Origin of the sequence: Lachnoclostridium sp. An138 (assembly GCF_002160765.1) — a bacterium.
GTDB lineage: Bacteria > Bacillota > Clostridia > Lachnospirales > Lachnospiraceae > Laedolimicola > Laedolimicola faecalis.
In genome coordinates this window covers 1-230,686 of record NZ_NFLF01000001.1, presented here as the reverse complement: position 1 = coordinate 230,686, position 230,686 = coordinate 1, and the positions used below count along the sequence as shown (strand labels likewise).

Annotated in this window: 199 protein-coding genes, 1 tRNA gene, 5 pseudogenes, 1 riboswitch and 1 other annotated feature (1 of these 207 cut by a window edge); of the genes and pseudogenes, 176 read left to right on the top strand and 29 right to left on the bottom strand. The window is 51.9% G+C overall.

All coding sequences use genetic code 11. The annotated features are described in order from the left end of the window. On the top strand, positions 1–506 hold the 3' portion of the coding sequence (locus B5E82_RS01015) for an ATP-binding protein (RefSeq protein WP_087305424.1). The gene continues 1,021 nt to the left of window position 1, outside the view; the window shows 506 of its 1,527 coding nt (coding positions 1,022–1,527); its start codon lies beyond the left edge, outside the window; its stop codon occupies positions 504–506. On the opposite strand, the gene B5E82_RS01010 is transcribed toward B5E82_RS01015, so the two are convergent. Then, positions 493–1,137, bottom strand: a complete 645-nt coding sequence (locus B5E82_RS01010; RefSeq protein ID WP_087305422.1) for a Crp/Fnr family transcriptional regulator — start codon at positions 1,135–1,137, stop codon at positions 493–495. The two genes, B5E82_RS01015 and B5E82_RS01010, sit on opposite strands and share 14 nt — an antisense overlap. Before the next feature lie 192 nt (positions 1,138–1,329). Between B5E82_RS01010 and rd the strand changes: the two genes are divergently transcribed. Further along, a complete protein-coding gene (rd, locus tag B5E82_RS01005) occupies positions 1,330–1,491 on the top strand; it encodes a rubredoxin (protein WP_087305420.1) in 162 nt (53 codons plus the stop codon). A gap of 92 nt (positions 1,492–1,583) precedes the next feature. On the opposite strand, the gene B5E82_RS01000 is transcribed toward rd, so the two are convergent. The 8 genes from B5E82_RS01000 to B5E82_RS00965 form a co-directional block, all read right to left on the bottom strand. Continuing rightward, complete coding sequence (locus B5E82_RS01000) at positions 1,584–2,753, bottom strand: alanyl-tRNA editing protein (protein WP_087305418.1); 1,170 nt, start codon at positions 2,751–2,753, stop codon at positions 1,584–1,586. Between the two features lie 161 nt (positions 2,754–2,914). Next, positions 2,915–3,322 (bottom strand): sporulation initiation factor Spo0A C-terminal domain-containing protein, encoded by a 408-nt coding sequence (locus B5E82_RS00995; protein WP_087305416.1) that lies wholly within the window; start codon positions 3,320–3,322, stop codon positions 2,915–2,917. A 386-nt stretch (positions 3,323–3,708) separates the two neighbouring features. Continuing rightward, the gene (locus B5E82_RS00990; protein ID WP_087305414.1) at positions 3,709–6,066 is read right to left on the bottom strand and encodes an ABC transporter permease; all 2,358 of its coding nucleotides are present in this window, start codon (positions 6,064–6,066) and stop codon (positions 3,709–3,711) included. A gap of 165 nt (positions 6,067–6,231) precedes the next feature. Continuing rightward, on the bottom strand, positions 6,232–8,232 hold the full coding sequence (locus B5E82_RS00985) for an ABC transporter permease (protein ID WP_087305412.1): 2,001 nt from the start codon (positions 8,230–8,232) through the stop codon (positions 6,232–6,234). Beyond that, positions 8,216–8,911, bottom strand: a complete 696-nt coding sequence (locus B5E82_RS00980; RefSeq protein WP_087305410.1) for an ABC transporter ATP-binding protein — start codon at positions 8,909–8,911, stop codon at positions 8,216–8,218. The genes B5E82_RS00985 and B5E82_RS00980 overlap by 17 nt, the downstream gene beginning before the upstream one ends. Before the next feature lie 128 nt (positions 8,912–9,039). Further along, positions 9,040–10,269, bottom strand: a complete 1,230-nt coding sequence (locus B5E82_RS00975; RefSeq protein ID WP_087305408.1) for a sensor histidine kinase — start codon at positions 10,267–10,269, stop codon at positions 9,040–9,042. Continuing rightward, a complete protein-coding gene (locus tag B5E82_RS00970; protein ID WP_087305406.1) occupies positions 10,266–10,964 on the bottom strand; it encodes a response regulator transcription factor in 699 nt (232 codons plus the stop codon). Before B5E82_RS00970 ends, B5E82_RS00975 begins: the two co-directional genes overlap by 4 nt. A 308-nt stretch (positions 10,965–11,272) precedes the next feature. Then, positions 11,273–11,893: a flavodoxin family protein gene (locus tag B5E82_RS00965; protein WP_087305405.1), complete on the bottom strand. Its 621-nt coding sequence runs from the start codon at positions 11,891–11,893 to the stop codon at positions 11,273–11,275. A gap of 180 nt (positions 11,894–12,073) precedes the next feature. Between B5E82_RS00965 and metA the strand changes: the two genes are divergently transcribed. From metA to B5E82_RS00940, 5 genes are all read left to right on the top strand, one after another. Then, positions 12,074–12,991: a homoserine O-acetyltransferase MetA gene (gene metA, locus B5E82_RS00960; RefSeq protein WP_087305403.1), complete on the top strand. Its 918-nt coding sequence runs from the start codon at positions 12,074–12,076 to the stop codon at positions 12,989–12,991. Positions 12,992–12,997: 6 nt separating this feature from the next. Beyond that, positions 12,998–13,861 (top strand): DegV family protein, encoded by an 864-nt coding sequence (locus tag B5E82_RS00955; RefSeq protein WP_087305401.1) that lies wholly within the window; start codon positions 12,998–13,000, stop codon positions 13,859–13,861. Between the two features lie 181 nt (positions 13,862–14,042). Next, on the top strand, positions 14,043–14,345 hold the full coding sequence (locus tag B5E82_RS00950; protein WP_087305399.1) for a hypothetical protein: 303 nt from the start codon (positions 14,043–14,045) through the stop codon (positions 14,343–14,345). A gap of 216 nt (positions 14,346–14,561) precedes the next feature. Next, positions 14,562–16,115: a DUF4118 domain-containing protein gene (locus tag B5E82_RS00945; RefSeq protein WP_087305397.1), complete on the top strand. Its 1,554-nt coding sequence runs from the start codon at positions 14,562–14,564 to the stop codon at positions 16,113–16,115. Beyond that, positions 16,108–16,809, top strand: a complete 702-nt coding sequence (locus B5E82_RS00940; protein ID WP_087305395.1) for a response regulator — start codon at positions 16,108–16,110, stop codon at positions 16,807–16,809. Before B5E82_RS00945 ends, B5E82_RS00940 begins: the two co-directional genes overlap by 8 nt. A gap of 49 nt (positions 16,810–16,858) precedes the next feature. Here the strand turns inward: B5E82_RS00940 and B5E82_RS00935 are convergent, their stop codons facing one another. Continuing rightward, positions 16,859–17,131, bottom strand: coding sequence for a DUF1294 domain-containing protein (locus B5E82_RS00935; RefSeq protein WP_087305394.1), 273 nt, complete (start codon positions 17,129–17,131; stop codon positions 16,859–16,861). A gap of 46 nt (positions 17,132–17,177) precedes the next feature. Beyond that, complete coding sequence (locus B5E82_RS00930; protein ID WP_087305392.1) at positions 17,178–17,510, bottom strand: DUF3784 domain-containing protein; 333 nt, start codon at positions 17,508–17,510, stop codon at positions 17,178–17,180. A 266-nt stretch (positions 17,511–17,776) separates the two neighbouring features. Between B5E82_RS00930 and B5E82_RS00925 the strand changes: the two genes are divergently transcribed. From B5E82_RS00925 to B5E82_RS00810, 24 genes are all read left to right on the top strand, one after another. Then, a complete protein-coding gene (locus B5E82_RS00925) occupies positions 17,777–18,088 on the top strand; it encodes a YerC/YecD family TrpR-related protein (RefSeq protein ID WP_087305390.1) in 312 nt (103 codons plus the stop codon). A 94-nt stretch (positions 18,089–18,182) separates the two neighbouring features. Beyond that, entirely contained in the window at positions 18,183–19,529 is a 1,347-nt protein-coding gene (gene glnA / locus B5E82_RS00920; RefSeq protein ID WP_087305388.1) for a type I glutamate--ammonia ligase, read from the top strand. 107 nt (positions 19,530–19,636) lie between these two features. Continuing rightward, positions 19,637–20,185, top strand: coding sequence for an ANTAR domain-containing response regulator (locus B5E82_RS00915; protein ID WP_087305386.1), 549 nt, complete (start codon positions 19,637–19,639; stop codon positions 20,183–20,185). Between the two features lie 55 nt (positions 20,186–20,240). Beyond that, a complete protein-coding gene (gene dapF, locus B5E82_RS00910) occupies positions 20,241–21,104 on the top strand; it encodes a diaminopimelate epimerase (protein ID WP_087305384.1) in 864 nt (287 codons plus the stop codon). Positions 21,105–21,172: 68 nt separating this feature from the next. Next, positions 21,173–22,387 (top strand): LL-diaminopimelate aminotransferase, encoded by a 1,215-nt coding sequence (locus B5E82_RS00905; RefSeq protein ID WP_087305382.1) that lies wholly within the window; start codon positions 21,173–21,175, stop codon positions 22,385–22,387. Between the two features lie 372 nt (positions 22,388–22,759). Beyond that, positions 22,760–33,445 carry a SpaA isopeptide-forming pilin-related protein gene (locus B5E82_RS00900; protein WP_087305380.1) on the top strand — a complete coding sequence of 3,562 codons (10,686 nt, stop codon included), beginning with the start codon at positions 22,760–22,762 and terminating at the stop codon, positions 33,443–33,445. Next, positions 33,446–34,297 carry an Rpn family recombination-promoting nuclease/putative transposase gene (locus B5E82_RS00895; protein ID WP_242966208.1) on the top strand — a complete coding sequence of 284 codons (852 nt, stop codon included), beginning with the start codon at positions 33,446–33,448 and terminating at the stop codon, positions 34,295–34,297. It abuts the gene before it with no gap. 92 nt (positions 34,298–34,389) lie between these two features. After that, positions 34,390–35,289, top strand: a complete 900-nt coding sequence (locus tag B5E82_RS00890) for a ribokinase (RefSeq protein ID WP_087305378.1) — start codon at positions 34,390–34,392, stop codon at positions 35,287–35,289. 226 nt (positions 35,290–35,515) lie between these two features. Further along, positions 35,516–35,899, top strand: a complete 384-nt coding sequence (locus tag B5E82_RS00885) for a BlaI/MecI/CopY family transcriptional regulator (protein ID WP_087305376.1) — start codon at positions 35,516–35,518, stop codon at positions 35,897–35,899. Further along, complete coding sequence (locus tag B5E82_RS00880) at positions 35,880–38,375, top strand: M56 family metallopeptidase (RefSeq protein ID WP_162610669.1); 2,496 nt, start codon at positions 35,880–35,882, stop codon at positions 38,373–38,375. Before B5E82_RS00885 ends, B5E82_RS00880 begins: the two co-directional genes overlap by 20 nt. Positions 38,376–38,535: 160 nt before the next feature. Next, positions 38,536–39,480, top strand: a complete 945-nt coding sequence (locus B5E82_RS00875; protein ID WP_087305372.1) for a carbohydrate kinase family protein — start codon at positions 38,536–38,538, stop codon at positions 39,478–39,480. Beyond that, positions 39,452–40,660, top strand: coding sequence for an ROK family transcriptional regulator (locus B5E82_RS00870; protein ID WP_140393057.1), 1,209 nt, complete (start codon positions 39,452–39,454; stop codon positions 40,658–40,660). The genes B5E82_RS00875 and B5E82_RS00870 overlap by 29 nt, the downstream gene beginning before the upstream one ends. A gap of 262 nt (positions 40,661–40,922) precedes the next feature. Next, positions 40,923–41,633 carry a ribulose-phosphate 3-epimerase gene (locus B5E82_RS00865; protein ID WP_087305369.1) on the top strand — a complete coding sequence of 237 codons (711 nt, stop codon included), beginning with the start codon at positions 40,923–40,925 and terminating at the stop codon, positions 41,631–41,633. A 25-nt stretch (positions 41,634–41,658) separates the two neighbouring features. Then, a complete protein-coding gene (gene hxlB / locus B5E82_RS00860) occupies positions 41,659–42,231 on the top strand; it encodes a 6-phospho-3-hexuloisomerase (protein WP_087305367.1) in 573 nt (190 codons plus the stop codon). Continuing rightward, the gene (locus B5E82_RS00855) at positions 42,224–43,306 is read left to right on the top strand and encodes an aldose 1-epimerase family protein (protein ID WP_242966207.1); all 1,083 of its coding nucleotides are present in this window, start codon (positions 42,224–42,226) and stop codon (positions 43,304–43,306) included. Before hxlB ends, B5E82_RS00855 begins: the two co-directional genes overlap by 8 nt. 5 nt (positions 43,307–43,311) lie before the next feature. After that, a complete protein-coding gene (locus B5E82_RS00850; RefSeq protein ID WP_087305366.1) occupies positions 43,312–43,995 on the top strand; it encodes a D-lyxose/D-mannose family sugar isomerase in 684 nt (227 codons plus the stop codon). 100 nt (positions 43,996–44,095) lie between these two features. Then, positions 44,096–45,154 (top strand): sugar ABC transporter substrate-binding protein, encoded by a 1,059-nt coding sequence (locus tag B5E82_RS00845; protein ID WP_162610668.1) that lies wholly within the window; start codon positions 44,096–44,098, stop codon positions 45,152–45,154. A gap of 159 nt (positions 45,155–45,313) precedes the next feature. After that, on the top strand, positions 45,314–46,840 hold the full coding sequence (locus B5E82_RS00840) for a sugar ABC transporter ATP-binding protein (protein ID WP_087305363.1): 1,527 nt from the start codon (positions 45,314–45,316) through the stop codon (positions 46,838–46,840). 49 nt (positions 46,841–46,889) lie between these two features. Then, positions 46,890–47,876, top strand: a complete 987-nt coding sequence (locus B5E82_RS00835) for an ABC transporter permease (protein ID WP_087305361.1) — start codon at positions 46,890–46,892, stop codon at positions 47,874–47,876. A 54-nt stretch (positions 47,877–47,930) separates the two neighbouring features. Then, on the top strand, positions 47,931–48,899 hold the full coding sequence (locus B5E82_RS00830; protein ID WP_087305359.1) for an ROK family protein: 969 nt from the start codon (positions 47,931–47,933) through the stop codon (positions 48,897–48,899). 101 nt (positions 48,900–49,000) lie between these two features. After that, the gene (locus tag B5E82_RS00825) at positions 49,001–49,939 is read left to right on the top strand and encodes a class II fructose-bisphosphate aldolase (RefSeq protein ID WP_087305357.1); all 939 of its coding nucleotides are present in this window, start codon (positions 49,001–49,003) and stop codon (positions 49,937–49,939) included. A gap of 151 nt (positions 49,940–50,090) precedes the next feature. After that, positions 50,091–50,516: a VOC family protein gene (locus B5E82_RS00820; protein WP_087305355.1), complete on the top strand. Its 426-nt coding sequence runs from the start codon at positions 50,091–50,093 to the stop codon at positions 50,514–50,516. Then, positions 50,509–51,474: a sugar kinase gene (locus tag B5E82_RS00815; RefSeq protein WP_087305353.1), complete on the top strand. Its 966-nt coding sequence runs from the start codon at positions 50,509–50,511 to the stop codon at positions 51,472–51,474. Before B5E82_RS00820 ends, B5E82_RS00815 begins: the two co-directional genes overlap by 8 nt. Before the next feature lie 9 nt (positions 51,475–51,483). Then, positions 51,484–52,116, top strand: coding sequence for a zeta toxin family protein (locus B5E82_RS00810; RefSeq protein ID WP_087305351.1), 633 nt, complete (start codon positions 51,484–51,486; stop codon positions 52,114–52,116). Between the two features lie 187 nt (positions 52,117–52,303). Here the strand turns inward: B5E82_RS00810 and asnA are convergent, their stop codons facing one another. Beyond that, positions 52,304–53,314 (bottom strand): aspartate--ammonia ligase, encoded by a 1,011-nt coding sequence (gene asnA, locus B5E82_RS00805; RefSeq protein ID WP_087305348.1) that lies wholly within the window; start codon positions 53,312–53,314, stop codon positions 52,304–52,306. 694 nt (positions 53,315–54,008) lie between these two features. Here asnA and aspS point away from each other — a divergent pair. The 4 genes from aspS (at position 54,009) to gatB (ending at position 58,841) form a co-directional block, all read left to right on the top strand. Further along, entirely contained in the window at positions 54,009–55,340 is a 1,332-nt protein-coding gene (gene aspS / locus B5E82_RS00795; protein WP_087305676.1) for an aspartate--tRNA(Asn) ligase, read from the top strand. A gap of 283 nt (positions 55,341–55,623) precedes the next feature. Next, a complete protein-coding gene (gene gatC / locus B5E82_RS00790) occupies positions 55,624–55,917 on the top strand; it encodes an Asp-tRNA(Asn)/Glu-tRNA(Gln) amidotransferase subunit GatC (protein ID WP_087305344.1) in 294 nt (97 codons plus the stop codon). A gap of 11 nt (positions 55,918–55,928) precedes the next feature. Next, a complete protein-coding gene (gatA, locus tag B5E82_RS00785; protein ID WP_087305342.1) occupies positions 55,929–57,392 on the top strand; it encodes an Asp-tRNA(Asn)/Glu-tRNA(Gln) amidotransferase subunit GatA in 1,464 nt (487 codons plus the stop codon). Between the two features lie 18 nt (positions 57,393–57,410). Further along, positions 57,411–58,841: an Asp-tRNA(Asn)/Glu-tRNA(Gln) amidotransferase subunit GatB gene (gene gatB, locus B5E82_RS00780; protein WP_087305340.1), complete on the top strand. Its 1,431-nt coding sequence runs from the start codon at positions 57,411–57,413 to the stop codon at positions 58,839–58,841. Between the two features lie 320 nt (positions 58,842–59,161). Here the strand turns inward: gatB and B5E82_RS00775 are convergent, their stop codons facing one another. Beyond that, positions 59,162–59,362, bottom strand: a complete 201-nt coding sequence (locus B5E82_RS00775; protein ID WP_087305338.1) for a cold-shock protein — start codon at positions 59,360–59,362, stop codon at positions 59,162–59,164. 207 nt (positions 59,363–59,569) lie between these two features. On the opposite strand from B5E82_RS00775, the gene B5E82_RS00770 reads away from it, so the two are divergent. Beyond that, positions 59,570–60,601: a M23 family metallopeptidase gene (locus B5E82_RS00770; protein ID WP_087305336.1), complete on the top strand. Its 1,032-nt coding sequence runs from the start codon at positions 59,570–59,572 to the stop codon at positions 60,599–60,601. 100 nt (positions 60,602–60,701) lie between these two features. Continuing rightward, positions 60,702–61,574 (top strand): amidohydrolase family protein, encoded by an 873-nt coding sequence (locus B5E82_RS00765; protein WP_087305675.1) that lies wholly within the window; start codon positions 60,702–60,704, stop codon positions 61,572–61,574. Between the two features lie 70 nt (positions 61,575–61,644). On the opposite strand, the gene B5E82_RS00760 is transcribed toward B5E82_RS00765, so the two are convergent. Then, a complete protein-coding gene (locus B5E82_RS00760; protein WP_087305334.1) occupies positions 61,645–62,091 on the bottom strand; it encodes a hypothetical protein in 447 nt (148 codons plus the stop codon). A gap of 87 nt (positions 62,092–62,178) precedes the next feature. On the opposite strand from B5E82_RS00760, the gene truA reads away from it, so the two are divergent. Both truA and B5E82_RS00750 read left to right on the top strand, forming a co-directional pair. Next, a complete protein-coding gene (truA, locus tag B5E82_RS00755) occupies positions 62,179–62,931 on the top strand; it encodes a tRNA pseudouridine(38-40) synthase TruA (RefSeq protein ID WP_087305332.1) in 753 nt (250 codons plus the stop codon). A gap of 73 nt (positions 62,932–63,004) precedes the next feature. Continuing rightward, complete coding sequence (locus B5E82_RS00750) at positions 63,005–64,534, top strand: purple acid phosphatase family protein (RefSeq protein WP_087305330.1); 1,530 nt, start codon at positions 63,005–63,007, stop codon at positions 64,532–64,534. 60 nt (positions 64,535–64,594) lie between these two features. Here B5E82_RS00750 and B5E82_RS00745 read toward each other — a convergent pair whose 3' ends face one another. After that, the gene (locus B5E82_RS00745) at positions 64,595–65,611 is read right to left on the bottom strand and encodes an ABC transporter substrate-binding protein (RefSeq protein ID WP_087305328.1); all 1,017 of its coding nucleotides are present in this window, start codon (positions 65,609–65,611) and stop codon (positions 64,595–64,597) included. 204 nt (positions 65,612–65,815) lie between these two features. Here B5E82_RS00745 and B5E82_RS00740 point away from each other — a divergent pair, with 204 nt between their 5' ends. After that, the gene (locus B5E82_RS00740) at positions 65,816–66,544 is read left to right on the top strand and encodes a phosphatase (protein ID WP_087305674.1); all 729 of its coding nucleotides are present in this window, start codon (positions 65,816–65,818) and stop codon (positions 66,542–66,544) included. 30 nt (positions 66,545–66,574) lie between these two features. On the opposite strand, the gene B5E82_RS00735 is transcribed toward B5E82_RS00740, so the two are convergent. Together B5E82_RS00735 and B5E82_RS00730 are read right to left on the bottom strand one after the other, a co-directional pair. After that, complete coding sequence (locus B5E82_RS00735) at positions 66,575–67,474, bottom strand: beta-1,6-N-acetylglucosaminyltransferase (protein WP_087305325.1); 900 nt, start codon at positions 67,472–67,474, stop codon at positions 66,575–66,577. A gap of 65 nt (positions 67,475–67,539) precedes the next feature. Then, entirely contained in the window at positions 67,540–67,860 is a 321-nt protein-coding gene (locus B5E82_RS00730; protein ID WP_087305323.1) for a helix-turn-helix domain-containing protein, read from the bottom strand. 211 nt (positions 67,861–68,071) lie between these two features. Here B5E82_RS00730 and B5E82_RS18050 point away from each other — a divergent pair, with 211 nt between their 5' ends. The 11 genes from B5E82_RS18050 (at position 68,072) to B5E82_RS00680 (ending at position 81,376) form a co-directional block, all read left to right on the top strand. Further along, positions 68,072–68,230, top strand: coding sequence for a hypothetical protein (locus tag B5E82_RS18050; protein WP_162610667.1), 159 nt, complete (start codon positions 68,072–68,074; stop codon positions 68,228–68,230). 164 nt (positions 68,231–68,394) lie between these two features. Then, complete coding sequence (locus B5E82_RS00725; RefSeq protein ID WP_242966206.1) at positions 68,395–69,000, top strand: biotin transporter BioY; 606 nt, start codon at positions 68,395–68,397, stop codon at positions 68,998–69,000. Positions 69,001–69,183: 183 nt separating this feature from the next. Then, positions 69,184–70,803 (top strand): phosphoenolpyruvate--protein phosphotransferase, encoded by a 1,620-nt coding sequence (ptsP, locus tag B5E82_RS00720; protein WP_087305319.1) that lies wholly within the window; start codon positions 69,184–69,186, stop codon positions 70,801–70,803. Positions 70,804–70,921: 118 nt separating this feature from the next. Continuing rightward, the gene (locus tag B5E82_RS00715) at positions 70,922–71,179 is read left to right on the top strand and encodes an HPr family phosphocarrier protein (RefSeq protein WP_087164354.1); all 258 of its coding nucleotides are present in this window, start codon (positions 70,922–70,924) and stop codon (positions 71,177–71,179) included. 278 nt (positions 71,180–71,457) lie between these two features. Continuing rightward, positions 71,458–73,290 (top strand): NAD(P)-binding protein, encoded by a 1,833-nt coding sequence (locus tag B5E82_RS00710; RefSeq protein WP_087305317.1) that lies wholly within the window; start codon positions 71,458–71,460, stop codon positions 73,288–73,290. Further along, positions 73,284–75,029: an NADH-dependent [FeFe] hydrogenase, group A6 gene (locus B5E82_RS00705; protein WP_087305315.1), complete on the top strand. Its 1,746-nt coding sequence runs from the start codon at positions 73,284–73,286 to the stop codon at positions 75,027–75,029. The genes B5E82_RS00710 and B5E82_RS00705 overlap by 7 nt, the downstream gene beginning before the upstream one ends. Positions 75,030–75,385: 356 nt before the next feature. Then, a complete protein-coding gene (locus B5E82_RS00700; protein WP_087305312.1) occupies positions 75,386–76,102 on the top strand; it encodes a response regulator transcription factor in 717 nt (238 codons plus the stop codon). After that, positions 76,086–77,411: a HAMP domain-containing sensor histidine kinase gene (locus B5E82_RS00695; RefSeq protein WP_087305310.1), complete on the top strand. Its 1,326-nt coding sequence runs from the start codon at positions 76,086–76,088 to the stop codon at positions 77,409–77,411. The genes B5E82_RS00700 and B5E82_RS00695 overlap by 17 nt, the downstream gene beginning before the upstream one ends. Positions 77,412–77,532: 121 nt before the next feature. Then, positions 77,533–79,374, top strand: coding sequence for an efflux RND transporter periplasmic adaptor subunit (locus B5E82_RS00690; RefSeq protein WP_162610666.1), 1,842 nt, complete (start codon positions 77,533–77,535; stop codon positions 79,372–79,374). 14 nt (positions 79,375–79,388) lie between these two features. Further along, the gene (locus B5E82_RS00685) at positions 79,389–80,090 is read left to right on the top strand and encodes an ABC transporter ATP-binding protein (RefSeq protein WP_087164348.1); all 702 of its coding nucleotides are present in this window, start codon (positions 79,389–79,391) and stop codon (positions 80,088–80,090) included. Beyond that, positions 80,090–81,376 (top strand): ABC transporter permease, encoded by a 1,287-nt coding sequence (locus B5E82_RS00680; RefSeq protein WP_087305306.1) that lies wholly within the window; start codon positions 80,090–80,092, stop codon positions 81,374–81,376. The genes B5E82_RS00685 and B5E82_RS00680 overlap by 1 nt, the downstream gene beginning before the upstream one ends. Before the next feature lie 116 nt (positions 81,377–81,492). On the opposite strand, the gene htpG is transcribed toward B5E82_RS00680, so the two are convergent. After that, positions 81,493–83,601: a molecular chaperone HtpG gene (gene htpG, locus B5E82_RS00675; protein ID WP_087305304.1), complete on the bottom strand. Its 2,109-nt coding sequence runs from the start codon at positions 83,599–83,601 to the stop codon at positions 81,493–81,495. Between the two features lie 309 nt (positions 83,602–83,910). On the opposite strand from htpG, the gene B5E82_RS00670 reads away from it, so the two are divergent. The 5 genes from B5E82_RS00670 (at position 83,911) to B5E82_RS00650 (ending at position 90,028) form a co-directional block, all read left to right on the top strand. Beyond that, entirely contained in the window at positions 83,911–85,974 is a 2,064-nt protein-coding gene (locus B5E82_RS00670; RefSeq protein WP_087305303.1) for a hypothetical protein, read from the top strand. Between the two features lie 139 nt (positions 85,975–86,113). Then, a complete protein-coding gene (locus B5E82_RS00665) occupies positions 86,114–86,944 on the top strand; it encodes a GDSL-type esterase/lipase family protein (protein ID WP_162610665.1) in 831 nt (276 codons plus the stop codon). Continuing rightward, the gene (locus tag B5E82_RS00660) at positions 86,941–87,414 is read left to right on the top strand and encodes a DUF4358 domain-containing protein (protein WP_162610664.1); all 474 of its coding nucleotides are present in this window, start codon (positions 86,941–86,943) and stop codon (positions 87,412–87,414) included. The genes B5E82_RS00665 and B5E82_RS00660 overlap by 4 nt, the downstream gene beginning before the upstream one ends. A gap of 19 nt (positions 87,415–87,433) precedes the next feature. Then, complete coding sequence (locus B5E82_RS00655; RefSeq protein WP_087305298.1) at positions 87,434–88,825, top strand: MBOAT family O-acyltransferase; 1,392 nt, start codon at positions 87,434–87,436, stop codon at positions 88,823–88,825. A gap of 15 nt (positions 88,826–88,840) precedes the next feature. Next, positions 88,841–90,028, top strand: a complete 1,188-nt coding sequence (locus B5E82_RS00650; RefSeq protein WP_242966205.1) for a DHHW family protein — start codon at positions 88,841–88,843, stop codon at positions 90,026–90,028. Positions 90,029–90,086: 58 nt separating this feature from the next. Here the strand turns inward: B5E82_RS00650 and B5E82_RS00645 are convergent, their stop codons facing one another. Beyond that, a complete protein-coding gene (locus B5E82_RS00645; RefSeq protein WP_087305296.1) occupies positions 90,087–90,590 on the bottom strand; it encodes a DUF5721 family protein in 504 nt (167 codons plus the stop codon). 157 nt (positions 90,591–90,747) lie between these two features. On the opposite strand from B5E82_RS00645, the gene B5E82_RS00640 reads away from it, so the two are divergent. The 10 genes from B5E82_RS00640 (at position 90,748) to ychF (ending at position 100,431) form a co-directional block, all read left to right on the top strand. Beyond that, complete coding sequence (locus B5E82_RS00640; RefSeq protein WP_087305294.1) at positions 90,748–92,049, top strand: M18 family aminopeptidase; 1,302 nt, start codon at positions 90,748–90,750, stop codon at positions 92,047–92,049. A gap of 192 nt (positions 92,050–92,241) precedes the next feature. Then, the gene (locus B5E82_RS00635; protein ID WP_087305292.1) at positions 92,242–93,081 is read left to right on the top strand and encodes a DegV family protein; all 840 of its coding nucleotides are present in this window, start codon (positions 92,242–92,244) and stop codon (positions 93,079–93,081) included. A 238-nt stretch (positions 93,082–93,319) separates the two neighbouring features. Next, a complete protein-coding gene (locus B5E82_RS00630) occupies positions 93,320–93,556 on the top strand; it encodes a hypothetical protein (RefSeq protein ID WP_087305672.1) in 237 nt (78 codons plus the stop codon). A 187-nt stretch (positions 93,557–93,743) separates the two neighbouring features. Beyond that, positions 93,744–94,439, top strand: a complete 696-nt coding sequence (pyrH, locus tag B5E82_RS00625) for a UMP kinase (RefSeq protein ID WP_087305290.1) — start codon at positions 93,744–93,746, stop codon at positions 94,437–94,439. 91 nt (positions 94,440–94,530) lie between these two features. Further along, positions 94,531–95,085: a ribosome recycling factor gene (gene frr / locus B5E82_RS00620; RefSeq protein ID WP_087305287.1), complete on the top strand. Its 555-nt coding sequence runs from the start codon at positions 94,531–94,533 to the stop codon at positions 95,083–95,085. Positions 95,086–95,151: 66 nt separating this feature from the next. Continuing rightward, positions 95,152–95,859, top strand: coding sequence for an isoprenyl transferase (locus B5E82_RS00615; protein WP_087305285.1), 708 nt, complete (start codon positions 95,152–95,154; stop codon positions 95,857–95,859). A gap of 4 nt (positions 95,860–95,863) precedes the next feature. After that, positions 95,864–96,667, top strand: a complete 804-nt coding sequence (locus B5E82_RS00610) for a phosphatidate cytidylyltransferase (protein WP_087305283.1) — start codon at positions 95,864–95,866, stop codon at positions 96,665–96,667. A 12-nt stretch (positions 96,668–96,679) separates the two neighbouring features. Continuing rightward, positions 96,680–97,822, top strand: coding sequence for a 1-deoxy-D-xylulose-5-phosphate reductoisomerase (locus B5E82_RS00605; protein WP_087305281.1), 1,143 nt, complete (start codon positions 96,680–96,682; stop codon positions 97,820–97,822). A 1-nt stretch (position 97,823) separates the two neighbouring features. Continuing rightward, the gene (gene rseP / locus B5E82_RS00600) at positions 97,824–98,933 is read left to right on the top strand and encodes an RIP metalloprotease RseP (RefSeq protein WP_087305280.1); all 1,110 of its coding nucleotides are present in this window, start codon (positions 97,824–97,826) and stop codon (positions 98,931–98,933) included. A gap of 400 nt (positions 98,934–99,333) precedes the next feature. Further along, positions 99,334–100,431 carry a redox-regulated ATPase YchF gene (gene ychF / locus B5E82_RS00595; RefSeq protein ID WP_087305278.1) on the top strand — a complete coding sequence of 366 codons (1,098 nt, stop codon included), beginning with the start codon at positions 99,334–99,336 and terminating at the stop codon, positions 100,429–100,431. Between the two features lie 145 nt (positions 100,432–100,576). Here the strand turns inward: ychF and B5E82_RS00590 are convergent, their stop codons facing one another. Next, positions 100,577–101,392, bottom strand: coding sequence for an SseB family protein (locus tag B5E82_RS00590; RefSeq protein WP_162610663.1), 816 nt, complete (start codon positions 101,390–101,392; stop codon positions 100,577–100,579). 166 nt (positions 101,393–101,558) lie between these two features. On the opposite strand from B5E82_RS00590, the gene udp reads away from it, so the two are divergent. The 15 genes from udp to B5E82_RS00515 all read left to right on the top strand — a co-directional run bounded on the left by udp (position 101,559) and on the right by B5E82_RS00515 (position 119,393). After that, positions 101,559–102,332 (top strand): uridine phosphorylase, encoded by a 774-nt coding sequence (udp, locus tag B5E82_RS00585; RefSeq protein WP_087305274.1) that lies wholly within the window; start codon positions 101,559–101,561, stop codon positions 102,330–102,332. Positions 102,333–102,431: 99 nt separating this feature from the next. After that, the gene (locus B5E82_RS00580; protein ID WP_206415600.1) at positions 102,432–103,049 is read left to right on the top strand and encodes a DedA family protein; all 618 of its coding nucleotides are present in this window, start codon (positions 102,432–102,434) and stop codon (positions 103,047–103,049) included. Positions 103,050–103,325: 276 nt separating this feature from the next. After that, positions 103,326–103,763 (top strand): division/cell wall cluster transcriptional repressor MraZ, encoded by a 438-nt coding sequence (gene mraZ / locus B5E82_RS00575; protein ID WP_087305272.1) that lies wholly within the window; start codon positions 103,326–103,328, stop codon positions 103,761–103,763. 17 nt (positions 103,764–103,780) lie between these two features. Then, entirely contained in the window at positions 103,781–104,716 is a 936-nt protein-coding gene (gene rsmH, locus B5E82_RS00570; RefSeq protein WP_087305270.1) for a 16S rRNA (cytosine(1402)-N(4))-methyltransferase RsmH, read from the top strand. An 18-nt stretch (positions 104,717–104,734) separates the two neighbouring features. Next, positions 104,735–105,268, top strand: a complete 534-nt coding sequence (locus B5E82_RS00565) for a hypothetical protein (protein WP_087305268.1) — start codon at positions 104,735–104,737, stop codon at positions 105,266–105,268. Positions 105,269–105,273: 5 nt separating this feature from the next. Continuing rightward, complete coding sequence (locus B5E82_RS00560; RefSeq protein WP_087305266.1) at positions 105,274–107,451, top strand: peptidoglycan D,D-transpeptidase FtsI family protein; 2,178 nt, start codon at positions 105,274–105,276, stop codon at positions 107,449–107,451. 94 nt (positions 107,452–107,545) lie between these two features. Further along, a complete protein-coding gene (locus B5E82_RS00555; RefSeq protein WP_087305264.1) occupies positions 107,546–109,306 on the top strand; it encodes a peptidoglycan D,D-transpeptidase FtsI family protein in 1,761 nt (586 codons plus the stop codon). A gap of 110 nt (positions 109,307–109,416) precedes the next feature. After that, the gene (mraY, locus tag B5E82_RS00550) at positions 109,417–110,373 is read left to right on the top strand and encodes a phospho-N-acetylmuramoyl-pentapeptide-transferase (protein ID WP_087305262.1); all 957 of its coding nucleotides are present in this window, start codon (positions 109,417–109,419) and stop codon (positions 110,371–110,373) included. A gap of 57 nt (positions 110,374–110,430) precedes the next feature. After that, positions 110,431–111,789 (top strand): UDP-N-acetylmuramoyl-L-alanine--D-glutamate ligase, encoded by a 1,359-nt coding sequence (gene murD, locus B5E82_RS00545; protein ID WP_087305260.1) that lies wholly within the window; start codon positions 110,431–110,433, stop codon positions 111,787–111,789. A 66-nt stretch (positions 111,790–111,855) separates the two neighbouring features. After that, a complete protein-coding gene (locus B5E82_RS00540) occupies positions 111,856–112,974 on the top strand; it encodes an FtsW/RodA/SpoVE family cell cycle protein (protein WP_087305259.1) in 1,119 nt (372 codons plus the stop codon). 52 nt (positions 112,975–113,026) lie between these two features. Then, a complete protein-coding gene (gene murA / locus B5E82_RS00535) occupies positions 113,027–114,271 on the top strand; it encodes a UDP-N-acetylglucosamine 1-carboxyvinyltransferase (RefSeq protein WP_087305670.1) in 1,245 nt (414 codons plus the stop codon). A 63-nt stretch (positions 114,272–114,334) separates the two neighbouring features. After that, the gene (locus tag B5E82_RS00530) at positions 114,335–115,075 is read left to right on the top strand and encodes a cell division protein FtsQ/DivIB (RefSeq protein WP_140393055.1); all 741 of its coding nucleotides are present in this window, start codon (positions 114,335–114,337) and stop codon (positions 115,073–115,075) included. Positions 115,076–115,292: 217 nt separating this feature from the next. Beyond that, on the top strand, positions 115,293–116,447 hold the full coding sequence (gene ftsZ, locus B5E82_RS00525; RefSeq protein ID WP_087305669.1) for a cell division protein FtsZ: 1,155 nt from the start codon (positions 115,293–115,295) through the stop codon (positions 116,445–116,447). Between the two features lie 360 nt (positions 116,448–116,807). Then, positions 116,808–118,007, top strand: a complete 1,200-nt coding sequence (locus B5E82_RS00520; protein ID WP_087305255.1) for an iron-containing alcohol dehydrogenase — start codon at positions 116,808–116,810, stop codon at positions 118,005–118,007. A 3-nt stretch (positions 118,008–118,010) separates the two neighbouring features. After that, positions 118,011–119,393 carry an aldehyde dehydrogenase gene (locus B5E82_RS00515; RefSeq protein ID WP_087305252.1) on the top strand — a complete coding sequence of 461 codons (1,383 nt, stop codon included), beginning with the start codon at positions 118,011–118,013 and terminating at the stop codon, positions 119,391–119,393. 126 nt (positions 119,394–119,519) lie between these two features. On the opposite strand, the gene sigE is transcribed toward B5E82_RS00515, so the two are convergent. Together sigE and B5E82_RS00505 are read right to left on the bottom strand one after the other, a co-directional pair. Next, complete coding sequence (gene sigE / locus B5E82_RS00510) at positions 119,520–120,260, bottom strand: RNA polymerase sporulation sigma factor SigE (RefSeq protein WP_087305250.1); 741 nt, start codon at positions 120,258–120,260, stop codon at positions 119,520–119,522. A gap of 94 nt (positions 120,261–120,354) precedes the next feature. After that, positions 120,355–121,146, bottom strand: a complete 792-nt coding sequence (locus B5E82_RS00505) for a sigma-E processing peptidase SpoIIGA (protein WP_087305248.1) — start codon at positions 121,144–121,146, stop codon at positions 120,355–120,357. Positions 121,147–121,372: 226 nt separating this feature from the next. Here B5E82_RS00505 and B5E82_RS00500 point away from each other — a divergent pair, with 226 nt between their 5' ends. From B5E82_RS00500 to abc-f, 3 genes are all read left to right on the top strand, one after another. After that, positions 121,373–121,870: an RNA polymerase sigma factor gene (locus tag B5E82_RS00500; protein ID WP_087305246.1), complete on the top strand. Its 498-nt coding sequence runs from the start codon at positions 121,373–121,375 to the stop codon at positions 121,868–121,870. Further along, a complete protein-coding gene (locus B5E82_RS00495; RefSeq protein WP_087305244.1) occupies positions 121,867–124,113 on the top strand; it encodes a beta-propeller domain-containing protein in 2,247 nt (748 codons plus the stop codon). Before B5E82_RS00500 ends, B5E82_RS00495 begins: the two co-directional genes overlap by 4 nt. Positions 124,114–124,583: 470 nt before the next feature. Beyond that, positions 124,584–126,164 carry a ribosomal protection-like ABC-F family protein gene (abc-f, locus tag B5E82_RS00490; RefSeq protein ID WP_087305668.1) on the top strand — a complete coding sequence of 527 codons (1,581 nt, stop codon included), beginning with the start codon at positions 124,584–124,586 and terminating at the stop codon, positions 126,162–126,164. A gap of 62 nt (positions 126,165–126,226) precedes the next feature. Here abc-f and sigG read toward each other — a convergent pair whose 3' ends face one another. Then, positions 126,227–127,009 (bottom strand): RNA polymerase sporulation sigma factor SigG, encoded by a 783-nt coding sequence (gene sigG / locus B5E82_RS00485; protein ID WP_087305243.1) that lies wholly within the window; start codon positions 127,007–127,009, stop codon positions 126,227–126,229. 477 nt (positions 127,010–127,486) lie between these two features. Between sigG and B5E82_RS00475 the strand changes: the two genes are divergently transcribed. The 3 genes from B5E82_RS00475 to B5E82_RS00465 all read left to right on the top strand — a co-directional run bounded on the left by B5E82_RS00475 (position 127,487) and on the right by B5E82_RS00465 (position 130,419). Next, positions 127,487–127,987, top strand: coding sequence for a CarD family transcriptional regulator (locus tag B5E82_RS00475; protein WP_087305239.1), 501 nt, complete (start codon positions 127,487–127,489; stop codon positions 127,985–127,987). A 204-nt stretch (positions 127,988–128,191) separates the two neighbouring features. Then, on the top strand, positions 128,192–128,608 hold the full coding sequence (locus B5E82_RS00470; protein ID WP_087305237.1) for a BlaI/MecI/CopY family transcriptional regulator: 417 nt from the start codon (positions 128,192–128,194) through the stop codon (positions 128,606–128,608). Beyond that, positions 128,605–130,419 carry a M56 family metallopeptidase gene (locus tag B5E82_RS00465; RefSeq protein WP_087305235.1) on the top strand — a complete coding sequence of 605 codons (1,815 nt, stop codon included), beginning with the start codon at positions 128,605–128,607 and terminating at the stop codon, positions 130,417–130,419. The genes B5E82_RS00470 and B5E82_RS00465 overlap by 4 nt, the downstream gene beginning before the upstream one ends. Positions 130,420–130,521: 102 nt before the next feature. Here the strand turns inward: B5E82_RS00465 and B5E82_RS00460 are convergent, their stop codons facing one another. Next, the gene (locus B5E82_RS00460; RefSeq protein ID WP_087305233.1) at positions 130,522–130,818 is read right to left on the bottom strand and encodes a YlmC/YmxH family sporulation protein; all 297 of its coding nucleotides are present in this window, start codon (positions 130,816–130,818) and stop codon (positions 130,522–130,524) included. Positions 130,819–131,049: 231 nt separating this feature from the next. On the opposite strand from B5E82_RS00460, the gene nrdR reads away from it, so the two are divergent. The 5 genes and pseudogenes from nrdR to efp all read left to right on the top strand — a co-directional run bounded on the left by nrdR (position 131,050) and on the right by efp (position 134,683). Beyond that, positions 131,050–131,502 carry a transcriptional regulator NrdR gene (gene nrdR, locus B5E82_RS00455; protein WP_087305667.1) on the top strand — a complete coding sequence of 151 codons (453 nt, stop codon included), beginning with the start codon at positions 131,050–131,052 and terminating at the stop codon, positions 131,500–131,502. 16 nt (positions 131,503–131,518) lie between these two features. Continuing rightward, a pseudogene (locus B5E82_RS18800) lies at positions 131,519–132,370 on the top strand (DMT family transporter); the annotation flags it as partial. A gap of 9 nt (positions 132,371–132,379) precedes the next feature. Then, entirely contained in the window at positions 132,380–132,916 is a 537-nt protein-coding gene (locus B5E82_RS18795) for a YqeG family HAD IIIA-type phosphatase (RefSeq protein WP_275533153.1), read from the top strand. A 3-nt stretch (positions 132,917–132,919) separates the two neighbouring features. After that, entirely contained in the window at positions 132,920–133,993 is a 1,074-nt protein-coding gene (locus B5E82_RS00445; protein ID WP_087305231.1) for a M24 family metallopeptidase, read from the top strand. 132 nt (positions 133,994–134,125) lie between these two features. Continuing rightward, on the top strand, positions 134,126–134,683 hold the full coding sequence (efp, locus tag B5E82_RS00440; protein ID WP_087305229.1) for an elongation factor P: 558 nt from the start codon (positions 134,126–134,128) through the stop codon (positions 134,681–134,683). A gap of 255 nt (positions 134,684–134,938) precedes the next feature. Here efp and B5E82_RS00435 read toward each other — a convergent pair. Further along, positions 134,939–135,011: transfer RNA gene (locus B5E82_RS00435), tRNA-Arg, on the bottom strand. A 188-nt stretch (positions 135,012–135,199) separates the two neighbouring features. Here B5E82_RS00435 and B5E82_RS00430 point away from each other — a divergent pair. From B5E82_RS00430 to rbr, 24 genes and pseudogenes are all read left to right on the top strand, one after another. Further along, the gene (locus tag B5E82_RS00430) at positions 135,200–136,090 is read left to right on the top strand and encodes a DUF5688 family protein (protein WP_087305227.1); all 891 of its coding nucleotides are present in this window, start codon (positions 135,200–135,202) and stop codon (positions 136,088–136,090) included. Between the two features lie 167 nt (positions 136,091–136,257). Continuing rightward, positions 136,258–137,370, top strand: a complete 1,113-nt coding sequence (locus B5E82_RS00425; protein ID WP_087305225.1) for an SH3 domain-containing protein — start codon at positions 136,258–136,260, stop codon at positions 137,368–137,370. A 129-nt stretch (positions 137,371–137,499) separates the two neighbouring features. Beyond that, a complete protein-coding gene (locus tag B5E82_RS00420; RefSeq protein ID WP_087305223.1) occupies positions 137,500–137,940 on the top strand; it encodes a hypothetical protein in 441 nt (146 codons plus the stop codon). A gap of 246 nt (positions 137,941–138,186) precedes the next feature. Next, positions 138,187–139,521, top strand: coding sequence for an NADP-specific glutamate dehydrogenase (gene gdhA, locus B5E82_RS00415; RefSeq protein ID WP_087305220.1), 1,335 nt, complete (start codon positions 138,187–138,189; stop codon positions 139,519–139,521). Positions 139,522–139,835: 314 nt separating this feature from the next. Continuing rightward, a complete protein-coding gene (locus tag B5E82_RS00410; RefSeq protein WP_242966203.1) occupies positions 139,836–140,579 on the top strand; it encodes a pseudouridine synthase in 744 nt (247 codons plus the stop codon). A gap of 119 nt (positions 140,580–140,698) precedes the next feature. Next, a complete protein-coding gene (gene ligA / locus B5E82_RS00405) occupies positions 140,699–142,645 on the top strand; it encodes an NAD-dependent DNA ligase LigA (RefSeq protein ID WP_087305216.1) in 1,947 nt (648 codons plus the stop codon). Positions 142,646–142,687: 42 nt separating this feature from the next. Next, positions 142,688–143,482, top strand: a complete 795-nt coding sequence (locus B5E82_RS00400) for a Cof-type HAD-IIB family hydrolase (protein ID WP_087305214.1) — start codon at positions 142,688–142,690, stop codon at positions 143,480–143,482. Between the two features lie 79 nt (positions 143,483–143,561). Next, the gene (glgB, locus tag B5E82_RS00395; RefSeq protein ID WP_087305213.1) at positions 143,562–145,976 is read left to right on the top strand and encodes a 1,4-alpha-glucan branching protein GlgB; all 2,415 of its coding nucleotides are present in this window, start codon (positions 143,562–143,564) and stop codon (positions 145,974–145,976) included. Beyond that, positions 145,973–146,875: a mechanosensitive ion channel family protein gene (locus tag B5E82_RS00390; RefSeq protein ID WP_087305211.1), complete on the top strand. Its 903-nt coding sequence runs from the start codon at positions 145,973–145,975 to the stop codon at positions 146,873–146,875. Before glgB ends, B5E82_RS00390 begins: the two co-directional genes overlap by 4 nt. Before the next feature lie 428 nt (positions 146,876–147,303). After that, complete coding sequence (locus B5E82_RS00385; protein ID WP_087305209.1) at positions 147,304–148,386, top strand: GntR family transcriptional regulator; 1,083 nt, start codon at positions 147,304–147,306, stop codon at positions 148,384–148,386. Between the two features lie 39 nt (positions 148,387–148,425). Next, positions 148,426–149,913: an L-arabinose isomerase gene (gene araA, locus B5E82_RS00380; RefSeq protein ID WP_242966202.1), complete on the top strand. Its 1,488-nt coding sequence runs from the start codon at positions 148,426–148,428 to the stop codon at positions 149,911–149,913. A 21-nt stretch (positions 149,914–149,934) separates the two neighbouring features. After that, complete coding sequence (locus B5E82_RS00375) at positions 149,935–151,530, top strand: xylulokinase (protein ID WP_087305207.1); 1,596 nt, start codon at positions 149,935–149,937, stop codon at positions 151,528–151,530. Positions 151,531–151,709: 179 nt separating this feature from the next. After that, on the top strand, positions 151,710–153,323 hold the full coding sequence (locus B5E82_RS00370) for a response regulator (protein ID WP_087305205.1): 1,614 nt from the start codon (positions 151,710–151,712) through the stop codon (positions 153,321–153,323). Between the two features lie 93 nt (positions 153,324–153,416). Continuing rightward, positions 153,417–154,868 (top strand): sensor histidine kinase, encoded by a 1,452-nt coding sequence (locus B5E82_RS00365; protein WP_164488679.1) that lies wholly within the window; start codon positions 153,417–153,419, stop codon positions 154,866–154,868. Between the two features lie 224 nt (positions 154,869–155,092). Then, entirely contained in the window at positions 155,093–156,163 is a 1,071-nt protein-coding gene (locus tag B5E82_RS00360) for an ABC transporter substrate-binding protein (RefSeq protein ID WP_087305203.1), read from the top strand. Between the two features lie 157 nt (positions 156,164–156,320). Further along, positions 156,321–157,811, top strand: a complete 1,491-nt coding sequence (locus tag B5E82_RS00355) for a sugar ABC transporter ATP-binding protein (RefSeq protein WP_087305664.1) — start codon at positions 156,321–156,323, stop codon at positions 157,809–157,811. Continuing rightward, complete coding sequence (locus B5E82_RS00350) at positions 157,811–158,899, top strand: ABC transporter permease (RefSeq protein ID WP_087305201.1); 1,089 nt, start codon at positions 157,811–157,813, stop codon at positions 158,897–158,899. Before B5E82_RS00355 ends, B5E82_RS00350 begins: the two co-directional genes overlap by 1 nt. Before the next feature lies 1 nt (position 158,900). Continuing rightward, positions 158,901–159,935, top strand: coding sequence for an ABC transporter permease (locus B5E82_RS00345; RefSeq protein ID WP_087305199.1), 1,035 nt, complete (start codon positions 158,901–158,903; stop codon positions 159,933–159,935). 84 nt (positions 159,936–160,019) lie between these two features. After that, positions 160,020–161,063, top strand: coding sequence for an ABC transporter substrate-binding protein (locus B5E82_RS00340; protein WP_087305197.1), 1,044 nt, complete (start codon positions 160,020–160,022; stop codon positions 161,061–161,063). A 40-nt stretch (positions 161,064–161,103) separates the two neighbouring features. After that, complete coding sequence (locus tag B5E82_RS00335; RefSeq protein ID WP_087305195.1) at positions 161,104–162,588, top strand: L-fucose/L-arabinose isomerase family protein; 1,485 nt, start codon at positions 161,104–161,106, stop codon at positions 162,586–162,588. Positions 162,589–162,769: 181 nt separating this feature from the next. Further along, positions 162,770–163,159, top strand: a complete 390-nt coding sequence (locus B5E82_RS00330) for a Fur family transcriptional regulator (protein WP_087305663.1) — start codon at positions 162,770–162,772, stop codon at positions 163,157–163,159. A gap of 141 nt (positions 163,160–163,300) precedes the next feature. Further along, complete coding sequence (locus B5E82_RS00325) at positions 163,301–163,975, top strand: rubredoxin-like domain-containing protein (protein WP_087305193.1); 675 nt, start codon at positions 163,301–163,303, stop codon at positions 163,973–163,975. Further along, positions 163,972–164,130 (top strand): annotated as a pseudogene (locus B5E82_RS18790) (4Fe-4S binding protein); the annotation flags it as partial. The gene B5E82_RS00325 and the pseudogene B5E82_RS18790, both read left to right, overlap by 4 nt. Before the next feature lie 393 nt (positions 164,131–164,523). Beyond that, a complete protein-coding gene (rbr, locus tag B5E82_RS18785; protein WP_242966220.1) occupies positions 164,524–165,060 on the top strand; it encodes a rubrerythrin in 537 nt (178 codons plus the stop codon). 79 nt (positions 165,061–165,139) lie between these two features. On the opposite strand, the gene B5E82_RS00315 is transcribed toward rbr, so the two are convergent. Next, the gene (locus B5E82_RS00315; protein ID WP_087305189.1) at positions 165,140–166,564 is read right to left on the bottom strand and encodes a pyridoxal phosphate-dependent decarboxylase family protein; all 1,425 of its coding nucleotides are present in this window, start codon (positions 166,562–166,564) and stop codon (positions 165,140–165,142) included. Between the two features lie 144 nt (positions 166,565–166,708). On the opposite strand from B5E82_RS00315, the gene B5E82_RS00310 reads away from it, so the two are divergent. From B5E82_RS00310 to B5E82_RS00215, 21 genes and pseudogenes are all read left to right on the top strand, one after another. After that, positions 166,709–167,647 carry a LysR family transcriptional regulator gene (locus B5E82_RS00310; RefSeq protein WP_087305187.1) on the top strand — a complete coding sequence of 313 codons (939 nt, stop codon included), beginning with the start codon at positions 166,709–166,711 and terminating at the stop codon, positions 167,645–167,647. Between the two features lie 203 nt (positions 167,648–167,850). After that, the gene (locus tag B5E82_RS00305; protein ID WP_087305185.1) at positions 167,851–169,212 is read left to right on the top strand and encodes a citrate/2-methylcitrate synthase; all 1,362 of its coding nucleotides are present in this window, start codon (positions 167,851–167,853) and stop codon (positions 169,210–169,212) included. Between the two features lie 178 nt (positions 169,213–169,390). Then, the gene (locus tag B5E82_RS00300) at positions 169,391–170,719 is read left to right on the top strand and encodes a D-alanyl-D-alanine carboxypeptidase family protein (RefSeq protein ID WP_087305183.1); all 1,329 of its coding nucleotides are present in this window, start codon (positions 169,391–169,393) and stop codon (positions 170,717–170,719) included. A gap of 24 nt (positions 170,720–170,743) precedes the next feature. Next, positions 170,744–170,878: pseudogene (locus B5E82_RS17815) on the top strand (family 1 glycosylhydrolase); the annotation flags it as partial. A 140-nt stretch (positions 170,879–171,018) separates the two neighbouring features. Further along, positions 171,019–172,485, top strand: a complete 1,467-nt coding sequence (locus tag B5E82_RS00295) for an FGGY-family carbohydrate kinase (RefSeq protein ID WP_087305181.1) — start codon at positions 171,019–171,021, stop codon at positions 172,483–172,485. 142 nt (positions 172,486–172,627) lie between these two features. After that, positions 172,628–173,353: a metallophosphoesterase gene (locus tag B5E82_RS00290; RefSeq protein ID WP_162610662.1), complete on the top strand. Its 726-nt coding sequence runs from the start codon at positions 172,628–172,630 to the stop codon at positions 173,351–173,353. A gap of 2 nt (positions 173,354–173,355) precedes the next feature. Then, a complete protein-coding gene (locus B5E82_RS00285) occupies positions 173,356–174,174 on the top strand; it encodes a segregation and condensation protein A (protein ID WP_087305177.1) in 819 nt (272 codons plus the stop codon). Positions 174,175–174,176: 2 nt separating this feature from the next. Next, positions 174,177–174,794, top strand: coding sequence for an SMC-Scp complex subunit ScpB (scpB, locus tag B5E82_RS00280; RefSeq protein WP_087305175.1), 618 nt, complete (start codon positions 174,177–174,179; stop codon positions 174,792–174,794). Positions 174,795–174,868: 74 nt separating this feature from the next. Next, positions 174,869–176,170 (top strand): 4Fe-4S dicluster domain-containing protein, encoded by a 1,302-nt coding sequence (locus B5E82_RS00275; RefSeq protein WP_087305173.1) that lies wholly within the window; start codon positions 174,869–174,871, stop codon positions 176,168–176,170. A 330-nt stretch (positions 176,171–176,500) separates the two neighbouring features. Beyond that, the gene (locus tag B5E82_RS00270; RefSeq protein WP_087305171.1) at positions 176,501–177,373 is read left to right on the top strand and encodes an SDR family NAD(P)-dependent oxidoreductase; all 873 of its coding nucleotides are present in this window, start codon (positions 176,501–176,503) and stop codon (positions 177,371–177,373) included. Between the two features lie 25 nt (positions 177,374–177,398). Further along, positions 177,399–178,574, top strand: a complete 1,176-nt coding sequence (locus B5E82_RS00265) for a PHP domain-containing protein (protein WP_087305169.1) — start codon at positions 177,399–177,401, stop codon at positions 178,572–178,574. Between the two features lie 94 nt (positions 178,575–178,668). Further along, entirely contained in the window at positions 178,669–179,931 is a 1,263-nt protein-coding gene (locus tag B5E82_RS00260; RefSeq protein ID WP_087305167.1) for a zinc-binding dehydrogenase, read from the top strand. A 316-nt stretch (positions 179,932–180,247) separates the two neighbouring features. Further along, positions 180,248–180,697, top strand: a complete 450-nt coding sequence (locus tag B5E82_RS00255; protein ID WP_087305165.1) for a divergent PAP2 family protein — start codon at positions 180,248–180,250, stop codon at positions 180,695–180,697. Positions 180,698–180,945: 248 nt separating this feature from the next. Next, entirely contained in the window at positions 180,946–181,224 is a 279-nt protein-coding gene (locus tag B5E82_RS00250) for a DUF2325 domain-containing protein (RefSeq protein ID WP_087305662.1), read from the top strand. Next, a complete protein-coding gene (locus B5E82_RS00245) occupies positions 181,224–181,811 on the top strand; it encodes a DUF3793 family protein (RefSeq protein WP_162610661.1) in 588 nt (195 codons plus the stop codon). The genes B5E82_RS00250 and B5E82_RS00245 overlap by 1 nt, the downstream gene beginning before the upstream one ends. A 63-nt stretch (positions 181,812–181,874) precedes the next feature. Beyond that, positions 181,875–182,288, top strand: coding sequence for a flavodoxin (locus B5E82_RS00240; protein ID WP_087305161.1), 414 nt, complete (start codon positions 181,875–181,877; stop codon positions 182,286–182,288). 123 nt (positions 182,289–182,411) lie between these two features. Further along, positions 182,412–182,636 carry a FeoA family protein gene (locus B5E82_RS00235; RefSeq protein ID WP_242966201.1) on the top strand — a complete coding sequence of 75 codons (225 nt, stop codon included), beginning with the start codon at positions 182,412–182,414 and terminating at the stop codon, positions 182,634–182,636. A 40-nt stretch (positions 182,637–182,676) separates the two neighbouring features. Next, positions 182,677–182,895 (top strand): FeoA family protein, encoded by a 219-nt coding sequence (locus tag B5E82_RS00230; protein WP_087166112.1) that lies wholly within the window; start codon positions 182,677–182,679, stop codon positions 182,893–182,895. A gap of 120 nt (positions 182,896–183,015) precedes the next feature. Beyond that, the gene (gene feoB, locus B5E82_RS00225; protein WP_087305159.1) at positions 183,016–185,211 is read left to right on the top strand and encodes a ferrous iron transport protein B; all 2,196 of its coding nucleotides are present in this window, start codon (positions 183,016–183,018) and stop codon (positions 185,209–185,211) included. A 118-nt stretch (positions 185,212–185,329) separates the two neighbouring features. Next, the gene (locus tag B5E82_RS00220) at positions 185,330–185,581 is read left to right on the top strand and encodes a Fur family transcriptional regulator (RefSeq protein WP_087166114.1); all 252 of its coding nucleotides are present in this window, start codon (positions 185,330–185,332) and stop codon (positions 185,579–185,581) included. Position 185,582: 1 nt separating this feature from the next. Beyond that, a complete protein-coding gene (locus B5E82_RS00215) occupies positions 185,583–185,744 on the top strand; it encodes a FeoB-associated Cys-rich membrane protein (RefSeq protein ID WP_087305157.1) in 162 nt (53 codons plus the stop codon). A gap of 12 nt (positions 185,745–185,756) precedes the next feature. Here the strand turns inward: B5E82_RS00215 and B5E82_RS00210 are convergent, their stop codons facing one another. Further along, a complete protein-coding gene (locus tag B5E82_RS00210) occupies positions 185,757–186,545 on the bottom strand; it encodes an immunity protein Imm33 domain-containing protein (RefSeq protein ID WP_162609716.1) in 789 nt (262 codons plus the stop codon). Between the two features lie 228 nt (positions 186,546–186,773). Here B5E82_RS00210 and B5E82_RS00205 point away from each other — a divergent pair, with 228 nt between their 5' ends. The 33 genes and pseudogenes from B5E82_RS00205 to B5E82_RS00045 all read left to right on the top strand — a co-directional run bounded on the left by B5E82_RS00205 (position 186,774) and on the right by B5E82_RS00045 (position 222,340). Then, positions 186,774–187,991 (top strand): D-alanyl-D-alanine carboxypeptidase family protein, encoded by a 1,218-nt coding sequence (locus B5E82_RS00205; RefSeq protein ID WP_442911299.1) that lies wholly within the window; start codon positions 186,774–186,776, stop codon positions 187,989–187,991. A gap of 227 nt (positions 187,992–188,218) precedes the next feature. Next, positions 188,219–189,805, top strand: a complete 1,587-nt coding sequence (locus B5E82_RS00200; protein ID WP_087305151.1) for an ABC transporter substrate-binding protein — start codon at positions 188,219–188,221, stop codon at positions 189,803–189,805. 127 nt (positions 189,806–189,932) lie between these two features. Beyond that, a riboswitch (cobalamin riboswitch) is annotated at positions 189,933–190,151 on the top strand. A 153-nt stretch (positions 190,152–190,304) separates the two neighbouring features. Then, a complete protein-coding gene (gene nikB / locus B5E82_RS00195) occupies positions 190,305–191,246 on the top strand; it encodes a nickel ABC transporter permease (protein ID WP_087305661.1) in 942 nt (313 codons plus the stop codon). A 3-nt stretch (positions 191,247–191,249) separates the two neighbouring features. Continuing rightward, positions 191,250–192,110: a nickel transporter permease gene (nikC, locus tag B5E82_RS00190; RefSeq protein ID WP_087305149.1), complete on the top strand. Its 861-nt coding sequence runs from the start codon at positions 191,250–191,252 to the stop codon at positions 192,108–192,110. Continuing rightward, positions 192,107–193,693 carry an ABC transporter substrate-binding protein gene (locus tag B5E82_RS00185; RefSeq protein WP_087305147.1) on the top strand — a complete coding sequence of 529 codons (1,587 nt, stop codon included), beginning with the start codon at positions 192,107–192,109 and terminating at the stop codon, positions 193,691–193,693. The genes nikC and B5E82_RS00185 overlap by 4 nt, the downstream gene beginning before the upstream one ends. 44 nt (positions 193,694–193,737) lie before the next feature. Beyond that, the gene (locus B5E82_RS00180) at positions 193,738–194,526 is read left to right on the top strand and encodes an ABC transporter ATP-binding protein (RefSeq protein WP_087305145.1); all 789 of its coding nucleotides are present in this window, start codon (positions 193,738–193,740) and stop codon (positions 194,524–194,526) included. Beyond that, a complete protein-coding gene (locus tag B5E82_RS00175) occupies positions 194,519–195,496 on the top strand; it encodes an oligopeptide/dipeptide ABC transporter ATP-binding protein (protein ID WP_087305143.1) in 978 nt (325 codons plus the stop codon). The genes B5E82_RS00180 and B5E82_RS00175 overlap by 8 nt, the downstream gene beginning before the upstream one ends. Next, a complete protein-coding gene (locus B5E82_RS00170; RefSeq protein WP_087305141.1) occupies positions 195,493–196,479 on the top strand; it encodes a M14 family metallopeptidase in 987 nt (328 codons plus the stop codon). The genes B5E82_RS00175 and B5E82_RS00170 overlap by 4 nt, the downstream gene beginning before the upstream one ends. 106 nt (positions 196,480–196,585) lie before the next feature. Then, positions 196,586–197,344 (top strand): class I SAM-dependent methyltransferase, encoded by a 759-nt coding sequence (locus B5E82_RS00165; protein ID WP_087305139.1) that lies wholly within the window; start codon positions 196,586–196,588, stop codon positions 197,342–197,344. A gap of 42 nt (positions 197,345–197,386) precedes the next feature. Then, complete coding sequence (locus B5E82_RS00160; RefSeq protein WP_087305137.1) at positions 197,387–198,142, top strand: class I SAM-dependent methyltransferase; 756 nt, start codon at positions 197,387–197,389, stop codon at positions 198,140–198,142. 3 nt (positions 198,143–198,145) lie between these two features. After that, complete coding sequence (locus B5E82_RS00155; protein ID WP_087305135.1) at positions 198,146–199,519, top strand: MATE family efflux transporter; 1,374 nt, start codon at positions 198,146–198,148, stop codon at positions 199,517–199,519. A 138-nt stretch (positions 199,520–199,657) separates the two neighbouring features. Further along, positions 199,658–200,035 (top strand): RidA family protein, encoded by a 378-nt coding sequence (locus B5E82_RS00150; protein ID WP_087305133.1) that lies wholly within the window; start codon positions 199,658–199,660, stop codon positions 200,033–200,035. 25 nt (positions 200,036–200,060) lie between these two features. Beyond that, positions 200,061–200,558: pseudogene (locus B5E82_RS18780) on the top strand (MetQ/NlpA family ABC transporter substrate-binding protein); the annotation flags it as partial. 78 nt (positions 200,559–200,636) lie between these two features. Beyond that, positions 200,637–200,918 (top strand): annotated as a pseudogene (locus B5E82_RS18775) (MetQ/NlpA family ABC transporter substrate-binding protein); the annotation flags it as partial. Positions 200,919–200,993: 75 nt separating this feature from the next. Beyond that, positions 200,994–202,004: a methionine ABC transporter ATP-binding protein gene (locus tag B5E82_RS00140; protein ID WP_087305129.1), complete on the top strand. Its 1,011-nt coding sequence runs from the start codon at positions 200,994–200,996 to the stop codon at positions 202,002–202,004. After that, the gene (locus tag B5E82_RS00135) at positions 201,997–202,704 is read left to right on the top strand and encodes a methionine ABC transporter permease (RefSeq protein WP_087305128.1); all 708 of its coding nucleotides are present in this window, start codon (positions 201,997–201,999) and stop codon (positions 202,702–202,704) included. The genes B5E82_RS00140 and B5E82_RS00135 overlap by 8 nt, the downstream gene beginning before the upstream one ends. Positions 202,705–202,800: 96 nt before the next feature. After that, positions 202,801–203,045, top strand: a binding site (T-box leader). 150 nt (positions 203,046–203,195) lie between these two features. Continuing rightward, entirely contained in the window at positions 203,196–204,137 is a 942-nt protein-coding gene (locus tag B5E82_RS00130) for a bile acid:sodium symporter family protein (protein WP_087305660.1), read from the top strand. Positions 204,138–204,482: 345 nt separating this feature from the next. Then, on the top strand, positions 204,483–205,829 hold the full coding sequence (mgtE, locus tag B5E82_RS00125) for a magnesium transporter (RefSeq protein ID WP_087305659.1): 1,347 nt from the start codon (positions 204,483–204,485) through the stop codon (positions 205,827–205,829). A 13-nt stretch (positions 205,830–205,842) separates the two neighbouring features. Continuing rightward, positions 205,843–206,847, top strand: a complete 1,005-nt coding sequence (trpS, locus tag B5E82_RS00120; protein WP_087305126.1) for a tryptophan--tRNA ligase — start codon at positions 205,843–205,845, stop codon at positions 206,845–206,847. Positions 206,848–206,908: 61 nt separating this feature from the next. Further along, the gene (locus B5E82_RS00115; protein WP_087305124.1) at positions 206,909–207,406 is read left to right on the top strand and encodes a flavin reductase family protein; all 498 of its coding nucleotides are present in this window, start codon (positions 206,909–206,911) and stop codon (positions 207,404–207,406) included. Between the two features lie 266 nt (positions 207,407–207,672). Continuing rightward, positions 207,673–209,028 carry an MATE family efflux transporter gene (locus B5E82_RS00110; protein ID WP_087305658.1) on the top strand — a complete coding sequence of 452 codons (1,356 nt, stop codon included), beginning with the start codon at positions 207,673–207,675 and terminating at the stop codon, positions 209,026–209,028. Positions 209,029–209,193: 165 nt separating this feature from the next. Beyond that, on the top strand, positions 209,194–209,715 hold the full coding sequence (locus B5E82_RS00100; protein WP_087305120.1) for an RNA polymerase sigma factor: 522 nt from the start codon (positions 209,194–209,196) through the stop codon (positions 209,713–209,715). Positions 209,716–209,762: 47 nt separating this feature from the next. Continuing rightward, on the top strand, positions 209,763–211,304 hold the full coding sequence (locus B5E82_RS00095; protein ID WP_087305118.1) for a DUF4179 domain-containing protein: 1,542 nt from the start codon (positions 209,763–209,765) through the stop codon (positions 211,302–211,304). Between the two features lie 192 nt (positions 211,305–211,496). Further along, positions 211,497–213,185: a formate--tetrahydrofolate ligase gene (locus tag B5E82_RS00090; RefSeq protein ID WP_087305116.1), complete on the top strand. Its 1,689-nt coding sequence runs from the start codon at positions 211,497–211,499 to the stop codon at positions 213,183–213,185. 164 nt (positions 213,186–213,349) lie between these two features. After that, positions 213,350–213,979 carry a cyclodeaminase/cyclohydrolase family protein gene (locus B5E82_RS00085; RefSeq protein ID WP_087305114.1) on the top strand — a complete coding sequence of 210 codons (630 nt, stop codon included), beginning with the start codon at positions 213,350–213,352 and terminating at the stop codon, positions 213,977–213,979. A 156-nt stretch (positions 213,980–214,135) separates the two neighbouring features. Beyond that, the gene (locus B5E82_RS00080; protein WP_087305112.1) at positions 214,136–214,987 is read left to right on the top strand and encodes a bifunctional 5,10-methylenetetrahydrofolate dehydrogenase/5,10-methenyltetrahydrofolate cyclohydrolase; all 852 of its coding nucleotides are present in this window, start codon (positions 214,136–214,138) and stop codon (positions 214,985–214,987) included. A gap of 361 nt (positions 214,988–215,348) precedes the next feature. Continuing rightward, the gene (locus tag B5E82_RS00075) at positions 215,349–216,035 is read left to right on the top strand and encodes a YczE/YyaS/YitT family protein (RefSeq protein WP_330394690.1); all 687 of its coding nucleotides are present in this window, start codon (positions 215,349–215,351) and stop codon (positions 216,033–216,035) included. Between the two features lie 169 nt (positions 216,036–216,204). Then, positions 216,205–217,044: a carbohydrate ABC transporter permease gene (locus B5E82_RS00070; RefSeq protein WP_087165647.1), complete on the top strand. Its 840-nt coding sequence runs from the start codon at positions 216,205–216,207 to the stop codon at positions 217,042–217,044. Positions 217,045–217,092: 48 nt separating this feature from the next. Continuing rightward, on the top strand, positions 217,093–218,349 hold the full coding sequence (locus tag B5E82_RS00065; protein ID WP_087165646.1) for an extracellular solute-binding protein: 1,257 nt from the start codon (positions 217,093–217,095) through the stop codon (positions 218,347–218,349). Positions 218,350–218,365: 16 nt separating this feature from the next. Continuing rightward, positions 218,366–219,259, top strand: coding sequence for a carbohydrate ABC transporter permease (locus tag B5E82_RS00060; RefSeq protein ID WP_087165645.1), 894 nt, complete (start codon positions 218,366–218,368; stop codon positions 219,257–219,259). Continuing rightward, positions 219,260–220,249 carry a ComEC/Rec2 family competence protein gene (locus B5E82_RS00055; RefSeq protein WP_087305110.1) on the top strand — a complete coding sequence of 330 codons (990 nt, stop codon included), beginning with the start codon at positions 219,260–219,262 and terminating at the stop codon, positions 220,247–220,249. It begins immediately after the preceding gene. A gap of 16 nt (positions 220,250–220,265) precedes the next feature. After that, positions 220,266–221,438 (top strand): ABC transporter ATP-binding protein, encoded by a 1,173-nt coding sequence (locus B5E82_RS00050; protein ID WP_087165643.1) that lies wholly within the window; start codon positions 220,266–220,268, stop codon positions 221,436–221,438. 14 nt (positions 221,439–221,452) lie between these two features. Continuing rightward, on the top strand, positions 221,453–222,340 hold the full coding sequence (locus B5E82_RS00045; RefSeq protein ID WP_087165694.1) for a PfkB family carbohydrate kinase: 888 nt from the start codon (positions 221,453–221,455) through the stop codon (positions 222,338–222,340). Between the two features lie 156 nt (positions 222,341–222,496). Here the strand turns inward: B5E82_RS00045 and B5E82_RS00040 are convergent, their stop codons facing one another. After that, positions 222,497–223,648: an aldo/keto reductase gene (locus tag B5E82_RS00040; protein WP_330398181.1), complete on the bottom strand. Its 1,152-nt coding sequence runs from the start codon at positions 223,646–223,648 to the stop codon at positions 222,497–222,499. A 264-nt stretch (positions 223,649–223,912) separates the two neighbouring features. Between B5E82_RS00040 and B5E82_RS00035 the strand changes: the two genes are divergently transcribed. The 6 genes from B5E82_RS00035 to B5E82_RS00010 all read left to right on the top strand — a co-directional run bounded on the left by B5E82_RS00035 (position 223,913) and on the right by B5E82_RS00010 (position 230,103). Then, positions 223,913–224,500, top strand: coding sequence for an RNA polymerase sigma factor (locus tag B5E82_RS00035; RefSeq protein ID WP_087305657.1), 588 nt, complete (start codon positions 223,913–223,915; stop codon positions 224,498–224,500). Then, positions 224,497–225,339, top strand: coding sequence for a hypothetical protein (locus B5E82_RS00030; RefSeq protein WP_087305107.1), 843 nt, complete (start codon positions 224,497–224,499; stop codon positions 225,337–225,339). Before B5E82_RS00035 ends, B5E82_RS00030 begins: the two co-directional genes overlap by 4 nt. After that, positions 225,324–226,193, top strand: a complete 870-nt coding sequence (locus B5E82_RS00025) for an ABC transporter ATP-binding protein (RefSeq protein WP_087305105.1) — start codon at positions 225,324–225,326, stop codon at positions 226,191–226,193. Before B5E82_RS00030 ends, B5E82_RS00025 begins: the two co-directional genes overlap by 16 nt. Then, positions 226,190–227,266 (top strand): ABC transporter permease, encoded by a 1,077-nt coding sequence (locus tag B5E82_RS00020; RefSeq protein WP_087165639.1) that lies wholly within the window; start codon positions 226,190–226,192, stop codon positions 227,264–227,266. Before B5E82_RS00025 ends, B5E82_RS00020 begins: the two co-directional genes overlap by 4 nt. Before the next feature lie 114 nt (positions 227,267–227,380). Beyond that, on the top strand, positions 227,381–228,910 hold the full coding sequence (locus B5E82_RS00015) for a PucR family transcriptional regulator (protein WP_087305103.1): 1,530 nt from the start codon (positions 227,381–227,383) through the stop codon (positions 228,908–228,910). A gap of 209 nt (positions 228,911–229,119) precedes the next feature. Then, positions 229,120–230,103 (top strand): helix-turn-helix domain-containing protein, encoded by a 984-nt coding sequence (locus B5E82_RS00010; protein ID WP_087305101.1) that lies wholly within the window; start codon positions 229,120–229,122, stop codon positions 230,101–230,103. 148 nt (positions 230,104–230,251) lie between these two features. Here the strand turns inward: B5E82_RS00010 and B5E82_RS00005 are convergent, their stop codons facing one another. Then, the gene (locus B5E82_RS00005; RefSeq protein ID WP_087305656.1) at positions 230,252–230,572 is read right to left on the bottom strand and encodes a winged helix-turn-helix transcriptional regulator; all 321 of its coding nucleotides are present in this window, start codon (positions 230,570–230,572) and stop codon (positions 230,252–230,254) included. Positions 230,573–230,686: the final 114 nt, after the last annotated feature.

Sequence of the window (230,686 nt, the reverse complement as noted above, 5' to 3'; positions counted from 1 at the left end):
AGGCCGGAAGGATTCTGAATGAAGGAGCGTTCACTCCGGAGGAGATCCCCGGTGTGCTGGCAGGACTCCGGGAGGAGACGGAGCAGGAACGGGAGAGAAAGAAGAAAGCGGAGCTGCTGGGCCGGGAAGAGGAAAGAAGGCTTCTGAAGGCAGAAGAGGTCCTCAGCTCTTATGAGACAGAGCTTGCAGGCCGCAGGCCCCAGGATGGACCTGCCGCCTTTGAAATTCTCCGGGAGCTGTTCTCCGGGGAGAGGGAGCGTTATGAGGAATTGCAGGCAGCTGCCGGAGAAATGCTGGAGCATGCCTTTGATTTTCTGGAAGCGGCGTTCGGAAACAGCCAGGAGATGGTGGTATTCCTGACAGGGCTGAACGCGTCGGGGGACGCGGTAGCCTTCCTTCAGTCCTGGGACTGCGAACGGTACCACAGGTATAATCAGAGCCTGCTTTTCCAGGAAAGCGACAGAGAGCTCAGAAAAGAAATCGAACGTCTGACTACAGAAGAGTAATCGTCCGTTTGGAAATCCGGATCAGGCCTTCGCTTTTCATTTTGCCCAGCTCCCGGATCATGGCGCTTCGGTTTACCGAGAGAAAATCGGCGAAATCAATCATGGTGAAGGGGAGCTCAAAGGTATTGCTGTTTTTCCCGGCCGCCAGCTGCATGAAGTAGCACATAAGTTTTTCCCGGATGCTGCGCTGGCTTAAGACTTCCACCCGTTCGCTTAAGGCCCGGGTCTTGTCAGAAAGAAGCTGCAGAAGATTCCGGATCAGCTGTGTGTGGCAGGAGCAGGCATTCTGGCAGGTGCGGGTCAGGCGCTGGTAATCGATAAAGAGAACCTGGCAGTCTGTCTGGCAGACTACGGCGATACAGGAGTCATCGCTGGGCATAAAAGACAGATGTTCTCCGAAAATGCTTTTTGGGGACAGATTTTCCAGAATGCTTCGGGTTCCGTTGTATTCGTAACGGATGACGGCGGCCTGCCCGTTCAGAAGGATGCCCACAATTTTCCGGGGGGTATCAAAAGAATAGACCTCTTCTCCGGCGTAGAAGCTTCGTTTCTGCGCTTTCATGCAGTCCAGCATCCGCTGGCAGTCGTTTATGCTGATGCACTGGAAAAGGAGAGTTTCTGAATAATCCACAGGAAATGCACTTCCTTTCTTTTGTAGTTTCTTTCGCGTGGTCCGGCGATTTTTCTTTAGTATGACATAAAAAAGTTGCAAAAGCAACAGAATATATGGAAAAGTTCTGATATAAACTAAGTATACAAAAGGACAGGCAGAGCGCCTTCCTTTCAGAAATTATTACAGAAAACGATTCAGGAGGAAAACATCATGAAGAAATATGTCTGCGTACCCTGTGGTTATGTGTATGATCCCGAAGTGGGCGATCCCGACAGCGGAATCGAGCCCGGCACAGCATTTGAGGATCTGCCCGATGACTGGGTATGCCCCATCTGCGGCGTAGGGAAAGAGGACTTTGAGCCGGAAGAGTAAGAAGGTATCAGGTTATCAGGTACGTTTAGCGAAAAGAGCTGCCGAGCCGTCCCACATGGGACAGCGCGGCAGCTCTTTTTTTTGAAGCTTTGTCACAGGGACGGATTGTTTAAAAAGCGATCCGCGGCTTCCCTGATGCTTTCCTGATTTCCTTTTAGGGAGCCCTGTACCATTTCCGGCTTTCCGCCGCCCTTTCCCTGAAACTCTCCATTTAGATACCGGCAGAGAGGCCGGGTATCTTCTGTATGGCTGCCAAAGACATAGCGCCATCCTTCGGTATCATTTCCGGCAAAGACACAGGCGGTTCCCCTGCTCCGCTCCGTCAACAGGTTGACAAATTCCCGGCAGGTATCCATATCCAGATCTGTCTCAAAATACACCGGATTTTCGGTCCCTTCCGAAACTGCGGCAGCCTTTTCCTGAATTCTGGCGAGATTCAGGCACATGAGGCGGCCTTTCAGCTCGTAGGCCTCCTGCTTCAGCCGTTCCACTGCTCCAGCCGTCTGGTTTTCCTTTGCGGAGAGCAGCACGGAGACGGCTTTGACGCTTGCTTCCTTTTCCCGGTAATCCTCCAGCGCCCGTATGCCGGCCAGCATGTTGACCCGCACGCCGCCCCGGTGGCTCTGTACGCCGGTCAGCTTAATCAGGCCGATTTCTCCGGTCTGCTTCACATGGGGAGCGCAGCAGGCGCAGACGTCGATGCCCGGAATAGTGACAATGCGCACCTGTCCTTCAATTTCGATTTTGCTCCGGTATTCCAGGAAAGCCAGTTCTTCCCTGGAGGGAAAAGAGATCTGAACGGGAAGATTCGCAAAGACGGCTTTATTGGCCTCCAGTTCGATTTCCACCAGCTCTTCCTTTGTGATATTTCCGTTGAAATCCAGCGTTACCTCCTGTTCCCCCAGATGAAAGCCCACATTATCATAGCCGAAACGGGCATGAACCAGACCTGATACGATGTGCTCCCCCGAGTGCTGCTGCATACGGGAGAACCGTTTATCCCAGTCGATCCGGCCCAGTACCTGGGCGCCGGGGTCCAGCGGAGCTTTTGCGTAATGCCAGACGATACCCTGCTTCTCATGAGTATCAAAGATCTCTACGTCTTCCAGAAAACCGGAATCACCTGCCTGTCCGCCTCCCTCGGGAAAAAAGGCTGTCTGGTCCAGGCTGACGCGCCAATAATTCTCTGCCTTCTCACAGGCTGTTACAACGGCCTGAAATTCCTTCCTGTGGCTGTCTTCATAATATAAGCGTCTTGTCATAAGTACTCCTCTCTGCGCGCGGGAAAACAAACTTTCTGCGCTCTGTGATTTAGTATAACATCTGGAAAAGAAAAATGCACGGGAAAATGAGGAGATAGATGCAGGCTGTAAAAGATGAAATATGCCCTTTCGGATCAGGCGTTAGAATCAGTATTCAGAGTTTAGTTCTTTTTTCCGCTTTTTCCCCGGAAAAGAAGTTCCGGATTTTCTTCCAGTACTTCGTAGTAAGGTTTGTCGAAATGGCAGTAAAATGCCAGATAGAAAAGCATATCTCTGGGCGCGCGGATATCGCGCAGCTGTTTTCCGATGTACAGGTCACGTTCTTTCTTACCGAGTCTGTCCCAGCAGAGATTCCCCATCCGTTCCAGCTGACGTGCCACCGCCATGTAGCTTTTTTCTGTCTTTCTGGCTACTTCGGGATATACATGCTTGGTTACCAGAATATCATCCTGTGCCATGTCCTCTTCGAACAGCAGACGGGAGGTAATCTCCACGGCGCAGGCAAAGGTGCGGACGCCGCCCCTGATCGGACCCAGGATGCTTCGGATTAAAATTTCCTCTTTTGTCATTTTGAAAACCCCTTTCGTTGCGATACTTTCATAATATGGCAGCTTCTTCCTGATCCGACGATGGGCGACATAACACGACAGTTCCGGAATAAAAGAATGCGGCCGCTCATTCTGTTCTCAGCAGCATTCTCTGATTCATGTAAAAAGAACCGCCTGTCATCAAGGATACGAGAGGTATTTCAAACTTCGTAACAGGCAGAAAAAGGGGAAATCCGCAGTGGAATGCATTGAAAATGAAAGAGAAACAAAAAAGGGTAAAAAAGAAAGATACTCAGGCTGGCAGGTGCATGAGACTGCTGCCAGCTGAAGTATCTTCAGAGAATACAGAATAAGAATTTTTCAAAATGCTCCCCGAGTTGATAAAGGTATATCCGATCAGAGCAGGGCTACTCTGTCCGGATGGTATCCACAATGGACATGTCCCGGAGCCGCCGCCAGGGGCCGTATACAGCCAGAGCCACGGAAAGCAGCATAATCAGGACAATTGTTCCAAGCTCTGCCCAGGGCACCGTCCAGGAATCGCCCCAGTGGATGGTGATCAGGGAGGAGAACAGGAGACGGTGGAAGAACAGTCCCAGCATGGCGCCCAGGAGTCCTCCGGCTGCCGCGTATGCGGCAGCCTCGGCCGCCAGCATCCTAAGGAGCTGGCGGGTGCTCAGGCCGATGGCCCGGAATGTGCCGTACTGGCGGGTTCTGGCCGCGGCGCTCATGGAGATGCTGTTGATTACATTGAAGATCGTAATCAGAGCGATAAGTACGAGAAAGCCGCAGACAAAGAGCCGGAAGCAGTACCAGGCGCCCTGGGCGCTGGCATTGCTGATGCGCTCGTCGGAAAAGGTATACTGCGTGCCCACAAGCTGATGGATAGCGTTTACATCGGCATCGGAAGCGTCAGAGGCCAGCTGCAGATCGACGATGGTATAGCCGTTTTCTCCTGTGAGCTGACGGAAGGTATCTTCGGAGCAGATGACAATGGAAGCGCCTGTGGAAGCGGTGAAAGGGCAGGAGGAAAGTGTGCCGGCAATCTGAAGCGCCTTGGTATCTCCTTCACAGGACAAGGCAAGAGTGTCTCCGGTCTGCAGGAGATTATCGGGGCTGTATACGGTCAGGGCTGTGCCGGGCTCGTTCTGAACGGCTTCTGTGGAGCCGTTCAGCAGATATTCTTCCGCCCAGGCAAACTGACGCTGATCATAGGAGATCAGATCAATTTTTGTCTCTCTTCCGTTTACCATAACGGGAACCTCATATGCGAACATCCGGCCGTAGGCGGTCCGGACCGCAGGATTTTCCTCAAGGATCTCCAGATAAGCGCTGTCCACAGAGCAGGTCTGGTCCGGGCTGATAATGGAAATGTCCGCTGTCCATGGGCGCAGCGGAGTCAGAGAATGATTCATGAAATCCACAGCCACGGAAAAGGAAAGAAAGAGGATGATGCTTAGGGAAAAGGAGCCTGTCATGAGAAACAGGTTTTTCCTGCTTGCGCCTGCGTGATGAAGGCCCAGGGCAGTATCGATCCGAAGATGCCTGGTGTCTGCGGCTTTGCGGACCGGCCGGCAGCTGCCGGCTTCTCCTGAAACTGCAGTCAGCGGAGAGACCCGGGCCGCCTTTCGGGCCGGGGCGCGGGCGGCAAGAAGCACGGTCAGAATTCCCGCGGCTGTCCCGGTGAGCAGACTGGGGACGCTTAAGGAAAACACAGGCAGGGCTCCAAAATATTCCGGACTTAAAAAGCGCAGTGCAGCGCAGAGAATCCAGATGGTAACGGTTCCCAGGGCAAGACTTGCAGGAATTGCCAAGCGGCACCAGCCCAGGGCTTCCTGCCGGACCAGACGCATGATCTGCTTCGGTGTCGCTCCAATGCAGCGCAGAAGGCCGAAAAATTCCGTCCGTTGAGAGACGATACTGTTCAGGCTGGCCGCAATCATCAGAATGCCAGCAGTCAAGACAAGGACGAAAAGCACAGCGGCAGAGAGGTAGATATAGAGAATCACAGGGGCAGAGCCCTGGCCCAGAAGGGCCAGAAGCTGTGTGTTTTCAGATATCTGGCCGGCAGAGAGACCGCACTGTTCCTTCAGTTCGGAAATGGAATTCTGAATCTGAAAGACGTTGGAAAAGCGCACGTAAAGCACCGTGTTGTAATCGGTAAGGGATTCCGCTTTTTCCGCGGGATAAATGGAAAAGAAACTGTCCATGCTGAGAACAATCCCGTAGGAGTCTTCGCCGGAATTCTTTGACGCGTTTCCCACAAAGCCTGAGACGGTAAAGGTAAGCCCTTCTCCGTCCGGAGTGTCTACCGTGATGGTATCGCCTGTTCTCAGTCCCAGCATGTCCCGGGCGTTCTCTGTGAGCATGGCTTCCTGTGTCTCATGGGGAAAGCTGCCGTCTCTCAGAAGAGAGGGATTCATCTCTGTAAGCCAGGACTCGTCACAGCCCATCAGGATGGCTGTCTTTCCGGACAGAGTATAGCCGGCGTCTCCGCGGTAGTTCAGGACTCCATACCGGGCGGCGGTAAGTCCGGGGCGCCCGGCGATCAGGGCAGCTTCTTCGTCTGTAATGTCCCGGATGCCGATATGGAAATCGCCGAAATCCTTCCGGGCCTGCAGCAGCTGGCTGCGGATATACATGTCTGCCATGCCGAAGATTGCCGTCACGAGAAACACGGCCAGGACAATGCAGAAGATGGACATCCGGTTTTGTTTCCGGCGGACTTTTGCGGATAGGGACGCAAGTTCCAGATAATGTTTCATGTAGGGTTCCTCCTGTATAGAGCGCGGAAAGCGGGGAAATATAGGAAATCTTATAAGTGTTTTTCCGGCTGTTCCGCAGATTATGTCTGATTACTGAGAGCCAGCTTGCTGAGAGCAGGATTGCTGAGAGCCAGCTTACTGTGCGTCAGGTTACTGTGCGCTATATTACTGTGTGCGCAGCGCTTCCGTGATGGACATGGCGCGGAGCCGTCTGGCAGGTCCGCGGCAGGAAAGAAGGGAGGTAAACAGGATGACGCAGATGATAAAGCCAAGGGCCGGCCAGGGAACACTCCAGCTCAGTCCCCAGAAGGTGGTGATAAGGCTTACGTAAACAACCCAGTGCATGGGGATTCCCAGGAAGCAGCCCAGAAGAATGCCGCTGACAGCGTAAGTAAGGGCTTCTGCTCGGATCATTTTTATAAGCTGGCGGCTGCTCATCCCTGCGGCGCGCATGATGCCATACTGCCTCGTCTGCGAGGCGGCGCCCATGCGGATGGTATTCATAATATGGAATACCGTGATAGCCGTGATAATAGAAAGGAAGCCATAGACCAGCACGGCAAAGGCGCGGTAGAGATTCCGCTGCTGCCGGATCTGGTTTAAGCTGTCGGTAAACACCACACCGCCGGAAAACAGGCTTTTGATGTAGGACACATCCTCTTCGGAAGCGCTGTTTTTGAACTGTATGTCCAGAATCGTATATCCCTGTTCGCCTGTGAGAGCTGTGAAGGAGGCTTCCGAGCAGAGGATGGTTTCTGTCCCCTCGTCCCGTGCCAGGGGGCTGTCGGAGAGGACGCCGGCCACAGTGACGGCATGTTCTTTTCCGTCGATGGACAGAATAATGGTGCTGCCTGCTAAATCGGCGTCTTCAGATACTATCAGCACCTGGTTAAGCTCTTCTGCCGCGGCGTCGATGGAACCGGCAAGCAGAGAGGCCTCAGCCCATCGGAACTGATTCTCTTCCTGGGAAATCAGATTGCTGCTGCAGGGCTTTCCATCGATCATGGCAGGCACATTGTAGGCGAACATACGGCCGTAGACCCGCTTTACAGAATCAGACCGGGCCGTCTCCTGAAAAAGTTCAGGGGAGATGGAGCAGGTGTTGGTGTCGCTTGCGATGGAAAGTTCCGGAGTCCAGGCCTTGGGCATCATGGCATTTTCCATAAAGTCCACAAGGGTGGAAAAGCATAAAAAGAGGCAGACGCAGACCGCGAAAGCTCCGGTCATCAGAAGCCAGCTCTTTTTCCGGGCCGCCGCGTGATGGACGCCGAGGGCGGTCTCAATCCGGAAAAACCGCGTATTTGCGGCATGGTGGAAGGAAGCGGCCTGGTGGGCGTTTCCGGAGGCGGCCTCCAGCGGGGAAACCCCGGAAGCGAGCCGGGCGGGGGAACGGGCGGCCAGAAGAACGGCCGCAAGTCCCAGAAGGCTGCCGGCGGCAAGGCTGACAAAGCTGATGCCAAAGACCGGCATGGAAGAAAACCACTGGGGACTGATCTTCCGCATGGCGGCAGACAGAAGGCAGATCACCAGTATGGAGAGCCCGAGACCGGCAGGAATGGCGGTTCTGCACCAGTACAGAGCTTCCTTACGGACCAGGCGCAGAATCTGCTTTCTGGAAGCGCCCAGGCAGCGCAGGAGGCCGAAAAATTCCGTCCGCTGAGAGACGCTGCTGTTCAGGCTGCTGGAAATCATCAGAACGGATGTCAGCACCACAAGGACAGAGAGAAAAAAGGAAATCTCGTAAATCCGGGACATGGAGGTCCCTTTCAGCTGCCCCTGGAGACTCAGAAGACTGGTATGAATGTGAACCTGTTCATCGGAAAGCTGATTCTGCTCCTGTATCTCTGCGATCACCTCTGTGATGGGGCAAAATAGAGAAAACCGGACCACAAAAATGTCTTCTGTCTCATGGACCCATTCGGATTCCCTTACTTCCGGACGGGCGGCGATCAGGGAAGCTGTTCCGGAATCTATAGAAGAAAAGGCGCAGTGCCAGTCTCCGTTCTCCTCTATTTCTCTGCGTGTGGCTCCCTGAAGATACATGTCGGCCATGCCAAACATGACCGACACGAGAAATACGGCCAGAAAGATACAGATCCGGGTCATCCGGCTCTGCCTGCGGTGGAGTCTGGCGGATAGGGGAATCAGGTCAAGATAGTGCTTCATCTGCAGTTCCTCCCAGATCCGTAAGAATCCCGTCCGATACCTGGAACACCCGGTCTACAGAGGCGGTCAGGTTCCGGTTGTGGGTGATCATGAGAATCGTCTGCCGGTAGCGCCGGGAGGCGCTGGTGAGCAGGGCGATGACATCCCGGCTGTTCCGGCTGTCCAGATTTCCCGTAGGCTCATCGGCCAGAATGAGTCTGGGACGGGTGATCAGAGCCCGGCCGATGGCCACGCGCTGCTGCTGTCCTCCGGAAAGCTGGCCCGGGAGATGCTTTCTGCGGTCCTGAAGTCCGAGAAGCTCGAGAATCTCCTCCACGTCAGTCTGATTCGGCCTGCGGTAATCAAGGAGCAGGGGAAAAATAATATTCTGCTCCACATTGAGCTCGGAAACCAGCTGAAAGGACTGAAAGATAAAGCCGATGCTCCTCCGGCGGAAAATAGTGCGTTCTTCCTCCTTCATGGAGAACAGATCCTGGCCGTCCAGGAGAATCTGGCCGGATGTGGGCGTATCGAGAGCTCCGATGCAGTTGAGCAGGGTGGTTTTCCCGGAACCGGATTCTCCGATGACGGCGGCAAATTCTCCCTTTTCCAGGGAAAAAGATACGTGCTTCAGGGCGTCTACTTTTGCCTCGCCCTTTCCGTAGGACTTGCAGAGATCCTGAACGTTTAAAATTTCCATCTGATGATGCCTCCTATCTGAATAGTTTATCCTTGTCAATTAAGGGTAAGTAAGCACCAGAATCCTGCCGAAGGGGATTCTGTATTTACATGCTAACAGAACCGGCTTACAATGAGGTGAATTTTATCTTACGGTTTCGTAAGAAACGAAAGGATAAAAGAGGTTCCTCTGCCGGGCTCGCTCTGACAGGAGATAAGTCCGCCCTGGCCTTCCAGGATGGATTTGGCCAGGGGAAGTCCAAGCCCGATGCCTTCTGTGTCGAGAGAATTTTTGCTCCGGTAAAAACGCTTGAAAATATGGTGGATGTCTTCCGGGGCGATGCCGCTTCCGTCGTCAGAGATGACCAGCTGGAGTACAGTCGGCGTCTGTTCCCAGGAAACGCGGATAAGTCCGCCCTTCCGGGTATGATCCAGAGCGTTTTTGACCAGATTGCCGATGGCTTCGCTGGTCCAGGCCAGGTCGCAGTTCAGAGTCAGATCCGGGTTCCCCGTGATCCGGATTTCCTTTTCTTCCTGCCGGGCACGTTCCAGAAGATCCCGGACGGAGTGAGAGATGAGCTCGGAGACAGAGCAGATCCTGCGCTCAAAGGTGATGTTTCCCGTGTCCAGACGGGTGATTTTCAGCATGGACAGAATCAGCCGTTCCATGCGTTTCAGAGCGGTTCCCATTTTCATGGAAAATTCCCGGACGGTATCCGGGTGCTCCGGCTCATCGGAAAGGATTTCCTGGTAAAGCATCATGGCGGCCAGAGGAGTCTTCAGCTGATGGGAGATATCGGAGATGGTATTTTTCAGAAATTCTTTTGCCTGGCGTTCCGAGTCGTTCTTGGACTGCAGCATGGAGGCAAGCTGTTCTGCGGAAGCAAAAAGACGGTAGATGGTTCCTTCCCGGTTCTGGGGAAGATGATGGGAGAAATCGCCGTCCATATAGTTTCGCAGAATCTGTTCCGCCTGCAGATAAAGCCGGGCACGGCTCCGGAAAAAGAGAAAGGTTCCCAAAAGCAGGAGCAGAGACAGGAACAGAAAACCGGAAGCAGAAAGCAGAAGGCTTCTCCGGGAGAGGCGGGAGAGGAGAGGGAGAAGCCAGGGGGAGGTTTCTTTGCCAAGACCGATTTCAGTAAGAAAAGCGCTTCCTTCAGGGCTTACTGCATCTGCGCAGAGGGCTCTGGCAATGACGGTTTTTGAAACCCCCTGTTCCAGAAGAGAGGAGGCGAGAACCCGGCTGTGTTCCAGATACAGGGTTTCCGCGCCATGGATTTGGAAAAGGCAGAGAAAGCTGCCTGCCAGCGCTGTGAGAATAAGAAAGAAAAGCAGAAAAAGAGAATATCTGCGAACCTGTTGATCCTGGTAAAAGCTCATGGGTTGTCCTCCTTCCATTCATAGCCGAATCCACGGACCGTAATCAGGTGCGCGGGATTTGAGGGATCGGTTTCTACCTTTTCCCGGAGACGCCGCACGTATACGGACAGAGTATTATCGTCCACAAAATGTCCGGCGTCGTCCCAGAGCTCGTTTAAGATGACATCTCTTGTGACCACATGGCCTGCGTTGCGCAGCAGCAGGCTGAGAAGACGGTATTCAGCCCCTGTCAGCTCCAGCGGCCGGCCGTTTTGAAAGGCGCGGCTGCTCAGGAGCTCTATGGTGATGCCGCCGCAGCTCAGGGAAGAAGGAGCCTCCGGTTTTTGTATCCGGGCCCTGCGCAGCAGGGCCCGGATACGAGAGCACAGCTCGCCCAGCCGGAAAGGCTTTGTGATATAATCGTCCCCGCCGCAGTCCAGACCGCGGATGACGCTGACTTCCTCGTCGGAGGCGGTCAGAAAGATGACGGGAATCAGGCTTCCGCTTTTTCTCACCCGTTCGCAGAAATCGAAGCCCGTGCCGTCCGGCAGGGTTACATCCAGAATCAGCAGATCATACCGGCTGATTTCGGGAAGGCGCGTCATGGCCTCCCGGACGGTGCGGGCTACCTCTGTATCAAAGCCGTTTTTCTTTAAAGAATATTGTAATCCGTCTATGAGGCTCAGATCATCCTCCAGCAGCAGTAAGCGGTTCAAGGCAAATCCCTCCTGTGATATGTTATGATTCTCTATTATAACAGTTTTCGGAGATTTGTACCTTACAGAATCGTAAGGCAGAACGGGCAGGGAATACAGAAAATAAAGGAAAGAAAAGAAATAAAAGACATAAAAGGAAAAAGAGAAATACGGGAGCTCAAAGAAATTAGAGTCTTTTAAAGAAATCAAAGGACTCAAAGAGAGCAAAAGAGAGCAAAAGAAAGCGTCTCAGGCGCTGATGGCTGCCGGAGACGCTCTCTGAAAGTTCATTGGCAGGCTTTAAGCGGTATGCCGCCTGCCGGATTTCTTTACCGGATAAAATTTGTTGACACATGCTCTTCTTCCGGCCGGGGAAGGCCGTAGGCTTCCTGACCGAGCTTTATGCTTTTCATGAGAAAGGCCATATTTCTTGCCAGAGTCCGCATGGTCTGGAGCCCTTCGGCGTCCTGCAGGGCTTCGCCGGGGGTCCTTCCGTGGATGCTGTTCCAATACTGGCTGGAAGCCACGGGCATGCCTGAGATGGTAAAATATTTATTCAGTTCGTCAAAGGTCGCTGACAGGCCGCCCCTTCTGGCCGCAACTACGCTTGCGCCCACTTTCATGGTTTTGTCGAAGGGCGTGCTGTAGAACAGACGGTCCAGAAACGCGATCAGGGTCGCGTTTGCGGAGGCGTAGTAGACGGGGCTGGCAATAACCAGGCCGTCGCAGGCTTCAAATTTCGGAGCTGTCTCATTTACCAGATCATCAAAGGTACAGGCCCCTTTCTTATGACAGACGCCGCAGGCGACACAGCCCCGGATATCCTTGTTTCCAATATGAAGAATCTCCGTTTCAATCTGTGCTTCCGCGAAGATTTTTTCCATCTCATGGAGGGCAATATAGGTGTTCCCTTCTTTGTGAGGGCTTCCGTTGATCATTAAAACTTTCATTTTCAGTATACCTCCTTGTGTGAAATTTCTCTGAAATATTATATCACAGGCAGAGAAAAAGGGGCAGAGCATTTTTCGGGGATGGTCAATCTGTGAAAAATATGTTATAGTAATGCGGAAGAAAAGAAGATGAATACGGCTGACGAGAGTGCAGAAAAAAGGACAGAGGAGTGAAAGGTTATGCCGATTAAAGTACAGAGTGATCTGCCTGTAAGAGCGATCCTGGAAAGTGAAAATATATTTGTGATGGATGAGACGCGGGCTCTGAATCAGGATATCCGTCCCCTGAAGATAGGAATTCTGAACCTGATGCCTTTAAAGGAGGATACAGAGTTGCAGCTTCTGCGTTCTCTGTCCAATACGCCCCTGCAGCTGGATATTACTTTCATTATGGTCAGCAGCCATGAATCCAAGAATACGGCCCAGAGCCATATCAACAAATTTTATGAGCCTTTCTGTGAGGTGAAGAAGCGCCGTTTCGACGGCCTGATCATTACGGGGGCGCCGGTGGAGCAGATGGAGTTTGAGGAGGTAGACTACTGGGATGAACTGGTAGAGATTATGGACTGGGCGGACGGCCACGTGACCTCGACCTTTTTTATCTGCTGGGGAGCCCAGGCGGCCATGTATCATTTCTACGGCCTGAAGAAAAAGCTGCTGCCGCAGAAATTGTTCGGACTGTACCGCCATAAGGTGCGCAACCGGAGAGAGCCCCTGGTCCGCGGCTTTGACGATGAATTCTACGCGCCCCATTCCCGCCATACGACGGTGGACGCGGAAGAGATCCGCGCCTGCAGCGAGCTGACGATCCTGGCGGAATCGGAAGAGGCGGGAGTGTTTATCGCCATGGCAGAGGAAGGGCGGAAAGTCTTTGTTTTCGGACATCCGGAGTATGACAGGCTGACTCTGGAGAAGGAGTATCTGCGGGATAAAAACAAGGGGCTGGACATCCAGCTTCCCAAAGATTATTTTCCGGAGAATGACAGCAGGAACAGGCCGCTTCTGATGTGGAGGGCCCATGCGAATACGCTGTATACAAATTGGATCAATTATTACGTTTACCAGCTGACACCTTATGTATGGGAGGACGAAGGATAAAAAATCATGAGCAGGATACTTTTAAGCGCAGACAGCACCTGCGATTTGGGAGATGAGCTGAAGGAACAGTATCAGGTGCACTATTATCCGTTTCATATTATTCTGGAGGGCAGGGATTACCAGGACAATGTGGATATTACGCCCCAGGATATTTTTCAGGCTTATTACGACAGGAAGGTTCTTCCGCGCACGGCAGCTATCAATGTGCAGGAATATCTGGATTATTTCAGGCCGTTTACGGAGCAGGGCTTTGAAGTTGTACATCTGAACCTGGGCGGCGCCCTTTCCAGCGCCCACCAGAACTGTCTGCTGGCGGCGCGGGAGCTGCCGGGAGTCTATCCGGTGGATTCCTGTAATCTGTCTACGGGAATCGGACATCTGGTTCTGGACGCGGCCGAATGGATCAGCCAGGGCCTCTCAGCGGCGGAGATAGCCGGACGGCTGGAAAGACGGAGAAACTGTGTTCATGCCAGCTTTATCCTTGATACGCTGAAATTCATGAGCGCAGGCGGCCGTTGCAGCAGCATCACGGCGCTGGGCGCCAATCTTATGAACATTAAGCCCTGCATTCAGGTGGACAACTCCTCGGGCGCCATGTATGTGGGGAAAAAATACAGAGGCGCGCTGGACAAGGTGCTTCCTCATTATGTAAAGGACACGCTGCAGTCTTATGGCAAAATCAATACCAGACGTCTTTTTATTACCCATTCCGGCATTGAGGAGTCCTATATTCAGCTGGTAAAGGAGGCTGTGGAGAAAGAGCTTTCCTTTGATAATATTTATATTACCAGAGCCAGTTGTACGATTTCCTGCCACTGCGGACCCAATACCCTTGGCATTCTTTTTGAGACAGAAGAAGATGAGTTCTGAAATATCCCGGTTGTGAAACACTGTGGCTCTGAAATCCCGGGAAGCCCTGAGCAGATATCTGCGGGGCTTCCCGGGATTTTTGCTTTTCTTTCTATTCTTTATGTGATTTTAATATGGAGCCGGAGGGCTTAATACCCTTTTAACGGGTAAAAAACTATAATAAAAATAGGAAGACGGGAAGGTGTTTTTCATAAACTCGGAAGGAGATGAACAGGAAGCTGTGAGAGAGGCCGGATTAATACTTATAATGCTGGGAGCTGTCATTTTCGGATATATTCAGATGAAGCAGCTGGATCGCTTTCTGGAGAAAAACAGGAAGTCTGTCGAAAAGGATCTGACTGCCAGAGAACCTGACTGCGTTATGCTGACAGAAGAGGTGAGCGATGAGGAGCTTCTGAAGGAAGTAAAAGATTTCCGGAGAAAGTATGCGGATACCCGGATCGTTCTTTATCATTCCCCTGACACAAAGCGCCGGAAAGCCTGAAAGGCAGGGAAAACGGTAGCTTATTTCCGGGGGATATGGTATAATGTCGCCAGACATTATACCGCGCCGCATGGCATCCCCCGGAGGGGCCATGTCCGAAGGACATGGTATAATGTCGCCAGACATTATACTGCGCCGCATGGCATCCCCCGGAGGGGCCATGTCCGAAGGACATGGTATAATGTCATACCAGAAGCAGGAAGGCGGTGACTGTATATGAAAGTTCATGGACTGCCCCGCAGAATTCTGCCCTCTGCGAAAGATCTGCTGATTACAGTCCTGATTCTGGCATCTGTGACTGGTATCGGCTGGCTTTTTCAGAGGGCAGGTTTTACCGAGTCCAATATTATTACCGTGTATATTCTGGGTGTTCTGCTGATTTCTCTGTTTACAGAGGGATATGCCGGCAGTGTGCTCTGCTCGGTACTCAGCGTTGTGCTGTTTAATTTCTTCTTTACAGAACCGCGGCTGACTTTTCACGCTTATGATCCGGGCTATCCCGTTACGTTTGTGATTATGCTGGCCGCTTCGATTATCACGGGAACCCTGGCCGCGAAGCTGAAGGAACACGCTCAGTTTTCGGCCAGATCTGCGTTCAGGGCCAAGGTGCTGCTGAACACAAGCCAGCTTCTGCAGAAGGCAAAAGACAATCATGAGATTATCAACATCACGGCCAGCCAGCTTGTAAAGCTTCTTGACCGTGATGTTATCGCGTATCCGGCCATGGAGGGCAGACTGGCAAAAGGCTGCCTGTACTGCGCGTCCCCCGGCAGCGCCGTAAAAGAGGGGGCCTTTTTCACTGATACGGAGCGTGCCGCGGCTGAATGGGCGTTTCAGAAGAACCAGAGCGCAGGCGCTTATACGGGCATTCAGGAACAGGCTTCCTGCCTGTATCTGCCGATTGGGCTCAATCACAGGGTATACGGCGTCGCGGGAATTCACATGGCGGGAAAGCCGCTGGATTCCTTTGAAAACAGCGTAGCGCTTTCTATTCTTGGAGAGTGCGCCCTGGCGGTTGAAAACATCCGGAACGCGAAAGAAAAGGAGGAGGCGGCGGTGCTTGCGAAAAATGAACAGCTCCGGGCAAACCTTCTGCGGGCCATTTCCCATGACCTGCGTACGCCTCTGACTTCCATTTCTGGCAACGCGGCCAATCTTCTCTCCGATTACGACAGACTGGATGATCAGACAAGAAAGCAGATGTTCACAGACATTCTTGAGGACTCCCAGTGGCTGATCAGTCTTGTGGAAAATCTTCTTTCGGTTACGCGGATTGAGGAAGGGCGGATGAATCTGCAGATGCTTCCCCAGCTGATAGAGGAAGTGATGGAGGAAGCGCTGCGCCATATCCGGCGCAAGAATCTGGATCACGAGATTTCGGTAGAATACAGGGATGAGCTGATGCTTGCGAAAATGGACGCAAAGCTTATTATCCAGGTGATTATCAACATCGTTGACAATGCCATAAAATATACGCCTCCCGGCTCCTCCATAAAGATCACCGCGGAAAAGAGGGAAGGAGCGGTCTCTGTCAGCATTGCCGATACGGGGCCGGGAATTCCGGACGACAGAAAACAGCGGGTATTTGACATGTTTTATACGGGAGATAATAAAGTCGCCGACAATCGGCGCAGCCTGGGTCTGGGTCTGTCGCTGTGCAGGTCCATTATCAATGCCCACGGCGGCGAGATAACGCTTACGGACAACCAGCCTCATGGCTGTATTTTTACATTTACTTTGCCTGCAGAAGAGGTGATTCTGAATGAATAAAGCAATGATCCTTGTGGTTGAGGATGACAGTTCTGTCCGCAACCTCATAACTACCACGCTGAAGACCCACGATTATAAATACATCACCGCTGAAAACGGGAAAAATGCCATTATGGAAGCGTCTTCCTACAATCCGGATATAGTTCTTCTGGATCTGGGGCTTCCTGATATCGACGGTGTGGAAGTTATCCACCGTATCCGCGCCTGGTCCAATATGCCGATTATCGTAATCAGCGCGCGGAGCGAAGACAGCGACAAGATCCAGGCGTTGGACGCGGGCGCGGATGATTATCTGACAAAGCCCTTTTCGGTGGAAGAACTTCTTGCGAGACTGCGTGTGACTCAGCGCCGCCTATGCCTGATGGAGTCCGGCGCGGCAGCGGGAGACTCTGTCTTTACCAACGGACCGCTGAAAATAGACTTCGCGGCGGGCTGCGTATATCTGGGAGAGGAAGAGCTTCACCTGACTCCTATCGAGTATAAGCTCCTCTGCCTCCTGGCCAGAAACGCAGGCAGAGTGCTGACCCACACATATATTACAGAAAAGATCTGGGGAAGCAGCTGGGACAATGACGTGGCGTCCCTGCGTGTGTTTATGGCGACGCTCCGCAGAAAGCTGGAGAAGGGACCGGACTCTCCCCAGTATATCCAGACCCACATCGGCGTGGGGTACCGGATGATGAAGCTGGAGTGAGGGGCCGGGAGAAAGAGAAGATATTTCTTGAAATTTATTTCCGGTATTTTTAACGGGACAGGATATAGACTGCAAGACCAAGCTGCGCAATCAGAATACAGGGCATGCCAATCCGGAAGGAGGCATGCTTTGTTTTATGCCGGAAAACCTGCATTCCAAGAATCGCGCCGATACTGCCGCCCAGGATGGAGGACAGAAACAGTGTCTTCTCCGGAATGCGCCACCGGTTCCGGCGGGCTTTCGCTTTGTCCACTCCCATGAGAAGAAAGGCCAGCAGGTTCATGAAAATAAGATAAATGGTAAGAATGGTCAGAGGTTTCATAGCGCTCCTGATATCTCATAAGCTGACCGGATATACTCCGGCAGACTTATTTTTTGCAGATGGTATTTCCAAGTACAATCATAACAAGGCAGTCAATGAGAACGACAGCTCCGTACAGATCGGCAAATGCTGCGGGAAGCACCTGGCAGCCTGCGGCCATTATAAGGGTCAATATGGCAATAACGGCCATTCCCCAGCCCATGACCCGGCAGAGCTTCTTTTCATCGTATTTTTCTTTTTCCTTTTTGCTGGAAGTATTGTATCCGGCAATCAGCCAGCTCCCGCGGCCGGAAAGAAAAGTGACGGCAAGCGCAGCGCACAGGACGGCGGCAGCCCAGAGAATCCATATGGGACCGTTCATCATGTCCAGAAGTGTCATAAAAGCCTCCCTGCTGTATGTGCCCTGGGGCAGCAGACGGAATATCTGAATCAACTGCAGTTATCATAAGTTATCATACCGCATCTGAGCGGAGATGGCAACGGAATTCTGGTTCCTGTTGTTCGGTTTTTATCTATATGTATAGAAGAATCCCTCCATAGCTTCTGGACTTTAAAATTTTACTGTGATAAAATACCCTTAGACCCGTCTCCATCTGAGAAAAGCGGGAATATGAATTTAGACAACAGGAATAGAAGGAGAGAATTGTGAATAAGAAGATAAGAACAGAAGCTGTGGATTTTCTGTTTGACGCGATTTTGAGTCTGAAAAACAGAGAAGAGTGCTACACTTTTTTTGAAGATGTATGCACCATCAATGAGCTGCTTTCTCTGTCCCAGCGCTTTGAGGTGGCAAAGATGCTGCGCGAGCAGAAGACGTATCTGGAAATTGCCGAGAAAACGGGAGCTTCTACGGCAACGATCAGCAGAGTGAACCGTTCTCTGAACTATGGAAATGATGGTTATGACATGGTATTTGAACGGCTGGAACAGCCTCGGGAGCAGGAAAGCCAGTCTTGACAAAAGGGAAAGCGGCTGTTATATTTTGTATCAGGACAAAGGCGTTCTTCATGGGGAAAGAGCGCCCTTTTTTAATTGAAAAAGGAGAAAAATCATGAGCCATTATACGAAAAGAGATATTCTCAGACTGGTAGAGGAAGAAGATGTGGAATTTATCCGTCTGCAGTTTGCGGATCTGTTCGGGAATCTGAAAAACGCGGCGGTCACTGCGGGACAGCTGGAGCGGGTTCTGGATCAGGGCTATGTGTTTGACGGTTCCTGTGTGGAGGGATTTCTCCATGACAACGATATGGATATGTTTCTGTGGCCGGATCTGGACACGCTGGCGATTTTCCCGTGGCGGCCGCAGCAGGGCAAGGTGGCCAGGCTGATCTGCGACATCCGGAGGCCGGACGGAACCATTTACAGCGCCGATCCCCGGGGCATTCTGAAGAGAGCTGTGAAGCATGCGAAGGAGATGGAATATCAGTTTGATGTGGGGCCGGAATGTGAGTTCTTCCTGTTTCATACCAACGATGAGGGCAATCCTACTACCTTCAGCCATGAGCAGGCCGGATTTTTCGATATGAGTCCGATAGATCTGGGAGAGAATACAAGAAGAGATATTATTCTGACACTGGAGGAGATGGGGTTTGAAGTGGAGGCTTCCTATCATGAGGTGGCTCCGGCCCAGCATCAGATCGATTTCCGCTATGGAGAGGCGCTTCTGACCGCGGATAATATTATGACTTTCAAGCTGGCAGTAAAGACCATTGCAAAGCGCTTCGGGCTTCATGCCACATTTATGCCGAAACCCCGGTCAGGGCTTAACGGTTCCAGTATGCATACGAATATGTCCCTGTCCAGAAATGGGAAAAATATCTTTCAGGACGCGGAAGATCCCAACGGGCTGAGCCGGGAGGCATACTGGTTTATCGGAGGTCTTTTAAAGCATGCCAGAGGAATGACGGCAGTTACGAATCCGCTGGTCAATTCCTACAAGAGAATCTTTCCGGCCCGGACCACGGCAGGTTATACGGCGCCTTCTTATGTAACCTGGTCTGCGGTCAACCGAAGCCAGCTGATCCGTATTCCGGCTCTCCGGGGGGACAATACCCGGATAGAGCTTCGAAGTCCGGACCCATCCTGCAATCCTTATCTGGCGCTGGCAGTCTGCCTGGAAGCCGGACTGGACGGCATTAAGAACCAGATTATGCCGCCGGCTCCTGTGGATCGGAACGCGCGCAGAATGACGGAGGAAGAGAGAAAGGCCTCCGGAATAGAGCCCCTGCCGAGAAATCTGGAAGAGGCTCTGAAAGCAATGGAAGAGGATGAGCTGGTGAAAAACACTCTGGGTGAGAATATCAGCAGCAGCTATATTCAGGCAAAGCGCAGAGAATGGGAGGAATACTGCGCTCAGGTATCTGAATGGGAGATAGAGCATTATCTGCATCGGTTCTAGGCCGTTCCTCAGGACAGCGCAGCGGCGGTATGAAGATGGATTGTTTCCCGGAGCGCCGGCGCTTCTGACTGCCGCGTATATATGCCAGATCCCGGGGAGGTGAGAGTGTGACGAATATTATTGTGCTGTTTCCGAAAATAGAAGACGCGAAGAATATCCGCAATCTGCTGGTCCGCCATGGATTTCAGGTACCTGCTGTCTGCACTACAGGGGCGCAGGCTCTGGCTTCCGCCAACGGATTGGGAGATGGCATCATCGTCTGCGGGTACAAATATCCGGATATGATTTATTCTGAGCTGCAGGCCTGCCTGCCGTCACACTTTGAGATGCTTCTTGTGGCCTCCCAGCGCGTCTGGAGTGAATGTTCAAAGGAAGGGGTCGTCTGCGTCACCATGCCGCTGAAGGTCTATGACCTGCTTAATACGCTGGAAATGATGTCGGCGGGAATCGAACGGCGGAGGAAAAAGAGGAAAAGCAGGCCGAAGGAACGGTCTGAAGAGGATAAAAAAGTGCTTCAGGAGGCGAAAAACCTGCTGATGGAGCGAAACGGCATGTCAGAGGAAGAGGCGCACCGTTATATTCAAAAATGCAGTATGGACAGCGGAACCAATCTGGTGGAAACTGCGGAAATGGTTCTGAGCATGATGCGGTTCTGACTGTGGCTGCATCCGGTCAGGGGCGGCCCTTGAGAAAGGGAGAGGAAAAACAGATATGAAATTTACAAAAATGCACGGTATCGGGAATGATTATGTGTACATGGACTGTACCAAGGAGGTTTTGGAGAATCCGGAAGAGCTGGCGCGTCTGGTCAGCGACCGGCATAAGGGGATCGGAGCCGACGGACTGATTCTGATCAAGCCGTCAGAGCTGGCAGATTTTGAGATGGCCATGTACAATGCAGATGGTTCCTATGGGAAGATGTGCGGGAACGGAATCCGCTGTGTGGCAAAATACGTCTATGACAACGGACTTACGGATAAAAAGGAACTCCGGATTCTGTCCGGCGGAGCAGTGAAGTACCTGAAACTTACAGTCAGAGACGGAAAGGTGGAGAAGGTCCGGGTCAACATGGGAGAGCCGGTTCTGGAGCCTGAAAAGATTCCTGTGATCGGACGGGGAGAGTCCCTGGTGGGAGAGCCTATTGTGGTGGACAATCAGGTCTATGAGATGACCTGCGTTTCCATGGGAAATCCCCATGCGGTGGTGTTTCTGGATGATGTAGAGCATCTGAAGCTGGAAGAGCTGGGGCCGAAGTTTGAAAGTCATGAGCGGTTCCCGGACCGGGTCAATACGGAATTTGTCCGCAGAATTGACCGGAAGCATCTTCAGATGCGGGTCTGGGAGCGGGGGTCGGGAGAGACCATGGCCTGTGGAACGGGAGCCTGCGCCACAGCTGTGGCGGCGGTTCTGAACGGAATCGCGGAGCGGGATGTGACGGTGCATCTTCTGGGCGGCTCCCTGGAAATCAGCTGGGATGAGAAAGATAACTGCGTGTATATGACAGGACCGGCGGCCACCGTTTTTACCGGTGAATTCGATCCGGAGGAATTGAAGACGAGCGTAAATCAGAAGTAGCAGAAGCCAAATATACTGCGGAAATAAAAGATGCCGGCTGCGGAAAGCGGCCGGGAGAGGAGTAAAAGATGTATAAAATCAATGATAATTATCTGAAACTTCCAGGAAGCTATCTGTTTTCCACCATTGGAAAAAAGGTGGCGGCTTATTCGGCGGAGCATCCGGAAAAGCAGATTATCCGTCTGGGAATCGGAGATGTGACTCAGCCTCTGGCTCCGGCGATCATCGAGGCGCTTCATAAGGCAGTGGACGAGATGGGAAAGGCGGAGACCTTTCATGGCTACGCGCCGGACCTGGGCTATGAGTTTTTAAGAAACGCCATTGCGAAACATGATTATCAGGATCGGGGAGCGGATATCTCCGAAGATGAGATTTTCGTCAGCGACGGAGCCAAATGCGACGCCGGAAATATTCAGGAGATTTTCAGCGTGGACAATAAAATCGCGGTCTGCGATCCGGTGTATCCTGTCTATGTGGACACCAATGTCATGGCAGGACGGACCGGAACCTATGATCCGAAGACGGAGACCTGGAGTGATGTGATCTATATGCCCTGTACGGCAGAGAACGGTTTTGCGCCGGAGCTGCCGAAGGAGACTCCGGACCTGATTTATCTGTGCTTCCCCAATAATCCCACCGGGTCCACAGTCACAAAAGCCCAGCTTCAGGAGTGGGTGGATTATGCGAACAGAGTGGGTGCGGTCATCATCTATGACGCAGCTTATGAGGCATACATTTCAGAGGAGGATGTGCCCCATACCATCTATGAGTGTGAAGGAGCCAGAACCTGTGCCATTGAGCTGAGAAGCTTTTCCAAGAACGCGGGCTTCACAGGCGTGCGTCTGGGCTACACGGTGATTCCGAAAGATTTGAAGCAGGGGGATGTCTCTCTGCATGCTCTCTGGGCCAGAAGACACGGCACCAAATATAACGGGGCTCCCTATATTGTTCAGAGGGCAGGAGAGGCCGTCTACTCTCCGGAAGGAAAGGCACAGCTGAAGGAGCAGGTAGCTTATTATATGAACAATGCAAAGACGATTCTGGAAGGTCTGAAGGCGGCCGGCTATACCGTTTCAGGAGGCGTCAACGCACCGTACATCTGGCTGAAGACCCCGGACGGAATGAATTCCTGGGAATTCTTTGATTATCTGCTGGAGCGCGCCGGCGTGGTAGGAACACCGGGCTCTGGTTTTGGTCCCAGCGGGGAAGGATATTTCCGCCTGACGGCTTTTGGTTCCTATGAGAACACGGTGGCTGCCCTGGAACGGATTAAGAGTATGTAAGTCAGAGCATGTGAAGATTACGCGGAAGGCGTGCTGACTTCCGCGAGGATATTTGAATGAAAGGGATTTTCCGGCGGCTGCGCGGCCAGCGGTGTCGGGAAATCCCTTTTGCTGTTCTCAAAAAGCTATTGACTTGTTTTCCAACATCTGGTATTCTTCAAATATCAGACAGATCTGCTGATTTCACAGAGGAGTGTCTCCTCAGAAATTCCACAAAAAGAATTTTAAAGATGAAAAAAAGAAGAAAACAGCGCAAAGCGGGGTGGTGCTCAAAAGACAGAGGCTTTATGTTATCTGGCACTTTCAAATTACATTCAGGAACTGCAGAATGTAAGGATTTGGAGAGCCGGAAGGCTCTCAGAAAGGATAGGAATGAAAGGAAAAAGAAAAACAGGCATACGTATTCTGGCGGTGCTGCTTGCTTTTGCGCTGTGCATATCGGTCATGGGGACAGGCTCTGTGTCCGCGTCGGAGCCGCCTGCGGTGGAAACGGAAGGAGAGTCAGAACCCTTCACAGAGGAACCGGAATCGGGACCGCCGGCAGCGGAATCAGAAGAAGAGGTTCCCATGGCAGATATGCAGCAGGAGCCGTCAGGCACGGAAGAAAGGGAAACTGTGACGGAGAAAACTTCAGAAGAAACTTCAGAAGAAACGACTCCAGAGGAAACGACTCCAGAGGAAACGACTCCAGAGGAAGAGCCTGCGGAAGATGAGGATACCGAAGAAAAGATTGTTATAAAAGGCGAGGGTGAATTTATAAATTTTGCCTTGGAACAGGAAGCTTATCTTCCGGGCGAGACGGTAACAGCTGTTCTGATGCCGGAACCGGGGTACGATGTAAATCTGGAGAGCATTGCGGTCACAGATGCGGACGGCTCCGCGATAGAATATCAGGCGGAGGGACCGGATGAGAATGGAACGGTTACACTGACATTTCAGGCGGCGGAAACGGATGTGACAGTAAAGGCAGAGGCTGAGCCCTGGACCCGTTACAGCATCACTGTCATCACAGAGACACTGGAAGAGGGCGCTTCTGTCTTTGAGGCCGCCGCGGAGCCGGCAGAACTGTGGGAAGGAGCAGAAGCCGCGGTATCTGTGAATTATACCGGTTCTCAGATCTGGGCCGCCACAGTTACATATGGCGAAGAGAATGCGGATCTTGATTTTTCAGTATCTGCCTCTTCTGTTACCTTTACGATGCCGGCCGCAGATGTGACTGTGGTTCTTTCTGAAAGAGAAGGACAGGATATGGGGGATCTTTCAGCGGAAGACGGCGGTATCACCGGTGACTGGCAGGGAAATGCTTCATCGACCAAAAAGGAATATGAGCCGGATGTGGAGCTTGGAAAAGCAGCCCGGTGGACGGATATTGAAGACGGGTATGGGGAACTGACGATTACGGAAAAGGACACTTCGGATTATGCGAATATCCCGGTGGATTATATCATTATTCTGGACCGGACCCGTACCATGTCTTTAAGCGGGACTACCTGGGAACAGGGAGGTTATCCGGATATCGTAAATGAGAATTCTCCCTGTATCAATCCCAATCACTATTATTACAAAGGAGGACTTTCTCTGAGTCTGGTGGATTACTATACCGGTTTTGAACGCGGAAGCGGTATCTGGTTTGATAATCTCCCAGGCGGAGCCGGAAGCTGGATCAGAAGGCATTACAACGGCTCCGGACAGCAGATTGGGGTCAGTTACGGAAATGGCTGCCAGGACAGGCTTACTATGGCAAAACAGGCCGTCTATGAGCTGATGGACCGGATTGCCAGCGATAATGCGGGGGTACCCGCTGGAAAAATCAAATCCCGGGTAGCCTTCTGGTCTTTTGCGGACGGGACATACCATGGCGGTTATGACGCTTACCGGGAGAGAGGGCTGTATAACTATACGCCGTGGACGGAGGATTACGAGGCGGTGAAAACAGCTGTCGGCAATGTAAAGACTTATTCCGGAACTTATTATTATGAATCTCTGACAGAAGTCCGGAATATGATCACCAGCCGGAATCAGAACGACAGCGCGCATGCCGGAGTTTATACGAAGGTAGTTTTTATCTCAGATGGCATCTGCGGTGATAATCCGGAGGACAATGGACACAGCAGAGATGAAATCAGGGCGCTGGCGAATCAGATAAAAGGGCTTCCAAACACAGAGCTCTTTACGATAGCCATTGGTATGCCTTCCGGCTCAGAAGGAGCAAAGTTCCTCGCAGAGCTGGCCACACAGAAGGCAGACGGCACTTACACCGCGAGTCTCTGGCAGAATCTTTCGTTTTCGGGAGAGGAAAACTCGGCTCTCGCGCAGACGCTGTTCAACATTCACGGCAAAGCAGGAGAAATAAAAGCTGTAGATAAAGTTCTGATCGATCAGATTGAGACAGAATACTGGGAGCCGGTAGAGGTGGTCAGCGCAGACGGCGGAACGTCTGCCGTTACGCTGGACAAAAGTACGGGAAAGCTCACCTGGAACGTGCCGGAGGGAGCCGGACAGACGTATTCCTGTACGATTCGGCTGAAGCTGAAGGATGAGTACCGGTATCTCCTCTCGGATACTTCTTATCCGACGAACCGGGACGCTGCAGGCGCCGTATCGGATCTTACAAAAGCCGGAGCCACAATGAGTTATACCATAGAAGGCGGTATCTATAATAAGGAGTCGCGAAAGACGGGCGTTCTGACTCCAACGCTGAAATATGGCACGGTGCAGTTTGCCGGAAAGAAGAACTGGGCAGTCAGCGGTTCTCAGGCAGACCATGTGACAGTCCGCCTGATGCGTACCCTGCCTTCCCAGACCACAGCAGTGCAGGTAAATAACGCTGTGACCAATGCCAGCCGTAACTGGGCGTATGCGTTTGACATACGTGTTTTGCCGGACGGCAGTACGAAGCCGCTGATTAAGTATGATGAGCTTGGCAGGGCGGTTCAGTATGAAGTGACAGAGACGGTGCCGGAGTATTACACGAAGCTGGATAACGTGGTTACGAACGGGGAAACCAATGAGGATGGCGGCAGTGTAACGGACAGCCAGCTTTACAATGAGCCTTTCAAAGTAAAGGCACAGTTAAAAAAGGTGGACGAGGAGACAGGGAATCCTTTAAGCGGGGCGGTCTTTACAGCCTATACCTGGAGTGAGAGAACTGGCGGCTATGTGCCTTACCGGGGGACGACAGACTCTTCCTCAAAGCCTTACGAGACAGGAACTATGACCGGAGCTTTAGAAGGTATGACTCTGGTGGAGACAGAAAAAGGGACTTATCTGACACCTTCCTGGCTCTATTATTCTCCGGACAATCGGGGAAAATACCGGATTATCGAGACTACTGCTCCGGAAGGATACTATGGAGACTGGAAGGATGACGCTGTGGTGTCTGAGGATTCCACGGATGCAGACAAGAACGTGTATGACTTTGTGATTTCTCCGGATGCTGCACAGAATCAGTCCACGATAACGATAACCAATAATCAGGATGGAACATTTGACAATCAGAGAGTTCTTGGAAAAATCACTTTTACCAAGAACGATTTAGAAGCGCAGGACACCATACCCCAGGGAGACGCCTCTCTTGCAGGGGCGCAGTACGGGCTCTATGCTGCTGAGGATATCGTGCATCCGGATCAGAGCGGCACGGTGCTGTACCAGAAAGGTGAAGAAATCAAAGTCAGCTATGTAGGCGCAGAGAATGGTGTGCGCACGTACCGATATGATAAAGATGGAACAGCGGTCATGACGGTTGGAGCCGGATATAGCATTATCATCGAAGATCTGGAGCTGGGCAGTTATTATCTGCAGGAGAAGGAAGCCAGCGAGGGCTATCTGGTAGATCCTGCTCAGTATAAATTTGAGATTGTTTATAAGGATGAGAAGACACCGGTTGTTGAGATTTCTGATTATCAGGTCTATGAGCAGGTGAAGAAGCAGGCGCTGTCCTTCTATAAGGTGACAGGAACAGACAATACGGATCGGCTCGATCCAATGGAAGGTGCCGGATTCTCTGTTTATCTGGTATCTGAGCTGGCAGGAGGGAAGTATGTGGATGTGCCGGATGCGGAGCTGCCCCAGGCGATTATCGATGACTTCCGCGATCCGACTGCCCTGGACTATTCTGCGTTCCGGCAGATTCGGCCCGCAATTGTCTATGACGAAGCGGACAGTCCGGATGTCATCAGTGGGAAACTGGTAAAGTCCATCACTTACAGCGATGGCACGACTTACCGGATATCTGATTATACAGATAATGAAAATGCGTATTTTGCAGCGGAGATTGAGAGCGACGACAGAGGAATCGTGACAACGCCCGGCCTGCCCTATGGCAGATACGTGGTGATCGAGACGACCACGCCGGAGAATACTACGGCCACCCGTCCCTTTGTCATCCATGTGCAGGCAGACGACGAGGACGGCACAGTGGACGGTGACGGACAGGGAACACCGCTGGACGATCTGGTGATCCTGATGGACCGCCCGGTGATGGCGCTGGTCCGGATCGAAAAGGTGGACAGCCAGAGCAAAAAGCCTGTACTGAAGGAAGGCGCGTCCTATCTGATTCATGACGTGGACGGGGCATGGTTCGATTATTATACGGCAGAAATGACCACAGAGCAGAAAAATGCCTACAGAGAGCAGTACGGTGATCTGGTGGTGCAGTACAGCCAGGGCGTGTATCTGGGTACAGAAGAAAATCCATATACCACGAAGCTGATTCAGTCGGAGACGGACGAAACGGCAAATGTATATATTGAGACGCCGCAGGAGCTTCCGGCAGGGACCTATGAGCTGGAAGAACTATCCGCGCCGGAAGGCTATGTGCTGCAGGGGCATGAAGGCGTGATTGCAAAGGACGCTTCTATTGAATCCGGAAATCAGACTTATTATGAAACGGAAGAAGATGGAGCCTGGGAAGCGGCACCCCAGGGTGTGACGCGTTTCATTGTGTCTTCCTCAGAGGCTGTTTATGACAGCAGCATTGGCGCTTATATTGTGACAGCCAGACAGCAGAATGACCCGGCTATTGGCAAGATTTCCATTTATGCGGAAGGCGAAAAACTGGTGTCTGCAAAGCAGGAAGGCAGTACGATTCTCACCCGCCTGGGAGACGCTCTGGAGCGTTTCTTTGGCTATGTAAAGGGCCTGATTGGACTGGATGTGCCGGATGAGCAGGGAATGACCGCGGCAGAGCTGAGTGAATACAAAGACTATGTATTTACCTATGAGATGCGGCCGATTGAAGGCGCAGAATTTGAAATCCGGGCCGCAGAGGATATTTACAGTCCGGAGGGCGGAGCGAACGCGGAGCTTCTGTACAGCGCCGGAGAGCTGGTGGTGACGCTGACCACAGATGCGGATGGCCAGACCTGGACCGGGCAGGAGGATTGGGAAGGAACGGATATCGCAAAAGGGCTGCCGCTGGGAACATATACGGTAACGCAGACTGTAGCCGGAGAAGGCTTCGCGCTTTCTGAGGAAAACGCAAAACCGCGTGAAATCGAGATTTCCTACGCAGGCCAGGAAGTTCCGGTAATTTACCGTGATACCTCTTATAGCAATCCGCGCCAGAAGGTGCAGATTGCCATTGAAAAGCGAGATCAGGAAACCGGAGAAGCTTTGTCCGGAGCGGTATTTGGTCTGTATGCGGCAGAAGATATTCAGAATTGCAGAGGAAAAACCGTGGTAAAGGCGGGAACTCTGATTGCCACAGCCGAGACAACGGCAGAAACAGATACAGCCGGAACCAGCAAGGTGAGAAGTGCCGTTTTTGCGCCGGATTTGCCATTGGGACAGTATTATGTAAAAGAGCTGAAGGCTCCCTATGGTTATGCGACGAGTAACACAAGAATTAACGTGGATGCCTCTTACCGGGACGACCAGAGGGAAGTGATTTCCCTGACAGGGACTGTCAAAAACGCACCCATCCGGGTACAGGTGAACCTGATGGATTACTACACAGAAGTGGAGCTTGACGGAGCGCAGATGACAGTGCTGGACGAGGACGGAAATGTGTTTACCACTTTCCTGACAATTCATGAGGACAATCCCGTGCTCCGGGGGCTGGAAATCGGTAAGACCTATACGCTGAAAGAGCTGGTAAGCCCGGAAGGGTATCACTATAATCTGTACATCCGGGAGGAGTATGAGACTTCCAAAAAAGGCATCGAGCTTGAGAAGACTTATGCGGATGCGAGCGGAGCAGAGACAGATTCTGTGAAGTTTACCGTTCTGGATGAAGAAGAGCTGCAGATTGTAAGCGTGTTTAATAAGCCGCTTCTTGGCGAACTGACGATAGAGAAAACCGGTGAGGAAGCCACAGGCACAACAAGTACGACAGACGAAAATGGAAATCTTCTGGAAACGCCGGTTTATGAAATCAAAGGCTTACCGGGCGCGGAGTATGTGCTGCGCGCAAAAGAGGATATCAAGTATCCGGATGGATACACGGGAACGCTGTTTGAATCTGGTTCAGTGGTGCTTGATGAATATGCGGCCATTCAGGATGCTCAGAACACACTTCTGAGAAACTATAAGCTGGAGATTGTGGATAACATCGGCGGGCTGGCTGATGTCAGTGCATATCTCGGCGTAAAATATGAAGCAGATGCTTCGGAGGAAGAGATTGAAGCTTTCTACGCAGAACACGGAGCGGATGTGGAACGGCAGATTCCTTCTGTCGAGGAGATCGCAGATAATGAAACGCGCTTCGAAGGGACTCCGGTAAGCTATGTGCTGAGAACCAATGAAGACGGCCTGGTAAGGCTGAGCGGCCTGCCTCTTGGTGAATATGAGGTCATAGAGGTGAAGGCTCCGACGGGCTATTACCGGGATAAAACTGAGTGTATCCAGACCGTTACTGTGGCAGCGCCGGAAGAGATATCCGGACGGCCGGAAGAACTGGTTTCTGTGGAAGTACAGTATGAAAATGCGAAGCAGGAGATAGAGACTCCGCCAGAAACGCCGGAGACACCGAAACCTACGGAAATCGTGTACCATCCGGATGTAACGATTACCAAGCGGGCGGACAGGGATGTGTATGATCCGGGAGAAACCGTGACGTACCATATCACAGTATCGAATACCGGAGATGTGGATCTGGAGAACCTGCGGGTGGATGACAGCCTGGCAGGCGGGCAGATCAAGGTCATTGAATATCTGGCTGTGGGAGACACGTATGCTTTTGACTACGAGTACATGATACCAGAAGACGCAGAGGCAGGCAGCCGGATTGACAACACAGCGCATGTGATTGGAACACCGGTGATTCCCGATCCGGGAACAGATGAATACGGTCAGCCGATTGTGGTAGATCCTTCTTCCTATACGGAGCCGGAGGATTCTGATCTGGAAAAAGTGTTCGTGCGCGGCGCGGATATCATCGTGAAGAAGACTGCAGACCAGCGGATATACAGGCCCGGCGATGTGGCAGCCTATACGATAGAAGTAATTAATCCCAATGCGTATGAGCTCACGGAGGTTCTGGTACAGGACTCTCTGGGCGGCAGCTTTAAGCTGACCGCAGCGCAGGCGGAGACAGACGGAATTACGTTAAATGAAGATGGCACGATAAGCATTGCGGTACTGCCGGGCGGTGGAAAAGTAAGCTTTAGATATGAATACCAGATTCCGGAGGACGCATCAGCCGGACAGATCGAGAACCTTGTGATCGCTGCAGGGGAAGGCACAGATCCGGAATATCAGAAGCCGGACATCAGCCTCACCAAAAAGGCAGAAAAATATGTATATAAGCCCGGTGAAATTGTGAATTACACGCTGACTGTCACCAATACAGGAAATGTGGATTTGGTAAATGTAAAGGTAGAAGACAGCTTAAGCGGCGGTGTATGGATGGACAGCCCTGATATCGGAGACCTGTCAGTGGGCGAAAGCGTAACACTGGCTTACCAGTATACGATTCCGGAAGGCGCGGCAGATGGAGAAAAGATAAAGAACGTGGCTGTGGCCGCAGGCACCACAGTTCCAAACCCGGAAGATCCGGAGTATCCGGGAGAACCGGAACAGCCGGAAGAGGTCAAAGACACAGATGAGGAAGAAGTGACAGTAGAGAATGGCAGCGCTCCGGCTATTGACATCGTAAAGTCTGTGGACAGGAAAGCGCTGAGGCCGGGCGAGACAGCTGTCTATACTTTGATTGTCACGAATACCGGAAACACAGATCTGACAGACGTGGCTGTAACCGACAGCAATATGGATTTGGGAGCGGAAGGCAGTATAGGAGACCTGGCTGCAGGTGAAAGCAGAACCATTACCTATGCTTTTACCGTTCCGGAAAATACAGAGAATGGAGCAGTTCTTCCGAACACAGCATCTGTCACAGGTACGGAGAAACTGCCGGAGGACAGCACGGAAGAGCCCCGGATTGTGGAAGATACCGATGAGGAAGAAATCAGAGTAGAAACTGAACAGCCGGTGGAGGAAGAGGATGAAGAGATTATTCTGGTCCGGAATCCCAAGATCAGCATTACCAAGAAAGTGGAAAAACAGGTTTATCAGCCGGGAGAAACCGCGCGTTACACCATCCTTGTTGCCAATACGGGAGACTGCGCTCTTACGGATGTATTTGTAAAAGAACAGCTTCTGACAGAGGGAATCTTTACAGGAAGTACAAAGGGAACCTTTGAAGAAACTCTGGCAGAGATAGGCTCCCTGGCTGTGGGAGAAAGCGCGGTGCTGACCTTTGAGTATCAGATTTCGGAAGAAGCAGAGGGAGGCACAGCCATTTATAATATTGTGACGACAGAAGGAACAACGGAACCCGCGCTTGATCCGATGGTTCCGGAATTTCCGGATGGAACGCCCAACTACCTGCCGGATGAAACCGTATCAGACACGGATGATGAAGTGGTTTATGTAGAGACAGTACCCGCAGGCATGACGGTTACCAAATACAGTGTGGATGAAGGCGTCCGGACAGAGCAGGCAGGAGCGGAGTTTACCCTGTATGCGGCAGAAGAGGTGAAGAACCTGCACGGGACCGTGATTTATACTGCGGGGCAGGAGATCGAGACAGCCATATCCGGAGAAGACGGCACCGCGCGCTTTATCACAGATGTGCCGGTCGGAATTTACCGGATTACCGAGACAAAAGCTCCGGCAGGCCATTACAGCAGCGGAAAGGAGATTGTCTTTGAAGTAAATAAGGCGCAGCACAATGACAATATCCACTATCTGTCATTCAGAGATTATGTGGAGAATGCCATAACGGCAGTCCATGTGAAGCTGGTGGATGACATGACCGGAAATGAACTGGCGGGAGCTTCCCTGCAGGTGACAGATCCGGAAGGAAATCCGGTGGAAGCCTGGGTCACAAAGACCAGTGACGGTTATACCATCAAGGGACTGGATCTTGATACGCAGTATACGATTACGGAAATCATGCCGAGAGACGGTTATCTGACAGATTTCACTGGAGCATCTATGACTTCGGAGAATGGCGTGATTGCGGAAGCGCATGGCGCACAGATCAGTTTTATGCTTACAGATGTAAAAACCGGTGTGACAGAAGACGGAAAGCTCGATAAGACCACAATTCCGGAGATAACACGGATTATTCTGGAAAATCCGTTTGTGACAGGAGAAGTCCGTGTAAACAAGGACGGTGAGATGCTGGAGAGCTGGACTCTGCTGGATAAAGCGGCGGCGTTCGTCAAATCTCTGTTCCAGTATGGAGGAAAACCGCTGGAAGACGTAGAGTTTACTGTATACGCGGCAGAGGATATCATGCATCCGGACGGAGTTACCGGGCTGGTATTCCATAAGGGAGATATCGTGGCAACGAATGTCAGAAGTATTCAGAGCCCGGCTGTCCGGAAAACAGACAATCTGGGAATGGTGAGCTTTGAAGGAATGTACCTTGGCAGCTATGAGATCGTGGAGACGGCTGCGGCAGAAGGATTTGTGAGGGATACCGAACCGAGAGCTTTTACACTGGCCTATGTGGATGGTTATACCAATCCGGTTCCGGCTGTGGAGGGCAGTTTTGCATGGACCAATCCGCGGCAGGAGCTGAGTCTGAAAGTTTTAAAGACGGATTTGGAGACAGGTGAGCCGCTTGCGGGAGCAGTGATCGGCCTGTATGCTGAGGAAGATATCCAAAATGCGGAAGGCAGCATACTCGTAAGAAGCGGAACGCTTTTGGAAAGCAGTGAGACAGGAGCAGATGGTCTGGCATATTTTGAATCCGATCTTCCAGTGGGATACCGCTACGCCGTGCAGGAGATTTCTGCGCCGGAAGGATATCTGAAGTCTGAACAGAAGCAGGAATTTAATTTTGCGTATGCCGGAGACGATACGGGAACCGTACAGATAAGCCTTTCCATTGAAAACCAGCCAAACGACGTACAGATCGAAGTGGAGAAATACGCTCCGGAGCAGACAAAGGAGAATGAAACGCTCCGTTTCGCTATCGGAAAGGTCCGGAATGCCGGAAACTGTACAGTGGACAATTTCACTTTGACGGACAGACTGCCGGCGCAGGTGAAGCTTACCGAGCTTCAGACAGGTACTTTTGAGGGAATGAAAACGACAGGCAGCTACAGTATCTGGTATCAGACGAATCAGAACAGAGAATACCGTCTGTGGAGAAATGATATTCAGGCAGATACTAATACGCATCTGACAGTCAGTGATCTGAATCTGGCGGAGGGTGAAGAAGTAACTGCCTTCCAATACCGGTTCGGAACGGTAAACAAAGGCTTTACAGAGCTGGAAAAACCGGAATATCTTGTACAGGTGAAAACCGGCCTGTCAGACGGCGAAGGGATAGTGAACCGGATCGAGCTTACAGGCGACAAGCTTGGAATCACATATTCTGCAGAAGATGAAACGACGACACGCCTTGATAAACCGGAAAGTCAGAGCTCGGGTTCCGGCGGCAGTCCGGTAAGGACAGAAGATGTGCCTACAGGGGACAGCAGCAATGCGGGATGGTATCTATGCCTGCTGTGTGTGTCGGTGATAACAGCGGCAGGGATTCTGTACGGGCGAAAGAAAGCATTGAAATCAGCAGGAAAGTCCGATAAAATGAAAGGAGAAAAGTAGTTGCCGAAAACATTAAAACAATGCACTTTGCTGGACAGATTCCTGTTTGACCAGACTATGGATTGCCCGGAAGCACATGAAGCGGCTCTTCAAATCATTTTAAATGATCCGGGAATACGTCTGCTGACTCCTGCTCAGACAGAAAAAGAGCTTCGAACCGCTCCCTGGCTTCGTTCTATCCGCCTGGATGTGTTTGCGCTGGATGAAAATGCTTCGGTATATAATACAGAAATGCAGAAAGGCTACCGAACAGATTTGACGAAAAGAAGCCGATATTATCAGGCATTGATAGATTCATCGCTTCTGGAGCCAGGCAGTCTTGATTTTAACCGGCTCAATAATGCATACATCATTTTGATAACGCCATTTGATATTTTCGGACAGGGAAAATACTGCTATATGTTTCAAAGCTGCTGCCGGGAAGAAAATAAGCTGTGGATGGAGGATGGCGCGACACGTATTTTCCTGAACACAAAAGGAAAAAACAAAGATGAAGTGAGCAAGGAGCTGAGAGATTTTCTGCATTATGTAGAATGTACGGATGACAGTGCGGCCAGGGAAGCAGACAGCGAAAGAATCTGGACGATCCATAACTGTGTACAAAGGATAAGAGCCAGCGAGGAAATGGGAGTGAAGTATATGCAGGCCTGGGAAGAAAAGGCACTTGAAAGGCTGGAAGGAAAAGCAGAAGGAAAAGCAGAGTTTGTTCTTGAACTGCTGGAGGAACTGGGGACAGTGCCGGACGATCTCCGGAAAGAAATTCTTGCGGAACAAGACCTGGAGAAACTGAGCGCGTGGCATAAACTGGCGGCCAGATGCGGCACGATAGAAGAATTTTACCGGAAACGGTAACAGAAAACGATGAAAAAACAAAAGATGACAGCAGCAGGGCCGCAGATTTTATATGATAAAAACCTGCGGCTCTCCTGATATGGAGGGCGGCTATGAAAATACTGTGCTTTGGCTCGCTGAATATTGATTATACATATAAGGTGGAGCATTTTGTGCAGAAGGGAGAGACGATCTCTTCGCAGTCTCTGCAGGTGTTCAGCGGCGGAAAAGGGCTGAACCAGTCGATTGCTCTGGCGAAGGCCGGGGCGGAGGTATATCATGCGGGAGCAGTCGGAACGGACGGCGGTTTTCTGCTGAGACAGCTGGAGGAGGCCGGTGTAAACACAGAGCATGTGGCGGTTTTGGATGAGATTCGAACTGGGAATGCGATCATACAGAATGATAAGGACGGAGACAACTGCATTATCTTATATGGAGGGGCGAATCAGGCCATTACCAGAGAACAGGCGGATCAGGTACTGAAAAGCTTTGATAAAGGAGATTATCTGCTGCTTCAGAATGAGATTAACGAGCTTCCGTACATTATGGAAAAGGCTCATAGAAAAGGGATGAACGTCATTCTGAACCCTTCGCCCATGGATGAAAAAATGAAAGAGCTTCCTCTGGATGATGTGGACTATTTTCTTCTGAACGAGGTGGAGGCGGGACAGATTCTGAATACAGGGGAGACAGACGGGGAGATACTGGCGGAGAGACTGCTGGAACGCTTTCCAGGAGCATCCATTGTTCTGACGCTGGGGTCAAAGGGTTCGATTTATGCCGACCGGGAACAAAAGATACATCAGAAGGCGTACCGTGTCAGGGCGGTGGACACGACGGCAGCAGGAGATACTTTTACAGGATATTTCATTGCGGAGGCTGCTGCCGGACAGACTCCGGAAAAAGCCATGGATCTGGCGGCACGGGCATCTGCCATCGCAGTTACGCGGGCGGGAGCCGCTCCGTCGATTCCCTGGAGAAAAGAAGTGGAAGTGTGGCGGCCGGAAATGTAGGCTGATAAGAAGGGCAGGAATGGTTGAGATATGATTTTCCATTCCTGCTTTTTCTTTCGCGAGCGGCGGGAAATGCCGTTATGGCAGTATCTTGTTGACAATCCAGTCTAATACTGTTAGACTAAAGATGTCTAATGACATTAGACCAACAAAAAGGACAGGAAAACGGAACAGAACAGCAGAACAGTATGAGAGAACGTCCGGATGGCGGGAGAGGAGGGGGATAATGGAACCTTACAAGCTTGGAGAGATGGAACAGAAATTTGCGGACCTGATTTGGGAGAAAGAGCCGGTGTCTTCCGGGGAACTGGCAAGGCTTTGCGAGAAAGCCTTCAGCTGGAAGCGCTCAACCACCTACACCATGCTGAAAAGACTCTGTCTGAGGGGAATTTTCAGCAATGAGCAGGGGGTGGTAAGAGCACAGATGACAAAAGAAGAATTCCTGGCTGCTCAGGGAGAACAGTTTCTGGATGAGCATTTTGAGGGTTCGCTTCCAAAGTTTCTGGCGGCTTTTTCTCACAGAAAGCGGCTGAGCGAAAAAGAAGTGGCGGAGCTGAAAAAGCTGATAGAAGAGTATGAGGAGGGGGAAAATGACGGAACGCATTCTTGAAAGAGCGCTGATAGAAGTGTTGAATATGAGCCTGACGGCCAGCGTGGTGATTCTGGCAGTCTTTGCGGCGAGGCTCCTGCTTAAGCGCGCGCCGCGTATCTTTTCCTATGCGCTCTGGGCGGTGGTATTGTTCCGGCTGCTCTGTCCGGTATCCTTTTCGGCTCCGCTGTCCCTTCTGGGAGCTCTCCGGAATGAAGCAGGCAGCGGGGGCCGCATGGAATATATTGCGGAGGATATCGGGTACCAGATGAATCCGGAGCTCCATCTTCCGGCTCAGTCGATAAACGAGTCGGTAAATGAAGCGGTCAACAGTTCTCTGCCCCAGGGAAATCCGGCAGGCTCCGTGAATCCGATGCAGCTGATTCTCTTTGCAGCCGGAATTGTCTGGGGTCTGGGAATGGCGGTTCTGATGCTGTACAGCGTGATATCTCTTGTGCGCCTGAAAAGGCGTCTGGGAGGAGCGGTCAGGGAAAGCGAACGTATTTACCGGTTTTCCGGAAAGGGGTCGCCCTTTGTCTGCGGTATTTTACGGCCCAGAATTTATCTGCCGGCTCACCTGGCTCCCCAGGAAGAGCGGTACATACGGCTGCATGAGGAGATTCATATCCGGCGCCGGGACCCGCTGCTGCGGGCGCTGGCATGGCTGGCAGTTATGATTCACTGGTTCAATCCTCTTGTGTGGGCGGCTTTTCATTTCAGCGGGCGGGATATGGAGATGGCCTGCGATGAAGCGGTGATAAAGGAAATGGGAGCCGGCGTGAAAAAGGCATACTCGGAATCTCTGCTTGCCATGGCTTCCGGGAAAGGAATCTCACGGGGCATCCCTCTGGCCTTTGGAGAGGGGGATACGGGCAGCCGAATCCGCAATGTACTGCGTTACCGCAGACCGAAACGGCTGCTGGCGGCGGGAATTGCGGCAGCCTGTATTCTGCTGGCGGTCTGGCTGCTGGCAAATCCCGCAAAGGATTCCCAGGCAGTTTACTACGGAGTTGTGCAGTATTCTTTTTTGGGCGGCACGAATGATCTGCTTGTGGAGATACCGCGGAGCGGAGGGGTGAGTATTCCGGATGCAGAAAGGGTCACTTTCCATACGGGGGCTGAGATAGACAGTCTGGAAGCGGGCAATCTGGTGAAAATCACGTTTCCCAGAGGAGTCATTCCGGGGATTCTGGAAAGCTATCCCGGCAGCTTTACGGAGGATGCGGAGAGCATCGAGGTTATGGGCCAGGGAGGCTTCCGTCTCAGCTACGAGGGAGCAGACCAGTATCTGATGGCGCTTCCGTTTGAGCTTGCGCCGGAGGCGGAACAGGGGGATACTCTGGAAATCTGGCATGACGGAAATTTCGGCAGGGAGATTCTGGCGTCGGTTCCGGTCCTGTCCGTGGATGATGTGAATAACAATTTCTGGATTGCGCTCTCCACAGAGCAGACAGAGGCTTTTCTGCAGGAGTATGGTCTGGGAATTGAGTGCCGTCTGGTGCCGCTGACTCCGGAGGAAGCCCGGAGTGAGGAGACGATGGAACAGGCGGAAGAACCGGAGGTTCTTACAAAGGAGCTGCTGGCTGGCGGCAGTGTGCCGGATGGGGTGTACCAGATTTTTATCCGCAGTATCAGCAGGAGTCTTGAGGCGGTAGATTTTTATGTGGTGGATTTCTGGGATATGGAAGAGGACGGGCCGCTTCCCGCGCTTCCCTTTGTGGATTACTGTGCGTATCTGGTGAATCAGGAGATGAATACTCTCCGGTACGAGGCAGTGACCTTTGATGAATTTGCAGATGCTGTTTCCGGCGGGCTCTCCCGGATGAATGTTCCCTGCACCATCACCATTCAGGATGGCCTGATTACAAGGGCGGAGGTGGACAGCGCCTGGTACGGGGACGGGATCACATATGAGCCGTTTATCCGGGATACAGGTTACGAGGAACTGCAGGAGAGGCTGGGAATGACGGGAGAGGAGCTGCTGGAGGCTTATTATACGCTGGACAGTACGCAGCAGGCGGATATATCGGAGAGCCGCGGAACGGAGACGGCAGAGATTTATACAGGCAATACAGGAGACGGGGACAGCGGACTGGTTCTTCTGAAAAATAGAGACGGTGAGCTGCTCTATTCCATGTCAGCCCATACATCCAGGGCCGGATGGAACAGCATTTATCTGGGCACAGACGGGGAAAATGATTTCATCACGACTATTCATGCCGAGGACCGGGATACCTACGGAGAATACCGGTATCAGGTCTTCCGGCTGGGAGCCTACGGACAGATTCTGCAGGCGGCCGGTTCCTCCTTTAGCTGGAACCTGGAGGAAAACAGCCGTCCGAACGAAGAAAATCTGCGGCAATGGACAGATGGACTCAGACAGTATCTGGAGAACAGCCGCCTGCTTCTGAGCACACAGGACGGGGAAATCCGGACCTCTGGCACGTCCATGGAGATGTTGTCTCTGGAGGAATACAGCGTCCTGTATGGAAAATGAAGAAAAAGAATGGACGCGGGCGGGCAGTTTTCCGGCTTTATAAAAAATGATTGACTTTTTTCCCTCAATTGGTATGATTTTATTAAAAATACTTACCTTCAGGTTATGAGTCATGAGAAGGAACTTGTGATCAGAAGGCGGGAGGATTACAGGAGGGACTATGGATTTTATAACAATTGGCGAGATGGTGATTGACTTTATACCGGGACAGGAAGAAGCAAGCTATATCAGAAACGCAGGCGGAGCGCCGGCGAACGTGGCGATTGCTGCCGCGAGAAACGGCCTGGAAGCCGGTATCTACTGCAAGGTGGGAGACGACGATTTCGGAAGATTTCTTCTGAAGACCCTGCGGGAGAATAACGTGACGCCTCTGGCTCCGGAGATGACGAAAGAAGCGATTACAACTATGGCTTTTGTGTCTCTGGATGAGAACAATGACAGAAGTTTTACCTTTGCCAGAAAGCCGGGCGCTGATATGATGCTGGACAAGAGCGAGATTAAAGATGAGGATCTTAAGACCTGCCGGATCGTTCAGGCAGGCTCCTGCTCCCTGTCTGCAGGAAAAGCCGTGGAGGCTACGGAATATGCCATGGCAAGAGCACATGAGCTGGGCAAGCTGGTAGGCTTTGACATCAATTACCGCAACCTGATGTGGAATGATGACAAGGAAGCGTGTACCCGGGAAGTGCTTTCCATTTTGAAATATGTGGATTTCCTGAAGCTTTCCGATGAGGAGATCGATATGGTGGGAGGACATGACAATGTGCTGAACATCATGAAGGAGTATGACATCGCGGCGGCAGTCCTGACTCTGGGCGGCGGCGGAGCCGAGCTGTTCTATGACGGGCAGTCTTATGTGGTTCCCGGGTACCGTGTAGACCATGTGGCAGATACCACGGGAGCGGGCGACGCGTTCTGGGGAGGCTTCCTGGCCTGCGTGCTGAACCAGGGAGTGGCCTCTGTGGATCAGCTGAATGCGGATATTCTGAAATACGCAGTGAAGTACGGCAATGTAAGCGGTTCTCTGTCTGTCCGTGAGAAAGGAGCCATTGCGTCTCTCCCCACAAGAGAAAAGATTGAGCAGTTCCTTTCCGAGAATCAGTAGCGTCATGTCCAGACTGGGGGTAAATAAGGATTATCTGAAAAAGAGGAACAGAGGGCTGGTGCTGCAGCTGATTGCCACTGAACGCTGCTCTTCCAGAATCGAACTTTCCAGACAGACCGGGCTGACCAAGACAGGAATCTCAGCGATTGTCAATGAGCTTCTTGAAAAAGGCTATTTGACAGAGACGGAGAAAGCGAAAGAAGAGGAAGAAAATACGAAGGCCCAGGGCAGGAGCCCTGTAAATCTGGAAATTGCTCCGGGTTCTCCCAAATACGCAGGCGTCGTTATGGGCCGGGGATTTGCGGAAGCCGTTCTCTGCGATATGCGGCTGAAGCTGTATAAGTATGAGCGGATAGAACGGGAATGGAGCAGCTCTGAAGAATTGATGGAGGCAGTTTGTGTCCTTCTGGACCATATGCTGGAGGGCAGGGACGATGTGATCGGAATCGGCGTGTCCACGCCGGGGCCGGTGGATGTCAAGCTGGGAAAGATTATCAATCCCGGTTATTTTCACGGGATTAAGAATGTGTCAGTGACGGAACCTCTGAGGGAGAAATACGGTATTCCGATTTTTCTGGATCATGATGTTCAGAGTGTGGCCCTGATGGAGCAGCTTTACGGCAGTGGGAAAGATTATCAGGATATGCTTGTCATCTGTGTGGATGAAGGGTTTGGAAGCGGCATTATCATGGGAGGACGCCGTTATGAGAGCAATTCCGGATATCCGCCGGAGATAGGACATCTATCTATTGACCATCATGGGAACAGGTGCGGTATATGCGGGAACCTGGGCTGCCTTGAAACCTATGTGGGGACTGAAGTGATAGAGAGAAAGGTTGAAGCCGCCCTGGGAAAGAAAAAGGACTACCAGTCTATCTGCCGGATGGACAGCAATCCAAAAGTGCGGAAAATTATGGAAGAAATGCTTATGGATCTGTCCAGCGCGGTCATCAGCCTGGAAAATATTATGAATTTCGAGATTATTCTGCTGGGGCTGGGCGCCATATACTGGCCGGAACGGTATCTCACCATACTGGAGGATCTTATCAATGACCGGAAGTTTTCCAACAAAAAAGTGAGAACCCTTGTCAGAAAGACAAGTTTCCTGGACAAAGCTATGGTGCTGGGGGCAGTGTGCAACGCCATAAACAGAACGTTTGAAGGAGAGCTGATTGTTTAAACGAATAGTTAAAAGAAATAGGAGAGAGTAAGAACACGAAGGGATGCAGCAGCATGAAAAAAGAGGGGCTTTCAATTATCTGGAAGCTCTTCTTTTTTATGATAGTCATGTTGCACAAAAAAATGCAGAAAAATTTGTAGTAAATGTAAAAAGTAATTCATTGTATTGACAAGCACCATCAAAAAGGTTATAGTATTTTTAAATTAATTAGTAAGGCGAACGCACTAAATAAGACAGACTATCAAGCGGGAGTATAGAAATCATGAATGAAAATATCTGGAAAAAATCCTGTCACGTATCTCCGTCAATGATTACATTAGACATGTGCAATCTGGAGCAGCAGTGCAGGCTGATTGAGGAAGCCGGACTTGAGATGATTCACGTAGATATTCTGGATGGTCATTTCAGCCCGAGCATGCCGCTGGGACTGGATACGGTAAAGCAGATCGCAAAGAGGACAAAGCTGGAGCTGGAAGCCCATGTGATGGTAAAGGACCCGCAGTTCTTTGTGGACGAGTTGATCGAAGCCGGGGTTTCACAGATTGTATTCCATATGGAGACCTGTGATCATGTGGATGGAATGCTGAATTACATTCACAGCAAGGGAATCCGGGCGGGAGTGGCATTGAAGCCGGCTACCCCCCTGTATGAGCTGGAATATATTCTGGAGAAATGCGACGCGGTTCTGCTGATGCTGATCAATCCGGGATTCGCCCAGATGAAAGGAGAGGCGCAGACAGCCTATTCCGCAAGAAAGATTCATGACCTGCATGAGATGATTCAGTCCAGAGGGCTGGATACAAAAGTGATTCTCGACGGACGTATTTCGCCGGAGAACATCCGGACTTATGGAATGTCAGGAGAGGCAAATATCTTTGTGGCAGGAAGCACCTGCATCAGCAGGGAAGACCAGAAAGGCAGCCTGAAGAAGCTGAAGGCTCTGGAGGATGAGATCAACGGCACACAACCGTAAGAATAAAAAAAGAGGAATCAGTCAAATGGGATATTACAGTGAACATTATAATCAGACAGTAAAAGACGTGCTGGGAGAGATAGACAAGGCTCTTGGCGCGGTAGACCCGGAATCGGTGGAAAGATTCGTGGATGCGGTACTGAAAGCCGATCAGGTATATTTTGTAGGCGTGGGAAGAGTGCTCCTATCTCTTCAGGCCATCTGTAAGAGACTTGCCCACCTGGGAATCAAAACCCATTATGTGGGAGAGATTACAGAGCCGGCCATTACGGAAAAGGATCTGCTGGTGGTAGGCTCCGGAAGCGGCGGCTCCCTGTTTCCGCTGGGAATCGCGAAGAAAGCCCACGGCATCGGAGCAAAGATTGTACATATCGGTTCCAACCCGAACAGTGAGATGAAGGATTTGTGCGAGTTCATGGTCCGCATCCCGGTCAGAACCAAGAACTATCTGGATGATGAGATTGATTCTATCCAGCCTATGACCTCTCTTTTCGAGCAGAGCCTTCTGCTCTTCGGAGATGTGGTGGCGAAGATGATTATCGATGAGCGTGGACTGGATATGAAGAGCCTGTGGAGATATCACGCAAATCTTGAGTGACGGAAGGAACGTGGCAGCGATGAATAAGAAGCTGATGAAATACTGCGGAAGCCTTCAGCAGCTGGTATACGCCCGGCCGGTCACCTACAAGGAAGGCCGCGCGGAGCATATGAATGCGATTGAAGCAAAATGCGGAGACATTTTCTTTCATTCCGCGGCTGACAAGGCTCTCGACATTACAGATTTAACCTATAAGGGATTGAATATGACATTTCTGGCAAAGCCCGGACTGGAAGGAAGAAACCAGTACGATACCAATGGCCAGGAAGCCCAGAGAAGCATCATGGGCGGTCTGTTTTTTACCTGCGGTTTGGAAAATATCTGCGCTCCCTGTACGGTGGACGGCAAGGATTACCCCATGCACGGGAGGATGCGCACGACGCCGGCAGAGCATGTGTGCACGGATGTGATTACAGAAGGAGACAGCGTCCGCCTGGTGATTTCCGGCGAGATGCGGGAAGCGGAACTGTTCGGGGAGAACATGGTACTCCGCAGAAAGATAGAAAGTGTGCTGGGAGAGAACAGCATCACAGTGACGGATGAGATTGAAAACCAGGCGTTCCGCCCGGAGCCTCTGATGCTTTTATATCACTGCAATATGGGATATCCGTTCCTGAATGAGAACTGCAGGCTTTATGTTCCTTCTGTGAAGGTGACAGGAAGAGAAGCGTTTTCCGAGGAACATGTGGAGGAATGGGACAGGATCGATTCTCCAAAGGATAACGAGCCGGAATATGTGTTTATTCACGACATGAAATCAGATGAGAATCTGGACACCATGGTTCTGGTCGCCAATCATGAGCTGAATATCGGACTTGCGATTGAGTTTAACCGTAAGAACCTTCCCTATTTTATGGAGTGGAAATCCATGGCGTCAGGCGATTATGTGCTGGGCCTGGAGCCCTCGAATTCCAGCGTATACGGCAAGCTGCACCACATTGAGCAGAACAGCGTGCATTATCTGGAGCCTTTCGAAAAGGAAACCAATACCTTGAAGTTTTCCGTGGTGGAAGGCAGAGAAAAGCTGGAAGAAATGATTCAGAAAATCAATGCGCTGAAGGCGCAGGAGGAGTAATAGAGATGAAAAGATCAGAAATCAACGCAGTAATCAAAAAATTTGAAGCGCTGCTGGCGGAGTATAAGTTCGCTCTGCCTCCCTATTTAAGCTTCACTCCGGAAGAGTGGGCCGAGAAGGGACATGAGTATGACGAGATTCGTGACAATGCCCTTGGCTGGGATGTGACGGATTATGGCGAGGGACATTTTGATACCCTTGGCCTGGCTCTGATTACCATCCGTAATGGAAACGTACATAATCCCAAGTACAAGAAACCTTATGCGGAAAAGATTATGATGTGTGATTCCGGACAGGTCTCCCCGATGCATTTCCACTGGAACAAGATGGAAGATATCATCAACCGCGGAGGAAACGATATTGTCTTTACGTTTTATAACGCGGACCCGGACACCGGAGAGTTCCTGGATACAGATGTGCTGATCTGCCAGGATGGAAGACAGTATACGCTGCCGGCGGGAAGCCAGGTGACGCTTCACAGAGGCGAGAGCTTTACCCTGTATCCCTACCTGTATCACGAGTTCATCATTCCGGAGGGCGGCCCCGCTCTGATCGGCGAGGTATCCATGACCAATGATGACAACACAGATAACCGGTTCAAGAACCCTCTTGGAAGATATCCGTCTATTGAAGAGGATGAGCCGCCCTATCGTCTGCTCTGCACCGAATATCCGGCAGCGAAGGATTGAGTAACAGTATAAGGAAAACTGGTAACAGGAAAGTGTATACTCCTGCGAGGGAGTATTAAAAAATACACTCAAAAAATTTTTATCTAGGAGGATGAAAAAGATGAAAAAGAGAATTCTGGCTGCATTGTTTGCAGCAGCAATGGTTGCTTCTCTGACTGCTTGCGGTGGCGGAAATGACGCTGCTACAGATACCGCAGCTGAGGCAACTGAGGAGACCACAGAGGATGCAGCTGCTACAGAGGAGACAGCAGATGCTGCAGGAGAGACCAAGGATCTTTCTGAACTGAAGCTGGCTTTCATCGTAGGTACTGAGAATGACGCATTCTATCAGAGCGTTGAAGAGGGTATCGTTGCACAGTGTGAAGCTCTTGGAATTCCGAAGCCGACTCTGGCAGACCAGCAGCTGGACGGAAACATCTGCTCTGACCTGATTAACAACTATGTTGCAGCAGGATATGATGCAGTTGCTCTTTCTGCAAATGACCCGGCAGGAACCATGCCTGCAATTCAGGCTGCTAACGAGCAGGGTGTAAAGATCTTCACATTTGACTGTACTCTGGATGACGAGTATATGGATCAGTATGTTTCCTTCGTAGGTTCTAACAACTACGCAGGTGGTGTTACCGCTGGTGAGTACATTGCAGAGCATGCTCCGGAAGGATCTACTGTAGGCTGCATTACCTACGCTTCTGCACAGTCCACAAGAGACCGTCAGGCTGGTTTCGAGGAGACCATCCAGGCTGCTATCGACGGCGGCAAGGATCTGACTCTTATCGAGTCTCAGGATGCTGACAACGATCAGGCAAAGGCTTCTGATATCATGCAGAACCTGATTACTCAGTACGGCGATGACCTTTCCTACATCTTCGTAGTAGGTGACCCGACTGGTTACGGCGCTCTGGCTTCCATCCAGTCTGCTGGTGCAAGCACAAAGATCGTTGGTTTCGACGCTGGACAGACTGCATGTGAGTACATCGCAGATCCGGAAGTAGGAAAGATTTGGGAAGCTGAAGTTGCTCAGAATCCGGTTGGTATCGGTTCCGGTATCGTAGATAAGATTGCTGAGTACTTCCAGACTGGCGCTGTAGCAGGTGAGCAGAAAGACCTGATCGAGTGCGAGCTTGTAACTGCTGAGAACGTAGCAGATTACCTTGAATAAGAGATAAAACACACGGACTAAGTATTAGATTGGTCTGAAAGGGGGAGGGCCGGATACAGGAAATCCGGTCCTCTTTTTATAAGACCCGCAGACGGCCGCCGGGGACAGAAGGCGCCGGCCTGCCGCCCGCGGGAATAAAAAAGGAAATGGAGGACAGATATGCAACCGGTCTTACAGGTAAAAAATATTGCCAAGGAATTTCCGGGCGTTAAGGCGCTGGAGGATATCAGCATCGATTTTTATCCCGGTGAGTGCCATGCTCTGGTTGGTGAGAACGGCGCCGGAAAATCTACGCTGATTAAAATTATCGCCTCGATCTACAAACCTACAAGAGGCGAAGTGATTCTGGACGGAAAGGTATGCAACTTCAAAACTCCGAAGGATGCTCTGGATGCCGGTATCGCAGTAATTCAGCAGGAGACTTCTATCGCTCCGCATCTGACCGTGGCCGAGAATATTTATCTCGGATGCGAGCCGAAGCAGAAGAACGGACTTCTGGATCGTAAAAAAATGGAAGCCGATGCGCAGGCTGTGCTTGATGAGATGGGACTTGAAATTGACGCGCATACCCTTTGCTCCACATTGACAGCCGCGCAGCTGCAGATGGTGGAGATCGCAAAGGTAATTTCGAAACATGCAAAAGTAGTAGTTCTTGACGAGCCCACTTCCTCACTTTCTGAGAAAGAGATCGATTCTCTTTTTGAGCAGGTGCGTAAGATGAAGGCCGCGAATACTACTATGATTTACGTAACCCATCGTATGGCAGAGCTGTCCATTATCTGTGAAAGGTGCTCCATTTTCCGTGACGGCCTCAAGGTTGCGGAGTATAAAATCAATGAAGTGGATGAGCAGACGATTGTAAACAGCATGGTAGGACGTGAGCTGGGAGCTTTCGTAAAGCCGGATCACACTGCAAAGCAGGAGGTTCTCAGAGTAGAAAAACTCTGCCAGAAGGGCAAGTTTGAAAACGTAAGCTTCCATGCAAACGCAGGAGAGATTGTAGCCTTTTCCGGACTGGTAGGAGCAGGACGTACAGAGGTTATGGAAGCGATTTTCGGGGCTACGAAGCTTACTTCCGGAAAAGTGTATCTGAACGGAGAGGAAGTACATATTAAGAACCCGGCTGACGCTATCCGCAGAGGAATCGGACTTGCTACGGAGGACCGCCGGCGTACGGGACTTCTCCTTACCAAGACCATTGAGGAGAATATCGCGCTTCCCAATCTGCCGTTCCATGCGAAGAATGGTTTTGTAAATGTTCCCTGGGAGAAAGAGACCAGTGAGGAGTATATGGGCAAGCTGAAGATTAAAGCGCCGAATATCCTGACGCTTTGCGGCAATCTTTCAGGCGGTAATCAGCAGAAGGTTATCCTTTCTAAATGGCTGGCAGCGGGTGTTAAACTGTTGATCCTTGACGAGCCCACAAAGGGTATCGATGTAAACGCGAGAGCAGAGTTCTATGCCCTGATGGATCAGTTTGTAGAAGAAGGCGGAAGCATCATCATGGTGTCTTCCGATATGCCGGAGATTATCAAGGTGGCCGACAGAGCTTATGTTATGTCGGAAGGACGCCTGACCGGAGAACTGACACGGTCAGAGATTACAGAGCTGAATCTGATATCTCTTGCAAACCCTGTTTCTGATGGTTCTGATAAAAAGCCAAAGAAAAAGGCAGGGAAAAAATAAATCGGAACCGGCCATTATAAATGAAATTGATTAGAGAGAGGAAAATAAAATGAAAAAAGATAATGTGAAACAGTTAATCACTGATAATATAGTTGTAGTGGTACTGATACTTCTTGTTATCGGTTTTTCTATTGGAAACAGTACATTCTTAAAGACTGCAAACGTTATTAACCTGTTCGGACAGATGTGTCTGAACGCTCTTCTGGCAACCGGACTTACCTATGTAATTATCCTGGGCGGTATCGATATCAGCGTTGGTTCCTCCATGGCTATCACAGGTATTCTTGCTGCACAGGCAGTTCTCGCCCTTGGCGTGGAATCCACCTTCGCATGTATGGTAATTTCCATTCTGGTAGGTCTTGTGGCAGGAGCCATCATTGGTCTTTTCATCGGCTGGCTGATTGCTTACAGAGGTCTGGTTCCCATGATTTGTACACTGGCTTTGATGCAGGCGTTCCGCGGACTTGCCTATATCATTTCCGGCGGCGGTCCTGTATACGGACTTCCCACAGGCTTCTCCATGCTGGGCGCAGGCCGTCTGATTAAGACAGAGAGCTTTAAGACAGGTATCATTCCGGTTATCGTTATTTTCACTGCGATTGTTGTGGTTATCTTCCATATCATCCTTACAAAGACTGTATTTGGCCGTCATGTATTTGCGGTAGGCTCCAATGCTTCCGTAGCTCACATGTGCGGTATTGATACAAAGCTGGTAACTCTGAAGTGCCATATGATCTGCGGTATCACAGCAGGTCTGGCAGGTATCGTAGCGGCTTCCAAGGTAAACAACGGTCATCCCAATACCGGTGACGGTTACGAGATGTACGCCATTGCGGCTACCGTACTTGGAGGAACGTCTCTGTCCGGCGGTACCGGTTCTGTAGCAAGAGCCATGTTTGGATGCGCTATCATCGCAGTTATCAACAATGGTATGACGCTGATGGAGATTTCCGCTTACTGGCAGAAGGTCGTAATCGGTGTTATCATTATCCTGGCAGTAATGCTTGATATGGCTCAGAAGAAGAGAGCTGAATAATCAAACACCCCGCGGCAGACTGGCGGGAATAAAATGTAAAGTGGACTGGAGCATATGAGATACTTTTTGATTATCGATATTGGCGGAACCAAGACAACAGCTGTCGTGTTCAACGACCAGGGTGAGCCGGTAACAGATTTTAAAGTGAAAAGCTCCAGAACATATGAGGGTGAGGATGCGGTATTTCAGAATACCATAGAGCTCGCTTATGATGTTCTGGAAGCGGCAGGCAAGAAAAAAGAAGAAATCGAGGGCATAGGCGTGGCTGCGCCTGGCCCTCTCGATTACAAAACAGGACTGATTCTGGACGCGCCTCTGATGGGGTGGAAGAACTTTCCTCTTGGAGAGCGTCTGAGACAGGAATTCGGCGTGCCTGTCTATGTGGAGAATGACGGAAACCTGGGAGCCCTTGCGGAGGCCAACGTGGGTGTGGCAAAGGGCGAAAACGTGGTTTTGTATCAGACTATCAGCACAGGCTGCGGCGGCGGAATTGCCATAGGCGGCGAGATTTTCCACGGCCATTCCGGTTTTGCCGGAGAGTTCGGCCATGTGTCTATCAATTTCGCGGGACCAAAATGCGGCTGCGGCGGAAGCGGATGCTTTGAGCTGTACGCGTCAGGGACAGCCATGAACAACCGTATGAAACGGGATATGAAGTGTGGAATCCGTTCCCTGGCTTTCGAATCCATCGGCTATGACCCGGAGAAGGTAAATGGAAAGATCTTAAGTGATGCTGCGGAAAAGGGCGATCCCTATGCCATCAACATGCTGCAGCAGGAAGGATACTATATCGGAGTAGGCCTTTCCAACCTGTTTAATCTGTTTGATCCGGATGTAATTGTTCTGGCAGGCGGAATGGTGAAGGCTGACAAATATTTCTGGTATACCATGATGAATGAGATACACAGACATACCTGTTTCCAGGTGGAGGAGAACAGAATCCGTATATCAGAGCTGAACGATAAGGTAGTGGCTTATGGCGCGTACGTTATGGTGAAGAAGGCTCTTGACGGAAAGCTGTAGCAGAAATAAACTGCTGCAGCGAAGGAAACCGTAGCGCAGCAGACATATGTATTGGTGTATTGGCGGATGATCAAAAAAGTGATTGAAAAAGGAGAAAAGACATGCCATTATTAACAATGAAGCAGATTATGGCTGACTCTGTCAGACTTGCCACATCGGCAGACGCTAAGCCGGAGGACAGATACGCAGTTGGAGCATTTAATTTCAGCACGATTCCGGAGATGGTCGGCATCGTGGAGGGCGCAAGAGAAAAGAACGCGCCGGTGATTCTGATGGCTTCCCTCGGAGCAATCAAGTACATAGGTTCTCTGGAGCTGATCGCGGAGACTGCAAAAGGAATCGCGAAGACTTATCCGGAGGTACCCTTCTGCCTTCACCTGGACCACGCAACAAATCTGGAACAGATTAAGCAGGCGGTTGTGGCCGGCTTTACGAACGTTATGATTGACGCTTCTCAGGAAGACTTTGAGACAAATATTGCGAAATCGAAGGAGATTGCTGACTTTGCCCATAACCACAGTCCCTACGGCATCAATGGATGCTCTGTAGAGGCAGAGCTTGGCATGCTGGCAGGCCATGAAGACAATATCCATGTGGAAGAATCCGGAAAGGCTTATACAGATCCGGCTCTTGTAGCAGAGTTTGTAGAGAAGACAGGAATTGATGCGCTGGCAGTTGCCATCGGTACCGCCCACGGATTCTATAAAGCTGCTCCGGAGATCCGCTTCGATCTTCTGGAAGAGATCCGCAGCAAGACGGATGTGGCCCTGGTTCTTCACGGCGGAACCGGCGTACCGGAGGATGATTTCCGGAAGTGCGTTGCCATGGGCATGAGCAAGATTAATGTGGGAACAGGACTGAAAAAGGTGTATACAGACGCTGTAAGAGAAGCTATCCGCACACTTCCCGAGACTGAGTACGATCCCCGCAAGATCGTGGGACCGGGACGGAAAGCGATTTCAGCAGAGATTGCGTCCAAGAGCGATTTGTTTAACTGCTCCGGAAAGGCTCCGGCAGTTCTCAGAAGCATTTATAATTAACGAAAAGTAAGAAAAACTGGGGCAGATATTTTCAGGACCGGAAGCTCCATAGTCTGAGAGAGTCCTCCCGGGATTCTCTCAGGGGGGAGGATGGAATGAAAAATGATCTGCTCCTCTTATTTATTTTCATGAAAAAAAGGAGGTTGTAGCTATGCTTACACAGTATGTGGATGGGTACCAGCATATCGGAATCCCCACGGACGACATCAAAAAGACAGAGGAATTTTATCTGGGACTGGGCTTTAAACTGAAATGGGAGACCGTGTACGGCGGCAATCCTGTGAAATTCTTCGAATGGGGGAATATCATCATCGAGACTTACGAAAAAGATGGCGGCGCGTCGAATACCATCGGCGCCATCGATCACATTGCCCTGAACTGTACGGACATTGTGGCCTGCGTAAAGGAACTGAAGGAAGAGGGCTATGAGTTCCGTGAGGGTCCGGCATTTCTGCCTTACTGGGAGCACGGTGTAGAGTATGTGACCATTCTCGGACCGAATCAGGAGATTGTAGAGTTCATTCAGAAATTTGCTTCCGAGGAAGAAAAGGAAAAGGCGGTGAAGGCTCTTGGCTGAAATTTGGACAATGGGAGAGACCCTGGTCGAAATCATGCGGACGGAGGTAGATAAGCCCTTAAATGAGACGGGGCTGTTTTCAGGACCCTATCCGTCCGGTTCCTCTGCGATTATGATTTCCACCGTGGCGAGAATGGGACACAGCTGCGGTATTATTTCCGGAGTCGGAAAAGACGGTTTTGGCGAGTGCATGCTGAACCGGCTGAAAAAAGACGGCGTGGATGTATCCAAGGTTCTTGTGGACCCGGACGGATCTACGGCCTGCGCCTTTGTGGCGTACGACAGCGAGGGTGACCGCAGATACCTCTTCCACTGGGATGAGACGCCGGCCACAAAGGCTGTGATGCCGGATGTGACGGAACCCTCTTTAAAGGAAGCAAAATATTTCCATGTGATGGGCTGCGCGCTGACCGCGAAGCTGAGCTATGGCTGGGAGATCGTGAAGACAGCCAGAGCCATGAAAGCCCGGGGCACGAAGATCAGTTTCGATCCCAATGTGCGGACAGAGCATCTGACCAACCCGAACAAGAGTAAGGAATGTTTTGAGATTATCAACGCGATGCTGGAAATAACGAATCTTTTTGCGCCGGGTCTTGATGAGCTGAAGCTGGTGACAGGTATCGATGATGTAGAAGAGGCCGTAAAGAAGTGCTTTGAAAATCCGAATCTGGAAATCCTGATGCTGAAGATGGGTTCCAAAGGCTCCAGAATCTATACGAGAGACGGACAGGTGGTCGAGCAGGGACTGTATAAGGTGGAATCCGTAGATCCCACCGGAGCAGGTGACACCTCCCTGGGCGCTTTCCTCTGTGCTCTTCTGGAAGGAAAGGACATGAAAGAGTGTGCGGAGATCGCGGCTGCGGCAGGAGCTCTCAATGTGGCGGCTTTTGGTCCCATGGAGGGAAAGATAAGCCCTGAGAACGTACAGGCCATGCGTGATGGTACCTTTCAGTTCTAGGTGCGGGCGATGAAAAGAGAATTCCCCAATCCCAGAACTCTGATTATTTTCACCGGCGGACCGGGAACCGGAAAGAGCGGTACGGCCCAGCGCTTTCTTGATTATCTGGGAAACGACGAGATTGTAAAAATCAGCTATGATCAGATCAAAGAGAAGAACTGGGATATCTTCGGCTTTGACAATGAGAAGCAGAAAGACAGATTGAACTGGTTCAGCCTGGAGGAGTTTTATCTGACCATCCAGAAACGGATGTGGGAGAATAAGACTATCCTGATCGAGTATCCGTTCTACCAGCGGCACAAGCCAAAGCTTCAGGAGCTGCTGGATGAATCCGGCTATTCGGCAGTGACCATCTGCCTTTATACGGACATGGAAACGGTATACCGCAGGGGGGCGAAGCGCGATAAGGGCGAGGACCGCCACCCGGGACACCTTCTGAATCAGTACCATATGGAAACCTATACGCCGGCTCAGCTTCATTCAGTTAACCGGATTCAGCCGACCTTTGAGGAGTTCACGGCAGGAATTGCCCACAAGGAATACAATATCAACCTGGGGCTTGATATTCTGGTGGATGTGACGGATTTCGGCAGGATCAGCTATGAAGAGATATACAGAAGGATCGTGGAGTATCAGAGCTGAAAAGACAGCTGAAGGAAGCAGAAAAAATAAAAAAGCAGAAAAATAGAAAAAAGGAGAATTATCGGAGGTCTGTGACCTGGATAATTCTCCTTTTTCAGCTGTATGATTTTTGGCAGATACCGCTCCATATCTATCCACAGCTGACAGGAAAGCACAGGCTTCCTGCCAGCTGTGGGCACAGATATCCTTACAGCAGATTGATGCCGTACCGCGCTGCCTTTTCCCGCACCTCGTCGGGCCAGATAGATACCTGAACTTCGCCGATGTGGGCTTTTCTCAGGTAGAACATGCAGATACGGGACTGGCCGATGCCGCCGCCTACGGTGTAGGGCAGGCGCTTCTCCAGAATGGCTTTCTGGAAGGGAAGTTCGGCGCGCTCCTCACAGCCGGCCAGCTTCAGCTGACGGGCCAGGGAATCCTCATCCACGCGGATGCCCATGGAGGACAGCTCCAGGGCGTGGCCCAGAACCGGATACCAGACGATGATATCACCGTTTAAATGCCAGTCATCGTAGTCCGGGGCGCGGCCGTCATGGGGCTTGCCATCGGCCAGCTTGTCGCCGATCTCCATCAGGAAGACGGCGCCTTTTTCCTGAGCGATCAGGTCCTCGCGTTCCTTGGGCGTCTTATCCGGATAGCGGTTTGCCAGCTCCTGGGTGGTAATAAAATAGATGTCCTTTGGAAGAATCTCTTCAATGTAATCATACTGGATGGACATGTATTTTTCCGTTTTCTTCAGGGCCTTGTAGACCTTCCGGACGGTTTCCTTCAGATATTCTACATTCCGGTCTTCCTTCAGGATAATTTTTTCCCAGTCCCACTGATCCACGTAGATGGAGTGAATATTATCCGTATCCTCATCCCGGCGGATGGCGCTCATATCTGTGTAGAGGCCTTCGCCGATGTGGAAGCCGTACTGCTTCAGGGCGTTGCGCTTCCATTTTGCCAGGGAATGAACGATCTCGGCGGGACGCTCATTCTGCTCCTTGATGCCGAAGGTAACGGGGCGCTCCACACCGTTCAGATTGTCGTTCAGTCCGGATTCCGGCGTAACGAAGAGCGGAGCGGAGACACGCAGCAGATAGAGCTGATCAGCCAGAGACTGCTGGAAAAAGTCTTTGACAGTCTTGATGGCTACCTGGGTGTCATAAAGACTGAGCTTTGAGGAATAGTCAGGTGGTATGTACAAATGTTCCATAAAAATCGACTCCTGTTCCTTTTTTCTGTGTTAAGCGTCCGCAGAAGAAGCGGAGATGTTCTCCCATAACGCTTCCGGAAAGCGGACACCTGCAATGCGCAAGAAAAATTACGGCCCAAACAGGCGGAGAGCAAAAATATTTTCGAAAGCAGTCTGGGCCTGGAAAAAGCCTTGCAATCGAAAAAAATTTATGCTAATATTTCTCGCATATAAAGGAATTATACTATAAGTAAATGCAAAGAACAAGACTCGGATTTTCAGAGGCCGACAGGAATAGGACGTCACCGACTGAGAGCGTCCTTGGGAAGAGAAAATTTTGGGAACACTTGGGAGCAGATCGTCTGAAGCGGCAGAAGCAGGAGCGATAAGCCGATAGTAGGGCGGTACGGCAGCCTCCGTTACGGGCAAGAGTGGGAGAGTGAGCCGATATCCGTATCGATGTATTTCCGGAGTATGCCGGAGGACAGAAAAAAGGATAAAAGCGGACGCTTTCCAATGCGGGTGGTACCGCGGGATTTTTATAAATGTGATATAAGAACCCCGTCCCGGAATAGAAATATTCCGGGACGGGGTTTTCGTTTTGGATTCCACGAAAAGCGCTCCGCCCGGAATGGCCCTTCCGGAAGCAGGAAATGACAGCAGTAAAATGTACATTCCTGCAGCGCGGAAGAAAAAAGGAAAGGAGCGAAAGCAGATGGAATTTATGACAGGAATCAGAGAAAAAGAAACAGTCGATCTGGCTGCAGTGACAGCGGAAAGCATGGAAGGGAAAACCGTGAAAATCGAAGGAACCATCCATACGATTCGGGACATGGGTGAGGTGGCCTTTGTCATTTTGAGAAGACGGGACGGTCTTCTGCAGTGTGTCTATGAAGAAGGAAAATCCGGTTTTGATCGGAAGGGACTGAAAGAAGCGGCCTGTGTGGAAGCAGAGGGAATCATTCGAAAGGAAGAAAGAGCGCCCCACGGCGTGGAGCTTCGTTTAACCGGGCTTAAGGTACTTTCTGAGCCGGCGGCGCCCCTGCCCCTTGCCATCTCCAAATGGAAGCTGAACACTTCCCTGGAAGCAAAACTGAACATGAGGTCCATATCCTTAAGGAACATCCGGGAGCGGGCCAAGTTCCGGATTCAGGAAGGCATTGTGAGGGGATTCCGGGATTTCCTGTACAGCCAGGGCTTTACAGAGATTCATACGCCGAAGATTGGAGCCAAGGGAGCAGAGGGCGGTTCCAACCTGTTCCGTCTGGATTATTTCCATCATCCGGCAGTGCTGGCCCAGAGCCCGCAGTTTTACAAGCAGATGATGGTGGGCGTGTTTGACCGGGTATTTGAGACGGGCCCGGTGTTCCGTGCCGAAAAGCACAACACGAAGCGCCACCTGAACGAATACACCAGCCTGGATTTTGAGATGGGCTATATCGACAGCTTTGAAGATATTATGGCGATGGAAACCGGGTTCCTGCAGTATATGCTGGCCCTTCTGGAACGGGAATACGCGCCGGAGCTGAAGATTCTTGACATCACGCTGCCGAAGGCAGATAAGATTCCGGCGGTGCGTTTCGATGAGGCAAAGCAGCTGGCCTCCGAAAAATACGGCCATAAGATCCGCAACCCCTACGATCTGGAGCCGGAAGAGGAGGTTCTGATCGGACGTTATTTCCAGGAAGAATATGGTTCAGACTTTGTATTTGTGACCCATTATCCCTCCAAGAAGCGTCCCTTCTATGCCATGGATGACCCGGCAGATCCGAAGTTTACCTTAAGCTTCGATCTTCTGTATAAGGGACTGGAAATTACCACAGGAGGCCAGCGTATCCATGATTATCAGATGCTTCTTGATAAGATTGCGGCAAGAGGAATGACAGAGGAAGGGATGGAGCAGTATCTGGATACCTTCAAGTACGGCATGCCGCCCCACGGAGGCCTTGGCATCGGCCTGGAACGTTTGACCATGAAACTGGCGGGCGAGGACAACGTGCGCGAGACGACGCTGTTCCCGCGAGACTTAAGCAGACTGGACCCTTAGCGTTGGCAATGAGCAGTGCAGCAGGAAGTGTAAGCTTCCGTCGGAAGCTCGCTTACGTAAGGAAGCTTACACCTCCTGCTATAGGGCGAAGCCCGTAAAGCGAGATGGAGCGGAGCGTAATCGAGCTTGCACTGCGGAGTAAAGGTGAGAAGGCCCCCTGGGGGGCAAGGTGAATCGGCGAAGCCGAGAGAAGGCCCCCTGGGGGGCAAGGTGAATTGGCCGAAAGGCCAAGAGAGGGCCCCCTGGGGGGCTGGCAATGAGCAGGGAAAGGAGAACACAGATTATGGCAAATATTATTTCAGATGAAACCATGGAATATGTAGGAATTCTGGCGAAGCTGGAGCTGTCCGACGCCGAAAAGGAAGCGGCGAAGCGCGACATGGGACGGATGCTGGATTATATCGATAAATTAAACGAGCTGGACACATCAGGCGTGGAGCCCATGTCCCATGTATTCCCGGTGAGCAATGTCTTCCGGGAGGACGTGGTGGAAAACGGCGACGAGCATGAGAAGATGCTGGCGAACGCGCCGAAGGTCAAGGACGGCATGTATCAGGTGCCGAAGACGGTAGAGTAGGAGGCGGCAGTATGGAATGGATGGAAATGACAGCTGCGGAGCTGGGAAAGAAGATTCAGGCAGGGGAGCTTACAGCGGTGGAAGCCGCGAAAGCAGCCCTTGCAAAAATAAAAGAAAAAGATGCAGAACTGAACTGCTTTGTCACGGTGGACGAGGAGGACGCGCTTGCAAGAGCTGCCAGGGTTCAGGAGAAGATCGAGAGCAAAGAGCTGACCGGCCCTCTGGCGGGCGTGCCCGTGGCGGTCAAAGACAATATCTGCACGGAAGGCGTGCTGACCACCTGCTCTTCGAAGATTCTGTACAACTTCAAGCCCACCTATTCGGCGGAAGCAGCCCTGCGGCTGGAAGCGGCGGGCATGGTCATGATTGGAAAGACCAACATGGACGAATTTGCCATGGGAAGCACCACGGAGACCTCCTTTTTCGGACCCACCCGCAATCCCTGGAATACGGAGCATGTGCCGGGGGGCTCCTCCGGCGGTTCCTGCGCCGCTGTGGCGGCAGGGGAGTGCACCTGCGCCCTGGGTTCTGATACGGGCGGTTCCATCCGCCAGCCCAGCTCTTTCTGCGGCGTAACGGGACTGAAGCCGACCTATGGAACCGTATCCCGGTATGGACTGATTGCCTATGGTTCTTCTCTGGATCAGATAGGGCCCATCGCCAGAGATGTGACGGACTGCGCGCTGCTGCTGGAGACCATTGCTTCCCACGATAAAAAAGACAGCACCTCCATCGCCCGGGACAGCTATGACTTTACCTCGGCTTTGAAGGATGACGTGAAGGGCATGCGCATCGGTATTCCCCGGGATTATTTCGGGGACGGACTGGACCCGGAGGTGGCAGCGGCTGTCCGCGGCGCGGCAGAGGCGCTCAAAGACAGAGGAGCAGTCGTGGAGGAATTCGATTTAAGCTTGGTGGATTACGCGATTCCGGCTTACTACGTCATCGCTTCGGCGGAGGCCAGCTCGAACCTGGCCCGTTTTGACGGAGTGAAGTACGGGTACCGGGCGGAGGAATATGAGGGACTCCACAACATGTACAAGAAATCCCGTTCCGAGGGATTCGGCGAGGAAGTGAAGCGCCGTATCATGCTGGGCTCCTTCGTGTTAAGTTCGGGCTATTATGACGCCTACTATCTGAAGGCGCTTCGGACCAAGGCGCTGATCCGACAGGCCTTTGACCGGGCCTTTGAGAAATACGATGTGATTCTGGGGCCTGCGGCTCCCACCACAGCGCCCAGGCTTGGAGAATCCTTAAGCGATCCGCTGAAAATGTACCTGGGTGATATTTATACGATCTCCGCAAACCTGGCCGGCCTTCCGGGTATCTGCCTGCCCTGTGGCACGGACAGCAGGGGGCTGCCCATCGGCCTGCAGCTTCTGGGAGACTGTTTCCAGGAAAAGAAAATCATCCAGGCAGCCTATACCTATGAAGGTGTCCGCGGGCGTTTTCCCCTGGCGGGACAGCGGCAGTAACGAAAGGAGTGGAAGACAATGAGTAAGCAGTATGAGACCGTGATCGGTCTGGAAGTTCATGTGGAGCTGGCTACAAAGACAAAGATTTTCTGCTCCTGCAGCACGGAGTTCGGAGGAGCGCCCAACACCCACACCTGCCCGGTGTGCACCGGCATGCCCGGTTCCCTTCCGGTGCTGAACAAAAAGGTCGTGGAATATGCCATGGCAGTGGGGCTGGCGACCAACTGCCAGATCACCCGTCACTGCAAATTTGACCGGAAAAACTATTTTTATCCGGATAACCCCCAGAACTATCAGATCTCCCAGCTGTACGCGCCCATCTGCCGGAATGGGTATGTGGAGATCGAAACGGAGAGCGGCAGCAAGAAGGTCGGCATCCATGAGATTCACATGGAAGAAGACGCCGGAAAGCTGATTCACGATGAATGGGAGGACTGCTCCCTGGTGGACTACAACCGGAGCGGGGTTCCGCTGATTGAGATTGTGTCCGAGCCGGATATGCGCAGCGCCGAGGAGGTTATCGCTTATCTTGACAAGCTGCGTCTGATTATCCAGTATCTGGGCGCTTCCGACTGCAAGCTGCAGGAGGGCTCCATGCGCGCGGATGTGAACCTGTCCGTCCGGGAGGTGGGAGCAAAGGAATTCGGCACCCGTACGGAAATGAAGAACCTGAACTCCTTTAAGGCCATCGGCCGTGCCATCGAGGGCGAGCGCGCCCGCCAGATTGAGCTTCTGGAGGAAGGAAAACAGGTGATTCAGGAGACCAGGCGCTGGGACGATAATAAGGAAGCTTCCCATGCCATGCGTTCCAAGGAGGACGCTCAGGACTACCGTTATTTCCCGGAACCGGACCTGGTTCCCGTGGATATCAGCGAGGAATGGATCGAGGAGGTGCGTTCCCGCCAGCCGGAGCTGCGCACGGAAAAGTTGATCCGCTATAAAGAGGAATTTGATATTCCGGAATACGACGCGGAGATTCTGACAGGTTCCAAGCAGATGGCAGATCTGTTTGAGGCGGCCACAGCTCTCTGCGGAAAGCCGAAGAAGGTGTCAAACTGGCTGATGGTGGAGACCATGCGTCTCTTAAAGGAGAACGGCCAGGAGCCGGAGGACCTGAAATTCTCCCCGGAGCATCTGGCAAAGCTGGTGGACCTGGCAGACGCCGGAAGCATCAACAGCACGGTGGCCAAGGAAGTCTTCGAGCATATTTTCTATGAGGATATCGATCCGGAAGCCTATGTGGAGGAAAAAGGCCTAAAGACCGTAAACGACGAGGGAGCCCTGCGGGAGACCGTTGAGCGCGTCATAGCAGCCAACCCCCAGTCTGTGGCAGACTACAAAGGCGGCAAGGAAAAGGCCCTGGGCTTCCTGGTAGGCCAGACCATGAAGGAGATGAAAGGCAAGGCAAATCCGGGAATGGTAAATCAGATCTTGAAAGAACTGCTGTGAAAACCGTTGATTAACAGAAAATCAGAATGTTGAGAAACGGGATCATGTGAGAAAGAGCGGCGGAAGCTTTTATCGATTCAGGCTTTCTGCTGACCATGTGTCCGGCTTTTCGCGGATGGATGTATGATTCAGGCGGACTTGGGAGTCCGTCCGGAAGCATACAGACGTCCGTGAAACGTCCGAACACAGGCAGCAGAAACCTGAATCTCCAAAAAACTTCCACCGCTCTTTCTCATAATCTGCTTTTCCCTTTGATGCTTTATTCTAGCCAGAAACACCGATGTCTGTATATAGAAAAAGGCACAAATTCAATCGGCTGATTAAAGTTTGGTTACATTGGTAGCCTGTGGTCCCTTTTCGCCCTCTACGACGTCAAATTCTACGGCCTGACCCTCTTCCAGGGACTTGAATCCGTCCATATTGATGCCGGAGTAGTGCACGAATACGTCATTTCCCTGCTCATCGGAAATAAATCCGTATCCCTTCTGGTTGTTGAACCACTTCACTGTACCCTTGCTCATTGTTATGATACCTCCGAAAAATAATATAAATAAAAATAGTGAAGCGCCGGCGGAAAACCGGCGTCAGCTGCATCGGAAAACCTGTTTTTAAGGGGTGTCCCGACTGGCTATAGCGTATCACAAAGCGGATATACTGTCAATTCAAAATGTGGTCTGATTTTATCAGCAAACGCATAAAAATCAATAAGAAAAATAATTCGGACATTCATGAAAAAACAGAAAATTTTGCGAAGGCTTGTCCTGGTGGAAATGATGGCGGTGATGTGCCTTGCGGCTGTTCTTCTGAAGCGGGAGGAAGAGCCGCTTCTTTTGCTTCCCTCTCTGACGGAAGAGGTGGAAGAGGATTTTATCAAATGGGTGGACTTTGATGTGACAGCGGAAGCGCTGGATCGGGCTTTTGAGTATGACCGGAACACATACGGCAGTCCGGTGCATCTGAACTGGATTGAGCTGCTGGCCTATACGGCGGCCCATACGGGCGGGGATTTTTCAAAGGAAAGCAGAGTAAACGAATATATGGACAGCGCCGCGGAAACTTTGCTGGCCGGGGGAAATATGGAGGAAATGGCTGGGGAGCTGAAGTATTATGACTATTACCTGGAAGCCTATACGGCGGTGCTTGGCGGCATGGTGGGAGAATATCAGATTCAGGAGCCGTCAGAGGAAGGAGAGGAGCCGGTCTGGGCCCGCCATTATGGGCTGAAAGCCTTTCATCCCATTGCCAAAGGCTTTCCCTACAGCGACTATGATGATTTTGGCGTGTCCAGAAGCTATGGGTACAAAAGACAGCATCTGGGACATGACATGATGGGACAGACCGGCACGCCGGTCATCGCGGTGGAGTCAGGAACCGTGGAAGCTCTGGGATGGAACCAGTATGGGGGCTGGCGGATTGGCATTCGAAGTTTTGATAAAAAACGGTATTACTATTATGCTCATCTGCGGAAAGGCTTTCCCTATGCGCTGGACCTGGAAGAGGGGGATGCGGTGCAGGCCGGAGATGTGATTGGTTATATGGGAAGAACCGGGTACAGCGCCACGGAAGATGTGAATAATATCGATGAACCTCATCTTCATTTTGGCATCCAGCTGATCTTCGATGAATCTCAGAAGGAAGGAAACTCGGAAATCTGGATCGACTGCTATCAGATAGTGCGTTTTCTTTATCAGAACCGGAGTGAATGCGTGCGCAATGACGAGACAAAGGAATGGAGCAGGAAATACCAGATGATCAATTGACTTTTGGGAGGCATTTGATTACACTGAGGATAATGTAAAAACGATGGCGCGTATGCCGGGCACATGGGCGCCGGAAGGATACAAAGGAGCGGATAGAAAGATGTTTGGTGAATGTCATGCCCATATCATTATGGACGGAAAAAATTATAAGGCGGCGGTAAGTCTGCACAGAAACGGGCCGGCGGAGGGGCCGATCCGGCAGCACCTGGAAGCCTGGCAGCAGGCCGGCGTCACCTTTGTCAGAGACGGCGGCGACGCCCTGGGAGTCTCGGCCCGGGCCAGAGAGCTGGCGCCGGAGTACGGGATCGACTACCGGACTCCGGTTTTTGCGATTCATAAAAAGGGGCATTACGGAGGAATCGTGGGACATGCCTTTGAGGACAGAAAAGAATATCGGGAACTGGTGGAACGGGCGAAAAGGGAAGGTGCCGATTTCATCAAGATCATGATCAGCGGCATCATGGAGTTTGATCAGTTTGGCGTGCTGAACGAAGAGGGGCTGTCCGGGGAAGAGATTCGGGAAATGATTGAGACGGCCCATCATATGGGGATGAAGGTCATGGCCCATGGAAATGGAGACGGCCCCGTGAGAGCAGCTATTGAAGCGGGCCTTGATACGCTGGAGCACGGCAATTACCTGGAGCAGGATACCCTTGATCTGCTTGCGGAGAGCCATACCATCTGGATTCCGACCCTGGCGCCCACGGGAAATCTGCTGGGCTGCGGCCGCTATCCGGATGGACAGGTGGAACAGATACTGCGGCGGCAGATGAACTGTGTCCGGTATGTATTTGAAAAAGGAGGCCGTCTGGGTCTCGGAAGCGACGCAGGGGCCTATCTGGTTCCCCACGGGCAGGGGATTCTGGACGAATATGCCTGGATGAAGCAGGCGGTGGGACCGGGGAATACAGCAGAGCTGGATGAGAGACTGCGCGCTTCTGAAGAGTGGATCAAAAAAGAGATGAAGCGTTAGGGCAGGCTTCATCTCTCAGACTACCGTATAAGAATAAGAGCAGCCGGCGGACGGCGGAAACTGCCGGGACCTAGAGCTCTTCCCTGCAGAAATAGCAGGTATAGTTTTTAGGATCGGAATGCTTTGGAATCAGGTTGTCAGCTCCGCAGTAGCCGCAGTGGCAGACCCGTTTCCCTTCCGGAACAGACATCCATTCCTCGTACCGCTCGCCGGCATTGCGGGCAGGCTGGTAAGGCCTCGTGGGTTCTATGAAGGTACGTGTTTCAGCAGACTGTCCGCCTGAGGCCTGAACCGGGGAAGCGCCTTCTGCTTTTCTTCCGGAAGCGTTCTTTTTCTGTTTCTTCTGACGGGCCCCGGATACCAGCGGTTTGGAAGGCTGTGCCGGACGGGAAGAGAAAGAGCCGGAGGGCCGCTGCGGCCGGGCAGTAAAAGGCGGTGCCTGACGCCGCGTATTTTTCTTTTTGGAGCTCTGGACAACAGCCATGATAATAATGATAAAGACAATGATTTCCAGCATAATCGATCTACTCCTTATGTAAAAAATAAGACGAACTATTCCAAACTTTATGATACACGAAAATACAGGAAAGGGAAAGCAGAATTTATGAGAAATATCAGACTGCTGCTCCGTTACGATGGAACCCGCTACAGCGGCTGGCAGAGTCAGGAGCATGAAGAAAATACTATCCAGGGAAGGGTAACGGCTGTTCTGGAGCGGCTGACCGGAGAAACCATCCGGCTGGCAGGTTCGGGACGCACGGACGCAGGGGTTCATGCCCTCGGCCAGACCGCCAATTTCAGGACAGAGTCAGCGCTGTCCTGTGAGGAGCTGAAAATGGGGTTGAACCGGTATTTGCCGGAGGATATTGCGGTGTATTCCGTGGAAGAAGCTGAGCTGCGTTTTCACAGCAGGCTGAATGCTCTGCGGAAGACCTACCGGTACCGGATCTGGAACAGTCCAGTCCATAATGTGTTCGAGAGAAAGTATCTGTATTCCCTGGAGCAGGAGCTGGATGAAAAAGCGATGGAACAGGCGGCGGCCCGGCTTCTGGGAACCCATGATTTCAGAGCTTTCAGCTCTTACCGGAGGACGAAAAAGTCTACAGTCCGCACGCTGGAACAGATTCGGATAGAACGGAGAGGAGAAGAGCTGCGCCTGGAATTCACCGGAAACGGATTCCTGTATCATATGGTCCGGATTCTGGCAGGCACCCTGATTGAAGTGGGACTTCATAAGAAAAGTCCGGAGGAAATGGACAGGATACTGGTTTCCCTTGACCGGGAGCAGGCCGGATTTACGGCTCCGGCTCAGGGTCTTTGTCTGGTGAGTGTGGAATACGCAGACGGAGAATCTTAATTTTTCTTCATATTTCTTTTTCTGAGCTCCCTTTTATGGTATACTATGCCATTATTTGAGGAGGAAAAAGATTATGAAGAAAAGAAAGCAGCTGCATCCCCGCGTGCTGGTCTCGGCGGTTATTCTGCTGGTCCTTGCGGTTCTGGCTCTCTGGAAGGCCGGAGGCATGCTAAGCTCCGGGGAGACAGGAGCGGCGGCCGCTCAGGAAGAAGGGGCCGCCTTGGCGGAAGTGCCTGATGAGACAGAAGAGAAAGAGGAGGCGTCAAACCAGGCGGAAAGCGGAGGGGCGCCGGGAACTGCCGGTGAGGGACAGACTTCTCAGGAGACAGGAACAGAGGAGGAAAAATCGGAGGAGGAGCAGAAAGCCTCGTTCCTTCCAGATTATACAAGCAGTCCGCTTTTGAATACGACGGATATCCGAAGTCTTTCTATGGAAGTAGGAGCTTCGGAGACAGAGCTGCGTTTCAACTGGCTTTCTCCCAGCGGGAAAAAGGGGCAGGTGCGGCTGACGGATACGGGTTCCGGTGAAAGCCGGAGTTTTGACGCGGAGTGCGCGGCTTCGGTCACAGTCCCGGGATATTATGTAAATAAAGCTTCCGTCTCCGGACTGACGCCGGGAACTTCCTACACGTATCAGGTGGGAAATGATGATGCCTGGTCGCCGGAATATACATACCGGTGTCCTGAAGCAAACCAGGACAGTATGACGTTTTTGGTGACGGCTGACGCCCAGATAGGGCAGTCGGATATGGAAGAGGCTTCGGTGACGGCTGAGCGCTGGGACAGCGTTCTGACCAGGCTTGTAAATTATGTGCCGGAGGCCTCGTTTCTGTTCCATCTGGGAGATCAGGTGGCCGATTTCGGAAGCGAAGCCCATTATGAAATGTTTCTGGACCACCTGGCTCTGTACCGTATTCCTCTGGCGCCGGCTGTGGGCAACCATGACGTGGCAAATGCCACCTCCATAGAAGAGAACGGACATCCGGGCGGCCCTTATTTCTACGAGCATTTCAATGTACCAAATCGTTCAGCCACAGGACAGAGCCAGTACGATCAGGATGGTAATTATTACTTCGTCAGAGGAAATGTGCTGTTCATTGTATTGAACAGCAGCACAAGCCAGGGCAGCGAAGCGCAGGAGCAGTATGTGGCCCAGGTGGTGGCGGAGCATCCGGATACCAGATGGAGGATTCTCGCCCAGCATTATCCGGCCTACCCGGGAGCAGAGAAGTCCCATACAGACTGCAAGGAATATCTGGCCCGTATTGCTGAGGCCAATGACATTGACCTGATTCTGGGCGCTCACGACCATGTGTATTCCCGGACGGCTTTTGTCAATGGTCTCTGTGAGTCGCTGAGCGGCTATCCCTATGAGTCCGGAGCGGCCGCAGTCAATCCGGAGGGGACTCTTTATATCACCTGCAGCACTTCCAGCGGCTGCCTGTACCATATTCCGGAAGGAGAGATCCGGATCGTATATCAGGGACAGCCGGATACGCCCATGGCGCTGCGCTTTGATGTGACAGACACAGAGCTTCATATGCGGGCCTATCTGATGGATAGCTGGACGGTCTACGATGAATACACGATTCGAAAGGAATAGAGACGCGGATGAAGCGGGCGCCGAAAACGGTTCGACGGTTTTCGGCGCCTGTTTCCGATTTTATCGGTCTGCCGCTTTTTGGGCGAACTCCACTGTGACCAGATCCTCATAGGGTACGCGCTGTTCCAGCTCGCCTGCCTCGTCCAGAATGTCCTGCAGAAGGGTAAAGCTGTCTTCTTCAAAGATCAGGTTTTCCTTCCAGGTATCCTGTTCATAGTACCGGGTTACGATGGTAGTGATATCCTCCAGATCTGTCTCCTCAAACTGAGGCGCGATGACCTGGGCGATTTCCTCCGGCGTGTGATTCTGCACATAGTCCATACCCTTTTGGAGCGCATTGGTGAAGCCCTGGATCAGTTCCGGGTTTTCCTCTATAAAGCTCTGCTTTGCGCTGTAGGCGGTATAGGGCACATAGCCGGAGTCCACGCCGAGAGAGGCGACCACATAGCCGACGCCTTCCCGTTCCAGGGTGGTGGCGCCCGGCTCGAATTCCACGGTGAAATCTCCCTGGCCTCCTGAGAAGGCTGCCGCTGTGGAGCCGAAGTCGATGCTCTGATCGATGTCCATGTCAGTCTCAGGGTCCAGATTATTCTTTTTCAGAATATACTCGAAGACCATCTGGGGCATGCCGCCCTTTCGTCCGCCCAGCACGGAGCTGCCGCGCAGATCAGCCCACTGAAAGTTTTCCATGGGTTCCCGGGCTACAAGAAAATTACCGGCCCGCTGGGTGAGCTGGGCAAAGTTTACGATGTAATCGCCGGGATTCTGGCTGTAGACGTAGATGGAGGACTCTGAGCCCATAAATCCGATATCTGCTTCACCGGAGAGAACGGCAGTCATGGTTTTGTCGGCGCCAAAGCCCGTCACCAGATCCAGGTCGATGCCTTCTTCCTCAAAATATCCCTCTTCAATAGCTACATACTGAGGCGCATAAAAAATCGAGTGAGCCACCTCGTTCAGAGTTACCTTTGTCAGATTCTTTTCCTGTGTTCCGCTTTTCCCGCAGCCGGCCAGGCCCGTACAGAGAATGGACACGGTCAGCGTCAGCGCCAGCAGGACAGACAGTCTCTTTTTCATATGATATCCTCCTTTTTCCGAATACTATATCATACACAGCATAGGGAAAAAGGTGACGGAAACGGGGGAAAAACCAGGCCGGGTTTTGCTTTCCGGGCTCTTGTATTTGTCCGGGACAGCGCATATAATAAAACCGGAGCAGCATAGGAGGACTGTGATTTACAGCAGAAAAGACGGAAATGATAAAAGAGGAGAGACAACATGATAAAAGACGTAATGGATACACATACCCATACACTGGCCAGCGGCCATGCATACAGCACTATTCGGGAAAATGCGGCTGCGGCGGCCAGAAAGGGGCTGGAGCTTCTGGCAGTCACAGAGCATGCGCCGCGTATGACAGGAAGCTGCCAGGCAATATATTTTCAGAATCTGAAGGTGGTAGATCGGCATGCTTATGACGTGGAGCTGATGCTGGGGGCAGAGCTGAATATTCTGGATGAACAGGGGACGGTAGATTTGACGGAAAACACTCTTGCGCAGATGGATCTGGCTATCGCAAGCCTCCACATTCCCTGCATTGTGCCGGGAAGCAGGGAATACAATACGCAGGCCTGTGTGAATGCTGTCAAAAATCCCCGTATTCATATTCTGGGTCATCCGGACGACCCCAGATATCCGGTAGACTTCCGCGCGATTGTACAGGCGGCAAAGGAGTATGGAACGCTTCTGGAGCTCAATGAAAATTCTCTGCGCCCGGGCGGTTCCCGGAAAAATACCAGGCCGCAGGATGAAGAGATGCTTAAGTTATGTGTGGAATACCAGGTCCCCATTGTGATCGGGAGCGACGCGCATACAGATACGGATGTGGGCCGTCATGATCTGGCCCACGCACTTCTGGAAGAATTGCATTTTCCGGAGGAGCTGATCGTGAACCGGTCTGTGGATGCCCTGAAAACCGTGCTGGAGAATAAAAGGCTTCAGCTGAAATAGAGAAGGCAGCCGGACCTCTGGACGGAGGGTTTATTCTGCCAGGATATTCCGGTCAAATTTTCTCGCGAAAAGATGTGGAAGTCCAAGAAGCAGTTCCCGGTCATTTTTCTGGAAGGTATAAGGACTGTTTCCATCGCCGCGCTCCCAGTCCACATAGCGGAGATTGGCCATGGAGCCGGTCTTTCCTTCTTCATCAAAGATATTTTCACGGAAGGGAGAGGCGGCGGCAAGAGTCTGCAGGAAAAGCTCATCCGCGCAGACGGAATGGCTGAAATGAGAGTGGATGTAGTCTTCCCTGTCCAGAATATAACGGGCCAGTTCGTCTGTGATGCTGAACCAGTTCGGTCCTTTGCGGAGTTGAATCCCGCTCCCTTTCAGCCGGTCTACACGAAGCAGCCGCTGAAGCACGGTGAGGGCATGATCGGCAGGCTCTGCCAGGGGAGAAGAGCTTTCCCGGAAAAAGTGCCAGAGAGAAATACGTTCCCGGGTCTGCCGGGAGATGTCTCTGTCGAAGGCGATAAATTCCGCGCCTTTGTGCTTTTCAAAGAAAGCATGGATTTCATCCTGAGATTTCAGAGGAAGATCGGAGCCGGACAGCAGGTGATAGTAAGCATAGGACCCGGGTCTGCCGGCGCTTTGGACGGCTCCGGGAGTCTTAAGACTGCATTCCTTTCTGCCTGCGGCTGTCTTCAGAAGCAGAAGTTCACAGGCGATCTGGCTGTAGCCGCCCCAGCTGACGCTGAGCCGCTCTGTAAAGAAAAGCCCGGACTGGCTCAGAAGCTGGGAAAAACCCGCAAAATCGAAGCTGCCGGCTTTCAGATCGATATGCAGATAGATATCGTTGCGTCTGTCATCCAGACAGAGAAGAAGTTCTTTCAGAAAATCAAAATGGCTGTGCGCCATAATCAGATAGGCGTGTCTGTTCATCATGTTCCCCCGGAAGCTTAAATTTGATTCCAGTGTAGCACAAAATCAGAAAAAAGAAAACGCCCGCCTCAGTCGTTTTCTGTTAAGAAACGAAGATAAGAGCGGGCCATATCTTTGCCTTTGGGTGTCAGGGAATTGAACAGGGATAGAATTTCCGCCTGTTCTTCCGTCAAATCTGTGGAAGAGCGTTCAAAAAACTGGGCGATGGAAATATTGCAGGCGGAACAGAGCTTCTCTATGGTTTCAACCCGGGGCTGGGTATTGTGTTCAAACATGGAAAGAAGCGTGGATAAAGACACGCCGGACTGTTTGGCCAGCTGATAGGAAGTGAATCCGTTCTTTTCCATCAGTTCCTTTATTCTTTTGATGCAGAAATTTTCTTCATACATAGAGTGTCCCTCTGCGCTGTCTGCTGATATCGGTATCCAGATTTTTCGCTGTATCCTGGTGTACGGAAGCTACAGTTTATTGTAATATAGAATGTGTAATACGAGAAAGAGTTATAAACCGATGAAAAAGATAGATTATACGATGCAGCTGTGATATAATGCGGACATATGAGGAGAGATATGTCAGCAAATAGCGACAGAAAGGTGAAGCATGCGCAGAAGAGTAAAAAAGAAAAAGGGGCTTCTGAAAGACCCGCAGTATGAAAAGCTGCAAAAGAGGTGGTTTCAGGAGCTGGAAGAGGAAGCGCGGGCTCTGGAGCGCCGCGCGGAGCAGCCGGTGAAAGAACAGGACAGCTCCGGCAGAGAATAAAATCGTTAACCAAAATAAAAATATAGTTGACAATCAAGGCCTGATTCCGTATACTTCAGTCAAAGGCTCCGCTGCGGACATTGGATTGGCAATGTTCCGGAGATCGGAAGAACAAGTTCTGTTTAGGGATACAGAATGGAAAGGAATAAGGATAGGAGATAGAAATGATGAATCGGGCGCAGGACAGAATACAGGTAAAAAGGAACAGACTGACAGTTTATGAGATGACGCTGACGGGGCTTATGGCGGCCGTGCTCTGTGTGCTGGGTCCGGTGTCTCTTGTGATTGGGGTCAGCCCTGTACCCATCTCTCTGGGGACTCTGGCAGTCTGCCTGGCGGCGGCAGTGCTGGGTCCGCGTCTGGGGACCTTAAGCTGTCTTTTGTATCTTCTGCTGGGACTGGCAGGCCTTCCCGTATTTACAGGATATACGGGAGGAGCGGGAAAGCTGATGGGACCGACGGGAGGGTATCTGATAGGATACCTGCCGCTAGCTCTGACTGCCGGTTTTGCTGCGGCGCATCCGGGGCGCGGCGGCTGGAGAAGACAGGCGGCGGCAGCGTCCGGCATGGCGCTTGGCACCCTGGTGCTGTATCTGTTTGGAACCCTCTGGCTGGCATATGGGTCTGGCATGGGATTTTATGAAGCGCTCTGGGCGGGAGTGATTCCGTTTATTCCGGGCGATCTGGTGAAAATGGCGGCTGCGGCTCTGCTTGGAACCACGCTTCGCGCAAGGCTGATCCGGGCCGGACTGCTTGACGGAACACACTAGAAAAGCCATTGACTTTTCCCCCCTGAACTGGTATATTGATTACTAGATAAAGCATGATATACGGGAGAGATGCTCTTTGGAAAGACCAGGTTTTGTGAGATAAGATATGGGAGTTAAAGGTCCGGTATTTTAGATTGCAGATTCTGGCCTTTTTCATGCTACAGGAAATAGGAGGATGTGTTTATGGAGACTCGTCAGGGTAAAAGCGTATTTTCCGGCGTTGCGATCGGAAAGCTGTTTGTGTACAAAAAAGCAAAACAGGTAGTGGAGAAGAGGACGGTAGAGGACACGGAAGCCGAGGTGGCGCGTTACGAGGCTGCCAAGGAGAAAGCAGGTGAACAGCTGGCTCTTCTGAAAGAGAAGACCATGCGTGATGTGGGAGAGGCTGAGGCTGAGATTTTTGAGGCCCATCAGATGCTGCTGGAGGATCTGGATTTCGTGGAAGGAATCACGAATATGATCCGTCAGGACAAGGTGAACGCGGAGTACGCCGTATTTGTGACAGGCGAGCAGTGCGCGGCTATTTTCCTGAGCATGGATGATGATTATATGCGCGGACGCGCAGCGGACATCAATGATATTTCCGGCCGTCTGATCGCTATCTTAAGCGGTACGCAGGTAAGCGCGGAGGCCATGCCGGAGCCGGTGATTATTCTGGCAGAGGATCTGGCGCCCAGCGAGACGGTGCAGTTTGAGAAGGACAAGATCCTTGCGCTTGTGACCCAGAAGGGTTCCGCGAATTCCCATACGGCAATCCTCGCGCGTATGATGAATATTCCCTGTATCGTGACGGCAGACATCGACCTTGACCCGTCCCTGACAGGAAAAGACGGTATCGTGGACGGCTTTACCGGAAAGATTTATGTCGAGCCGGATGAAGTGACCATGGCCGTCATGCAGGAAAAGAAGAAGAGAGAAGAGGAGCGCAAGCTTCTGCTTCAGAGCCTGAAGGGACTTCCGACTGTGACCAAGAGCGGCAAGGTCATCCACCTGTATGCGAACATCGGAAGCGAGGAAGATGTGGACTCTGTTTTGGAGAATGACTCCGAAGGTATCGGTCTGTTCCGCAGCGAGTTCCTGTATCTGGGCCGGGACGATTATCCCACAGAGGAAGAGCAGTTCCAGGTATACAAGAATGTAATCTCCAAGATGAACGGCAAGAAGGTCATCATCCGTACGCTGGACATCGGAGCAGACAAGCAGGCGGATTATTTCAACATTCCTCATGAGGAGAATCCGGCCATGGGCTACCGCGCAATCCGTATCTGTCTGGATCGCGTGGATGTGTTCAAGACCCAGCTGCGCGCGATTTTCCGGGCGAGCGCTTACGGAACGGCTTCCATCATGTTCCCGATGATCATTTCCGTGGCGGAAGTAAAGCGGATTAAAGAGATCGTGGAAGAAGTGAAGGATGAGCTGAGACAGAACGACATCCCCTTTGGCGATGTGGAGCTTGGTATCATGGTGGAGACGCCGGCAGCTGTTATGATTGCCGATATGCTGGCCGCGGAGGTAGATTTCTTCAGTATCGGAACCAACGACCTGACTCAGTATACGCTGGCTATCGACCGTCAGAATCAGTCTCTGGACAATATTTATGATCCCCATCACGAGGCAGTGCTCCGCATGATTCAGAGAACCATCGAGTGCGCTCACGACCATGGCGCATGGTGCGGTATCTGCGGTGAGCTGGGAGCGGATATGGAACTGACCCGCCGCTTTATCCAGATGGGCATCGACGAGCTGTCTGTTTCCCCGGTATTTACGCTGGAGCTGCGCAAGAAGATCCGCGAGACCGAGTAAGGAACAGAAAAATCTTTCCCGGGCCAGAGGGACAGACAGAGAAGCACAGGATAGTTTCGCCGGTATCTGCCGGCTTATGGCTATAAATATTATGAAAAAGGATAAAGGAGAACGTATCATGAAAGAGTTTAAGTATGTAGTACAGGATGAGCTGGGACTTCACGCAAGACCGGCAGGACTTCTGGTAAAGGAGGCTGCTAAATATAAGAGCGCAATCACCCTTGACAGCGGAGCGAAGAAGGCTGACGCGAAGAGAATCATGGCTGTAATGTCCATGGGCGTAAAGAAGGGCGTGGAAGTAACCGTAACCATCGAGGGAGAGGATGAGGATACCGCTTTCGAGGCGATCCAGAAATTCTTCCAGGAGAATCTGTAAAAAGAAGCGGGAAGAGAAGCAGGAAGAGCGTAGCTCTGAGGCTTTCTGTTTCGACTGAGCATTAGAAAATGAGGATACTGCAGGCTGCAAAAGAGCGGCCGGCCGTATCCTTTTTTTCATACTCCGTCAGCCTGCTGTGGAGTATTTGGATTGCCGGGGAATTTTTATGTTACATAGTATAATTTGTAGGATTGACCGTCCCAAGTTTTAAATGATAAAATTTTAACAACTACAGCGCGGATGTTCAGCGCCTGCAGCCAAAAGGAGAGGAGGAAAACATGAGCAGACTCAGCATTATTACGGAAAACAAAGCTCAGACGACAGTAGAAGAACTGTATAAGGATCTGGAACGAAGAATCAGCGCAAGCCCTCCGGGCCTCTGTCCCGTGGATCTGGCCTCGTCTTTTCTGAAGATGTGCCATGCACAGTCCTGCGGAAAATGCGTGCCCTGCCGGGTAGGATTGGGACAGCTGGAAAAGCTGATGGAAGATGTTCTGGACGGAAATGCCACACTGGAGACGATTGATTTGATTGAGAGCACGGCTTCCAGTATTTTTTATTCGGCAGACTGTGCGATAGGTTACGAAGCGGCCCTGATGGTATTGAAGGGGATCAAAGGCTTCCGCAATGATTTCGAGGAGCATGTGCTGCGGGGACGCTGCATCTGCGAGCTGAACCAGCCTGTACCCTGCGTATCCCAATGTCCTGCGGGGGTGGACATTCCGGGTTATGTGGCCCTGGTGGCAGAAGGAAATTATGCGGACGCAGTGCGTCTGATCCGCAAAGACAATCCGCTTCCCAGCGTGTGCGGCCTGATCTGCGAGCATCCCTGCGAGGTGCGCTGCCGCCGTACTTTGATGGACGACCCCATCAATATCCGCGGACTGAAGCGTTTCGCGGTGGAGCACGCAGGCGAGGTTCCGGTTCCGGAGCCGGCGGAGGCTACCGGAAAGAGAGTGGCGGTCATCGGAGGCGGCCCGGGAGGAATCAGCGCTGCCTACTACCTGCGGCTTATGGGACATGACGTGACCATCTATGAGCAGAGAAAGCAGCTTGGAGGAATGCTGCGTTATGGAATTCCCAGCTACCGCCTGCCCCGGGAGGCCCTGGATAAAGAGATTGAGCAGCTTTTAAGCACGGGAATCCATGTGAAGACCGGCGTGACCGTGGGAGAAAGCCCGAATATTCTGGAACTTCGCAGCCAGTATGACGCGGTGTATATCGCAATCGGCGCTCATACAGACCGGAAGATCGGTATTGAGGGCGAGGATGCGGAAGGCGTGGTTTCAGCGGTGGAAATGCTGCGTGGAATTGGAGACGACCAGCTTCCGGATTTTACAGGAAAGGATATCATCGTCATTGGCGGCGGAAATGTAGCCATGGACGTAGCCCGCTCCGCGATTCGTCTCGGCGCGAAGCGTCTGCGTATCGCCTACCGCAGACGGCGGGAGGACATGACGGCCATGCCGGAAGAAGTGGAGGGCGCTATCGCGGAAGGCTGCGAGCTGGTAGAGCTCCATGCGCCGATGCGTATTGAAAAAGATGCCGGGGGAAAGGTGGCGGCGCTCTGGGTGAAGCCGCAGATCATCGGTCCGGTGGTGAACGGGCGGCCCAAGCCCATGGATTCCTCAGAACCCGAGGTGCGTCTGGCCTGCGACATGGTTCTTGTGGCTGTCGGCCAGGGAATCGATTCCAGAAACTTTGAAAAATTCGGTATTCCGGTGAAGCGGGGCGTCATCGACGCGTTGAACTGGAGCGGCGTCAAGGATATCTCCGGCGTCTTTGCGGGAGGAGACTGCGTGACAGGTCCGGCTACGGTGATCCGGGCAATCGCGGCAGGAAAGGTGGCGGCTGCGAATATCGATGAATTCCTTGGTTACCACCATGTGATTTCCGCGGATGTGGAGATCCCGAAAGTACGCATGAGCACCAGAAAGAGCTGCGCCCGTGTGAATATGAAGGAGCGGAGCGTGTGCGAGCGCGTGAAAGACTTTAAGCTGATTGAATGCGGCATGACAGAGGAAGAGGCCATGCAGGAAGCCCACAGATGCCTGCGCTGCGACAAATTCGGCTTCGGATCATTTAAAGGAGGGAGAGTGGAACAATGGTAAAGCTTACGATAGACGGAACAGAACTTCAGGTAAAAGACGGAACCACGATTCTTGACGCGGCTTTACAGGCGGGAATCCATATTCCCACACTCTGCTACCTGAAAAAGCTGAACAAGATCGGTGCCTGCCGCGTCTGTATGGTGGAAGTGGAAGGCAATTCCAAGCTGGTAACTGCCTGCAACACCCGGGCATCCGAGGGGATGATCGTTCACACGAACAGCCCAAAGGTGAGAAAGACCCGGAAGATCAATGTGGAGCTGATTCTTTCCCAGCATGACAGCAACTGCGCGATCTGCGCCAGAAGCGGGAACTGCACGCTCCAGAAGCTGTCCAACGATCTGGGAATTCTGGAGATGCCTTTTGAGAAGCAGCTGCCGAAGACAAAATGGAATCCGGACTATCCTCTGATCCGTGATTATAAAAAATGTATCAAATGTATGCGTTGTGTGCAGGTCTGCGATAAGGTACAGTCCTTACATATCTGGGATGTGGCGGGGACAGGTTCCCGTACGACGGTGGATGTCTCCCTCAACCGGAAGATAGAAGAGGCAGACTGTGCTCTCTGCGGCCAGTGTATCACCCATTGTCCGGTGGGAGCTCTCCGGGAGAGAGATGACGTGGATAAGGTGCTGGAAGCTCTGGCAGATCCGGATAAGATCACAGTGGTGCAGATGGCGCCCGCAGTGCGGGCGGCCTGGGGCGAGGAGTTTGGCCTGAGCCGGGAATTTGCCACAGCCGGACGCCTGGTGGCGGCTCTTCGGCGGATTGGTTTTTCCTATATTTTTGATACAGATTTCAGCGCGGACCTTACGATTATGGAAGAGGGCAGTGAGTTTCTGGAGAAGCTGAAGCACCGGGATGAGGAAACTTTCCCGATGTTTACCTCCTGCTGTCCCGGCTGGGTCCGCTTCCTGAAATCCCAGTACCCGGATATGGCCGGACAGCTTTCCACGGCCAAATCTCCCCAGCAGATGTTCGGTGCGGTGGCAAAGAGCTATTATGCCTCTCTCCTGAATGTGGACCCGGCCAGAATCTTCTGCATCTCTCTGATGCCCTGCGTAGCCAAGAAGCAGGAGTGCGCGCTTCCGGTCATGAATGACGCGCATGCGGGCCAGGATGTGGATGTGGTGCTGACTACCCGTGAGGTGGACCGCCTGCTCAGAGCAGAGCATATCGTTCCGGCAGAGCTTCCGGAAGAAGATTTTGATATGCCTCTTGGCATCGGTACGGGAGCCGGTGTGATCTTTGGAGCCACCGGCGGCGTAATGGAGGCGGCCCTTCGAAGCGCTTATTATCTGGCGACAGGCTCCAATCCCGATCCGGATGCGTTCCGCGCAGTCCGCGGGATGGAAGGATGGCGGGAATCGGAATTCATGCTGGGAGACACGAAGCTGAAGGTAGCCGTGGCCCATGGTCTGGGCAATGCCAGAAAGCTCATCGAAGCGCTCAGAAGAGGAGAAGTCTCCTATGACTTTGTAGAGGTCATGGCCTGCCCCGGAGGCTGTGCCGGAGGCGGCGGACAGCCCATTCACGACGGAGAAGAGCTGGGCGGGGTACGGGGCAGCAGACTGTATACGCTGGACAAATCCAGTACCTTAAGGTTCTCCCATGAAAATCCCTCCGTACTCAAATGCTACGAGGATTACCTGGGCGCTCCTCTGTCCCACAGGGCTCATGAGCTTCTGCACACAGATCACAGTGCCTGGAAGATGCCAGCGGAACAGAAAAATGCCGAATAAAGACGGCCGGAACAAGAGCCTGCAGAAGAAAAGGCTGCTGGAAGAAAAGCGGCGCCGCGGATAAAAACAGAATATAATTTACTGCTGCAGAGGCATTATGATTTTCGGATCATAATGCCTCTGTCTGTAACAGGCAAAAATACAGCCGGCTCTTTCCAGAATGTTATGCTCCAGCTTATTTTTCGATGAATAATCTTTAGATTTGTTTAGATCTCCTTCAGAATCTGTTAAGGTCTCCGGGCGAAAATAGGAAAGGGAAAGAAGGAGATGGAGGCAGATTTTGTGAGGAACGGTTGCAGAAACCGGCAGCTAAAGGTACAATAGGAACCATACATAGAGGGGGAGGAAGAAAGCAAATGCAGAATTCAAAAATTTTGCTCGTTGAAGATGACGCTGATATCCGCGAGGGTGTCAGAATCCTTCTGGAGAGCGAAAACTATCAGGTCACAGAGGCGGACAATGGAAGCAGAGGGCTGGAGCTTCTGACAGAGGACACAGATCTGGTGATTCTGGACATCATGATGCCTGGAATGTCAGGGCTGCGCACCTGTGAGGAGATTCGGAAACGCTCCAACGTGCCGGTGCTGTTTCTGACTGCCAAGTCCCAGGAGTCCGACAAGCTCATCGGACTTATGGCAGGAGGAGACGACTATCTGCCCAAACCCTTTTCCTACGCGGAACTGCTTGGAAGGGTGAAGGCCCTGCTGCGCCGGTATCAGGTGTACCGGGGAAAGACGGAAAAGCAGGAGGAAGAAACCGAGAAATATCTGGAGCTTTCCGGAATACGGATCAATGAGGAATTCAACGAGGTCTATGTAAACGGCGAGGAAAAAGAGCTTTCCAATATCGAATACCAGATGCTTCTTTTGATGATGAAGCATCCGAGAAAGATTTTTTCCGCCCAGAACCTGTATGAAAGTATCTGGAACGAACCCTATTTTTACACCTGCAACAGCACGGTAATGGTACATATCCGGAAGCTGCGGGTAAAAATAGAGAAAGATCCGCAGAAGCCGGAATATATCAAGACGGAATGGGGAAAGGGGTATAAGTTTGATGCCTATGGTGCGTAAACGGGATTCCATTTATTTTCAGCTCTTTCAGCTTCTGGTTCTTGCGGCCCTGGTTTCCGGCCTGTTCTTCCTGGTTACAAACTGGGCGGGGGACAGTCTGCTGAACTGGTTTTATATAAGTTCCAATTATGAGGAAAAGAAAAACGGGGAATATATCGGAAAGCTTCAGGAATATGTCTCTCAGAATCAGCTTTCCACAGAGGACACGAAAGAGCTGACAGAATGGGTGAGGAGACAGAGAGTGGTGGCCCTGCAGCTCTATAAGAACGGCATTCTGGTGTATAATTCGGAATATCCGGAACAGGATATGGAAGCAGAGCAGATAGAGGCCGGGGATTATGAATGGACAGTCTATTATCCTGTGCAGTTTTCGGACGAGGAAGCGGAAATTTCTATCTATGGAATGTATTCTTATCAGTACTACAATTATGCGGTGATTGCGGAACTCCTTCTTTCTTTTGCGCTGTTTGTGGGAATCGTGATGCTGGGAATCCGTTATAAGATCCGCTATATCCGGAAATTGAGCAGTGAGATTGAGATTCTGGAGGGCGGCGACCTGGATTATGAGATCACGGTAACCGGCCGGGACGAGCTTGCGGCGCTGGCGAAAGGGCTGGATGACATGCGGGGTTCATTTCGGGAAAAGGTAAGGCAGGAAGCGCATCTTGTGGCGGCCAATCATAAGATGATTACAGAAATGTCTCATGATATCCGGACTCCTCTGACTACGGTAATGCTCTATACGGAGATTTTAAGGAAGCGCCAGGTAAAGAGTGAGGAGCAGTTCTGGGAATACATTGACAAGATTGATCAGAAGACGCGCAGGATGAAGCAGCTGACGGATCACCTGTTTGAATATGCGCTGGTGACGGGGGAGACAGAGGTGAAGCTGGAGGAGCCGGAGTCTTTTGAGACGGTTTTTTATGATCTCCTGTCAGAGACCTGCGCCTACCTGGAGCAGAGCGGTTTTCACACAGAGCTGAAATTTGAGTGGAAAAAGGAAACGGTCCGGGTCAACATGGAATTTGTCATTCGGGTACTGGACAATATCACTTCAAATCTTGTAAAATACGCAGATCCTGCGTTTCCCATATATATCTGCTCAGAACACACGGAAAAGTCAGCGGGAATCGTGTTTGAGAACAGGAGCAGGAAGCTGGAGAAAAAGACGGACAGCACGGGCATAGGTCTGGAAAACATAAAAAAGATGATGGAAAGGATGAACGGGACCTGCGCGGCAGAAGAAAGAGAAGGGTGTTTTCGGCTCAGACTTTCTTTCCCATGTACAGAGCGGCAGGATAGAGTTTAGAACTGTTAAGAAACAGATTAGGATCTGTTAAGAATTTCTCTTTAATATAGGACCGGTCAGGGAGAGTCTTCCCTGGCCGGTTTTAAGTAACAGGAATAAATCCATGAGGAGGGAAATGCAGTTGAACATATTTCGTATTGGTTTTTTGAAAAACAGAACATTCAGGCGGGCGGCGGCAGGACTTGCTGCGGTTCTTGTGATTCTGGGAGGCGTCCGTGTCTTTTTCGGAGGAGGAAGGGCCCAGGAGAACGTGCAGGACGATCTTATGAATACGACGGTAATCGAGAAAAAGGATTTGCTGAAATCTGTCAGCGTCACAGGCGTGGTGGCAACCGCGGATGGAAGAGCAGGCAATACCGGGCTTACCAACCTGAAGGTGGAGCGGGTCCATGTAAAGGTGGGCGACGAGGTGCAGGAAGGCGACGTGCTCTGTACCTTTGATTCGACTCTGCTGGAAGAGTCTCTGGCCGCGGCACGGAACAATTATGAGATTAATAAGAAGCTGGACGCCATGGGAGCGGACTATGAGAAGCAGTATCGGGACAGCATGAAGCAGGCAGACACCAGCCTGAAGGATTCCAGCCAGAAACGGGATCAGGCAAAGAATGCTTATCAGGAAGCTTCCGGGAAAGAATCAACAGCCCGCGCGGCGGCGGATAAGGCGGCAGCGGCTCTGAGTGAGAAACAGGCGGCCTGCGAGGCGGCAAAACAGGCGGCGGCAGCAGCGGCCCAGGCATATGAGGACAGGCAGCAGGCAGCATACGAGGCGGCCCGCCAGGCAGCAGCCGCGGACAGAATTCAGGAAGCGGAGCAGCCGCCTGCGCCGGAAGGCAGCCAGGAGAACGCTTCCGCAGAGGGTGAAAGTGGAGCCGCGTCAGACGCAGGCGCAGAAAAACCTGTAGAACACAGCCCGGAAAAAACCGTGGAAAATCCGGCAGACAGGCTTCCGGAACGGACGCCGGTGGTCATCAACGACATTGACGCGTATATTGCGGGGCTGGACGTAAACGGTCCTGATTATACGGCTTTGAAAGATACCCTGAACGCCTACAGCGCGGCGAAGACAGCCCTGGAGGAGGCGAAGGCGGAAGCTGAGCGGACCAGAGGCGCCTATGAGCAGGCGAAAGCAGAAACAGGCCAGGCAAAATCCTCTTATGATCAGGCGCAGACAGCCAGACAGGAGGCGCAGAATACTTATGACAGCAGTATCAGGGACGCGAAGACAGCCTATCAGAAATCGAAGCTCCAGTCTCAGCTCATCACAGATAACGACGCAAAGAAGCAGATTACCCAGTATGAGGAACAGTTGGAGGATTACACAGTGCGGGCGCCCATGTCCGGCGTGATTACCTCTCTGTCTGTAAAAGAGGGACAGACCTTTGGAGGCGGAGTCATCTATGAGATTCAGGATCTGAAGCATTTTGTAGTGGAGGCTTCTGTGGATGAATACGACGTGGTTAAAATCAGGCAGGGAATGACGGCCTACGTCAAGACCAATTCCATGGGCGAAGAACTCCTGAAGGGAACGGTCACTTACGTGGCGCCCACGGCGGGAGCCGGAAAAGGCGGCGAGGCAGGCGCGGGAAGCTCTCAGTCAGGCTCAGGCGGTTCGGCTTCCTATCAGATTCAGATTACCATTGAGGGAGAGCAGGAGAAGCTGCGTCCCGGTATGACAGCCAAGGTCAGCATTGTGCAGGAAGAGAGCAGAGGCGTGCTTGCGGTGCCTTATGACTGTGTAGAGACGAAAGAGGATGGCACGAGTATCATTTATGTGGATGAGGGCGGCCAGAGGAAAGAAATGACAGTGGAAAAGGGTATGGAGACCGATTACTTCGCGGAAATCAGAGGAAAAGATCTGAAGGAAGGCATGACAGTCTATCTGCCTGACGGAATGAGGCAGGGCGGACAGCTGCCGGAAGAAGAGAACGCGGGCAATGCGGACGAAGTCATGTATGGATTTTAACAGGGGAGGAAGGTATGAGGAACAGAGAGAAGACAATTGAACTGACAGGAATCGTCAAACGGTTTTACATCGGAAAGCCTCACGAGCTTGAAATCCTCCATGGAATTGATCTGACCGTGTACAAAGGAGAATTTGTGTCCATTGTAGGGGCCTCCGGTTCAGGAAAAAGTACGCTGATGAATATCATCGGCGTGCTGGACCGGCCGACAGAAGGAGAGTACCGGCTGGATGGTCTGGATATTTCCGCCTTAAAGGACCAGGAGCTGTCCCGCATCCGCAACCAGAAAATCGGTTTTGTGTTTCAGACCTATAATCTGATCAGCCGGACAAGCGCCCTGAAAAATGTGGAACTGCCCATGATGTATGCCGGAATAGGCAGAAAAGAGCGCGCACAGAGAGCCAGACATTATCTGGAAATGGTCGGGATGGAAGAACGGATGTCCCATAAGCCGGACGAGCTGTCGGGAGGCCAGAAGCAGCGTGTCTCCATTGCCCGGGCCATGGCGAATGATCCTTCGATTATCCTGGCCGATGAGCCCACAGGAGCGCTGGATTCCAAAACCGGGCGCAGAATTATGGACATCTTCCACCGGCTGAACCGGGAAGAGGGAAAGACCATTGTACTCATTACACATTCCAACGAGCTGGCGGCGGAGACAGACCGGATTATCACCATCCGGGACGGAGAAATCACAGGAGAGAGGAGGGGAGCCTGATGCTGGTTCTGGAAAATATTCTGCTGGCGCTTGGAAGCCTGCGGGCCAATAAAATGCGCGCCCTTCTTACAATTCTTGGCATTATCATCGGAATCGCTTCTGTGATTGCGATTATGAGCGTCGGAAACTCCATTCGCAGTTCTGTGACTTCTTCTATGGAATCCATGGGAGCGAATCACATCACCGTAGGGCTTCGGCAGAAGGAGCCGGAGGAAGAGGTGACGGAGGAAGGATACCGGTTTGAGGGAGAGATGCAGCAGGCGTCCATGACGGAAGAAGACTATCTCACGAATGAGATGCTGGAGGACGTGGAAAAGGAATTCGCGGATAAAATCGACGGCGTGCTGCTCTCCGAAAATGTAGGAGAGGGGCAGGCGAAGGATGGAAAGCTCTCTTCCAATGTGACGCTGATGGGAGTCAATACTGCTTTTCTGAAGAATCAGGACCTGAAGCTCCTAAGCGGAAGACTTCTGACCGAGCGGGATCAGAAGGAGAAAAAAGGGGTTGTGGTTGTGTCTGACCGTGTGGTCAGAAAGCTCTTTGACGGAGATACCAAAAAGGCGGCAGGCAGCCAGACAGAAGTGTACCTGAATGGAAAATATTATAATTACACCATTGTGGGCGTCTATGAGTACGACAAGTCTGCCTTTACGTCCCTGCCGGAGGAATACATTTCCACGGAGATGTACCTGCCCTTCGAGGCGGCGCGGGAGCAGGCGCATTCTACGGCGGGATACTCCCAGATCACGCTGTCCGCGAAGACGGGCGTGGATTCCTCGGATTTCGCAAAAGAGCTGGAAAACTGGTTCAACCGGAAATATTTCCGGCACAATGAGAATTATGAAATCAGCGCCACAAGCATGGCGGATATGGTGGCCTCCATGACGGGAATGCTGACGACGATTTCAGCGGCTATCTCGGCGATTGCGGGAATCTCCCTGCTGGTGGGCGGCATCGGCGTCATGAATATCATGCTGGTGTCCATCACGGAACGGACCCGGGAGATCGGTACCAGAAAGGCCCTGGGCGCTCCCAATGGCTCCATCCGCCTTCAGTTTATCATGGAAGCTATTGTCATCTGTCTGCTGGGCGGATTTATCGGAATTGTGCTGGGCCTGGTTCTGGCTGCGGTCATCACGAAGACGATGGGCTACGCCGCGTCCCCGTCTGTGGAAGGCATCATTTTCTCGGTGGCGTTTTCGATTTTTATCGGTGTGTTTTTCGGCTATTATCCGGCCAATAAGGCCGCGAAGATGAATCCGATTGACGCGCTGAGGTATGAGTAAGAAAACCGTAAGATAATGGTTCCGGATTAAAAGTAAGCATACAGGGAAAATAGAAGAGAAGGTGCCCGCGCCGGATGGCGCGGGCACCTTCTCTCTTCGATGGGAAGCAGATATTTTTATTTTGCCAGCAGCATCATAATTTCGTTGCTTCTGGCGATAAATTTCGTCATGGCCTCCGGAGTCAGGGGCTGGTTGCTGATGAGAGCCAGATCGTAAAGCTGTTCGCAGAACAGGTTCACATGTTCTCCGTCTCTGTGCTCCAGGATGTACTGTACCAGCTTGTTATTGGCGTTCAGTACCAGAGTCTGGCCTCCGAACATGCCGGCGTCGAAGCTGCCGCCCATGCTGTACATTTTCATCATATCCTGCATTCTGCGGCTTTCCTCGGAGAGAGTAATCATGGAGGAGATGTTCTCATTCTTCATTTTCTCCACCTTGACTTCCAGCTTGTCGTTGTTCAGGGCTTTGCGGAAAATTTCGGTCAGGGAATCGGTGGTTTCCTTCAGGGCTTCCGCGTCAGTGCTTTCCACAAAATCTTCGGTCAGGTCTGCGTCAATGCGCTGGAACCGGATCTTCTCGTTCTTCATCTCCAGATGGGAAATGAAAGGAGAGTCGATGTTGTGCTTCAGGATGACGGCGTTCTTGCCCTCCTCCTTGAACATGTTGATATACTGGCTCTGCTGAACCTCATCGGTCACATAGAAGATGGTAGTCTTTTCGGGCTCCTTGTCTTCTTCGGAGGTTTCGGCAGCGTCCTTTTCTTCTGCGCTGCTGTCTTTTGCCTCTGTCTCATCGGCGTTTTCCACGATATCCACATCATCTGCGGATTCACCAGAGGAGGCCTCCTCTTCAGGAAGCAGATCCTTTAAGGTCAGATATTTGCCGTCCAGATCCTTGAACAGGATGTAATCCGTCATTTTATCACAGAATTTTTCGTCTTTCAGGCAGCCGAATTTGATAAAGGGGCTGATGTCGTCCCAGTATTTTTCATAGTTCTCCCTGTCGGTTTTGCACATGCCGGTGAGTTTGTCGGCCACCTTCTTGGAGATATAGTCGGAAATCTTCTTTACGAAGCCATCGTTCTGCAGGGCGCTTCTGGACACGTTCAGAGGCAGATCCGGACAGTCGATGACGCCCTTTAAGAGCATCAGGAACTCCGGAATGACCTCTTTGATGTTGTCGGCGATGAAGACCTGGTTATTGTACAGCTTAATGGTTCCCTCGATGGAATCATACTCTGTATTGATCTTCGGGAAGTACAGAATACCTTTCAGGTTGAAGGGATAATCCATGTTCAGGTGAATCCAGAACAGGGGCTCTTTGTAATCCCGGAATACCTTGCGGTAGAAGGTCTTGTACTCCTCGTCGGTGCAGTCGCCCGGCCGTTTGGTCCACAGAGGCGCAGTATCGCTTAAGGAAACGGGACGTTTGTTGATCTTTACCCGGTCTCTGGCCGGAGAGATCTCTTTTGTCTCCTTGGTGCCGTCCTCGTTTTCCACTTCTTCTGTCTTGGCTTCTTCATGGATACGCTCTACGATGACGTCATCGTCTCTTAAATCAGCCTCGTCAATGGTTTCGTATTCCTGGGGAGCATTTGCCTTTTCCAGGAAAATCTCTACCGGCATGAAGGAACAGTATTTTTCGATGACTTCTCTTGCCCGGTACTCGTTGGCAAATTCCAGGCTGTCTTCGTTCAGGAACAGGGTGATCTCCGTACCGATTTCGGTGCGTGTTCCGTCGGACATACTGTATTCTGTGCCGCCGTCGCATTCCCAGTGAACGGGCGCGGCGCCCTCCCGATAGGACAGGGTGTCGATGTGGACCTCGTCCGCTACCATGAAAGCAGAGTAGAAGCCCAGACCAAAGTGTCCGATGATCTGGTCGTCGTTGGCTTTGTCTTTATATTTCTCAAGGAAATCGGCGGCGCCGGAGAAAGCGATCTGATTGATATATTCCTCCACTTCGTCAGCCGTCATACCAAGTCCCGTATCAATGAATTTCAGCGTTTTTTCTTCCGGATTCACGATGACGCGGATGCTGTCCTTGTGATCTTCCGGATAGGTGTATTCGCCGATCAGAGCCAGCTTTTTCAGCTTGGTGATCGCGTCGCAGCCGTTTGAAACCAGCTCACGGAAGAAAATGTCGTGATCGGAATACAGCCATTTTTTAATAATCGGAAAAATATTTTCACTGTTAATGGAAAGACTTCCATGCTTGTCAGCCATTTCTATTTCACTCCTTCTGATAATCCGCCTGCCTGCCCGGCAGTTTTACTGTGGGGACAGGCAGGCTGTAATTTGCTCTGTTTCATATTTTAATTCAGCGGTTTCAAAAAGTCAATAGAAAATCAGCACTCTAATCGGTTGAGTGCTAACAAAATTTCATAAACTTTCTTAAAAATCTATAAACACAAGCCGAAATATGTCATTTTTTACGGAATCTTGAAGTTTTTATTAAGTTTCAAAGGGAGTCTGGATCTGCAAATATCCTGTGCTATAATGAAGCCATACGGGAGAAAAATGAGGAATAAAAGAATGAAAAAAATGCTGATATACTGGAAAGTACCGCTGCTTTTGTGCTGCCTGGCTGTGGTGCTGGAATTTTTTGTATTCAATTTCCGCCACTGGGAATCGTATCTGTGGCGGGATGAGCATGTGCTGATGCAGGAGTGGCTGGTGGGCCCGGGGCTCCGGCAGATAGAACCGACGCTGTATGAAGTGACGGAAGCGGAAGGCGAGGAGACGGCGACCATAGAGCTTCTGAATATCAACCGGGAGCTTCACAATATCCATGTGGGCCTGAAGATAGAGAATCCTTCCACGCCTCAGGATGAGGCGGTGAATATCCAGCTGAAGGTGACGGACGGCGCCAATCAGAAATATTTCCGGCTGCCGGAAAGGGACATCCTGTACAGGGTGCCGAAAAGCGAATATATCCGCCTGCAGCTCAGCGGCCCTACGGAGGAGGTCCAGCTGATTATCAATGCGGAACAGGGAGATCGGATTCGTATCTATGATGTCAGCGGGAATGTGCCGGTCCCCTTTACCTGTTCAGCGGTCCGGCTTGCGGCAGTTATGCTGCTGCTTCTGGCTGCCTGGTTTCTGCGTCCTTCTTCCCCCGTTCACAGAAGGCTGTATGTGGAATGCGGCTGGAAGGGAAGACTCCTTGTGGCGGTGATTCTCTGCGCCAATATCCTGGCGGCCGGCTATGTGGAACGCCAGAATCTGCAGGCCATCGATACGGAACAGAACCAGCTCAATACGCGGCAGTACCAGATGCTGGCTCATTCGCTGGCGGAGGGGAAGACCTGGCTGATGGTGGAGCCGGATGAGATGCTGAAATCCCTTTCCAATCCTTACGATTACCGGCTGCGCAGCATGACGCTGGAACCGGCGGGAGTCAGCTATCTGTGGGACGCCGCCTACTATAACGGGCGTTATTACGTGTATTTTGGAATTGTGCCGGAGCTTTTGTTTTTCCTGCCGTACTATCTGGCCACGGGAAATGATCTGTCGGTGCTTCCGGTGCTTCAGATTTCGGGCGCCTTTTTTATGGCCGGAGTCTTTGCGCTGCTGGGAGCGGCTGTACGAAGGTGGTTCCGGAAGACGCCTTTTACTGTATGGCTCCTGTTCAGTTTTCTGACTGCGAACGCATGCGGAGTATGGAGCTTTTTCCGAAACCCTACCTTTTACAATGTGCCGATTCTGTGCGCGCTGGCTTTTGGTGTCTGGGGGCTGTGGTTCTGGATGAAGGCTCTGGAGCCGGAGCGGGTAAGCAGGTGGAAAATGGCCGCCGGTTCCCTTCTGCTGGCGCTGACCGCGGGCTGCAGGCCGCAGCTGGTGCTGGTTTCCGTGCTGGCTGTTCCTCTGTTCTGGAGCGCGGTCAGGGAGGGCAGGCTGCTGAAAGACAGAAAGGCTGCAGACGTGGTTTCTTTCTGCCTGCCGTTCCTTCTTGTGGCGGCAGGCCTGATGTACTATAACCAGATTCGATTCGGCAGTGTGTTTGACTTTGGAGCCGCCTACAATCTGACGCTCCAGGACATGAGGCAGAGAAAGATGGAGGCGGGCAGGACGGTGTTCGGTTATTTTACCACGCTGTTCCAGCCTCCCGTCATTACCGGCGTATTTCCTTATTTTGAACAGGTGTCTGTGAGAAGTCAGTATTACGGGCAGTCTATCATAGAGACCGGCTTTGGGGGCGTAATGGCGGTGAACCTCATACTTTTTGCCAGCCTGGCGGTGTTCCGCCTGAAAAAACTGGTGGGTGGAGGAAGCGTGTACGCGTTTTCCTGCATGCTGACAGGACTGGCCCTTCTGCTTGCGTTTATCGATTTTCAGATAGGAGGGCTGATTCCGCGTTATACCGTGGATTATACCTGGCTTTTCTTTCTGGCGGCCGCGCCGGTAGTATTTGGAAGCCTGGAAAAGGTTTCCGGCACAAAATACTGGAAGACAGGCTATGGCATTTTCCTGGCTCTGTCTGCCCAGTCTGCGATCTTTCATTTTCTTACGGTTTTTACAGATGTCTATGAGAAGATCGAATATCTGAATCCGGTCTGGTTTTACCGGGCGGAGCATCTGATTGAATTTTGGCTGTGATTTTTGAAACTTAAATAGCAGAATGCACGTCTATTATGTGTGAGAAATGTTGAAAAATTCCGGAAGCCGGTGAAAAAGGGCTTTTTTTCTGCCGGCTGAGGACCGTTTGGATATTTGGATAGAAAGCCTGGAGGACAGTTTGAGAACGAGACAAAAAAGAAAAGGCAAAAACAGAAACAGAGGTTTGCTGGCAGCAGTTCTGATTCTGGCGGCGGCATGTGTCTGGCAGGGCTGCCAGATCCGGCAGAAGGAGAAAGAAGAGTTCCCGGCGCTGGCATGGATTACGGCCCTGGAACAGAGGGATACGGGCGAGATCAAAGCCGCTCTGAACGCCAGGGATGAAGCGGAGAGACAGCAGGAAGAGGCAGAGCGGGCGGAGCAGGAGGCGGTCTCCGGCGCACAGGCGGGAGAGGAACAGCCTGAGAAAGGCACGGATAAAGACAGCCTGCGCAGAAGGTTTGAACAGGCAGTCCTTGTGGGGGATTCCGTGGCGGAAGGATTTATTGACTATGAGATTCTTGATCCCTCCCGGATTGTGGCGCAGAAAGGCCTGCGGGCGGATTCGGCGGGGCCGGATATTGAAAAGGCTCTGGACCTTTCACCTTCCTGTCTTTTCCTTTCTATCGGATTGAATGATTTGGAATACTGCGCGGGGGACAGCGGCCGTTTTGTAAAAGAGTATGAGAAAAGGCTGCAGGAAATCCGTGACCGGGCCCCGGAACTTCCGCTCTATGTCAATGCCATTATGCCGGTGCTTCCGGCGGCGGTGGAGAAAAAGCCGGTGCTGGCTCATGTGGGAGATTTTAACGCGGCTTTGAAAGAGCTCTGCGCGAAATGGGGAATTACATTTATAGACAGCGGGGATATTCTTGCAGGTCATGAGGAATGGTATCAGAAGGATTCCACCCACCTGACCTCAGAGCCTTACACCCTTTGGCTGCAGCGCATGGAGGAGGCGGCAGGCATATGAAAGATGTGATGCTTCAGACGGCGAAGATTCTGCTGCTTGGCCTCTTTGTGATTCTGGTATGGGGGATTTTTCATGGGAGCAGACGGCGGGTTGACTTTGCCGTTCTGCGGAGTGAGGTTCAGGAAGTGTTCGGCACGTCCGGGATGAAAGAGGGAGACGCCCAGCTTCTCAGAAGACTCTACGGAGTGAACGGGGGAGAGCTTGCGAACTGGTATCTCCTTACGGCAGAAGATAACATGGCGGTGGAAGAGCTGCTTCTGGTGGAATGCGCTTCATCGGAACAGGCCGGACAGGTACGTCTTGCCGCGGAAAAACGCGCGGAGACACAGAAAAATAATTTTGAGGGCTATGGCCCGGAACAGGTGCAGCTTCTGGATAACTGCGTGATACAGGAAGAGGACCCGTATGTACTCTTTGTGGTATCCGAGCGGGCGCAGGAGGTAAAGACTGCCTTTTTGAAGGGACTGTAGGACGGAAAGGACGGACAGCGTGGTTTTCAGCAGCATTGTATTTATATTTACGTTTCTTCCTCTGGTGATCCTGGCCTATTATCTGGCGCCGGTGAAGCTTCGCAATTTTGTGCTGCTTCTGGCGAGCCTGATTTTTTACGCCTGGGGAGAGCCGGTGTATCTGTTTTTGATGCTTTACAGCATCCTGTTTAATTATGTGATAGGTCTTGATATTGAAAGGCAGCAGGAAAAGGGCCGGAACGGCCGCGGCAGCCTGATTCTGGGCGTGACTGTGAACCTGCTGCTGCTCGGCCTTTTTAAATACTATGGTTTCCTGGCGGAAAATCTGGGCAGGCTTTTTGCTGTGGAGCTCCCGGATGTGTCCCTGGGGCTGCCGGTGGGACTGTCTTTTTATACCTTTCAGTCGATCTCCTATCTGGCGGATGTGTACCGGAGAAAGACGGGCGGGCAGACGAGCCTGATTTCTTTCGGCCTTTATATTTCCATGTTTCCGCAGCTGGTGGCGGGACCTATCGTTCAGTACGCGGATATCGACGCCCAGCTTAAGAAGCGTTTTACTTCCTGGGACCTTTTTGGAGAAGGGACCCGGTATTTTATCGGCGGCCTTGCGAAGAAGGTGCTGCTGGCAAATAATCTGGGGGCTGTCTTTGAGGCGGTGACAGCTTCGGCTCCCCAGTCAGTGCTTACGGCCTGGGTGGGAGTGGCGGCTTATACCTTTCAGATTTATTTTGATTTCAGCGGATATTCGGATATGGCGGTGGGCCTTGGGAAAATGTTCGGTTTTGAGTTCAAGGAGAATTTCCACTACCCCTACTGCGCCCGGAGCGTTACGGAGTTCTGGCGCAGATGGCATATTTCCTTAAGCTCCTGGTTCCGGGAATACGTCTATATTCCGCTGGGCGGCAACAGGGTCAGCGTGCCCCGGCACATGCTGAATCTTCTGATTGTCTGGACGCTGACAGGCCTCTGGCACGGGGCCAGCTGGAATTTTGTGGTGTGGGGGCTTTATTACGGCGTTCTGCTGATTGTGGAGAAATATCTGCTGCGCAGAGTGACGGAAAAACTGCCGCTGATTGGAAATGTGTATACGATGCTGCTGGCAGCTGTTGGCTGGGTATTCTTTTTCAGCCCTACCTTAAGTTCTGCCATCGGGTATCTGCAGGTTATGTTCGGCCGGACGGCCAGCCCTCTTACGGATAATATGGGGATGTATTATCTGCTTACCAGCCTGCTGCTGTTCTGGCTGTCATGGCTGTGCTCTACGCCGCTGCCTTCAGGTATCTGCGGCAGGCAGTGGCAGAAAGGGCGGGTGAAGCCGGTGTTGCTCCTTTTGTACCTGGGCCTGTTTCTCCTGAGCACGGCATATCTGATCCACGACACTTACAATCCATTCCTGTATTTCCGGTTTTAGCGGGAGGAACGCGGCATGAGAAGAGAGAAAAGACGGGAAAAACAGCAGAACGGACAGCGGGCGCAGGGCCGGATGAAAAATCCGGCGTATTGTGTGCTGGGCATCAGCTTTGTACTGCTTCTGTTCGGTTTTGGAGTTCTGAATTATTATCATAAGGATCGCAGCTTTTCCGATACAGAGAATCGAATGCTGGAGCAGAAGCCCCAGTGGCAGATCTCCTCTGTTCTGGACGGCCGTTTTATGAAAAGCTTTGAGACCTGGCAGACGGACCAGTTTATTTTCCGGGATGGCTGGATCACCCTTCGCACCGCCGCGGACCGGATTCTCGGGAAAAAGGATTCGGGCGGTGTGTTTCTGGGAAAGGACGGCAGCCTTTACGAGAAGCCGGAAAAGCTGGGGGAGGGAGTGTGGACGAATCTGGACGCCATACGGTCCTTCTGCCAGCGCCATCCGGAGCTGTCTTCCTATCTGCTGCTGGTTCCGGACGCTGCCGGAGTGAATCCGGAAGGACTGCCGGATTTTGCTCCTGTAGAGTCTCAGGCGGATCAGCTGCAGCAGATTTCCGGGTATCTGGGAGACGCGGTTCTGAATATACCGGTCTATGATACCTTGCGGGAACACCGGCAGGAATACATCTATTACCGGACAGACCATCACTGGACGACGCTTGGAGCCTGGTACGCTTATGAAAAAGCGGCTTCAGTCATGGGGCTTGCAGAACCGGAGGCTCCGGAGACGCCGCCCCTTTACCCGGTTTCGGATTCTTTTGAGGGAACGCTTGCTTCCCGGAGCGGATACCAGGCTGATCCGGATACCATCTCAGTCTTCTGGCCGGGGGCGCAGACAGACCTGGTAGTAAGCTATGTGGAAGAGCAGGAGGAATCTGCTTCCCTCTATGCGTCGGAAAAACTGAAAACAAGGGATCAATACGGAATGTTCCTGAACGGAAACCATCCTCTGGTGAGAATACGGACCATGGCGGACAGCAAGCGGACCCTTCTTCTGATAAAGGATTCCTACGCGAACTGTTTTGTGCCCTTTCTGGTGTCGCAGTTCCGGGAGATTGTGCTGGTGGACCCGCGCTATTACTACGGGGATCTGGAAAGCCTGACAGCAGGCCAGTCCTTTACGGACGTGCTGTTTCTCTACAATTTGAATACCTTCCTGACGGACGACGTGCTGCACCTGTCCCTGGAAGAGTGAGCGCGCGGGACTCATCAGCGCCGGTATCCCAAAGCGTACTGCCCCTTGGACGCCGGCGTTACAGAAGGGTAAAGGAAATATTCTGCTGCAGGAAAAATTTCTGAACCATACGGTCCCAGGCCTGGTCCAGGGATTTGTCCAGGGTGAACAGTTTCAGGGAGGTGCCTGTGGTACAGGAAAGTTTTCCGTTTTCAAAGCGGATATTCAGCACGAGGCCGTTTACATCGGCAGGAGAAAAGACGGAGTCTGTCTGGACGAGAAGCTTTTCCGTGTTTTCCGGCGAGAGCTGGAAGGTAAAGTGGAAGCCCAGCGGGGTCCGTTTTCCTTTGATAAGAGCAAGACAGAAAGGGCGGAGTTCCTGCCAGCGCGTAAAATGCCGGCCGTTTAAGCCCAGCTCTTCCTGTTCTTCCTTTGCGTAATAATCGGGACGCAGGCGCCCGTCGATGACGAAAGCGCTGAAGGTGGTGACGCTTCCCTCCACCACAAGAAAGGCGTCAAAAGCGGGAGAGAGCAGCAGCCTGCTCATAAAATCTTTGATATCCTGAATCTGAAAAGAAATCATGGGAACCTCCGTTATTTTCCGGCAGGGGTACAAATTCAGCCATTTTTGGCTGCATTGTCTCTTGGTACACCGAAGCTGTTATGAAAACAGTATACATGGAATTGAAACAGAAAGCAATTCATTATATACTGATAAAAAACGAGGAGGTTACAACAGGATGAAAAGAATGGATCATGCGGAAAAACTGCTTTCTCTGGTAGAAGAGGGAACCTCTCCTTTTCATGTGGCGGCGAATGTGGAGCGGCAGCTTGCGGAGGCCGGCTTTCAGAAACTCAGCATGAATCGGGACTGGAACCTGGAAAATGGAGGAAAATATTACCTGGTACATAATGGCTCCACACTGACAGCCTTTACCATAGGCAGATATTTTGCGTACGGAGATGATTTCCGGATTGCGGCGGCTCACACAGATTTTCCGGGACTTCGGATTAAGCCGAGCCCGGAGATGAATAAGGACGGATACAGACAGATCAATGTGGAAGTCTACGGCGGCGCGATTCTGAATACCTGGCTGGACCGCCCTCTTTCTGCGGCCGGCCGCGTGACGCTCCGCAGTGAGGACATCTTCCACCCGGAAATTCGGTACGTGGATTTCCGGAAGCCCTTCCTGACGATTCCCAATCTGGCTATTCATATCAATAAAGACGTGAACAAGGGCGTGGAGCTGAACCGGCAGAAGGACCTTCTTCCGGTGCTGGGTCTGGAGGAAACGGAAGAGGAAGGAAAAGAAAGCGAATTTTTTCTGGAATATCTGGCCCGGCAGCTTCGGGTGGAAAAGGAAGATATCCTGGATTATGAGCTTGGGCTTTACAATACGGATACGGGAGATTTCCTCGGAATGTCTGAGGAATTTATCTCCTCGCCCCGCCTGGACAATCTGACCAGCGTGCAGGCTGTGGTGACGGCGCTCATCGAGGGAGGCCGGGACCGCGGCGTGAATCTGGCGGCTTTCTTTGACCATGAGGAGATAGGCAGCAGGACGAAGCAGGGGGCGGGCTCTGTGTTTCTGTCAGCGGTGGCGGAGCGGATTCTGCTTTCCTTCGGCAGAGGCAGAGAAAAGTTTCTGGAGACATTTGCGGATGCCATGCTGTTGTCTGTAGATGTGGGCCACGCGCTGCATCCGAACTATGCGGACAAGAATGATCCTACGAATAAAAATGTACTTGGCCGGGGAATCTGCATCAAGGAGGCCAGCAGCCAGTCCTATGCCACAGACAGCGAGGCGGTGGCGGTGATGCAGCAGATCTGCGACGCGGAAAAAATACCATATCAGAAGTTTGCCAACCGTTCGGACGGAACAAGCGGAAGTACTCTGGGTTCCATTGCCTCCTCCTTTTATCCGGTCAAAACGGTGGATGTGGGCGTGCCTCTTCTGGCCATGCATTCCAGCCGGGAGCTGATGGGGACGGCGGATCAGGAAAGTCTTGTGCGGGCTGTTACAGCCTTTTACAGCCTGTAGAAAGCCCGGGCTTGATTCCCGCGGGGCAGTGAGAACGGCGCCCGGATACCGGATGACGGAGAAGATAATGCTCTGTAACAGAATGTGAATATAAATTTGTCAAAAGCTCTTGAAAAGCTCCTGTCGGTATGCTACTATCTAATATGGTATTAAAAACTACATTAAGTGGCTGCGAATTATCGGAGGAGAGCTATGAGTTATAAAATTGTGGTAGACAGCTGTGGTGAGCTGCCGGAAAGATGCAAAAATGATCCCCATTTCGAGAGCGTGCCTCTCGTGCTGGATATAGACGGACATTCCGTGATAGATGACGAGACCTTTGATCAGGCGGATTTTCTGAAGAGAGTGGCGGCAAGTCCCAACTGTCCGAAGTCGTCCTGTCCTTCTCCGGAGCGTTATCTGGAGGCTTATACCTGCGAGGCGGAGAACGTATACGCGGTGACTCTGTCCGCAGAGCTGAGCGGCTCCTATAACAGCGCCGAGCTTGGAAAGAAGCTTTATAAAGAGGAAAAAGGAGAAAAGAACATTTATGTGTTCAATTCCCGTTCCGCCTCCATTGGCGAGACGCTGATCGCGCTGAAGATAGAGGAGTGCGAAAAGGAAGGCCTGGGCTTTCAGCAGGTGATAGAGAAAGTGGAAGCATATATAGAATCCCAGCACACGTATTTCGTGCTGGAGTCTCTGGAGGCCCTGCGCAAGAACGGGCGCCTCAGCAACCTGAAGGCTTTTGTGGCAAATGCCCTGAATATTAAGCCGGTCATGGGCTCCACACCCGAGGGAACCATCTGCCAGCTGGATCAGGCGCGCGGCATCAACCGGGCTCTGAAAAAAATGGTGGACTATATTGCGGACGGTGTGAAGAATCCGGAGGAAAAGGTTCTGGCCATTTCCCACTGCAACTGTCCGGCCCGGGCAGAGATGGTGAAGGAAGAGATTCTCAAAAGAATCCATGTCAAAGATGTTCTGGTTCTGGATACAGCCGGAGTCAGCAGTCTCTATGCCAGCGATGGCGGAGTGATTGTGGTGGTATAGGGTACGGTATGACAGGATAGGGCATGTGACAGCATAACCGGGAGAAACCGGAGCGCGGAGGAGAGCTGCGCTCCGGTTTTGTGATCCGTGTTATTTTTTAATAGATTTTTCTTAAATTTATGTTATAATACCGTTAGGCATTGCATCAGGCTCCATGGAAGCCTTCCGGGAGTCCTGGCTGGAAATTAAGATACCGGGCTGTGCCCATCAGATATTTTGTAAGAGAGGAATTGGAAAGATGAGTCAGGAAAAAGTAAACCGCTATAAAGAAGAAAAAGCAAACCGTAAAGAGATTCTGGCAAAGGAGAAGCGCCATAAGCGCCTTATGAAGATCTGCGCGGGTGTCATCGTGCTGGCGCTGGTATGCTGGCTGGGTTACTCGGTCTATGATATTGCCACGAGACCGGATACGTCTGCGCTGACCATCAATACGACTGCGCTGGACGATTATCTGAATGGTCTGGAAGAGTCATAAATTCATATAGAAAGAATGCGAAACCACACGCCCCTGTCCGGCAAAGGAGGTTTTTCCGCCGCCTCTGCCGGGCAGGGGTTTTTGCCGCAGGATTATGGATTGAAATTTCCGGGATTTATGGTATAATGGCGTCAGATAATTATACCTGCGCCGGCGCAGGTCATCAGAAAAGAAGCAGGAGAACAGTATGAAGAGAGTTTTGTTGAAATTGAGCGGAGAAGCCCTGGCAGGAGAAAAGCATACAGGCTTTGATGAGGCCACGGTTCTGGGTGTGGCCCGTCAGGTGAAGACTCTGGTGGATGACGGGATACAGGTAGGCATTGTAATTGGCGGAGGAAATTTCTGGAGAGGCCGCACCAGCGAGAATATGGACAGAGTGAAGGCGGATCAGATCGGGATGCTGGCTACAGTTATGAACTGCATTTACGTATCGGAGATCTTCCGTTCCGTGGGACTTGGCACAGAGGTATTTACCCCCTTTGTGTGCGGCGGCTTCGCAAAGCTCTTTACGAAAGACGAAGCTCTGGCCTGCCTGAACAGGGGCAAGGTCGCATTCTTTGCGGGAGGAACAGGACATCCGTATTTTTCCACGGATACGACCACGACGCTGCGGGCCATCGAGATAGAAGCGGATATAATCCTGCTTGCGAAAGCGGTGGATGGCGTCTATGACAGCGATCCGAAGGTGAACCCGGAGGCTGTGAAGTACGATGAGATCTCCATTGCGGAGGTAATTGACAAGCGGCTGGCGGTGATGGATTTGACCGCGTCTATCATGTGCATGGAGAACCATATGCCCATGCTGGTCTTCGGACTGGAAGGCGGGGACAGCATTGTAAACGCGGCAAGAGGAAAGAGCGCCGGAACAAAGATCACGGTATAAGGCGGAGCCGGGCAGCGGGGGCAGACAATTTCCAGGCTGACGGTACTGCGGAAAAAGAGAAAAAAGCGAAATAAAAGCGGAGGACATCAATATGGACGAGAGATTAAAGGTATACGAGGAGAAGATGACAAAATCATACGATTCGATGATACGGGATTTTACATCGATTCGCGCGGGACGTGCCAATCCGCATGTTTTGGACAAAATCAAGGTAGACTATTATGGAGCGCCGACGCCGCTGCAGCAGGTAGGAAATGTTTCTGTTCCCGAGCCGCGCATGCTTCAGATTCAGCCCTGGGAAAAAAGTCTTCTGAAGGGGATTGAAAAGGCGATTCTGGCTTCTGATCTGGGCATCACGCCCACCAATGACGGCTCTGTAATCCGTCTGGTATTTCCGGAGCTGACAGAGGAGCGCAGAAAAGAGCTTGTAAAGGACATTAAGAAAAAGGGCGAGGCGGCCAAGGTGGCAGTGAGAAATATCCGCCGTGACGCCAATGAGACCTTTAAAAAGCAGAACAAGGCAAACGAGATTTCTGAGGATGATCAGAAAGATCTTGAGACGAAAGTACAGAAGATGACAGATAAATACATTGCTGACATTGATAAGGCTGTGGAAGAGAAGTCAAAGGAAATTCTTACAGTATAAGAGAGACAATGAGGGGGACGGGTATATGTTGATGATGCCCGTCTCCTTGTGTGAAGGAGAATCTATATGAAAATACCGCAGCATGTAGCGATTATTCTGGATGGGAACGGCCGGTGGGCGAAGGCGAAGGGAATGCCGCGCAATTATGGACATGCCCAGGGAAGCAAGAATGTGGAGACCATCTGCCGGGAAGCCTGGAACATGGGGATTAAGTATCTGACAGTCTATGCCTTTTCCACTGAGAACTGGAAAAGGCCCGACGATGAAGTAAATGAACTGATGAAGCTTCTGCGCAACTATATGAAGACCTGTCTGAAGACTGCGGAGAAAAACCATATGAGAGTCCGCGTCATCGGGGACAAGACAGGACTGGATGAGGATATCCGGAACCGGATAGACGAGCTGGAAAAGGCTTCCGCGCATAACGACGGCCTGAATTTCCAGATTGCCATCAATTATGGCAGCCGGGATGAGATGGTCAGGGCCATGAGAAAGATGGCGGCGGACCGGGACGCCGGGAAGCTGGGGATGGAGGATATTACGGAAGAGACCTTTTCATCCTATCTGGATACGGCAGAAATTCCGGACCCGGATCTGCTGATCCGCACCAGCGGGGAAGAGCGTCTTTCCAATTTCCTGCTCTGGCAGCTGGCCTACACGGAATTTTACTTTGCGGATGTGCACTGGCCGGACTTTACAAAAGAGGAGCTTGCCAAAGCCATTGAAGCCTACAACCGCAGAGACAGACGGTATGGCGGCGTGAGGGAGGAATAATCGGATGAAGGCGTTTTTTGTCAGGCTGTTCAGCGGAATCGTTCTGCTTGCCATCATCATTGCGGCCGGAATACTGGGAGGGGATGTGCTGTATGCGCTGACTCTTGCCATTTCTCTTATTGGGTATGAAGAATTCTTAAAGGTGTTCCAGCTGCAAAGAAAGGCTCCCGGAGTCTGGGGGATAGTTTTCCTGGCCTTTTATTATGTGGGGCTGAGGCAGTGGGATCTGGATGAGTTTGCCCTCTTTTTCCTGATTGCGTATCTGCTGATCCTGATGGCAGTCTATGTATTTACATTTCCAAAGTACAAGACGGAGGAGATCGCAGAAGCCTTTCTGGGCTTTGTCTATGTGCCGGTAATGCTTTCTTTTATCTGGCAGACCAGAATGCTTCCCATAGAGGGAGAAAGCACAAGCCTTATCTATTTCCTGATCTTTATCTGCTCCTGGGGCTGCGATACCTGCGCCTACGCAGTCGGAATGCTGATTGGAAAGCATAAGCTGGCTCCTGTGTTAAGTCCGAAAAAGTCCATTGAGGGAGCCATTGGCGGAGTTGTGGGAGCGGCTCTGATTGGTTATATTTACGGTATGTTTTTCTGGCTGGACCCGCCGGAGTGCGCGCTGCTCTGCGCAGTGGGGGCCGTGGTATCCCAGGTGGGCGACCTGGCGGCATCGGCTATCAAGCGCAACCACAACATCAAGGATTATGGACATCTGATACCCGGCCATGGGGGAATTCTGGACCGGTTTGACAGCGTGATTTTCACAGCGCCGATCATCTATATTCTGGCGGTTATATTTTTGAAGTAAAAGGAGATACCAATGAAGAAGATAGCGATTCTCGGCTCCACGGGTTCCATCGGCACACAGACCCTGGAAGTGGCGAGAAACAACGGGGACCTGGAAATTACGGCCCTGGCGGCCGGCTCCAATATAAAAAAGCTGGAGGAGCAGATTCGGGAATTTCATCCGAAGACAGCGGCTGTCTGGAGCGAGGAGAAGGCTGGCGAGCTCCGGACGGCAGTGCGCGACCTGGACGTGCGGATTGTATCCGGCATGGAGGGGCTTATTGAAGTCTGCACGGAACCGGAGACAGAGATCGTGGTGACGGCGATTGTGGGCATGATCGGCATCGTTCCTACGATTGCGGCCATGAAAGCGGGAAAGGATATTGCTCTGGCCAATAAGGAAACTTTGGTCACGGCAGGGCATATAATCATACCATTGGCGGAAGAAACCGGCGTGAAAATTCTGCCGGTGGACAGCGAGCACAGCGCTATCTTCCAGTGTCTGAACGGAGAAAGCAGAAAAGAGCTTAAGAAGATTCTCCTGACAGCTTCCGGCGGGCCTTTCCGCGGGAAAAAGCGGGAGGAGCTTCTGCATATTCAGGTGGAGGACGCCCTGAAGCACCCCAATTGGGCTATGGGGCGGAAGATTACCATTGACTCCTCTACGCTTGTCAATAAGGGTCTGGAAATGATGGAGGCCAGATGGCTGTTCGGCGTGGAGCCGAAGGATATCCAGATCGTGGTGCAGCCCAAAAGCATCATTCATTCCATGGTAGAATTTGTGGACGGAGCTGTCATCGCCCAGCTGGGAACGCCGGACATGAAGCTCCCGATTCAGTACGCTCTCTATTATCCCGAGCGCCGTTATCTGCCCGGGGAGCGTCTGGATTTTGAGACATTGACAGAGATTACCTTTGAAAAACCGGATATGGAGACTTTCACGGGCTTGAAGCTTGCCTTTGACGCGGCTGCGGCCGGCGGCTCCATGCCTACTGTATACAATGCGGCCAATGAGAAAGCCGTAGCGCTCTTCCTGGACCGGAAGATTGGATGGCTGGAAATCCCGGAGATCATCGGAAAGAGCATGGAGGCTCATAAGGTGATTCCGAATCCGACCGTAGAGGAGATTCTGGATACGGAGAAGGCCGTGTACGAATTTATTGAAAGCAGGTGGTAGATTGAGCATAATACTCGCGCTTCTGATATTCAGTCTGATAGTGATTTTTCATGAGCTGGGTCATTTTCTGCTGGCAAAAAGGGGAGGCATCCGTGTCAATGAGTTTTCCCTCGGCATGGGGCCCACGCTCCTGAGCAGGCAGATTGGTGAGACCAGATACTGTCTGAAGCTGCTGCCCTTCGGCGGCTCCTGCATGATGGAGGGAGAGGATGGAGAATACGAATCTTCCGAGTATGGCGGAGAGATTTCGCCGCAGCCGGGTATTGCAGCCGGGGAAGCGTTTCGGGCTCCCGGAGAGCCGCCTTCCTATTCCTTCGCGGCAAAATCTGTCTGGACCCGGATTTCCGTGGTGGCGGCCGGACCGATTTTCAATTTTATTCTGGCCTTTTTCCTGTCCCTGTTTATCATTGGAAGCATCGGTTATGACGCGCCCATTCTGGTGGATGTGATGGAAGGCTATGCTGCGGAGGAGGCAGGCATGCAGCCGGGCGACCGGATTGTGCGCATGAATGATACGAATATCCATGTGTACCGGGAGATCAGTCTCTATGTGCAGATGCACCAGGGCGAGACTACGACCGTGACGTATGAGAGAGACGGAGAGCAGCATACGGCAGTGCTGGAGCCGAAGCAGAATGAGGAGGGAACCTGGCTTCTGGGCTTCCTGGGGTCGGGAGTGCGCACGAAAGGAAATGTTTTCCAGACCATTTCTTACAGTGCATATGAAGTGAAATATTGGATCTCCACGACGATCAAAAGCCTGGGAATGCTGATCGGCGGCCAGGTGGGCGCTGATGATATCTCCGGCCCGGTGGGAATTGTCAATGCCATCGGAGAGACCTATGAAACCAGCAGGCAGGACGGAGCCTTTTACGTCTGGCTGAATATGCTGAATATTTCAATTCTGTTGTCGGCCAACCTGGGCGTCATGAACCTTCTGCCCCTGCCGGCGCTGGACGGCGGCCGTCTGGTCTTCCTGTTCCTGGAGGTGGTCCGGAGAGGGAAAAAAGTTGCGCCGGAAAAGGAAGGCATGGTACATTTCGTGGGCCTGATGCTTCTGATGGCGCTGATGGTCTTCGTGATGTTTAATGATTTTCGAAATATCCTGTAATCTGCGGTTAATATCCCCGCGGCAGGCTGCCAAGGCATGAACATGGAAAATGCGGCAGCGCCGCGGGGTATTTGTATCTACGGGAAACGTATTTCTGAGATCTCTGCCTAATGGAGAGCCTCTTCTTTTTTTGATTCACATTGGCTGCCGGACATGGTATAATACTTGTGAGAAAAATTTCTGATATCAGGAGGGAAAGAGTGGAACTTTATGTGTATATATCGATGATTTTTAATATTGCAATGTCCATCGTAAAATTTTTAGCATATATTCTGATAATAATATGCGCGGTTAAATATCTGAAGAAGCAGGAATGAAATCTCGTTCTTGACACATCCCCCGGGACATCCTATTATTATCAGAGGTATAATTAAAGGAAATTCTGGAGGGATATATAGAGATGAAGCTGGGAATCGTGGGACTTCCAAATGTAGGGAAAAGTACGCTTTTTAATTCACTTACAAAGGCGGGAGCGGAATCGGCCAACTATCCATTCTGCACCATTGACCCGAATGTGGGTGTAGTTGCGGTGCCGGATGAGCGGCTTGGCCTGCTGGCAGATATGTATCATTCTGCCAAGGTGACTCCGGCGGTGATAGAGTTTGTTGATATTGCGGGACTCGTAAAAGGCGCTTCCAAGGGCGAGGGATTGGGAAATCAGTTTCTTGCGAATATCCGCGAGGTAGACGCTATCGTTCATGTAGTGCGCTGCTTTGAGGACCCGAATGTGATTCATGTGGATGGGAGCATTGATCCGCTGCGCGACATTGAGACCATCAATCTGGAGCTGATTTTCTCAGATCTGGAGATTCTGGAGAGACGGATTTCCAAGACGGTGCGCGGCGCCCGCAACGACAAGGCGCTGGCGAAGGAACTGGAGCTTCTGAACCGGGTGAAGGCATGGCTGGAAGACGGGAAAATGGCTATCAGTTTTACGACTGACGACGAGGACGAGCAGGAGTGGCTTGCCAGCTACAATCTGCTGACCCGCAAGCCGGTGATTTTTGCCGCGAATGTAAAGGAAGAGGACCTGGCAGACGACGGGGCTTCCAATCCTCATGTGCAGGCGGTGCGGAAATACGCGGCTGAGTACAACAGCGAGGTTTTCGTAATCTGCGCGGAGATCGAGCAGGAGATTGCGGAGCTGGATGATGATGAGAAAGCCATGTTTCTGGAGGATCTGGGCCTGAGGGAGTCCGGCCTGGAGAAACTGATCAAAGCAAGCTACCGCCTTCTTGGACTGATCAGCTATCTGACCGCAGGAGAGACAGAGACAAGGGCCTGGACCATTAAGAATGGAACGAAAGCGCCTCAGGCAGCCGGAAAGATTCACTCCGACTTTGAGCGGGGCTTTATCCGCGCGGAGGTGGTCAATTATCAGGATCTGCTGGACTGCGGAGCTTACGCGGCGGCCAGGGAAAAGGGACTGGTAAGACTGGAAGGCAAGGATTATGTGGTAAAGGATGGAGATGTGATCCTGTTTCGGTTTAACGTATAACTACAAAAAAGAGGCGGCTGGAAACCGCCTCTTTTTTGGCAGAAGGTAGCGTCGGTGTACCAAGGCGTATTACCCCTTGTACACCGACGCTATTCAGACAGAACTGCTTTATGACAGCCAGGCCCCTCTGTGGTCCGGTCTGGTGTCAGCTGCCGGCCTGTTTCGCGAGCAGATCGATCTTTTCCTTCAGAAGGACCAGGTTGAAGCCGGAGGGATTCAGCGCGTAGCCTTTGGCGCCGGGAATTGCGGTAGAAGAAAGCCCTTTAAAGGGAACTGTTACAAGCTGAAGCTTTCGGGTGCTCTTTCCCTTGAATTTCTCGAATTCCCAGAGATCGGAAAAAACAGGTTGCAGGATGTCTCCGGAAGGATTTTTCAGATAGGGCATCTTCAGATTGGGATCGGGTTTCTTTAAATCCAGCCGTCCTTTTACGTCTGTAATATCCAGGGCAAGGATAAATCTGGAGCGGACCAGATCGGCCATCAGCTCCTGTTCCATTTCCCGGAGTTTTGACAGGCGTTCCGGGTCCCGGTTGTCCTTTCCCGGTCTTCGAAGCTCCTGAAGAAAATAAATTCCCGTAAGCTGAAGAGCGGTATTGATGACAGGAGGGGTCTTGGCGTCCTGCACCGGTTTTTTCAGGGTGACGATTTCTTCCAGAGGAAGGTAGGTGAAGCCGGTTCCGTTATGGAAGGCTACGCGGTTGATGCCAGTCAGATAGAGGCCGGTGTAAAATTTCTGGATCTGATTCTGTTCTACCCGCAGAACCGAGGAAGGATAGCTGTCTTCATTCAGCTTTGCGCAGAAATCCGCGGCGTCTTCCTCCTGGGAGAACAGAAAGGCCTGATCGTCAAAGGTGGTTTCATCGCACTGCGCGTAGGGCAGGTTGGTAGCCCGGGATGTGATGGTGAAAAAGTGTTCCAGTTTCTGAAGATTTTTTATCATTAACCGATTGTCTGTACTCATATTTGCAGCACCTCTTTCTAAGTTCACTGGCTCTATTGTATCAAAAGAAGCGCTGAGAGACAACCATATTAAACGGAAAGACATTCCGAAGCCAAATAAGGAGAATGTAAACCATATTTTTATACCCCGGGCAGCAGGTGCCTGGGCTGAACAGGAGGTTTGTCGTATGCAGAAAACAGAAAAACAGTTTCATCTCCACTGTATGCCGGAGGATATCGGGCGTTACTGTATCCTTCCGGGAGATCCGGGCAGAGTGCCTGCCATTGCGGAGCTGTTCGATGACGCCCGGCCTGTGGCGCAGAACAGGGAATTCAATATCTGGACGGGAACGCTGCTGGGGGAAAAGGTGACTGCCTGCTCCACCGGAATCGGGGGGCCTTCGGCGGCCATTGCCATGGAAGAGCTTCACGACTGCGGAGCGGATACCTTTATCCGGACAGGTACCTGCGGAGGAATTGATCTGGACGTAAAGTCCGGTGATATTGTGGTGGCCACAGGTTCTATTCGTTATGAACATACCAGTCTGGAGTATGCGCCCATCGAATTCCCGGCGGTGCCGGATTTTGAAGTCACAGGCTGTCTGGCGGAGGCGGCCAGGGAACTTTCCTATCCCCTCCATCTGGGAGTGGTGCAGTGTAAGGACAGCTTTTATGGACAGCATTCTCCGGAAAAGTCCCCGGTGTACTACGAGCTGCAGCAGAAATGGGAGAGCTGGAAGCGGCTGGGCGTGAAAGCGAGCGAGATGGAGTCTGCGGCCCTCTTTGTGGCAGCGTCGGCTCTGAGATGCCGGTGCGGCGCCTGCTTCCATGTGATCTGGAACCAGGAGAGAGAGGCGGCGGGACTCGACCAGGATATGAGCGAGGATACCTCCCGGGCCGTCCGGGTGGCGGTGGAAGGTCTGAAGAGGCTGATTGAGGCAGACCGGAAGGCCGGAAGATAAAGAAGACGCCGCCAGGTACTAAAAGAAGGGAAGAAAGGCATAGACTGTATTCAGAGTAAAGATTTCCCGGGCCTCCGGGGATGAAAGCGAGGAAGTCATTTGCAGGAGCTGATTGTTTCCCTGATGGAGCAGTATGGATATGGGGGCATTTTCTTTCTGATTGCCCTGGAAAATATTTTTCCGCCGATTCCGTCGGAGGTCATTCTGACCTTCGGCGGTTTTTTGACGACTTATACAAGCCTGGAAGTGCCGGGAGTGGTGGCCGCTGCTACGTTTGGATCTCTGGCCGGAGCCGCGGTGCTCTATGGGGCAGGGATGCTGCTGAACAAGGAAAGACTGAAAAAAATCGTATCCGGACGGGCGGGAAAGCTTCTGGGACTGAAGGCCGGGGATGTGGAAAAGGCGGACGGCTGGTTTCAGAAAACCGGCACGAAGGCTGTATTCTTCTGTCGCTGCGTGCCGGTGGTCCGCAGTCTGATCTCGATTCCGGCGGGAATGAGCCGCATGAAGCTTCCCCGGTTCTTTCTGTATACGGCGGCCGGTTCGGCCATCTGGAATATCCTTCTGGTTTCCCTGGGGGCCTTTCTGGGAGAATCCTGGGGATATATTGCTTATCTGGCGGGAGAGTATTCCCACATTATGCTGATTATCTTAAGCATCAGCGCGGTAAGCGGCATACTCTGGCTACTGGGAAACAAAAAACGGGATGATTTTTAAGATTTTATGAAGGACGCCGGGAAAGCAGTCAGAGAGAACTTTGGTAAGTAGTGGAAATTTCAGAAGGGATAACAATATCTTGTACCTTGAAAAAGTGAGGAAACAAGATGTAGTTGTCCCTTCTTTTTGTGCAAATTTCACAGGAAAAGTGCTTGATTTTTAAGAAAAATTAAGATATTATTAGTCCATAAGTGGTGAATCGTGGGGAAAGGTGGTTTCAAAGTAAAGAAAAGTGGTAGATAAGACTTTGAAACGGTGAAAGCGGGGTGAAGGGCCATGTTCCGAGGCGAATACAGTCATACGGTAGATGCCAAGGGCAGGCTGATCATTCCTTCCAAATTCCGGGAACAGCTCGGTGAGGAGTGCATCGTCACGAGAGGGCTGGACGGCTGCCTCTTTGTCTTTCCGCTGAATGAGTGGGAAGCCTATGAGGAGAAGCTCAAGAAGCTTCCGACGACCAATAAGAATGCCCGTTCCTTCGTGAGATTCCTGACTGCGGGCGCCACTTCCTGCGAGTTTGACAAGCAGGGAAGAATTTTACTTCCCGTTACTCTGCGTAAGTTTGCGGGAATTGAGAAAGACGTTATCCTAGCGGGGCTTCTGAACCGGATCGAGATCTGGAGCGAGCAGAAGTGGAACGAAAATAACAATTACGATGAAATCGACATGGATGAGATTGCGGGACAGCTGACAGAGCTTGGCCTGGATATCTAAAGAGCCGGAGGCGCCCTATGGAATTTTCACATGTATCCGTCTTGCTGGACGAGACGATTGAACAGCTGAATATCCGTCCGGACGGCATCTATGTGGACGGGACTCTGGGCGGAGGCGGCCATTCCTATGAGATATGCAGAAGACTTTCGGAAAAAGGGAGACTCATTGGGATTGACCAGGATGCCGACGCTATTGCGGCGGCCGGAAAGCGGCTGGAGGAGTTCGGGGACCGCGTGACGATTGTCAGAAGTAATTACTGTAATATGCGCCGGGAGCTTGAAAAGCTTGGAATCAACCGGGTGGACGGCATTGTGCTGGACCTGGGAGTGTCATCCTATCAGCTGGACGCGGCGGAGCGGGGCTTCACCTACCGGGTGGACGCTCCCCTGGACATGCGTATGGATCAGAGACAGACGAAGACGGCGCGGGATATTGTCAACGGTTATTCGGAAAAAGAACTTTACCGGGTGATCCATGACCTGGGAGAAGAAAGATTTGCCGGAAATATCGCAAAGCATATTGCGGCGGCGAGAGAGAAGAAACCCATCGAGACGACAGGGGAACTGACGGAGATTATCCGGGGCGCGATTCCGGCGAAGCTCCGGGCGGTGGGAGGACATCCCGCAAAAAGGACCTTTCAGGCGATCCGCATAGAGCTTAACCAGGAGCTGGAGGTTCTGAAAAATTCCCTGGACGATATGATAGATCTGCTGAATCCGGGCGGAAGGATCTGCGTAATCACCTTCCATTCTCTGGAGGACCGGATCGTAAAGACTATTTTTAAAACAAACGAAAACCCCTGTACCTGCCCTTCAAACTTTCCTGTGTGTGTGTGTGGTAAAAAACCGAAGGGCAGGACAGCTGTTAAAAAGCCGATTCTTCCGGGACCGGAGGAACTGGAGAGAAACAAAAGGGCCAAAAGCGCGAAGCTGCGCGTTTTTGAACGGATTTAAGAAAGTCAGGAAAAAATTATGGCAGAGATCAGAAGCATTTACACGGACAAAAGAAAAGATGACAGCAGAAGAAGGACAGGCTACGTGGAGGGAACCGCTGTCCGTAAGCTTCAGACCAGCGGAAATCCGGCGGAGAGGCGGGAACGCCGCCGCAGGCCGGAAGTACGTCATGCGGGACACGCAAAGCCCCGGAATCTGGGACTTGGCTATGTGCTTTTTCTGACAGCGGCCTGCGGCCTGACCCTGTGGGTGTGCGCCGGATATCTTCAGCTGCAGGCGGATAATACAGCGAAAGTAAAGAATATCGCGGCTCTGGAATCACAGCTGTCTGATCTGAAGACAGAAAATGACGACGAATACAACCGGGTGGTGACTTCCGTGGATCTGGAAGAGATCCGGGACATTGCCATCAATGAACTGGGAATGGTATACGCACAGGAGGATCAGGTGGTCCTCTACGACAGCGAGGGAAGTGATTATGTAAGGCAGTATGCGGATATTCCTGAGGAAGAGAGTGGATTGAAAGATTTACTGGGCACAATCAGCAGGTGAGTAATTTGAGTAATGAAGGCAGAAAGCGCGCGCGCCGGAAGGCGCTGCTGACAAACCGAATGAAACGTAAGCTGGCACTATTATTTACGATAATAGTGCTTGCTTTAATTGGAGTAAATGTGCGCCTGGCGTATATCAACAAGACCAACGGCGACAAATATACAAAAAGAGTGCTGGCCCAGCAGGACACGAACAGCACGCTGCTTCCCTACAGACGGGGAGATATTCTGGACCGGAACGGGACGATTCTGGCCACCAGTGAAAAGGTATACAACCTGATTCTGGACCCGAAGGTGCTCTCCCAGAACGCGGACGAGGAGGACCCGGACAAGGACTGCGTGGAGCCTACCCTTCAGGCTCTGGTTCAGTATTTCGGTCTGGATGAGGCGGAGCTCCGCGCCACCTACAATGACAGAATTGACAGCAGCTACGTGGTGCTCCTGCGGCAGCTGACCAAGGATGAGATTTCGGAATTTGAAGCGCTGATGGAGGACGACGAGGCCGGAGCGCGGATCAAGGGCGTCTGGTTTGAGGATTCCTATATCCGGCGTTATCCCTATGATTCCCTGGCCTGTCATGTGATTGGCTACACGGTGACGGGAAATCAGGGCCAGACGGGAATTGAGCAGGAATACAGCGATGTGCTGAATGGAACCAACGGCAGAAGCTACAAATACCTGAATGAGGATCTGGAGCAGTCCACAATGGTGCGCCAGCCTACGGACGGAAACACGGTGGTATCCACCATTGACGCGACGCTGCAGGAGATTGTGGAAAAATACATTGACAAGTTTATAGAGGATTACACCAATAAGAACACGGAAGGGCCGGCGGCAAAGAATATCGGCGTCATCATGATGAATCCCCAGAACGGGGAGATTCTGGCCATGGCATCTGATGTGGATTACGATCTGAACAATCCGCACGACCTGGTGGAAAACGGATATCTGACCCAGGAAGAGGCGGACGCCATGAGCGAGGAAGAGCTCCTGGACGCCAGAAACCAGATGTGGAGAAATTTCTGCATCAGCGACGGCTATGAGCCGGGGTCTACGGTAAAGCCTCTGACGGTGGCTGCGGCCCTGGAGCTGGGTGTGGTTTCGGATTCCAGCACCTTTGTCTGCGACGGCGGTCAGACTGTGGTGGAGGGACAGCCCAGAATCAAATGCGCGAAGCGGGCCGGACACGGACTTATCACCCTGGAAGGGGCTTTGATGTTTTCCTGCAACGACGCTCTGATGCAGATCGGCGCCATGCTGGGCTATGAGAACTATCTGAAGTATCAGGAGATCTTCAATTTTGGCCTGAAGACGAACATCGACCTTCCGGGCGAGGCGAACAATGCCACGACGGTGTTCAATGAGGACACGCTGGGAGTGACGGAGCTTGCGACCAGCTCTTTCGGGCAGGGCTATAATACGACCATGATCCAGGTGGCTTCCGCTTTTTCTTCTGTCATCAACGGCGGTTATTATTATCAGCCTCATGTGGTGAAGAAGATCCTGGACGCGGACGGAGGGACCGTGGAGAACATAGGTGCGACGCTGGTAAGGCAGACGGTTTCGGAAAAGACCTCTTCCCTGATCCGCCAGTACCTGTACCATACCATGTATGGAGAGGCGGATTCCAACGGAAACAATGCCACGGGACGAAATGCCCGCGTGGCAGGCTATGCCATGGGAGGAAAGACCGGAACCGCCCAGAAGATTCCCCGTTCCGACCGGAAATATCTGGTTTCCTTTATCGGCTTTGCGCCGGTGGATAATCCCCAGGTGGTCTGCTATGTGGTTGTGGACGAGCCGAATGCGGCAGATGCCACTGCTCAGGCCAGCAGCAGCTTTGCCCAGGAGATTTTTAAGAATATTATGACGGAAGCCATGCCTTATCTGAACATCTATGCGACAGAAGAGATTCCGGCGGATATGCAGGACGAAGTAGATGCCCAGAAGGCGGCGGAAGAGGAGAGCGGCAGCACAGAGGAAGGAACAGAAGAAGAGACAGCGGAAGAGGAACTGCCGGAGGGAACTCTGATTGATCCGAATACGGGTGAGACGGTTACCATGCCTACAGAAGAAGAGCTGGAGAGTGAAGATGCCGGAGATATGATGGGCGGCATTGATAGTCCCATTCTTCCGGCGGACGGCAGTGAAGCTGATACGGGAGAAGAAGACGCTTCCCAGTAAGCAGGCCCTCGGACTCTGACAGAGCTTTCCGGATAAACGCATAAAACAAAAGACCCCATAATAGGTTTATAACAAACCGTTTATGGGGTTTTTTATGAATCCGAAATGTAAAACCTATAACCGGAAAAAGATCGTAATTGTGTTTTCTGTCTGCTTCCTGGCCCTGATCGGACTGGCGGCCCGTCTGGTACATCTTATGATTTTCGAGTCGGAATATTATCAGGAGCTGGCGCAGGATTTGCATGAGCGGGAGCGCAGCATCAAGGCGGCAAGAGGAAAGATTGTGGACGCTTCGGGGACCGTGCTTGCCACAAACCGGACCGTCTGTACGATCTCTGTGGTGCACAGCCAGATCGAGGACCCGGAGAGAGTGATAGAAGTCTTAAGCAGCGAGCTGGGGCTTTCTGAGGAGACGGTCCGGGAAAGGGTGGAGAAGTACAGCTCCATTGAACGGATCAAGACGAACGTGGAAAAGGAAGTGGGAGATCGAATCCGGGCCTATGAGCTGGCAGGGGTGAAGGTGGATGAGGATTTTAAGCGGTATTATCCCTACGGGACTCTGGCTTCCAAGGTCCTGGGCTTCACAGGCAGCGATAACCAGGGTATCATCGGCCTGGAGGTGGTCTACGACGAGTACCTGCAGGGAATCGACGGAACGATCCTGACCGAGACGGACGCCCGGGGCGTGGAGATCGCGGACGCGGGGGAGGAGCGGGTAGAGCCTGTCCCGGGTAATGATCTCTATGTCAGTCTGGATTACAATATTCAGCTCTATGCCCAGCAGGCGGCCCTGAAGGCCCTGGAGGAAAAGCAGGCCACATATGTGTCGATTCTGGTTATGAATCCGAAAAACGGGGAAATCTATGCCTGTGTCAATGTGCCGGAATTTGATTTAAATGATCCGTTCACGCTGAATACGGGAGTGGATACCGGCAGCCTGACGGATCAGGAGCTTCAGGATCTGCTGAACCAGATGTGGAGGAACCAGAGCGTCAACGACACCTACGAACCGGGCTCCACGTTCAAGACTATCACGGCGGCTGCGGCCCTGGAAAAGGGCGTGGTATCTCTGGATGATACCTTCAACTGTCCAGGTTTCCGCATGGTGGAGGATCGAAGAATCCGCTGCCATAAGGTGGGAGGCCACGGGACGGAGACCTTTGTGCAGGCCATTATGAATTCCTGCAATCCTGTCTTTATCGACATCGGCCAGCGGATCGGGGTAGAAGACTTCTACGGGTATTTTCAGCAGTTTGGCCTGATGTCTAAAACCGGGATCGACATACCGGGAGAAGCCGGGACCATCATGCACAAGATGGAGAACATCGGGGCGGTGGAGCTGGCGACCATTTCCTTCGGCCAGTCCTTTCAGATTACTCCCATTCAGCTTGCTACGACCATCAGTTCCATCATTAACGGAGGAACCAGAGTGACGCCCCATTTCGGCGTGGAGATCCGGAACAGTGAGGGAGAGCTGCTGAAACGGTTCCGATATGAGACGAAGGAGGGAATCGTATCCGAAGAAACCTCGGAAACCATGCGCTATCTTCTGGAAAAGGTAGTGTCTGAGGGCGGAGGAAACAAGGCCTATATAGAAGGGTACCGGATCGGCGGCAAGACGGCCACTTCCCAGACGCTGCCCCGGGGAACGAACAAATACATTGCTTCCTTTGTGGGGTTTGCGCCGGCAGACGATCCGGAGGTGCTGGCTATGTGCATTATTCATAATCCCCAGGGGATTTACTATGGCGGCACCATCGCGGCTCCTGTGATCCGGGATATTTTTGAGAATATTCTGCCGTACCTGGGAATTGAGAAGACAGAAATCCCCGGCGAATCAGAGGAGGAAGTCTGATGCGCCAGGTCTCTGGAAAAAGGTTGCGCGGAGGACGGAAAAGGCTTATAATGCTGATGTGCCGGCGGAAGGCCGGCGCATTGGAGAAAAGAACGTGAGAGGTAAATATTATGGATGCTACGATGATACTGCCGATACTGATTTCCTTTGCCATCAGCGCGGCTCTGGGGCCAGTGGTGATTCCGCTGCTCCGGAAGCTGAAATTCGGGCAGACAGAGCGGGACGACGGGCCTCAGAGCCATCTGAAGAAGACGGGCACTCCCACCATGGGCGGCCTGATGATTCTGGCGGGAATTATCATTACTTCCCTGATTTATGTGAAGGATTATCCCCAGATCATTCCTGTTCTGTTCGTTACCGCAGGCTTTGGAATCATCGGCTTTCTGGATGATTATATCAAGATTATGCTGCACCGTTCTGAGGGACTTACGCCGCCCCAGAAGATGCTGGGCCAGTTTCTGGTGACCGGAATCTTTGTCTTCTATCTTTATAATCTGAAGGGCGGGGATATGGCGATGCTGATTCCTTTCTGGCCGGGCCATTATCTGCACCTGGGCTGGCTGGCGGTGCCTGTGGCTTTTCTGGCCATCATCGGCACGGTAAACGGGGCGAATTTTACAGACGGGCTGGACGGTCTGGCTTCCAGCGTGACGCTTCTGATCGCCACTTTTTTTTCAGTGGTTGCCATCGGAACCCAGAGCGGACTTCATCCGATTACCTGCGCGGTGGTGGGAAGCCTGATGGGCTTCCTTCTGTTCAATGTCTATCCGGCCAGTGTCTTTATGGGGGATACGGGCTCTCTGGCGCTGGGCGGTTTTGTGGCTTCTGCAGCCTATATGATGGATATGCCGATCTTCATTCTGATTGTGGCTCTGATTTACTGGGTAGAGATTCTCTCTGTCATGATTCAGGTGACTTATTTTAAAATCAGCGGGGGAAAGCGGATCTTCCGTATGGCGCCTATTCACCACCATTTTGAGCTCTGCGGCTGGTCGGAGACCAGGGTGGTAGCAGTCTTTTCCATCGTGACAGCGCTTCTCTGCCTGGTGGGAATTCTGGCTTTATAGGACAGAGCCGGAAATCGGAAAGATTTGCGGAAATGAAAAAACAGGAGGAACCCTAAGATGATAACGGATAAAAAGATTCTGGTGATAGGAAGCGGCGTAAGCGGCGTGGGAGCAGTGGAGCTTCTGGAAAAGGCGGGAGCTTCTCCCATCCTTTATGACAGCAGTGAGAAACTGAAAGAGGAAGAGGTGAGAAGCCGTCTTCCGGAGGGGAGCCGGGCAGAGATTATCCTTGGAACGCTTCCGGAAGAGGTAAAAAGAGAGACAGAGCTTGTAATATTAAGCCCCGGCGTACCGGTGGATCTTCCTCTGGTAGAGGACATGCGGCGGCATGGAGCCACGATCTGGGGAGAAGTGGAGCTGGCCTGGCATTTCGGGAAGGGAAAGGTGGCGGCTGTTACAGGCACCAATGGAAAGACGACGACCACCACTTTGGTGGGAGAGATTTTCAAAAGCTGGTTTCCGAAAGTCTTTGTGGTGGGTAATATCGGGACAGCCTATACCCATGAAGCCCTGAACATGACGGAAAACAGCGTGACGGCGGCGGAGATCAGCAGCTTCCAGCTGGAGACTATCGAGAATTTTCATCCGAAGGTCAGCGCGATTCTGAATATCACGCCGGATCATCTGGACCGGCATCATACGATGGACTGCTATATCCGCACGAAAGAGAGAATAGCGGAAAACCAGGATGAGACGGACACCTGCGTGCTCAACTATGACGACGAGGAGACGAGGCGTTTCGGAGAACAGGTGAAGGCGTCAGTTCTGTATTTCAGCCGGGAGCATATACTGGATCAGGGCGTATTTCTGGACGGAAGCTCCATCGTCTACTGCGATGACGCCGTCCGCACGAAAATCTGTGATATCAGCGAGCTGAAGCTTCTGGGAACCCATAACTATGAAAACGTGATGGCAGCCATTGCCATTGCGGCGGCCATGGGCGTGCCCCTTCCGAATATCCGGGAGACAGTGATTCACTTTACGGCGGTGGAGCACCGGATTGAGTTCGTGGCGGAAAAGAAAGGCGTGGCCTATTACAATGATTCCAAAGGAACGAACACGGACGCGTCCATCAAGGCAGTCCAGGCTATGAACCGTCCTACGGTCCTCATCGGCGGAGGCTATGATAAGCACGTATCCTTCGACGACTGGATCGAGAGTTTTGGAGATAAGGTGCAGTGGCTGGTGCTTCTGGGCCAGACTGCGGAGCAGATTGCGCAGACCGCCAGAAAGCATGGCTTTACGAATATTGTATTTACCGGCAGCCTGGAGGAGGCGGTAAAGGTCTGCGCCGAAAAGGCGCGGCCCGGAGACGCGGTGCTTCTGTCGCCAGCCTGCGCCAGCTGGGGCATGTTTGATAATTACGAGCAGAGAGGAAGATTATTTAAAAAATACGTCCGGGAACTTTCAGATTAAAAAAGGAAGAGAGAGGCACAGACGGGATCTGGGGAAGTCCCGCCGGGGCTTCGGAACGGAGGTTATATGACAGGTCCGGATTCCACCGGAAAGGGAAAAAAGCAAAGGCGGGAGCCTTTCGACTACAGTTTGCTGCTGGTCGTGCTGATTCTGGTGGGATTCGGACTTGTTGTGCTTTACAGCACCAGCTCCTGGAACGGACAGGTGAAGTTTGCCGATAAGGCCTATTATCTGAAAAAGCAGTTTTTTGCCACTTCTCTGGGGCTGGCAGCCATGTATGTGGTGTCCGGAATTGATTACCACAGATGGGAGCGGCTTGCGTGGCTGGGCTACCTTCTGTCTCTGGTGCTGTCTACGGCGGTGTTGTTTTTCGGAGACGAGTACAATGGTTCCAAACGGTGGCTTTCCATCGGTCCGCTTTCTTTCCAGCCCTCGGAGTTTGCGAAGCTGGCTGTGATTGTGCTTCTGGCTTCCGTGATCAGCCGGCGGGTGAAGAAGATGACCTCTTTAAAGCAGATGTTTCTGGTGATGCTTTTGATTCTGCCCATTGTGGGACTGGTAGGAACCAACAATCTGAGCACGGCCATTATCATTATGGGAATCGCGGTCATTCTGGTCTTTACCGCCAGCCCAAAGTACCTGCAGTTCATTGCCATGGGCGGACTGGGCGTGGGATTCCTGGCTATTTTCCTAAGCGTGGAGTCTTACCGGCTGGAGCGCCTGGCCATCTGGAGAAATCCGGAGGCCTACGAAAAGGGCTATCAGACGCTTCAGGGGCTTTATGCCATCGGCTCCGGCGGCCTGTTTGGCGTGGGATATGGCAATAGTATGCAGAAGCTGGGATTTGTGCCGGAGGCTCAGAATGATATGATTTTTTCCATTGTTTGTGAGGAATTCGGTCTTCTGGGAGCGCTGCTTTTGATGCTGCTTTTCCTGCTTCTGGTCTGGCGCCTTCTGATGATCGCGGTGCACGTGCCGGATCTTCTGGGCAGCCTGATCGCGGCCGGGATCATGGGACACATCCTGATCCAGGTGATCCTGAATATCGCAGTCGTAACCAACACGATTCCCAATACAGGAATCACCCTTCCTTTTGTGAGTTATGGAGGAACCTCTGTGCTTTTCCTTCTGTCGGAGATGGGGCTGGCCCTGAACGTCTCCAGGCATGTCCGGCAGGAACCATAACGCCCTGCCGGCATATCTTATAGGTATAGTGAGAACCGTGGAGGGAAAGGCTTTGGATTATCTGGAAATCGAGGGCGGCAGTCCGCTCTGCGGCGAAGTCCGCATACAGGGGTCAAAAAATGCGGTGCTTCCGATTCTCTCCGCTGCTCTGCAATGCCCGGGAACCACTGTGATTGATAACTGCCCGGATATCTCGGACGTGGCTTCCATGCTGGAAATTCTCAAAGGTTATGGCTGCCGGATCTGCCGGGAGGGGACCAGGTTGATTATAGACGCGGAGACGCTTCATTCCGGCCGGGCGCCGGAGGATTACGCCGGCGTCATGCGTTCTTCCATCATGCTGCTGGGAAGCCTTCTGGCCAGAATGGGAGAGGCATTCCTCCCCTATCCGGGGGGCTGCGTCATAGGAAAACGGCCCATCGATCTGCATCTGGAAGCCCTGCGCCGGATGGGAGCGGAGCTCTGGGAAGAGCCGGAGGGCCTGCGGGCTGTCTGCCGCTGTCCGAAGGGAGCCCATATCCGCCTTCCCTTTCCCAGCGTAGGAGCCACGGAAAATGTAGTGCTGCTTGCCGCGCGGGCAGAAGGCGTGACAGTCCTTGAGAATGCCGCCAGAGAGCCGGAAATCCTGGAGCTCTGCCGCTTCCTGGCCTGCATGGGGGCGGACATAGAAGGAGCCGGCACGGATACTGTCCGGATCAGAGGGGTAAAGGAGCTTCACGGGACAGAGTACCGCATTATGCCGGACCGTATTGTGGCGGGGACCTATATGCTGCTTGCCGCGGCCGCGGGAGGCAAGGTGCTGCTGCGGGAGGTGCCCTTTCATCAGCTTGGCGCCGTCCGCCAGGTGCTGCGGCAGATGGGAGCCAGGCAGGAAAGCAGCGGGGACAGTCTGCTGCTCTGGTGTCCCGGAAGGAGCCGGGGAGGATTTCGGACGGATACCGCCCCTTATCCCGGTTTTCCAACGGATCTGCAGTCTCCGCTGATGGCGGCGCTCTGCGTGGCGGATGGAACAAGCGTGATTCAGGAACACATTTTTGAGGCGCGTTTTAAAATTGCGGAAGAACTTGGACGGATGGGGGCGGATATCCGGATTCGGGATGACAGGGCGTGTATCACCGGCGTAAAAAGGCTTACGGGAGCCCAGGTGGAGGCGAAGGAGCTGCGGGGCGGAGCGGCCTTGTGCATTGCTGCCGCTGCCGCAGAAGGAAAGAGCAGAATCTGTCAGTACCATTATATTGCTCGGGGATATGAAAATATAATCAGGGATTTAAAAGATCTTGGAGTTGTGGTACACTGATCCTGACAGATACACGGAGCCTGACAGGAGAGTACAGACAGGTACGTGGAAGGAAACAGATATATGAGAATTCACAGAAAGGAAAAAAAGCAGAAAAGGGGCAGAGGATTCCTGGTGGCAGCCGTCCTGGTTCTGGGGCTGCTGCTGGCAGGGACGCTTGCGGTCACCCTGTTTCAGATCCGTGAGGTGGAAGTGACGGGAAACAGTTTTTATACCAGCCAGGAGATTCAGGACAAAGTCATTACGGACAGGTATACTTCCAATTCCCTGTTCCTTTATCTGAAATATAAATATTTTAAGACGGAAGAGATTCCGTTTGTGGACAAGGTGGAGGTCAGTCTTCTGGCCCCGGGAAAGGTGAGAATCCGCGTCTATGAAAAAAGCATCGTAGGCTACGTGTCTTATATGGGCTCCAACTTTTATTTTGACCAGGATGGCGTGGTAGTGGAATGTTCCTCGGAGGTGAAGACCGGAGTTCCCTGCATCTCGGGGCTGAAGTTCAACGCTCTGGCCCTCTATCAGAAGCTGGCGGTGGACGATGATTCCATTTTCAACCGGATTCTGACCATCACCCAGCTTGTGAAAAAATATGAGCTTTCGCCGGACAGAATCGAATTTTCAGACGACCTTTCTCTGACCCTCTACTTCGACCAGGTAAGAGTAGCTCTTGGGAACAGCGGCTCACTGGAGGAAAAGGTGGGAAGGCTTTACGATCTTTTCCCGGATCTGGAAGGACGTTCCGGCGTCTTTCACATGGAAAATTACACGGATGATTCCAAATTCATCAGCTTTGAGCAGGATTAGAAGAAGGCCGGCAGAGGCGTTTTTACAGCCTTTTTTACATTTCTGCGCATGGCTGAATAGGAAAAATATTTTTTGGAAAACTTATAAATAAAGGTTGATTAATTATGGAAAAAAAGTTATCATATATTGTATGAGAAAATTCCGAAGATAAGACTTTAGAGAAATATTAGATAGATAGATAGGACAGGGATAGGAGGACAGGATCTTGCTTGAGATTATGATGAATGATACGGAATCGGCGGCGAGAATTATTGTGATTGGAGTCGGCGGCGCCGGAAATAATGCCGTGAACCGGATGATAGATGAGCAGATCGGCGGAGTAGAATTTATAGGAATCAATACGGACAGGCAGGCCCTGCAGCTCTGCAAGGCGGAGCGGACCATTCAGATTGGTGAGAAGCTGACGAAAGGACTTGGAGCGGGAGCGAAGCCGGAGATCGGCGAGAAGGCGGCAGAAGAGAGCATCGAGGAGATTAAGGAAGCCATCCAGGGAGCGGATATGGTATTCGTCACCTGCGGTATGGGCGGCGGCACGGGTACCGGCGGAGCGCCGGTAGTGGCAAGGCTTGCCAAAGATATGGGAATTTTGACGGTAGGCGTTGTGACGAAGCCTTTTAAATTTGAGGCCAAGACACGTATGAATAATGCGCTGACAGGTATCCAGAAGCTGAAAGAAAGCGTGGATACTCTGATTGTGATCCCCAATGACAAGCTTCTGGAGATTGTGGATCGGCGTACTACCATGCCGGACGCATTGAAGAAAGCGGATGAAGTGCTGCAGCAGGCGGTACAGGGTATCACGGACCTGATTAATCTTCCTGCCCTGATCAATCTGGACTTTGCGGATGTGCAGACGGTAATGACGGACAAGGGCATCGCTCATATCGGAATCGGTTCCGGCAAAGGAGACGATAAGGCTCTCGACGCGGTTAAGCAGGCAGTGGCAAGCCCGCTTCTGGAGACGACCATCGTGGGCGCTTCTCATGTGATTATCAATATTTCCGGAGATATCTCTCTTATGGATGCCAACGACGCAGCCAGCTTCGTACAGGATCTGGCCGGCGACGACGCGAATATTATCTTTGGTGCGATGTATGATGATACATACACCGATGAAGCGTCTATTACAGTAATCGCCACCGGACTGGATGAGAAGAGCTCCACCAAGGTGCTGCCCAAGAGCAGCAGCTTCGGAAAGATCCCGAGCGCGGCTTCCAAGACGTCTTCCGCAGTGTCCCACAGCCAGACCGGGACACAGACAGATACGCCTGTATTCAAACCTCTTCCGGGTCTGAATACTCCGAAGCGTCCGGAGAGCAAGATTCCGGAGACTGAAATTAAGATTCCGGAGTTTCTGCAGAGAAATAAGTAAAGAATGGCCCGTTTTCCGAAGAAATGCGGCGGATGATGGCAGACAGGAACAATCAGAAACAACTACAGACAGATAAAAACGGATAGAAACAGATAGAAGGGGAGGAGCTTCAGTCCTGCAGGTTTGAGATTACAGGACGGGGCTTCTCTCTTTTATTCCCGCGGGCAGTGGCGGACGTGGTCCAGGCCGCCTTCTTGACTTTGCGCTTACGCGTCCATTTGGCTGCAGAATTTGCAGTTGTTGATTTGTCAAAAAACACTTGATCTTTTGAAAAAATTGGAGCAATATAGAAAAGAAGTTTGCCAGCCGCAGGCGGGTATTTTCCAGCCCGCGGACAGAAATGATACAGGAGAAGAGAACATGTTTGTGTTAAGGAAAGTATACTGCAGAATCTTTCAGAAGGCATTCCGGGCGGCGCTGCCGTTTCTTCCTTACCGGAAGCCAAAGCTTCTGCATTCGGTAAAAGAAATTCCGGAGGTGTGCCGGAAATGGAAGGTGGATTCGGTGATGCTTGTCACTGACGCTGGAATCCGCTCCATGGGACTGACAGAATTCCTGGAAAGGACTCTGGAAGAAAATGGAATTGACTGCTGCGTCTATGATCGCACGGTTGCCAATCCGACCATCTGGAATGTAGAGGAGGCGAGAGAGCTTTATCTGGAGCATGGAGCCCAGGCGATTATTGCCTTTGGCGGCGGCTCTTCCATGGACTGTGCCAAGGCTGCGGGAGCGAGGATTGTAAAGCCGAACCAGAGCATCAGCCAGATGAAAGGGCTTCTGAAGGTGCATAAGAGGCTGCCGCTTCTGATTGCGGTTCCTACCACGGCGGGAACGGGAAGCGAGACGACGCTGGCGGCTGTCATTACAGACAGTGAGCGCCACTATAAATACCCTATTAACGATTTCAGCCTGATTCCCCTTTACGCGGTTCTGGATTATCATGAGACAGTGGGCCTGCCCAAAAATATCACTGCTACCACAGGCATGGACGCCCTGACCCATGCGGTGGAGGCGTATATCGGAGGCTCTACTACAAAAGAGACAAGAGCCATGGCAGAGGAAGCTGTGCGCCTGATTCACCAGCACCTGAAGACGGCTTATGAAGACGGGCATAATAAGGCGGCCAGAAAAGGAATGCTGAAGGCGGCTTACTGTGCAGGCGTGGCCTTTACCAAATCTTACGTAGGCTATGTGCATGCGGTAGCCCATTCCCTGGGCGGACAGTACGGCACCCCTCATGGACTGGCCAACGCGGTTATACTTCCTGTGGTTCTGCGTATGTATGGCTCTTCCTGTGAAAAGAAGCTGGCCCGTCTGGCCCGGAATACGGGAGTGGTGGATCAGGCTCTGGGAGATGCTGAGACGGCAGAGCTTTTCATTGACTGGGTACAGCAGATGAATGACGATATGGGAATTCCCAGAAAGCTTTCCGGCATTCAGGAAGAGGATATCCGCGTCATGGCAAAGCATGCGGATAAGGAGGGCAATCCTCTGTATCCGGTCCCCAGGCTGATGAACCGGAAAGAGCTGGAAGCAATCTATGATGCAGTGAAGGAGTAAGAGATGGACGCAGAAAAGAATCTGGAAAAGCTGGTGGAAAGGCAGAGAGCCTATTTTGCGGAAGGAAAGACGCTCTCCGTAGACATGCGCCTTCAGGCGCTGGAGCGGCTGGAAAAGGCGCTCAGGGAGGGAGAGGAAGAGCTTTGCCGGGCTTTAAAGGCGGATCTCGGGAAATCCCGGATCGAAAGCTATATGTGCGAGGTGGGACTTACGCTGTCGGAGCTCGGCTATGTGAGACGCCATCTGCGTTCCTGGAGCCGGAATAAGAGAGTCCGCACGCCTCTGGCTCAGTTTCACGCCAGAAGCTTTACGGTACAGGAGCCTTATGGGGTTGTGCTGGTTATGTCGCCCTGGAACTATCCGGTACTTCTGACGCTGGAGCCTCTGATCGGCGCTCTCGCTGCCGGAAACTGCTGTGTCGTAAAGCCTTCGGCCTATTCTCCGGAGACTTCAGCCGTCATGGCGAAACTGCTGCGGAATATCTTCCCGGAGGAATATGTAGCTGTCGTAGAAGGGGGAAGACAGGAGAATCAGGGACTGCTTGCCCAGAAGTTTGATTATATCTTCTTTACCGGAGGCGTCAATGTGGGGAAAATGGTCATGGAGAAGGCAAGCGCCCACCTGACGCCCGTGACGCTGGAGCTGGGAGGAAAGAGCCCCTGCATCATTGATGAAACGGCGAATCTGAAGCTGGCGGCCAGAAGAGTGGCCTTTGGAAAATATCTGAACTGCGGCCAGACCTGCGTAGCTCCTGATTACGTGCTGATTGACAGGAAGGTAAAGGAGCGCTTCCTTGAATACCTCAAGAAGGAGATCGCGCAGATGTATGGGGAGAGCCCTCTTGAGAATCCCGATTATGGAAAGATTATAAACCGAAAGCATTTCGACCGCCTTCTGGGACTTATAGATGAAAAGAAGCTGATTTTCGGAGGATCGAGAAACGAAGAGACTCTGCAGATAGCTCCTGCCGTTCTGGACGGCGTAGTACCGGAGGACGCGGTGATGCAGGAGGAAATTTTCGGACCGCTGCTGCCCGTGATTACCGTAGACTCTATGAATGAGGCGCTTGCCTTCGTGAACAGCCGGCCTAAGCCTCTGGCCTTCTACATCTTTACGCAGGATAAGGAGACAGAGCGGATGTTCCTTCGGAGGGCGTCTTTTGGCGGCGGCTGCGTCAATGACACCATCATCCATCTGGCCACCTCAGAGATGGGATTCGGCGGCGTAGGGAACAGCGGCATGGGATCTTATCATGGGAAAAAGAGCTTCGACACCTTCAGCCATGAGAAGAGCATTGTGAAGAAATACAACTGGATCGATCTGCCCATGCGCTATCAGCCTTATACGAAGAAGAAGGAAAAGATGATCCGGACATTTTTGAAGTGACAGGATTCTTACCGGCGCCGGCGCTCTTTCAGCAAAAAATTATTACAGGGAGCAGGATGCCTGAGAAATAACTGAGACAGGGAGAAGAATGGTTTTACGAGCCGTTCTTCTCCCTGTCGTATTTGTCTATTCGTATTTCATAATTTCTTTTTTCAGCCTTCTTATAATCTTCTTTTCCAGCCTGGAGATATAGGACTGGGAGATTCCCAGCAGATCCGCTACCTCCTTCTGCGTCATCTCCTGGCCCAGCGGGTTCTTCAGACCGAAACGGAGTTCCACGATGGTACGCTCCCGTTCGGAAAGCTTTTGAATGGCCTTGTCGAGGAGCTTGCGCTCCATCTCTGTCTCAATATCCCGGTAGATTACATCCTCGTCTGTTCCCAGAATATCCGAGAGCAGAAGCTCATTGCCGTCCCAGTCCACATTCAGGGGTTCATCAATGGAGACCTCCATTCGTGTTTTGTTGTTTCGGCGCAGATACATCAGAATTTCATTTTCGATGCAGCGGGAGGCATAGGTGGCCAGCTTGATGTTTTTGCTGCTGTTGAAGGTATTAATGGCCTTAATAAGTCCAATGGTTCCGATAGAGATCAGGTCCTCCACGCCGACGCCTGTGTTGTCAAATTTTTTGGCTATGTATACAACCAGGCGGAGATTGTGCTCGATGAGCAGGGAACGGGCTGCGTTTCCTGTTTCGGTGCCAAGCTCCTGGATGGCGCGGGCCTCCTCTTCGGCCTCCAGAGGAGCCGGAAGCACCTCAGCGCCTCCGATATAATGAACGTCGTTTTGCTTCCCCATAAAAAAGGCAGAAAAACTCGGCACTAATTTTAATTGGATCTGGTTCGGAATTGCCACTTTAATCAGCATTGTCTTTATTTCCTCCTCAAAATTGGTGTGTGTGGTGCCGTATTCTGCTTTCCAGATACGGCCCGGCCCGTCTGACGGTCTGCGGGAACGATGGTCAATCCAGCAGATCCGGATGCAGCAGTATGCCGTATTCTTTTTTGGAAGAAAGTGGTTCTTTTGTAACTCCGAGCAGGGGGCGTTCTATCTGGCAGAGAGAGCCGTCCTCTGTCTCAATCTGAAGAAAATCTGCGTAAAATGCAGGAAGCAGCCCGGCTTTTTTTCCGATGCTGTGAAAAGGCACAGGATAAAAGAGGGGGTTTTCCGCTCCCAAAAGTTCAAGCTGAAGCTCCGGGTCCAGGACGCTGACCGGTTTGCCGAAGACAGGGTCCCGGAGGGCGTTGCCCGTATCGATAAGCCCTCTGGTCCGGACAGAGCGTCCGCGGAAGCTTATGGTTACGGGATACAGGCGCTGTCTTTCTCTGCGGAACCTCATCAGCCAGCTCATTCCCAGGGACAGAAGCCAGCAGCTGATGAGCGAAAGACCGAGAAATGGATATACGGGAAGTCTTAACACTCTTTGAAGCCAGCCGAAGATTCCGCCCAGCAGAAAACTGCAGAGATAAAGCAGAATCAGGGCTTTTCCCAGTGAGCGCAGGTCCCGGATTCCAAGACCGGACCAGGCCATGACAGCCGCGGCCGCAGCGTGGAGAAGAAGAAAAACCGGCGCAGGGCACCGCGGAAGGAATACACAGGCCAGACAGAACAGCAGGCTCCCCAGGGCGGCAGATAAACTTCTGCGGATCACACCGGGAGCAAGTTTCATCAGTCTTGCCGTAATGGTCAGCAGCAGATAGTCCAGCAGCAGGTTTTCCAGAAACAGCACATCTATGTACAGCGCATAATACACAGTCCACCTTCTTTCTGTCCCTCATTATAGGGAAGGTGTTCTGCGAAATATGTCAAAGGAAGGGAGAAAGGGGAGAAATTTTTCTGCTGTTTTTCGACGGCTTTCGCGGCCGGAAGAGGTGAAAAATTTTCCCGGCTTGCAACATTTGCGCATCTGTGAGACTCTTATTTTATAGAAATGCATTTCAGAAAAAGGCAAGGGCGGCATATGCATATGAGGTGTGGGGATGGAAGAATTCATGAAGCTGTATGAGACGGTATATCAGGATCTGTACCGGGTGGCATATTATTACCTGGGAAATGGAGCGGACGCGGAGGACGCGGTACAGGATGCGGTTCTGGCAGCCTGGGAAAATTTTGGAAAGCTGAGGCGGAAGGAAGCTTTCCGGGCCTGGATCTTTCAGATCCTGGCAAATGTCTGCAAAAAAAGTCTGCGCAGGCGGGCGCTGCGGGGGTATCCGTCAGAAAATCCTCTGCAGGAGGGAAATGCTGAAAAGGGAACGGCGGCGGAGGGAGGCCTGACGGAGAGGCTGGAGATTCTGGAGCTGTTGTCGGGTCTTGATGAGGAAGAACGTATGATTATCCTCCTTTCCGTATTCGGCGGCTATAAGGGAGAAGAAATCGCAGGAATCCTGAAACGCAGACACAGCACGGTTCGGTCCCGTTACCGGAGAGCCTTGAAGAAGCTGGAGCGGAAGCTGCAGCAGGAGGAGGAGAGCGTATGAAAAAATGCAGGGTTCTGTTTGACAGACTGAAAGAAGATGGGAAAAGACTTCCGGTTCCGGAGAATCTGAAGCCGGAATGGATGGAAGAAACCATAAAAGAGCATACGGAAAAACGCGCAAAAGAGAAATTCCATCGGTTCCGCCGGGAGCTGGCAGCAGCGGCCTGCTTCTGCCTTGTCGGAGCGGGGCTGCTGGGAGTGTACCGGTCAGGACTGCTGTTTCCGGAAAGCGGCGGTCAGGGCCGGGAGCAGATGACGGTACAGGAAACCGGGACAGAATCGGAAGGCTCCGGGGAAGCGGCGCAGCCAGACAAAGGCGCGCCGGAGCAGCAGGATACGCTTCAGTTTGCGGAAAAAAGCTATGAAGAGATCTATGAGATCCTGAGGGAGGATTTCCGGGGAATACAGAGCTGGAATGGAGCTGTCCGTGAGGAGGAAGAGAATACGGAGGATGCTCTGCAGGGAAATGTCATGGAAGAGAACAAGGCGGAAGCTTCCGCGGACAGCGTGCAGAATGCTTACGGACAGACAAATGTACGGACGGAAGGAGTAGATGAGGGGGATACAGTGAAAAATGACGGACGGTACCTCTACCAGCTTGCCGGCCGGAAGGATGAAACGGGGAAGGAATATCAGGGAGTTCAGATTGTGGATACCAGAGACGGCCTTCGGGAGACAGCCTTTGTAGGAAGGTTCGAATATCCCAGGGAATTTTATGTTTGGGAAGACCTGCTGGTCGTGCTGGAAGACGGCTATTATACAGCGGATTATGTATCTGCCGGTGATGCCGTATCAGAGGAGGAAAGCGGAAGTTCGGTTTCCGGAGACAGGGCGGAAAATTCCCGTATAGCAGTATGCACGGGAGAGGTGCTGTATGCTTCCAGGCAGTATACGAAAATCCATGTTTATGACATTTCCGATCGGGAAAATCCCGGTCTGGTAAAAACCTTTACGGTGGATGGCGCCTGCAGCACCTCCAGACTGTCAGACGGATATTTTTACGGCTTTACCTTCTTTACGCCGTCGCCGGACGGAAAAGAAGAAGATTATGAGACCTATATCCCGGAAGTGGACGGCAGTCTGATTCCGGCGGAAAAAATTGTGTGTCCGGAAAATGCGGGCGGGCAGGAATACCTGGTGATGGTTTCCATCGATCTGAAGCATCCGGAGGAGCTTCTGGAAAGCCGGGCCGTACTTGCGGACAGTGGCGTATTTTATGTAAGCGCGGACAGCATTTATCTGGCTTCCTGGCATTCGGTTTATGAGGAAACAGGAGCGGCGCTTACCTATGGAACGGACACGGCGGAAGAGGAAGCCGATGCGGAAACACTGCAGGATTATACGCAGATCCTGAAATTTTCCTATGGGGACGGAGCCTTTCTGGCGAAAGCGGAAGGACGTGTGCCTGGAAGGGTTTCAGACAGTTTTTCCCTGGACCAGAAGGGAGAAGAACTGCGTGTGGTAACCACGGCCACGGAATATATCCGCCGGAAAGTGACGGATGACACGACCGGAGAGACGCTGGGCTATGAGTATGTGATTCCGGAGGGAGACGATGGATTGACAAACGGCCTCTATATTCTGAATGAGAACCTGGAGATTACAGGGAAGATAGAAGGCCTGGCAGCGGGTGAACAGATCTATTCCGCCCGTTTTCTGGGGGATACAGCGTATTTTGTTACTTTCCGTCAGACCGATCCACTGTTTGCGGTGGATGTGAGCAATCCGGAGGAACCCAGGCTTCTTTCTGAGCTTAAGGTAAGCGGTTTTTCAGAGTACCTTCACGCTTACAGCGGAGAGCTTCTGCTGGGGCTTGGCGTGGAGGCGGACGAAGAGACAGGAGAGCAGCAGGAGCTGAAGCTTTCCATGTTTGATATCAGCAGCCCGGCAGAGCTTTCTGAGAAGACAAGGCTGCGGCTTGCGGGAGAGAACTGGAGATATGTTTTCAGCCCGGCCCTTTACGATCACAAAAGCCTTCTGATTGATCCGGAGCAGAACCTGATCGGCTTTGAGGTCCAGGGTACCAGAGAGGGCTCCTTTGTCCAGGCATATCTTCTCTTTTCTTATGAAGAGGGGGCGTTTGTACAGAAGCTGGAGATTGAGATAGAATCGACGGCAGGCTTTTACGGCAGCTGCCGGGGAACCTTTATCGGAGAGCGCTTTTTCCTTCTGATCCAGGGCGGAAGCGTACAGGAATACAGCCTGGAAACAGGGGAGCTGACAGAAGAGCTTCCGGTGAAATAGGGCCTGTGAGGACCTGCCGGCCAGATGAAACTATGGGATAAGGAGAGTACAGAAAATATAGATGTAAATTTCCTTGACAAACAGCCTGCCAGGTATTATGTTAGAGAAAGAGAAGAACGAAAGAGAGGTGTAAGGATGATTATTATTGCCTGCTAATTGGGAAATAGAAAAAAGCATGACGAAAATACAGGCGGAACAGCCGGCCGGAAGGCTTCGTTTGTCATGCGGGCAGGAATAATATCTTCTTACATTACAGAACGATTCTCTTTCTGAAATAAGGGTGAAAAAATTATCGCAGCGGAGAGCTGATTTGGGATTTTCCGCGGAGTGCGGCTTTATGCCCTTCCATACAGGACAGAATTGTGAGAGAACGGGTGCAGGAAGTTTATTCCTGCGCCTTTTTCGCGCGCGGAAAATCCGGACACGCAGAGCCGGAGAGATACCGCGTTTTGTGCATGGGAGGGATTTTTATGTCGCTAATCAGCGTCAATCATCTGACGTTTTATTATGAGGGAAGTTCCGACAATATTTTCGAGGACGTGTCCTTTCAGATTGATACAGACTGGAAACTGGGTTTTATCGCAAGAAACGGACGGGGAAAGACCACGTTTCTGAAGCTTCTGATGGGAGCGTATGAATACAGAGGCAGCATCGCCTCGGAGGAAAGCTTTGACTACTTTCCATTCGAGGTAAAGGATATGGAAAAAACAGTTCTGGAGATTGTGGAAGAACTGTATCCAGACTATGAGTTCTGGAAGCTGTGCCGGGAGCTGACACTTCTCCATGTGGACGCAGACGTGCTGTACCGGGCTTTTTCTACTTTAAGCAACGGAGAGAGAACGAAGGTGATGCTGGCGGTCTTGTTTTCCAGGGAGAATCAGTTCCTGCTCATTGACGAGCCCACGAACCATCTGGATCAGGAGGGGCGTGCCAGCGTCCGGGAATACCTGAAGGGCAAAAAGGGTTTTATTCTGGTGTCCCATGATCGTGATTTCCTGGATCAGTGCGTGGATCATGTGCTGGTCATCAACAGGACGAATATCGAAGTATACAAAGGAAACTTCTCTGTCTGGTGGGAAGAAAAGCAGCGGAAAGACGCCTGGGAGCAGGCCGAAAATGAGCGCCTGAAGCAGGACATCCGAAGGCTGGAGAGCTCTGCCCGGGTCAAGGAGCAGTGGGCGGACGCGCTGGAAGCGAGAAAGCTTGGAAAAAAAGCGGCGGCAGAAGCGCAGAAAAAAGGAAGCACCATAAAAGGAAGACGGCCGCTGATTGGAGAAAAGTCAAGAAAAATGCAGCGGCGGAGAAAGAATCTGGAACACCGTCAGGAGCGGGCTATAGAGGAGAAGGAAGGCCTTTTGAAAAATCTGGAGACCACAGAGGATTTGAAACTGTTTCCGCTCCGCCATCACAAAGAGATATTGGTAAGCCTGTCGGAGGTCCGTATCTTCTATGAGCAGCCGGACGGCGGGCGGAAGGTGCTGCCGGAAGCAGAGTTCCGGGTGAATAACGGGGACTGCGTGGTGCTGAAAGGCCGGAACGGATGCGGAAAATCCAGTATTCTGAAGGCGGTGATACAGGCTGCGGAAGAAAGGGCGGCCTGCGCGGACGGCCAGGACGCTTCAGACAGAATCAGCTGGGAAGGAACCATAGAGCCAGCCAGCGGCCTGCGCATTTCCTATGTGCCTCAGGACACCAGCCATCTGAGGGGCCGCCTGACGGACTATGCAGAAAAGTACGGACTGGATCTTTCGCTTTTTCTGGCGCTGCTTCGAAAGCTGGACTTTGATCGGGGCCAGTTTGAAAAGAACATGGAAGATTACAGCGGAGGCCAGAAGAAAAAGGTGCTGATCGCCAGAAGCCTCTGTGAGCAGGCCCATCTGTATATCTGGGACGAGCCGCTGAATTTCATTGACGTGTTTTCCAGAATGCAGATAGAGGAACTGCTGGTGAAATACCGGCCCACGATGCTGCTGGTGGAACATGATAAGGCATTTACGGACCGGATAGGTACGAAGACGGTGGAGTTCGGCGCATCTACACCGGATTATTGATCAGGCAGGCATAAGCCGCGAAAAGAAAAACGGGAGGCAGTGTGAAAAGCTGCCTCCTTATTTTATCCCAGCTTCAGATAGTTCCGCATACTTTTTAAGGCGTTTTTTTCCAGACGGCTGACCTGTGCCTGAGAGATGCCGATTTCTTCGGCTACCTCCATCTGAGTCTTGCCCTCGAAGAAACGCAGGGAGATGATATAGTTCTCCCGTTCCGGCAGTTTTTTCATGGCTTCGTTTAAGGAAAGCTCTTCGATCCAGAGTTCTTCCCTGTTTTTCTTGTCGCTGATCTGATCCATGACATAGAGGGTGTCGCCGCCTTCTGTGTAGACAGGTTCATAGAGGCTCACAGGACTTTGAATGGCGTCCAGCGCAAAAATGATATCTTCATCCGGGATGCCGATCTCTTCTGCGATTTCGCTGATGGTAGGTTCCCTGGAGTTTTTCCGGGTCAGCCCTTCTTTCGCGTAGATGGCCTTGTAGGCTGTGTCGCGCAGGGAACGGCTGACCCGGATGGCGTTATTGTCCCGCAGATATCGGCGGATCTCGCCGATGATCATGGGAACGGCGTAGGTGGAAAATTTGACGCCAAGCTTATCGTCGAAATTATCGATGGCCTTCATCAGACCGATGCAGCCGATTTGAAACAGATCGTCCGCGTTCTCGCTGCTGGCGGAGAAGCGTTTGATAACGCTTAAAACCAGACGCAGATTTCCTTTGATGTACAGTTCTCTTGCCTCTTTATCTCCCTGTGTGATCCGTTCCCACAAAGCTTCTTTTTCTTCCGGCTTCAGAAGAGGAAGCTTTGCTGTGTTTACTCCGCAGATTTCGACTTTGTTCAGTGCCATTCTAATGAAAACCTCCTGTCCGCTGTACTTATGCGCGCCGGCCGGAAACTGTTTTCCGGCGGCTGGCGCTTTCGATACTTACAAGATTTCCAGCAGAAAGTTTTCTATGCGCAGGCGGAGGAAAATAAAAAAATTATTGGACCTTGACAAAAGAGAGAAGAAGCGGAAGAGCTGTGGCATTAAAAACTGTTTTTACAAGTAAATCTGCACAAACAGTCTCAAAGATATTTTGTGCAGAATAGATGAAAAGAAAAGAACAGAGGAAAAACAATTAGAAATCATTGAAATTTTCTGTTATTATATCAATATAGGCGGCTGAAGATATGCAGTTCTGTCCGCTGCGGGCAGATAGATGGAGAACCGTTTCGCTCACAGGCGTACGGTTTTTTTGCGCGGTAAAAGGTGCAAGCCGTGTCTGTCTGAAAATTTTGGGAATAATAGGAATATGGCGAAAACAGCAGGAAAGGAGGCTGAATCATGTTTGAACCAGGAGATTATGTAGTTTACGGAATGAAAGGAGTATGCCAGGTAGAAGAGATTACAGAACTGGATATGAAGGGAACGGCAGAAGGAAGGCTGTATTATGTGCTCCGCCCCTGTTTTCAGAAGGGAAGCACCATTTTTACGCCGGTGGATAACGAGAAGACAGCCATGCGGGCTGTGATGTCAAGAGATGAGGCCCGAAAGCTGGTGGATGAAATTTCTGAAATCGAAGCGCTGCTGGAAAAAAATGATAAAGAACGGGAACGTCAGTATAAGGAAGCGATCCGCAGCGGCGATCCCAGGCAGTGGGTACGGATTATCAAGACTTCTTACCTTCGGGGTCAGGAGAGAATCGCCCAGGGGAAAAAGGCTGCTATGATAGATGAGCGGTATTTTCACGCAGCAGAGGAACAGCTTTATGAGGAGCTTTCCATAGCCCTGAATCTTCCGAAGGAGGATATGCGCGCGTATATTGGAAGACATGTGGCAGAGTGAAAACCTCTGAAGGGAGCCGGACGGAAAAACAGGACGCGTAAGCCGCAGGAAGAAAGAACCGGGAGATCAGAATACTGATTTTCCGGTAATTTTTTCTTTTTTTCCATTGACAGAAGATTTTCTCTGTGATAAGGTTTATTTAGATAAACCGATTTATTGAAATAAACCAAGAATGCAGACACAGAGGAAGGAAACAGAATAGCCATGGAAGAACTGAAGCTTTATGACGCGGAATACCGCCTGATGGAAATTGTGTGGGAATTGGAACCCTTAAGCTCCACCGAACTCTACAAAGCCTGCCTTCCCCGGCTTGGCTGGAAGAAGTCTACCACCTATACGGTGCTTAGGAAACTCTGTGAAAGGAGAATTCTGAAAAATGAAAATTCTGTCGTTACATCGCTTGTAAAACGGGAGGACGTGCAACGGTATGAGAGCCAGGCTGTGGTAGAAAAGTGGTTTGACCGCTCTCTGCCCCGGTTTGTGGCGGCTTTTCTTGGTGAAAAGAAGATTACGGAGGAGGAAGCGGAAGAACTGAAACGGCTGATTGACGAGAGCAGGGAGAAAAGCTCCGGGGCTTCCGGCGGAAAGGTACAGAAGAAAGGGGAGGGGGACGCGACATGAGGGGATGGCTGATGACACTGCTGGATTTGAGCCTGGCGGCGTCCTTGACGGTATGGATTGTGCTTCTGTTCCGGCTGGCGCTGCGGCCTCTGTCCAGAAAATATTTTTATCTGTTGTGGTCCGCTGTATTTATCCGGGCGGTATGCCCGTTTTCCTATTCGTCGCCATTCAGCGCCTTCCGTTTCTTCTCTTTTATGAGAACGAAAGGCAGCCAGCTTACCTTCTCGCCGGAACCCTATCAGGCGGCGCGCCTTTCCGGACTTCTCGGACCGGGAGACGCAGCCTCCCAGGCCGGCGGCGCGGCTTCTTCTGCGGCAGCGGGAGCTGCCGCTGCCGTCGGAACGGGAACAGGCGCCCAGACGGGAGCGCTCGCGGCCCAGGCCGCGGCCGGAGGGAATATGCTGCCACAGATCCTGTTTGGGCTTTGGGCGGCAGGCGTGGTTTTACTTCTGGCCTGGGGCCTCTTTTCCTGGCTCCGCCTGCGCCGGAGAACAGCGGCGGCCATACGGACCGAAGAAGGAATCTGTGAGACGGATCAGATTTCCACGGCCTTTGTGCTGGGCTTTTTCCGGCCGGGGATATACCTGCCTGCCGGCCTTGCGGGACAGAAGAGGGAGTTCGTGCTCAGGCATGAGAAGATTCATGTGAAGCGGCATGACCATCAGTTTAAAATGCTGGCCTGGCTGATTGTGGTTCTGCACTGGTTCAATCCGCTTCTCTGGCTTGCCTTTGCGCTTCTTGCGCGGGATATGGAGATGAGCTGTGATGAGCGTGTTCTTGAGGCCGTGGGTGAGGAACAGAAGGAGAACTACGGAGAGTTCCTGCTTTCCCTGGCTGTGCCCGGGGGATTTCCGGCAGGAAGTCCTCTGGCTTTCGGGGAAAGCTCCGTGAAGGCCAGAATCCGTAATGTCCTGAAGTATAAAAAGAAAAAGCGGGCGGCCGTCACCGCGGCGCTGCTGCTGGTGCTTGCGGGGCTTTTGTTCTGCCTTTCCAATCCTTCCGGGCAGGAGGCTGTGGATATCATAGGAGGGGCGGACGGCCCCACCAGCATATTTATAAGAGGAGAAATGGATCTGTCCGCAGAGGACGCCTCCGCCTCAGAAGAAGAGCGTTTTCTGCAGAAGTGGGCCGAAGCGGCCGGACACCGGGACGCGGCGGCAGTCTATGAAATGCTTTCGCCGGAGCTTCAGGCAAGGGCGGAAGAGCTGGGGATTGAAAGGGCAGCGGATGAGAACGGGGAAGAAGTCTTAACGATGGGATGGTCCAGTCCCTATCTGGCGGCTGATCCGGTGATAACGGTTTACGCTGGTCTTGACGCGGAGGACAATGTGATATCGCTGACCGCAGAAATCACTTATCCGGCCCTGACAAGCGAGCCTCTCTGGTACGTGTGGAAGGATTACCTGACGCTGGAGCGGGACGGGGATGCGTATCAGGTGTCAGGCTGGGAACGTCGTACGTTTTTTGAGTTTGCTTCGCTTGCGGAGATACAGGAGGCTTATAGAGACTGGACGCCCGATTACTATGAACCGGTGGATGGGAGCAGAAGCGCTGCGGACTGGCTGATTTACCATGATCTGGAGGGCACGAATCCGGAATATTACGGAACGGTATTTTCCACGCCAGTAAGGGCCCTCGAGGAAACACTGCATGTCAGCGGCGGGACAAGCGAGACGAAGATGCAGGAGGATGGCTCGGCGATTGTGACGTATCGTTTTGCGGATACGGCAATCAGGGTCAGAATGATACAGCCGGGACTTTCAGAGGGCAGTGAAATCTGGCTGCCGGATGACGGAGAGATCAACATGTGACAGCCGGGCCGGATGTTCAGGAAGGCGGAAGGGGCTTTTGCTCTTTCCGCCTTCTGGCGCTGAAAGCCGGATGCCCTGAAAAACAGCAGATAGGAATAGATGTTATTTCCGGGGCGGCGGACCGAAGTCGGGGCGGCCGGAGCCTCCTCCAGTCCCGTGTCCCTTGTCGTGCTCCAGATCTACCAGAATAATATCAGGCCCGATCTGCCGGATTTTGCACCAGGGAATCTCGCATTCGCTGTCCTTGCCGAGGATTCCCCAGATTTTTTCACTGGATGAAGTGACGATAGCCAGGATGCAGCCGTTTTTCGGGTCAAAAACCAGATCGCATACATGACCCATCCTCCGGCAGTCACGGATATTGATTACGTCCTTTTCACGAAGTTCACAGAAAGTCATAAGGATCTCCCAATGTCTTTTTACATCTTATGCAGAGATACTCTGGAAAAGAAATACAAAGAAGAGCGGCCGGAGAAATACAGAGATTTTCGGAAAAGAAATTTATATACAGAGACTTTCGAAAAAGAAATTTAATTGACAGAAAAGAGAAATCTGTACTATACTACTTCTATCGGCGGGGCGCCGCAGGGCGGCCCGCCGAATGCGCAGGAAGAACACGGGAGGTACGTTATGAAATGCCCATTTTGCAGTCAGGAAAATACGCGCGTAATCGATTCCAGACCGGCGGATGACAACTGTTCCATCCGCAGAAGGCGTCTCTGTGATGCCTGCGGAAAGCGGTTTACCACTTATGAGAAGATTGAGACGATCCCTGTGATTGTCATAAAAAAGGATAACAACCGGGAACATTACGACCGGAGCAAGATCGAGGATGGCGTATTGCGGGCCTGCCATAAGCGGCCGGTTCCGCTCAAGGATATCAACGCCATGATTGATACCATAGAGAGCGATATTTTCAACCGGGAGGAGCGGGAGATCCCAAGCAGCGTCATCGGAGAGATGGTGATGGACAGGCTCAAAGAGCTGGATTCCGTCGCTTATGTCCGCTTTGCTTCCGTTTACAGAGAGTTTAAGGATGTGAACACTTTCTTAAGCGAGCTGAAAAAAATGCTGGATAAATAGAAAAGGACAGGAATGAATGACCAGAAAAAATGACAGGGCGGCAGGACATCTGCTGGCCCTGATTACCATTATTATCTGGGGGACCACCTTCGTGGCGACAAAGACCCTGCTCCGGGATTACGATGCGCTTCAGATTATGCTGATGCGCTTCTTTCTTGCCTGGGTGCTCCTCCTGCTTCTGACACGGAGGATCGAAAAGCCGGTGAGCCTGAAAGAAGAAGCCGGGATATTCGCCCTTTCTCTGTCAGGAGTTTCTCTTTACTATTTTTTTGAAAATACGGCCCTGACTTACACCCTGGCTTCCAATGTGAGTATCATTCTGGCGGCGGCGCCGATTTTTACGGCAGTGCTCGCCCATATTTTCACAAAGGACGAAAAACTGAACGGCCGGATCTGGGCAGGCTTTGTGATTGCCATAGCAGGCGTAGTGCTTGTGGTATTTAACGGAACCTATGTGCTGAAGCTGAACCCGCTGGGAGACGCTCTGTCTATTCTGGCCGCGTTATCCTGGGGTGTCTATTCGGTGCTGCTCAAAGGCTATGTGGGAAGGTATGACAGCCTGTCTCTGACAAGGCGTATGGCCTTTTACGCGGTGATTGTGACGGCGCCCTTTGCCACCTGGGGAAAAGGGCTGCCGTCTCCCCTGCCCCTTCTGAAAGCGGAAAATCTGTTCTGCCTTCTGTTTCTGGGACTTCTGGGCAGCGCTCTGTGCTATGTGGCCTGGAACCGGGCTATTGAGCGTATCGGGCTGGTCAATACCAACAATTACATCTATCTGAATCCGTTTATCACCATGGTGGCTGCGGCCATTGTGCTGGACGAGAAGATCACCGGAGCCGGTTTTGTGGGCGCGGTGCTGATTGTAGGAGGTATCTTTGTGTCAGAATACAGCGGCGGTTCCCTTTTCGGAGCCTTTTATCCGAAAAAATATATGGATTCCACATATGAGATTGACTTTGAGGAACTGTATCAGAAAGGATACAGAGGAATCCTCTTCGATATTGACAACACGCTGGTACCCCACGACGCCCCCGCCACCCGGCAGAGCGTGGAGCTTTTTGAGCGGCTCCACGCCATGGGTTTTGCCACCTGTCTGATTTCCAATAATAAAGAACCCAGGGTGACGCCCTTTGCAGAGGCGATGAACACGCCTTACGTGTATAAGGCGGGCAAGCCCTCCCGGAGAGGATATCAGGAGGGAATGGAAAAGATGGGGACGAAGCTGCCGGATACGCTTTTTGTGGGAGATCAGCTTTTTACGGACGTGTGGGGAGCGAACAGAACGGGGATCTATTCGATTCTGGTAAAGCCCATGAATCCGAGAGAAGAGATTCAGATTGTGCTGAAGCGTTACCTGGAAAAGATCATACTGTTCTTTTATCTGAGAAAATGCAGAAAAGAAAGGAATGGATAAACCATGAAACTGGAACAGATGAAAGTCCTGCTGAGGGAAAGAAAGCTGGATGCGGTTCTTGCGGCCTGCCCGGCCAATATCCGTTATCTGAGTGGTTTTGCGGGGACGGAGAGCTATCTTTATGTGTCTGAAAAACGAGGTGTGATTCTGACAGACAGCCGGTATACCCTGCAGGCAGAGGAAGAGGGAAAGGGCTGTGAGGTGCGGACGATCCGGAGAGATCTGGGATATGGAAAGCTTTTGGCACAACTCCTCAAAGAAGAACAGGTGGAAAATCTGGGATTTGAGGAAGACGCCATGCTTTACGGCACGGTAAGAGAGCTGCAGCAGGAGGCGGGGCTCCCGCCGGAGTGCTGGAGAATGCTGGGAGACGCGCTTTCTTCCTTCCGGAAAATAAAGAGCCCGGAGGAGCTTGACCGGATGGAGCGGGCGGAGCGCATTGGAGATGAAGCCTTTTCCTATATTTTAAATGAGCTGAAGCCCGGAGTTACGGAACTTCAGATTGCGGCGAAGCTGGAATATTTCATGAGGAGCCACGGGGCGGAAGGCACAAGCTTTGACACGATTGTGGCCTCTGGATACCATTCGGCGATGCCCCATGCCGTGCCCACGGAAAAGCCCCTGGAAAACGGCGATTTTGTCACGATGGACTTCGGCTGCCGTTATCAGGGCTACTGCTCGGATATGACGCGGACGGTAGTGATCGGAAAGGCAGACCCGCGGCAGAAAGAAATCTATCAGATTGTGCTGGAAGCTCAGCAGGCGGCGCTGGAGGGCCTCCGCCCGGGTATGACCGGAACGGAAGGAGACCGCCTTGCCAGAGATGTGATTGAAAAGGCGGGATACGGGGAGTATTTCGGCCACGGACTGGGCCATTCGGTGGGCCTGGAGATTCATGAAAAGCCTGCATTGTCCACCCGGGATGAGACAGTGCTTCTGCCCGGCATGATAGAGACGGTAGAGCCCGGCATTTACATTCCCGGCTTCGGAGGCGTGCGCATCGAAGATATGGTGGTGCTGACGGAAACAGGAATCCGGAATCTCACCACATCGCCGAAAGAGCTGATCGAGTTATAAAAGGGCTTGAAAAAGCAGAGGTTTTATTATAGAATAAATTCAGGTAACTGCGACTGAGACAGTTACAGATTAAAATTTGGCGCGCAGAGAGAGAAAAAGCTGCGCTTAAGACATTAGGAGGAAGAGTTAAGAATGATTTCAGCAGGAGATTTTAGAAACGGCGTTACCCTTGAGATCGAAGGAAACGTATATCAGATTCTGGAGTTTCAGCATGTAAAGCCGGGCAAGGGCGCAGCTTTCGTAAGAACAAAACTTAAGAACATCATCAATGGAGGCGTGGTAGAGAAGACTTTCCGCCCCACCGAGAAATTCCCCCAGGCGAGAATCGACCGTGTAGAGATGCAGTACCTGTATTCCGACGGTGATCTGTTCCATTTCATGAACACAGAGAATTACGATCAGATCGCGCTGAACAAAGAGGATATCGGAGATTCCCTGAAGTTTGTAAAAGAGAACGAGATGGTTAAGGTATGTTCCTATAATGGAAACGTGTTCGCTGTTGAGCCGCCTCTCTTTGTAGAGCTGGAGATCACCGACACAGAGCCGGGCTTCAAGGGAGATACGGCTACCGGAGCTACCAAGCCGGCTACCGTAGAGACAGGCGCTGTCGTATACGTTCCGCTGTTCGTAGACCAGGGCGACAAGATCAAGATCGATACCCGTACAGGCGAGTATCTGTCCAGAGTATAAGAGGGTCTGACAGGGCAATCGGGCTATCAGATAAGACGTTGTAAGAGCAACATAAAAGCATGGAAGAGACTGCTTCACCGGCTTGGCGGTAGGATATGGATACCGGCGGCTGAGAGGGGCAGTCTTTTTTGTCAGCGCCGATTTTCTGTGCTAACCAGGAAAGGCAGAAGAAAAGAAAGGCGGAACAAAAGAAAAGAAAGCGGCAGAAAAAGGAGCCTGGGATTCCTTTGGGGAATTCCAGACTCCTTTATAGTCTGCATCTGACTAGATTCGAACTAGCGGCACCTGGCGTCGGAGGCCAGTGCTCTATCCACTGAGCTACAGATGCATAATGGCTACTTGAGATATTCTACAACAAAATATAAAATTGTGCAAGCAGAAATTTTTTTTGAAAAATATACTTGAAAAATCCAAAATATTCCAGTACAATGAAAGCATCTTCTAATTCAGGCAGTGCTTCGCTGCAGAAATCCCCAAGGAAGTATTTAAAATTAAAATTCAAGAAAGGAAGGAATCATGAATTATCAGGAATTTATAGGATCAGTCACAGGGTTTTTGAGGGAGTCTCTGCCCTGCGGCACAAAGCTGGAGCTGCTCCCGCTGGAGAAAAACAACGGAGTGATTATGGACGGCCTGTCGATTCGGCGGCAGGGGCAAAGAATAGCGCCTACTATTTATATGGATGCCTATTACAGAGAGTATCTGGACGGCCGCTCTCTGAAGTATATCTGTGACCAGATTCTGGAATGCTGCGAAGATACCAGCATTGAAGAAAGGTTTGATATGGACTTTTTCACGGACTACAGACGGCTGAAGGCTACGGTGGTGTATAAGCTCATCAATGCGGAAAAGAACCGTGAGCTTCTGAAAAAGATTCCCCATCTGCCGTTTCTGGATCTGGCGATTGTATTTTACTGTCTTCTGACAGATACGCCCGTGGGAAATGCCACCATATTGATTCATAACAGCCATATGAAACTCTGGAAAATCAGCTGCAGCGATCTGTACCGGGACGCGAAGGAAAATTCCGTGAAGCTGCTTCCGGCCAGACTGCAGAGTATGTCAGAGGTGATAAGCGAGCTGTCGGAAGGAATGGAAGAACCGGAAGAGACGGGAGTGCCCATGTATGTGCTGACGAATTCAAGAAAAGCACTGGGGGCGGCCTGTATTCTTTACGATGGCATTCTGAAGTCCTGCGCGGACAGGCTGGAAGAAGCTTTTTATCTGCTTCCCAGCAGCATTCACGAGGTAATTATGGTGCCTGTCTCGGCAGTGAGCGATGAGCGGGAGCTTGTCTCCATGGTGCGGGATATCAACCGCACGCAGGTGCGCAGTACGGAAATACTTTCAGACAATATTTATCTTTATTCTCCCGATTCCGGGAAGCTTACCCTGATAGAAAACTAATTTATGACCGATATGGGGTTATCTGAGTGAAAATGTTCACAAAATTGTCACAATTTAAGGTTGCCTTTTTGCTGTAAGTTTGCTACAATCGTTTTGTTACAAAATTGTTACATTTTTGGGATGAATCTTCTTTTTTAGAATATAGCATTTCGAAGCAGGAGGCATGTATGAAATTTTCCGTAGATAATCTGAAAGAAAAATGGAGTAAAGATAAGGTCGGAGACTGGATTGTAAAATATAAGCGCCAGGTGGCGGTAGGGTGCGTAGCGTTCTGCCTTGTGGTTTTGGCCGGAGTCAGCCTGATGGGCGGCGGCTCGTCTTCAGGGGAAGACAGCGCGGCGGCAGCGGCAGATGCGTCTCAGGATACGGGAGATCAGCAGGGCGCTGTGGTTTCGGGAGCAGCGGCGGTAGACGCTGAGGCTACGGCGAGCGTTAACCCGCTGGAGAAGGATGCTTATCCGGCAGTGAACGAGCTTGTACAGAATTACTATAATTATATGGCGGCAGGCGATATGGAGGGTCTGGCATCTGTGGAAGATACCACCAGCGAAGAAGAGCAGAACCGTATTCTGCGTTCCAAGGATCTGGTAGAAGGCTATCAGAACATTTCCTGCTATACGAAAAAAGGTCTTGAGGATGGTTCCTATCTGGTATTTGTGTACTATGAACTGAAGTTTGCTCAGATTGATACGGCGGCCCCCGGACTTTCCGCGCTCTATGTATATACGAATGACGAGGGGAATCTCGTGATTTTCAATGGGGAAGCCAGCGAAGAGCTGAACGCGTATGTGGAAGAGACGGCGCAGGAGGACGACGTGCTTGCTCTGCGTGAGGAAGTGCGCACAAAATACGAGGAGGCGAAGGCTGCGGACGCGAACCTTGCAGAGCAGGAGGAGCGTTATCTGCGGATAGCGGAAGGAAGCAGTGATTCTGCAGAGACCGCAGAGACCACGGAGGAACAGCCTGCGGAAGAAACGCCGGAGGAGACCACGGAGGAACAGCCCGCGGAAGAGACTACAGAAGAACAGCCTGCGGAGGAAACGCCGGAGGAGACCACCGAAGAGCAGCCCGCAGAAGAGAGCACAGCTACAGCGCAGAACAGAGAGACGCGTTTCACGGAAAGCGTAAGGCTGCGTGCTGAGCCCAGCACAGAGGCGGAGTATCTGGGAACGGCTTACCAGGGCGAGAGCGTGACGCAGATCGAGAGCTACGATGATGGCTGGAGCAAGATTAATTATAATGGAACAGAATGCTACTGTATGACACAGTATCTGGAGTAACAGATATCGGCAGCGGAGGCGCCGGCACAGGGGGAAGATTTTTCCCGTGCCGGCGCTTTTCTGTATAAAACAGAGAAATCTCCATATCCTATAAATGGTTTTGAAAAGACGGATAAGGAGGAACGTTTTATGCTTACAACCGCAGATTTGGCGCTGCTGAATGAAGCCTACAGAAATACAAAAATGGGACTGGAGGCAATCAATACGGTCATCAGCAAGGTGTACGACGAGGATCTGGCTCTGGATCTGAACCGGCAGGCGGTCCGCTTCATGAGTCTTGAAGATAAGGTGACAGATAAAATAAGAGAAGCCAGCAGGCGGCCGGAAGCAGCGTCTCCGGTGGGAAAGGCAGTGCGGTGGACTTCGATTCAGGCGAATACACTTCTGAACACCAGCACGGAGCACGTGGCAGATCTGATGATCCAGGGAAACGCAAAGGGAATCACGGATTTGATGAAGGCTGTCAAAGCCAACAGGGGAGCCAGAAAAGAATACTGTGAGCTGGCAGAAGAGATTATGGATTTTGAAGAAAAGAATATCGAACGGCTGAAAAGCTATCTGAAAGACTGAGAACGTAAAATTTAGCCGCACTCCGCCGCACTGGAAAAAATTTTTCATTTTTTTCAAAAAAATGCTTGCAAATTTGGGAAGGCCGTGCCATAATAGCCATTGACAAAGGCGTCAAAAAAGGGGTGCAGGATCTGTGGACCGCGCTTCTATAATTTTTGTACGCTTTTTTTGTTTGCTATTCAAACTGCCATGCAGTTATGATAGGGAATGAATACAGAAAGCAAAGGGTAGAGGAGGAAACAAAACATGTCTTACGTTGATGAGGTCATCGAAGCAGTAGTAGCAAAGAATCCCAGTGAGCCGGAGTTCCATCAGGCAGTCAAAGAGGTTCTGGAGTCCTTACGTCCGGTAGTGGATGCCAATGAGGAGAAATTCCGCAAGGAAGCGCTTCTGGAGCGTCTGGTTGAGCCGGAGCGCCAGATTAAATTCCGTGTTCCGTGGGTAGACGACAAGGGACAGGCGCATGTAAATACCGGATACCGCGTACAGTTCAACAGCGCTATCGGACCGTACAAGGGAGGTCTTCGCCTTCATCCGTCCGTAAACCTGGGTATCATCAAGTTCCTGGGTTTTGAGCAGATTTTCAAGAATTCTCTGACCGGCCTTCCCATCGGCGGCGGCAAGGGTGGTTCCGACTTCGACCCGAAGGGTAAATCTGACAGAGAGGTTATGGCATTCTGCCAGAGCTTTATGACAGAGCTGTACCGGCACATCGGAGAGAATACAGACGTACCGGCCGGCGATATCGGAACGGGCGCAAGAGAAATCGGTTATATGTACGGCCAGTACAAGAGACTGACCGGACGCTATGAGGGCGTGTTGACCGGAAAAGGACTGTCCTACGGCGGATCTCTTGCAAGAACAGAGGCGACCGGCTACGGACTTCTCTACCTGACACAGGAGATGCTGAAGATGAACGGCATCGACATTGCAGGCAAGACAGCTGCGGTATCCGGTTCCGGAAACGTGGCTATCTACGCAATCGAGAAGGCACAGCAGCTTGGCGTAAAGGTAGTGACCTGCAGCGATTCCAATGGCTGGGTATACGATCCGGAAGGCATTGACGTGGCAGCCCTCAAGGAGATCAAAGAGGTGAAGAGAGCGCGTCTGACCGAGTACAAGAATTACCGTCCGAACTCCGAGTACCATGAGGGACGCGGCGTATGGAGCGTAAAGGTAGACCTTGGCCTTCCCTGCGCTACCCAGAACGAGCTGCTTCTTGAAGATGCAAAGCAGCTGGTAGAGAACGGCTGCATCGCAGTTGCAGAGGGCGCGAACATGCCGACCACTCTGGAGGCTACCGAGTACCTGCAGCAGCACGGCGTTCTGTTTGCGCCGGGCAAGGCGGCGAACGCAGGCGGCGTGGCAACTTCCGCTCTGGAGATGTCCCAGAACAGCGAGCGTCTGAGCTGGACTTTTGAAGAGGTAGACGCAAAGCTTCAGGGCATTATGGTAAATATCTGCCACAACATGGCTGACGCGGCAGAGCGCTACGGCTATGAAAAGAACTATGTGGTAGGCGCCAACATCGCAGGCTTTGAGAAGGTTGTAGACGCCATGCTTGCACAGGGCATCTGCTAATCAGATAACAGACTAAAATATATTTTTCATCTGCAGCGGCAGCGCCGGTGTACAGAGGAACAAAGCAGTCCCTGTGCGCCGGCGCTCCACTGTTTTTGGAAGATAAAAAAGTGAAACCACTGTTTTAAATATCGGCCGATATTTGAACCAGTGGTTTTTTCTGCTATGATATTCCCCGTTCCATTTCCGGAGCGTCTGCTTTATTTAGAGAAACATGAAAACCTTTCTGGCTTCTCTGCTTTTTCCTTGCGTCCCCATCCGGAATCCTCTATAATAATTCTGCGGGACAGAAAATAAAGGAAAGGAATACGAACGTGGAAGAAATTCGTCTGAATAAATACTTAAGCGAAGCCGGCGTATGCTCGCGCCGGGAGGCGGACAGACTGATAGAGGCGGGAAAGGTCCTGGTGGACGGAAAACCTGCTGTGATGGGGATGAGGGTCCGCCCGGATCAGGAGGTTCAGGTAGGAAAGAAGATAATCGGCGGCGGGCCGAGAGAGGAACGGGTGCTCCTGGCCGTGTACAAGCCGCCTGGGGTCATCTGCACCACAGATCAGAGAGAAAAACGCAATATCGTGGATTATGTGGGATATCCGGTCCGCATTTATCCCATCGGAAGACTGGACAAGGATTCAGAGGGGCTCATCCTGATGACCAACGATGGAAGTCTGGTCAACCGGATGATGCGTTCCTCCAATCATCATGAGAAGGAATATCTGGTCACGGTAAACAAGCCGGTGACGGATGCTTTTCTGGAACAGCTGCGAAAAGGCGTGCGCATCCGTAAGGTGGAAAAGGGAGAGGTGCTTCTGGATACGGTGACGAAGCCCTGTCAGGTGGAGAAGCTTGGAAAGAAGAGCTTCCGTATCATTCTGACCCAGGGACTGAACCGGCAGATCCGCAGGATGTGCGAAGCTCTGGGTTATCAGGTGGAAAACCTGAAACGGGTCCGGGTGCTGAATATTGAATTGAAAGGTATGAAGCCCGGAACCTGGCGGAAGGTGACAGAAAGGGAGATGGCGGAGCTTCTGGAGCTTATCCGGGATTCCCGGAACTGATTTGGGAGGCTGCCGGGATTACCGAACCGGATTTCGGAAAGCGGAGCCGGCGGAGAGCGGCGCGCCTGCGCAGCCTTCCGCCGGTTGTAAGAGAATAAGAATAGCGGGTTAATTTAAGTATGGAAGAAAAGAAGAAGAGAATGAAGGAACTCGTGGACCTTCTGAACCGGGCCGGACGAGCCTATTATCAGGAAGCCGACGAGATTATGAGCAATTACGAATACGACGCCCTCTATGACGAGCTGGCGCGTCTGGAACAGGAGACGGGGACGACGCTTGCGTCGAGCCCCACGGCTCACGTAGGCTATGAGGTTTTGAGTGAGCTGCCCAAAGAGCGGCATGAGCGGCCCATGCTGTCTCTGGATAAAACCAAGGATACGGAGGCTCTGAAAAGCTGGATTGGTCCACACAGGACCCTCCTTTCCTGGAAGATGGACGGACTTACGATTGTGCTGACTTATCGGGACGGGGAACTTTTTAAGGCAGTCACAAGAGGAAACGGAGAGGTGGGCGAGGTCATCACGAACAATGCCCGGGTATTCCGTAATATTCCCTTAAGGATTCCCTTTCAGGGAGAACTGGTTCTGCGGGGAGAGGCGGTTATCGGATATAAGGAGTTTGAACGGATCAACGAAGAGATTCCCGAAGCGGACGCCCGGTACAAGAATCCGCGGAACCTGTGCAGCGGCTCCGTGCGCCAGCTGAACAACGAGATTACCGCAAAGCGCAGCGTGCATTTCTTTGCCTTTTCCCTGGTGCGGGCAGACGGTGTGGATTTTGGAAATTCCCATGAGAAGGAATTCCAGTGGCTGAAAGAGCAGGGCTTTGAAGTTGTAGAGTATAAAGTGGTGACAGCGGACAATCTGGAGGAAGCCATCCAGTGGTTTGCTTCCCAGATTGAAAAGAATGAATATCCTTCGGATGGTCTTGTAGCTCTCTACGACGATATTGCCTATGGCCGGTCGCTGGGGCAGACGGCCAAGTTTCCCCGGGATTCCATGGCCTTCAAATGGGCCGACGAGATCCGGGAGACGACGCTGAAGGAGATTGAGTGGAGCCCGTCCCGGACGGGGCTTATCAATCCGGTGGCCATCTTTGATCCGGTGGAGCTGGAAGGCACCACGGTGAGCCGTGCCTCCGTTCACAATATCAGTATTATGCGGGGGCTGGAGCTGGGCGTGGGAGACACCATTGAGGTCTATAAGGCCAATATGATCATTCCGCAGATTGCGGAGAATAAAACGCGCAGCGGCGTGAGGGATATTCCAAAACAATGTCCGGTCTGCGGAGGAGCTACGGAGATCCGAAAAGTCAACGACGTGGAATCCCTGTACTGTACCAATCCGGACTGCCAGGCAAAGAAAATCAAGTCCTTTACGCTCTTTGTGAGCCGGGACGCTCTGAATATCGAGGGTCTTTCGGAGGCAACGCTGGAAAAGTTCATTGCAAAAGGATTTATCCATGAATTTGCGGACATTTTCCGGCTGGAGCGTTTCCGGGAAGAGATTGTGGAGATGGAGGGACTGGGAGAAAAGTCCTTTGAGAATTTAAGCGCAAGTATCGGACGGGCAAGAAAGACCACCCTTGCCAGAGTGATCTACAGTCTGGGAATTCCCAACATCGGCCTTGCCGGCGCAAAGCTTATCTGCCGCCAGTTTGACGAAGAGGTGGAAAAGCTGCTGGCGGCGGGCGAAGAGGAACTGGCTGCCATCGACGGCGTGGGGCCGGTAATTGCGTCCAGCTTTACGGGATATTTTGCCGACGCGCGGAAAAAGGAACAGTTTTTCAGTCTGCTGTCTGAGCTGGAGCTGGAAAAGGAGGAGAGAGCCGGAGTCCAGGATTTGAAGGGCAAGGTTTTTGTGGTGACGGGCAGCCTCGTTCATTTTTCCAACCGGGCGGAGCTCAAGGAGCTTATAGAGAGACGGGGAGGCAAGGTGACGGGAAGCGTGACGGGAAAGACCGACTATCTCATCAACAACGATACGGCTTCCGCCTCGTCCAAAAACAAAAAGGCCAGAGAGCTTGGCATTCCCGTGATTTCCGAGGAAGAATTCCTGAAGCTGTGAGGACGGAAAAGAAAAAGTAATATATGAGGAGTTTCTGAAAAAATGAATACAGAGAGAAAGATCGTCTTTTTCGACGTGGACGGAACCATTTACGAGATGAACCGGGGAACGCCGGACAGCACGCGGGAGGCCCTGGAAAAGCTGAAGGCGCAGGGACATATCCCCATCCTGTGCACAGGAAGGCCCAAGGCGTCCATGTTTCCGGAGGTTCTGGATCTGAATTTTCCGGGAATGATCTGCGGAGCGGGAACATATATTGAATACGAAGGGCGCGTTCTGAGAAATCTTTTGCTTCCCGGTGAACTGCTGCTGCAGGAGGTGCCCCGCCTGGAGAAAATCGGATGCTGCGTGGTGCTGGAAGGGCCGGAATACTTAAGCTGCCGGATGAATGAGGAGACCTTCCGGCTGTTCTCCATCGTGGAACGGCTGAAAAAGGAATATCCGGAACGCCTGAAGGAAATGGATCTGCTGACGGACCGGGTCTCCAAGCTGACGGTGAAGATTCCGGATATGGCGGCTTTTGAACGCATGGCGCCGGAGCTTCAGAGAGCTTTTGAGCTGGCGCGGTATGAGCGGATGCCATACGCGGAGATGATGCCGAAAGGGATTTCCAAGGCAGATGGAATCCGCATTCTGCTGGAAGAACTTGATATTCCTCTCTGCAATACTTATGCATTTGGGGATGGACCAAACGACCTGGAAATGTTACAATATGTACAGTACGGAACGGCTATGGGCAATGCCGAGGAAGTGGTTCTTCAGACTGCGAAATACAGGACGGAAGGAATCTGGGAGGACGGCGTGGCCCGGGCGCTTGAAAGGTACGGACTGATCTGAAAGGCCGGTAAGGCGGGAGCTTTTCCAGGAGGGGGGCTCCGGTACCGGAATCCCCAGGTCTGATAAGGAGGAGAAGGGTATGGATAACAGGTTGTATGAACTGATGAACTGGCCTCGTATTGAGGCGCTGGTCTACTCGGAGGAGGACGAGCCCCAGGAGATTCTTGGACCCCATAAAGTGGAGGATGGAATCCTGGTTCAGGCTTTTCTGCCGACAGCGGTGAAGATGACCGCGGTGATCAAGAGTACGGGAAAGGAATACGAGATGGAGCTGGCGGATGAAGGCGGCTTTTTCGCGGCGCTGCTTCCCGGAAAGACGGTCCCCGAGTATTTGTTCCGGGCTGAGTATGACAACGGGACGGTTCAGGAGCTGGAAGACGCCTACCGTTTTCAGCCGAAGGTGTATTCTGATAAGGACCTGGACAAGTTCGAGGCGGGAATTCATTATACGCTGTATGAAAAGATGGGAGCGCATCCCATGACCATCAAGGGGGTAGAAGGTACTTATTTTTCCGTGTGGGCGCCCAATGCGTGCCGTGTGAGCGTAGTGGGAGATTTCAACCTCTGGGATGGCCGCAGGCATCCCATGCGGCGGATTGAGAAGGCAGGCATTTTTGAGCTCTTTATTCCGGGAATCCGGCCCGGCGCCTGCTATAAATATGAGATTAAGACGAAAAGCGGTCTTCCCATGCTGAAGGCGGACCCCTATGCGAACGCTGCTGAGCTCCGCCCCAATACGGCTTCTATTGTCACGGATTTGTCCGGCTTCGAATGGACGGATGGAGCGTGGCTGGAAAAGCGAAAGAAGACGGATTACAAGAAAGAGCCTCTTCTTGTCTATGAAGTGCATCTGGGCTCCTGGAGGAAGCCGGAGGCAGAAGAGGACGGCGCGGATACGGCGCTGCCGCCGGCAGACGGAGACGGGACGGATTCTCCGGAGAATGGGAATGCGGCGGAAAAACCGGCCAAGGAGGTCCGGGAGTTCTACAACTACCGGGAGATCGCTCCAATGCTTGCGGAATACGTGAAGGATATGGGATATACCCATGTGGAGCTGATGCCGATTATGGAGCATCCCCTGGATGAGTCCTGGGGATATCAGGTGACTGGCTATTACGCGCCTACAGCCCGGTATGGTTCCCCGAAAGATTTCATGTATTTTATGGACTATATGCACAGCCAGGGAATCGGAGTGATTCTGGACTGGGTGCCGGCTCATTTTCCAAGGGATACCTTTGGACTGGCGGCTTTCGACGGCACCTGCCTGTATGAGCACCTGGACCCGCGCAAAGGCAGTCATCCTCACTGGGGCACGCTGATCTATAATTACGGCCGGCCGCAGGTGAAGAATTTCCTGATCGCGAATGCGCTGTTCTGGACAGAGATGTACCATGCAGATGGAATCCGCATGGACGCGGTGGCCTCCATGCTGTATCTGGATTATGGAAAAAACGAGGGAGAATGGGTGCCGAATATCTACGGCGGAAAGGAAAATCTGGAAGCCATAGAGTTCCTGAAGCATCTGAACTCTATTTATAAGAAGAAAAAGAACGGGGCGCTTCTGATTGCAGAGGAGTCCACAGCCTGGCCGAAGGTGACGGGTCCGGTGGAAGAAGACGGCCTCGGTTTTGATTTTAAGTGGAACATGGGCTGGATGAATGATTTTCTGGGTTATATGCACTATGATCCTGTGTTCCGCTCCTGGCATCATGGAGAGCTGACCTTCAGCATGATTTATGCCTACAGCGAGAACTTTATCTTAAGTCTTTCCCATGATGAGGTGGTTCACGGCAAGGCAACGCTGGTAGGAAAGATGCCGGGCGACCGGGATTCTCAGCTGAACAACCTGCGGGCCGCCTACGGCTTCATGATGATGCATCCCGGAAAGAAGCTTTTGTTCATGGGACAGGAGTTCGCGACCTTTGACGAGTGGAATGAGAAGCAGAGTCTGGAATGGGATCTTCTGCAGTATCAGGACCATGGTAATATGCGGGAATACGTGAAGGCACTGAATCATTTCTGCCTGGAGCACCCGGCTCTCTACCAGCTGGATCACGATCCGGACGGCTTCACCTGGATCAATAACATTTCGGCCAACGAGAATATGCTGGTATTCACCCGTCAGTCGAATAAGCCGGAGGAGACGCTTCTGGTAGTCTGCAACTTCTCTCCGCTGGTTTATGAGAAGCACAAAATCGGAGTTCCTTTTGAAGGACGCTATAAAGAGATTTTCAACAGTGACAGTGAGATCTACGGCGGAACGGATGTGCGCAATAAGCGGGCGAAGCGCTCCAAAAAGTCAGAGTGTGATGGAAGAGAGGATTCTATTGAGATAACAGTACCTCCTATGGGAATCGCTGTGTTCTCCTGTATAGCTGAGAAAGGGCCGGAAAAGGAGAAGGCACCGGCGAAGAAGAGCGCTAAGGCGGAAAAAGCTGTTCAGACAGAGAAAACCGTTCAGGCAGAAAAGAAAGGACGCGGTAAAAAGGCATGACAGTTCTCACATCGACGGAGATTACAGAAGGGCTCCAGTCAGATCTTTCTGCTGTGACAGAGCAGATCAGCAGGACTCAGGAATATATTGACAGATACCTGCCTTCTGTCCTCAGTTTTGGACTGAGACTTCTGTTTGCGGTCATTGTCTTTCTGGTGGGGGCCAGACTTATAAAGCTTCTGCGGAAGTTTATCCGGCGCTCAATGGAACGGGCCGGAGCGGATGTGGGGCTGATGCAGTTCCTGGATTCGCTTCTGAAAGTGATTTTTTATTTCGTACTGATTATGCTGATTGCCTCCGGCTTTGGAGTAGATACGACTTCTGTAATGGCGCTGGTGGGATCGGCCGGTCTGACGATAGGACTTGCCTTCCAGGGCAGTCTGTCCAATTTTGCGGGCGGAGTGCTTCTGCTGCTGATAAAGCCTTTTAAAGTGGGAGATTATATCATTTATGTGGCGGATAATCTGGAAGGAACCGTGACAGAGGTGCAGATGTTCTATACGACGCTGCTGACGGCGGACAACCGGAGAGTGGTAATTCCGAACGGCGTGCTGTCCAACAACAGCCTGGTCAATGTGACAGCCCAGGACAAGCGCCGCCTGGACATCGATGTGGGCATTGGCTACGACTCGGATTTGAAGCTGGCCAAGGAACTCTGCGAAAAGCTGCTGAACCAGGAGGAGAAGATCCTGGATGACCAGGAGCATATTGTGGTAGTGGACAGCCTGGCGGACAGCGCGGTCATGCTGAAGCTCCGCTTCTGGGTGCGCCCGGAGGATTACTGGAACACCAAATGGAGGATGACAGAGAAAGTCAAAATCCTCTTCGATGAGAACGGAATCGAGATACCGTTTAACCAGGTAGATGTAAATATAAAGTCTGCAGGCGCCTCTGACTGAGAAAGGCAGAGGCGGATACTGGTTAAGTAAGACAAAAAAGAATAACAGAAAAGTGCAGGAATTGCCGGAAAGGGCGGTTCCTCCTTAAAGCCGCCATAATAAGGCCGCCGCTGAAGTTTTGACAGGAAAGCGGCGGCCTTTATGATTCATCTGACCGTTGGCGGTTTCTCGAAACTTGTATTTAGAAAAAAAATAAATACAAGTTATACGAAAATCAATACAGGATATGAAAAAACCCCATAAGAAAATGCGAGAATCTATTGACAGCTTGTGCAATCTGTTGTATAAGTAAATTGTAAGAATCGGAAAAATAATAAAACAATGAAAAACGGATTGCGTCAGAAGAAAAGCTGGAAAAGACAACGGAAGCAAAAACAATACAAGTAAAATAGACAATACAAGTTATAAGAACAGGCGGCGGGAAAGAGATGCCCAAATATCAGGTAATTGCCGAATGGCTGGAACAGAAAATTGCAGAAGGAAGTTACCGCCCGGGAGAAAAGCTGCCGTCGGAGCAGGAACTGCGGGATCAGTTTGACGTGAGCCGGCAGACGGTGCGGAGAGCTCTGGAGGTACTGGAGGAACAGGGGCTTACATACGGGCAGCAGGGGAAAGGAACTTTTGTGACAGACCCGGCTTTGGAGGAACAGAACAAAAGCAGGCAGATCGCCGTGGTGACCACCTATGTGGACAATTACATTTTCCCCAGGATTATTCAGGGGATTGAGCAGATTCTTTCTGCGGAGGGCTTTCAGGTACAGATTGCCTTTACAAACAACCGGATTCAGAAAGAAAAAGAGATTCTGGAGCAAATGCTTTCGCAAAATCTCCGGGGGCTGATCATCGAGGCGACCAAGAGCGCCCTGCCGAATCCAAATCTTCCCCTGTACCGGAAGTTGATGGAAAAGGGAGTACAGGTACTTTTCCTGAACAGTGGATACTGTGAGCTTCCCTGTCCGGTGGCGGCCTTAAACGATACGGAGGCCGGACGGTGCGCAGCCCGCTATCTTCTGGAGATGGGACACCGGGAGATCGGAGGCCTGCTCAAATCAGATGACGGGCAGGGACTGCGCCGCTATCAGGGATTTTTGTCAGAACTTCAGGCAGCGGGAGTTTCTATGGACGATAACCGCTTTGTCTGGTATGACACCGGAGATATCGGACATTTTGACTGGATGGAGCGGCGGATTCTGGAACGGTTTTCGGGCTGCAGCGCTGTCTTCTGCTATAATGACGCGGCGGCCGTAGAACTGATGGAGCTTCTGAAGAAAAACGGCATGCGGATTCCGGAGGATATCTCCGTGATCAGCGTGGACGATACGGATCTGGCTGTCTACGGCGACGTGGGGCTGACTTCCGTACATCATCCCAAAGAGAAGCTGGGGGAAAAGGCGGCGGAGCTGCTGCTTGCCATGATTCGCAGACGGGGCGGCAGGCAGGCGGCAGAGCAGAAAGGCTATGAATTTGATGTGTGGCTGGCAAAAAGAGAATCTGTCAGACGCTGCAAATAATAACTGAAAATGATAACTCAGACAATGGAGGTAAGGAAAATGAAAAACTACAAGTTCTGGTTTGCGACCGGATCACAGGATCTGTACGGAGACGAATGCCTGGAGCATGTGGCAGAGCATTCGAAGAAGATTGTGGAGCATCTGAATCAGTCGGGCCTGCTTCCCTATGAGGTGGTATGGAAACCCACCCTGATCACTAACGAGCTGATCCGCAGAACCTTCAATGAGGCGAACGCGGATGAGGAGTGCGCGGGCGTCATCACCTGGATGCACACCTTCTCCCCGGCGAAGTCCTGGATTCTGGGCCTGCAGGAATACAGAAAGCCTCTGCTTCATCTTCACACCCAGTTCAACGTAGAGATTCCTTATGACACCATTGATATGGACTTTATGAACGAGAACCAGTCTGCCCACGGCGACCGTGAGTACGGACACATCGTGACCCGTATGGGCATCGAGCGCAAGGTTATCGTAGGACACTGGGCGGATGAAAAGGTCATCGAACGCATCGCTTCCTGGATGCGCACGGCAGTGGGAATTATGGAGAGCAGCCATATCCGCGTAGTACGTGTGGCTGACAACATGCGGAACGTGGCCGTAACCGAGGGCGACAAGGTAGAAGCTCAGATCAAGTTCGGCTGGGAGATTGACGCTTATCCGGTAAACGAAATCGCGGAGTATGTACAGGATGTATCCCAGGCGGATATTGATACTCTGGTAGAGGAATATTACAGCAAATACGATATTCTTCTGGAGGGACGGGATGAGAAGGAATTCCGTGAGCATGTGGCGGTACAGGCCGGCATCGAGATCGGCTTCGAGCGTTTCCTGAAGGAAAAGAACTATCAGGCTATCGTAACCCATTTCGGAGATCTGGGCGCGTTAAAGCAGCTTCCGGGCCTTGCTATCCAGCGTCTGATGGAAAAGGGTTATGGCTTCGGCGGAGAAGGAGACTGGAAGACAGCTGCCATGGTGCGCCTGATGAAGATTATGACAGAGGGCATGAAGGATGCGAAGGGAACCTCCTTCATGGAAGATTATACATACAATCTGGTTCCGGGCAAGGAAGGAATCCTGCAGGCGCATATGCTTGAGGTGTGCCCGTCTATCGCGGACGGCCCCATCGGCATCAAGGTACAGCCCTTGAGCATGGGCGACAGGGAAGATCCGGCGCGTCTGGTATTTACCTCCAAGACCGGCCCGGCTATCGCCACCTCCCTCATCGATCTCGGAAACCGTTTCCGTCTGATTGTGAACAGCGTGGACTGCAAAAAGGTGGAGAAGCCCATGCCGAAGCTTCCGGTGGCGACTGCCTTCTGGACTCCGCAGCCTGACCTGCCCACAGGAGCAGAGAGCTGGATTCTTGCGGGCGGCGCACATCACACAGCCTTCACCTATGATCTGACGGCAGAGCAGATGGGAGACTGGGGCGCAGCCATGGGAATTGAAGTCGTGTACATTGACAAGGATACCACAATCCGCGGACTGAAGAATGAGCTCCGCTGGAATTCTGTAGCGTACAGGTAAAGAAAGGGAGGGTTTTACGATATGAGTACAGTAAAAGAAGCGATTTTAAACGGAAAAGCGGTTCTCGGCATCGAGCTTGGTTCCACGAGAATCAAGGCAGTTCTGATAGACGGAAGCTGCAAGCCGGTGGCGTCCGGAAGCTATGACTGGGAGAACCAGCTGGAGAACGGCATCTGGACCTATGCGCTGGATGAGGTGTGGAAAGGACTTCAGGGAAGCTACGCGGCCCTGAAAGAGGATGTAAAGCGGAAATACGGCGTGACTCTGACAAAGCTTGGGGCAGTGGGAATCAGCGCCATGATGCACGGCTATCTGGTATTTGACAAAGACGGAAACCAGCTTGTGCCCTTCCGCACCTGGAGAAATACGATTACCGGCCAGGCGTCCCAGGAACTGACGGAACTGTTCCAGTTCAACATTCCTCAGCGCTGGAGCATTGCCCACCTGTATCAGGCGATTCTGAACAAAGAAGAGCATGTGCCGCAGATTGACTTTATGACCACACTGGCTGGATATATTCACTGGAAACTGACCGGAGAGAGGAATATGGGAGTCGGAGAGGCATCCGGTATGTTCCCGATCGATTCTTCTACAGGCCAGTTCCATGATAAGATGCTGGATCAGTTCCAGGAGCTCATTGCTCCCAAGGGATACCCCTGGAAGATCCGGGAGATTCTGCCGAAGGTGCAGACAGCCGGAGAGCAGGCGGGAATCCTTACCGAGGAAGGAGCAAAGCTTCTCGATCCTGCAGGAGAGCTGGAAGCGGGAGCGCCGCTTTGCCCGCCGGAAGGCGACGCGGGAACCGGAATGACGGCGACCAACAGTGTGCGGCCCCGTACTGGAAATGTATCGGCAGGTACTTCCGTATTTGCGATGATTGTGCTGGAGCATGAGCTGAAAAAAGTACATCCGGAGCTTGATATGGTGACCACGCCGGATGGCAGCCCGGTGGCCATGGTACACTGCAACAACTGCACTTCCGATCTGAATGCCTGGGTAGGCCTCTTTAAGGAGTTTGCAGAGAGCTTCGGCGTGGAAGTGGATATGAATAAACTGTTTGGCACTCTGTACAACAAGGCGCTGGAAGGCGATCCGGACTGCGGCGGCCTGCTGGCGTACAATTATTTCTCCGGAGAGCATATCACAGGCTTTGAGGAAGGACGGCCCATGTTCGTCCGCACGCCGGAGGCCAGGTTCAATCTGGCGAACTTTATGCGCGTGCACCTGTTCACGGCCCTGGGCGCTTTGAAAACAGGTCTGGATATCCTGTTTAAGGAAGAAGGCGTGGAAGCGGACGAGGTCCTTGGCCATGGCGGCCTGTTCAAGACAAAGGGCGTGGGACAGAGGATTATGGCGGCAGCCATGGATGTTCCTGTTACGGTAATGGAGACGGCCGGCGAGGGAGGAGCCTGGGGCATCGCGCTGCTGGCCTCCTATATGAAGAATAAGGGCGCCGGGGAAAAGCTGGAGGCTTATCTGTCTGATCGCGTATTTGCAGGGGAAAAGGGCGAGACGCTCCAGCCGGATGCGTCAGATGTAAAGGGCTTTGACGCCTTTCTCGCGCGCTACACGGAGGGCCTTGCCATTGAGCAGGCGGCAGTGGAGCATCTGCAGTAAAGATTCCGGACCAGGGGGACACCGGTGTTTCCTGTTTCCCGGGAAAAGAATAGATTTAGTATGGTAACCTTGAAGGAAAAGAGGATGCCGCTTTTTGCGGTGTCTTCTTTTTCCGCATAGGGGAATAGAAACGGACAGGGAAGACCTGCCGTTACAGAAAATACGGGGAGTACTGTTATATGCTGAAAGTGTTTTTGGTGGAAGATGAAGTCGTGATGCGGGAGGGCATCAAAAACAACATCAACTGGGAGCAGGAGGGGTTTTCTTTTGTGGGAGAGGCCAGCGACGGGGAGCTGGCTTATCCGCTGATCCAGAAGACCCGTCCGGATATTCTGATCACGGATATTAAGATGCCTTTTATGGACGGTCTGGAGCTTTCACGCCTGGTTAAGCAGGAGCTTCCGGATGTGAAGATTATTATTTTAAGCGGTTATGATGAATTCGACTATGCCAAAGAAGCTATCAGTATCGGAATTACGGATTATCTTGTGAAACCCATTGCGGGAGCGCAGCTTCTGGAAGCGGTAAAGAAGGTAGGAGCAAAAGTCGAAGAGGAACGGGAGCAGCAGAGGAAATATCTGGAGATGTTTGAGAAGGAGCGGTTGGAGAACACGCAGCTTGCCCGGCAGAAGTTTTTCCGCAGACTGGTTTCCGGTCAGAGCCCCGTATCCGTGCTTTTGAAAGAAGGGCGTAAGGCGGGAATGGACCTGGCGGCCAAGAGATACAATATTATTCTGTTTCAGATCTTTGCCGAGGGAGCAGAGGAAGGCTATTCGGAAAAACTGATTGCGGTGACCCGTTCCATAGAAGAAATGACCGATCAGATGCCGGAGGTGCTGATGGTGGAGCTGGGGCTGGAAGGCTGGGCCTTTATCCTGAAGGAGGAAGAAGAAAATTCTTTGGAGGAGATTGAGGCCGGACTTCTGGACGGCCTGAAAGAAGTGCTGTCCGAGGCCGGGGGCGTCACTTATTTCGGCGGCGTGGGCCAGGAGGTGGAGCGACTAAGCGAGCTGGGACGCTGTTTTGAGGAAGCCAGCCGAGCGTTCGCGTTCCGTTATCTGACCAAGAGAAATCAGATTGTAAGAAGCTCGGAAGCGGCCACAGGAGAGGTGGATCAGGAGATGGCCCTGAATACCTTAAGCGCCGGCAAGCTGGACCGCAGGGTGGTGGAAAATTTCCTGAAGACGGGCCTGAAGAGCGAGGCTGTCCATTTTGTGGATGAGTACTTTGCAAGCCTGGGAGAAAAGAATATTCAGTCTTTGATGTTCCGCCAGTATGTGACGATGGATACCTATTTCGCGGCGGCCGGAATGCTGGAGGAGAGCGGATGCGAGCCGGGAATTCTTGTGGAGCGCTGCGGAGACTTCCAGAAGATCCCGGAAGTGTTTTCCACGTCGGAGGCCACGGAAAAATATCTGAAAAAGGTGCTGGAGACGGCTATCGAGCTCCGCGAGGGCCTGTCCCGACAGAAGTACAGCTCCCTTCTGAAGGATGCCAGAAGCTACATAGAAGAGAATTACGATAACGAAGATATTTCCCTGAATACGGTGGCGGCCTCGGTCAACTTAAGCCCCAATCATTTCAGCACGATTTTCAGCCAGGAGACGGGGCGGACCTTTATCGAGTATCTGACTTATGTGCGGATGGAAAAAGCGAAGGAGCTTATCCGTGGCACCTCCATGAAGACGGCGGAGATCGCTTTTGCGGTGGGCTACAAGGACCCGCATTATTTCAGCTATCTGTTTAAGAAAACGATAGGATGCACGCCCAGGGAATTCCGTGCCAGGGTATAGGAGGCAGGCGGCGCCGGCGCGCCGGAGAGATACATACTCTGGTGTGCCGGGGAGATACGGCCCCTGGTATGCCGGGGCTGAAAAGGAGAAGATATGTGGAAGAAAGAAGCGTCGATTAAGAACCGTCTGAATATGCTTCTTGTCATCTGTCTGGTTCCGCTGACGGTCCTGATTCTTTATCTGGTCGTTATTATGCAGCAGTTTTCTGGACGGTATGATGAGGTGGTGGAGAATATCACAAAGGCCAATGCCTATAATATTGATTTCAAGGACGATCTGGATTATCAGATGTACATTATCGTGGCAAATTCCGAGAGGGCGGATGAGCTGATTGATACGGAAGAACCCAGGCGCATGATTGAGGAGGCGAGAGAGGTCTTTCAGGGACTTTATGAGTCGGCGGATGCGGAATATGGGAAGCAGCGGCTGAACCGGATTCTGAAAAGCCTGAATATTCTGGAGGACCGGGTTATTGAAATAGAGACGGACGCCAAAGTGAGCGGCTTTTATGATAAAAATATGGAACGGCTGGATCTGGATATCCGAGTGCTGACAGAGCTGATCCAGGAGCAGATTCAGGAATATATCTATTATGAGACGACGAATCTGGAGGTGCTGCGTGAAGGTATCCGCTCAGATGTGGATCGGACGCTCCGTATGACCAGCATCATTTTTCTGCTTATTCTGGTGAGCGCTTTTCTGATCAGTCAGAAGCTGATGCAGGGAATCATGGTTCCCATCGGGCGGCTCTGCGAAGTGACTAGAAAGGCGGCGGGAGGAGATTTCACGGTAAGGGCAAAGGAAGACAACAGCGCGGAACTGTCTGTCCTGAACTCCAGCTTTAATTCCATGATTGAAAAAATAGGAAATCTGGTGGAGGATATCCGGGTGGAGCAGCTGAACCTGCGCGCCACAGAGCTGAAGCTTCTTCAGGCGCAGATCAACCCCCATTTCCTCTATAATACGCTGGACACTATTATATGGCTGGCAGAGGCGGGGAAAAAGGATGATGTGGTAATGATGGTTACGACATTGTCTGACTTTTTCCGAACCACCCTGAGCAAGGGAAGGGATTACATATCCGTGAGAGAAGAAGAGGCTCATATCCGGAGCTATCTTCAGATCCAACAGTTCCGTTACCGGGATATTCTGGAGTATTCCATTGATATTCCGGAGGAGCTTTATGAGTACCCTATTTTGAAGCTGACGCTTCAGCCGCTGGTGGAGAACGCCCTATATCATGGGATTAAGAATAAGCGGGGACTGGGCCATATCCGGGTATCGGGAGAAAAGCAGGAGGGCAGCCTGATATTCCGGGTATGGGATGACGGCCGGGGTATGGAGTCCGACCGGCTTGAAAAGGTCCGGCGCCTCATCGGAGGGGAGGAAGAGGTGGACAGGAGTGATCCTTCCGGTTTCGGTCTCTTCAATGTGGCCCAGAGGCTGCGCCTGAATTACGGGGCACAGTATGGAATTTCCCTGGAAAGCGTATATGGAGAATGGACAGAAGTGACGGTGGTAATCCCCGCTGTTTTCCAGAAATAGAAACCCTGCGGACGTGTATTTTCCGTAAAAAGGACAGACCGGAACAGCAGACGTAAAAAAATGAACTTTTTTCCAAAAAAAACAAACTTTGTTCACGGTTTGTTCAAAAATCAGTAAAAAATCATACTTAATTCAAAAGGATGTCCGTATCAAATTTTCTCTTCTTAGTATAGAATTTGACCATAGCCAAACGAAATGGCAACAAGAATAAGGGAGGTTTCAAAATGAAGAGAAAACTTGTAAGTGCATTGGTATGTGCGGCAATGGTAGCGACTGTTCTGGCAGGCTGCGGAAACAGCAGCAATACTGCTTCAACAGATACTGCAGCTACGGAAGAGACTGCGACGGATGACGCGGCAGCAGAAGATACAGCTGCTGAGGATACGGCGGCAGAGGATACAGCCGCTTCCGGAGACCTGATCAAAGTCGGCATCATCAACAATGACCCGAACGAGTCCGGATACCGTACAGCAAACGACGCTGATATGAAGGCTATGTTCACCGAGGAAAACGGTTATGACGCTTCTTTCGCATACAGCCTGAAGAATGACGAGCAGATTACCGCAGCTCAGAAGTTCATCCAGGACGGCGTTGATTATCTTCTGCTTTCCGCGGCTGACACAGCCGGATGGGATTCCGTACTGATGGACGCTCAGGCAGCCGGAACCCGCGTAATCCTGTTTGACCGTACTATCGATGCAGATCCGAGCCTTTACGAGGCTTCCATCGTATCCGACATGGAGGCTGAGGGACAGACTGCTGTAGACTGGCTGGCTGGACAGGGACTTGATGAGTACAACATCATTCACATTCAGGGTGTTATGGGCTCTGCTGCTCAGCAGGGACGTACCGGAGCTCTGAACGCAATGGTAGAAGAGAATGACAACTGGAATCTGGTAACCCAGCAGACCGCTGAGTGGAACGCTGAGAAGGCACAGCAGATTGTACAGTCTGTTATCGATTCCGGACAGGATTTCAACGTAATCTACGCTGAGAACGATGACATGGCTAAGGGCGCTGTAGCAGCTCTTGACAAGGCGAACATCTCTCACGGTGTTGACGGCGACGTTATCATCATGGGCTTTGATACCAATACCTGGGCTCTTGAGGAGCTGCTGGCCGGAAACTGGAACTATGACGGACAGTGCAATCCTTACCAGGCTTCCTATATCGATGAAGTAATCAAGACCATCGAGAGCGGCGGAACCATCGAGGAGAAGACCATCATCATGGAAGAGAAGGGCTTCGACGCAGAGACCATCACTCAGGAAGATATTGATACATATGGTATCTAAATCCGCTGTATAAACGGAACGTAATGGTATAAATCAAAAAACAAAGCGCGGCGCAGAAAGGATGGCAGTTACAGGACTGGCCTGCACCGCGCTTTGACTCTGAAATAGATATTTTCAGGAGGTGAACATTAGAGTGGAAAATAATGCTGTATTACAGATGAGAAATATACATAAAAGCTTTCCGGGAGTAAAGGCCCTCTCGGGAGTGGATTTTACCCTCCGCAAGGGCGAGATTCACGCGCTGATGGGCGAGAACGGCGCCGGAAAGTCCACGCTGATTAAAGTTCTGACCGGAGTGTACACGAAGGATGAGGGACACATTTACCTGGACGGACATGAGAAGGAAGTACAGATCCGCTCACCCCAGGAGGCACAAAAGCTTGGAATCAGCCCGGTATATCAGGAAATTACCCTGTGTCCGAATCTTTCCGTGGCTGAGAATATGTACATTGGCCGGACGCCTGGAGCGGTTCAGAACTGGAGAAAGATGAATAAAGATGCCGACAAGCTTCTGAAATCTCTGGATATCCCCGCAAAGGCTGCCCAGCAGCTTTCCACCTGCTCCCTTGCGGTACAGCAGATGATCGCGATCGCGAGAGCCGTGGATACAGACTGCAAGGTTCTGATTCTTGATGAGCCGACTTCCTCTCTGGATGAACAGGAGGTGGAGAAGCTCTTTAAGCTTATGCGGGACCTGCGGGAAAGAGGCGTTGGAATCATTTTTGTAACCCATTTCCTTGATCAGGTGTATGAGGTCTGCGACCGCATCACAGTGATGCGCGACGGATGCCTGGTAGGAGAGTATGAGATTAAGGATCTGCCCCGCGTACAGCTGGTATCCAAGATGCTGGGCAAGGAGCTGGATGATCTTTCCGATATTCATGGAGAATATAAGTCCTACGAGAAGAAAGAGGGAGAGCTTCCTGTCTTTGAAGTGGAGAATCTTTACAGCAATGCAGGAATCAAGCCTTTCAATTTCCATATCGACAAGGGAGAGGTAAACGGCTTCACTGGACTTCTGGGCTCCGGACGAAGCGAGTGCGTGCGCGCTATCTTCGGCGCGGATCATGTGCTGGGCGGAACCGTGAAAAAGAACGGCAAGCCGGTTAAAATCTCCAAGCCTATCGACGCCATGCGCCAGGGAATCGGGTATCTGCCGGAGGATCGCAAGCGTGACGGTATCGTCGGAGATCTTTCCGTGCGGGACAATATCATTCTTGCACAGCAGGTACTCCGCGGTTTTCTGAAGCCTTATTCAAAGGCCGAGGCTGACAAGATTGCGGACGAATACATAAAGCTTCTGAATATTAAGACGGCTTCAGCAGATACGCCGATTAAGTCGCTGTCAGGAGGAAATCAGCAGAAGGTTATTCTGGCCCGCTGGCTTCTGACTCATCCGGAATACCTGATTCTTGACGAGCCGACCAGAGGTATTGATGTGGGAACCAAAGTAGATATTCAGAAACTGGTTCTGAAGCTTGCTTCCGAAGGAATGAGCGTGACGTTTATTTCCTCAGAGATGGATGAAATGCTTCGTACCTGTTCCAGACTGATTGTAATGAGGGATCGCAGGGTCGTAGGTGAGCTGACCGGCAGCGACCTGAATCAGACCAGTATTATGAGTACGATTGCCGGAGGTGACAAATAATGCAGACAAATGAAACGAAAAAAGCGGGCGCTTCCAGCTTCTTTGGAAGACTGCTTAGAAAGCAGGTTATGATTCCGCTGGCAGCCCTTCTGATTCTGTTCCTGTTCAATCTGATTATGGACCCCTCGTTCTTCAAGATTGAGCTGGGATACAACAGCGCGGGCAACCCCGTTCTGTCAGGCTTTTTGATTACAATTCTGGACAGCGGTTCTGAGCTGGCGATTCTGGCTATCGGTATGACGCTGGTGACGGCGGCAACCGGCGGACAGGATATCAGCGTAGGCGCTACGACAGCTATTGCGGGCAGCGTGCTTCTGCGCGTACTCTGCGGAACCAACTCCCGTCCGGAGACTCTGCAGGCTCCGATTATCGTGGCCTTCCTGGCCGCCTGTGTGGTAGCAATGCTCTTTGGAGCGTTCAATGGCGTGCTGGTAGCAGTATTTAAGATACAGCCCATGATTGCCACGCTGATCCTTTATACAGCAGGCCGGTCCATCGCAGCCTGGATCAACAACAATGAGCTTCCGGTAGTCAGCGATGAGACACTTACCTATTTTGGTGAATTTATTCCGGGAATTCCGATTCCGACGCCGTTCTTTATCGCGGTAGCCTGTATGATTGTCATCGGCCTGGTTCTGAAATTTACGAACCTGCGCCTGTACACTCAGGCAGTCGGCATCAATGAGAATTCCTCCAGACTGAATGGTCTGAACCCGGTATTTATCAAGATTCTGTCCTTCGTGATTCTGGGACTCTGCGTGGCGGTGGTAGGACTTATCAAGGTCAGCCGTATTTCAACGATTAACTATTCCGTTATCGCAAAGGATATAGAGATGGATGCCATTCTGGCGGTGGCTCTGGGCGGAAACGCTTTAAGCGGCGGCAAGTTCAACATGACGGCGTCCATCATCGGAGCTTATGTAATTCAGTGTCTGACGACGACCCTTTACAAGTTCCAGGTACGTTCTGACGCGCTTCCGGCTTACAAGGCTGTTGTGGTTATCGTTCTTGTAATTGTCAGCGCGCCTGTAGTGAGAGAAAAGTTCAACGCCTTTATGGCGAAACGCAAGGTAAAGGAGGCTGCTTAACATGTCAAAGGGATTTGGAAATAAGATAAAAAATATCAGCGACACAAATCTGCTCCTTACCATTACTGTCGTCGTATTTTTCCTGATGTATATCGGAGCGATGATCTTCCAGGGCGAGGGCTTCTTAAAGCCCCAGGCGCTGTTTAATATTCTGAATGCTAATGCTGCTCTTATCATTCTGTCCTGCGGCATGAGCATCGTCATGATTACAGGAGGAATCGATATTTCCGTAGGCGGCGTGACGGCCCTCATCAGCATGTGCTGCGCGGTCTATCTGGACAAGGCAGGCGGAAATGTGGCGGTATCTGTTCTGATTGCTCTTCTGATTGGTTTGGCTTTCGGTCTGGTACAGGGCTTTCTGGTGGCATATCTGGAGATTCAGCCCTTCATTGTAACGCTGGCAGGAATGTTCTTTGCCCGCGGCATGACAACAATTGTGAACACGGAGCCTTTTAATGTGGCGAACGAGGCGTTTGTAGCTCTGAAAAATACGCGTATCATCGTTCCGGGCATGGGTTCTGTGAACCGTCTTGGAAACTACGTGGACGCTTATGTGGAAATCGGCGTTATCATAGCGCTTCTTGTTGTGATTGCCCTGTTCTGTGTGTTAAAATGGACAAAGCTTGGCCGCAGTTTCTATGCGGTGGGAGGAAACAGCCAGAGCGCTCTGATGCTTGGTATCAACGTAAAGAGAACAAAGTTTATCGCGCATCTGCTCTGCGGCGTGCTGGCAGGCATCGGCGGCTTTGTGTATTTCCTGCATGTAGGTTCCGGTTCTCCTTCCCACGCAAGCGGCGCGGAGATGAACGCCATCGCTTCTTCCATTATCGGCGGCACCATGCTGACCGGCGGCGTTGGAAATATTATCGGAACATTCTTTGGAGTGCTTTCCTTAAGTACGATCCAGAATATCGTTTCTTCCGCCGGACTTGACCAGGCATGGTGGACAGGAATCACGGTAGCGGCAATGCTGTGTCTGTTCCTGGTTGTACAGAGCATTGTAATGGCAGTGCGGAAAAAAGCAAGCGTAAAATAAAACTGATAGGAAAAAGAAGACAGGGCCGCCGGTTCGCAAAAGGACCTTTCAGCGGCTCTGGTTCTTACCGTACAGGGTGGTTCTATGAAAAAAATGGTCGTGGGAATCGGCGTCCTGCTGTCCCTCCTCCTCTGGTTTTCCAGCTGCGGAGCCAGAATTGAGGAATCGGAAGAAATCTCGGGCAGTGATCTTCTGAAGAAAGAAGAGGAGCTTGCCGCGGAAGGAGAAAACTATATTGTGGTGGGCTTTTCTCAGGTGGGATCTGAGTCTGACTGGCGGATTGCCAGCACAGAATCTTTTAAGGAAACATTTTCCCAAGAGAACGGGTACTATCTGATTTTTGAGGATGCCCAGCAGAAGCAGGAGAACCAGCTCAAAGCGGTTCGGAATTTCATTCTGCAGGAGGTAGACTATATTGTCCTGGACCCGATTGTGGAGACCGGATGGGACGCGGTTCTGCAGGAGGCGAAAGAGGCAGGGATTCCCGTGATCGTAGCGGACCGGCAGGTGAAGGTGGCAGATGAGAGTCTCTATACCTGCTGGGTAGGCAGCGACTTTGAGGAACAGGGACGCAGGGCCGGGGAATGGCTGGAGTCTTATCTGGAGGAGAAAGGACGGACCTCGGAAGAGATTCGGATTGTAACTCTTCAGGGGACCCGGGATTCGACGGCACAGATCGGACGGACCGGTGGTTTTGCGCAGATTCTGGAACGGAATGACAACTGGACCATGCTGGAGAGAAGAGACGGAGATTTTACACAGACCAAGGGACAGGAGGTTATGGAAGATTTCCTGAAAACATATTCCGGCATCGATGTGGTGGTCAGTGAAAATGACAACATGACCTTCGGGGCCATCGAGGCCATTGAAGCAGCCGGAAAAACCTGCGGTCCGGACGGAGATGTCATCATCCTTTCTTTTGACGCGGGCCGGGCGGCGCTTCAGGCCATGGCGGACGGGAAAATAAATGTAGAGTTTGAATGCAATCCGCTTCTGGGCCCTCTGGTTTCTGATATTATCCAGAAGCTGGAACGGGGAGAAGAAGTGGAAAAGCTTCAGTATGTGAAAGAGACCTATTTTGACTCTACAATGGATTTGGATACCATTATCCAGGAGAGAGTTTATTAAAATAAAACAAGCAGAAAACAGCAGTAGGAGGAATAAGAAAATGAGCAATATTCCAGTAGTAAAAGCGGGCATCGTAGCGGTAAGCCGGGACTGCTTCCCGGAATCGCTTTCTGTAAACCGCAGAAAGGCCCTTGTAGAGGCCTATAATAAGAAATATGACGCGGCGGATATCTATGAATGTCCGGTCTGCATCGTAGAGAGCGAGATCCATATGGTTCAGGCTCTGGAAGATATTAAAAAGGAAGGCTGCAACGCTCTGGTCGTTTACCTTGGAAATTTCGGACCGGAGATTTCCGAGACCCTGCTTGCAAAGCATTTTGACGGCCCGGTGATGTTTGTGGCGGCTGCCGAGGAGACCGGAAAGGATCTGGTACAGGGCCGCGGCGACGCCTACTGCGGTATGCTGAACGCCAGCTACAACCTGAAGCTTCGCGGTGTAAAGGCTTATATTCCGGAGTATCCGGTGGGAACGGCAGAAGAATGCGCAGATATGATTCATGATTTTCTGCCCATCGCCCGGGCTCTGGTGGGACTTTCCAGCCTGAAGATCATCAGCTTCGGCCCGAGACCCTTAAACTTTCTGGCCTGCAACGCGCCGATTCAGCAGCTCTATAATCTGGGCGTGGAGATCGAGGAAAACTCTGAGCTTGACCTCTTCGAGGCGTTCAACAAGCATGCAGGAGATCCGAGAATCCCGGATGTGGTAAAGGATATGGAAAAAGAGCTCGGTGAGGGCAACAAGAAGCCGCAGATCCTGGAGAAGCTGGCTCAGTACGAGCTGACGCTGCTCGACTGGGTGGAGGAGCATAGAGGCTACCGCAAATACGTGGCCATTGCCGGAAAATGCTGGCCTGCGTTCCAGACTCAGTTCGGCTTCGTTCCCTGTTATGTGAACAGCCGTCTGGCCGGACGGGGAATCCCCGTATCCTGTGAGGTGGATATCTACGGAGCCTTAAGCGAGTTCATCGGAACCTGCGTGAGCCAGGATGCGGTAACTCTGCTGGATATCAACAACACGGTTCCCGCAGATCTGTACGCTGAGGATATCGCAGGAAAATTCCCCTATACCCAGAAGGATACCTTCATGGGCTTCCATTGTGGCAACACCTGCTCCAGCAAGCTGACCTCCTGTTCTATGAAGTATCAGCTGATCATGGCGAGAAGCCTTCCGGAAGAGGTGACCCAGGGAACTCTCGAAGGAGATATTGTTCCGGGAGACATCACTTTCTTCCGTCTGCAGAGCACGGCGGACTGCAAGCTCCGCGCCTATGTGGCTCAGGGCGAGATCCTGCCGGTAGCAACACGGTCTTTCGGTTCCATCGGCATCTTCGCGATTCCGGAAATGGGACGCTTCTACCGTCATGTGCTGATTGAGGAGAACTTCCCCCATCACGGTGCCGTAGCCTTCGGCCACCACGGAAAGGCACTCTATGAAGTGTTCAAGTATCTGGGTGTTGTGCCGGAGAAGATTGGCTTCAACCGTCCGAAGGGAATGCTGTATCCGACAGAGAATCCGTTTGCGTAAATAGTTTTTGATATAGGACCGGTCAGGGAAAGCCTTCTCTGGCCGGTCTTGATTTGTCAGAAGCAGAGAAGCATCAAAATAAAAAAGTCAGAAAATCTATATTTTGCAGGAAATTATGCTTGACTTTTTTAATAATAATTATTATAATAAATTTAGAATAATTCTAAAAGGGTGAATGCTTATGACAAAGTATGAAAAGCAGATTTACGAGATTGTCAATAAGCTTACGGGCCATATGACTGCGGATCAGATTTTTTCAGAACTGAAAAAAAGCTACCCTTCCGTCTCACTGGCGACCGTATATAATAACCTGAACAAACTGTGTGAGGCAGGGCTGATCCGCCGGGTGTCCACAGAGGGAGCGCCGGATCGGTACGATCGGACTGCGAAACACGATCATCTGGTGTGCAGAAGATGCGGGAAGCTTACGGATATCTGCTTTGAGGATTTGACTGCTTCTCTGAAAAAGCAGCTTGGCGGGGAATTTTTCACCTATGATTTAAAGGTTTATTATATTTGTCCGGAATGCCGGGCGGAGGAAGAGCAGAAAGAAGAACGGAGAGAGGAATAAGCGGCGGAGTCCAGCCGTTTTCCATGAAAATAAGGACGGATCTATGTGCCGTAAGGAATTGCAGACGGCATCCATATAGATAACCAGCAGCTGTGAAAGTATTGAACGGCTGTGACAAAAGTATCGGAAAGGAGAATGCGAATGAGATATGTCTGTTCTGTATGCGGGTATATCTATGATGAAGCGAGAGAGAAGCAGGCCTTCTCCGAGCTCCCTGATTCATGGAGATGTCCCGTATGCAAGGCGGCCAAGACTGTATTTGTGCCGGAGAAAAAGGCGGATGAACCAAGGAAGACGGCCGCAGTTCCGGTGTCCCCGGTTCCGGCAGCAGGCCCGGTTTCCGAAGAGGAAGGCATGGAAAAGCTTTCTGTGGGAGAACTGTCCGCGCTCTGTTCTAACCTGGCCCGGGGCTGCGAGAAGCAGTATAAGGACCAGGAGGCTTCCCTGTTCCGCGAGCTTGCAGAGTATTTTGCTGCTGTGACGCCGGCGGAGCCGGGGGCGGATCTGGACCGGCTGGCATCCATGATTCAGGGAGATCTGGAGCAGGGGTATCCGGCAGTAAATGCGGCCGCCGGCGCAGCAGGAGACCGGGGAACAAAGAGAATCTGTGTCTGGGGAGAGAAGGTTACGAACATGCTGAATTCTCTGCTTGCCCAGTACCGGCAGGAGGGGGAGGCATTCCTGGCGGACACAGAGATCTGGGTATGCACGGTCTGCGGCTTCGTCTATGTGGGAGACAAGCCCCCGGAGCTCTGCCCGGTGTGCAGGGTTCCCGCCTGGAAATTTGAAAAAATGGAAGGGAGGGATTCTGCATGAAAAAGGTTGCTGTGAGAAATCTGAGGCTTTGTACGAAAGACTGTCTCTGTCTCTATGTCTGTCCCACAGGTGCTACAGACACAGAGAACAGCATCATCGACACGGACAAGTGCCTGGGCTGCGGTACCTGCGCGGCAGCCTGTCCAAGCGCCGCTATTTCCATGGTTCCGGTGGAATATCCGCCTCAGCAGAAAAAGGAGGAGAAGGTGCTGGCGGCATCTTATGCTCTGGCAAAAAGCAAGGCGAAGCAGGAAAAAATGGCGCTGCAGCTGGCTGAAGCAGCCGAAGAGGACGGTCTGTACCGTCTGATGACAGCCATGTCAAAATCCGTCCGCCTGGTCAATGAGGATTTGATGAGAGAGTCCGGGTATATGCTGCCCCAGAGCGCGAATACCCACAAGCTGCTGGAGGAGCTGTTAGAAAATCCGCCTACAGTGGAATTCCCGGCAGAGGCTGCAAAGAAACTGTTGAAGCTGATCCCATGCAATGAGACGGCAGAGACAAAAAAAGAAAAGGAAGAAAAAAGAGAGAGAAAGGAAGAAAAGAAGATGAGCAAATACGCTGGAACACAGACAGAAAAGAACCTGGAGGCCGCTTTCGCCGGAGAATCTCAGGCGCGCAACAAGTATACATATTTCGCGTCCGTAGCAAAGAAGGAAGGATATGAGCAGATCGCGGCTCTGTTTCTGAAGACGGCTGACAATGAGAAAGAGCACGCAAAGATGTGGTTTAAGGAAATGCAGGGCATCGGAAATACCGCTGAGAACCTGCTTCATGCCGCTGAAGGCGAGAACTATGAGTGGACGGATATGTACGAAGGTTTCGCAAAGACTGCCGAGGAAGAGGGATTCCCGGAGCTGGCCGCGAAATTCCGTCTGGTAGCTGCTATTGAAAAGCATCATGAGGAGCGCTACCGCGCGCTGCTTCACAATGTGGAAATGGCAGAGGTCTTCGCAAAGAGTGAGGTAAAGGTATGGGAGTGCCGCAACTGCGGACATATTATCGTGGGAACCTCCGCTCCGGAGATCTGTCCGACCTGCGCGCATCCGCAGAGCTACTTTGAGGTGCATGCAGAGAATTACTAAAACCCGGCAATTCGCAGGAAAACAAAAAAGAATGAAAAGTACAGGAGGCAGACGATTGCGGGCTGCCTCCTGTGCGTCTTCAGGCTGGAATGCTGCCGGATGCCGGAAGAAGCTTCTGGCAGTATTCTTTTAAAAGGAAAATCGTATTGCGGATATCTTCCTTTGTGGTTTCCGGATGGATCGTGCAGAGCCGCAGGACTTTTTTCCCATTCAGTTCTGTTGTAAAGACACCCGCATACCCGCTGGAGATTATCTGCCTGGAAATCCGCAGGTTCAGGCTGTCTTTTTCTTCCTCTGTCAATCTTCCGGGATTGAAACGGAAATTGATCACGGCCAGCTGCGCCGGGGAGACGATTTCGATTTCAGGGTACCTTCGAAGAAGCTGTTCCGCATATTCCGCCAGTTCAAAACCGTGTTCGATGCCGGAGGCGACCGCGTCACTGCCCATGGTCTGAAGGGTAAGCCAGAGCTTGATACCCCGGGCCGGGCGGGTAAGCTCCGGGCCGATGTTCCAGGGGTTCATGTATTCCTCATCCGCGTCGATGTCTTTCAGATATTCGGGGTGGGCATGGAAGCTGTTTACCATGTCTGCCCGGTCTCTTACGAGGACCATGCCGCAGCCGTAGGTCTGGAACAGCCATTTGTGTGCGTCCCAGCTCAGACTGTCTGCCAGCTCGATACCCTTCAGCAGACCCTTGCGTCCGGACAGGAGCACGGAGGCGCCGAAGGAGCCGTCCACATGCATCCAGAGATGATACCGGCGGCAGATGGCAGCTGTTTCAGAAAAGGGATCGATGCTGCCAGTATTGGTGGTTCCGGCGCTTGCGATGACAGCAAAGGGGAGAAGTCCCTGTTCCAGATCCTCTGTTATGGCCTGTTCCAGAAGTGCTGAGCTCATCTGAAAGTGCTTGTCTGTGGGGATACAGCGGATTCTGTCGGAAGGGATTCCGATGATGTGGAGGCCCTTCGCCACAGAGGAGTGTGTCTGCTCCGACACATAGGCTGTGCCCCGGTGCCAGTCGTGTTCGGGAAGGCGGTCTCTTGCGATGGTGAGAGCCGTCAGATTTGCCATGGAACCGCCCGACACAAAAAGTCCTCCTGCCGTGTCTGGGAAACCGGCTTTATCACACAGCCAGCGGATCAGATCGGATTCAATCTGACAACCCTGCGGGAAATTAGCCAGGCTTCCGGCATGCCGGTTATAGGCGGAGGTCATGATGTCTCCAAGCCACGAATAGCAGGAAGCTGTACCGGGCACAAAGCCCAGAAACCTGGGGTGGCAGGTTTCGCAGCCGAAAGAGAAGATCTCCTCTTTCAGTTCCCGGACCACATCCTCAAGGGGACGTCCCTTTTCAGAAATCCCGGTATGCTCTGGTTTCCGGCCGGCTGGCCTGCAGACAGGCTGGCTGACAAGTGTTTTTCTTTCCTCAAGATATTCATGGATAAATGTCTCTGTAATCTGTTCAAAGGACGGATCTGTCCATGCGGTATTTCTGCTTTTCATTTGAATCATATCCTCGCTTTTTCAATTTCTGTATTTCAGCGGGCCCTGCTTGACGTCTTCTGGACTCTATAGTAACATCAAAGATAATATTTGTTAAATTCATGATTTTCATATTGCTATTAATCAAATTCATAGGAGAGCCAGATGGAGTTTAAAAATATTAAGACATTTTTGAAGGTGGCCGAGCTTCGAAATTTTTCAAAAGCGGCGGAAAAGCTGGGCTACTCTCAGTCGGCGGTTACCATTCAGATTCAGCAGCTGGAACGGGAACTTGGGGTGCAGCTCTTTGAGCGGATCGGAAAGGGAGCGGCGCTTACGGAGGAAGGTCAGAGCTTCGTATTTTATGCCAACGAGGTTCTGGGGGCGGCGGAAAAAGCAAAGGAAAGCATCCGGAAAGGGAGAGAAGGAACAGAACTGCGGGATATCTCCGGGCAGCTCCGGATTGGGAGCGTAGAGTCTGTGGCGACAGCGCTTCTCCCAGGGCTTTTGATGCGTTATCATAAACTCTGCCCCGGCGTGGAAATTCTTGTACACACGGCAGGGAGAGATGAATTGCTGGAAAGAATCCGCAGCAACCGTCTGGATCTGTTTTTCAATCTGGAAAAGAAAGCGCATTATCCGGGGATGGAGCGAAAGCTTCTGAAGGAGGAGCGGATTATCTTTATTGCTCCGGCCTCCGGAGAACAGACAGACCCGGAACTGAACACACGGCTTCGGTCCGGAAAAATCAGCGCCCGGGAAATGAGCCGGCTTCCTTTTGCGCTCACGGAGCGGGGCGAAAGCTACCGTTATGAGCTGGAGCGCCTTCTGGCAGAATCAGACGCAGAAATACATTCCCAGCTTGAGATTGCCAATACGGAGACCATTGTGCATATGGTGGAGGAAGGCTTTGGCCTTTCCTTTCTTCCGGCATTTTCGGCTGCGAAGGCCATAGAGGCGGGGAAGGTCTTTGAAGTGGAGACAGAGCTTCCGTCCGTCTACATGTGGAGCCAGCTTTTTTATCATAAGAATAAGTGGATTTCTCCTCAGATGGAGGTATTTCTGGGGGTGGCGGAGGAGTATTTCAGCCAGTGCGGCGGTTGACTCGGCGGCTGCAGAGTAAGAAAGAGAAAAACAGAAATACTTGCCATGCCTTCCTTTTTCCGCTATAATTGAACAAACGCCCGCGCAGGAAAGGCGCGGGCTTCCCGCGGCCTGCAGAACAGACAGAACAGACAGAGCAGACAGAGCAGAGCAGACAGATATGTATGGCCTGGGACAGAACAAAACTATGAGGAGGCAGTGAAATGAAAAAAGACGACAGAAATGTAGATGAGAAGGTTCAGAAGCTGGTGGAATACAGCATGAAATCCGGTAAGATTGACGTGGATCTCTATGCAGAATATGATGTAAAGAGGGGCCTCCGTGATTCCTCCGGAAAAGGCGTACTGACAGGCCTGACGGAGATTTCCGATGTAGTATCTTTTGGCTATATAGATGGAGAGAAGGTGCCGATCGACGGCGAGCTGTATTATCAGGGAGTTAATGTGGAGGATCTGGTGCGCGGAGAGGCAAACCGGCGGTTTGCTTTTGAGGAGACGACCTATCTGCTTCTGTTCGGAAAACTTCCCACCAAAGCGCAGCTTCGGGAATTTATCGATATTCTGGGAATTTACCGGGAACTTCCGGATACCTTTGTGCGGGATGTTATCATGAAAGCGCCCAGTTCCAATATGATGAATACGCTGCAGAAATGTGTGCTGACGATGTATTCCTATGACCCGAAACCGGAAGATATCTCTGTGGGCAACGTACTGAGACAGTCTCTGCAGCTGATCGCCCAGTTCCCGCTGTATTCGGTATACGGATATCACGCGTACCGCCATTATCATCTGGACAAGAGCCTGATTATCCGGAATCCGAAGCCGGAGCTGTCCACGGCGGAAAACATTCTGCGGCTTCTCCGGAGAGACGGACAGTATACAGAGCTGGAGGCCAAGGTGCTGGATGTGGCTCTGGTGCTGCACGCAGAGCATGGCGGCGGAAACAACTCTACCTTTACGACTCATGTGGTGTCTTCTACGGGTACAGATACCTATTCGGCGGTAGCGGCTTCCCTGGGTTCTTTGAAAGGACCGAAGCACGGCGGCGCCAATCTGAAGGTGCAGGAGATGTTTGCGGATATCAAGGATCATGTGTCAAACTGGCGGGATGAGACGCAGATTCAGACTTATCTGGAGAAAATCCTCCGCAAAGAGGTATTTGACCATGCCGGCCTGATATATGGAATGGGCCATGCGGTATATACGGAGTCTGATCCCCGTGCCGTGATTCTGAAGGAATATGCGAGAAGGCTTTCAGAGGAAAAGGGAATGGAGGAAGAGTTTGAGCTTTACGAGCGCGTAGAGCGGATCGCAGGAGAATGCCTGATGGCGGGACGCCGTCTGCTGAAGCCTGTCTGCGCAAATGTGGATTTCTACAGCGGCTTTGTATACAGTATGCTGGATCTTCCGGATGAGTTGTTTACGCCTATATTTGCCATGTCCCGTATTTCCGGCTGGAGCGCCCACCGCATTGAGGAGCTGGTGAACGCAGGAAAGATCATCCGTCCGGCTTACAAATATGTGGGACACCATGTGCCCTACGTGGATCTGAACGACAGAGAGTAACAAAAGCAGAAAGGGCGGCTGAAAAAGATTCCTTTTTGCATCTGTGGCCTATACGGCATGATGTGAAAGAGACTTTTTCAGCAGCCCTTATATCTTGCTTTCACAGGGAATAGATAGCATAAATCCCGTTTCTTCTGCTTACAATTTAGTAATTGCAGTATGATAGAAGAGGGATTTTATGAAGAAAATTCTGGCCCTTATGCTGGCGCTCTCCATAAGCCTGCAGTTTTCTGCTTTTCCTGCGCAGGCATCTGATTCCGGAGAAGAAATGTCGGAGGAAATGACAGAAGATCAGTCTTCCGAGGGAGATGAGACAGTGGAGACGGCGGCGGAAAATCCGGAACAGGCTTTGGCGGAGGGGGAAGAGGAGGCGCAGACAGAAGCGGCAGAAACCCAGACAGATGAGTCTGGAACGGGAACGGGGGATTCTCTTGGCATTTCAGCTCCGTCGGCAGTGCTCATGGAAGCGTCCACAGGGACCGTGGTGCTTGAAAAGAACGCTCACGAGAAGCTGCCCCCGGCCAGCGTCACGAAAATCATGACGCTGCTTCTGATTTTTGACGCCCTGTCCCAGGGGAAAATCCGGATGGAGGATACGGTGACTACCTCAGCCTACGCGGCTTCCATGGGAGGCTCCCAGGTGTTTCTGGAGGAGGGCGAGACTCAGAGCGTGGAAACCATGATAAAATGTATCGCCGTAGCCTCTGCCAACGACGCGTCAGTTGCCATGGCGGAGCATATTGCCGGGACCGAGAGCCTGTTTGTGGATATGATGAACGAAAGGGCGGAGGAGCTGGGAATGAAAGACACGCATTTTGTCAACTGCTGTGGTCTGGATACGGACGGCCATCTGACTACGGCCTATGACATTGCGCTGATGTCCAGGGAACTGATCACGAAATATCCGCAGATACATACGTATTCCACGATCTGGATGGAGAATATTACCCATACCACCAAACGGGGAACAGAGGAATTCGGCCTGACGAACACCAACAAGCTGATCCGCCAGTACCCGTACGCCACTGGCCTGAAAACGGGGTCCACCAGCCAGGCAAAATACTGCGTCTCCGCTACGGCGGAAAAGGACGGCATAGAGCTGATTGCGGTCATTATGGCCGCGCCGGATTCAGCGAGCCGGAATACAGACGCGACGGCACTTCTGAACTATGGATATGCCAAATGCAGTCTGTATCAGGATCTGGAGGAGCAGCCGCTGGTCACTGTTCCGGTCCGGGGAGGCGTGCAGGAAGAGGTGGCAGGAAAATACGACGGGACGTTTTCGTATCTGAGTACCACAGGGGAAGATCTGACTGCGGTGGAAAAGAAATGGTACGCTGTGGAGGAGCTGACGGCTCCTGTGGAAGAAGGGCAGGCAATAGGGAAACTCACATATACACTGAACGGACAGGAGATCGGCAGCGTCGAGATTCTGGCAGGCAGCGCCGTGGAGAAAGCCGGGTACGGTTATTATCTGGGGCGGGCCTTCGAATATCTGATGCTCTGACATGCGGAAGAAAACTACAGGGGAAAACGTTACGGATTTATCTATGTGGATGCCGACGACGAGGGAAACGGAAGCTATGACCGGTTCCGGAAAGACAGCTTTTACTGGTACAAAAAAGTGATTGCGTCCAACGGAGAAGATCTGGAGGATATAAGATAATTTCGATTTTCAATTCAATAGTTTCAGGCAGAAAGGCTGCTCCGGAAATTGATACTGGAAGCAGCCTTTTTCCTGTGCTAAAATGAAATAAAATAGCCAACCCACAGAGGAAAATAAAACAGCATAAAAAGGAGAGACGTATGAATTTTCTAATTTTAGACGTAGGAACCTCAAGCATGCGCGGAATTTTGTTCCGCGAGGATGGAACGATGCTTCATACCGTACAGAAGGAATACCAGGTCATCACCCTGGAGCACGGCTGGGTGGAGCAGAATCCGCTGGATTTCAAGGACAGCATGACGGAGATTGTAAAGGAGTCTGCCGCGTTTGCGGCACAGATGGAAGAAAGTATCGACGCTGTCGCCCTTACCTCCCAGCGTTCTTCCGTCATTCCGGTGGACAGAGAAGGAAACCATCTGGGAAATGCCCAGATGTGGCAGGATAAGCGGACGGTGCCTCTCTGTCAGGCTATGGAGGAACATCACAGAGAGATTTTCCGGCTCTGCGGCTCCCGGGTTAATCCGGTGTTTTCCGGCGCGAAGATGAAGTGGATGCGCCAGAATCAGCCGGAACTTTATGAAAAGGCTTATAAGCTGACAGTGATTCCGGACTATCTGGTTTACCATATGACGGGCAATTTCTATACAGATCATACATACGGCAGCCGTTCCCTTCTGATGAATCTGAAGACCTGCCAGTGGGACGATAGACTGCTGGAGCTTTTCGAAGTGGATAAAGAGAAGCTCTGCGAGCTGAAAGCTCCGGGAAGCATTCTGGGCTATACCACAAAGGAATTTTCTGAGCTGACCGGCATTGCGGAAGGCGTACCTGTCATCAGCGCGGGCGGCGACCAGCAGTGCGGCATGCTCGGCCAGGGCGTTGTAAAGCAGGGACAGGTTTCCCTGACACTGGGCACAGGCGGCTTCCTTTTGACGACCTGCCGGGAGGTGCCTGAGAATCTGGACTGGGATGTGGTCTGCAATGCGTCTTCAGAAGCCGGGGCCTATATTCTGGAGGCCAGTATGCTGACCTGCACTTCAGCTATGGAATGGTATAAGCGGAATTTCTTCCGGGAAGAGACCGACTTTTATGGAAAACTGAACGATATTCTGACGGAGATTCCGGCCGGCTCCCATGGCTGCCTGGCCCTGCCCTATTTCCAGGGAAGATCCACGCCGGACTGGAACAGCGACGCCACGGCTGTCTTTGCGGGAATTACGCTGAATACCTCCCGGGAAGACATGCTGAAAGCCCTGCTGGAGAGTATCTGTATGGAAATCAGCAATAACATTGCTTCCTTTGAAAAATATGTTCCGCTGGAAAAAATTCTGATCAACGGCGGCCTTTCCAAGAGCGAAGCCTTCAACCGGATGCAGGCGGACATCTACGGAAAGCCTGTGGTGCGCATGGATAATGCGGAAAGCACGGCCATCGGCGCGCTGATGGTGGCCTCTGTCACCATGGGACGTTATCAGAATGTGGAGGAGGCCTTTGCGGGTATCCGTAAGAATGCGGGAGCAAAGGAATACAAGGTGCATGAGGCGGTTCATGCAGTCTATGAAGAGCTGCGCGCGCGGATGAACGATACTTACAGCCGCCTGCAGTAACAGCCGTCTGCGGCAACAGATTCTCCGCCTTGCAATCCCCCAGAATTTGTGGTACTCTGTTCACATGTCTGATTTTAGAATATTCGAATATGAAGTGAATACGGCAAAGCTGCCGGCGGGGGCTGAAGGACCGGTGTTCTGTATGGCAGCCGATCTGCACAATCAGAGCTACGGGCCGGATAACGCCCGCCTGGCAGAGGCCATTCTTGCCCTGGAGCCGGATGCGGTTCTGGCTGCGGGAGACCTTCTGATAGGGCGGCCGGGAGAAACCTTTCTTCCGGCTCTTTCTTTGCTGCGCCGCCTGCGCAGAGCGCAGATCCCTGTCTACTATGGAAATGGAAATCATGAGTACCGGATGCGGCTGCACCCGGAGATTTATGGAAAGGTTTATGCTGAATATGCGGAAGCGCTCAGAGACTGCGGTGTGATTCTGCTGGAGAATGAAAAGGCATCCTTTGAAGCGGAGGGACTCGGGGCAGAGATTTACGGTTTTGAGCTGCCGGAATCTTATTACCGGAAATTCGCCAGGGAGGAGCTTAAGGAGGAAGAACTGGAGCAGGTCCTGGGGAAGCCGGATGAAGAGAAGTATAATATTCTGATCGCGCATAATCCGGTCTATTTTCCGGTCTATGCCCGCTGGGGCGCGGATCTGACCGTGTCCGGACACCTTCACGGAGGAATCATCCGAATCCCGGGCATCGGAGGAATCATCACGCCTCAGGCCAGGCTGTTTCCGAAGTACGACGCCGGCCATTTCCGGCGGGAGGGAAAGGATCTGGTGGTAAGCAGAGGACTGGGGACCCATACCGTGAATCTGCGCATCTTTAATCCGCCGGAGCTGTCCGTCATCCGCCTGAAGGGAGAATAAGCATGGGAATTCCCGTAAAACTGCCTGCGTTTGAAGGTCCTCTCGACCTTCTTCTGCATTTGATAGAAAGCAATAAAATCGATATTTATGATATCCCCATTGTGACGATTACCGATCAGTATATGGAATATATCCGCGCCATGGAGAAAAAGGATCTGAATGTGATGAGTGAATTTCTCGTGATGGCGGCTACCCTCCTGGAGATCAAGGCGAAGATGCTTCTGCCTGCGGAGGTCAATGAGGAAGGGGAAGAGATAGACCCGAGAGCAGATCTGGTAGAACGCCTGTTGGAATATAAGCTGTACAAGTACATGGCGGGAGAGCTGGGAAAACGGCAGAACCAGGCCGGACAGGCCTTTTACCGCCAGGAGGACATTCCGCAGGAGGTGGCCTCCTATATTGAGCCCGTAGATCTGGACAAGCTGGTGGGAGATCTGACGCTCGCGAAGCTGGATGAGATTTTCCGGGACGTTCTGCGCAGATCCGCGGAAAAGGTGGACCCGGTGCGGAGCGGCTTTGGTGAGATTGAGAAAGAAGAAGTCAGCCTGGAGGATCGGATTTCCTATGTGGAAGAGACCCTGAAAAAGGAGCCGCGCACAAGCTTCCGCAGGCTTCTGGAAGGAAAGAAGCGGCATGGGAAGATGCAGGTGATCGTGACCTTCCTGGCTGTGCTGGAGCTGATGAAGGTCGGAAAGCTCACGGTGAAACAGGAAGGGACTTTCGGAGAGATCTATATTCAGATGGAGGCGGCTGCCGCCCCGGAAGACGATGGAATTTCAGATAAGGATGTCCCGGAAGAAGCGGGACAGCAAGGAGCGTAACTGTGGAAGAAAAGAGAACGGAGGCCGCGATCAGGGCGGCGGTAGAGGCGATATTGTTTGCGGCAGGCGGCTCAGTGGAGACGGCCAGGCTTGCGTCTGCGCTGGAGCTGGACTCCGGTGAGATGAGAGACATTCTGCGGCGCATGGAACTGCGCTACGAGGAAGAGGACAGGGGAATCCGCCTGCTGGAGCTGGAGGATGCCTGGCAGCTCTGTACGAAACGGGAGCATTACGGGGAGCTGATCCGCATTGTGAAGCAGCCGAGAAAGTATACGCTGACGGAGGTGCTTCTGGAGACTCTGTCCATCGTAGCTTACAAGCAGCCGGTGACAAAGCTTGAGATAGAGAAGATCCGCGGCGTCAAAAGTGATCATGCGGTCAACAAGCTGGTGGAGTACGGACTGATTGAGGAGGTGGGCCGCCTGGACGCGCCGGGCCGTCCGATACTGTTCGGCACGACAGAGGAGTTTCTGAGAAGCTTTGGAGTCAGCTCGGTGGAGGAGCTTCCCAAGGCATCTCCGGAGCAGATGGAAGACTTTAAGGAGGAAGCAGAGGAAGAGCTCGGCCTTCCGGCAGAAAGCCAGGAGGAACTTCCCAAGGCATCTCCAGAGCCGGCATAGCTGTCCGGAAAATCCCGCAGGTTTTCAAAACCGCGGAAAAATAGAAAAATTCAAAGAACAAGAGGAGGATGAGTATGGGACATCTTACAAGCAGAAACGCTTATAAGAACCTGGAAGACCGTATTAACTGGTTTACACAGGGAGCGCCTGCGTTTTCAGGGACCCTGTATAAGATTTTGCAGGTGCTCTATACGGAAAAGGAGGCCAAGTGGGTCTCTCTTCTTCCGGTGCGCCCCTTTACGGCGAAAAAAGCCGCAAAGATCTGGAATACCAGTGAAGCAAAGGCGGAGAAGTTTCTGACCCATCTTTGCGAGAAGGCTCTTCTGGTAGATTCTTATCACAACGGAGTGCGCAAATTCGTGATGCCGCCTCCTATGGCAGGCTTTATTGAATTTGCCCTGATGCGTACGAGAGGAGATATCGATCAGAAGTATCTGAGCGAGCTGTATTACCAGTACATGAATGTGGAGGAGGACTTCGTAAAAGAGCTTTTCTGGGCTACGGAGACGAAGCTTGGCCGGGTCTATGTGCGGGAGCCCGTGCTGACAAATGAGAATACACTTCATATTCTGGATTATGAGAGAGCCACGCATATCATTGAAGAGGCAGAATATATCGGCCTGGGCCTGTGTTACTGCCGCCACAAAATGTATCATGCGGGGCATCCCTGCGAGATAGGCGCGCCGCTGGACGTCTGTCTGACCTTCGGCAATGTGGCCCGTTCCCTGGCAGAGCATGGCGGATATGCCCGGCTGATTGACAAGGCGGAGGCCAAAGACGCTCTGGAGCGTTCCTATGCCCATAATCTGGTGCAGATCGGAGAGAATGTCCGGGAGAATCCGGCGTTTATCTGCAACTGCTGCGGCTGCTGCTGCGAAGCCCTGCAGGCGGCCAGACGGTTCAGTCCCATGCAGCCGGTGGCCACGACCAATTATATTCCGGAGATAAAGGAAGAATCCTGCGTGGGCTGTGAAAAGTGTGCGAAAGCCTGTCCGATTCTGGCCATATCCATGAAGGAAGAGGAAAACGGGAAGAAAAAAGCAGTCATTGATACGGATATCTGCCTGGGCTGCGGCGTCTGCGCCGCTAACTGCGCAAAGAAGGCCATAGAGATGAAGCGCCGGCCCATTCAGGTGATTACTCCGGTGAACAGCACCCACCGTTTTGTGCTTCAGGCCATTGAGAAGGGTACGCTGCAGAATCTGGTTTTTGACAATCAGGCTTTTGCGAACCACCGGGCCATGGCAGCGGTGTTTGCGGCAATTCTGGAGCTGCCTCCTCTGAAACAGGCGCTGGCAAGCAAACAGTTTAAATCTATTTATCTGGATAAGCTGATTTCCAGCCAGCTCAATAAGAATAAAAAGAAAAAGAATTAGAATTAGATTCAGATACGAGATACAGCTGTTTTTACAAGTGACGGATATCGGGAACGGATTTTGTTTTATAACAGTCCGTCCCGGGCGGATGGGATTCGGCAGAAGACGGGTCTGTCTTTCTGTGTAAGATAAGAGAAAGCGGTATAGTCAATTTTGGCTATGCCGCTTTTTTTGATTAAGCCGGGCAGACGAAAATGACATGTTGATTTTTATGTTGGATTTGTAATATTTATATTGACTTATGTTGATATGATGCTATAATAAAACTAGAAATCAAGGCGAAATCAAGTTGAAACTCAAAAAACAGTGGGATACCAGGAGGGATCGAAGATGAATTTAGCAGAAGCAAAGGAGTATGCAAAGAAAAACATTCACAACCGTCCCCAGACAGCCGGACGTCTGGCAGGCAAGATTGCGGTAGTCACAGGCGGAGCCCAGGGCTTCGGTCTTGGAATCGCAGAGGAGATGTACCGGGAGGGAGCCAGCGTGGTTCTGGCGGACCTCAATGACGCTCAGGCAAGAGAAGCCGCGAAGGGACTCGGGGAGCGCGCAATCGGCCTGAAGGTGGATGTATCTGATGCCGCGTCCATGGAAGCCATGGTCTGCGGGGCAGTGGAACATTTCGGCGGTATCGATATTTTTGTATCGAACGCGGGTGTACTGAAGGCGGGCAGCCTGGAGGATTTGACTCCGGAAGCTTTTACCTTCGTGACAAAGGTGAATTATATCGGATATTTCAACGCGGCTAAGTACGCTTCCGCAATTATGAAAGCCCAGCATGAGGCGGATGAAACACTCTGGTTTGACATTATTCAGATCAATTCCAAATCCGGACTGGAAGGCTCCAGAAATAACAGCGCTTATGCGGGCGGAAAGTTCGGCGGCATCGGACTGACCCAGAGCTTTGCGCTGGAGCTGGTAGGTTCCAATATCAAGGTAAATTCTATCTGCCCGGGCAACTTCTATGACGGCCCCCTCTGGTCGGACCCGGAGAAAGGTCTTTTCGTGCAGTATCTGAACGCGGGAAAGGTGCCGGGAGCGAAGACAGTGCAGGATGTAAAGGATTACTACCTGTCCAAGTCCCCGATTCACAGAGGCTGTACGCCGAAGGATGTGGCGAAGGCTCTGTTTTACGCGGTGGAGCAGGAATTTGAGACCGGACAGGCAATTCCGGTGACCGGCGGCCAGACCATGCTGAATTGAAAAGCGTGTGAAAAAGGAGGAGTCCATGGATAAGTTTGTAGAGCGTCAGGAGGTTCTGAAGCTTTTGAACGCGCCGTCGCCCGAGGAGCGGCTGGCGAATCTGGCGATTATAATCGGCGGTGAAAAGGAGCATCCGGAGGTAAAGCCCCAGTACGCCAATAACCATATACATACCATATATTCATTTTCACCCTATTCCCCTACAGCGGCTGTGTACTGCGCGCGGGATGAGGGGCTGGAGACGGCGGGCATCATGGATCATGATACCATTGCCGGGGCTGAGGAATTCCGGAAGGCAGGAAAGATTGCGGGAATCGGGACCACCTGCGGCATGGAATGCAGGGCGGATCTTTCCGGTACGCGGATGGCCGGAAGAAAGCTGAATAATCCGGATCAGGCGGGTATCTGCTATATGGCGGTTCACAGCGTTCCGTCTTCCGGTTTTGCGAGACTGAACGAGGTCTTCGCTCCCTTAAGGGAAAAAAGAAATGAACGCAACCGGAAGATGACGGAAAATATCAACCGTCTGATGGAACCCTTTGGAATAACGCTGGACTTTGACAGGGACGTGATCCCGATTTCCCAGTACGCAAACGGCGGTTCCATTACAGAACGCCATCTGCTCTGCGCCCTGAGCCAGAAGATCCTGGATAAAGCCGGAAAAGAAGGCTGCGTCAAATTCGTGGAGCAGGAGCTTGGAATCGGCCTGAATGATAAGACGAGAGAACGCCTTTCCGATCCGGAGAACCCTCATCTGATCTATGATCTGCTGGGTGTGATGAAAGCGGAACTGGTAAGCAAAATCTATATTCCCGCCACAGAGGAATGTATCGCCTTTGCGGACCTGGTAAAGCTGGCCGATGAGGTGGGAGCGGTTCTCTGCTATCCTTATCTGGGCGATGTGACGGATTCTGTTACCGGCGATAAGAAGGCGGCGAAATTCGAGGACGATTTTCTGGATGAACTGTTTGAGATGCTGAAGGAAGAAGGTGTCCGGGGCGTCACCTACATGCCGGCCCGCAATACAAGAGAACAGCTTGAGAGACTGCAGAAGCTGTGCCGGGACTACGGCATGATGGAAATTTCCGGAGAGGACGTGAATTCTTCCCGCCAGAGTATGATTTGCCCTCAGCTTTCAGACCCCCAGTTCCGTCATCTGGTGGATGCGGCCTGGAAACTGGTTGAGCGGGAAAAGGATTGAGCAGGGCTGCCAAAGAAGCGGCGGGCTCTGCGCCGGATGATGAAAAAGAAACCGAGAGAAACCTATCATAAATATCATTTAAAGGAGAAAGAGTATGAAAACAAAGGCACTGAGACTTTACGGCAAAGAGGATCTGCGGCTGGAGGAGTTTGAGCTTCCGGAACCCAAGGATGATGAAATCCTGGCAAAGGTAGTATCTGACAGTATCTGCATGTCTTCCTATAAGGCAGCCATGCAGGGGGCAGACCACAAGCGCGTGCCGGATGACGTGGCAGAGCATCCTACGATCATCGGTCATGAGTTCTGCGGCGAGCTGGTCAAGGTAGGCTCCAAGTGGGCGGATGAATTCAAGGCGGGAGAGAAATTCTCTATCCAGCCGGCGCTGAATTATAAGGGAAGCCTGGCTGCTCCGGGATATTCCTATGAGTATATCGGCGGGGATGCCACTTATGTTATCATTCCCAATGAGGTCATGGAGATGGGCTGCCTGCTTCATTACTCCGGGGAAAGTTATTTCGGCGGTTCCCTGACAGAGCCGCTGTCCTGCGTGGCAGGAACCTTCCATGCTATGTATCATGCCACAAGAGGAAAGTACGAGCATGACATGGGAATCCGCAAGGGAGGAAGAATGGCGATTCTTGCAGGAGTGGGACCCATGGGACTCGCAGCTATCGATTATATCATCCACTGTGACAGAAGACCGTCTCTGCTGGTGGTTACCGATATTGATGACGCAAGACTGGCCCGGGCAGAGCAGATGCTTTCCCCGAAGGAAGCGGAAGAGAACGGTATTAAGCTTGTTTACGCAAATACAGGCAAGGTGGAAAATGATCATGAATTTATGATGAGCTTCACAGACGGAAAGGGATATGATGACGTGCTGGTATTTGCGCCGGTGGCGCCCGTGGTAGAGCTGGCGGACAGCATTCTGGCTCAGGATGGCTGCCTGAACTTTTTCGCAGGTCCCTCTAACCCGGAATTTTCCGCGAAGTTCAACTTCTACAACGTACATTATTCCGGAACTCATGTGGTAGGAACCTCCGGCGGAAATACAGATGATATGAAGGAATGTCTGACCATGATCGGTGAGAAAAAGCTGGAACCGGCCATTTTGGTGACTCATATCGGCGGTCTTGATGTCGCAAGAGAGACTACGCTGAATCTGCCTCATGTTCCGGGCGGAAAAAAACTCATTTATACCCATATCTCTCTGCCGCTGACTGCAATTGCGGATTTTGAGGAAAAAGGGAAGACAGATCCGCTGTTCGCGAAACTGGCGGAGCTGGTAGCCAAGACCAATGGACTGTGGAACGCAGAAGCAGAGAAATATCTGCTTGAGAACGCGCCGGCGATCTGATTGTTCCGGCAGACGTAAGAGGAACGCGGAAACAGCCCGTAAGACCTTCTGAAGAAAACCAGACGAGCCGCAGAGCGGCCCTGAAATGTGGAAAGCCGCGGTTTCGCAGACTGCCTGTGCGGTCGTCTGCGAAACCGCGGCTTTCAGGCTGTCTGTGCCCTTTGGGGCTTGCCACAGAAGACGACGCCCGGTATAATAAAAAAGAATATTACAGAAGAATACCTTTATCAATGAAGAGCGGCGGCGCGTCAGTTTGTACAGTCCTTTGTACCTCGACGGCGTTTGGATTGGGAAAGGATGGAAAAGGAGAATAGAAATGAACAGTTTTGAGCAGCTGATTGGAAACAGAGTACTGGTGAGCGCGGTTGTCGGATGGTTTGTGGCACAGGTGTTGAAAACTGTAATTCATACGATTGTCACAAAAAAGTTTGAGCCGGAGCGGCTGACAGGTTCCGGAGGAATGCCCAGCTCTCATTCCTCTACCGTATGCGCGATGGCGGCAGTCTCCGGTCAGATCTACGGACTGGGTTCTTTTGAATTTGCCGTGACAGTGATTCTGGCTATTATTGTGATGCATGACGCCATGGGAGTGCGTCTGGAGACCGGGAAACAGGCCAAGCTGATCAATGAAATTGTGGAGACCTTCAAGACTATGAACGGAAAAACGCTTGCGGAGGAAAGGCTGAAGGAATTCGTGGGCCATACACCGCTCCAGGTGCTGATGGGAGCGCTTTTGGGCATTATTATCGGCCTTCTCCTGGCCTGATGCCGGCGGTTCATGAGAATATTTCTCATATAGATGGCTTGAATGACAGAAAATTCTGTGGTAAGATAACACCATGAGGTTAGTAAAAACTAACTTGTGAATAAAAAGAATCCCTTCTGCGGATTCTTTTTAAAAGGATGGGAGTTAGAAGAAACTAATAAGAAAAGAAACTTACGGCCTCATCAGCAAGTGATTCGGCTTGTGCTGAATAATCATCAGCTTCCATGGGAAAGAGAGGAAAGACGCTTATGAGTATTGTGATTATCGGTGGACACGACCGAATGGTCCGCCAGTACCATGACATCTGCAAGGCATATAAATGTAAGGCGAAGGTCTTTACCCAGATGACGGGAGACCTGAAAAAACAGGTGGGAAAGCCGGATTTGTTCGTGCTGTTTACCAATACAGTATCCCACAAGATGGTAAAATGCGCGCTGGAAGAGGCGAAGAGAAACAACATCGATGTTGTCCGCTGTCATACCAGCAGCAAGGCGGCTCTGGAAGAAATCCTGAGGAGCTGCTGCTGATGGGCGGCGCGCGGGAGAAACTGGAGAGACTGCTTGCCAGCCACTGCGCCCCTGTTTTATTCAGGAAGAAGACGGCCAACCTGGTGGCGGCAGAGCAGGAACTTGCGGCATACCTGCCGGAGGTTCTGGCCGGCAGCCGGATTTCCTGGATAAAGCTCTGCAGCTGCCGGAAATACTGCCACCTTCTGTTTTATGACAGAGAACGGCTGGAAAGGTATCTGGAAAAGGAGGAACACCAGGAGTTTCTGCGGGCTTACGGATATGAGGGAAGGGAACTTCCGGAGAAACTTCAGCTCCTGGCGGAACGCTATGAAGGCTATCAGAAAAGGGGCGGAGAATTTCCTCATGAGATCGGATTGTTTCTGGAATATCCCCTGGAGGATATCGAGGGTTTCATTCTGCATCAGGGAAAGGATGCTCTGGAATGCGGATACTGGAAGGTGTACGGAAACGTGGACAGAGCCAGAGAGGTATTCCGGCTCTATGACAGGCTCCGTCAGACGCTGACCGCGCTGGTGGCAGCGGGGGTCAGCCTGAAGGAGGGCGCGGCAGAATCAGCCTGGCAGACATATCAGCAGGGTTATTAATGGTAGGAAGCCCTTGGGCTTTTTATAAATTCAATATCTAAAAATGAATGCAGGAGGAAAAAAATGAAGATAGTATACTGGAGCAGTACAGGAAATACAGAAAGAATGGCTCAGATGCTGGGCGAGGAGATCGAGAAGCTGGGAGGCAGCGCAGAAGTGGAAGAGGTGTCTTCCGTATCCCCATCGGCCCTGGAGAAAGAGACGGTATTTGCTCTCGGATGCTCAGCCATGGGTGACGAGGAGCTGGACGAGGGAGAGATGGAGCCCTTCGTGCAGGAGGTGGAGAAGTTTGCTTCCGGCAAAAAAATCGGTCTTTTCGGTTCCTATGACTGGGGCGACGGCGAGTGGATGCGCAGATGGGAAGCCCGCATGAAGGAAGCAGGAGCGGATGTGGCCGGAACTGTAATCGCCAATAACGAACCGGGAGAGGAAGATCAGGAACATCTGGCAGAGCTTGCAAAGAAGCTGTTCGGCTGATGAGAATACGTTCGGAAATATTTCGGTTAGGAATCACAAATTAGTTATTGACAACTCTGGTAAAAAGTGCTTTAATACTTATTGGAAATGATAGTTATTCTCAATTGCTTAAGAGGAGAAAGGATGGAGAGGCTGATGGCACTGGCAATGATGGAAGTTGGAGAAACGAGGACGATTCAGGAATTCCATGGAAAGGAAGAAGTGAAGAGGCATCTTCAGGATCTCGGCTTTGTGAAAGGGGAAAAGGTGCAGGTGGTAGGTGAGAACCCCAGCGGCATGATTCTCCTGGTGAAGGGCGTGAGAATCGCGCTGAACAGAGGCCTGGCTTCTCAGATTATGGTAGCGTAATTCGGGCGTTGAGAAACGGAAAGAGAGGGCAAGGGAAGGAATGACACTGAAAGAAATGAAACCGGGTCAGTCCGGAAAGGTGGTATCCATCGGCGAAAGCGGGCAGCTGAAGCGCAGAATCATGGATATGGGGATCACTCCCGGCGTTGAGGTCAAGGTAATCAAGGTGGCGCCGCTGGGCGATCCGGTGGAAATCAATGTGCGCGGCTACGAGCTCAGTCTCCGCAAAGAGGAAGCGGCGCGTATCGAGGTGCAGTAAGCAAAAAACAAGGAAAGCAATGCAGGGTTAAGGTTCGCTTAACCCATAATTTTACGCATAGCGTTAGCTGAAACTAATTATTGTAAACTAACCGTGCGGGACGAGTGGAGGAAGACAAAAATGTCATATGTAATTGCGCTGGCGGGAAATCCCAACTGCGGAAAAACAACTTTATTCAACGACCTGACAGGCTCCAGGCAGCGTGTCGGAAACTGGCCGGGCGTAACGGTTGACAAAAAAGAAGGTACATATAAGAAGAATAAGGAAATCAATATCATGGACCTTCCGGGAACCTATTCCCTGTCCCCGTACTCTGCCGAGGAGATTATCGCCAGAGATTATATCATCATGGAGAAGCCGGATGCTGTGATCGATATTGTGGACGCAACCAGTATCGAGCGCAACCTGTATCTGACACTTCAGATTATCGAGACTGGAATTCCTACGGTTGTCGCCCTGAACATGATGGACGAAGTGGAAGCCAGAGGAGACAGGATTAACGCAGAGAAGCTGTCAGAGATTCTCGGCGTTCCGGTCGTTCCGATTGTGGCCCGTAAAGGCAAGGGCGTTCCGGAACTGATGGCCCAGGCCGTGGAAGTGGCGAAGGCGAAGAAGGCCCCAAAGAAGCTTCCGATTTTTGACGACAAGCTGGACGCGACGGTTGCAAAGATCAAAGAGGCTCTGGATGCGGCCGGCGAGGCTGACAGCGCTTGGAAGGCTGTCAAGCTGCTGGAGAACGACGAGAAGGTTGGCGAGAAAGTTTCCGCCGAGCTGAAGAGCCAGGCGGAGAAGATCGTGGCTGATGCCTACGGCGCAGGCGCGGATCTGGAAGCTGTGGTAGCGGACCAGCGTTATCAGTATATTTCCAAAGTCGTGAAGGACACAGTCAAGAAAGGAAAGACCGGCCATGTAGAGACCACCTCTGACAAGGTGGATAAGATTCTGACCAACCGGATTCTGGCCCTTCCGATCTTTGCGGTGGTGATGTATATCCTGTTTGCCTGCACGAACAGCGAAAACTTCCTGTTCCTTGGCATCAACAGCCCGGGTATCTGGCTGGCCGGCGTGGTGGAGGCTGCCTGGGGCTGGGTAACTGGTCTGGTGGAAGGCCTGGTAGCAAACGCTTCTCCGTGGGTGTATTCCCTTGTGATTGACGGCATCATGGGCGGTATCGGCGCTGTGCTCGGCTTCCTGCCGCTGATTTTGGTGCTGTACGTACTGGTGTCCTTCCTGGAGGACTGCGGATACATGGCCCGTGTAGCCTTCGTGCTTGACCGTATCTTCCGCAAATTTGGTCTGTCCGGCCGCGCGTTTATTCCGCTGCTGCAGGGCTTTGGATGCTCTGTTCCGGCTGTCATGGCTACCCGTACCATGGAGTCTGAAAAAGACAGAAAGATTACGACTATCCTCTGCGGCTTTATGCCCTGCGGCGCGAAGCTGCCGATTTTCGCCCTGATTGTTTCCACCCTGTTTGCGGACAGCAATCAGACGGCTGTTACTTACTCTCTTTATGTATTCAGTATTGTGGTTGCGATTATCGTGGCGCTGCTGCTGAACAAGCTGGTGTATAAGGATGACACCTCCAACTTTATCATGGAGCTGCCCCAGTACCGTATTCCTACCGTAAAGACGATTGCCCTGCACGGCTGGGAGAAGGTAAAGGCCTATGCGCAGAAGGCCGGAACCGTAATCTTCGTTTCCACGATTCTGATCTGGTTCCTGTCCAACTTTAATGTGGACTCCTTCAATGGAAATAATGCGGCAGCCAATGAAGACGGAAGCATCATGTGCGAGATGGACGACAGCTTTATGGCTTCCCTGGGCGGTGTGCTCGCTCCGATCTTTACGCCTCAGGGCTTCAACGAGTGGAGACCGGCGGCAGCCATCGTGACAGGCTGGATTGCGAAGGAGAACGTAGTAGTTACCTTCTCACAGCTGTACAGCGAGGATGTCACGCCGGAATATCTGGAAGGCTTCTTCTCCCAGTACAGTCCGGAGGAGCTGGAAGAGCTGGGCTTTGAAGGAGGCGTATACGACGCGGAAGCGGCTCCGGACATTTATTCCGAAAGCATCCTGTTTGAGGGAGCTGACGAGAATGCGCTGCCGACTCTGCATGAGGATATTCCGACCAAATCCGCGGCTTATGCCTACATGGTATTCAACCTTCTGTGCATGCCCTGTTTCGCGGCTGTCGGCGCCATGAAGCGTGAGCTGAAGACCTGGAAAGAGCTTGGAAAGGCTGTAGGCGTCCAGATGCTGACCGCGTATGTGGTCTCCCTTCTGGTAAATGTAGTCGGCGGACTGTTTATGAACTGAGTCTTTTAAACTGACAGAAACGAAAGAATGGAAAAGAGCCGGCACAGAATATGCTATATCCTGTGCCGGTTTCAAAAAAAGTATGGTATAATGAATGACAGGGAAGGAAAGTCAGAGCATGAGTCAGGAAATGATTATCAACCGTTTAAAGGAGCGGGGGTTCCGGATTACGAAACAGAGAAGACTGATTATCAGCACCATATTGGAAAATGACTGTTCCTGTTGTAAGGAGATCTATTATCAGGTCCGGGAAAAGGACCAGGCGGTTGGGATTGCTACCGTGTACCGGATGATAAAGACCCTGGAAGAGGCAGGCGTCATTGACCGGAGAAACATGTATCGAATCGGAGATGTGAAGGAGGAAGATTGATATGACAGATATCATTGTACTTTTAGTGGTTGCGGCAGCGTTGTTTTTCTGTATCCGTTCTATTATCCGCAATAAAAAGCGCGGAGGCTCTTCCTGCGGCTGTGCAGGCTGCAGCGGCTGCAGCGGCGCCTGCGCCTGCGGGGATAAGAGGAAAAATCCGTAATACAGGCCAGGGTCATCTTTTCATCGTATAGATTTCTTTATCATTTTTATCGATTTCAAAGCTCTCCGGGGATATTCTAATCAGCCTGGTTCCGACGGGCATATCAATATACTTAAAAATATCCGAATCTAATTGCTGCCATACGGCGCCTACGCTCAGGAGGCTGATATTCTGATAGTCTGAACAATATTCATCGTCTTCGTTTCCGGCGGTAAAAACCCAGCCGCTGTCTTTTTCATCACAGGGCTCCTGCCTTTCCATATAGCCGACCTTCCAGCCCTCCTCCGTGATCCTTTTTGAAACGCAGGCATTTAAAGCTAAGATTTCTCTTCTGTTTATCCAAACCATGTAATCCCTGCGCCTGTCTGTGAATTCGCGGAGCATGTCACTGCCGGGCTCAATATCTGTACAGATATCCTCCACGTCTGCGTCCCATATTCCTTTATCATCTGCTTCGTTTCTCAATATAGCGGCCAATGCAGCGATATCCGCTTCCGCTGCCTCGATACAGATGCTTACCTCCTTGAGGAGCCTTTTCCCTTTTTCATCGTAAAGATATAATACGGCGTTTCCATCCGGAAAAAGCATCAATTTGGCAGCGCCCAAATTGTCTGCGTCATTATAAAACACCATAAAAGCCGGCAGTCTGTCGTTTACATACCAGTCAAATTCGGTGCCATTATTCCCATTCATATAAAAAACGGCACCATTTTTTTCTAAATCGCTTTTTTTAACATGAGGCAGATAGAAGGCCATATTCTGCGCCATGATTTTCTGGATTTCTTTCACTATTTTGTTCATAGTGGTTTCCTCCGTCATTTTATTTCGCTGTTGAGGTCTGAGGGTTCCTGTCAGCTTATGGTAGCATATCGGCAGGCGATTTTCAATTTTTCCGGGATGCCTTGCGAAAATCCTGCGGCTATGTGAAAATAGCAGGAAGCTGAGAAAATTGCAAGCGGAGGATAGAAACTTCTATTTAGCTCTGTACCGGAATAAAATGAAAGGAAATCAGGTACAGGTCGTGTTGAAGTGAAGAAAATGTTCCGTATTCTGCTCATGGCAGCCCTCGTCTTAAGCCTTTCTCTGCAGGCCTACGCGCAGACAGAGACGGCTGGGCAGGAGACGCCCTCTGAGCTTCGCCAGCTTTACGCACAGTCCGCGGTTCTGATGGACGCGGATTCTGGGCGTATTTTGTTTGAGAAAAACGGGTATGAACAGAGGCCCATGGCCAGCACTACCAAGATCATGACGCTGATCGTTACACTGGAGAATGCCAATCTGGACGAGATTGTGACTGTGTCGGAGTATGCGGCCGGGATGCCCGATGTGCAGCTTGGCGTCCGGGTGGGAGAGCAGTACCGGCTGGAGGATCTGCTCTATTCCCTGATGCTGGAATCCCACAATGATTCCGCCGTGGCCATCGCGGAGCATGTGGGCGGTTCGGTGGAGGGCTTTGCGGCCATGATGAACGCCAAGGCCAGAGACATCGGCTGCTACGACACCTATTACATTACGCCCAACGGCCTGGACGCAGAGGATGAAAACGGCGTCCATTCCACGACGGCGGCGGATCTGGCCCGCGTCATGCGTTACTGTATCTGCCAGTCGCCGAAGAGGGAAGAATTCCTGAAAATCACCCGGACAAATGCCTACAGCTTCGGGGATGCGGAGGGGCTTCGGAATTTTACCGTGGGAAACAAGAATGCCTTCCTGGGTATGATGGAAGGGGCGCTCTCAGGGAAAACGGGCTTTACAAATAACGCAGGCTACTGCTACGTGGGAGCGCTGGAACGGGACGGCAGGACCTTTATCGTGGCGCTTCTGGCCTGCGGCTGGCCAAACAACCGCAGCTATAAATGGAGCGATACCAGAAAGCTTATGAGCTACGGGCTGGAAAACTACCAGTATCAGAATGTATGGCAGGATGTGATGCTGGGAAACATTCCGGTGGAAAACGGGATTCCGGAAAGCGGGAATCTGCAGGACGAAGCATACACGGGACTGAGGCTGGCGTCGGAGGAGCCGGATCTGAAGATTCTGCTGGCGGAGGGGGAAGAGGTTCAGGTAAAGACAGAGCTTTCGGAAAGCCTTACGGCTCCCGTGGAACCGGGCATGATCGTGGGGAGTGTCTGCTATTATCTGAATGGGACGGCGGTGAAGGCTTATCCCATAGAAGCGGTGGACGCGGTGGAGGAGCTGACGCTGCGGTGGTGTTTTTTCCGGACTGCGGAGAAATTCTTTCTCTGAATGAAGCAGAATCGGGCGGGAACAGAATCCGGGCAGAGGCCGAACAGAGTTTATCCCCCGGATAGGCATGTATGGCAGGAAAGGAAAAGGGGAGTTTCCCTGAATTTCTGAAAGAAAAAAACCCGGATGAATAACCGGTGGGGAGGCTTGCGCCTGAAACAGAAGATGCGTAAAATAAATTTCGATAAAAATGCAGAACTGTTTAAAATGCTACAGGAGGAAAGGGAATGAATAGTACAAAGAAGATTTCGGCGCTTCTGCTCAGCCTTTTGCTGAGCGGCGTTCTGCTGGCCGGCTGCGGCGGAGGGACGGGGAACAGCTCCGGGGGCGCTTCCGATACAGAGCAGGGTAAAAATATCGTCATTGGAACGGGGCAGAGCTGCGGAACCCTTGATCCGCTTCAGAGCTATGACGGCTGGTATGCGGTCCGCTTCGGAATCGGCCAGACGCTGACGAAGCTGAACGATGATTTTTCCGTGTCCGGCTGGCTTGCAGAGGATTATACCGTAAACGAGGACAATACGGTCTGGACCTTCACGATTCGGGATGATGTGGCTTTTTCCAATGGAACGAAGCTGACGGCAGAGCTTGCGAAGGCGTCCCTGGAAAACGTGTATGAAAACGGAATGAGGGGCACGGAATATTTCACGCCGGCGGCCATAGAGGCGGACGGCCAGACGCTGGTCATTACCACGGAAAGTCCCGAGCCGATTCTTCCCAATAAGCTGGCAGACCCGTATTTTACAATTATCGATACCACAGTGGATATGACGAATATCGCGGACGAAGGACCTGTGGGAACCGGCCCCTTTGTAGTGGAATCTTTTGATCCGGTGACGAAGGAGACTGTGGTGGTAAAAAATGAGAATTACTGGGGCGGAGAGGTCCTGATGGATCGGATTACTTTTGTGTACACAGAGGATCAGTCCACACTGACCATGGGACTGCAGTCAGGAGATTTTGACGCAGTCTACAATGTGAGCATGACCAGCATCGGCGATTTCGAAAACAATGAAAGCTACCGCATTGTGAGAACGGCCAGCGGACGGACGGCCCACGGTTTCATGAATCAGAACGGCGTACTGGGAGATGAGGTTCTCCGCCAGGCAATCCTGCGGTATCTTGACAGGGAATCCTACTGTGAGAATCTGCTGAACGGCGAATATGTGGCGGGAAAGACGCTTCTGACTTCCGCGTCTGTCTATGGATATGACGAGCTGACTGATATCAACGCATACGATCCGGAGGGAGCTGCGCGGCTTCTGGACGAGGCCGGCTACGCGGATATCGACGGGGACGGTTTCCGGGAAACCCCGGAGGGAGAGGCGATCAATCTGCGGTTTGTCTATTATACAGGGCGGCCTGAGCAGCAGATTCTGGCAGAGGCTACGCAGCTGGAGCTGGCGGGACTTGGAATCCGGGTGACGCTGGAGGTCCATGACACCCAGACGGTCATCGATATGCTGGGGAGCGGAGATTACGATATGCTGTGCATGAGCATCAATGCCCTGAACTGCGGAGATCCGGAAAATCATATGAACACCTATTTTAAGACGGGCGGCAGCTACAATTCCTTCGGATACTCCAGCGCGGAATTCGATTCGGTGATGGACGAGCTCTCCGTTACAGCTGACGCGGACCGGCGCGTGGAGCTGGTAAAGGAGGCGGAGCAGATCCTGCTGGACGACAGCGTCTGCATTTATTACTGCTATCCGGTGATGAATTTTGTAACGAAAAGCACCGTGAGCGGGATTACGAGCACGCCTGCGGATTTTTACTGGGTAAGTGAAGCAACAGATGTTCAGGCAGGGTAGCGCCGGTATGGCAAGGATCTACGGTCCTTGTACATCCGCTTTAAGGAGACAGCAGGAAAAAGAAGTCTTGACATTTCCTGCCGCAGTATATATGATAAAATAAAAAAATTTCAGAAAATTTGCTGGTTTTGAACCAGCCGCTGCAAGTTCCGCAAGGATTCATAGAGAAACCGGTGAGATTCCGGTACGATCCCGTCACTGTGTTAGGGAGCTTCGGGGCAGAGATATGCCACTGGGCGTGTCTGCTTTCCGGCTTATGAGGCCGGAAGACAGAGAAAAGCGTCCGGGAAGGCGCTTTGAAGCGGTGAACTTAAGTCAGGAGAACTGCTTGCAGGCGCTTCAGGTGTGATTCTTACGGAGGATGAGACGCAGCTTTTTTTGCGCCCCGTCAGCTTGCTGCGGGGTGTTTGATTCTGTGGCAGGAAATTTCTGTTCCTGCGGTTCCCGTGAGTGTTGCTTAAAGGTATTTAAAATAGTAGTTGAAAGGGGAAAAGGACAGATGAGAAAGAGCGGTCTGTTAAAAAGAATACTTCAGATCGTGATTGTGCTGTTCGGAATCAGCTTTCTGACCTTCGGACTGACCTATATGGCGCCCGGAGATCCGGTGCGGGCCATGTACGCGGCCAGCGGCACGATTCCGAGCGAGGAAATACTGGATCAGACCCGGGAAGCGCTGGGGCTGAATGAGCCCTTTCTGACTCAGTACCTGAACTGGCTGACGGACTGCCTCCATGGTGATTTCGGCACCTCCTACTCCCTGAACAGACCGGTGGCGGAGCTTCTGCTTGCAAGGCTTGGACCTACGCTGAAGCTGTCGTTTGCTTCCCTGATTCTGATGCTGCTGGTATCCGTCCCCCTGGGGATTCTCTCAGCAGTCCATAAAGGAGGCGTCATCGATTATATTGTGCGGGGGCTGACGTTCCTCGGGGTGTCTCTGCCGAATTTCTGGGTGGGTCTGCTCCTCCTGTATGTGTTTGGCGTGAAGCTGGGCGTGGTGCCTGTGGTGTCGTCCGGCCAGGGCTTTGACCGGCTGATTCTGCCTGCGGTTACACTGGCTTTTGCCATGATGGGAAAATACACGCGGCAGGTGCGGACGGCGTTTCTGGAGGAATTGAACCAGGACTATGTGACCGGAGCCCGCTGCAGAGGGATTAAGGAGAGCACGATTCTCTGGCGGCATGTGCTGCCCAATTCTGTACTTCCTCTAATCACGATGCTGGGTCTCTCCCTGGGATCTCTGCTTGGAGGAACGGCTGTGGTGGAAGTAATTTTTTCTTATCCGGGCCTTGGAAGCCTGGCTGTGGACGCGATCACTTCCATGGATTACTCCCTGATCCAGGGCTATGTGCTGTGGATTGCTCTGATCTATATGGTGCTGAATCTGCTGGTGGATCTGTCCTATGGTCTTCTGGACCCCAGAATCAAGAAAGGGGGCAGATAAACGGTGGAAAAGCTGAAGAATTTTGTCCGGAAGAATCCGGCGTTTACGGTATTTTTTCTTCTGACCCTTGGGGTGATTGCCATAGCGGTGTTTGCGCCGGTACTGGCGACTCACGATCCTTACGAGGCAGTGCTTGCCGACGCGGTTCAGCCTCCCGGCCCGGAGCACTGGTTTGGCACGGACCGGATGGGACGGGATCTTTATTCCCGTGTGATTTACGGAGCCAGAACTTCTCTGGCGGCTTCCCTGGCTCTTGTATGCATTATTATGACTGCGGGAACCCTTCTGGGAATTCTGGCCGGATGGTTCGGCGGGATTCTGGACGCGGTGATTATGCGGATTTCGGATATGATGATTTCTTTCCCGGGCATGGTGCTGGCGCTGGCTGTGGCGGGAATTCTGGGGGCGAGCATGACCAACGCAGTGATTGCGATAGCGGTTGTGAGCTGGACTAAATATGCCCGGCTGGTCCGCAGCCTGGTGCTGAAGATCCGGGAACGAGATTATATAGCGGCGGCCCGGGTGACGGGTTCGACGTCTTCCCATATTCTCTGGAAGTATCTGCTGCCGAACGTTCTCCCTACAATTCTGATCACGGGGGCGACGGATATCGGAAGCATGATTATGGAGATCGCGGCCCTTTCGTTTCTGGGATTTGGAGCAAAGGCGCCCACAGCGGAATGGGGGCTGATGCTGAACGAGGGCAGAGCCTATCTGACGGCGGCTCCCTGGCTGATGATTTTTCCGGGACTTGCCATCTTTATTACCGTAGTGGTATTTAATCTTTTGGGAGACAGCCTGCGGGATGTGCTGGATCCAAGGGATGAGCAGGGAAACGGTTTTGGACGAAAGGAGAACGAATGAGATACAGGAGAAAAATTACGGCGGTTTTGATGGCGGGAGTCCTGGCGGCGGGGCTGGCAGCCTGCGGAGGAAACGGAACGCAAGATTCCGGAAGCGGTGCTTCTTCCGAAAATGGGGGAACGCATCTGAATTTCAGCTGCTACAGCTATTCCAATTCCATGGACCCGATCACGAATGTGAATTCCAGCTGGTGCTTTCTGCGTTACGGAGTGGGAGAGTGTCTGTTCCGTTTTGATGAAAATGTGGAGGTGGAGAATGCGCTCTGCGATTCCTATGAGACGGAGGATTATACGACCTGGGTGCTGCATATCCGGGAGGGCGTGAAATTTTCCAATGGAAATGAGCTGACGCCCACGGTGGTAAAAGAATCTCTGGAGCGGCTTTACAGAACGGAGGCTGACGGGACAGGCAGTTCCACGCCTTCCCAGTATGTGTCCTTTTCTTCCATAGAAGCGGACGACGCGGCAGGGACCGTGACGCTGGTGTGCAGCAGCCGGACGGCAGCGCTTCCCGGAATCCTGGCCTATCCCTGGTATGGAATTGTGGATACCAGCGTGATTGACAGCCAGGTCATTGGAACCGGCCCTTATCAGGTGGCTTCCCTGGAAGAGAATTCTGCGATTGAGCTGGTGAAGAATGGATATTACTGGGATGGGGAAGTGCCCTATGATTCCATCACGGTTTATCTGACAGAGGACAGCTCCACAAAAGCCATGGCTTTAAAGAGCGGAGATGTGGATTTGGTGGAAAATATCACGACACCCAGCGATCTGGCAGAGCTGGAGGCGGATTCGGATTATTATGTATCTGCGACGGCAGGCGTCCGTCTCGGGAATTCCTATTTCAATTTTCACGGTGTTCTGGGAAATAACGCTCTCCGGCAGGCCATTTTCTGCGCGGTGGACGATGAGACCATGTGCAATGTGACAGTGGGAGGCATGTATACGCCGGGCTGTTCTGTGCTGCCCTCTTCCCTGTCCTATGGGTATGAGCAGCTCACGGATTCCTATTCCTATGATTTGGAAAGAGCGGTTCAGATTCTGGATGAGGCGGGAATCACAGATACGGACGGAGACGGATACCGGGAGCTTGACGGACAGAATATCCATCTGAATTATCTGGCCTACAGCAGCCGGAATCTGGATGAGTTTGCCCAGGCGGTGGCGATTTCCCTGGAAGCCATCGGCATCGGCTGCGCGGTGACGGTGCAGGATTATGACACGGCTCTGGCAAACCAGAGCGCGGGCAGCTTTGATTTGATTACTTCCAATGCCATTGTGGTTCCTACAGGAGACCCTTCGGGCTTTCTGGGGAATTTTTATTCCGGAAATTCCGGCACCTATGGATATTATGAGAATGAGGAATATGACGCCCTTTATGAGCGGCTTCTGGCATCCGTGGACGAGCAGGAACGGCTGGAACTGATCATAGAGATGCAGCAGCTTTTGATCGATGACGCGGCGACGCTGGTGCATGGTTATTATAACAGTACCTTCGCGAGCCGGGCAGACAAGGTGGCAGGGGCGGACATTACGCCGATGGATTATTACTGGATTACCACGGATATCAGACCGGCAGAGTAAAAGACAGAACGGCGGAACAGAGGTCAGGCAGGAGGAAAAAGCAGATGCTGAGCGTGCGGGAAATTTCAATTACATATGGAGAAAATCCGGTTCCGGCGGTGGCAGATTTCAGCCTTGAAATGAAGCAGGGCGAGATTGTCAGCATCGTAGGGGAGAGCGGCAGCGGAAAGACTTCCCTGGTCCGTGCCATCCTGGGCTGTCTGCCGGGCGGCGGCCATGTGAGCCAGGGGGAGATCCTGTTTGAAGGAAGGGCCCTGTCAGGTCTGGGACCGGAAGAGTGGAGAAATCTGCGTGGAACGGAAATTTCCATGATTTTTCAGGATTCCGGAGCCATGCTCAATCCGGTGCGGCGGATAGGCTCCCAGTATGTGGAGTATATCCGCACCCATGAGCGGGTTTCCAGAAAAGAGGCATGGGAAAAAGGGAAAGAGATGCTGGAACAGATGCGTCTTCCGGCAGGGGAACATATTATGCGCAGCTATCCCTTTCAGCTCTCCGGCGGCCAGCGGCAGCGTGTCGGCATCGCCATGGCCATGACCTTTCAGCCGAAGCTTCTGCTGGCGGATGAACCCACCAGCGCTCTGGACGTGACCACCCAGGCGCAGATTGTCCGGCAGATGCTGAAGCTGCGGGACGAATACCACACGGGAATTATTGTGGTGACTCATAATCTGGGAGTGGCGGCTTATATGGCTGACAGGATTGTGGTTATGAAGGAGGGACGCATTGTGGACGCGGGTACAAGGGATCAGATTCTGAACCATCCCTCCAGCCATTACACAAAGAATCTGCTGGACAGTGTTCCTGCGATGGGAGGTTATCGATTTGTCTGAGACACGGGAGCTGATTCTGGAAGCGAAGCATGTCACAAAACGGTATCCGGCATCCGGAGACCGTATGCTGACTGCCTGCCAGGATGTAAGTCTGAAATTTTATAAAGGGAAAACCCTGGGAATTGTGGGGGAGAGCGGCTGCGGCAAAAGCACATTCATGCGGATGGTGGTATCCCTGGAACAGCCGGACGAGGGGGAAATCCTTTTTCATGGCCGGGATATCTCCAGACTGAAGGGCAGGGAGCTCCGTCAGCACAGGCAGAAGATTCAGATGGTATTCCAGGACCCGGCGGAAGCCTTCAGTCCGAAAATGAAGGTGATGGATATTATCTGCGAGCCCCTGCTGAACTTTAAGCGTATTCGGAAAAGCGAAAAGGAAGCTGTGGCCCGGAAATATCTGGAGATGGTGGAGCTTCCGGGAGATTTCGCCCTCCGCTATCCCCACAGTATGAGCGGCGGCCAGCGGCAGCGGGTGGGGATTGCCCGGGCTCTTGTACTGGAGCCGGAGCTTATTGTATATGACGAGGCCACATCGGCGCTGGACGTGTCCGTCCAGAAAACTATTGTAGAGCTCCTGGTGAAGCTTCAGAAGGAAAAGGATATAGCCTATGGCTTTATCTGCCATGATATGGCGCTGGTTCAGTCTCTGTCCCACCAGGTGGCGGTCATGTATCTGGGCAGCATTATGGAGGTGCTTCCGGGCGAAAAAGTGGCGTCCGGCTGCCGGCATCCTTATACAAAGGCCATGATTGATGCGGTGTTTGATCTGCGGATGGATTTTGATAAACCCATCAAGAGTATTGAAAGCGAAGCTCCCAGCCCCCTGGACCTGCCGGCGGGATGCCCGTTCCAGAACCGGTGTCCCAGGTGCATGGAGATCTGCAGGAGGGAAAAGCCGGCACTGAGGCAGATAGAAGAGGACCATCAGATAGCCTGCCATCTGTATGGGCAGCAGGGAGAACAGCGATGAGACAGAAGTTGTGGGAAATACAGCCCGGGGAAAAGAAAACCGGCTTTCTGAAGGCTGGAGACAGCGGGTATGAGCTGCCGGTGACAGTGATTTGCGGAGGAGAGGGAAAGACGGCCCTTGTCACCGCCGGAATCCATAACGCGGAGTATGTGGGAATCCAGGCTGCCATGGAGCTGGCCCGGGAGCTGCAGCCGGAAATGCTTCAGGGAACGGTGGTGATCGTTCCCTTGGTAAATGTAAGCGGTTTTTCCAGACGGACCATGAGCATGGTCTATGAAGACGGCAAAAATCTGAACCGGGAATTTCCGGGCAGGGCCGACGGGACAGCCGCGGAGCAGATCTGCCATGCTATGTCCGCAGAGCTTTTAGAGAGGGCAGATTATTATATCGATCTTCATTCCGGCGACGGCTATGAGGAGATGCACCCTTATGCCTATTATGTGGGGCCTGTGGAAGCCCAGGTGAGGGAGCTTTCCTTTCAGATGGCCCGCCGTGTCCGGGTAAACTATCTGGTGGAATCCCAGTGCACCACAAAGGGAGCCTACAATTATGCCAGCGCTTCCGGAATTCCCAGCGTACTCATTGAACGGGGCGGACTGGGAGTATGGAGCCGGGAGGAAGTGGATCTGGATAAGGAGGATGTCAGAAGGATTCTCGCGTTTCTGGAAATTCTGAAGGAAAAGCCGGAGGAGCCGCAGGCGGCGGGAGAACAGCTGGTGTTCCGCCAGGTGATTTATGAGCATGCCCCGGAGACCGGATGTTGGTATCCGGCCTGCCATGCGGGCGATTTTTTCAGAAAAGGAGAAATTCTCGGAGAAATCCGGGATTATTTCGGAAACACGGTTTACAGCTGCAAAGCCCTGGCAGACGGCATGATTCTCTATCAGACCGCCAGCCTGGCAGTTTTGAAGGACGGCCCCATGACAGCCTACGGAGTTCTGCCGGAACAGAAGAAAACGGAAGGAGAGACTTTGCCGGAATAGAACCGGGGCTTCGGAATTATATCCCCCAGGGAGGCTTGTAAACGTTCCGGTGGTTATGCTATACTCCCTCTGGATTTGAAAGAAAACAGACAGATGGAGTGATGATATGGGCAGAATACTGGGACGCATACAGACATACTGGACGAACAGGGCAGAGGGGTATTCAAAGGTAAATCAGGAGGAGCTGGCAGGCGAGCAGAAAAGCCGCTGGCTGCGTGTTCTGGAAGAGGAATTTCCGAAAAAGGCTCCCTCAGAGATTCAGGTTCTGGATATCGGCACGGGTCCCGGTTTTTTTGCCATTATTCTGGCGAGGGCCGGCTACCGGGTGACAGCGGTGGACTATACGGAAGAGATGCTCCGGAAGGCCCGGGAAAATGCAGGACCTTACGCGGACCGGATCTGCTGGATGCGTATGGACGCTCAGGAGCTGGAGCTTCCGGACAACCGGTTTGACGTGGTGGTATCCAGAAATCTGACCTGGAACCTTGAGGCGCCCGGCAGGGCCTATGAAGAGTGGCGCAGAGTGCTGAAAAAGGGAGGACTTCTTCTGAATTTTGACGCCAACTGGTATGCGCATCTGTTTGACGAGGAAAAGCGCCGGGGCTATGAGGAAGACCGCAGAAATGTGGAAAATCTTCATCTGGAAGATCATTATACAGGCACTGATATTGATGAAATGGAACGGATCGCCAAGGAGGTTCCTTTAAGTCCCGTATCCCGCCCGGCCTGGGATGTGCGGGCGCTGAAAAACGCCGGCTTCCGCAGCGTCTATACGGATGAATCTGTGTGGAAACGGGTCTGGAGCGATGTGGAAAAGGTGAATTACGCCTCTACGCCGATGTTTCTGGTCAAGGCAGTAAAATAGCGGCAGAATATGAAATGACAGGAGACAAAAGGACGGAAAGACATGGAAGCGATAAAGGAAAGAGTTTCTTCATACTGGACAAAACGAAGCGGGGATTTCGCAAAACTCCGGGAAGAGGAGCTGGAGAGCGAGATGGCCGGCCTCTGGCTTTCGGAGATTGAACCGCAGCTTCCAGGCCGGGAGAGCCTGCGGATTCTGGACGTGGGAACAGGAAGCGGATTTTTTGCGGTCCTGCTTGCGGAAAAGGGCCATCATGTGACCGGCATCGATCTGACGCCGGCCATGATCGAGGAAGCGGGCAGGCTTGCGGCAGAGCGCCAGGTGGAGGTGGATTTTCGGGTGATGGACGCGGAAAAGCTGGAGTTTGAGGACGGACAGTTTGACGCGGTGGTATCCAGAAATCTGACATGGACGCTGCCTCATCCGGAGCAGGCGTACAGAGAATGGCTGAGGGTCTTAAGGCCGGGAGGGGTTCTTCTGAATTTTGACGCGGATTACGGAATGGAACGGTTTGCTGTGGAGGACTGCCTTCCGGAAAACCATGCCCACCGGCAGATGAGCTGCAGCCAGCTGGAGGAATGCGACGCGATCAAGGACGAATTGGCAATCAGCAGGATGCGGCGGCCCCTGTGGGATGTGGAGACCCTTGGAAAGCTGAACTGCCGTCAGACAGAAACGGATACGGGAGTATCAGAGCGTATTTACAGAAAAGAGAGTCCTTTTTATAATCCGACTCCTCTTTTCCGGATAAAGGCTGTGAAATCAGATTCCCCGTCAGCTCGCTGCCTGCAGGAATAAAATATGAAAAAAACGGAACGGGAATTCGGACTGACAGAAGGACCTGTGGGAAGACAGCTCCTTCTGTTTGCGCTTCCGCTTTTGGGAGCAAGTTTTATCCAGCAGCTTTACAATATGGTGGATCTGCTGTTTGTGGGGAATATTCTTGGAAAAGAGGCCACGGCGGCGGTGGGGGCAAGCTCCCTTCTGACCAGCTGCATCGTAGGTTTTTTTACCGGCCTTTCCATCGGAATGGGCGTGGTGATTTCTCTGGCGGCGGGCCAGGGGAACAGAGAGAAGATTCAGAAGGGGATTCATACGGCTATAGGGCTTTCCCTGACCGGGGGCGTGGTTTTGACAGCGGCAGGACTTCTCCTTTCCCGGCGGCTTCTTCTGTGGATGAATACGCCGGAGAATATCCTGGAGCAGGCCCTCGTCTATATCCGTATCTATCTTTTGAGTATGCTGCCGCTGTTTCTCTATAATATGAATGCCGGTATCATCCGGGCCAGAGGCGATTCCAGAACACCCATGCTGTTTCAGCTTCTGGGCGCGGTTACCAATATTGTCTTTGACTGGCTGACGATGGGACGCTGGGGGATGGATGTGGATGGAGCGGCCTGGGCGACCTTCGGCTCCCAGCTTCTGGCGGCCCTCTGTTCGGTCCTGTATCTGGCAGGCAGAAAGGACGAATACCGCCTGGACCTGAGAAAAGTGCGGATTTCCGGCGCGATTCTTAAGGAGGTGCTCCGGATCGGCGTCCCGGCAGGACTTCAGAACCTGGTCATTACGATTTCCAATATTTTTGTGCAGACGGCGATCAACGGACTCGGCGTGGATGTGATAGCGGCGTTTACGGCGTATTTCAAGGTGGAGCTGGTGCTGTATCTGCCTATCGTGGCCTTTGGACAGGCGGCTACGACTTTTGTAGGACAGAACCTGGGGGCGGGAAAGTTCGGGCGTGTGCAGAAGGGTGTCAGAAGCTGCATCGGCATGGGAATTCTATACGCTGCCGCGGCGGCTGTGCTGCTGCTTCTGTTTGGCCGGTACGCCTTCGGGCTGTTTTCCAGAGATGCCGCGGTGATTGAGACGGGAATGCGTATCATCCGTGTAACATTTCCATTCTACTGGCTGTATGTGATTCTGGAGGTTCATGCGGACGCCCTCCGGGGCAGCGGCAATTCCGTGCAGCCCATGATTATCATACTTGCTTGCATGTGCGTGCTCCGCACAGCGCTTCTTGCTGTTTTTACCGGTATCTGGGACAGCCTGGAGGCGGTGGCGGCGGTCTATCCCTCCGCCTGGCTGGCGGCAGCGGTGTGTCTGACTCTCTGGTGGAGACGCTTCAGGCTGTCCACGGGAGAAACGGCGGGAGAAAAGCTTCGGACGGGCTCTTAAGCGGCGCCTGAAACAGAGCGGAAAAGAAAAAGACTTGCAAACAGTGACAAAATTCGGTATGATAAATAGCAAATGTGACAGCATGGCAGCCTGCCCGTTTTGGGCAGGCTGTTGTCGGTTCAGAGAGGAGATGGAAAAGTGGCAAAGGAAGTCATTCATACGGACAAGGCGCCGGCGGCGGTAGGACCCTATATCCAGGCAGCGAAGACGGGCGGTATGGTATACTGTTCCGGTCAGCTGGGCCTGATTCCTGAGACGGGCGTTCTCACGGAAGGCGTAGAAGCGCAGGCGCATCAGGCTATGAAGAATATGGGAGCTGTGCTGGAGGCGGCGGGCTCCGGATATGACAGAATCGTAAAGACCACGATTTTTCTGGCAGATATCAACGATTTTGCGGCAGTCAATAAGATTTATGAATCTTATTTCGCAGGAAGCTTTCCGGCAAGATCCTGTGTGGAGGTGTCCAATCTGCCCAAGGGCGGCCTGGTGGAAGTGGAGTGTATCGCCGAGGCTTAAATAAAATAATCAGAATAATGGAGGAATGTGTGTTATGAAGAAGTTTATAAAAAAGCTGGCAGCTTTTACGGCCTGCCTTACCGCGGCAGCGGCTCTTACAGCCTGCGGCGGTGGAAGCGGGGAGATTCAGATTGGCGTGCCCAATGATACCACCAATGAGGCACGGGCTCTGCTGCTTCTGCAGGAGCTGGGGTATCTGACCCTTACAGAAGATGCGGGAATTACGGCGACGGTTTCCGACATTGCAGAGAATCCCTATAACATTACCTTTAAAGAGGTAGAGGCCGCGCAGCTGCCCAACGTGCTGCAGGATATGGATTACGCGGTTATCAATTCCAATTACGCCATTGACGCGGGCCTGAACCCTATGGAGGACGCTCTGGCGCTGGAAGGCTCCTTCTCTGCCTACAGCAATGTGCTTGTGGTAAAGGAAGGCAATGAGAACAATGACAATATCAAAGCTCTGAAGGCAGCTCTGGAGAGCCAGCAGGTAGCTGATTTTATCACAGAGGAATATGGCGGGGCCGTTGTGAGCACCGTGGAGAATCCGACAGACGGTTTTGACGCTTCTGTGGATTATGACGCTCTGGCGGGAACGACCATTACGGTAGCGGCGTCTCCGGCTCCCCATGCGGAGATTCTTCAGGTGGCAAAGGAGATTCTGGCAGAGAGAGAGATCACTCTGGATATCATGGAGTTTACAGATTACATTCAGCCCAACAATGTGGTGGAATCCGGAGAAGTGGATGCCAACTACTTCCAGCATCAGCCCTATCTGGATGATTTCAACGCGGAGAATGGAACCCATCTGGTATCTGTGTCAGCTGTTCATGTGGAGCCCATGGGAATCTACGGAGGAAAGCAGACCTCTCTGGATGCAATTACCGGGAATAACTAGACAGAAGACAGGAGAGGCGCCGGGAATCTGCTCCGGCGCCTCTTCCGTCCGGAGGAAGCTATGATAGAGATAAAAAATTTGTCCAAGGAATTTCAGACAGCGGACGGAACCGTGGAAGCTCTGAAAAATGTAAATCTGACCATTCGGGATGGCGATATCTACGGAATCATCGGTATGAGCGGAGCGGGAAAGAGTACGCTGGTCCGCTGTATCAACATGCTGGAGAGGCCCACGGAAGGCCAGGTCCTCATAGACGGCCAGGATATCGGTGCCCTTTCCACAGCGGAGCTTCGAAAGGTGCGCAGGGAAATCACCATGATTTTTCAGGGTTTTAACCTGCTGATGCAGCGAACCTGTCTGAAAAATATCTGTTTCCCGCTGGAGCTTGCGGGAGTAAATAAAGCAGACGCGAAAAAAAGAGCCATGGAGCTTCTGGAGGTAGTAGGACTGCCAGACAAGGCAAATGCTTATCCGGCCCAGCTTTCCGGCGGCCAGCAGCAGAGAATTGCCATTGCCAGGGCTCTGGCCACTGATCCGAAGGTTCTGCTCTGTGACGAGGCCACTAGCGCCCTGGACCCGAAGACGACCCATTCCATCCTGGAGCTGATCCGGGATATCAATCAGAGACTCGGCATTTCCGTGATCATCATTACCCATCAGATGAGCGTGGTAGAAGAGATCTGCAGCCGCGTGGCGATTCTGGATGAGGGCCATGTGGTGGAGGAAGGCCTGGTCAGCGAGATTTTTTCCAGTCCCAAGTCCAGGGCAGCCAAGCGCCTGGTATTTCCGGAGGGAGCAGAGGAAATCCTGCTGGAGACAAAGGGAGAACGGCGGATTCGCGTGGTATTTGGCGGCGCTGTGGCTTCCCGGGAGCCTCTGATCGCCAGAATGGCCATGGAGGAGCATATCGCCGCGAGTATTCTTGGCGCGTCCACCAGGAGTATCGGGGACAAGGCCTATGGAAATATGCTGCTTGGAATCAACGGAGATGACGATACGGTGCGGCGTGCCATGAATTACCTGCGCAGCATCCCTGATGTACTGGTAGAGGAGGTGACGGACAATGTTTGATAAGCTGCTGTCTCCGGAGACGATTGAGGAGACTCTGCGTATTGTACAGAGTGAATTTCTGCTGGGGATCTGGGAGACCCTGTATGTGACTGTGATCGCCACAGCCCTGGCTATCGTGATCGGACTGCCGCTGGGCGTGCTTCTGGTGGCCGGAGAAAAGAACGGCGTGCTGCCCCTTCCCAGGCCTGTTATGCAGGTGCTGAATGTAGTGATCAATCTGCTGCGTTCCGTGCCCTTCCTGATCCTGATGATTATGGCATTTCCGCTGGCAAGGCTGATTGTGGGCACAGCGGTGGGCACCGTGGCATCGATTGTTCCCCTTGTGATCGCGGCCTTTCCCTTTGTGGCGCGGCTGGTGGAAAGCAGCCTCAGGGAAGTGAACCCGAATATCATTGAGATGGCCCAGAGTATGGGAGCTTCTCCGTTTCAGATTATTATGAAGGTGATGATTCCGGAGAGCGTGCCGTCTCTGCTTTCCAATTTTACGATTGCGGTTACGACAATTCTTGGTTATTCTGCCATGGGCGGCATTATCGGCGGAGGCGGACTGGGAAAGATCGCCATCAATTACGGATATTACCGTTATATGTACCTGGTGATGTATCTGGCAGTGATTCTGCTGATTATTCTGGTGCAGATTTTCCAGAGTGTGGGCACCCGGCTTTCTGTGAAATCCGATAAGCGCCTGAAGGGAAAATAAGCCGGCTGCCAGACGGCATGAGAAAAAACAGGAGAGCTGCGCTGAAATTTGAGTTGACAAATACCAGAAAAGGCAGTAGGATAAAGAAAATATAAAGATTTTGCAATGATGAGGAAGAGTAGCTGAAGGGGAGTGCGCAGCGAGCTGCCGGCGGTGTAAGGGCAGTGATGAAGCTTCAGTGAAAATCACCTCGGAGCTTCCGGATTGAGAGGACCGTGTCTGCGTAGGTTCGGACGGTTAACAGCCGTTATTCTGTTTCTCACTGACAGGTGAGAGTAGAGGGGCCGCAGTATGCGGCAATCAGAGTGGTACCGCAGAGGTTTTCAGCCTTTGTCTCTGTTCAAGAGACAAAGGCTTTTTTAATGGGTGGAAAACTTCGTTTCTGTGTACGGTTCCGGACGCTCCGGCAGAATCAGGCATCTGCTCAGGCAGGAGAAAACTCCCGCCGAAGCAGAAATAAACACAGCGAAGGAGAAAAGAGAATGAAGGTACTGAAGATCCTGAAAAAAATCACAGCATTTGTCAGCCGCTATATGGCAGCCATTGTAATTCTGGTAGCGGCCCTGGCGCTTTTTGCGCCGTCGTCGGTCAGATTCCTTAAGACCAGCTATGTAAATCCGCTGCTTGGCATCGTTATGTTCGGTATGGGACTGACGCTGAAGCCCGGTGACTTTAAGGTCGTGTTCAGCCGCCCGAAGGATGTCATTATCGGCTGTATTGCGCAGTTTACCGTTATGCCCCTTCTGGCGTTTCTTCTGACAAAGGTATTTAATCTGAGTCCGGAACTGGCCATCGGAGTCATCCTGGTGGGAACCTGTCCCGGAGGAACCTCTTCCAATGTAATGACCTATCTGTCCAAGGGCGATGTGGCTCTTTCCGTAGGCATGACAGCCTGTTCCACCATTCTGGCTCCGATTCTCACGCCGGCGCTGACTTATGTTTACGCGGGCCAGACGGTAGATGTAAATGTATGGAGTATGTTCCTTTCCATTGTTCAGGTGGTAATCCTGCCTATCATCCTTGGATTTTTGATCAACCATTTCTTTAAGAAGTTTACAGAAGCCGTCGTGGAGATTCTGCCGCTGATTTCGACCCTGGCGATTGTAGCGATTGTGGCCGCGGTTGTATCGGCAAACTCCGCAAACCTTATGACCTCCGGCGCTTTGATTATTATAGTGGTAATTCTGCATAATGTGCTGGGATATCTGCTGGGTTATGTGATCGGTAAGGTGCTGAAGCTGGATGAGACCAAGTGCCGCGCCATTTCCATCGAGGTAGGTATGCAGAATTCCGGTCTTGCCACCTCTCTTGCCAATGCGCATTTTGCACAGTATCCGCTGGCTACGATTCCGGGAGCCGTGTTCAGCGTGTGGCATAATGTGTCCGGAGCAATTCTGGCGAATTTCTTTGCAAGGACAGCGGATAAAAAATAGACTCGGGAAATGAAGCGCTGCTGTGGGAAAAGAAAACAGCAGTGAAAAAGTTTACAAATGTAACGGCGGTTACTGGTTGACGGTAGCCGCCGTTTGGTGTTAATATAAAGATTGCGGGCATGGTATCCGGCCAGTTCGGGAAAAACCGGAATGCGGTGTCTAATTTATGCGAAAAAAGGATGTGAAGAGTCCGTGGACGGGCGAGGTCGAAGTTGCAGCTTAAGACAGAATAGAATAGATGCAGGCATGGACTCTTCTGAATGGAGATCTGCTTTACAGAGGCGGGATCTCAGAAGATAGAATTGTCATGCCTGTTCCCGACGTGAGGAGGAGATTGGCATGGCAATGGGAAATTTTGATCGGGAGGAACTGGACTCTCTTCTGGAGAGCCGTCAGTTCCGGAAGCTCCGTGAGACAATGGCCGATATGAATGAGGTGGACATCGCGGAGTTTGTGGAAGAGCAGGAGCCGGAAAAGAAGGTTCTTGTGTTTCGGATGCTGCCAAAAGAGCTGGCGGCAGATGTATTTTCGTTCCTGGAGGTGGAAGATCAGGAACATATTATCAACAGCATTACAGATTATGAGCTGGGAAAAATCATCGAAGACCTTTATGTGGACGATGCGGTAGATATGCTGGAGGAGCTGCCGGCTATCGTCGTCAAGCGTGTGCTTCAGAATGCCACGCCGGAGACAAGAAATCTGATCAACCAGTTTCTTCAGTATCCGGAAAACAGCGCGGGAAGCATCATGACAGCTGAGTATATCGGTCTGAAGCGGAATATGACCGTGGAGCAGGCCTTTGCTTATATAAGGGAAAACGGCGTAGACAAAGAGACCATCTATACCTGCTTTGTGACGGACAGCAAGCGCCGTCTGCAGGGAGTAGTCACCGTGAAGGATCTGCTGATGAGTCCCTACAATACGGTCATCAAGGATATTATGGATGAAAATGTCATCTATGCGGTTACTACAGAGGACCGGGAAGATGTGGTAGAGACTTTCAATAAATATGATCTGCTCTGCCTTCCGGTGGTGGATCACGAGGACCGTCTGGTCGGCATCGTCACGGTAGATGACGCGGTGGAGGTTATGGAGCAGGAGGCTACCGAGGACTTCGAGAAAATGGCGGCTATGTTTCCGTCCGAAAAGCCCTATCTGAAGACCGGGGTGCTGGAGCTGACGAAAAACCGTCTTCCCTGGCTGCTGCTTCTGATGTTTGCTTCCGTTCTCACAGGAAGCATTCTGATGAACTACGAAGACGCCATTCAGGTACTGCCGCTGCTTCTGAGCTTTATTCCCATGGTGATGGATACCAGTGGAAACTGCGGCAACCAGAGCAGTACCATGGTGATCCGCGGTATGGCGGTGGGAGATATCGAGCTGAAGGATGTGTTCCGGGTATTGTGGAAGGAATTCAGGGTAGGCATACTCTGCGGACTTGTGCTGGCAGGAGCCAATTTTGTGCGGCTGATCCTGCAGTTTCCCGGCAGACCGCTCTTAAGTCTTTCCGTGGTGCTTTCCCTTCTGCTGGCAGTGGTGCTGGCCAAGATTATCGGCTGCCTTCTGCCCATGCTGGCTGAGAAGATGAAGATGGACCCTGCTATTATGGCGGCGCCCCTGATTACGACGATTGTGGATGCCTGCAGTCTGCTGATCTTTTTTAAAGTGGCCTGCGGCTTGCTGAATATATAGGAGGAAAAAGAAAATGATAGGTGATAAGAAGGTTCTGTTCAGCGGAATGCAGGCGACAGGAAACCTGACACTGGGAAATTATCTGGGAGCCCTGAAAAACTGGGTGACTTTAAGTGATGAGTATGAATGCTTTTACAGCGTGGTGGATATGCATTCCATTACTGTCCGCCAGGACCCGGCGGTGCTGCGTAAGAGGGCGCGGGCGCTTCTGACCCTGTATATCGCGGCGGGGCTTGATCCGGAGAAGAACTGCATTTACTATCAGTCCCATGTATCAGGCCATGCGGAGCTGGCCTGGATTCTGGACTGCTTTACTTATATGGGAGAGCTGAACCGCATGACCCAGTTCAAGGATAAGGCGGCCAAGCATGCGGATAATATCAATGCGGGGCTCTTTACTTATCCGGTTCTGATGGCGGCGGATATTCTGCTGTATCAGGCGGATGTGGTTCCGGTGGGAATTGATCAGATGCAGCATCTGGAGCTGACCCGTGATATCGCCCAGCGTTTCAATGGAATATACGGAGACGTCTTTACGATTCCGGAGGCTTATATCGGTAAAGTGGGCGCCAAGATCATGAGCCTGCAGGACCCGTCCAAGAAAATGTCCAAATCCGATGAAAATCCGAACGGAAGCATCTATCTGATGGATGATCCGGATATGATTATGCGCAAGTTCAAGCGCGCGGTCACAGATTCGGAGGGACAGATTCTCTACCGTGACGAGCAGCCGGGCATCAAGAACCTGATCAATATTTACTGTGCCTGCACGGGAAAGGCTCCCGATGAAGTGGTGCGTGAGTTTGATGGAAAAGGCTATGCCGAGTTCAAGCCTGCGGTAGGAGAGGCTGTTGTGGCTGTTCTGAAGCCTCTGCAGGACCGGGTGGCGGAGCTTTCCAAGGATAAGGCCTACATTGATTCCGTGATTAAGAATAATGCCGAGAAAGCGCAGTATTTTGCGAACAAGACACTGCGTAAGGTGCAGAAGAAAATAGGTTTTCCGGAGAGAATCCGGTAAGACAGGACTGGCGTGAGAAGGCCCTGATACAGACGAGGGCCTGTGGAAAGGATAGAGAAGCATGAAAGTGATAAAACCGGAAGAACTGAACAAAAATGTATTTTCCATGATAGGGAAGGAATGGCTTCTGGTTACAGCCGAGAAGGAAGGAAAGGTCAATACGATGACGGCTTCCTGGGGCGGACTGGGCGTCATGTGGGGAAAAGACGTGGCCTTTATCGTGCTGCGTCCCCAGCGGTATACAAAAGAATTCGTAGACGCGGGTGAGACCTTCTCCCTGTCCGTACTGGGCGGAGAGCGCCGGAAGACGCTGAACTATCTTGGAACCGTATCCGGAAGGGACGAGGACAAGGTGGCCAAATCCGGCCTGACTGTGGAGCGCGAAGACGGCACTCCTTATTTCGGGGAGGCTGATACGGTGCTCATCTGCCGCAAGCTGTATGCTCAGCCTTACGACCCTTCCTGCTTTATTGACAAGTCCTGCGATGAGAGATGGTATCCGGATAAGGATTATCATACCCTGTATATTGCGGAGATTGAGAAGGTTCTGGTGCGCTGAAAAAAACGCAGAGACTGCGGACTGCCGGAGAAGCGAAAGGCGCGCAAACACGGAAACGCTGCCGGCTGGCAGAATAGACGGCGAAACCTGACTGTATTTCGTGAGAAATATGGTCAGGTTTTTTGGTGCGCCCTGCGGATATTTGCCGCAGAGGGTTCTATTGCGGGATAGGGCGCGCTTATAGTAGTAACAGGTATAACTCCCGGCGGATGCGGGAAAATAACAGAAAACCGGCCCTGAAGGGCGGCAAAGGAGTGTTGGGACCCATGAGCAGAGCGGACAGAACAGAAGTGTTTGAGCATATGCCCATTCCACGGGCGGTAGGCAGGCAGATTATACCGGCCATAGCCAGCCAGATGATTGCCCTTGTCTATAATCTGGCAGACACTTATTTTGTGGGCATGCTGGATGATCCGAAGGAGACGGCAACCATCACGGTGGTATATTCCTCCTTTGTGATGCTTACGGCCATCTCCAACCTGTTCGGCGTAGGAGGAGCCAGCGCTCTGTCCAGAGCCCTGGGGAAGAAGGATACGGAAGCCGCAAAAGGCATCGCAGCCCTGTCCTTTTGGGGAGGGCTTGGATGCGCAGTTCTGTTCTCTCTTCTGTTCCTGCTCTTTGCCCGTCCCATCCTGATGCTCTGCGGGGCAGGGCCGGAGATTTTTGACACCGCGTACCGCTATGCATTGTGGGTGGTGGTCATAGGAGGCCCGGGAACCATTCTGAATACGCTTTTATCCAACCTTGTGCGGGCGGAGGGAAAGGCGGCCGCTGCCGCGGCGGGCGTATCCATGGGCGGGCTTCTGAATATCGTTCTGGACCCCTTCTTTGTGCTGCCCCGGTTTCTGGGACTGGGAGCGGCCGGGGCGGGCATCGCCACGGCCCTTTCCAACCTGGCCGCAGCCCTGTTTTTCCTGGCTTTTATTGCCTGGAACCGGAAAAAGACAGTGGTCAATATCAGTCTGTCCAGACTGCGGTGCGCGGACCGGTATATCAGAGCCATTCTCGTCAGTGGCTTTCCTTCGGCTGTGCAGTACGCGCTTACCGTGGTGGCGATTGCGGCCCAGTCCAGATTCGTCTCACAGTATACGACAGAGGCGGTGGCGGCTCTGGGAATCGTGAAGAAGCTCGACCAGCTTCCGCTGTATTTTTCCATCGGTGTGTCGAATGGACTTCTGCCGCTCCTGGCCTACAATTATTCTTCCGGAAACCAGGAGAGGAGGAGAGGTATCTTCCGATTGGGCTGCGCAGTGTCTCTTGGATTTTCCCTGCTCTGCCTGGCGGTTTATGAATTTTTTGCGCCGCAGCTTGTCTCACTTTTTATCAGCGATTCTGTCACAATCGGATACGGCGCGGGATTTTTAAGGTGTATGGTGACAGCCATGCCTATGATGTCGGTATGCTATCCCATGATTATCCAGTTCCAGGCGATGGGAAAATTTAAGGCGTCTATGGTCTGCTCCGTGCTCCGCAAAGGTGTTCTGGATATCCCGCTGCTGTTTCTGATGAACGGCCTGTTCGGCCTCTACGGCTGCATGTGGGTACAGCCGGTTGTGGATACGGTGTCGCTGGCCGCGGCAGGCGGCTTTTACCGAAGGATGAGGAGGACGGAGGGACTCTGAAAAAAACGGATACCCGGAAAATAGAAACAGATATTTCTATAAACAGACCTTTTATGGAAACAGAGCAGAGCCTTATAAAAAAATTCTGCTCTGTTTTTATTTTCCTGTGACATTTTTCCCTGTTCGCCGGTATTATAGGTACAGGCCTGTAAGGAGGAACGATTCATGCCAAATGGATTCATACCAAATGAAAGACAGCGGCAGATAGAAGCCCTGATAGAAAAATATGAGAAAACCGTGTACAAGCTGGCTTATTCCTATCTGCGCAATAAGCAGGACGCCGATGATATCTACCAGGAGGTTTTTCTGCGCTATTTCCGGAAAAAACCGGAGTTTGCAGACGGGGAGCACGAAAAAGCCTGGTTTATCCGGACCACCATCAACTGCTGTAAGAATCTCTGCGCCTCTTCCTGGTTCCGGAGGACGGCTCCCCTGGAGGAAAATACGCTGGGAGATGAGGCCGTCTATGTGCCTCAGGAGCAAAGTGAGCTGTTTGCGGCAGTCATGGCTCTCCCGGCCAAATATCGGACTGTGATTCACCTGTTTTATTACGAGGGGTATTCGGTCCGGGAAATCGCGGAGCTGACAGGAGAGAAGGCGACGACGGTCACGACCAGGCTGAACCGGGCGCGGGCGAAGCTGAGGGACGCGCTGACTGAGATGGAGACGGTCTGCGCCAGGCTGTAGGAAACAGCGGATGGCAGCAAAAGCTGCAGGAAACAGGAGGAACATACATGAGTATAAAGGAATATAAGAAAGCATTTTCAGGAATCGAACCGGACCAGCAGACGCGTGACGCGCTGATTGCACAGATTTTGAAAGAGGAAGAGCAGAAAAGAAGAACGGGAAAAAGAACTCTGCGGCCGGGAATTCTGGCAGCCTGCATAGCCGCTATGGTACTCTGTCTTTCCGTGACGGCCGCGGCTGCTTTTGATCTCAACGATATCTTTCAGGGGTTTTTCCGGCGCCAGGCGGTTTCCGGCGAAGGAGAAGCCGCAGAAGCCGGGAAGGCTCAGGGAACCGTCCCCCTTTCCTCAGACGACGCGTTTCTTGCTAGTGCGGGAAATGCAATTTATGAGGAAGCCTCGGGGAATGGGCTGAAGCTGACTGTACGGGGAACGGTCAGCGATGGAAACGCTCTCTATGCCGCGATCGATGTGGAGACAGAGGATGGCGCTGCTTTCAGCAAAGAGCAGGAGGAAGTTCTCAAATCCTATACATTTGAAGAGGTGTGGCTTCAGGTGGAAGGCGGGGAGAGGCAGCGCTGCGCGCTTACACGGATCGATGACGGAAGCGTTCAGGGGAAAGCAGTCTTTCTTCTGGCGGAAACCTGTGATACAGATTTGAATGGGAAGCAGGTATCCCTCTCCCTTTCCAATCTCCTGATGGGAACGAACGAGGTGGTCGATATGGGCATGGACAGGACGCTTGGAGAGCTGATGACAGAATTTGAACCGCTGGCGGAGGGCAGCATAGCGGAGACGGGGAGCAGCGTCGAGGCAGACGAGGACGGAAATGAGGTTTCCCATCAAAGCTTTATCGCAGCCCGGACAGACAAAAGAATCCGCTTTTCCGATACATTTCCGGAAGCGGCTCTCTCGAATCTGGGAATTTGGACGGATGCTTCCGGGCAGGACTGCCTCCTTCTGAACCTGGAGCTCGGCGGGGAGCTGACAGACAGCCTGCTGGATCAGAAGCCGCTGCTGCTGGTGGATGCCCGGACGGGGCAGGAACTTTCTGCTTCTTCTGAATCGACATCCATTGGAGAGGACTATGCGCAGTATCTGTTTCCGGAGCTTGACGGCCAGAGTGATCTCTCGGGAGCTCCCGGCCAGGAGACAATTACTGCCCGCCGTTACTGTTTTAACAATATCGGCGAAAATCAGCTGAAAAACGCTGTTCTGGCCCTTGGAGGAACCGGATCTTATGAAGAACTCGTTTCCGGGATCTGGGAACTGAATTTTACGGTAAACTATGAAGAAACCATGAAAACATGGGCATTTAACGGGGAAAATCAGGCTTCCGGCCTGCCGGTGAAAAAAATTGCAGTTTCCCCGGTGTCTGCGCTGGTCGAATTTGACACTTTGTCGGATGAAACCCCGGTTTTGGAGAGCGCCATGTTGAATCTGAAAAATGGAAGCCAGATCGGAGCTCAGGAAATGCGGGAGGAAAGAAGCGAAGGGAATACCGGAAAATACAGGATTCTCTGGGAAAGCGTCGTAAATGTGGAGGAAATCGAAAGTATTTCCCTGAATGGAACCGTAATTTCCCTGTAAAAAATGAGTAAAATCAGATTGTGAAAAGAATATCAAACATCCGACAGTTTGTATGATTGTCGGATGTTTGACTGTGCAATATAATGAACACATAGTAGATGAGACAAGTCCACAGGGGATTGTTAAATTATCTACAGAAAAGATGGCTGTCCGATATGCACGGACGCGCACAATGAAAGGAGAAGTTTCAAAATGGGATTCAAATCTGACATTGAAATTGCACAGGAGACAGAGATGCTGCCGATTACGCAGATTGCGGAGAAGGCGGGAATTGATGACAAGTATCTGGAGCAGTACGGAAAGTACAAAGCGAAAATCGACTACAATCTGTTAAAGGAGACGAACGCTGAGGACGGCAAGCTGATTCTGGTAACGGCTATCAACCCGACCCCTGCAGGAGAAGGAAAGACTACCACATCGGTAGGACTGGCAGACGGACTTCAGAAAATCGGCAAGAAGGTTATGGTAGCCCTTCGTGAGCCGTCTCTGGGACCTGTATTCGGTGTAAAGGGAGGAGCTGCCGGCGGCGGATACGCGCAGGTAGTGCCCATGGAGGACATCAATCTTCACTTCACCGGCGACTTCCATGCAATCGGAGCAGCCAACAACCTGCTGGCAGCCATGATTGACAACCATATTTTCCAGGGCAACGCTCTGAACATCGACCCGAGAAAGATCACCTGGAGAAGATGCGTGGACATGAATGACCGTCAGCTTCGTAACATCGTGGATGGCCTTGGCGGAAAGACCAACGGAATGCCCAGAGAGGACGGCTATGATATCACCGTAGCTTCCGAGATTATGGCGGTTCTGTGTCTGGCAAGCGATATCACAGACCTGAAGGAGAGACTGGCGAGAATCATCATCGGCTATACATACGGAAAAGCTTCCGAGCAGAAGCCCGTAACAGCTGGCGATCTGAACGCACAGGGCGCTATGGCGGCTCTTCTGAAGGACGCTCTGAAGCCGAACCTGGTACAGACTCTGGAGCATACACCGGCTATCGTTCACGGCGGACCTTTCGCGAACATCGCTCATGGATGTAACTCCGTAACAGCTACCAAGATGGCTCTGAAGCTGGCTGACTACACCGTTACCGAGGCAGGCTTCGGCGCAGACCTGGGTGCTGAGAAGTTCCTGGACATCAAGTGCCGTATGGCAGGCCTGAAGCCGAACGCAGTTGTTATCGTAGCGACCGTTCGTGCTCTGAAGTACAACGGAGGAGTTCCGAAGGCTGACCTGAACAATGAGAACCTGGAGGCTCTGGAGAAAGGACTTCCGAACCTGCTGAAGCATGTAAGCAATATCACAAACGTATACAAGCTGCCCTGCGTAGTAGCTATCAATGAGTTCCCGACCGATACACAGGCTGAGATCGACCTGGTAGAGAAGAAGTGCAAGGAGCTCGGCGTAAACGTAGTTCTGTCCCAGGTATGGGCAAAAGGCGGCGAAGGCGGCGTGAAGCTGGCTGAGGAAGTAGTTCGTCTCTGCGAGCAGCCGAACGATAACTTCACATTCTCCTATGAGCTGGAAGGAAGCATCGAGGATAAGCTGAACCAGATCGTACAGAAGATCTACGGCGGCAAGAGAGTTGTCCTGACAGCGAACGCTCAGAAGCAGGCGAAAGAGCTTGAGGCTCTCGGATTCGGCAACTGCCCGATCTGCGTAGCCAAGACTCAGTACAGCCTGACAGACGACCAGACAAAGCTGGGCGCTCCCACAGACTTCGAGGTAACCGTACGCAACCTGAAGATTTCCGCAGGCGCAGGCTTTATCGTAGCTCTGACCGGCGAGATCATGACCATGCCTGGTCTGCCGAAGGTACCGGCTGCAGAGAGAATCGACGTAGACGAGACCGGAAAGATCAGCGGCCTGTTCTAAAGGTTATCCATTATAAACTTTCATAATACCACAGACGGGAAGGACCGGATGGCCCTTCCTGCCTGCATGTAAACAAAACATTTCAGCTGCCGGCCCGGCTCGCGGATTCGGGCGGAAAATCTGGCAGCTGATTTAAGAAAAATAAAAGAGAGAGGAATAGAACAATGGGATTTTCAACCAGCAGATGTGATGAATTCGTAGAGGTACTGGCTTCCAAGGCTCCGGTTCCCGGAGGCGGCGGAGCTTCCGCTCTGGTAGCGGCTGTAGGTACGGCTCTTGGAAATATGGTAGGCAGCCTGACCGTAGGCAAGAAGAAATACGCGGATGTGGAAGAAGAGATGTATCAGCTCAAAGAGAAGGCGACGGCTCTTCAGAAAGAGTTCCTGCGTCTGGTAGAGCGCGACGCGGAAGTTTTTGAGCCCCTGTCCAAGGCTTACGGAATGCCCAGAGAGACGGAGGAGGAGAAGGCTGAGAAGGCCCGCGTGATGGCGATTGTACTCAAAGACGCCTGCTCCGTTCCGATGGAGATCATGGAGAAATGCTGCGAGGCTTTGGACTTAATCGTAGAGTTTGCGGCAAAGGGTTCCGCTCTGGCCATCAGCGACGCCGGCGTAGGCGCGGTTTTCTGCAAGGCGGCTCTTCAGGGCGCTTCCCTCAATGTATTTATCAATACCAAGTCCATGGCAGACAAGGAATACGCTGCCGAGCTGAACGCAAAGGCGGACGCGATGCTTGAGAAGTACACGAAGATTGCGGACGAAATTTTTGAAAGCGTAGAAGCGAGACTGCGTTAGAAACGGAAAATACGTAAAATATGTAAAAGACAGGAACGCGTCAGAAGATTGCGTTTATTGAAAAATTCTGATAGAATATAACAAAAAGCGGCATCGTGGAGTCACAGGCTTCGGACGGCCGCAAAAACGTACATTGCGAAAGGAAACCGTAAAACCATGGCAAAACAGTTATTAGGAAAAGAAGTAACAGCTGCTCTGAACGAGCGCATCAAGGCCGATGTGGCTGCCCTGAAGGAAAAAGGCGTGAATCCGACTCTGGGAATCATCCGTGTGGGTGAGAGACCGGACGATCTGTCTTATGAGAGAGGCGCTACCAAGCGCTGCGAGACTCTGGGTGTAGAGTACAAGAAATATCTTCTGCCGGAGGATGTAAGCCAGGAAGAGCTTCTGAAAGTCATCGACGAAGTAAATAAGGATGACAACATTCACGGCGTTCTGATGTTCCGTCCGCTGCCGAAGCATATCGACCAGAATGTGGTTGAGAATGCTCTGGCTGCTGAGAAGGATGTAGACTGCCAGACTGACGCTTCCCTTGGCGGCGTATTTACCGGAAAGCAGGTAGGCTTCCCGCCCTGTACGCCTCAGGCCTGCATGGAGATTCTGGATCATTACGGAATCGACTGCACAGGCAAGAAAGCGGTTGTCATCGGCAGAAGCCTGGTAGTTGGAAAGCCGGCTGCCATGATGCTGATTAAGAAGAATGCTACTGTGACCGTGTGTCATACGAGAACGAAGGACATGCCCAGCGTAACCCGTGAGGCTGAGATTCTGATCGTAGCTGCGGGCCGGGCAGGAGTCGTAGGAAAAGATTATGTATCTCCGGGACAGATTGTCATCGATGTGGGAATCAATGTAAACGAGGAAGGCAAGCTCTGCGGCGATGTGGCTTACGACGAGGTAGAGCCGATTGTAGAGGCCATCACTCCGGTGCCGGGCGGCGTGGGAAGCGTAACCACTTCCGTTCTGGTAGGCCATGTGGTAGAGGCTGCCAAGAGAAAGTTTGCGTAAAAAAAAATCGTATTTGCGGACGGCGTATCTGGCCGTAAACGGATGAAAAAAGAAAGCGTATCGCTATCAGAGATTGATGGTGATACGCTTTTTGTGTTGGTGCGTCTGGCAGCGCACATTTCTCAAGGGTGCGACACGGAATCATGCGCAGTAAACGCGACAGATGGACAGCGGGAAGGAGACGTGTTCAAGATGTTCCGGAAATTGACGGTAATTATTGTTGGAACAATTTAACAAAAAATTTACAGGTGCATGATAGAGAAACGGATTTCAGATATGGTAAATTGAAACGCGGCGGCACGGTGCTGTTGAAATGTATAGATGTCGTTTAACAATGGTCTGTAGATAAACGGGGAGGTTTATGATGAAAAAATCAGATGAAATGTTTGTCAGACGAATCATTATGATGCTGGCTGGGATTTTGTTTATCAGTCTAAGTGTAGGGCTTTACAGATTGAGCGGATTTGGCGTAGATGCCTTTACCTGCATGAATCTGGGGATCAGCGGATATCTGAATATGCAGTTTGGAACCTGGCAGTTAATTATGAATGCGGTTATTCTGGTAATTCTTTTTTTTCAGGGCAGGGAATATATCGGAGCCGGCACAATCGTAAACATGGTATTTGTGGGTTATGGAGCAGATTTTTTCTGCTGGATGGTACAGGATCTTGCACACATGGAAATGTCTTTTTCGCTTAGAATCGGAGCGCTGGTTCTGGGGTGCCTGTTTGCTAGTCTGGGTGTGGCCTTTTATATGGTCGCTGAAATGGGGATGTCTCCGTATGACAGTGTGGCGGTTTTACTGGAAAAACTGACGCATGGAAAGATTCCGTTTCAGTACGCCAGAGTCTGCAGTGATATTACCGTGGTAATCGTGGGAATTATTTTTTGCTTGGCGGCCGGAAATTCTCTGTGGACAATTATCGGACTTGGAACAATCTGCAATGCCTGTTTTAATGGACCGGTGATTCAATTTTTCCGGACACATGTCAGCGAACCGTTGTTGAAATACCCGAAAAAGACAACCGGTTTTGTTGACAGAAAGTAAGAACAGCTGTTTCTTTCTTTTACAAAATTTTAACATAAAACGTTATTATGATACAGATTTTACCTTCCATTTAACAAGAGTTTACGGAAGTACGATAGAGAAATTAATTTTCGATGTGCTAAATTAGAATGCGGTGAGCACATACTATTGAAAGGAGGAGTTGTGAAGAATGAAAAAGGGTGTGAAAGCCAGTACCATTGGAAAAGGAATTGGATGCGCGGTGCTTCTGTTCCTGGCTCTTTTTCCGATTTACTGGTTAATCGCTATGGCGATCCGTCCGACGAGCGAGATGGAAGGCAGTGTTTCTCTGCTTCCTCAGTCGCTGACCTTTGAATATTTTACTGACCTGTTCCAAAATGAAGGATTTGGTCAGGCGATTCTCAACAGTGTTCAGACGACTTTTGGCTCATTGATTATTTCCCTGCTGGCAGGGATCTGTGCGGCATATGTAATCGCCCGAAGACGTTTTAAGTTTGGACTGAAACAGCCAATGACTTACTGGGTCTTACTGATACGTGTATTGCCTCCGGTGGCATTCGTCATCCCGTTATACATTATGTTTAACCAGATTGGATTGATAAACACGAAAATACCGGTACTATTGGCCTGTGTCCTGATCAACGTACCGCTTATTATCTGGTTCCTGCTCAGCTTTTTCCAGGAACTTCCGGATGAAGTGGAAGAGAGCGCAAAGGTGGATGGAGCGACAGAATGGCAGCTGTTTTATAAAATCGTGCTTCCTCTGGTCGCGCCGGGTATTGCGGCGGTTGCGATGCTCTCTTTTATGTACGCATGGAATGAGTATACTTACACTGTTATTTTTACCCGCAGTTCCATGAACAATACGGTGCCGCTGGCGCTGGCGCTGCTGAATACAGAGGACAGCCTGACGAACTTCGGACTGGTAGCGGCAGGCGGAGTCATATCTGTAATTCCGATTACGCTGTTTGTAATTTTTGCTCAGAATTATTTGATTTCAGGACTTTCCAGCGGAGCAGTTAAGGGCTGATGGGCTGTGACAGAAAAGATATTTTGGATATTTAGGAGGAAAATGATAATGAAAAGAAGATTATTGGCGCTGCTTCTGGCTGGAGTAACTGTGTGTTCTCTGACAGCATGCGGCGGGAGCACTTCCGGGAACAACAATGAAAGCGCAGATGCATCCGCAGAGGACGGGACGACTCAGATGTCCATCGCGCTGCGCGGCGGCGTATATGCAGACGTGATTAAAGAGTGTCTGCCGGCATTCGAAGAAGAGCATAATGTAACAATCGATGTTCAGGAACTTTCGGAGGAAGATCTGCATACTTCCGTAGCGTTGAATGCTACAAGCGCGCAGGGAGCATATGATCTCTGCATGGTAGACGGCTCCTGGATGGCGGAATTTACAAACGCCGGTGTTTTAGCCAATCTGTCTGAGCTTGGATATGAACTGGATGATGATATTATTGAGGCTACGACTTCAATTTGCTACGTGGATGACAATGCATATCTGGCTCCATACTATGGAAATGTAACGGTATTGATGATGAATAAAGCAAATGTGGAAGAAGCTGGATATACTGTGGATACAGTGGATTCTTTGGCTGATATTCTGGATATCTGCCAGAAGGCGCAGGCCAGCGGCAAGAAAGGCTTTATCTACCGCGGAGACAGTCAGAATAACCTGGTGGTAGATTTCCTTCCGATTCTTCTTTCCTATGGCGGATGGGTGGTAGATGAGAATAATCAGCCGACAGTAAACAGCGAAGCGTTTGTGAATGCGATGAATTATTATATGGAACTGATTGCTACCGGCGAGGCACAGGTGAAGGATGACCTGGTAGCATCTGTAGATTCCGGAGCGGCGACAATGGGTATTGCATGGCCGGGCTGGTATACTCCTACGGCAGATTCTGCGGCAGATTATATCGCGCTCAGCGGAAAAGCAACGGATGACGCGCAGGCATATAATGCAAACGTATATGGAATCTGGTGCCTGGGGATTCCGTCTAACAGTCAGAACAAAGAGCTTGCGGCAGAGCTGCTTACTTATCTGATGGATCCGGAAGTGCAGTATGGCACAGTGGCATCCGGCGGAGTTCCCTGCCGTTATTCCAGCCTTCAGGATGAAGAAGTTCTTGCAGAATATCCTCAGTATGAAGTAGTCTGCCAGGCACTGGAAAGTGGTGTATATCGTCCGGTAATTTCCCAGTGGACAGAATTCTACACAACTCTGGGCTCTGAGATGGACAACATTATCAATGGCGCCAAGACTGTAGAAGAAGGATTGAACGATGCGCAGGCGGCATTGGAAGAACTGATGGCAGAGTAATGACAGGGTGGCGATTATGATGGGAAGAAAAAAAGCCAAAGGAGCTGAGCTGCAGACAAAGCGCTTCAGCGCGGCCATGATCACGCCTACAGTTATTATACTGGCAGTTATGACGGCTTATCCGCTGATCTTTACGCTGGTTTACAGTTTCACGGATTACAATCTTCTGGGGGCGTTGAACAGTGCCCCGGAAGTAGTAGGGGTCAAGAATTATCTGGATCTTCTGACAGATTCTTATTTTCAGCAGTCGGTCTGGAATACGGTAAAGTTTACGCTGCTGACAGTGATTCTGGAGATGGTGATAGGTTTTGCGCTGGCGCTGTTTGTCAACAGCCTGCGTAAAGGACAGAAGATCATGAGAACACTGCTTCTGCTCCCGTATCTGCTTCCGACAGTTACCGTAGCCCTGATCTGGAGAATGATGCTTTCGCCAAACTACGGAATTGTCAATCAGGTACTGGAAGCATGGCATCTTCCGGTTTATAACTGGTTTTCCGATATACATACGGCATTTGGCATGCTGGTTCTTATTGACGTATGGCAGTGTGCGCCGTTTGTTTTTCTGCTCTTATATGCCGCGCTTCAGTCGGTACCTCAGGATCAGTACGAAGCTGCCCGCATGGATGGAGCTGGGTCACTGAAAATACTGTTTTATGTAACAATCCCGAATATTAAAAGCAGTCTGGCACTCTGCGCGCTGCTGAGAACGATTGACAGTTTCCGGCTCTTTGATAAAGTGAATCTGCTGACCGGGGGCGGCCCTGCCAATAGTACAGCTACCATCACACAGTATCTGTATAACTATGGAATCAAGACATTTGATTTTGGCCTTGGAAGCGCCGGAGCCATTGTTATGACGGTAATCGTGCTGCTCTTGTCCAGTCTTTATATAAAACGGGCAATTAAATAGATGATGGAACAAATTAAACTGACGTTTTTAAATGTAGGTTATGGGGAAGCGATTCTGCTGGAAATGCCGGACGCTTCCCGCCAGGAGGGCATGTTCCGGGCGCTGATTGACGGCGGAAGCGCGGAAATGCAGGAATATGAAGACCGTTCTTCTGGACGTGTTCCCGTGTGGGAATATCTGCGGAAAGAAAATACCGGGCATCTGGATTTGATGATATGTACGCATATTCACGAGGATCATATCAGTGGGATGCGGAAAGCGGCGCAGCTGCTGCCGCCCGGAGAGTTCTGGCAGACCCTTCCTGTCTCTTTCTATGAAAACATGAGAATTCTGGATACTTCCACGGCGCAGAACCTGTCTCAGGATAAGTTCCTGCATGCGCTGAATGATTATAAAGAATTATGCATTCAGACTGTGAAACAAGGAGGAACCATCCGCGAAGTACTGGGTGGACAGAGCATGTTTGTAGGTGAAGACGGATATCTGGAGATACTGGCGCCGTCCGGAAGAGAACAGGAAGAACTGGAAGAAGCTTTGGTGGAGCTGTATGCGGAACCGGATTCGAAGAAGTTTCTTCAGAAGCTTTCCGGACTGGACAGCCGTATGAATAATTACAGTATGATTCTTCGGATTGTGTATCAGGACCGCTGCGTTTTGCTGCCGGGGGATACGGACTGCAATGGTTATAGGGGCATACCCCGGAATAAGCTGCAGTCACATTTGTTTAAAATCGGTCACCATGGACAAAAAGACGGTATCAGCAGAAAACTTCTGGAAATGATTTCTCCGGAGGCAGTAGTATGCTGCGCATCCAGCGATCGGAGATATGAGAGCGCTCACCCGGATGTGGTGCATATGCTGGAAGAGGCAGGGATCAGACAATATTTTTCAGACTGTCCTCCGACAGCGAAAGAGACAGTGCCGCCGCACCGGGCGCTGAGATTTATTGTAGCCAGAGAGCAGCCCATGGCCGGAGAATATATATCGTAAGAGGAGGAAAATCACTATGGCAGAAGTGATTCTGAAACATATAAAGAAGGTTTACCCCGACCTGGATCAGAAAAAGGGGAAAAATACAAATCTGAAAGTGACAGATGAAGGCGTGCTGGCAGTTCAGGACTTTACTCTTGATATTAAGGATAAAGAATTCATCGTTTTGGTCGGGCCTTCCGGATGCGGAAAATCGACGACGCTTCGAATGGTTGCCGGACTGGAGGAAATCAGCGGAGGCGATTTGTACATCGGCGGTGAGCAGGTGAATGATGTTCCGGCCAAGGATCGTGACATAGCCATGGTGTTCCAGAGTTATGCGCTGTATCCCCACATGACAATTTATGATAACATGGCATTCCCTTTGAAACTGAGAAAAACTCCCAAAGACGAGATTGATAAGCGTGTCCGTGAGGCGGCAGAGATTCTGGGGATTACTCAGTATCTGGGACGGAAGCCGAAACAGCTGTCCGGCGGACAGAGACAGAGAGTGGCAATCGGGCGTGCTATTGTGCGTGAACCGAAAGTACTTCTGATGGATGAGCCGCTGTCAAACCTGGATGCGAAGCTGCGCAACCAGATGCGCGCAGAAATTATTAAGCTTCGTCAGAAAATCAATACTACATTTATTTATGTGACACATGACCAGACGGAGGCTATGACTCTGGGAGACCGCATTGTTATCATGAAAGACGGGGAGATCCAGCAGATCGGCACACCTCAGGAAGTCTTTAACCATCCTGCAAATATATTTGTGGCAGGCTTTATAGGAGTGCCTCAGATGAACTTCTACGACGCGGAACTGGTAAAAGACAATAATGGAAAATATGCGGTGGAACTGGAAAATGTCCGTGTAACGCTTTCAGATGAGAAACAGGAAAATCTGACCAGAAATCAGGCAGAGGCAGGGCCGGTTACGCTGGGCGTCAGACCGGAACATCTGCATCTGGCAGACGGCACAGAGGCAAAGATTGACGGTATGGTGGAAGTGAGCGAGATGATGGGAAGCGCGGTTCATCTGCATTTGAAAGCATGCGGCACCGATACCATTATGATTGTACCAATAACAGATCTGGATGAGACTGCGGCGTTTTCGCTCGGCAGCAAAGTCGGATTTTCATTTAACGGAAAGACTGCTCATGTGTTCAGCCGGGAAACCGGAGAAAACCTGGAAAGGGTACAGGCATGACCGGAGGCGTATCCATGGAGAAAACATATGATGTAATGGTCATTGGGCCGGTGTCCATTGATTACAATATTGATTATCAGGGAAATGAGCGCAGGGAGATCGGAGGAGCGGTAGTTGCCTCCGGATTTGCCGCTGCCGGTAGCGGAGTCCGCACGGCGGTTTTCTGCAAATCAAATGAAAAGGATGCGGATATAAAAGAGAGGTTTGAAGGAATTCAGGCAGATCTGTATTGGAAATCTTCTTCCTCCACATGTTCTATCCGCAATCAGTATTTTACCGCGGATAAAGAAAAGCGTCAGTGTACTTCTCTGGGCGTCTGTGATCCGTTTCGGTTCGAAGAAATTCCTCAGGCAGATACAAAGGTATATCACTTTGCGGGCCTGGTATATGGGGATTTTGACGGCCCCTTATTTGAAGAAGCCGCGCGGCATGGAAAAGTAGCTTTGGATGTGCAGTGTATGCTTCGTCATGTGGAAGCGGATAGCTCCATGAAATTTCATGACTGGGAAGATAAGGAAAAATATCTTCCGCTGATGGATTATTTCAAGACCGATGCCGCGGAGGCTGAGATTATCACCGGACTGTCTGACCGCGCAGAAGCGGCAAGACAGCTGTATGCCTGGGGCGCTAAAGAAATTGTAATTACGCACAATACGGAAGTGCTTGTTTATGATGGAAAAGAAATTTTGACCTGTCCAATCAAAGCAAGAAATCTGTCCGGACGGACCGGACGGGGAGATACTGTCTTTGCCGGGTATATCGCCGCAAGACAGGAAGGAAAGAGCGTACAGGAAGCGCTCCTTTATTGTACGGCACTCGTGTCTTTAAAAATGGAAACGCCCGGTCCATACCGGGGTACCCGGCAGGATGTGCTGGATTATATAAAAGAATTTTATCTTTGATGCAGAAATGCCCTGAGTCGATAAGGCGTTTACGCTTTTATCAACTCAGGGTACAGGAAAAGGGAATCCAATAAAATAGTTTGACAGTGTTTTACGAAGAAGGCAGGAAAGAAAACAGCTCAGATTTTCTATCCTGCCTTATATCAGTATCATATATTATTTTCCAAACACTTCTTTTGCCTTCTTCATATTTTCCATAATCGGCACCTGGAAAGGACAGCGTGTCTCGCAGGCGCCGCATTCGATACATTCTCCCGCATGATGGGGCAGCAGCTCATAGTGTTCCCGCACGGTCTCCGGGATCGTTTCCTGAGCTTTGGCCAGGTTCAGGAACTTGGTGACAGAAGCCACGTCGATCTGTTTGGGGCAGGGTGCGCAGTGGCTGCAGTACATGCAGTGTCCTTCCCAGCTGATATTCGGGAAGGCGGCAAAGGCTGCCGCGTAATCCCTTTCTTCGTCGGAGGCCTCCTCATAGGCGGCACTTTCCCGGAGCTGTTCCACAGAATGGGCTCCGGCCAGGACGCAGGCCACACCAGGACGTGTCAGGGCGTAATGGAGACACTGGCAGGCGGTGAGCGCTTTTCCGGCAGGGGACAGGGAAGCGTCCAGGAGATCGCCGCCGCCGAAGGCCTTCATGACGGTGACGCCCACGCCCATTCTCTGACAGACCTCGTAGAGCTCCTGGCGTTCCGGGTCCATGTTGACAAGATGAGCCTCGTAATTTTTCTCATTCCAGAGCTCTTCCACGTCCTCGCCCGCAGGCTGCAGGTCGTAGCAGGGATTCACGCTGAACATCAGGACCTCGATGGCTCCGCTTCTTACGGCGGCCAGGGCGGCTTCCGGGTTGTGGCTGCTTAAGCCGATATGACGGATGACTCCGGCAGCCTTAAGTTCTCTGGCATACTGGAGTACAGGCCCTTCTTCTATGGTCTTCCAGTCCTGCAGAGAATCGCAGTAATGGATCATGCCCACATCGATGTAATCGGTCTGCAGCAGGGACAGCATTTCTTCCATGCCGGCCTTCACTTCCGCAATCTTGCGGGTGCGCTTATACTGGCCGTTCTTCCAGACGGAGCACAGATGAGACTGGATGTAAAATTTTTCCCGGCGGCCTTTCAGGGCTTCACCCACACTGGCCCGTACTTTCGGGTCCGAGGTGTAGAGATCAAAATAATTGATTCCCAGTTCTTCCGCTGCGTCAAAAAGACGCCGGGTATTTCTGCATTCGTCCTCTGAGAAACCTTCGCAGCCCATGCCGATTTCACTGACCAGCAGGCCGGTATTGCCAAGCTCACGGTATTGCATCATATTCCTCTCCTTTTCGTTTGAAATGTAGTTTTTCCGGAAATTCAGCCTGCGCTCTGCCGTTTTCCGGGCCGGCAGAAGATAGTGACAATATGATTATAATAGGAATACGGGGGCAAGACAAGAAGCGGGGAAGAATGAAAGAATTTTAAAATATTTTAAATCCTTTTTTCGGGGACTGGCGTTATAGTATATGTAAGGAAACTGCCCCGGCTGGCAGGAGGCTTATGCGCTTTCTGTATTCCGGGAATGATGAGGAAACGGGAAATGAAGGATACAAGCTCGAGATCACAATTAAAGGACAGTGAACTTACAGCCCGGGTCCGGAGAGGAGAGACAGAGTGGCTGGATGTGCTGATAGAACGGTATTATGACGGAATTTTCCGCTTCTGCTGCTGTAAGACGGGAAGCAGGGAAGCGGCCTATGACTGCACCCAGGAAACCTTCCTTCATCTGCTCCGTTATCTGGAAGCTTATACGGAACAGAAAAAATTCAAAGCCTGGCTTTACCGGATCGCTTCCAACGTATGTACTGATTATTTCCGGAAAGCTGCCCGGGAAACTGCCGGGGAGGAAGTCCTGGAGCTTCTCCAGGAGGAGGACAGGCGGTTTGAGCAGATTGAGCAGAGAGAGCTGGTCCGGCACGCGCTGACCTGTCTTTCGGAAGTGCAGAGGGAAACCATCCTCCTCTATTTCTTTGACGGGTTTAAGCTGCGGGAGATTGCGGAAATCACGGATACAAAAATGTCTACCGTGAAATCCAGATTCCGACAGGGAATGGAGAAGCTGAAAGTCTATATGGAAAAAGAAAATCTGAACAATGAAACGGCGGGAAAGGAGGAGCAGAACGGATGAAGAGAATGAAACAGGGGCGGGTAAACCCCAGAGAAATGGAAAAAGAGATCCGGGACTTTCTGAAAGGAGCCGCAGGAACCACAGGTGCTTCTGAGGGAGAGCAAGGATGGCTTCATCCCGAGGAAAAGAGAAAGCAGGAGACGCTGGCGTTTCTGCGGACGGAGAGGAGAAAGCTGAGATTCCGTCCCCGGAAAAGCTTCGCGGAGCGGCTTCTGGCTCAGGCATCCTGGATGTCGCCGGGGGCCTGGATCGGACAGCTGGCGGTACTCGTATTTTTCTTCCTTCTGCTTGGAAATACAGGCTGGAACCGGAGAGACACCCTGCTGCTTGTGACAGCCTGTACGCCTCTGCCGGGCGTCATTGGACTGGTGGAGCTTCTCCGCAGCTGGCAGAGCGGCATGTGGGAACTGGAGGAAGCCTGCCGCTATCATTTGAGACAGATTCAGGGTATGCGGTTGCTGGTTTTCGGAATCGCGGACAGCATCGGGGTGGCCGCCGTGTTTGTCATGGGTTTTCTGGAGGGGTACGCGGCGGAGCTGCTGCTGCTGTTTTTCCTGTTTCCCCTTCTGGTTTCGGACAGTGTCTTTCTTCTGCTGGCAAAGGCCTTCCGTAAGGGAGCGAGAGGGCTGGTGCCTGTGCTGGGCGGTCTGGGAATGGGGATTTTCTGGATGTATCAGGCCTCATGGCTTCAGGATGTACCAGGGACGCTGGAGGAGTATACGGCTCCTGGGACGCTGACGGCGCTGCTGGCAGGAAGCGTGTGTCTGCTGGCATTTGCCTGTGCGCGCTTTTTAAATGAGACAGATAAGGAGGAACAGAGATTATGGAACTGTGCATAGACCGGCTGACAAAGCAGTACGGACATAAGCTGGCGGTGGATCGGGTCGATCTGGAGCTTCACCAGGGTGTGTATGGGCTGCTCGGAGCCAACGGAGCGGGGAAGACGACACTGATGCGGATGCTCTGTGATATTCTGACGCCCACATCCGGGGAGATCCGTTACAATGGACAGGAGATCGGCGCCCTGGGAGAGGATTACCGGAGCTGTCTTGGGTATCTGCCCCAGAATTTCGGTTATTACCCGGAATTTACGGCGGAGAAATTCCTGCTCTATCTTGCGGCGCTGAAAGGACTGGGAAAGATTCAGGCCGGTCAGAAGATGCTGGAGCTTCTGGATCTGGTGGGCCTGGCGGAGGAGCGGAAGCATAAGATTCGGACCTTTTCCGGCGGAATGAAGCAGAGACTGGGGATTGCCCAGGCCCTTTTGAATGATCCGGAGATTCTGATTCTGGATGAGCCCACAGCCGGTCTTGATCCGAAAGAGAGGGTGCGCTTCCGTAATCTGATCAGCGCCTGCGCCAGAGACCGGATCGTGCTGCTGTCCACCCATATTGTGTCGGATGTGGAATATATTGCCGGGGAGATTCTGGTGATGAAGGAGGGCAGGCTGATCCACAGAGGGGCGCCGGATGTGATTACACGCGAGATAGAAGGAAAGGTCTGGGAGTGCCAGGTGGATTCGGCCAGAGCGGAGGAGCTCTGCAGCCGGTATAACGTGGGCAACCTGAAAAACGCGGGCGACAAGACTATCCTGCGTATCATCGGAGATAAAAAGCCTGAGGAAGAAGCAGTTCCCGCGCAGCCCACGCTGGAAGACCTGTATCTGTATTATTTTCAGGAGGAAGAAAGATGATTCGGCTGATTGGGTTTGAATTTGGCAAGATATTCAAGAGAAGGATTGTCTTTGCGGCGCTTGGAATGCTGGTGGTATTTGGCATCATGCTCTATATGGGAAACGGTCCCCAGGAGGTGATATCCAGGCTGCCGGACGGCACCTATATCGGCGGCGCGGAGGCCATTGCTTATGACAAGAAAGTGGCGGCGGAGTATGAGGGAGTTCTGACAGAGGAGAAAGCGCGGAGCATTCTGGAGCAGTATGCGCCGGAGGCGCCGGACGGAGGACTCTGGACGATCAACAGCACCTATAACATAGTCCAGCATTTTTTTGGGAACCTGGACGGAAGCTGGAACGGGCTTACGGTAGAGGAAGCGCTTCCGGATTACCAGGGGGAAGAACCGCTGCTTCTGGGCTATACGGATGGCTATACAGGGTTTATCATGATGGGAATGTATCTGATGGTCACCCTGGGCTTTGTACTGATTATCGCGCTGTCGCCCGTATTTTCAGAAGAATATTCCAGAGGAACGGACGCGCTGATTCTGACCTCCCGCTATGGGAAAACCCGCTGCGGTCTGGCAAAGATTTTCGCAGCCTATCTTTTTACGCTGCTGATTACAGGAATCTTCCTTCTTGTGACCATCCTTTTGTTCCTTACAGGCTTCGGACTTACGGGAGGTGACAGCAGCATACAGCTGAATAGCCGCGATCTTCTGTATGCTCTGCCCTATTTTATGACCTGCCTGGAAGCCGCGGGAAGCAGTCTCTTGCTCTGGCTGGCCGGAGCGCTGATTCTCACGGCTCTTGTTCTGATACTGTCAGCGCTCTGCCGGACTTCTTTTCTTACGCTGCTAATGGCGCTTACCCTGTATCTGCTGCCCATGCTGGGACCCAGCCTGCATATCTCCAGGAAACTGCTGTCTCTGGCGCCCTTCTGGTGCTTTCTGTCGGAATGGACGCTGACTTTTCCGAAGTTTCTGGGAGGGCAGCTGTCCTGGAGCTGGATTCCGGCCCTGATGTCGGTGGTTCTGATTCCTGTGGCTCTGTGCTTTGGAAGGAGAATTTTTGCCCGGCATCAGGCGGGCTAGAACGAAAAAACCGCGGACCGGACAAACTTTCAGCCGGCAGGGAAATTCATACATTGACTTTCTCCCAAACTTCTCGTACACTATGTAGGAAGAGACAGGAAGGGAGAGGTACAAATGAAGCTCAGCACGTCTATTCTGGCGCACCGGTTAAAATCTAAATTCACGCTTCAGAACAAAAAGGCTCTGTCGGATGAGCTTCATCTGGAGCGTGTTCTCTATTACTGTGACGGGGATGAGATGCAGGATCACAAGATCTACATCTGTACCCGGGATCAGGTGTCGGAGCAGGATCTGATTGTGCCCGAGAAGGCGGTTTTATTCTGCATTGGAAAAATAAGAACGAGAAATACAGGGAAAAACGGACAGGTATTCCAGCTTGTGGACGATACCTCTCCGTTTTTGCTGTTTAATGAGATTCAGAGAATTTTTGATTATTATGAGAAATGGGATACCAGGCTTTATGAGCTGGCGAATCAGGAGGGCAGCATCCAGGAAATGCTGGATGAGAGCTTCCGGGTCTTCCACAATCCCATCATTGTACATACTGCGGACTATTTTGTAATCGGGTATTCCAGCATCATCGATACCCGGCCGGAGCTTTCCGGGCTGGTGGACCCGGACGCTATTTTTGAGCGGAATCAGGAGAACCGGGACGGCAGGCGGCAGCCCGACCTGACAAAGAAGAAAGGAGCTTTCTTTTATCCGGATTTTATTACGGGAATGCGGAGCCTCTGTGTCAATATCTTTGAGCATGAACGTTATGCCTACCGGGTGCTCATGGTGGAGAGTTCCAGCCGTTTCGATGCCTGCGAGGGAGCCCTGCTGGAGCATCTGGCAGAGTACATCAACCTGGCCCTGTCCAAACAGATGGTGCTTCAGGCAGATATGGGCTACCGGCTGGACCGGATTTTCTCGGATATACTGTCCGGACCGGAACAGGACCCGGAGCTTCTGGAACAGTGGTTTTCAGAGTTCGGCTGGCTGGCCTCCCACCGGTATTTCTGCATCAATCTGAAGGTGGCGGCTCTGGATCTGGAGAATATGACGGTCCGTTTTGTCTGCAGCCATATGGAAAACATGCTGCCCCAGTCCTGCGCCTTTCAATATCAGAATCATATTGTGATTTTTGTAAATCTGACCCGGTTCGGTGGTGATGCGGAAGATGTGAAGGATAAGATCATCTATTTTCTCCGGGACAGCTTTCTGAAAGCGGGCTTCAGCAATGAGTTCACCGGTTTTGCTCATATCCGGGATTATTACCGTCAGGCGGCGGCAGCCCTGGAGGTGGGCGGAAGAAGAGAACCTTATAAGTGGATTCATCGTTTTGAAGAGGTGGCCCTTGACTATATGCTGGAACATGGAAGAGGAGAATTTCCCGGAGAGCTGGTCTGCTCCCGCCGGATTCTGGAGCTTAAGGATTTTGATGCCCAGCATCATACAGACTATTATCATACGCTGAAATGCTATGTGCAGCATCAGCTCAATGCCGTGCAGACGGCGAAGCAGCTGTTTATCCACCGGAGCACCTTCCTGTACCGGATGGAAAAGATAGGGGAGATTGTGGATCTGGATCTGAATGATTATGATACCCTGCTCTATGTGATGATGACCTTCCGGATTCTGGAACAGGAAGGAAACGAATAAAGAAAAAACAGAGTCCGCAACTGCCGGTTGACACATTTTCCAAGCGCTCTTGGTTGTCTGCGCCCGGGAATCCTGCTATTCTTTACCTGACAGGAGGCAGTCAGGGCAGCAGTTAAAAGGACGGCTGCCGGCTGCTTTCAAAATGAAGCTTCATATTTCAAAAATTTTCAAAAACAAATTCTGGTAATAGAACTGCAGGAGGAGACAGTATGATCTTAGGTGAAAAGATTGCGGCATTGAGAAAACAGAACAACTGGTCCCAGGAGGATCTGGCGGAACAGCTTCAGATTTCCAGACAGTCCGTATCGAAATGGGAGAGCGGAGCTTCGATTCCGGACCTGGACCGCATCGTAAAAATGAGCGCCTTGTTTGGCGTTAGCACAGATTACTTATTAAAAGATGAAATGGAGGAAATCGCCTGGTCGGAGACGGATGAGCCTTCGGAAGGAGCGGCGCGCCGGGTGAGCCTTCAGGAGGCCAATGCCTTTATGGATTTATGCAGGGATACTTCCGGCCGGTTTGCCTTTGGGGTAGTCTTATGTATTCTCTCCCCGCTTACTGTGATTTTTCTGAGCGTGCTTGCGGCGGAAGAGAGAATTCCCCTGTCCATGAGAGCGGCCGAGGGAATCGGAGGACTGGTTCTGCTGCTGATGGTTGCCGGGGCGGTGGCGGTTTTCGTCCAGAACGGAATCCGCCTTTCCGGATATGAATACCTGGAACAGGAAGATATCGTGCTGGAATACGGCGTGGCCGGAATTGTGGAAAAAAGGAAAGAGGAATTTGCCGGAACCTTCCGTACCGGCATCACAGGCGGAGTTGTTTTGTGCATTCTGGCCGCGGTGCCGCCGGTGCTTGCCGGCGCCTTAAGTACGGAAGCTGTTTCTGTGGCGCTGTCGGTATGTATTCTTCTGATTCTGGTTGCCTGCGGCGTCTGGCTGTTTGTACGCTGCGGAATCATCCAGGGCAGTTATCAGAAGCTTCTTCAGGAAGGAGATTACACGCCGGAGAAGAAGAAAGCCAACCGGATTCTCGGCGTCTTCCAGGGGGCTTACTGGTGTGTGGCTACAGCCATTTATCTCTATATCAGTCTCACACGGAATAACTGGGAAAGCTCCTGGGTGATCTGGCCGGTGGCCGGCGTGCTGTTCGCGGCGGTGTTCGGGATTCTGGAGACGCTGGTAAAGAAGAAGTGATACGGTGCCGGAGTGTCTGCCGGGCTTGCCGCCGCAGACATAACTGAGGCCGAAAAGAGACAGTTCCGTGAAATACAGAGCTTAAAAAGCATGTATTTCCACGGGACTGTCTCTTTTTTGTGTCAGTGAACAGACCGCCGGTTCTTTTTCAGGCATTCTTTTTCTTGTATTCTGTCCCCCAGGCCACCATAGCGTCCAGAACGGGCTTTAAGCTGTATCCGGTATCGGTCAGGGTGTACTCTACCCGCGGCGGTACTTCCGCGTAGACCTTCCGGTTCAGCAGGCCGCTTTCTTCCATGGAACGCAGGTTGGCAGTCAGAACCTTCTGCGAGATATTTCCGATGGATTTCTTTAATTCCCCAAACCGCTTGGTGCCGCCCAGCAGATCCCGGATGATCAATACCTTCCAGCGGTCGCTGATGAGCATCAGCGTAGTCTCTACCGGGCAGGCCGGCAATTCCTTTTTCATAAAAATCTCCATTCCGCCGCCTTTCAGTTGGCGGCACAAATAGTAATGAAAGTTTCGACTTTCTCCACGTTTTGCCTTATACTAAAAGCGAGAAGCTATACTACAAAGCACGAG

What these genes read in the sequence shown, in the direction of transcription:
- glgB (WP_087305213.1), top strand. Translation starts at nt 143,562, where the DNA reads ATGGATAACAGGTTGTATGAACTGATGAACTGGCCTCGTATTGAGGCG.
- ftsZ (WP_087305669.1), top strand. Translation starts at nt 115,293, where the DNA reads ATGATGAATGATACGGAATCGGCGGCGAGAATTATTGTGATTGGAGTC.
- B5E82_RS00900 (WP_087305380.1), top strand. Translation starts at nt 22,760, where the DNA reads ATGAAAGGAAAAAGAAAAACAGGCATACGTATTCTGGCGGTGCTGCTT.
- B5E82_RS00015 (WP_087305103.1), top strand. Translation starts at nt 227,381, where the DNA reads ATGAAGCTCAGCACGTCTATTCTGGCGCACCGGTTAAAATCTAAATTC.
- B5E82_RS00085 (WP_087305114.1), top strand. Translation starts at nt 213,350, where the DNA reads ATGGGATTTTCAACCAGCAGATGTGATGAATTCGTAGAGGTACTGGCT.
- B5E82_RS00045 (WP_087165694.1), top strand. Translation starts at nt 221,453, where the DNA reads ATGGAGAAAACATATGATGTAATGGTCATTGGGCCGGTGTCCATTGAT.
- mraZ (WP_087305272.1), top strand. Translation starts at nt 103,326, where the DNA reads ATGTTCCGAGGCGAATACAGTCATACGGTAGATGCCAAGGGCAGGCTG.
- B5E82_RS00350 (WP_087305201.1), top strand. Translation starts at nt 157,811, where the DNA reads ATGCAGACAAATGAAACGAAAAAAGCGGGCGCTTCCAGCTTCTTTGGA.
- B5E82_RS00420 (WP_087305223.1), top strand. Translation starts at nt 137,500, where the DNA reads ATGCTTACAACCGCAGATTTGGCGCTGCTGAATGAAGCCTACAGAAAT.
- B5E82_RS00685 (WP_087164348.1), top strand. Translation starts at nt 79,389, where the DNA reads ATGAGGAACAGAGAGAAGACAATTGAACTGACAGGAATCGTCAAACGG.
- B5E82_RS00295 (WP_087305181.1), top strand. Translation starts at nt 171,019, where the DNA reads ATGAATTTTCTAATTTTAGACGTAGGAACCTCAAGCATGCGCGGAATT.
- araA (WP_242966202.1), top strand. Translation starts at nt 148,426, where the DNA reads ATGAAAAACTACAAGTTCTGGTTTGCGACCGGATCACAGGATCTGTAC.
- B5E82_RS00170 (WP_087305141.1), top strand. Translation starts at nt 195,493, where the DNA reads ATGAGACAGAAGTTGTGGGAAATACAGCCCGGGGAAAAGAAAACCGGC.
- B5E82_RS00010 (WP_087305101.1), top strand. Translation starts at nt 229,120, where the DNA reads ATGATCTTAGGTGAAAAGATTGCGGCATTGAGAAAACAGAACAACTGG.
- B5E82_RS00520 (WP_087305255.1), top strand. Translation starts at nt 116,808, where the DNA reads ATGTTTGTGTTAAGGAAAGTATACTGCAGAATCTTTCAGAAGGCATTC.
- B5E82_RS00060 (WP_087165645.1), top strand. Translation starts at nt 218,366, where the DNA reads ATGATGGGAAGAAAAAAAGCCAAAGGAGCTGAGCTGCAGACAAAGCGC.
- B5E82_RS00610 (WP_087305283.1), top strand. Translation starts at nt 95,864, where the DNA reads ATGAAGGCGTTTTTTGTCAGGCTGTTCAGCGGAATCGTTCTGCTTGCC.
- B5E82_RS00830 (WP_087305359.1), top strand. Translation starts at nt 47,931, where the DNA reads ATGAGATACTTTTTGATTATCGATATTGGCGGAACCAAGACAACAGCT.
- pyrH (WP_087305290.1), top strand. Translation starts at nt 93,744, where the DNA reads ATGAAGAGAGTTTTGTTGAAATTGAGCGGAGAAGCCCTGGCAGGAGAA.
- B5E82_RS00075 (WP_330394690.1), top strand. Translation starts at nt 215,349, where the DNA reads ATGATGAAAAAATCAGATGAAATGTTTGTCAGACGAATCATTATGATG.
- ligA (WP_087305216.1), top strand. Translation starts at nt 140,699, where the DNA reads ATGGAAGAAAAGAAGAAGAGAATGAAGGAACTCGTGGACCTTCTGAAC.
- B5E82_RS01000 (WP_087305418.1), bottom strand. Translation starts at nt 2,753, where the DNA reads ATGACAAGACGCTTATATTATGAAGACAGCCACAGGAAGGAATTTCAG.
- B5E82_RS00945 (WP_087305397.1), top strand. Translation starts at nt 14,562, where the DNA reads ATGAAAGTTCATGGACTGCCCCGCAGAATTCTGCCCTCTGCGAAAGAT.
- B5E82_RS00375 (WP_087305207.1), top strand. Translation starts at nt 149,935, where the DNA reads ATGAGTACAGTAAAAGAAGCGATTTTAAACGGAAAAGCGGTTCTCGGC.
- B5E82_RS00650 (WP_242966205.1), top strand. Translation starts at nt 88,841, where the DNA reads ATGAGAAGAGAGAAAAGACGGGAAAAACAGCAGAACGGACAGCGGGCG.
- trpS (WP_087305126.1), top strand. Translation starts at nt 205,843, where the DNA reads ATGATAGGTGATAAGAAGGTTCTGTTCAGCGGAATGCAGGCGACAGGA.
- mgtE (WP_087305659.1), top strand. Translation starts at nt 204,483, where the DNA reads ATGGGAAATTTTGATCGGGAGGAACTGGACTCTCTTCTGGAGAGCCGT.
- B5E82_RS00955 (WP_087305401.1), top strand. Translation starts at nt 12,998, where the DNA reads ATGAGCAGGATACTTTTAAGCGCAGACAGCACCTGCGATTTGGGAGAT.
- B5E82_RS00355 (WP_087305664.1), top strand. Translation starts at nt 156,321, where the DNA reads ATGAGAAATATACATAAAAGCTTTCCGGGAGTAAAGGCCCTCTCGGGA.
- B5E82_RS00695 (WP_087305310.1), top strand. Translation starts at nt 76,086, where the DNA reads ATGCCTATGGTGCGTAAACGGGATTCCATTTATTTTCAGCTCTTTCAG.
- udp (WP_087305274.1), top strand. Translation starts at nt 101,559, where the DNA reads ATGCAGAAAACAGAAAAACAGTTTCATCTCCACTGTATGCCGGAGGAT.
- B5E82_RS00030 (WP_087305107.1), top strand. Translation starts at nt 224,497, where the DNA reads ATGAAGAGAATGAAACAGGGGCGGGTAAACCCCAGAGAAATGGAAAAA.
- B5E82_RS00865 (WP_087305369.1), top strand. Translation starts at nt 40,923, where the DNA reads ATGAATGAAAATATCTGGAAAAAATCCTGTCACGTATCTCCGTCAATG.
- B5E82_RS00760 (WP_087305334.1), bottom strand. Translation starts at nt 62,091, where the DNA reads ATGCTGGAAATCATTGTCTTTATCATTATTATCATGGCTGTTGTCCAG.
- B5E82_RS00345 (WP_087305199.1), top strand. Translation starts at nt 158,901, where the DNA reads ATGTCAAAGGGATTTGGAAATAAGATAAAAAATATCAGCGACACAAAT.
- B5E82_RS00215 (WP_087305157.1), top strand. Translation starts at nt 185,583, where the DNA reads ATGACAGATATCATTGTACTTTTAGTGGTTGCGGCAGCGTTGTTTTTC.
- mraY (WP_087305262.1), top strand. Translation starts at nt 109,417, where the DNA reads ATGGATGCTACGATGATACTGCCGATACTGATTTCCTTTGCCATCAGC.
- B5E82_RS00135 (WP_087305128.1), top strand. Translation starts at nt 201,997, where the DNA reads ATGTTTGATAAGCTGCTGTCTCCGGAGACGATTGAGGAGACTCTGCGT.
- B5E82_RS00765 (WP_087305675.1), top strand. Translation starts at nt 60,702, where the DNA reads ATGTTTGGTGAATGTCATGCCCATATCATTATGGACGGAAAAAATTAT.
- B5E82_RS00500 (WP_087305246.1), top strand. Translation starts at nt 121,373, where the DNA reads ATGGAAGAATTCATGAAGCTGTATGAGACGGTATATCAGGATCTGTAC.
- B5E82_RS00840 (WP_087305363.1), top strand. Translation starts at nt 45,314, where the DNA reads ATGCAACCGGTCTTACAGGTAAAAAATATTGCCAAGGAATTTCCGGGC.
- B5E82_RS00810 (WP_087305351.1), top strand. Translation starts at nt 51,484, where the DNA reads ATGAAAAGAGAATTCCCCAATCCCAGAACTCTGATTATTTTCACCGGC.
- B5E82_RS00990 (WP_087305414.1), bottom strand. Translation starts at nt 6,066, where the DNA reads ATGAAACATTATCTGGAACTTGCGTCCCTATCCGCAAAAGTCCGCCGG.
- B5E82_RS00750 (WP_087305330.1), top strand. Translation starts at nt 63,005, where the DNA reads ATGAAGAAAAGAAAGCAGCTGCATCCCCGCGTGCTGGTCTCGGCGGTT.
- B5E82_RS00080 (WP_087305112.1), top strand. Translation starts at nt 214,136, where the DNA reads ATGGCAAAACAGTTATTAGGAAAAGAAGTAACAGCTGCTCTGAACGAG.
- B5E82_RS00460 (WP_087305233.1), bottom strand. Translation starts at nt 130,818, where the DNA reads ATGACTTTCTGTGAACTTCGTGAAAAGGACGTAATCAATATCCGTGAC.
- B5E82_RS00270 (WP_087305171.1), top strand. Translation starts at nt 176,501, where the DNA reads ATGAATTTAGCAGAAGCAAAGGAGTATGCAAAGAAAAACATTCACAAC.
- rd (WP_087305420.1), top strand. Translation starts at nt 1,330, where the DNA reads ATGAAGAAATATGTCTGCGTACCCTGTGGTTATGTGTATGATCCCGAA.
- B5E82_RS00310 (WP_087305187.1), top strand. Translation starts at nt 166,709, where the DNA reads ATGGAGTTTAAAAATATTAAGACATTTTTGAAGGTGGCCGAGCTTCGA.
- B5E82_RS00940 (WP_087305395.1), top strand. Translation starts at nt 16,108, where the DNA reads ATGAATAAAGCAATGATCCTTGTGGTTGAGGATGACAGTTCTGTCCGC.
- B5E82_RS00735 (WP_087305325.1), bottom strand. Translation starts at nt 67,474, where the DNA reads ATGATGAACAGACACGCCTATCTGATTATGGCGCACAGCCATTTTGAT.
- B5E82_RS00475 (WP_087305239.1), top strand. Translation starts at nt 127,487, where the DNA reads ATGTTTGAACCAGGAGATTATGTAGTTTACGGAATGAAAGGAGTATGC.
- B5E82_RS00360 (WP_087305203.1), top strand. Translation starts at nt 155,093, where the DNA reads ATGAAGAGAAAACTTGTAAGTGCATTGGTATGTGCGGCAATGGTAGCG.
- B5E82_RS00365 (WP_164488679.1), top strand. Translation starts at nt 153,417, where the DNA reads ATGTGGAAGAAAGAAGCGTCGATTAAGAACCGTCTGAATATGCTTCTT.
- B5E82_RS00290 (WP_162610662.1), top strand. Translation starts at nt 172,628, where the DNA reads ATGGCAGCCGATCTGCACAATCAGAGCTACGGGCCGGATAACGCCCGC.
- B5E82_RS00050 (WP_087165643.1), top strand. Translation starts at nt 220,266, where the DNA reads ATGGCAGAAGTGATTCTGAAACATATAAAGAAGGTTTACCCCGACCTG.
- gatB (WP_087305340.1), top strand. Translation starts at nt 57,411, where the DNA reads ATGAGTAAGCAGTATGAGACCGTGATCGGTCTGGAAGTTCATGTGGAG.
- nikB (WP_087305661.1), top strand. Translation starts at nt 190,305, where the DNA reads ATGAGAAAGAGCGGTCTGTTAAAAAGAATACTTCAGATCGTGATTGTG.
- gdhA (WP_087305220.1), top strand. Translation starts at nt 138,187, where the DNA reads ATGTCTTACGTTGATGAGGTCATCGAAGCAGTAGTAGCAAAGAATCCC.
- ychF (WP_087305278.1), top strand. Translation starts at nt 99,334, where the DNA reads ATGAAGCTGGGAATCGTGGGACTTCCAAATGTAGGGAAAAGTACGCTT.
- B5E82_RS00770 (WP_087305336.1), top strand. Translation starts at nt 59,570, where the DNA reads ATGAAAAAACAGAAAATTTTGCGAAGGCTTGTCCTGGTGGAAATGATG.
- B5E82_RS00555 (WP_087305264.1), top strand. Translation starts at nt 107,546, where the DNA reads ATGAATCCGAAATGTAAAACCTATAACCGGAAAAAGATCGTAATTGTG.
- B5E82_RS00140 (WP_087305129.1), top strand. Translation starts at nt 200,994, where the DNA reads ATGATAGAGATAAAAAATTTGTCCAAGGAATTTCAGACAGCGGACGGA.
- feoB (WP_087305159.1), top strand. Translation starts at nt 183,016, where the DNA reads ATGTCATATGTAATTGCGCTGGCGGGAAATCCCAACTGCGGAAAAACA.
- B5E82_RS00730 (WP_087305323.1), bottom strand. Translation starts at nt 67,860, where the DNA reads ATGTATGAAGAAAATTTCTGCATCAAAAGAATAAAGGAACTGATGGAA.
- B5E82_RS00385 (WP_087305209.1), top strand. Translation starts at nt 147,304, where the DNA reads ATGCCCAAATATCAGGTAATTGCCGAATGGCTGGAACAGAAAATTGCA.
- B5E82_RS00820 (WP_087305355.1), top strand. Translation starts at nt 50,091, where the DNA reads ATGCTTACACAGTATGTGGATGGGTACCAGCATATCGGAATCCCCACG.
- B5E82_RS00025 (WP_087305105.1), top strand. Translation starts at nt 225,324, where the DNA reads ATGGAACTGTGCATAGACCGGCTGACAAAGCAGTACGGACATAAGCTG.
- B5E82_RS00235 (WP_242966201.1), top strand. Translation starts at nt 182,412, where the DNA reads ATGGAGAGGCTGATGGCACTGGCAATGATGGAAGTTGGAGAAACGAGG.
- B5E82_RS00240 (WP_087305161.1), top strand. Translation starts at nt 181,875, where the DNA reads ATGAAGATAGTATACTGGAGCAGTACAGGAAATACAGAAAGAATGGCT.
- B5E82_RS00590 (WP_162610663.1), bottom strand. Translation starts at nt 101,392, where the DNA reads ATGAGTACAGACAATCGGTTAATGATAAAAAATCTTCAGAAACTGGAA.
- B5E82_RS00245 (WP_162610661.1), top strand. Translation starts at nt 181,224, where the DNA reads ATGGGCGGCGCGCGGGAGAAACTGGAGAGACTGCTTGCCAGCCACTGC.
- B5E82_RS00905 (WP_087305382.1), top strand. Translation starts at nt 21,173, where the DNA reads ATGTATAAAATCAATGATAATTATCTGAAACTTCCAGGAAGCTATCTG.
- rbr (WP_242966220.1), top strand. Translation starts at nt 164,524, where the DNA reads ATGAGCAAATACGCTGGAACACAGACAGAAAAGAACCTGGAGGCCGCT.
- metA (WP_087305403.1), top strand. Translation starts at nt 12,074, where the DNA reads ATGCCGATTAAAGTACAGAGTGATCTGCCTGTAAGAGCGATCCTGGAA.
- hxlB (WP_087305367.1), top strand. Translation starts at nt 41,659, where the DNA reads ATGGGATATTACAGTGAACATTATAATCAGACAGTAAAAGACGTGCTG.
- B5E82_RS00605 (WP_087305281.1), top strand. Translation starts at nt 96,680, where the DNA reads ATGAAGAAGATAGCGATTCTCGGCTCCACGGGTTCCATCGGCACACAG.
- abc-f (WP_087305668.1), top strand. Translation starts at nt 124,584, where the DNA reads ATGTCGCTAATCAGCGTCAATCATCTGACGTTTTATTATGAGGGAAGT.
- B5E82_RS00250 (WP_087305662.1), top strand. Translation starts at nt 180,946, where the DNA reads ATGAGTATTGTGATTATCGGTGGACACGACCGAATGGTCCGCCAGTAC.
- B5E82_RS00315 (WP_087305189.1), bottom strand. Translation starts at nt 166,564, where the DNA reads ATGAAAAGCAGAAATACCGCATGGACAGATCCGTCCTTTGAACAGATT.
- B5E82_RS00160 (WP_087305137.1), top strand. Translation starts at nt 197,387, where the DNA reads ATGGAAGCGATAAAGGAAAGAGTTTCTTCATACTGGACAAAACGAAGC.
- murD (WP_087305260.1), top strand. Translation starts at nt 110,431, where the DNA reads ATGATAACGGATAAAAAGATTCTGGTGATAGGAAGCGGCGTAAGCGGC.
- B5E82_RS00035 (WP_087305657.1), top strand. Translation starts at nt 223,913, where the DNA reads ATGAAGGATACAAGCTCGAGATCACAATTAAAGGACAGTGAACTTACA.
- B5E82_RS00335 (WP_087305195.1), top strand. Translation starts at nt 161,104, where the DNA reads ATGAGCAATATTCCAGTAGTAAAAGCGGGCATCGTAGCGGTAAGCCGG.
- truA (WP_087305332.1), top strand. Translation starts at nt 62,179, where the DNA reads ATGAGAAATATCAGACTGCTGCTCCGTTACGATGGAACCCGCTACAGC.
- glnA (WP_087305388.1), top strand. Translation starts at nt 18,183, where the DNA reads ATGAGCCATTATACGAAAAGAGATATTCTCAGACTGGTAGAGGAAGAA.
- B5E82_RS00745 (WP_087305328.1), bottom strand. Translation starts at nt 65,611, where the DNA reads ATGAAAAAGAGACTGTCTGTCCTGCTGGCGCTGACGCTGACCGTGTCC.
- B5E82_RS00660 (WP_162610664.1), top strand. Translation starts at nt 86,941, where the DNA reads ATGAAAGATGTGATGCTTCAGACGGCGAAGATTCTGCTGCTTGGCCTC.
- B5E82_RS00370 (WP_087305205.1), top strand. Translation starts at nt 151,710, where the DNA reads ATGCTGAAAGTGTTTTTGGTGGAAGATGAAGTCGTGATGCGGGAGGGC.
- B5E82_RS00400 (WP_087305214.1), top strand. Translation starts at nt 142,688, where the DNA reads ATGAATACAGAGAGAAAGATCGTCTTTTTCGACGTGGACGGAACCATT.
- B5E82_RS00850 (WP_087305366.1), top strand. Translation starts at nt 43,312, where the DNA reads ATGAAAAGATCAGAAATCAACGCAGTAATCAAAAAATTTGAAGCGCTG.
- B5E82_RS00260 (WP_087305167.1), top strand. Translation starts at nt 178,669, where the DNA reads ATGAAAACAAAGGCACTGAGACTTTACGGCAAAGAGGATCTGCGGCTG.
- B5E82_RS00470 (WP_087305237.1), top strand. Translation starts at nt 128,192, where the DNA reads ATGGAAGAACTGAAGCTTTATGACGCGGAATACCGCCTGATGGAAATT.
- B5E82_RS00540 (WP_087305259.1), top strand. Translation starts at nt 111,856, where the DNA reads ATGACAGGTCCGGATTCCACCGGAAAGGGAAAAAAGCAAAGGCGGGAG.
- B5E82_RS00185 (WP_087305147.1), top strand. Translation starts at nt 192,107, where the DNA reads ATGAGATACAGGAGAAAAATTACGGCGGTTTTGATGGCGGGAGTCCTG.
- B5E82_RS00515 (WP_087305252.1), top strand. Translation starts at nt 118,011, where the DNA reads ATGGACGCAGAAAAGAATCTGGAAAAGCTGGTGGAAAGGCAGAGAGCC.
- B5E82_RS00845 (WP_162610668.1), top strand. Translation starts at nt 44,096, where the DNA reads ATGAAAAAGAGAATTCTGGCTGCATTGTTTGCAGCAGCAATGGTTGCT.
- efp (WP_087305229.1), top strand. Translation starts at nt 134,126, where the DNA reads ATGATTTCAGCAGGAGATTTTAGAAACGGCGTTACCCTTGAGATCGAA.
- B5E82_RS00495 (WP_087305244.1), top strand. Translation starts at nt 121,867, where the DNA reads ATGAAAAAATGCAGGGTTCTGTTTGACAGACTGAAAGAAGATGGGAAA.
- B5E82_RS00775 (WP_087305338.1), bottom strand. Translation starts at nt 59,362, where the DNA reads ATGAGCAAGGGTACAGTGAAGTGGTTCAACAACCAGAAGGGATACGGA.
- sigG (WP_087305243.1), bottom strand. Translation starts at nt 127,009, where the DNA reads ATGGCACTGAACAAAGTCGAAATCTGCGGAGTAAACACAGCAAAGCTT.
- B5E82_RS00165 (WP_087305139.1), top strand. Translation starts at nt 196,586, where the DNA reads ATGGGCAGAATACTGGGACGCATACAGACATACTGGACGAACAGGGCA.
- ptsP (WP_087305319.1), top strand. Translation starts at nt 69,184, where the DNA reads ATGGAGACTCGTCAGGGTAAAAGCGTATTTTCCGGCGTTGCGATCGGA.
- B5E82_RS00700 (WP_087305312.1), top strand. Translation starts at nt 75,386, where the DNA reads ATGCAGAATTCAAAAATTTTGCTCGTTGAAGATGACGCTGATATCCGC.
- B5E82_RS00705 (WP_087305315.1), top strand. Translation starts at nt 73,284, where the DNA reads ATGGTAAAGCTTACGATAGACGGAACAGAACTTCAGGTAAAAGACGGA.
- B5E82_RS00640 (WP_087305294.1), top strand. Translation starts at nt 90,748, where the DNA reads ATGAAAAGAATGGATCATGCGGAAAAACTGCTTTCTCTGGTAGAAGAG.
- B5E82_RS00275 (WP_087305173.1), top strand. Translation starts at nt 174,869, where the DNA reads ATGGGACATCTTACAAGCAGAAACGCTTATAAGAACCTGGAAGACCGT.
- B5E82_RS00825 (WP_087305357.1), top strand. Translation starts at nt 49,001, where the DNA reads ATGCCATTATTAACAATGAAGCAGATTATGGCTGACTCTGTCAGACTT.
- B5E82_RS00430 (WP_087305227.1), top strand. Translation starts at nt 135,200, where the DNA reads ATGAATTATCAGGAATTTATAGGATCAGTCACAGGGTTTTTGAGGGAG.
- B5E82_RS00390 (WP_087305211.1), top strand. Translation starts at nt 145,973, where the DNA reads ATGACAGTTCTCACATCGACGGAGATTACAGAAGGGCTCCAGTCAGAT.
- B5E82_RS00530 (WP_140393055.1), top strand. Translation starts at nt 114,335, where the DNA reads ATGAGAATTCACAGAAAGGAAAAAAAGCAGAAAAGGGGCAGAGGATTC.
- B5E82_RS00095 (WP_087305118.1), top strand. Translation starts at nt 209,763, where the DNA reads ATGAGTATAAAGGAATATAAGAAAGCATTTTCAGGAATCGAACCGGAC.
- B5E82_RS00885 (WP_087305376.1), top strand. Translation starts at nt 35,516, where the DNA reads ATGGAACCTTACAAGCTTGGAGAGATGGAACAGAAATTTGCGGACCTG.
- gatA (WP_087305342.1), top strand. Translation starts at nt 55,929, where the DNA reads ATGGAATGGATGGAAATGACAGCTGCGGAGCTGGGAAAGAAGATTCAG.
- B5E82_RS00110 (WP_087305658.1), top strand. Translation starts at nt 207,673, where the DNA reads ATGAGCAGAGCGGACAGAACAGAAGTGTTTGAGCATATGCCCATTCCA.
- nrdR (WP_087305667.1), top strand. Translation starts at nt 131,050, where the DNA reads ATGAAATGCCCATTTTGCAGTCAGGAAAATACGCGCGTAATCGATTCC.
- B5E82_RS00305 (WP_087305185.1), top strand. Translation starts at nt 167,851, where the DNA reads ATGAAAAAAGACGACAGAAATGTAGATGAGAAGGTTCAGAAGCTGGTG.
- B5E82_RS00980 (WP_087305410.1), bottom strand. Translation starts at nt 8,911, where the DNA reads ATGGAAATTTTAAACGTTCAGGATCTCTGCAAGTCCTACGGAAAGGGC.
- B5E82_RS00445 (WP_087305231.1), top strand. Translation starts at nt 132,920, where the DNA reads ATGAAACTGGAACAGATGAAAGTCCTGCTGAGGGAAAGAAAGCTGGAT.
- frr (WP_087305287.1), top strand. Translation starts at nt 94,531, where the DNA reads ATGGACGAGAGATTAAAGGTATACGAGGAGAAGATGACAAAATCATAC.
- B5E82_RS00330 (WP_087305663.1), top strand. Translation starts at nt 162,770, where the DNA reads ATGACAAAGTATGAAAAGCAGATTTACGAGATTGTCAATAAGCTTACG.
- B5E82_RS00565 (WP_087305268.1), top strand. Translation starts at nt 104,735, where the DNA reads ATGGCAGAGATCAGAAGCATTTACACGGACAAAAGAAAAGATGACAGC.
- B5E82_RS00995 (WP_087305416.1), bottom strand. Translation starts at nt 3,322, where the DNA reads ATGACAAAAGAGGAAATTTTAATCCGAAGCATCCTGGGTCCGATCAGG.
- B5E82_RS00985 (WP_087305412.1), bottom strand. Translation starts at nt 8,232, where the DNA reads ATGAAGCACTATCTTGACCTGATTCCCCTATCCGCCAGACTCCACCGC.
- B5E82_RS00285 (WP_087305177.1), top strand. Translation starts at nt 173,356, where the DNA reads ATGGGAATTCCCGTAAAACTGCCTGCGTTTGAAGGTCCTCTCGACCTT.
- B5E82_RS00615 (WP_087305285.1), top strand. Translation starts at nt 95,152, where the DNA reads ATGAAAATACCGCAGCATGTAGCGATTATTCTGGATGGGAACGGCCGG.
- B5E82_RS00265 (WP_087305169.1), top strand. Translation starts at nt 177,399, where the DNA reads ATGGATAAGTTTGTAGAGCGTCAGGAGGTTCTGAAGCTTTTGAACGCG.
- gatC (WP_087305344.1), top strand. Translation starts at nt 55,624, where the DNA reads ATGGCAAATATTATTTCAGATGAAACCATGGAATATGTAGGAATTCTG.
- B5E82_RS00965 (WP_087305405.1), bottom strand. Translation starts at nt 11,893, where the DNA reads ATGAAAGTTTTAATGATCAACGGAAGCCCTCACAAAGAAGGGAACACC.
- B5E82_RS00155 (WP_087305135.1), top strand. Translation starts at nt 198,146, where the DNA reads ATGAAAAAAACGGAACGGGAATTCGGACTGACAGAAGGACCTGTGGGA.
- B5E82_RS00055 (WP_087305110.1), top strand. Translation starts at nt 219,260, where the DNA reads ATGATGGAACAAATTAAACTGACGTTTTTAAATGTAGGTTATGGGGAA.
- B5E82_RS00880 (WP_162610669.1), top strand. Translation starts at nt 35,880, where the DNA reads ATGACGGAACGCATTCTTGAAAGAGCGCTGATAGAAGTGTTGAATATG.
- B5E82_RS00065 (WP_087165646.1), top strand. Translation starts at nt 217,093, where the DNA reads ATGAAAAGAAGATTATTGGCGCTGCTTCTGGCTGGAGTAACTGTGTGT.
- B5E82_RS00725 (WP_242966206.1), top strand. Translation starts at nt 68,395, where the DNA reads ATGATGAATCGGGCGCAGGACAGAATACAGGTAAAAAGGAACAGACTG.
- htpG (WP_087305304.1), bottom strand. Translation starts at nt 83,601, where the DNA reads ATGGCTGACAAGCATGGAAGTCTTTCCATTAACAGTGAAAATATTTTT.
- dapF (WP_087305384.1), top strand. Translation starts at nt 20,241, where the DNA reads ATGAAATTTACAAAAATGCACGGTATCGGGAATGATTATGTGTACATG.
- B5E82_RS00325 (WP_087305193.1), top strand. Translation starts at nt 163,301, where the DNA reads ATGAGATATGTCTGTTCTGTATGCGGGTATATCTATGATGAAGCGAGA.
- B5E82_RS00100 (WP_087305120.1), top strand. Translation starts at nt 209,194, where the DNA reads ATGCCAAATGGATTCATACCAAATGAAAGACAGCGGCAGATAGAAGCC.
- B5E82_RS00670 (WP_087305303.1), top strand. Translation starts at nt 83,911, where the DNA reads ATGAAAAAAATGCTGATATACTGGAAAGTACCGCTGCTTTTGTGCTGC.
- B5E82_RS00180 (WP_087305145.1), top strand. Translation starts at nt 193,738, where the DNA reads ATGCTGAGCGTGCGGGAAATTTCAATTACATATGGAGAAAATCCGGTT.
- B5E82_RS00710 (WP_087305317.1), top strand. Translation starts at nt 71,458, where the DNA reads ATGAGCAGACTCAGCATTATTACGGAAAACAAAGCTCAGACGACAGTA.
- aspS (WP_087305676.1), top strand. Translation starts at nt 54,009, where the DNA reads ATGGAATTTATGACAGGAATCAGAGAAAAAGAAACAGTCGATCTGGCT.
- B5E82_RS00975 (WP_087305408.1), bottom strand. Translation starts at nt 10,269, where the DNA reads ATGAGCTTTTACCAGGATCAACAGGTTCGCAGATATTCTCTTTTTCTG.
- B5E82_RS00210 (WP_162609716.1), bottom strand. Translation starts at nt 186,545, where the DNA reads ATGAACAAAATAGTGAAAGAAATCCAGAAAATCATGGCGCAGAATATG.
- B5E82_RS00635 (WP_087305292.1), top strand. Translation starts at nt 92,242, where the DNA reads ATGAGTTATAAAATTGTGGTAGACAGCTGTGGTGAGCTGCCGGAAAGA.
- B5E82_RS00630 (WP_087305672.1), top strand. Translation starts at nt 93,320, where the DNA reads ATGAGTCAGGAAAAAGTAAACCGCTATAAAGAAGAAAAAGCAAACCGT.
- B5E82_RS00005 (WP_087305656.1), bottom strand. Translation starts at nt 230,572, where the DNA reads ATGAAAAAGGAATTGCCGGCCTGCCCGGTAGAGACTACGCTGATGCTC.
- B5E82_RS00465 (WP_087305235.1), top strand. Translation starts at nt 128,605, where the DNA reads ATGAGGGGATGGCTGATGACACTGCTGGATTTGAGCCTGGCGGCGTCC.
- B5E82_RS00020 (WP_087165639.1), top strand. Translation starts at nt 226,190, where the DNA reads ATGATTCGGCTGATTGGGTTTGAATTTGGCAAGATATTCAAGAGAAGG.
- B5E82_RS00300 (WP_087305183.1), top strand. Translation starts at nt 169,391, where the DNA reads ATGAAGAAAATTCTGGCCCTTATGCTGGCGCTCTCCATAAGCCTGCAG.
- B5E82_RS00070 (WP_087165647.1), top strand. Translation starts at nt 216,205, where the DNA reads ATGAAAAAGGGTGTGAAAGCCAGTACCATTGGAAAAGGAATTGGATGC.
- B5E82_RS00680 (WP_087305306.1), top strand. Translation starts at nt 80,090, where the DNA reads ATGCTGGTTCTGGAAAATATTCTGCTGGCGCTTGGAAGCCTGCGGGCC.
- B5E82_RS00875 (WP_087305372.1), top strand. Translation starts at nt 38,536, where the DNA reads ATGGATTTTATAACAATTGGCGAGATGGTGATTGACTTTATACCGGGA.
- B5E82_RS00230 (WP_087166112.1), top strand. Translation starts at nt 182,677, where the DNA reads ATGACACTGAAAGAAATGAAACCGGGTCAGTCCGGAAAGGTGGTATCC.
- B5E82_RS00425 (WP_087305225.1), top strand. Translation starts at nt 136,258, where the DNA reads ATGAAATTTTCCGTAGATAATCTGAAAGAAAAATGGAGTAAAGATAAG.
- rsmH (WP_087305270.1), top strand. Translation starts at nt 103,781, where the DNA reads ATGGAATTTTCACATGTATCCGTCTTGCTGGACGAGACGATTGAACAG.
- asnA (WP_087305348.1), bottom strand. Translation starts at nt 53,314, where the DNA reads ATGGAACATTTGTACATACCACCTGACTATTCCTCAAAGCTCAGTCTT.
- B5E82_RS00935 (WP_087305394.1), bottom strand. Translation starts at nt 17,131, where the DNA reads ATGAAACCTCTGACCATTCTTACCATTTATCTTATTTTCATGAACCTG.
- sigE (WP_087305250.1), bottom strand. Translation starts at nt 120,260, where the DNA reads ATGCTGATTAAAGTGGCAATTCCGAACCAGATCCAATTAAAATTAGTG.
- B5E82_RS00340 (WP_087305197.1), top strand. Translation starts at nt 160,020, where the DNA reads ATGAAAAAAATGGTCGTGGGAATCGGCGTCCTGCTGTCCCTCCTCCTC.
- B5E82_RS00715 (WP_087164354.1), top strand. Translation starts at nt 70,922, where the DNA reads ATGAAAGAGTTTAAGTATGTAGTACAGGATGAGCTGGGACTTCACGCA.
- B5E82_RS00835 (WP_087305361.1), top strand. Translation starts at nt 46,890, where the DNA reads ATGAAAAAAGATAATGTGAAACAGTTAATCACTGATAATATAGTTGTA.
- B5E82_RS18050 (WP_162610667.1), top strand. Translation starts at nt 68,072, where the DNA reads ATGCGCAGAAGAGTAAAAAAGAAAAAGGGGCTTCTGAAAGACCCGCAG.
- B5E82_RS00115 (WP_087305124.1), top strand. Translation starts at nt 206,909, where the DNA reads ATGAAAGTGATAAAACCGGAAGAACTGAACAAAAATGTATTTTCCATG.
- B5E82_RS00255 (WP_087305165.1), top strand. Translation starts at nt 180,248, where the DNA reads ATGAACAGTTTTGAGCAGCTGATTGGAAACAGAGTACTGGTGAGCGCG.
- B5E82_RS00040 (WP_330398181.1), bottom strand. Translation starts at nt 223,648, where the DNA reads ATGATGCAATACCGTGAGCTTGGCAATACCGGCCTGCTGGTCAGTGAA.
- B5E82_RS00890 (WP_087305378.1), top strand. Translation starts at nt 34,390, where the DNA reads ATGAAAATACTGTGCTTTGGCTCGCTGAATATTGATTATACATATAAG.
- B5E82_RS00200 (WP_087305151.1), top strand. Translation starts at nt 188,219, where the DNA reads ATGAATAGTACAAAGAAGATTTCGGCGCTTCTGCTCAGCCTTTTGCTG.
- B5E82_RS00220 (WP_087166114.1), top strand. Translation starts at nt 185,330, where the DNA reads ATGAGTCAGGAAATGATTATCAACCGTTTAAAGGAGCGGGGGTTCCGG.
- B5E82_RS00930 (WP_087305392.1), bottom strand. Translation starts at nt 17,510, where the DNA reads ATGACACTTCTGGACATGATGAACGGTCCCATATGGATTCTCTGGGCT.
- B5E82_RS00645 (WP_087305296.1), bottom strand. Translation starts at nt 90,590, where the DNA reads ATGATTTCTTTTCAGATTCAGGATATCAAAGATTTTATGAGCAGGCTG.
- B5E82_RS00090 (WP_087305116.1), top strand. Translation starts at nt 211,497, where the DNA reads ATGGGATTCAAATCTGACATTGAAATTGCACAGGAGACAGAGATGCTG.